The 229,895-nt window shown below is 47.3% G+C and carries 221 protein-coding genes, 4 tRNA genes, 2 pseudogenes and 1 CRISPR repeat array (2 of these 228 only partly in view); of the genes and pseudogenes, 96 read left to right on the top strand and 131 right to left on the bottom strand.

Going from position 1 to position 229,895, the window contains the following annotated elements; all coding sequences use genetic code 11:
• Positions 1–446, bottom strand: partial view of a succinyl-CoA:acetate CoA-transferase ScpC gene (gene scpC / locus AC2T15_RS10415; RefSeq protein ID WP_486778242.1) — the 5' end (the start) only. Its footprint begins 1,057 nt before the window's first position; the window shows 446 of its 1,503 coding nt (coding positions 1–446); its start codon is at positions 444–446; its stop codon lies beyond the left edge, outside the window.
• Between the two features lie 252 nt (positions 447–698).
• On the bottom strand, positions 699–1,304 hold the full coding sequence (locus AC2T15_RS10420) for a c-type cytochrome (RefSeq protein WP_053100550.1): 606 nt from the start codon (positions 1,302–1,304) through the stop codon (positions 699–701).
• A 219-nt stretch (positions 1,305–1,523) separates the two neighbouring features.
• Here AC2T15_RS10420 and yihA point away from each other — a divergent pair, with 219 nt between their 5' ends.
• Positions 1,524–2,159, top strand: a complete 636-nt coding sequence (gene yihA, locus AC2T15_RS10425; protein ID WP_486778243.1) for a ribosome biogenesis GTP-binding protein YihA/YsxC — start codon at positions 1,524–1,526, stop codon at positions 2,157–2,159.
• 3 nt (positions 2,160–2,162) lie between these two features.
• Here the strand turns inward: yihA and AC2T15_RS10430 are convergent, their stop codons facing one another.
• The gene (locus tag AC2T15_RS10430; protein ID WP_486778244.1) at positions 2,163–4,292 is read right to left on the bottom strand and encodes a patatin-like phospholipase family protein; all 2,130 of its coding nucleotides are present in this window, start codon (positions 4,290–4,292) and stop codon (positions 2,163–2,165) included.
• Between the two features lie 235 nt (positions 4,293–4,527).
• Between AC2T15_RS10430 and AC2T15_RS10435 the strand changes: the two genes are divergently transcribed.
• Positions 4,528–5,871, top strand: a complete 1,344-nt coding sequence (locus AC2T15_RS10435; protein ID WP_486778245.1) for an IS1182 family transposase — start codon at positions 4,528–4,530, stop codon at positions 5,869–5,871.
• 259 nt (positions 5,872–6,130) lie between these two features.
• Here AC2T15_RS10435 and AC2T15_RS10440 read toward each other — a convergent pair whose 3' ends face one another.
• From AC2T15_RS10440 to AC2T15_RS10485, 10 genes are all read right to left on the bottom strand, one after another.
• On the bottom strand, positions 6,131–6,685 hold the full coding sequence (locus tag AC2T15_RS10440) for a FlgO family outer membrane protein (RefSeq protein ID WP_286593347.1): 555 nt from the start codon (positions 6,683–6,685) through the stop codon (positions 6,131–6,133).
• 4 nt (positions 6,686–6,689) lie between these two features.
• Entirely contained in the window at positions 6,690–7,367 is a 678-nt protein-coding gene (locus AC2T15_RS10445) for a hypothetical protein (protein WP_286593348.1), read from the bottom strand.
• 290 nt (positions 7,368–7,657) lie between these two features.
• Positions 7,658–7,733: transfer RNA gene (locus AC2T15_RS10450), tRNA-Thr, on the bottom strand.
• Positions 7,696–9,009: a methyltransferase gene (locus tag AC2T15_RS10455; protein WP_486779042.1), complete on the bottom strand. Its 1,314-nt coding sequence runs from the start codon at positions 9,007–9,009 to the stop codon at positions 7,696–7,698. The genes AC2T15_RS10450 and AC2T15_RS10455 overlap by 38 nt, the downstream gene beginning before the upstream one ends.
• 10 nt (positions 9,010–9,019) lie before the next feature.
• On the bottom strand, positions 9,020–9,709 hold the full coding sequence (locus AC2T15_RS10460; protein WP_053103010.1) for an ABC transporter permease: 690 nt from the start codon (positions 9,707–9,709) through the stop codon (positions 9,020–9,022).
• A complete protein-coding gene (locus AC2T15_RS10465; RefSeq protein ID WP_053100555.1) occupies positions 9,706–10,398 on the bottom strand; it encodes an ABC transporter permease in 693 nt (230 codons plus the stop codon). Before AC2T15_RS10465 ends, AC2T15_RS10460 begins: the two co-directional genes overlap by 4 nt.
• Positions 10,399–10,478: 80 nt before the next feature.
• Positions 10,479–11,234, bottom strand: coding sequence for an ABC transporter substrate-binding protein (locus tag AC2T15_RS10470; RefSeq protein WP_286593374.1), 756 nt, complete (start codon positions 11,232–11,234; stop codon positions 10,479–10,481).
• 11 nt (positions 11,235–11,245) lie between these two features.
• On the bottom strand, positions 11,246–12,022 hold the full coding sequence (locus AC2T15_RS10475) for an ABC transporter ATP-binding protein (RefSeq protein ID WP_053101913.1): 777 nt from the start codon (positions 12,020–12,022) through the stop codon (positions 11,246–11,248).
• Positions 12,023–12,205: 183 nt separating this feature from the next.
• Positions 12,206–12,874, bottom strand: a complete 669-nt coding sequence (locus AC2T15_RS10480; protein ID WP_053104874.1) for a fumarylacetoacetate hydrolase family protein — start codon at positions 12,872–12,874, stop codon at positions 12,206–12,208.
• Positions 12,875–12,901: 27 nt separating this feature from the next.
• Positions 12,902–14,305 carry an FAD-binding oxidoreductase gene (locus tag AC2T15_RS10485; protein WP_486778246.1) on the bottom strand — a complete coding sequence of 468 codons (1,404 nt, stop codon included), beginning with the start codon at positions 14,303–14,305 and terminating at the stop codon, positions 12,902–12,904.
• Positions 14,306–14,503: 198 nt separating this feature from the next.
• Between AC2T15_RS10485 and serA the strand changes: the two genes are divergently transcribed.
• Positions 14,504–15,736 carry a phosphoglycerate dehydrogenase gene (serA, locus tag AC2T15_RS10490; protein WP_053100559.1) on the top strand — a complete coding sequence of 411 codons (1,233 nt, stop codon included), beginning with the start codon at positions 14,504–14,506 and terminating at the stop codon, positions 15,734–15,736.
• Positions 15,737–15,834: 98 nt separating this feature from the next.
• Here the strand turns inward: serA and ssb are convergent, their stop codons facing one another.
• Complete coding sequence (gene ssb / locus AC2T15_RS10495; protein ID WP_053103014.1) at positions 15,835–16,437, bottom strand: single-stranded DNA-binding protein; 603 nt, start codon at positions 16,435–16,437, stop codon at positions 15,835–15,837.
• Between the two features lie 15 nt (positions 16,438–16,452).
• Complete coding sequence (locus tag AC2T15_RS10500) at positions 16,453–17,838, bottom strand: MFS transporter (protein WP_486778247.1); 1,386 nt, start codon at positions 17,836–17,838, stop codon at positions 16,453–16,455.
• A 109-nt stretch (positions 17,839–17,947) separates the two neighbouring features.
• On the opposite strand from AC2T15_RS10500, the gene uvrA reads away from it, so the two are divergent.
• Positions 17,948–20,767, top strand: coding sequence for an excinuclease ABC subunit UvrA (uvrA, locus tag AC2T15_RS10505; protein WP_286593387.1), 2,820 nt, complete (start codon positions 17,948–17,950; stop codon positions 20,765–20,767).
• Between the two features lie 76 nt (positions 20,768–20,843).
• Here the strand turns inward: uvrA and AC2T15_RS10510 are convergent, their stop codons facing one another.
• Both AC2T15_RS10510 and AC2T15_RS10515 read right to left on the bottom strand, forming a co-directional pair.
• Positions 20,844–22,313, bottom strand: coding sequence for a catalase (locus tag AC2T15_RS10510; protein ID WP_053100563.1), 1,470 nt, complete (start codon positions 22,311–22,313; stop codon positions 20,844–20,846).
• A 122-nt stretch (positions 22,314–22,435) separates the two neighbouring features.
• The gene (locus tag AC2T15_RS10515; RefSeq protein WP_286593468.1) at positions 22,436–22,795 is read right to left on the bottom strand and encodes an NADH:ubiquinone oxidoreductase; all 360 of its coding nucleotides are present in this window, start codon (positions 22,793–22,795) and stop codon (positions 22,436–22,438) included.
• A 108-nt stretch (positions 22,796–22,903) separates the two neighbouring features.
• Here AC2T15_RS10515 and AC2T15_RS10520 point away from each other — a divergent pair, with 108 nt between their 5' ends.
• Positions 22,904–23,884, top strand: a complete 981-nt coding sequence (locus tag AC2T15_RS10520; RefSeq protein WP_486778248.1) for a CobW family GTP-binding protein — start codon at positions 22,904–22,906, stop codon at positions 23,882–23,884.
• Between the two features lie 6 nt (positions 23,885–23,890).
• On the top strand, positions 23,891–24,769 hold the full coding sequence (locus AC2T15_RS10525) for an alpha/beta fold hydrolase (RefSeq protein ID WP_053100565.1): 879 nt from the start codon (positions 23,891–23,893) through the stop codon (positions 24,767–24,769).
• Positions 24,770–24,853: 84 nt separating this feature from the next.
• Here the strand turns inward: AC2T15_RS10525 and sodB are convergent, their stop codons facing one another.
• From sodB to AC2T15_RS10550, 5 genes are all read right to left on the bottom strand, one after another.
• The gene (gene sodB, locus AC2T15_RS10530) at positions 24,854–25,435 is read right to left on the bottom strand and encodes a superoxide dismutase [Fe] (protein ID WP_286593391.1); all 582 of its coding nucleotides are present in this window, start codon (positions 25,433–25,435) and stop codon (positions 24,854–24,856) included.
• Between the two features lie 137 nt (positions 25,436–25,572).
• Complete coding sequence (locus AC2T15_RS10535; RefSeq protein WP_053104878.1) at positions 25,573–26,196, bottom strand: LysE/ArgO family amino acid transporter; 624 nt, start codon at positions 26,194–26,196, stop codon at positions 25,573–25,575.
• Between the two features lie 70 nt (positions 26,197–26,266).
• The gene (locus tag AC2T15_RS10540; protein WP_053103022.1) at positions 26,267–26,698 is read right to left on the bottom strand and encodes a c-type cytochrome; all 432 of its coding nucleotides are present in this window, start codon (positions 26,696–26,698) and stop codon (positions 26,267–26,269) included.
• 147 nt (positions 26,699–26,845) lie between these two features.
• On the bottom strand, positions 26,846–27,916 hold the full coding sequence (gene alr, locus AC2T15_RS10545; protein ID WP_286593393.1) for an alanine racemase: 1,071 nt from the start codon (positions 27,914–27,916) through the stop codon (positions 26,846–26,848).
• A 24-nt stretch (positions 27,917–27,940) separates the two neighbouring features.
• Positions 27,941–29,194: a D-amino acid dehydrogenase gene (locus tag AC2T15_RS10550; RefSeq protein ID WP_486778249.1), complete on the bottom strand. Its 1,254-nt coding sequence runs from the start codon at positions 29,192–29,194 to the stop codon at positions 27,941–27,943.
• A gap of 153 nt (positions 29,195–29,347) precedes the next feature.
• Between AC2T15_RS10550 and AC2T15_RS10555 the strand changes: the two genes are divergently transcribed.
• The gene (locus AC2T15_RS10555) at positions 29,348–29,836 is read left to right on the top strand and encodes a winged helix-turn-helix transcriptional regulator (protein WP_053100571.1); all 489 of its coding nucleotides are present in this window, start codon (positions 29,348–29,350) and stop codon (positions 29,834–29,836) included.
• 87 nt (positions 29,837–29,923) lie between these two features.
• Here AC2T15_RS10555 and rpmG read toward each other — a convergent pair whose 3' ends face one another.
• From rpmG to radC, 3 genes are all read right to left on the bottom strand, one after another.
• Complete coding sequence (gene rpmG / locus AC2T15_RS10560; RefSeq protein ID WP_053100572.1) at positions 29,924–30,079, bottom strand: 50S ribosomal protein L33; 156 nt, start codon at positions 30,077–30,079, stop codon at positions 29,924–29,926.
• A 10-nt stretch (positions 30,080–30,089) separates the two neighbouring features.
• The gene (gene rpmB / locus AC2T15_RS10565) at positions 30,090–30,326 is read right to left on the bottom strand and encodes a 50S ribosomal protein L28 (protein ID WP_053100573.1); all 237 of its coding nucleotides are present in this window, start codon (positions 30,324–30,326) and stop codon (positions 30,090–30,092) included.
• Positions 30,327–30,590: 264 nt separating this feature from the next.
• Entirely contained in the window at positions 30,591–31,265 is a 675-nt protein-coding gene (gene radC / locus AC2T15_RS10570) for a RadC family protein (RefSeq protein WP_486778250.1), read from the bottom strand.
• A gap of 114 nt (positions 31,266–31,379) precedes the next feature.
• Between radC and coaBC the strand changes: the two genes are divergently transcribed.
• The 4 genes from coaBC to argB are packed head-to-tail and all read left to right on the top strand — an operon-like array spanning position 31,380 to position 36,492.
• Complete coding sequence (gene coaBC / locus AC2T15_RS10575; RefSeq protein ID WP_286593395.1) at positions 31,380–32,588, top strand: bifunctional phosphopantothenoylcysteine decarboxylase/phosphopantothenate--cysteine ligase CoaBC; 1,209 nt, start codon at positions 31,380–31,382, stop codon at positions 32,586–32,588.
• Between the two features lie 6 nt (positions 32,589–32,594).
• Complete coding sequence (gene dut / locus AC2T15_RS10580; protein WP_286593396.1) at positions 32,595–33,050, top strand: dUTP diphosphatase; 456 nt, start codon at positions 32,595–32,597, stop codon at positions 33,048–33,050.
• Between the two features lie 50 nt (positions 33,051–33,100).
• Positions 33,101–35,569, top strand: a complete 2,469-nt coding sequence (locus AC2T15_RS10585; RefSeq protein WP_486778251.1) for a phosphomannomutase/phosphoglucomutase — start codon at positions 33,101–33,103, stop codon at positions 35,567–35,569.
• Positions 35,570–35,595: 26 nt separating this feature from the next.
• Positions 35,596–36,492 carry an acetylglutamate kinase gene (gene argB / locus AC2T15_RS10590; protein WP_486778252.1) on the top strand — a complete coding sequence of 299 codons (897 nt, stop codon included), beginning with the start codon at positions 35,596–35,598 and terminating at the stop codon, positions 36,490–36,492.
• A gap of 27 nt (positions 36,493–36,519) precedes the next feature.
• On the opposite strand, the gene AC2T15_RS10595 is transcribed toward argB, so the two are convergent.
• The gene (locus tag AC2T15_RS10595) at positions 36,520–37,110 is read right to left on the bottom strand and encodes a DUF4124 domain-containing protein (protein WP_486778253.1); all 591 of its coding nucleotides are present in this window, start codon (positions 37,108–37,110) and stop codon (positions 36,520–36,522) included.
• Positions 37,111–37,264: 154 nt separating this feature from the next.
• Here AC2T15_RS10595 and AC2T15_RS10600 point away from each other — a divergent pair.
• Positions 37,265–37,643 (top strand): annotated as a pseudogene (locus AC2T15_RS10600) (DMT family protein).
• A gap of 3 nt (positions 37,644–37,646) precedes the next feature.
• Here AC2T15_RS10600 and AC2T15_RS10605 read toward each other — a convergent pair.
• Complete coding sequence (locus AC2T15_RS10605; protein ID WP_486778254.1) at positions 37,647–38,174, bottom strand: dihydrofolate reductase; 528 nt, start codon at positions 38,172–38,174, stop codon at positions 37,647–37,649.
• Positions 38,175–38,250: 76 nt separating this feature from the next.
• Between AC2T15_RS10605 and AC2T15_RS10610 the strand changes: the two genes are divergently transcribed.
• Together AC2T15_RS10610 and AC2T15_RS10615 are read left to right on the top strand one after the other, a co-directional pair.
• Positions 38,251–39,669, top strand: a complete 1,419-nt coding sequence (locus AC2T15_RS10610; protein WP_486778255.1) for a DUF2868 domain-containing protein — start codon at positions 38,251–38,253, stop codon at positions 39,667–39,669.
• Positions 39,662–41,032 carry a DUF3482 domain-containing protein gene (locus AC2T15_RS10615; protein WP_486778256.1) on the top strand — a complete coding sequence of 457 codons (1,371 nt, stop codon included), beginning with the start codon at positions 39,662–39,664 and terminating at the stop codon, positions 41,030–41,032. Before AC2T15_RS10610 ends, AC2T15_RS10615 begins: the two co-directional genes overlap by 8 nt.
• Positions 41,033–41,082: 50 nt before the next feature.
• Here the strand turns inward: AC2T15_RS10615 and bfr (AC2T15_RS10620) are convergent, their stop codons facing one another.
• The 4 genes from bfr (AC2T15_RS10620) to AC2T15_RS10635 form a co-directional block, all read right to left on the bottom strand.
• Entirely contained in the window at positions 41,083–41,562 is a 480-nt protein-coding gene (gene bfr / locus AC2T15_RS10620) for a bacterioferritin (RefSeq protein ID WP_053108298.1), read from the bottom strand.
• Positions 41,563–41,674: 112 nt separating this feature from the next.
• A complete protein-coding gene (locus AC2T15_RS10625; protein WP_286639427.1) occupies positions 41,675–41,881 on the bottom strand; it encodes a (2Fe-2S)-binding protein in 207 nt (68 codons plus the stop codon).
• A 151-nt stretch (positions 41,882–42,032) separates the two neighbouring features.
• The gene (locus tag AC2T15_RS10630; RefSeq protein ID WP_486778257.1) at positions 42,033–42,716 is read right to left on the bottom strand and encodes a hypothetical protein; all 684 of its coding nucleotides are present in this window, start codon (positions 42,714–42,716) and stop codon (positions 42,033–42,035) included.
• A gap of 227 nt (positions 42,717–42,943) precedes the next feature.
• Positions 42,944–43,600: a histidinol-phosphatase gene (locus tag AC2T15_RS10635; protein WP_053100585.1), complete on the bottom strand. Its 657-nt coding sequence runs from the start codon at positions 43,598–43,600 to the stop codon at positions 42,944–42,946.
• Positions 43,601–43,753: 153 nt separating this feature from the next.
• On the opposite strand from AC2T15_RS10635, the gene AC2T15_RS10640 reads away from it, so the two are divergent.
• Positions 43,754–44,233 carry an RNA pyrophosphohydrolase gene (locus AC2T15_RS10640; protein WP_053101915.1) on the top strand — a complete coding sequence of 160 codons (480 nt, stop codon included), beginning with the start codon at positions 43,754–43,756 and terminating at the stop codon, positions 44,231–44,233.
• Positions 44,234–44,272: 39 nt separating this feature from the next.
• Positions 44,273–46,543 carry a phosphoenolpyruvate--protein phosphotransferase gene (gene ptsP, locus AC2T15_RS10645; protein ID WP_486779043.1) on the top strand — a complete coding sequence of 757 codons (2,271 nt, stop codon included), beginning with the start codon at positions 44,273–44,275 and terminating at the stop codon, positions 46,541–46,543.
• Positions 46,544–46,563: 20 nt separating this feature from the next.
• On the opposite strand, the gene AC2T15_RS10650 is transcribed toward ptsP, so the two are convergent.
• Both AC2T15_RS10650 and AC2T15_RS10655 read right to left on the bottom strand, forming a co-directional pair.
• Positions 46,564–47,283, bottom strand: a complete 720-nt coding sequence (locus tag AC2T15_RS10650; RefSeq protein WP_486778258.1) for a 16S rRNA (uracil(1498)-N(3))-methyltransferase — start codon at positions 47,281–47,283, stop codon at positions 46,564–46,566.
• 67 nt (positions 47,284–47,350) lie between these two features.
• On the bottom strand, positions 47,351–47,842 hold the full coding sequence (locus tag AC2T15_RS10655) for a hypothetical protein (protein WP_486778259.1): 492 nt from the start codon (positions 47,840–47,842) through the stop codon (positions 47,351–47,353).
• Positions 47,843–47,961: 119 nt separating this feature from the next.
• On the opposite strand from AC2T15_RS10655, the gene AC2T15_RS10660 reads away from it, so the two are divergent.
• The 3 genes from AC2T15_RS10660 (at position 47,962) to AC2T15_RS10670 (ending at position 49,714) form a co-directional block, all read left to right on the top strand.
• Positions 47,962–49,143 (top strand): acyl-CoA dehydrogenase, encoded by a 1,182-nt coding sequence (locus AC2T15_RS10660; protein ID WP_053103034.1) that lies wholly within the window; start codon positions 47,962–47,964, stop codon positions 49,141–49,143.
• A gap of 101 nt (positions 49,144–49,244) precedes the next feature.
• A tRNA-Arg gene (locus AC2T15_RS10665) sits at positions 49,245–49,321 on the top strand.
• Between the two features lie 138 nt (positions 49,322–49,459).
• The gene (locus tag AC2T15_RS10670; RefSeq protein ID WP_486778260.1) at positions 49,460–49,714 is read left to right on the top strand and encodes a hypothetical protein; all 255 of its coding nucleotides are present in this window, start codon (positions 49,460–49,462) and stop codon (positions 49,712–49,714) included.
• On the opposite strand, the gene AC2T15_RS10675 is transcribed toward AC2T15_RS10670, so the two are convergent.
• The 3 genes from AC2T15_RS10675 to dctP all read right to left on the bottom strand — a co-directional run bounded on the left by AC2T15_RS10675 (position 49,711) and on the right by dctP (position 52,448).
• Positions 49,711–51,012 (bottom strand): ISL3 family transposase, encoded by a 1,302-nt coding sequence (locus AC2T15_RS10675; RefSeq protein WP_486779044.1) that lies wholly within the window; start codon positions 51,010–51,012, stop codon positions 49,711–49,713. The genes AC2T15_RS10670 and AC2T15_RS10675 overlap by 4 nt on opposite strands.
• A gap of 89 nt (positions 51,013–51,101) precedes the next feature.
• Positions 51,102–51,341: a hypothetical protein gene (locus AC2T15_RS10680; protein ID WP_486778261.1), complete on the bottom strand. Its 240-nt coding sequence runs from the start codon at positions 51,339–51,341 to the stop codon at positions 51,102–51,104.
• Positions 51,342–51,428: 87 nt separating this feature from the next.
• On the bottom strand, positions 51,429–52,448 hold the full coding sequence (gene dctP / locus AC2T15_RS10685; RefSeq protein ID WP_053100601.1) for a TRAP transporter substrate-binding protein DctP: 1,020 nt from the start codon (positions 52,446–52,448) through the stop codon (positions 51,429–51,431).
• Between the two features lie 460 nt (positions 52,449–52,908).
• Here dctP and AC2T15_RS10690 point away from each other — a divergent pair, with 460 nt between their 5' ends.
• Positions 52,909–53,571 (top strand): YdcF family protein, encoded by a 663-nt coding sequence (locus AC2T15_RS10690; protein WP_486778262.1) that lies wholly within the window; start codon positions 52,909–52,911, stop codon positions 53,569–53,571.
• 1 nt (position 53,572) lies between these two features.
• On the opposite strand, the gene AC2T15_RS10695 is transcribed toward AC2T15_RS10690, so the two are convergent.
• The 3 genes from AC2T15_RS10695 to AC2T15_RS10705 are packed head-to-tail and all read right to left on the bottom strand — an operon-like array spanning position 53,573 to position 57,803.
• A complete protein-coding gene (locus tag AC2T15_RS10695; RefSeq protein ID WP_486778263.1) occupies positions 53,573–54,733 on the bottom strand; it encodes an iron-containing alcohol dehydrogenase in 1,161 nt (386 codons plus the stop codon).
• 43 nt (positions 54,734–54,776) lie between these two features.
• The gene (gene recG, locus AC2T15_RS10700) at positions 54,777–56,849 is read right to left on the bottom strand and encodes an ATP-dependent DNA helicase RecG (protein ID WP_486779045.1); all 2,073 of its coding nucleotides are present in this window, start codon (positions 56,847–56,849) and stop codon (positions 54,777–54,779) included.
• Between the two features lie 30 nt (positions 56,850–56,879).
• The gene (locus AC2T15_RS10705; protein ID WP_053100605.1) at positions 56,880–57,803 is read right to left on the bottom strand and encodes a hydrogen peroxide-inducible genes activator; all 924 of its coding nucleotides are present in this window, start codon (positions 57,801–57,803) and stop codon (positions 56,880–56,882) included.
• A 73-nt stretch (positions 57,804–57,876) separates the two neighbouring features.
• On the opposite strand from AC2T15_RS10705, the gene AC2T15_RS10710 reads away from it, so the two are divergent.
• Positions 57,877–58,734 (top strand): NAD-dependent epimerase/dehydratase family protein, encoded by an 858-nt coding sequence (locus AC2T15_RS10710; protein WP_053103071.1) that lies wholly within the window; start codon positions 57,877–57,879, stop codon positions 58,732–58,734.
• Between the two features lie 541 nt (positions 58,735–59,275).
• Here the strand turns inward: AC2T15_RS10710 and AC2T15_RS10715 are convergent.
• Both AC2T15_RS10715 and AC2T15_RS10720 read right to left on the bottom strand, forming a co-directional pair.
• Complete coding sequence (locus tag AC2T15_RS10715) at positions 59,276–59,818, bottom strand: rhodanese-like domain-containing protein (protein ID WP_053100607.1); 543 nt, start codon at positions 59,816–59,818, stop codon at positions 59,276–59,278.
• Between the two features lie 70 nt (positions 59,819–59,888).
• A complete protein-coding gene (locus AC2T15_RS10720) occupies positions 59,889–61,163 on the bottom strand; it encodes an aromatic amino acid transporter (protein WP_486778264.1) in 1,275 nt (424 codons plus the stop codon).
• Positions 61,164–61,368: 205 nt separating this feature from the next.
• Here AC2T15_RS10720 and AC2T15_RS10725 point away from each other — a divergent pair, with 205 nt between their 5' ends.
• Positions 61,369–63,435 (top strand): LTA synthase family protein, encoded by a 2,067-nt coding sequence (locus tag AC2T15_RS10725; protein ID WP_486778265.1) that lies wholly within the window; start codon positions 61,369–61,371, stop codon positions 63,433–63,435.
• 146 nt (positions 63,436–63,581) lie between these two features.
• Here the strand turns inward: AC2T15_RS10725 and AC2T15_RS10730 are convergent, their stop codons facing one another.
• From AC2T15_RS10730 to AC2T15_RS10760, 7 genes are all read right to left on the bottom strand, one after another.
• A complete protein-coding gene (locus tag AC2T15_RS10730; RefSeq protein WP_053100610.1) occupies positions 63,582–63,773 on the bottom strand; it encodes a YgaP family membrane protein in 192 nt (63 codons plus the stop codon).
• A gap of 142 nt (positions 63,774–63,915) precedes the next feature.
• The gene (locus AC2T15_RS10735; RefSeq protein ID WP_486778266.1) at positions 63,916–64,218 is read right to left on the bottom strand and encodes a transcriptional regulator SutA; all 303 of its coding nucleotides are present in this window, start codon (positions 64,216–64,218) and stop codon (positions 63,916–63,918) included.
• 217 nt (positions 64,219–64,435) lie between these two features.
• Positions 64,436–65,269, bottom strand: coding sequence for an ABC transporter permease subunit (locus tag AC2T15_RS10740; protein ID WP_053100612.1), 834 nt, complete (start codon positions 65,267–65,269; stop codon positions 64,436–64,438).
• Positions 65,266–66,177 (bottom strand): ABC transporter permease subunit, encoded by a 912-nt coding sequence (locus AC2T15_RS10745; RefSeq protein WP_373332115.1) that lies wholly within the window; start codon positions 66,175–66,177, stop codon positions 65,266–65,268. The genes AC2T15_RS10740 and AC2T15_RS10745 overlap by 4 nt, the downstream gene beginning before the upstream one ends.
• Positions 66,174–67,328, bottom strand: a complete 1,155-nt coding sequence (locus tag AC2T15_RS10750; protein WP_053100613.1) for an ABC transporter ATP-binding protein — start codon at positions 67,326–67,328, stop codon at positions 66,174–66,176. Before AC2T15_RS10750 ends, AC2T15_RS10745 begins: the two co-directional genes overlap by 4 nt.
• A gap of 53 nt (positions 67,329–67,381) precedes the next feature.
• Positions 67,382–68,470: a polyamine ABC transporter substrate-binding protein gene (locus AC2T15_RS10755; protein ID WP_486779046.1), complete on the bottom strand. Its 1,089-nt coding sequence runs from the start codon at positions 68,468–68,470 to the stop codon at positions 67,382–67,384.
• A gap of 105 nt (positions 68,471–68,575) precedes the next feature.
• Positions 68,576–69,691, bottom strand: a complete 1,116-nt coding sequence (locus AC2T15_RS10760) for a polyamine ABC transporter substrate-binding protein (RefSeq protein ID WP_486778267.1) — start codon at positions 69,689–69,691, stop codon at positions 68,576–68,578.
• A 413-nt stretch (positions 69,692–70,104) separates the two neighbouring features.
• Between AC2T15_RS10760 and AC2T15_RS10765 the strand changes: the two genes are divergently transcribed.
• A complete protein-coding gene (locus tag AC2T15_RS10765; protein WP_486778268.1) occupies positions 70,105–70,569 on the top strand; it encodes a c-type cytochrome in 465 nt (154 codons plus the stop codon).
• A 68-nt stretch (positions 70,570–70,637) separates the two neighbouring features.
• Here AC2T15_RS10765 and lysM read toward each other — a convergent pair whose 3' ends face one another.
• The 4 genes from lysM to AC2T15_RS10785 all read right to left on the bottom strand — a co-directional run bounded on the left by lysM (position 70,638) and on the right by AC2T15_RS10785 (position 74,799).
• Positions 70,638–71,087 carry a peptidoglycan-binding protein LysM gene (lysM, locus tag AC2T15_RS10770; RefSeq protein WP_486778269.1) on the bottom strand — a complete coding sequence of 150 codons (450 nt, stop codon included), beginning with the start codon at positions 71,085–71,087 and terminating at the stop codon, positions 70,638–70,640.
• A gap of 131 nt (positions 71,088–71,218) precedes the next feature.
• Complete coding sequence (locus tag AC2T15_RS10775) at positions 71,219–72,811, bottom strand: GMC family oxidoreductase (RefSeq protein WP_486778270.1); 1,593 nt, start codon at positions 72,809–72,811, stop codon at positions 71,219–71,221.
• 3 nt (positions 72,812–72,814) lie between these two features.
• Entirely contained in the window at positions 72,815–73,357 is a 543-nt protein-coding gene (locus AC2T15_RS10780) for a twin-arginine translocation signal domain-containing protein (protein ID WP_286593430.1), read from the bottom strand.
• A gap of 8 nt (positions 73,358–73,365) precedes the next feature.
• Positions 73,366–74,799 carry a coniferyl aldehyde dehydrogenase gene (locus AC2T15_RS10785; RefSeq protein ID WP_486778271.1) on the bottom strand — a complete coding sequence of 478 codons (1,434 nt, stop codon included), beginning with the start codon at positions 74,797–74,799 and terminating at the stop codon, positions 73,366–73,368.
• Between the two features lie 148 nt (positions 74,800–74,947).
• Here AC2T15_RS10785 and AC2T15_RS10790 point away from each other — a divergent pair, with 148 nt between their 5' ends.
• From AC2T15_RS10790 to AC2T15_RS10800, 3 genes are all read left to right on the top strand, one after another.
• Positions 74,948–75,928, top strand: a complete 981-nt coding sequence (locus AC2T15_RS10790) for an ArsR/SmtB family transcription factor (RefSeq protein WP_053100620.1) — start codon at positions 74,948–74,950, stop codon at positions 75,926–75,928.
• A 37-nt stretch (positions 75,929–75,965) separates the two neighbouring features.
• Complete coding sequence (gene metK / locus AC2T15_RS10795; RefSeq protein ID WP_286596938.1) at positions 75,966–77,156, top strand: methionine adenosyltransferase; 1,191 nt, start codon at positions 75,966–75,968, stop codon at positions 77,154–77,156.
• Between the two features lie 234 nt (positions 77,157–77,390).
• Positions 77,391–77,585 (top strand): hypothetical protein, encoded by a 195-nt coding sequence (locus AC2T15_RS10800; RefSeq protein ID WP_286593433.1) that lies wholly within the window; start codon positions 77,391–77,393, stop codon positions 77,583–77,585.
• Positions 77,586–77,597: 12 nt separating this feature from the next.
• Here AC2T15_RS10800 and hslR read toward each other — a convergent pair whose 3' ends face one another.
• From hslR to AC2T15_RS10820, 4 genes are all read right to left on the bottom strand, one after another.
• On the bottom strand, positions 77,598–77,984 hold the full coding sequence (gene hslR / locus AC2T15_RS10805; protein WP_053100623.1) for a ribosome-associated heat shock protein Hsp15: 387 nt from the start codon (positions 77,982–77,984) through the stop codon (positions 77,598–77,600).
• Between the two features lie 206 nt (positions 77,985–78,190).
• Positions 78,191–78,676: a protein-export chaperone SecB gene (gene secB / locus AC2T15_RS10810; protein ID WP_286593435.1), complete on the bottom strand. Its 486-nt coding sequence runs from the start codon at positions 78,674–78,676 to the stop codon at positions 78,191–78,193.
• A 52-nt stretch (positions 78,677–78,728) separates the two neighbouring features.
• A complete protein-coding gene (gene grxC / locus AC2T15_RS10815) occupies positions 78,729–78,983 on the bottom strand; it encodes a glutaredoxin 3 (RefSeq protein ID WP_053100625.1) in 255 nt (84 codons plus the stop codon).
• A gap of 1 nt (position 78,984) precedes the next feature.
• Positions 78,985–79,398 carry a rhodanese-like domain-containing protein gene (locus AC2T15_RS10820; protein WP_053101922.1) on the bottom strand — a complete coding sequence of 138 codons (414 nt, stop codon included), beginning with the start codon at positions 79,396–79,398 and terminating at the stop codon, positions 78,985–78,987.
• 144 nt (positions 79,399–79,542) lie between these two features.
• Between AC2T15_RS10820 and gpmI the strand changes: the two genes are divergently transcribed.
• The 5 genes from gpmI to AC2T15_RS10845 all read left to right on the top strand — a co-directional run bounded on the left by gpmI (position 79,543) and on the right by AC2T15_RS10845 (position 84,585).
• Positions 79,543–81,078, top strand: coding sequence for a 2,3-bisphosphoglycerate-independent phosphoglycerate mutase (gpmI, locus tag AC2T15_RS10825; protein WP_053100626.1), 1,536 nt, complete (start codon positions 79,543–79,545; stop codon positions 81,076–81,078).
• 82 nt (positions 81,079–81,160) lie between these two features.
• Positions 81,161–82,579, top strand: a complete 1,419-nt coding sequence (locus AC2T15_RS10830; RefSeq protein WP_486779047.1) for a murein hydrolase activator EnvC family protein — start codon at positions 81,161–81,163, stop codon at positions 82,577–82,579.
• A gap of 29 nt (positions 82,580–82,608) precedes the next feature.
• Positions 82,609–83,955, top strand: a complete 1,347-nt coding sequence (locus tag AC2T15_RS10835) for a S41 family peptidase (RefSeq protein WP_486778272.1) — start codon at positions 82,609–82,611, stop codon at positions 83,953–83,955.
• A 174-nt stretch (positions 83,956–84,129) separates the two neighbouring features.
• Positions 84,130–84,339, top strand: a complete 210-nt coding sequence (locus tag AC2T15_RS10840; protein WP_486778273.1) for a hypothetical protein — start codon at positions 84,130–84,132, stop codon at positions 84,337–84,339.
• A 51-nt stretch (positions 84,340–84,390) separates the two neighbouring features.
• Positions 84,391–84,585, top strand: coding sequence for a hypothetical protein (locus AC2T15_RS10845; protein WP_486778274.1), 195 nt, complete (start codon positions 84,391–84,393; stop codon positions 84,583–84,585).
• A 92-nt stretch (positions 84,586–84,677) separates the two neighbouring features.
• On the opposite strand, the gene hisF is transcribed toward AC2T15_RS10845, so the two are convergent.
• The 4 genes from hisF to hisB all read right to left on the bottom strand — a co-directional run bounded on the left by hisF (position 84,678) and on the right by hisB (position 87,507).
• Positions 84,678–85,457: an imidazole glycerol phosphate synthase subunit HisF gene (hisF, locus tag AC2T15_RS10850; protein ID WP_053100630.1), complete on the bottom strand. Its 780-nt coding sequence runs from the start codon at positions 85,455–85,457 to the stop codon at positions 84,678–84,680.
• A 64-nt stretch (positions 85,458–85,521) separates the two neighbouring features.
• On the bottom strand, positions 85,522–86,256 hold the full coding sequence (gene hisA, locus AC2T15_RS10855) for a 1-(5-phosphoribosyl)-5-[(5-phosphoribosylamino)methylideneamino]imidazole-4-carboxamide isomerase (protein WP_286593438.1): 735 nt from the start codon (positions 86,254–86,256) through the stop codon (positions 85,522–85,524).
• A gap of 22 nt (positions 86,257–86,278) precedes the next feature.
• Entirely contained in the window at positions 86,279–86,914 is a 636-nt protein-coding gene (hisH, locus tag AC2T15_RS10860; protein WP_486778275.1) for an imidazole glycerol phosphate synthase subunit HisH, read from the bottom strand.
• Entirely contained in the window at positions 86,914–87,507 is a 594-nt protein-coding gene (hisB, locus tag AC2T15_RS10865) for an imidazoleglycerol-phosphate dehydratase HisB (RefSeq protein WP_053100633.1), read from the bottom strand. The genes hisH and hisB overlap by 1 nt, the downstream gene beginning before the upstream one ends.
• A gap of 190 nt (positions 87,508–87,697) precedes the next feature.
• Between hisB and AC2T15_RS10870 the strand changes: the two genes are divergently transcribed.
• The 6 genes from AC2T15_RS10870 (at position 87,698) to AC2T15_RS10895 (ending at position 92,006) form a co-directional block, all read left to right on the top strand.
• Positions 87,698–88,099 (top strand): acetyl-CoA sensor PanZ family protein, encoded by a 402-nt coding sequence (locus AC2T15_RS10870; RefSeq protein WP_486778276.1) that lies wholly within the window; start codon positions 87,698–87,700, stop codon positions 88,097–88,099.
• Positions 88,100–88,124: 25 nt separating this feature from the next.
• Entirely contained in the window at positions 88,125–90,389 is a 2,265-nt protein-coding gene (locus AC2T15_RS10875) for an AsmA family protein (protein ID WP_486778277.1), read from the top strand.
• Positions 90,386–91,450, top strand: coding sequence for an A/G-specific adenine glycosylase (mutY, locus tag AC2T15_RS10880; RefSeq protein WP_486778278.1), 1,065 nt, complete (start codon positions 90,386–90,388; stop codon positions 91,448–91,450). Before AC2T15_RS10875 ends, mutY begins: the two co-directional genes overlap by 4 nt.
• Positions 91,447–91,719 (top strand): oxidative damage protection protein, encoded by a 273-nt coding sequence (locus AC2T15_RS10885; protein WP_053100637.1) that lies wholly within the window; start codon positions 91,447–91,449, stop codon positions 91,717–91,719. Before mutY ends, AC2T15_RS10885 begins: the two co-directional genes overlap by 4 nt.
• A 91-nt stretch (positions 91,720–91,810) precedes the next feature.
• A tRNA-Phe gene (locus tag AC2T15_RS10890) sits at positions 91,811–91,886 on the top strand.
• Positions 91,887–91,931: 45 nt separating this feature from the next.
• Positions 91,932–92,006 (top strand) — tRNA-Gln (locus AC2T15_RS10895).
• Between the two features lie 160 nt (positions 92,007–92,166).
• On the opposite strand, the gene AC2T15_RS10900 is transcribed toward AC2T15_RS10895, so the two are convergent.
• From AC2T15_RS10900 to AC2T15_RS10955, 12 genes are all read right to left on the bottom strand, one after another.
• The gene (locus AC2T15_RS10900; RefSeq protein ID WP_486778279.1) at positions 92,167–93,162 is read right to left on the bottom strand and encodes a cytochrome-c peroxidase; all 996 of its coding nucleotides are present in this window, start codon (positions 93,160–93,162) and stop codon (positions 92,167–92,169) included.
• 101 nt (positions 93,163–93,263) lie between these two features.
• The gene (locus tag AC2T15_RS10905; protein WP_486778280.1) at positions 93,264–94,442 is read right to left on the bottom strand and encodes a YbfB/YjiJ family MFS transporter; all 1,179 of its coding nucleotides are present in this window, start codon (positions 94,440–94,442) and stop codon (positions 93,264–93,266) included.
• Between the two features lie 90 nt (positions 94,443–94,532).
• Positions 94,533–95,591 carry an NAD(P)H-dependent flavin oxidoreductase gene (locus AC2T15_RS10910; protein ID WP_053106208.1) on the bottom strand — a complete coding sequence of 353 codons (1,059 nt, stop codon included), beginning with the start codon at positions 95,589–95,591 and terminating at the stop codon, positions 94,533–94,535.
• A gap of 42 nt (positions 95,592–95,633) precedes the next feature.
• Entirely contained in the window at positions 95,634–96,212 is a 579-nt protein-coding gene (locus tag AC2T15_RS10915) for a YceI family protein (protein WP_486778281.1), read from the bottom strand.
• An 11-nt stretch (positions 96,213–96,223) separates the two neighbouring features.
• Complete coding sequence (locus AC2T15_RS10920) at positions 96,224–96,775, bottom strand: cytochrome b (RefSeq protein ID WP_053111268.1); 552 nt, start codon at positions 96,773–96,775, stop codon at positions 96,224–96,226.
• 142 nt (positions 96,776–96,917) lie between these two features.
• Positions 96,918–97,367 (bottom strand): azurin, encoded by a 450-nt coding sequence (gene azu, locus AC2T15_RS10925; protein WP_053100643.1) that lies wholly within the window; start codon positions 97,365–97,367, stop codon positions 96,918–96,920.
• 120 nt (positions 97,368–97,487) lie between these two features.
• Positions 97,488–97,952, bottom strand: coding sequence for a bacterioferritin (gene bfr, locus AC2T15_RS10930; RefSeq protein ID WP_053100644.1), 465 nt, complete (start codon positions 97,950–97,952; stop codon positions 97,488–97,490).
• 117 nt (positions 97,953–98,069) lie between these two features.
• Positions 98,070–99,134: a class II fructose-bisphosphate aldolase gene (fba, locus tag AC2T15_RS10935; RefSeq protein WP_053100645.1), complete on the bottom strand. Its 1,065-nt coding sequence runs from the start codon at positions 99,132–99,134 to the stop codon at positions 98,070–98,072.
• A 67-nt stretch (positions 99,135–99,201) separates the two neighbouring features.
• Positions 99,202–100,365 (bottom strand): phosphoglycerate kinase, encoded by a 1,164-nt coding sequence (locus AC2T15_RS10940; protein ID WP_053100646.1) that lies wholly within the window; start codon positions 100,363–100,365, stop codon positions 99,202–99,204.
• Between the two features lie 2 nt (positions 100,366–100,367).
• Positions 100,368–101,429 (bottom strand): erythrose-4-phosphate dehydrogenase, encoded by a 1,062-nt coding sequence (gene epd, locus AC2T15_RS10945; RefSeq protein WP_053100647.1) that lies wholly within the window; start codon positions 101,427–101,429, stop codon positions 100,368–100,370.
• A gap of 55 nt (positions 101,430–101,484) precedes the next feature.
• A complete protein-coding gene (gene tkt, locus AC2T15_RS10950) occupies positions 101,485–103,482 on the bottom strand; it encodes a transketolase (protein WP_053100648.1) in 1,998 nt (665 codons plus the stop codon).
• A gap of 132 nt (positions 103,483–103,614) precedes the next feature.
• On the bottom strand, positions 103,615–104,355 hold the full coding sequence (locus AC2T15_RS10955; protein WP_286593446.1) for a ComF family protein: 741 nt from the start codon (positions 104,353–104,355) through the stop codon (positions 103,615–103,617).
• 182 nt (positions 104,356–104,537) lie between these two features.
• On the opposite strand from AC2T15_RS10955, the gene bioB reads away from it, so the two are divergent.
• The 8 genes from bioB to AC2T15_RS10995 all read left to right on the top strand — a co-directional run bounded on the left by bioB (position 104,538) and on the right by AC2T15_RS10995 (position 110,736).
• Positions 104,538–105,599, top strand: a complete 1,062-nt coding sequence (bioB, locus tag AC2T15_RS10960) for a biotin synthase BioB (protein ID WP_053103105.1) — start codon at positions 104,538–104,540, stop codon at positions 105,597–105,599.
• Between the two features lie 108 nt (positions 105,600–105,707).
• Entirely contained in the window at positions 105,708–106,874 is a 1,167-nt protein-coding gene (gene bioF, locus AC2T15_RS10965; protein WP_486778282.1) for an 8-amino-7-oxononanoate synthase, read from the top strand.
• Entirely contained in the window at positions 106,867–107,583 is a 717-nt protein-coding gene (locus AC2T15_RS10970) for an alpha/beta fold hydrolase (protein ID WP_486778283.1), read from the top strand. Before bioF ends, AC2T15_RS10970 begins: the two co-directional genes overlap by 8 nt.
• Positions 107,573–108,391, top strand: a complete 819-nt coding sequence (bioC, locus tag AC2T15_RS10975) for a malonyl-ACP O-methyltransferase BioC (protein WP_486778284.1) — start codon at positions 107,573–107,575, stop codon at positions 108,389–108,391. Before AC2T15_RS10970 ends, bioC begins: the two co-directional genes overlap by 11 nt.
• Positions 108,392–108,393: 2 nt before the next feature.
• A complete protein-coding gene (gene bioD / locus AC2T15_RS10980; protein ID WP_486778285.1) occupies positions 108,394–109,071 on the top strand; it encodes a dethiobiotin synthase in 678 nt (225 codons plus the stop codon).
• Between the two features lie 104 nt (positions 109,072–109,175).
• Positions 109,176–109,607 (top strand): ATP-binding protein, encoded by a 432-nt coding sequence (locus AC2T15_RS10985; protein WP_053103110.1) that lies wholly within the window; start codon positions 109,176–109,178, stop codon positions 109,605–109,607.
• A gap of 482 nt (positions 109,608–110,089) precedes the next feature.
• Complete coding sequence (locus tag AC2T15_RS10990; RefSeq protein WP_486778286.1) at positions 110,090–110,245, top strand: hypothetical protein; 156 nt, start codon at positions 110,090–110,092, stop codon at positions 110,243–110,245.
• Positions 110,242–110,736 carry an outer membrane protein gene (locus AC2T15_RS10995; RefSeq protein WP_486778287.1) on the top strand — a complete coding sequence of 165 codons (495 nt, stop codon included), beginning with the start codon at positions 110,242–110,244 and terminating at the stop codon, positions 110,734–110,736. Before AC2T15_RS10990 ends, AC2T15_RS10995 begins: the two co-directional genes overlap by 4 nt.
• Before the next feature lie 134 nt (positions 110,737–110,870).
• Here AC2T15_RS10995 and AC2T15_RS11000 read toward each other — a convergent pair whose 3' ends face one another.
• The 3 genes from AC2T15_RS11000 to AC2T15_RS11010 form a co-directional block, all read right to left on the bottom strand.
• Positions 110,871–111,401 carry a hypothetical protein gene (locus AC2T15_RS11000; protein ID WP_486778288.1) on the bottom strand — a complete coding sequence of 177 codons (531 nt, stop codon included), beginning with the start codon at positions 111,399–111,401 and terminating at the stop codon, positions 110,871–110,873.
• Positions 111,402–111,489: 88 nt separating this feature from the next.
• Positions 111,490–112,791: an ISL3 family transposase gene (locus tag AC2T15_RS11005; protein ID WP_486779029.1), complete on the bottom strand. Its 1,302-nt coding sequence runs from the start codon at positions 112,789–112,791 to the stop codon at positions 111,490–111,492.
• A 168-nt stretch (positions 112,792–112,959) separates the two neighbouring features.
• Positions 112,960–113,739: an exodeoxyribonuclease III gene (locus AC2T15_RS11010; protein ID WP_053104933.1), complete on the bottom strand. Its 780-nt coding sequence runs from the start codon at positions 113,737–113,739 to the stop codon at positions 112,960–112,962.
• Positions 113,740–113,821: 82 nt separating this feature from the next.
• Here AC2T15_RS11010 and pyrE point away from each other — a divergent pair, with 82 nt between their 5' ends.
• Entirely contained in the window at positions 113,822–114,463 is a 642-nt protein-coding gene (gene pyrE, locus AC2T15_RS11015) for an orotate phosphoribosyltransferase (protein WP_486778289.1), read from the top strand.
• Between the two features lie 85 nt (positions 114,464–114,548).
• Here the strand turns inward: pyrE and AC2T15_RS11020 are convergent, their stop codons facing one another.
• From AC2T15_RS11020 to AC2T15_RS11035, 4 genes are all read right to left on the bottom strand, one after another.
• On the bottom strand, positions 114,549–114,746 hold the full coding sequence (locus AC2T15_RS11020; protein ID WP_053109715.1) for a heavy-metal-associated domain-containing protein: 198 nt from the start codon (positions 114,744–114,746) through the stop codon (positions 114,549–114,551).
• 668 nt (positions 114,747–115,414) lie between these two features.
• Positions 115,415–116,014 carry a hypothetical protein gene (locus AC2T15_RS11025; protein ID WP_486778290.1) on the bottom strand — a complete coding sequence of 200 codons (600 nt, stop codon included), beginning with the start codon at positions 116,012–116,014 and terminating at the stop codon, positions 115,415–115,417.
• 113 nt (positions 116,015–116,127) lie between these two features.
• Complete coding sequence (locus AC2T15_RS11030) at positions 116,128–116,322, bottom strand: hypothetical protein (protein WP_486778291.1); 195 nt, start codon at positions 116,320–116,322, stop codon at positions 116,128–116,130.
• Positions 116,323–116,498: 176 nt separating this feature from the next.
• Positions 116,499–116,888, bottom strand: a complete 390-nt coding sequence (locus tag AC2T15_RS11035) for a hypothetical protein (protein WP_486778292.1) — start codon at positions 116,886–116,888, stop codon at positions 116,499–116,501.
• Positions 116,889–117,213: 325 nt separating this feature from the next.
• On the opposite strand from AC2T15_RS11035, the gene intI2 reads away from it, so the two are divergent.
• The 9 genes from intI2 to AC2T15_RS11080 all read left to right on the top strand — a co-directional run bounded on the left by intI2 (position 117,214) and on the right by AC2T15_RS11080 (position 124,763).
• A complete protein-coding gene (gene intI2 / locus AC2T15_RS11040; protein ID WP_053100665.1) occupies positions 117,214–118,191 on the top strand; it encodes a class 2 integron integrase IntI2 in 978 nt (325 codons plus the stop codon).
• 981 nt (positions 118,192–119,172) lie between these two features.
• Positions 119,173–119,478, top strand: a complete 306-nt coding sequence (locus AC2T15_RS11045; protein ID WP_053100666.1) for a helix-turn-helix domain-containing protein — start codon at positions 119,173–119,175, stop codon at positions 119,476–119,478.
• Positions 119,475–120,740 (top strand): type II toxin-antitoxin system HipA family toxin, encoded by a 1,266-nt coding sequence (locus AC2T15_RS11050; RefSeq protein ID WP_486778293.1) that lies wholly within the window; start codon positions 119,475–119,477, stop codon positions 120,738–120,740. Before AC2T15_RS11045 ends, AC2T15_RS11050 begins: the two co-directional genes overlap by 4 nt.
• A gap of 210 nt (positions 120,741–120,950) precedes the next feature.
• A complete protein-coding gene (locus AC2T15_RS11055; protein ID WP_486778294.1) occupies positions 120,951–121,139 on the top strand; it encodes a hypothetical protein in 189 nt (62 codons plus the stop codon).
• A 232-nt stretch (positions 121,140–121,371) separates the two neighbouring features.
• A complete protein-coding gene (locus AC2T15_RS11060; protein ID WP_486778295.1) occupies positions 121,372–121,671 on the top strand; it encodes a hypothetical protein in 300 nt (99 codons plus the stop codon).
• 32 nt (positions 121,672–121,703) lie between these two features.
• The gene (locus tag AC2T15_RS11065; protein WP_486778296.1) at positions 121,704–122,036 is read left to right on the top strand and encodes an HVO_A0114 family putative DNA-binding protein; all 333 of its coding nucleotides are present in this window, start codon (positions 121,704–121,706) and stop codon (positions 122,034–122,036) included.
• Entirely contained in the window at positions 122,026–123,009 is a 984-nt protein-coding gene (locus AC2T15_RS11070) for a DNA cytosine methyltransferase (protein WP_486778297.1), read from the top strand. The genes AC2T15_RS11065 and AC2T15_RS11070 overlap by 11 nt, the downstream gene beginning before the upstream one ends.
• Before the next feature lie 89 nt (positions 123,010–123,098).
• Complete coding sequence (locus AC2T15_RS11075; RefSeq protein ID WP_486779029.1) at positions 123,099–124,400, top strand: ISL3 family transposase; 1,302 nt, start codon at positions 123,099–123,101, stop codon at positions 124,398–124,400.
• A gap of 96 nt (positions 124,401–124,496) precedes the next feature.
• Positions 124,497–124,763: a hypothetical protein gene (locus AC2T15_RS11080; RefSeq protein WP_486778298.1), complete on the top strand. Its 267-nt coding sequence runs from the start codon at positions 124,497–124,499 to the stop codon at positions 124,761–124,763.
• Here AC2T15_RS11080 and AC2T15_RS11085 read toward each other — a convergent pair.
• Positions 124,741–126,042 (bottom strand): ISL3 family transposase, encoded by a 1,302-nt coding sequence (locus AC2T15_RS11085; protein WP_486779029.1) that lies wholly within the window; start codon positions 126,040–126,042, stop codon positions 124,741–124,743. The two genes, AC2T15_RS11080 and AC2T15_RS11085, sit on opposite strands and share 23 nt — an antisense overlap.
• Positions 126,043–126,247: 205 nt before the next feature.
• Here AC2T15_RS11085 and AC2T15_RS11090 point away from each other — a divergent pair, with 205 nt between their 5' ends.
• The 5 genes from AC2T15_RS11090 to AC2T15_RS11110 are packed head-to-tail and all read left to right on the top strand — an operon-like array spanning position 126,248 to position 131,941.
• A complete protein-coding gene (locus AC2T15_RS11090) occupies positions 126,248–127,924 on the top strand; it encodes an McrB family protein (protein WP_486778299.1) in 1,677 nt (558 codons plus the stop codon).
• Between the two features lie 27 nt (positions 127,925–127,951).
• Positions 127,952–130,468 (top strand): DUF2357 domain-containing protein, encoded by a 2,517-nt coding sequence (locus AC2T15_RS11095; RefSeq protein WP_486778300.1) that lies wholly within the window; start codon positions 127,952–127,954, stop codon positions 130,466–130,468.
• Positions 130,469–130,506: 38 nt separating this feature from the next.
• Positions 130,507–130,950 carry a hypothetical protein gene (locus AC2T15_RS11100; protein ID WP_486778301.1) on the top strand — a complete coding sequence of 148 codons (444 nt, stop codon included), beginning with the start codon at positions 130,507–130,509 and terminating at the stop codon, positions 130,948–130,950.
• Positions 130,951–130,959: 9 nt separating this feature from the next.
• Positions 130,960–131,487, top strand: coding sequence for a type II toxin-antitoxin system MqsA family antitoxin (locus AC2T15_RS11105; RefSeq protein WP_486778302.1), 528 nt, complete (start codon positions 130,960–130,962; stop codon positions 131,485–131,487).
• Positions 131,480–131,941, top strand: coding sequence for a hypothetical protein (locus AC2T15_RS11110; protein ID WP_486778303.1), 462 nt, complete (start codon positions 131,480–131,482; stop codon positions 131,939–131,941). Before AC2T15_RS11105 ends, AC2T15_RS11110 begins: the two co-directional genes overlap by 8 nt.
• Positions 131,942–133,265: 1,324 nt before the next feature.
• On the opposite strand, the gene AC2T15_RS11115 is transcribed toward AC2T15_RS11110, so the two are convergent.
• A complete protein-coding gene (locus AC2T15_RS11115; protein WP_053100676.1) occupies positions 133,266–134,129 on the bottom strand; it encodes a YicC/YloC family endoribonuclease in 864 nt (287 codons plus the stop codon).
• A 93-nt stretch (positions 134,130–134,222) separates the two neighbouring features.
• Positions 134,223–134,438: a VF530 family protein gene (locus AC2T15_RS11120; RefSeq protein WP_053100677.1), complete on the bottom strand. Its 216-nt coding sequence runs from the start codon at positions 134,436–134,438 to the stop codon at positions 134,223–134,225.
• 159 nt (positions 134,439–134,597) lie between these two features.
• Between AC2T15_RS11120 and rph the strand changes: the two genes are divergently transcribed.
• Positions 134,598–135,320 carry a ribonuclease PH gene (rph, locus tag AC2T15_RS11125; RefSeq protein WP_053100678.1) on the top strand — a complete coding sequence of 241 codons (723 nt, stop codon included), beginning with the start codon at positions 134,598–134,600 and terminating at the stop codon, positions 135,318–135,320.
• Between the two features lie 55 nt (positions 135,321–135,375).
• Here the strand turns inward: rph and AC2T15_RS11130 are convergent, their stop codons facing one another.
• The 4 genes from AC2T15_RS11130 to AC2T15_RS11145 are packed head-to-tail and all read right to left on the bottom strand — an operon-like array spanning position 135,376 to position 138,474.
• On the bottom strand, positions 135,376–135,798 hold the full coding sequence (locus AC2T15_RS11130; RefSeq protein WP_486778304.1) for a hypothetical protein: 423 nt from the start codon (positions 135,796–135,798) through the stop codon (positions 135,376–135,378).
• Positions 135,799–135,826: 28 nt separating this feature from the next.
• On the bottom strand, positions 135,827–136,372 hold the full coding sequence (locus AC2T15_RS11135) for a GDYXXLXY domain-containing protein (protein WP_486778305.1): 546 nt from the start codon (positions 136,370–136,372) through the stop codon (positions 135,827–135,829).
• The gene (locus AC2T15_RS11140) at positions 136,365–137,474 is read right to left on the bottom strand and encodes a DUF4401 domain-containing protein (protein WP_486778306.1); all 1,110 of its coding nucleotides are present in this window, start codon (positions 137,472–137,474) and stop codon (positions 136,365–136,367) included. The genes AC2T15_RS11135 and AC2T15_RS11140 overlap by 8 nt, the downstream gene beginning before the upstream one ends.
• Entirely contained in the window at positions 137,467–138,474 is a 1,008-nt protein-coding gene (locus AC2T15_RS11145) for a DUF2157 domain-containing protein (protein WP_486778307.1), read from the bottom strand. Before AC2T15_RS11145 ends, AC2T15_RS11140 begins: the two co-directional genes overlap by 8 nt.
• A gap of 258 nt (positions 138,475–138,732) precedes the next feature.
• Between AC2T15_RS11145 and AC2T15_RS11150 the strand changes: the two genes are divergently transcribed.
• Positions 138,733–139,824 (top strand): TRAP transporter substrate-binding protein, encoded by a 1,092-nt coding sequence (locus AC2T15_RS11150; RefSeq protein ID WP_486778308.1) that lies wholly within the window; start codon positions 138,733–138,735, stop codon positions 139,822–139,824.
• Positions 139,825–139,905: 81 nt separating this feature from the next.
• On the opposite strand, the gene uvrD is transcribed toward AC2T15_RS11150, so the two are convergent.
• Together uvrD and trhP are read right to left on the bottom strand one after the other, a co-directional pair.
• On the bottom strand, positions 139,906–142,197 hold the full coding sequence (uvrD, locus tag AC2T15_RS11155) for a DNA helicase II (protein ID WP_053103655.1): 2,292 nt from the start codon (positions 142,195–142,197) through the stop codon (positions 139,906–139,908).
• Positions 142,198–142,269: 72 nt separating this feature from the next.
• Complete coding sequence (gene trhP / locus AC2T15_RS11160) at positions 142,270–143,631, bottom strand: prephenate-dependent tRNA uridine(34) hydroxylase TrhP (RefSeq protein ID WP_053101928.1); 1,362 nt, start codon at positions 143,629–143,631, stop codon at positions 142,270–142,272.
• A gap of 220 nt (positions 143,632–143,851) precedes the next feature.
• Between trhP and AC2T15_RS11165 the strand changes: the two genes are divergently transcribed.
• From AC2T15_RS11165 to AC2T15_RS11175, 3 genes are all read left to right on the top strand, one after another.
• Positions 143,852–144,544 (top strand): lysoplasmalogenase, encoded by a 693-nt coding sequence (locus AC2T15_RS11165; RefSeq protein ID WP_486778309.1) that lies wholly within the window; start codon positions 143,852–143,854, stop codon positions 144,542–144,544.
• Positions 144,545–144,656: 112 nt separating this feature from the next.
• Positions 144,657–146,294 carry a fatty acid--CoA ligase gene (locus AC2T15_RS11170; protein ID WP_286594190.1) on the top strand — a complete coding sequence of 546 codons (1,638 nt, stop codon included), beginning with the start codon at positions 144,657–144,659 and terminating at the stop codon, positions 146,292–146,294.
• Between the two features lie 74 nt (positions 146,295–146,368).
• Complete coding sequence (locus tag AC2T15_RS11175; RefSeq protein WP_486778310.1) at positions 146,369–146,539, top strand: oxidoreductase-like domain-containing protein; 171 nt, start codon at positions 146,369–146,371, stop codon at positions 146,537–146,539.
• Between the two features lie 412 nt (positions 146,540–146,951).
• On the opposite strand, the gene AC2T15_RS11180 is transcribed toward AC2T15_RS11175, so the two are convergent.
• The 5 genes from AC2T15_RS11180 to def form a co-directional block, all read right to left on the bottom strand.
• Positions 146,952–148,403, bottom strand: coding sequence for a TrkH family potassium uptake protein (locus AC2T15_RS11180; RefSeq protein WP_486778311.1), 1,452 nt, complete (start codon positions 148,401–148,403; stop codon positions 146,952–146,954).
• Between the two features lie 43 nt (positions 148,404–148,446).
• The gene (gene trkA, locus AC2T15_RS11185; protein WP_486778312.1) at positions 148,447–149,820 is read right to left on the bottom strand and encodes a Trk system potassium transporter TrkA; all 1,374 of its coding nucleotides are present in this window, start codon (positions 149,818–149,820) and stop codon (positions 148,447–148,449) included.
• A 12-nt stretch (positions 149,821–149,832) separates the two neighbouring features.
• Positions 149,833–151,134, bottom strand: a complete 1,302-nt coding sequence (gene rsmB / locus AC2T15_RS11190) for a 16S rRNA (cytosine(967)-C(5))-methyltransferase RsmB (RefSeq protein WP_486778313.1) — start codon at positions 151,132–151,134, stop codon at positions 149,833–149,835.
• Positions 151,131–152,087 (bottom strand): methionyl-tRNA formyltransferase, encoded by a 957-nt coding sequence (gene fmt, locus AC2T15_RS11195; protein ID WP_486778314.1) that lies wholly within the window; start codon positions 152,085–152,087, stop codon positions 151,131–151,133. The genes rsmB and fmt overlap by 4 nt, the downstream gene beginning before the upstream one ends.
• A gap of 104 nt (positions 152,088–152,191) precedes the next feature.
• A complete protein-coding gene (def, locus tag AC2T15_RS11200; protein WP_486778315.1) occupies positions 152,192–152,701 on the bottom strand; it encodes a peptide deformylase in 510 nt (169 codons plus the stop codon).
• Positions 152,702–152,853: 152 nt separating this feature from the next.
• Here def and AC2T15_RS11205 point away from each other — a divergent pair, with 152 nt between their 5' ends.
• The 7 genes from AC2T15_RS11205 to AC2T15_RS11235 all read left to right on the top strand — a co-directional run bounded on the left by AC2T15_RS11205 (position 152,854) and on the right by AC2T15_RS11235 (position 160,109).
• On the top strand, positions 152,854–153,879 hold the full coding sequence (locus tag AC2T15_RS11205) for a LysM peptidoglycan-binding domain-containing protein (protein WP_486778316.1): 1,026 nt from the start codon (positions 152,854–152,856) through the stop codon (positions 153,877–153,879).
• A gap of 80 nt (positions 153,880–153,959) precedes the next feature.
• Positions 153,960–155,081, top strand: coding sequence for a DNA-processing protein DprA (dprA, locus tag AC2T15_RS11210; protein WP_486778317.1), 1,122 nt, complete (start codon positions 153,960–153,962; stop codon positions 155,079–155,081).
• 26 nt (positions 155,082–155,107) lie between these two features.
• Positions 155,108–155,665 (top strand): L-threonylcarbamoyladenylate synthase type 1 TsaC, encoded by a 558-nt coding sequence (tsaC, locus tag AC2T15_RS11215; protein WP_486778318.1) that lies wholly within the window; start codon positions 155,108–155,110, stop codon positions 155,663–155,665.
• Between the two features lie 91 nt (positions 155,666–155,756).
• The gene (gene hemF / locus AC2T15_RS11220) at positions 155,757–156,677 is read left to right on the top strand and encodes an oxygen-dependent coproporphyrinogen oxidase (RefSeq protein ID WP_053100694.1); all 921 of its coding nucleotides are present in this window, start codon (positions 155,757–155,759) and stop codon (positions 156,675–156,677) included.
• On the top strand, positions 156,677–157,492 hold the full coding sequence (gene aroE, locus AC2T15_RS11225; RefSeq protein ID WP_053100695.1) for a shikimate dehydrogenase: 816 nt from the start codon (positions 156,677–156,679) through the stop codon (positions 157,490–157,492). The genes hemF and aroE overlap by 1 nt, the downstream gene beginning before the upstream one ends.
• Before the next feature lie 424 nt (positions 157,493–157,916).
• Positions 157,917–159,263, top strand: a complete 1,347-nt coding sequence (gene mgtE / locus AC2T15_RS11230) for a magnesium transporter (protein ID WP_286596983.1) — start codon at positions 157,917–157,919, stop codon at positions 159,261–159,263.
• Positions 159,264–159,401: 138 nt separating this feature from the next.
• Positions 159,402–160,109 carry an MgtC family protein gene (locus tag AC2T15_RS11235; RefSeq protein ID WP_053103136.1) on the top strand — a complete coding sequence of 236 codons (708 nt, stop codon included), beginning with the start codon at positions 159,402–159,404 and terminating at the stop codon, positions 160,107–160,109.
• A 27-nt stretch (positions 160,110–160,136) separates the two neighbouring features.
• Here AC2T15_RS11235 and AC2T15_RS11240 read toward each other — a convergent pair whose 3' ends face one another.
• The 5 genes from AC2T15_RS11240 to AC2T15_RS11260 form a co-directional block, all read right to left on the bottom strand.
• On the bottom strand, positions 160,137–161,144 hold the full coding sequence (locus AC2T15_RS11240) for an ArsA family ATPase (protein ID WP_286594204.1): 1,008 nt from the start codon (positions 161,142–161,144) through the stop codon (positions 160,137–160,139).
• A 10-nt stretch (positions 161,145–161,154) separates the two neighbouring features.
• Entirely contained in the window at positions 161,155–161,433 is a 279-nt protein-coding gene (locus AC2T15_RS11245; protein WP_173568165.1) for a cory-CC-star protein, read from the bottom strand.
• A 14-nt stretch (positions 161,434–161,447) separates the two neighbouring features.
• Positions 161,448–163,118, bottom strand: a complete 1,671-nt coding sequence (locus AC2T15_RS11250; protein WP_486778319.1) for a carbon starvation CstA family protein — start codon at positions 163,116–163,118, stop codon at positions 161,448–161,450.
• A gap of 147 nt (positions 163,119–163,265) precedes the next feature.
• The gene (locus AC2T15_RS11255; protein WP_486778320.1) at positions 163,266–164,318 is read right to left on the bottom strand and encodes an Lnb N-terminal periplasmic domain-containing protein; all 1,053 of its coding nucleotides are present in this window, start codon (positions 164,316–164,318) and stop codon (positions 163,266–163,268) included.
• A complete protein-coding gene (locus AC2T15_RS11260) occupies positions 164,302–166,278 on the bottom strand; it encodes an esterase/lipase family protein (RefSeq protein WP_486778321.1) in 1,977 nt (658 codons plus the stop codon). Before AC2T15_RS11260 ends, AC2T15_RS11255 begins: the two co-directional genes overlap by 17 nt.
• Positions 166,279–166,410: 132 nt before the next feature.
• Here AC2T15_RS11260 and AC2T15_RS11265 point away from each other — a divergent pair, with 132 nt between their 5' ends.
• Positions 166,411–167,949, top strand: a complete 1,539-nt coding sequence (locus AC2T15_RS11265; RefSeq protein WP_486778322.1) for a YdgA family protein — start codon at positions 166,411–166,413, stop codon at positions 167,947–167,949.
• A gap of 66 nt (positions 167,950–168,015) precedes the next feature.
• Here the strand turns inward: AC2T15_RS11265 and AC2T15_RS11270 are convergent, their stop codons facing one another.
• The gene (locus AC2T15_RS11270; protein WP_486778323.1) at positions 168,016–169,368 is read right to left on the bottom strand and encodes an adenosylmethionine--8-amino-7-oxononanoate transaminase; all 1,353 of its coding nucleotides are present in this window, start codon (positions 169,366–169,368) and stop codon (positions 168,016–168,018) included.
• 149 nt (positions 169,369–169,517) lie between these two features.
• Between AC2T15_RS11270 and mutM the strand changes: the two genes are divergently transcribed.
• Genes mutM through AC2T15_RS11290 form a run of 4 tightly spaced genes read left to right on the top strand, consistent with a single transcriptional unit; the run spans position 169,518 to position 172,764 of the window.
• Positions 169,518–170,330 (top strand): bifunctional DNA-formamidopyrimidine glycosylase/DNA-(apurinic or apyrimidinic site) lyase, encoded by an 813-nt coding sequence (mutM, locus tag AC2T15_RS11275; protein WP_486778324.1) that lies wholly within the window; start codon positions 169,518–169,520, stop codon positions 170,328–170,330.
• A 15-nt stretch (positions 170,331–170,345) separates the two neighbouring features.
• Positions 170,346–171,131: a sulfite exporter TauE/SafE family protein gene (locus tag AC2T15_RS11280; RefSeq protein WP_486778325.1), complete on the top strand. Its 786-nt coding sequence runs from the start codon at positions 170,346–170,348 to the stop codon at positions 171,129–171,131.
• A gap of 14 nt (positions 171,132–171,145) precedes the next feature.
• Positions 171,146–171,964: a prolipoprotein diacylglyceryl transferase gene (lgt, locus tag AC2T15_RS11285; RefSeq protein ID WP_486778326.1), complete on the top strand. Its 819-nt coding sequence runs from the start codon at positions 171,146–171,148 to the stop codon at positions 171,962–171,964.
• A gap of 5 nt (positions 171,965–171,969) precedes the next feature.
• Positions 171,970–172,764: a thymidylate synthase gene (locus AC2T15_RS11290; protein ID WP_053100705.1), complete on the top strand. Its 795-nt coding sequence runs from the start codon at positions 171,970–171,972 to the stop codon at positions 172,762–172,764.
• A gap of 299 nt (positions 172,765–173,063) precedes the next feature.
• On the opposite strand, the gene AC2T15_RS11295 is transcribed toward AC2T15_RS11290, so the two are convergent.
• Positions 173,064–174,226 (bottom strand): IS3 family transposase gene (locus tag AC2T15_RS11295; RefSeq protein WP_486778327.1). Its coding sequence is split into 2 segments (ribosomal slippage): positions 173,064–173,971 and positions 173,971–174,226, totalling 1,164 coding nucleotides; the frame shifts between segments, so codons are not numbered across the junction.
• 397 nt (positions 174,227–174,623) lie between these two features.
• On the opposite strand from AC2T15_RS11295, the gene AC2T15_RS11300 reads away from it, so the two are divergent.
• Positions 174,624–175,786 (top strand): IS3 family transposase gene (locus tag AC2T15_RS11300; protein ID WP_486778327.1). Its coding sequence is split into 2 segments (ribosomal slippage): positions 174,624–174,879 and positions 174,879–175,786, totalling 1,164 coding nucleotides; the frame shifts between segments, so codons are not numbered across the junction.
• 41 nt (positions 175,787–175,827) lie between these two features.
• Positions 175,828–177,993: direct repeats of the CRISPR family, unit length 28 nt; unit sequence GAAACACCCCCACGGGCGTGGGGAAATC.
• 41 nt (positions 177,994–178,034) lie between these two features.
• On the opposite strand, the gene cas2e is transcribed toward AC2T15_RS11300, so the two are convergent.
• From cas2e to cas3, 8 genes are read right to left on the bottom strand one after another with little or no spacing between them, the layout of a single operon-like run.
• Positions 178,035–178,328 (bottom strand): type I-E CRISPR-associated endoribonuclease Cas2e, encoded by a 294-nt coding sequence (gene cas2e / locus AC2T15_RS11305; protein WP_080997067.1) that lies wholly within the window; start codon positions 178,326–178,328, stop codon positions 178,035–178,037.
• Positions 178,306–179,193: a type I-E CRISPR-associated endonuclease Cas1e gene (gene cas1e, locus AC2T15_RS11310; protein WP_486778328.1), complete on the bottom strand. Its 888-nt coding sequence runs from the start codon at positions 179,191–179,193 to the stop codon at positions 178,306–178,308. Before cas1e ends, cas2e begins: the two co-directional genes overlap by 23 nt.
• A complete protein-coding gene (cas5e, locus tag AC2T15_RS11315; protein WP_486778329.1) occupies positions 179,186–179,908 on the bottom strand; it encodes a type I-E CRISPR-associated protein Cas5/CasD in 723 nt (240 codons plus the stop codon). Before cas5e ends, cas1e begins: the two co-directional genes overlap by 8 nt.
• Before the next feature lie 8 nt (positions 179,909–179,916).
• Entirely contained in the window at positions 179,917–180,948 is a 1,032-nt protein-coding gene (gene cas7e, locus AC2T15_RS11320; protein WP_486778330.1) for a type I-E CRISPR-associated protein Cas7/Cse4/CasC, read from the bottom strand.
• A 30-nt stretch (positions 180,949–180,978) separates the two neighbouring features.
• Complete coding sequence (gene cas6e / locus AC2T15_RS11325; RefSeq protein ID WP_486778331.1) at positions 180,979–181,623, bottom strand: type I-E CRISPR-associated protein Cas6/Cse3/CasE; 645 nt, start codon at positions 181,621–181,623, stop codon at positions 180,979–180,981.
• Positions 181,620–182,156 (bottom strand): type I-E CRISPR-associated protein Cse2/CasB, encoded by a 537-nt coding sequence (gene casB / locus AC2T15_RS11330; RefSeq protein WP_486778332.1) that lies wholly within the window; start codon positions 182,154–182,156, stop codon positions 181,620–181,622. Before casB ends, cas6e begins: the two co-directional genes overlap by 4 nt.
• Positions 182,156–183,655, bottom strand: coding sequence for a type I-E CRISPR-associated protein Cse1/CasA (casA, locus tag AC2T15_RS11335; RefSeq protein ID WP_053106162.1), 1,500 nt, complete (start codon positions 183,653–183,655; stop codon positions 182,156–182,158). The genes casB and casA overlap by 1 nt, the downstream gene beginning before the upstream one ends.
• A gap of 8 nt (positions 183,656–183,663) precedes the next feature.
• The gene (gene cas3, locus AC2T15_RS11340) at positions 183,664–186,336 is read right to left on the bottom strand and encodes a CRISPR-associated helicase Cas3' (protein WP_486778333.1); all 2,673 of its coding nucleotides are present in this window, start codon (positions 186,334–186,336) and stop codon (positions 183,664–183,666) included.
• A gap of 174 nt (positions 186,337–186,510) precedes the next feature.
• Between cas3 and AC2T15_RS11345 the strand changes: the two are divergent.
• The 3 genes and pseudogenes from AC2T15_RS11345 to AC2T15_RS11355 form a co-directional block, all read left to right on the top strand.
• Positions 186,511–188,250: pseudogene (locus AC2T15_RS11345) on the top strand (ribonucleoside triphosphate reductase); the annotation flags it as partial.
• Positions 188,243–188,404, top strand: coding sequence for an anaerobic ribonucleoside-triphosphate reductase (gene nrdD, locus AC2T15_RS11350; protein WP_080995540.1), 162 nt, complete (start codon positions 188,243–188,245; stop codon positions 188,402–188,404). The pseudogene AC2T15_RS11345 and the gene nrdD, both read left to right, overlap by 8 nt.
• The gene (locus AC2T15_RS11355; protein WP_486778334.1) at positions 188,397–189,083 is read left to right on the top strand and encodes an anaerobic ribonucleoside-triphosphate reductase activating protein; all 687 of its coding nucleotides are present in this window, start codon (positions 188,397–188,399) and stop codon (positions 189,081–189,083) included. Before nrdD ends, AC2T15_RS11355 begins: the two co-directional genes overlap by 8 nt.
• Positions 189,084–189,138: 55 nt before the next feature.
• Here AC2T15_RS11355 and ubiT read toward each other — a convergent pair whose 3' ends face one another.
• Genes ubiT through ubiU form a run of 3 tightly spaced genes read right to left on the bottom strand, consistent with a single transcriptional unit; the run spans position 189,139 to position 191,538 of the window.
• Positions 189,139–189,648, bottom strand: coding sequence for a ubiquinone anaerobic biosynthesis accessory factor UbiT (gene ubiT / locus AC2T15_RS11360; RefSeq protein WP_486778335.1), 510 nt, complete (start codon positions 189,646–189,648; stop codon positions 189,139–189,141).
• The gene (locus tag AC2T15_RS11365) at positions 189,642–190,532 is read right to left on the bottom strand and encodes a U32 family peptidase (RefSeq protein ID WP_486778336.1); all 891 of its coding nucleotides are present in this window, start codon (positions 190,530–190,532) and stop codon (positions 189,642–189,644) included. Before AC2T15_RS11365 ends, ubiT begins: the two co-directional genes overlap by 7 nt.
• Positions 190,533–190,542: 10 nt before the next feature.
• Positions 190,543–191,538, bottom strand: a complete 996-nt coding sequence (gene ubiU, locus AC2T15_RS11370) for a ubiquinone anaerobic biosynthesis protein UbiU (protein WP_486778337.1) — start codon at positions 191,536–191,538, stop codon at positions 190,543–190,545.
• 307 nt (positions 191,539–191,845) lie between these two features.
• Between ubiU and AC2T15_RS11375 the strand changes: the two genes are divergently transcribed.
• A complete protein-coding gene (locus AC2T15_RS11375) occupies positions 191,846–192,796 on the top strand; it encodes an adenosine deaminase (protein ID WP_053106158.1) in 951 nt (316 codons plus the stop codon).
• A 7-nt stretch (positions 192,797–192,803) separates the two neighbouring features.
• Here AC2T15_RS11375 and AC2T15_RS11380 read toward each other — a convergent pair whose 3' ends face one another.
• Positions 192,804–193,811, bottom strand: coding sequence for an alpha/beta hydrolase (locus tag AC2T15_RS11380; RefSeq protein ID WP_486778338.1), 1,008 nt, complete (start codon positions 193,809–193,811; stop codon positions 192,804–192,806).
• 77 nt (positions 193,812–193,888) lie between these two features.
• Between AC2T15_RS11380 and AC2T15_RS11385 the strand changes: the two genes are divergently transcribed.
• From AC2T15_RS11385 to AC2T15_RS11395, 3 genes are all read left to right on the top strand, one after another.
• Positions 193,889–194,464 (top strand): DUF6436 domain-containing protein, encoded by a 576-nt coding sequence (locus AC2T15_RS11385; protein ID WP_053108842.1) that lies wholly within the window; start codon positions 193,889–193,891, stop codon positions 194,462–194,464.
• A gap of 82 nt (positions 194,465–194,546) precedes the next feature.
• The gene (ligB, locus tag AC2T15_RS11390; RefSeq protein WP_486778339.1) at positions 194,547–196,226 is read left to right on the top strand and encodes an NAD-dependent DNA ligase LigB; all 1,680 of its coding nucleotides are present in this window, start codon (positions 194,547–194,549) and stop codon (positions 196,224–196,226) included.
• Between the two features lie 219 nt (positions 196,227–196,445).
• Positions 196,446–197,921, top strand: a complete 1,476-nt coding sequence (locus AC2T15_RS11395) for a DUF3360 family protein (RefSeq protein WP_080995543.1) — start codon at positions 196,446–196,448, stop codon at positions 197,919–197,921.
• A 74-nt stretch (positions 197,922–197,995) separates the two neighbouring features.
• Here AC2T15_RS11395 and AC2T15_RS11400 read toward each other — a convergent pair whose 3' ends face one another.
• Both AC2T15_RS11400 and ilvA read right to left on the bottom strand, forming a co-directional pair.
• Positions 197,996–198,472 carry a hypothetical protein gene (locus AC2T15_RS11400; protein WP_486778340.1) on the bottom strand — a complete coding sequence of 159 codons (477 nt, stop codon included), beginning with the start codon at positions 198,470–198,472 and terminating at the stop codon, positions 197,996–197,998.
• 15 nt (positions 198,473–198,487) lie between these two features.
• Positions 198,488–200,008 carry a threonine ammonia-lyase, biosynthetic gene (gene ilvA / locus AC2T15_RS11405; protein WP_053100712.1) on the bottom strand — a complete coding sequence of 507 codons (1,521 nt, stop codon included), beginning with the start codon at positions 200,006–200,008 and terminating at the stop codon, positions 198,488–198,490.
• A 135-nt stretch (positions 200,009–200,143) separates the two neighbouring features.
• On the opposite strand from ilvA, the gene rpiA reads away from it, so the two are divergent.
• From rpiA to AC2T15_RS11420, 3 genes are read left to right on the top strand one after another with little or no spacing between them, the layout of a single operon-like run.
• On the top strand, positions 200,144–200,818 hold the full coding sequence (gene rpiA / locus AC2T15_RS11410; RefSeq protein WP_053100713.1) for a ribose-5-phosphate isomerase RpiA: 675 nt from the start codon (positions 200,144–200,146) through the stop codon (positions 200,816–200,818).
• A gap of 54 nt (positions 200,819–200,872) precedes the next feature.
• Positions 200,873–201,238, top strand: a complete 366-nt coding sequence (locus AC2T15_RS11415; protein ID WP_286594222.1) for a VanZ family protein — start codon at positions 200,873–200,875, stop codon at positions 201,236–201,238.
• On the top strand, positions 201,189–202,241 hold the full coding sequence (locus AC2T15_RS11420) for an asparaginase (protein ID WP_486778341.1): 1,053 nt from the start codon (positions 201,189–201,191) through the stop codon (positions 202,239–202,241). Before AC2T15_RS11415 ends, AC2T15_RS11420 begins: the two co-directional genes overlap by 50 nt.
• Here AC2T15_RS11420 and AC2T15_RS11425 read toward each other — a convergent pair.
• Entirely contained in the window at positions 202,186–203,070 is an 885-nt protein-coding gene (locus AC2T15_RS11425; protein ID WP_486778342.1) for an EamA family transporter, read from the bottom strand. The genes AC2T15_RS11420 and AC2T15_RS11425 overlap by 56 nt on opposite strands.
• 89 nt (positions 203,071–203,159) lie before the next feature.
• Here AC2T15_RS11425 and AC2T15_RS11430 point away from each other — a divergent pair, with 89 nt between their 5' ends.
• The 3 genes from AC2T15_RS11430 to AC2T15_RS11440 all read left to right on the top strand — a co-directional run bounded on the left by AC2T15_RS11430 (position 203,160) and on the right by AC2T15_RS11440 (position 204,727).
• Positions 203,160–203,576, top strand: coding sequence for a hypothetical protein (locus AC2T15_RS11430; RefSeq protein WP_486778343.1), 417 nt, complete (start codon positions 203,160–203,162; stop codon positions 203,574–203,576).
• A 76-nt stretch (positions 203,577–203,652) separates the two neighbouring features.
• A complete protein-coding gene (locus AC2T15_RS11435; RefSeq protein ID WP_486778344.1) occupies positions 203,653–204,048 on the top strand; it encodes a DUF4878 domain-containing protein in 396 nt (131 codons plus the stop codon).
• A 40-nt stretch (positions 204,049–204,088) separates the two neighbouring features.
• On the top strand, positions 204,089–204,727 hold the full coding sequence (locus AC2T15_RS11440; protein WP_486778345.1) for a hypothetical protein: 639 nt from the start codon (positions 204,089–204,091) through the stop codon (positions 204,725–204,727).
• On the opposite strand, the gene AC2T15_RS11445 is transcribed toward AC2T15_RS11440, so the two are convergent.
• Both AC2T15_RS11445 and AC2T15_RS11450 read right to left on the bottom strand, forming a co-directional pair.
• Positions 204,697–205,326 carry a LysE family translocator gene (locus AC2T15_RS11445; protein WP_053100719.1) on the bottom strand — a complete coding sequence of 210 codons (630 nt, stop codon included), beginning with the start codon at positions 205,324–205,326 and terminating at the stop codon, positions 204,697–204,699. The genes AC2T15_RS11440 and AC2T15_RS11445 overlap by 31 nt on opposite strands.
• A gap of 82 nt (positions 205,327–205,408) precedes the next feature.
• Positions 205,409–207,247: an ABC transporter ATP-binding protein gene (locus AC2T15_RS11450; RefSeq protein WP_053103153.1), complete on the bottom strand. Its 1,839-nt coding sequence runs from the start codon at positions 207,245–207,247 to the stop codon at positions 205,409–205,411.
• A 205-nt stretch (positions 207,248–207,452) separates the two neighbouring features.
• Here AC2T15_RS11450 and AC2T15_RS11455 point away from each other — a divergent pair, with 205 nt between their 5' ends.
• The gene (locus AC2T15_RS11455) at positions 207,453–208,583 is read left to right on the top strand and encodes an HPP family protein (protein WP_486778346.1); all 1,131 of its coding nucleotides are present in this window, start codon (positions 207,453–207,455) and stop codon (positions 208,581–208,583) included.
• On the opposite strand, the gene AC2T15_RS11460 is transcribed toward AC2T15_RS11455, so the two are convergent.
• Entirely contained in the window at positions 208,580–209,770 is a 1,191-nt protein-coding gene (locus AC2T15_RS11460; RefSeq protein WP_486778347.1) for an NnrS family protein, read from the bottom strand. The genes AC2T15_RS11455 and AC2T15_RS11460 overlap by 4 nt on opposite strands.
• A gap of 20 nt (positions 209,771–209,790) precedes the next feature.
• Entirely contained in the window at positions 209,791–210,156 is a 366-nt protein-coding gene (locus AC2T15_RS11465; RefSeq protein ID WP_486778348.1) for a MerR family transcriptional regulator, read from the bottom strand.
• 94 nt (positions 210,157–210,250) lie between these two features.
• On the opposite strand from AC2T15_RS11465, the gene AC2T15_RS11470 reads away from it, so the two are divergent.
• On the top strand, positions 210,251–211,111 hold the full coding sequence (locus tag AC2T15_RS11470) for an alpha/beta hydrolase family protein (protein WP_486778349.1): 861 nt from the start codon (positions 210,251–210,253) through the stop codon (positions 211,109–211,111).
• Here AC2T15_RS11470 and AC2T15_RS11475 read toward each other — a convergent pair.
• From AC2T15_RS11475 to AC2T15_RS11485, 3 genes are all read right to left on the bottom strand, one after another.
• A complete protein-coding gene (locus AC2T15_RS11475; protein WP_486778350.1) occupies positions 211,108–211,557 on the bottom strand; it encodes a PACE efflux transporter in 450 nt (149 codons plus the stop codon). The two genes, AC2T15_RS11470 and AC2T15_RS11475, sit on opposite strands and share 4 nt — an antisense overlap.
• Before the next feature lie 386 nt (positions 211,558–211,943).
• On the bottom strand, positions 211,944–212,669 hold the full coding sequence (locus tag AC2T15_RS11480) for a hypothetical protein (protein ID WP_486778351.1): 726 nt from the start codon (positions 212,667–212,669) through the stop codon (positions 211,944–211,946).
• A gap of 78 nt (positions 212,670–212,747) precedes the next feature.
• The gene (locus tag AC2T15_RS11485) at positions 212,748–213,086 is read right to left on the bottom strand and encodes a hypothetical protein (protein WP_486778352.1); all 339 of its coding nucleotides are present in this window, start codon (positions 213,084–213,086) and stop codon (positions 212,748–212,750) included.
• Between the two features lie 108 nt (positions 213,087–213,194).
• Between AC2T15_RS11485 and AC2T15_RS11490 the strand changes: the two genes are divergently transcribed.
• From AC2T15_RS11490 to drt3b, 3 genes are read left to right on the top strand one after another with little or no spacing between them, the layout of a single operon-like run.
• Positions 213,195–213,401, top strand: coding sequence for a helix-turn-helix domain-containing protein (locus tag AC2T15_RS11490; RefSeq protein WP_486778353.1), 207 nt, complete (start codon positions 213,195–213,197; stop codon positions 213,399–213,401).
• 58 nt (positions 213,402–213,459) lie between these two features.
• Positions 213,460–214,743, top strand: coding sequence for an antiviral reverse transcriptase Drt3a (gene drt3a / locus AC2T15_RS11495; protein WP_486778354.1), 1,284 nt, complete (start codon positions 213,460–213,462; stop codon positions 214,741–214,743).
• An 8-nt stretch (positions 214,744–214,751) separates the two neighbouring features.
• Entirely contained in the window at positions 214,752–216,707 is a 1,956-nt protein-coding gene (drt3b, locus tag AC2T15_RS11500; RefSeq protein ID WP_486778355.1) for an antiviral reverse transcriptase Drt3b, read from the top strand.
• Positions 216,708–216,942: 235 nt separating this feature from the next.
• On the opposite strand, the gene AC2T15_RS11505 is transcribed toward drt3b, so the two are convergent.
• The 9 genes from AC2T15_RS11505 to AC2T15_RS11545 all read right to left on the bottom strand — a co-directional run.
• Positions 216,943–219,642: a DEAD/DEAH box helicase gene (locus AC2T15_RS11505; protein WP_486778356.1), complete on the bottom strand. Its 2,700-nt coding sequence runs from the start codon at positions 219,640–219,642 to the stop codon at positions 216,943–216,945.
• A gap of 15 nt (positions 219,643–219,657) precedes the next feature.
• Entirely contained in the window at positions 219,658–221,190 is a 1,533-nt protein-coding gene (locus tag AC2T15_RS11510) for a site-specific DNA-methyltransferase (protein ID WP_486778357.1), read from the bottom strand.
• Between the two features lie 98 nt (positions 221,191–221,288).
• Positions 221,289–221,438, bottom strand: a complete 150-nt coding sequence (locus tag AC2T15_RS11515) for a hypothetical protein (RefSeq protein ID WP_486778358.1) — start codon at positions 221,436–221,438, stop codon at positions 221,289–221,291.
• A 167-nt stretch (positions 221,439–221,605) separates the two neighbouring features.
• Entirely contained in the window at positions 221,606–222,826 is a 1,221-nt protein-coding gene (locus AC2T15_RS11520) for a helix-turn-helix domain-containing protein (protein WP_486778359.1), read from the bottom strand.
• A gap of 12 nt (positions 222,827–222,838) precedes the next feature.
• Entirely contained in the window at positions 222,839–223,126 is a 288-nt protein-coding gene (locus AC2T15_RS11525) for a type II toxin-antitoxin system HigB family toxin (protein ID WP_486778360.1), read from the bottom strand.
• Positions 223,127–223,338: 212 nt separating this feature from the next.
• Positions 223,339–224,937, bottom strand: coding sequence for a Tn7-like element transposition protein TnsE (locus AC2T15_RS11530; protein ID WP_486778361.1), 1,599 nt, complete (start codon positions 224,935–224,937; stop codon positions 223,339–223,341).
• Positions 224,909–226,453, bottom strand: a complete 1,545-nt coding sequence (locus AC2T15_RS11535; protein ID WP_486778362.1) for a TniQ family protein — start codon at positions 226,451–226,453, stop codon at positions 224,909–224,911. Before AC2T15_RS11535 ends, AC2T15_RS11530 begins: the two co-directional genes overlap by 29 nt.
• Before the next feature lie 5 nt (positions 226,454–226,458).
• Entirely contained in the window at positions 226,459–228,126 is a 1,668-nt protein-coding gene (locus AC2T15_RS11540; protein ID WP_486778363.1) for an AAA family ATPase, read from the bottom strand.
• On the bottom strand, positions 228,123–229,895 hold the 3' portion of the coding sequence (locus tag AC2T15_RS11545) for a Mu transposase C-terminal domain-containing protein (RefSeq protein ID WP_486778364.1). It continues 303 nt past the right edge of the window; only the last 1,773 of its 2,076 coding nucleotides appear in the window; the start codon falls outside the window, past its right edge — the gene reads right to left on this strand; the stop codon is at positions 228,123–228,125. The genes AC2T15_RS11540 and AC2T15_RS11545 overlap by 4 nt, the downstream gene beginning before the upstream one ends.

Below are 229,895 nucleotides of genomic sequence, written 5' to 3' on the forward strand. Positions count from 1 at the left end.
GAACCGGTTGGGATAATCTGCCCCTCTTCAGTAATCGCTGCCGCCTCAATGATGGCGTAATCTACTGGATTTAACACACCCTGACGAATGGCTTCAGCGGTATGGGATAAGTGCTGATCAATATAAAAAGCTTCGCCCTTGTTAATTTTGCCGCGCAGCACTGGGTTACCCTGATAAGGCAGACGCAAATTAATCATGTCAGCTTCAGCCAATGCTTGGTCAGCCGCTGGCCCCATGGACGCACCGGTGTAAAGATTGACTTTAATTTTTTCTTTTTTACCGCGCTCGGCTAACGCCGTAGGAAATTCTTTAGGCTCACCAAATAAGGTAAAGCCACTCATCCCTAAGGTCATACCGTCTTCAATCCAGGAAGCCGCTTCTTCAGCAGTGACCACTTTATCTAAAAACGCTTTATTACGAATATATTTACTTAAATCAACACTCATGACATTACCCCTAAATTAGGTGCTCATACTCGGCACTGACTACTCACTGTGCCCAGTTGTGATATTTGAACCACTGGAAGCCACTGCGCAGTTTTCCTACGCTTATTTACGCTTTTATTCTAAGGGAATTGTCGGACCAAAGTTGCTATACCATGGTCGCAGCGCCAGCCAAATGAAATCAAAACACCTATTTTGCTTACAAAAAAACCGCCTATAGTGAGCACTAGAGGCGGTTCCAATACAACGTAAAACTTACTTTAAGCCTTCAATATAGCTAGCTAAAGCTTCAATATCTTTGTTACTTAATTTTGCGGCGATATCACGCATAATTTCCGCATCGCCGTCATTGACGCGATCACCTTCACGGAAATCGGTTAACTGCTTCACCGTATAAGATGCATGCTGACCCGCAAGACGCGGATATTTAGCTTGATCTAAACCTGATCCATCTGGCGAGTGACAACCAATACAAGCTGGCATGCCATCATCTAATTTACCACCACGGAATAATGCTTCACCGCGCTCAACTAATTTAGGATCGGTCGCGCCACCTGCAATCGTTTGGCTGGCATACCAAGCGGCAATATCAGCTAAGTCTTGATCCGACATAGCATCAAGCATACCGGTCATTTCAACTACAGGGCGTGTGCCTGCTTTGATGTCTTTCATTTGCTTGAGCAAGTACTGTTCACCCTGACCTGCAAGCTTAGGAAAGTTTGGTAACATGCTGTTACCATCCGGGTTATGGCATGCAGAGCACATGGCAATTTTGCCTTGGCCCGCTGTCGCATCACCAGCTGCATGAGCAACACCAGTCACACCAACGGCCAACAGCAGACTCACGAGTAATTTGTTCATCAGCTAATCCAAATACGGCTAAAAATACTGTTCATTTGAACTCATTTGGTCCAGATAAAGGACTCAAAATGGTTTCACCCTATAATTTTTACCGCTCACTATACCAATTTACAGACAAAGTGAAAGGTTATACACGTTTCTATGGCGGGGCATTATATACTGCTTCCCATAAAACGTGAAAGATGTCATTCACAACACTCTTTTAGGCAGAAGATTATCATGTCGTTTAAAAACCCCATTCTTGGCTTAAGTCAACAAGCGAAGTTTCTGATCAGTGCTGCAAAAGTCGATCAATGCCCTGAAGATAACGGCATTGAAGTGGCGTTTGCTGGTCGCTCTAATGCTGGCAAGTCCAGCGCGATTAACGCCCTAACCCACAACAGTTTAGCCCGCACCTCAAAAACCCCTGGCCGCACCCAACTACTTAACTTTTTTAGTCTAGATGAAGCTCGCCGTTTAGTAGATTTACCCGGCTACGGTTACGCCAAAGTACCGCTGCCGCTCAAACAGCATTGGCAACAACACCTTGAAGCCTACTTAAGCAGCCGTGAAAGTTTAGCTGGGATTGTGCTCACCATGGATGTACGTCATCCGCTTACACCCTTTGATACGTTAATGCTGGACTGGGCGACTAGCTGCCAGATGCCGGTGCATATTCTGCTTAGTAAAGCCGATAAGCTAACCTTTGGCGCGGCCAAAACCACGCTATTGACGATCCAGAAAACCATTCGTGAGCGCTGGCATAATGACCTAATCAGCGTACAGCTATTTTCTGCCACTAAGCGTCAAGGTATCGAAGAGGCTCACTTGCTATTAGCCCATTGGTTTGAACTAATCGAGCCAACTGAACCTTAAGCATTAAAAGCTATGGCCTAAATTTAAGTAAAACGCATTCTGATGCTCAGTATTTAAGCCATAGCTAAAGTTAACTGGCCCCAAAGGACTGTCTACAGTTAAGAACAGGCTTAGCGCATTAATGTAACCCGAGTCATAGTGACTGTTTTTAGCACTATCCCACGCACGGCCACGCTCAATGGAAGCGCCCGCATATACGGGAAAACTAAACGGCAAAATATTCTCTCGAGTCAGTCGTCGATAATAAATCAGCCGCCCTAAACTTACATTTTGCCCAGCTAGCGCATTTCTTTGATAACCCGATAAGTTTTGTGCGCCCCCTATTTGATAGCTGGCGTTAATCAACTCATTAGAATCTAACGTACGAGCATAACGCCCACCAATCACCCAGGTATTAGCCCCTAGTGTCAAAGGCTTATTCAAGACAATATCCCATTGTCGGTAACTTTGATCAGAACCCAAACTGGCGCTGTGCTGGCGAAAATTCAGCTGTAGCTCTTCTCCTACCCTAGGAAAATCAACGTTATCTAAGGTATCAAAGGCATAGCTGAGCTGATAATAACCTTCTTTAAAACTGTACTCAGGCAGATCAGGACTACCTACGCGCACATTGGCATCACCCCAACCAGAGCCTAGACCCAGGCGAATTTCACCGTTATTACTAATTTGTCGCCCTACATCTATTCCATAACGAAAGCGATCTAAACGATATTCAGCCAAGGTATGCTTACCCTGCATCTGCTTGATATTACGCAAATTCCATTGCAGCCAAGGTGAAACAAAGTAACGCGAACCGGTATCCAACGGTTGATAAAACTCGCTATATAGCTCTTGCTCGGCTCCTAACTGTAAGCGGGTTAACCATTCTGCACCCAGTCGATTCACGCCATTAATCCGAAAGCTTGCCCCCAGATTAAAGGTACTATCACCGCGTAAGTCATCACTTAAGTTAAGCCCCAACCGCAAGTAATCAGTTCCTGTGCGTTTATGTTCCGCATGAATAACCAATTGTGCTTGTCCTTTTGCTTGATGCTCTAGGCGATACTGCACCTGCTCAAAGTACTCTAGGCCATAGAGTGTATTTAAGTCTTTGCTTAACTGTTCAATATCCAGTGGCTCGTTTACTGCTTGGCGGATATAACTGCGAATCACCGCATCACTGACTTTAGAGCTGTTCTCAATAGTAATCCCAGTAATGCGCAGCGGCCGACTAGGCTTATCCGCCAACCACTGCTGCGAACGATGTGATGCGACGACGGCTAATTGCGGCTGCATCTGCATAGTGGCTTGATAGCCTTGCTCAATCATTTGCGCCGCCTTAGCAAAATCAGTGATACTAAAAGCGCTCATCTCTGGCTGAATCAAAAAATCATTGGCCTGCAAAGTGGCTAACTGCGCCTCTGAGTTGCGTCGAGTTAACAACGCCACCGACTGATTTAATACATTAACCACCGTTTCTAACTGTTCTTTAGTTTGCAGCGGCGAGCCAATATCAACCACTATCACCCGATCTACATTCATCTGACGGGCAATATCTACGGGAATATTATTAGCAATTCCTCCATCAACCAGTAAGCGTCCTTGCCACTCCACGGGCGACAAAATAGCTGGAATCGACATACTAGCGCGCACTGCTAGAGGTAAATGCCCTTCACTAAAAACCACCGCTTCGCCAGTCGCAATATCTGCAGCCACAGCACGAAACGGAATAGGTAATTGATCAAAATGCTCAACTGCACTGTGTTTAGCCAATAGCTTTTCTAACAGTAAGTTCAGGTTTTGCCCTTGCAACACCCCAATAGGTAAACCTAAGCTGCCATCATCTTTAAAGCTAATTTTTTGCTTCACCAAAAAGTCACGATCATCTTGCTTACGTCGATAGGGCTTTAAACGCCGATCGGGAGTATCAGATAAGGCTTCACGCCAATCCAACTCAGTGGCCAGTTGCTCCAACTGCTCAGTGCTATAACCAGACGCATAGAGACTACCCACTACAGCGCCCATGCTGGTTCCCGCAATAGCACTGATTTCTACGCCTTGCTCTTCTAAGGCACGAATCACCCCAATATGTGCCAAGCCACGGGCGGCGCCTCCTGAAAGTACGAGGCCAACGCGCTCTTTACTTTCGCCCATTACTTGCTCCGAACCTAAGAGCAAAGCAAGGACAAACAAAAAGAGACTGCTAAGAAAAGAGCAAAGACGCTGATTCACGGTATTAACCTGTAACTGCTAAAACGACAGAAAATAGTAGTTTATCTCAAAACAAAAAAACCGCCCAAACGGGCGGTCAGACTGCTGACAAACCCCTCGTTCCCATCGAGGGGTTTGTTTTTTATACTGGGCACACATCTGCTGCAGGAGTTGTACAGTGTTACGTGATCGCCCCCAGACCCAGTCCGAACTCGAATTTGTCTGTATTGACGAGCTGGTTCCTTCTGACCATTTACTACGCAAAGTAGATCGTCATATCGATTTCTCGTTTATCCATGATCTGGTCAAAGACTTGTACTGCGCGAACAATGGTCGCCCAGCGCTGGATCCAACTCTACTGTTTAAACTGCTACTTATAGGCTATTTATTCGGTATTCGTAGTGAACGTCAGTTGATCCGTGAGGTTCAGGTCAATGTAGCCTACCGCTGGTTCCTAGGCTTGAACTTGACTGACAAAGTCCCTGATGCCAGCACCCTTAGTCAGAACCGTCGCCGCCGCTTTAATGACTCGGATATCTACCAGCAAATTTTTGATGAAATCGTCTTGCAGGCGATGCAGCGTAAGTTGGTATCCGGCACGGTACTGTATACCGATTCAACCCACCTGAAAGCCAATGCTAACAAGGGGAAATGGGTCAAAGCACACGCCGTTTCAGAACGGCAAGCCTATATGGATAAGTTGGATCAGGCGATCGAGGAGGATCGCCTAGCCCACGGAAAAAAGCCCTTGCCGCCGCCATCGAGCGAACCTCAGGTGCGGGAAATCAAACAAAGTAAGACCGATCCTGAAAGCGGCTTTATGACTCGGGATAACAAGCCCAAAGGCTTCTTTTATCTTGACCATCGTACGGTGGATACCAAAGTCAATATCATTACCGATGTGCATGTCACGGCGGGTAACGTCCACGACGCAGTGCCCTATTTGGCCCGATTGGAACGGCAGACACAGCGTTTTGGCTTTAACATCCAGTATGTTGGCCTGGATGCAGGCTATCACACCACAGCCATCAGCAAGGGGCTGGAAGACAAGGGGGTAAAAGCGGTGTTTGGCTATCGGCGACCAACCCATCGCCAAGGGTACTTGCGTAAACGTGAGTTCATCTATATTGCCGAAACAGACCAGTATGTGTGCCCACAAGGACAGGCTTTGATTTACAGTACAACCAACCGAGAAGGGTATCGCCACTATGTATCTGATCCAGCTGTGTGCCGACAATGCCCGCTGCTGTCACGCTGTACTCAGAACGCCAAACAACAAAAAACGGTCACCCGTCATGTGTGGGAAGGCAGCAGAGAACGGCAGGATGCCAACCGGCTGACGCCTTGGGGCAAGGCGATCTATCAGAGGCGCAAAGAAACAGTAGAGCGAAGCTTTGCCGATGCCAAAGAGCTGCATCAATACCGCTACGCGCGGTATCGTGGTCGTCACAAAGTGCAGGCGCAATGCCTGATGACTGCCGCGGCACAAAACATCAAGAAAATCGCACTATTGGCAGGATAATCCCGCTTTTGTAAACCTCTTGTCCTTATGAGTGCCTGTTTACACGCCTACTTAAGCTCAGATACGCCCAATTTATTTTAAAAAAAATCTTGGGGCAAAGACTTCCGCTCTTTGAACGCTTGTCCCATTTGAGTGCTTATCCCAAAAGAAAAAGCGGCATTGAAGTGCATAAAACAACAAACCCCACCAAAAAGGCGGGGTTTGTCAGCTACCTGACCGCCCAAACGGGCGGTCTTCTTAAAGTGTTACACATCAATGACTATCGTGCACGACGCAGCATACGTCGATTATTATCATTCATTGGCAAAGCAAAGTCAGATACAGCTAATACAGTATTTGTGTTTGGCTGAATCACCTTTAAGTTCACATAGACAAAGTCACGACTTTCAGCATAGGTACCAACAATAACTGCTTGCGCTGAGTGCGAGTTTGCCAAGTCATGAATTTCACGAGTAAGCATCAGCTCACCCTGACCTTGCGCCATATAAACATCGTTACGGAATTTTAGCTCGACCATACGATATCCATGCTGAGTAAAACGCGCGGAAATCTGCTCAGAAACTAAACGCCCTAAAGTAGATGAGCTGTTTAAGTCATCAATATTGGCCAGTGTCGCTATGATCAAAGTATTTCTTGGAGAAATATTAGGCTTAATATGATTAATCAAACGATCTGCAGCAGCATAATTTGTCGGAATAAACTTATCCGAAGCGGCCTGCTCATAAGTAATTTGCGGCGCTGGTTTAACTGTATTAGCGCAACCAGTCACCAAAACAAGTGCACCTAATACAGGAGCTAAAAAACGCATTTTCATCGTATTAGTTCCCCTTCAACTCAAAACGCACTGTTGGTAAAGTAGCCGCATAATTATGCCAATCCGTTTCAGTGGTGTAGTACACATTAGAAACGTTCGCATAATAACGATTGTCATCTGAAACACTGGCAGTAACTACTAACTCAGTTTTAGGCGTAGGGCCTGCTGCATTCTTAGAGTTTAATAAACGGGTGACATCGTAAGCTACTGCACCACCCATCATTGCTGAACCTGGCGAGGAGTTACGATACAGATTACGCAACACCCACAAGCCACCCGCCAACATTGTGGTCTCACCCACTACAGGAGTACGCTTTGAATGCTCTGAAAATCGTACCGGATCCGCTTTTACTTCAACAGTTAAAACGCCACTAGTGTGTGCGTTTTTCATCACAGGGTAACCTGCTGCTATTAACGAACTAATCAACTGCTGGTTAAATGCCGTTTGAAAATGGCTTTGCTGTGCGGTTTGCTTAACATACAACGGCTGTTGTGTGTTTGGCAGTGACTTTAATAGTTCAGCTGCGGTGTCCTCTGCTATCAATTGCCAGTGTGAAGCAGATTGTAATTTATTCTGTCTTTCAGTTTTAAAGTTTGTTGCAACTGGTGCTTCTGAGTAGGGACCGACACATCCAGCTAACAGAATAGAACCTGCAAGCAGAGTGACAATACGCTTATGCATAGTGCTTTCCTTGATCAATGACAGCTTTAATATTGCCGCCCAGTCTAATTTTGCCTCAACCATCACAGTGTATGAGGATCTTGCCTAGCATTATATAAATGAGCTAGACACACAAGCAAGTGAGTATATAACAGTACCCCCTCTGCTTGCATGGCTAATACTATACTCTCTGATTTTTTATAATCTTTGTGAAATTGATCGATGTTTACTAAAAAAATGGCAATCTTAATGTTTACCTGAAAAATTCTCAGGCATAAAAAAACCCACCTAAAAAGGCGGGTTTTAAAAAATGGTGCCGGCACCAAGAGTCGAACTCGGGACCTACTGATTACAAGTCAGTTGCTCTACCGACTGAGCTATACCGGCTAAGTGGCGCACAGTATATAGCGTATTTTTTTTCTGTAAAGCCTTTTGCAATTATTTTTTTTAAAACAGCTTGCAATAAGATATTGCGTGGCGTGAGCGATTCTGAGCAAAAAGTGCTTAAGGCAACTTGATAGCCCGACTCGCTCAAATACAGCGCTAAATCGAGCAGCAGCCACAGCTCAAGTGGCCGCTTAAATAAGCCTTGAACTAACTCTAAATTTCTCACTTGCGCTAAACGCTGCCAGCCTTGCTGCTCTAATGTAAGCCAGTCTGTAGCAGGCTTTACTGCTATCTTTTTTAAGGCAGCTAAGTTCTGGCACCACTCGGCAAAGCTTTGCTTCCACCACTCACGCCCTAAGGTTGGAGTCGATAAATACTGATCAACATCACGTACTTGACGCTGATAAATATCAAAAGCTAAGCGCCAAGCCATCGATTGATCACACTGCGCTGTTTCACGACGGTTCGCGGTTACCGTAGACTGCAAAGGCAATGCTAAATCGGTTTTACTCAGGGCCAGTAGCGAGGCTTTAGCGAGCTTAGATAACGGGCGATACTGCTCAGTAGCCGTGCGATTATAACAACAAGGCACCACCGCTAGCTGAGTTACGGCCTGCCCAATAACTCCTTGAATAAGCTGTCTATGCAAATCACCACAGGCATGCAGGGCAACCGGTAAGGTACCTGATAAAAATTCAACTGCCTCGGGCAGCATAACATCTTGGCACTGATGCTGCCCAGGCAAACCCAGCTTATCAGTCAACTGTTGACCCGCAGCTACCAACTTGGGGTCATACTCTAAACAGCTATACGTCTGATCAGGCCAAGCTAAGTACCGTGCCAAATGCCCTTTGCCCGCACACCAATCTAACCAATATGGCTGCGCTGTAGAATCTATAGGAGTAATGGCCTCGGCTAAGGAGGCAATTTGTTGCCACTTACGCCCAGGTACATCACGACTGAGATAGGCCGGACGGGCAGGCAGTGTGCGTGAACAACTGGCTGGCAGCTGTGTTAACTGCTGACTGAGCAGAGCCAGCTCCGTATAAGGCGCGGGTGCTTCAGTCAACTTAGTAGGATGCGCCTGATAATGCTCAGCATGGGCCAAGCTTTGGCTACGCAACCATACACTTAGCTCGGGCGCTTGGCTTTCCCAGGCTAAGCTACGTGTAGTAAAGGGACGCTCGCGCCAGAAAGATTGCTGCGTCAATAAAAAATTATCTAAAGCAATAAACCAACTCTGCAGCTGCGCCGTGGATAAGTATCGACTGCCCATTTACCGAAGCTTAAGCCGCACGTAAGCTATCAACCCGCAGTTTTTTCTCAATCACGCGAAAAATCTGTACCAAGAAAAAGGACAACAGCAAATAACAAACACCAGCTGCAAAGTACATTTCCAGCGGCATATAGTTTTTCGAGCTCAGAGTACGTGCCATTCCGGTAATTTCGACCAAGGTCACAGTACTGGCTAACGAGCTGGCCTTAAGCATCAGAATCACTTCGTTACTATAAGCTGGCAAACCAATGCGTGCGGCTCTTGGCAAAATGATATGCCACAAGGCTTGGGTTTTACTCATTCCTAGGGCATAGGCCGCTTCTATTTCGCCTTTAGGCACCCCTTTAATCGCGCCGCGGATGATTTCTGAAATGTAGGCTGCTGTATGCAGCGTCATGGCAAAAATTGCGCACCAATAAGGATCACGCAGATAGGGCCATAACGGACCTTTACGCACCGCCTCAAATTGAGATAAACCGTAGTAAACTAGAAACAACTGCAACAGCAGCGGTGTGCCCCGAAAGAAAAACACATAGGTAGAGGGCAGTAAGCGCACATACCAATGCTTTGAAGCCCGCGCTACTCCCACCGGAATCGCTAAAATTAAGCCCACCGTCACCGTAATTGCCACTAGTTCTAGAGTTAACTGTGCACCCTCTAATAATTTAGGTAGCGACTGGTAAATAATTTCCCAATTCATACTGCGCTCCTGGTGTAGCCACGATTAACCCATTTTTCTAAGAGCGCTAGCACGATCATACTCACTACCGTCATCGCCAAATACAGCGCGGCCGCCACCATAAACAAAGTAAAGTGTTGCTTAGTGGCTTGGGCGACTAATTGGGTGGAACGCATAATTTCATTCAAGCCCACCACCGAAACCAGCGCAGTATCCTTCATCAAAATCATAAACAGATTACCCAAACCTGGCAGGGCAATACGCCAAACTTGCGGTAAGGTAATCTGCCAAAAAATACGCACTCGCGACAAACCTAAAGCCAATCCTGCTTCGCGCTGGCCTTTGGGAATTGATAATAAAGCCCCTCGAAACACCTCAGTAGCATAAGCACCAAAGCATAGCGATAAAGCAAACACTCCGGCGGCAAAAGCATTTAGCTCAAGATTTTCAATACCAAATAGCTCACCAGTCTCACGCACCAGATTCACTGTGCCAAAGTAGATTAAAAACACCCACAACAGCTCGGGTACACCACGCACAATGGTCGAATACGCCTCGCCTAACCAGCGCAGAAGCGCCACTGAGGACGTTTTAGCCAATGCCCCTAGTAGCCCAAGTATTAAGCCAAAAACTAAAGACACCATGGCCAACTGCACAGTGAGCCATGCGCCGGCCTCTAGCGCATCTCCAAAGCCTTGTAAATCAATCATGTAATCCGCTTAACCGGGTAAATGCTGAAAAAAGAAAACCCCGCTAGCCTGGGCTAGTAGGGTTTTCATTGACCACAAAATTATTCGTAAATACTAAACGGGAAGTACTTAGCGTTAATTTTCTCGTAGGTGCCGTCGGCTAAAATCTCATCTAAGGCTTTATTTAGACGCTCTTGTAACTGAGTATCGTTCTTGCGTACGGCAATTCCAATTTTATCCGACTGAAATACCGGCTCGCCTTTAAACTCGTAGTCTTTACCCATGTCGCTATTGAGCCAGTCCCAGTTTAATAACTTATCGGCCAAAATAGCGTCAATTCGACCAGCACTTAAATCCAAGTAAGCATTTTCGTTGGTATCGTAGAGGCGCACTTCAACGGTTTTACCAAGATTTTCTTCTAACCAATCACCCGATACAGTCGCACGTTGAGCACCAATCACTTTACCTTTAAGGGCTGCCGTATCGGTTTTAAAATCCTCACTCTTCGGTGCGATAAACTGCAGACTGTTAGTATAGATAGGGTTGGTAAAACCTACTGCTTTTTTGCGCTCTTCAGTGATCGACATTGAGCTGGCTAAAAAATCAAACTTCTTCGCATTTAGCGCTGGAATACTGCCATCCCAGTCCACCAGCACCACATCACACTCAGCCTGCATTTTTTCGCAAAGTGCGTAGGAAATATCCACATCAAAGCCTGTAGCTTTGCCCGACTGATCCAGCATATTAAATGGTGGCATACCGCCTTCAGTACCAATGCGCAGCTTTTCTGCCATAGCAGCGCCACTGGTAAAGACTAAGCTGGCCATAGCAGCAACGAATAAACTGGTTTTTTTCATGTTAGTTTTCCTTATCGATTACTCGACATAAATTCTTGGCAACGTACAGACTGGGGATTATCAAATACCTGATCAGGGGTGCCCTGCTCCTCAACCTGTCCTTGATGTAAAAATACAATTTTATTAGAAACCTGTCGCGCAAAGTTTAGCTCGTGGGTCACCATCAACATGGTCCGCCCCTCTTCTGCGAGGCCACGAATAACGCTTAACACTTCTTGCACCATTTCTGGATCCAGCGCTGAGGTTGGCTCATCTAATAAAATTACTTTCGGTTGCATCGCAAGGGTACGGGCAATGGCTGCCCGCTGCTGCTGTCCACCGGACAACTGATTAGGATAGATATGCCGTTTATCAGCAATCCCTACTTTAGCTAGCAAAGCCTCTGCCACTTCAATGGCCTCAGCTTTAGACTGCCCAAGCACCCGCCGCGGTGCTTCGATAATATTATCCAGCACCGTCATATGCGGCCATAGGTTAAAATTTTGGAACACAAAGCCAATTTGGCTACGCATCCGATTAATTTGCTGAGTATCCGCGGCCACTAACTGTCCCTGCTTATTCGGCTTAAGCTTTAATGCCTCTCCGGAAAAGAAAATCTCGCCTTGGTTAGGATTTTCTAGCAGATTTAAACAACGCAAAAATGTCGATTTACCTGAGCCTGAGGAGCCCAAAATAGAAATTACATCACCATCTTCGGCGGTCAACGAAACGCCACGCAACACTTCTAAATCGCCATAGCTTTTATGCAAGTTGCGAACATCTAAAGCGAGCTTTTTATTCGGCTGCAGACTCAAAACACAATTCTCTGTAAGGGGCGACTACGCGCCTATTCGATGAAGTTAAGGCCCTAGGATAAACAGAGCCTTAGGCGACCTGCCCGCTCTTAGCAGGCAGTGCGCAGCAATAATAGATAATTAATAGCCGCGCATTTTATCATGAGTTCAGCCAGCTTATGAACCTTTCAGCTGTTTTCAGCCTAAAACGTAGGTTTCAGCGCTGCTGTAATTTACCAGTTCCATCAGCAACTGATCTTGTGCGGCGAGCTTGCCGACCCCGGCGGGTGTTCCGGTCAAAATCACATCGCCAGGCAAGAGTCTAAAATGCCCTGCCATGTGCTGAATCAGTGGCACAATCGGATTGAGCATATCGGCACTGCTGCCTTCTTGCTTGACCTCACCGTTAATGGTTAAGCGCACGCCTAGCTGATTAATATCTTTAACTACGCCGCGATGTATAAAAGGCGCTAGCACACAGGCACCATCAAAGGATTTAGCTAGCTCCCACGGTAAGCCTTTGGCTTTTAACCCATCTTGTACTTCACGCAGGGTTAAATCTAAAGCCGGCGCAAAGCCAGAAATTGCATCAATGACTTCTTCTTCACTGGGCTTAGTGGACAGCGGCTTGCCAATAATCACGGCGATTTCAATTTCATAATGCACCGCACCGCGATTTTGCGGAATTGCAAAGCCACCCTCACTAGACACCACACAGCTGCCTGGTTTGATAAACAATAACGGCTCAGTCGGCACTGGGTTATTCAGCTCTTTGGCATGCTCGGCATAGTTGCGGCCTACACATACGACTTTACCCACTGGAAAATGAATACGAGTGCCATCGGTATATTTATGCTGATAATTCATTTGCTTCACCTAGCTTCGATTGATTCATCAGTTCGCATCTGGCGCAAAAATTTTGCCAGGGTTCATAATGCCATTAGGATCAAACACCGCTTTAACCGCTTGCATAAGCTGAATTTCAGCCGCGCTACGACTGTAGTGCAAGTAATCACGCTTAGTCATACCCACCCCATGCTCGGCTGAAATCGAGCCATTGTATTTTTCAACGGTCTCAAACACCCACTGATTGACCGTGGCACACTTGGCAAAGAACTCATCTTTTTCCATGACATCAGGCTTTAAGATATTTAAGTGCAAATTGCCATCGCCAATGTGCCCAAACCACACCACTTCAAAGTCTGGGTAGTTTTGCTCCACAATTTGATCAATGTCTTTTAGGAAAGCAGGCACTTGGCTCACTGTCACAGAGATATCATTTTTGTAAGGTGTCCAGTGGGCGATGGTTTCGGAAATGTACTCCCGCAGTTTCCAAAGATTTTCCAGCTGCTGCTCACTCTGACTCATAACACCGTCTAATACCCAGCCTTGCTCAACACAGTGCTCAAAGGTAGCTAATGCTTGTTCAGCTACTTCTTCACTCACCGCCTCAAACTCAAGCAGCGCGTAAAATGGGCATTCAGTAGCAAAAGGTGCAGGCACATCGCCACGGGCCAATACTTTATCTAAGGCTTTATCCGAGAAAAACTCAAAAGCCGTCAGATCCAACTTGCTTTGGAACGCGTGTAACACCGGCATGATCGAATCAAAATCTGGGGCACCTAACACCATTGCGGTTAAGTTTTTTGGCGCACGATCAAGGCGCATAGTGGCCTCGACTACAAAACCCAAGGTCCCTTCTGCACCAATAAAGAGTTGGCGTAGATCGTAGCCAGTCGCATTTTTAATTAAGTCTTTATTGAGCTCTAAAATCTCACCGCTACCGGTAACTACTTTTAAGCCTGCCACCCAATTGCGGGTCATCCCGTAACGAATGACTTTGATGCCGCCCGCATTGGTCCCAATATTGCCGCCAATCTGGCTAGAGCCCGCGGAGGCAAAGTCAACCGGATAGTACAAGCCTTGTTCCTCGGCAAATTCTTGCAGCTGCTGCGTGACAACACCAGCTTGGCATACGGCAGTACGGTCAAACTCATTAAACGACAAGATTTTATTCATATTGTCGAACGAAACCACCACCTCACCATTGGCCGCAACCGCAGCCGCTGATAATCCGGTTCGCCCACCTGAAGGGACTAAGCTAATCTGGTACTCATTCGCCCACCGTACAATGGCTTGCACTTGTTCAATGGTACGCGGAAAAACAATCGCGCTCGGCGCTGGCGCAAAGTGTTTAGTCCAGTCTTTACCATAGGCTTCAAGGGAGCTAACGTCTGTCAGCACTTTACCGTCATCAACAATTTGCTTAAGCTCTTCAATTAGGGCTGGATCAATCATTTTGCTGTTCTCACTTTATTCATGGCTAGCCTGAACACACTTCATGTTAACAGTAGGCTGTTTTCTTTGCGGCTTATGCTAGCATATACCGCATCCCGCTAGTCGCGCTTTTCGCCGATTCCCGGGCCGGCCTTTTTGCCGATCCGGTCAGTTCTCACTGTCCGCTATCGAATTTCACTTGGGACAAGGTTTACGCAGATGAGCAAAACATCGCTTGATAAAAGCAAAATCCGCATTCTTTTATTAGAAGGCGTGCACCAGAATGCCATTGATACCTTTAATGCAGCTGGTTACGAAAACATTGAGTACATTACTGGTGCACTACCAGAAGATGAACTTAAAGAAAAAATTGCCGATGCTCACTTTGTGGGTATTCGCTCTCGCACTCAACTGACTGAAGAAGTCTTTGCCTGCGCGAAAAAGTTAGTAGCCGTTGGTTGCTTCTGTATCGGTACCAACCAAGTTGACTTAAACGCAGCACGTGAGCGTGGTATTGCGGTGTTTAACGCCCCTTACTCGAACACTCGTTCGGTGGCTGAGTTAGTGTTAGCTGAAGCCATCATGCTGCTACGCGGCGTGCCTGAAAAAAGCGCGGTGTGTCACCGTGGCGGCTGGATGAAAAGTGCAGCGGGTTCTTATGAAATCCGTGGCAAAAAATTAGGGATTATTGGTTACGGCTCAATTGGCACTCAGCTCTCAGTATTAGCTGAAGCCTTAGGCATGCAAGTGTACTACTACGATGTAGTGGCTAAGCTGCCGCTAGGTAATGCCAAGCAGGTGAACGACCTCTACGAGCTACTGGCCATGAGCGATATCGTCTCCCTACACGTACCAGAACTGCCATCTACGCAGTGGATGATTGGTGAGAAAGAAATCCGCGCTATGAAAAAAGGCGGTATTTTACTCAACGCGGCGCGCGGTACAGTAGTGGTGATTGAAGCCTTAGCTGCAGCGATTAAAGATAAGCACCTAGCTGGTGCGGCAATTGACGTATTCCCAGTTGAGCCACGTGCTAACGGCGAAGAGTTTGAAAGCCCACTGCGCGGTTTTGACAACGTGATTTTAACTCCGCACGTTGGCGGCTCAACCCAAGAAGCGCAAGCTAACATCGGCCTTGAAGTTGCAGAAAAGCTGGTTAAGTATAGCGATAACGGTACTTCTGTTTCTTCAGTTAACTTCCCAGAAATGGCGCTACCTTCTCACCCAGGTAAGCACCGCATTCTGCACATTCACAAAAACATCCCTGGCATGATGAGTGCAATCAACAAAGTATTTGCTGATAACAACATCAATGTCTCCGGCCAGTTCCTACAAACCAACGACTCCGTGGGTTATGTAGTGATTGATGTAGACGCTGCAGACTCGGCAACCGTTTATGAGAAGCTCAACGAAATCGACGGCACTATGCGTTGCCGCGTACTCTTCTCTTAAGTGTGACTGGCTAGCAACTACGGTTACTAGCCCAGCCAAACAAAAAGCGCCCGTTTGATTACTCAGCGGGCGCTTTTTTATTGACTGAACAATCCAGATTAGAACGGAATATCGTCGTCAAAGTTGTCGTAATCGGGTGCAGGTTGAGCTACTGGCGCTGGTTGCGGGGCTGGAGCTTGCTGCTGTTGCATTGGCTGGGACTGCTGAGGTGCAGGTTGTCCGCCATACTGCTGTTGCCCCATAGGCTGCTGCGGTGCTTGGTTGCCATAGTTTTGCTGGCCACCGTAGTTTTGCCCCTGATTGGCTTGCCCTTGATAATTTGCGCTTTGGTCGTAACCGCCACCCATTTCATTACTGCCGCGACTATCGAGCATCTGCATTTGCCCGTTAATATCGACTACGATTTCAGTAGTGTAGCGCTTAATTCCATCTTTTTCCCACTCACGGGTTTGCAGTTTACCTTCCACATACAGCTTAGAGCCTTTACGCACGTACTGACCAACCACTTCAGCCAGTCGACCAAAAAATACGATACGGTGCCATTCGGTTTTTTCTTGCTGTTGACCCGTTTGTTTATCGCGCCAGCTTTCACTGGTGGCTAAAGTAATGTTAGCGACCGCATTACCATTTGGCATATAACGTACATCTGGATCGCCGCCCACGTTACCCACTAAAATAACTTTGTTTACTCCACGAGACATATTTGCGCTCCACTTTTACTCTGAGAAAGCCACAGGTACGAGGCTTTCTAATTGTGTTCGATTAATAACTTTGGCATCAAACTTAATATAAACTGCCGCTTCTTCTGCCACTATAACAGCTTCACCGACCCCTTCTTGTGCTGTAATGCGCGCCAGCCACTCTGTTTGGGTAACGGCGTCTGGCTGAATTGTCATGCGGGTGCTGGTGACATAGGGCGGCTCTTGCATAAACCAAGCGCTAATCCACCAAATGGCTAGCAGTACCGCACAACCGGCAAACACCGCAGTTCCTTCTCCCACACTAAATAACCAACCACCTAAAATTCCACCCAAAGCTGCGCCTAAAAACTGCGTAGTTGAGTACACGCCCATAGCGGTACCCTTATTGCTGGCGGGCGCGATCTTACTAATTAAAGAAGGCATCGAAGCCTCAAGCAAATTAAATGCGGTAAAAAACACAATAATGCCGCCAATTAATAAGGCTAGATTATGGGCAACGGTTAAAAAGTACAGTTCAGCTAACAGCAAAAATAAAATCGCCCCTTGTAGCGTGCGCTTCATTTTTCGTTGTTTTTCACTGTAAATGATAAAAGGAATCATACCGAAAAAGCCAATGCTCATGGCAATTAAATACACCCACCAATGCTGCTCTTTGGGCAGTGCCCCAATCGATTGCAGACTTAACGGTAAAGCAATAAAACTGGCCATTAACACGGCATGCAGGACAAAAATCCCCAGATTCATGCGCAACAGTTCAGGATTGGACACTACTTGTTTTAACTGACTGAGCGTCACCCCCGACTCACGACTCATCAGCTGACGCTTAGGTCGAGGCACTAAAGATTTGATTAGCACGATGCCCAGTATCGCCATCAGCGCGGTAAACCAGAATAAACCCGCTAGCCCCATCCAACCGGTAATGAACGGGCCAATCACCATCGCCACTGCAAAGGAAAAGCCAATACTCACGCCGATCACGCCCATTACTTTAGTGCGATGTTGCTCACGGGTTAAATCCGATAACAAGGCCATCACCGCGGCAGAAATAGCCCCAGCGCCCTGCAACACTCTGCCTGCAATTACCCCGTAAATACTGTCTGACACTGCCGCTAAAGCGCTGCCTAAGGCAAACAACACCAGCCCAAAGTAAATCACCGGAAAACGCCCTAAACGATCAGAGGCAATGCCAAAGGGTACTTGTAAAAAGGCCTGGGTGAGCCCATATGCTCCTATAGCCACGCCAATTAATAAGGGTGTGGCGTTGGCTAAGTCTGTGCCGTAGGTTGCCAGAACTGGCAACACCATGAACATTCCCAGCATTCGAAAGGCATACACCAGAGATAAGCTTCCTGCTGCACGCCATTCCTGCTGGTTCATTTTATCGTCGTTATTATTACGCATGCTGCCCCCTAAAAAATCACGGCTGATTCTAGCAGGGCTGCGCCTTTGTCGCAGCCTTGACAAAAACCGTATAATGAATGCTTTTTAGCCCGCCGCGCGAGGCACTATTGTGAATGAGATTTTGATCCGTGGGGCTCGTACCCACAACCTGAAAAATGTTGATCTAACCCTTCCCCGCGACAAATTAATTGTCATCACGGGCTTATCGGGTTCGGGAAAATCCTCGTTAGCCTTCGATACCTTATATGCCGAAGGTCAGCGCCGTTATGTCGAGTCATTGTCGGCCTATGCTCGGCAATTTTTATCGATGATGGAAAAGCCCGATGTCGACACAATTGAAGGATTATCGCCGGCTATTTCAATTGAGCAAAAATCCACTTCACATAACCCGCGCTCCACCGTCGGTACTATTACTGAGATTTACGATTACCTGCGCTTACTCTATGCCCGGGCCGGTGTTCCCCATTGCCCCACCCACGGCGCACCGTTAGAAGCTCAAACCGTTAGCCAGATGGTCGACCAAGTAATGGCACTGCCCGAGGGCAGTAAATTAATGCTGTTAGCGCCGCTGATTCGTGAGCGTAAAGGTGAACACTTAGCCGTACTGGAAACCTTACGCGCCCAAGGCTTCGTCCGTGCCCGCATTGATAAGGTGCTGTATGAGTTAGATGACGTTCCAGCGCTAGACAAGCAGAAAAAACACAGCATTGAAGTAGTAATTGATCGCTTTAAAGTACGCGCTGATATGCAGCAACGCTTAGCCGAATCCTTTGAAACAGCGATTAATCTAACCGACGGCTTAGCCTTAATTGCTTCAATGGACGATGAGCAAGCCACCGATATGGTGTTCTCTGCTCGCTTTGCTTGCCCGCACTGTGGCTACTCGATTAGCGAACTAGAACCCAAACTGTTTTCGTTTAATAACCCAGCCGGCGCCTGCCCAAGCTGCGATGGCTTAGGGGTCAAGCAGTTTTTTGATATTAAGCGCTTAGTTAATCCTGAGCTCACCTTAGGTGAGGGTGCGATTCGCGGTTGGGATCGCCGCAATGCCTATTATTTTCAGATGCTACGCTCATTAGCCAATCACTATCACTTTGATTTAGATACGCCCTTTGGCCAATTAAACGATACGGTGCAGCAACTGATTTTGCATGGCACCGGCGAAGAGTCGATCAACTTTCTCTACCTCAATGATCGGGGCGATACCGTTAAACGCTCACACCCCTTTGAAGGAATTGTGCCCAATCTTGAGCGGCGCTATCACGAAACCGAATCCAACAGTGTTCGCGAAGACTTAGCCAAATACCTCAGCACCCAAGCTTGTCCTTCGTGTAAAGGTTCACGCCTACAAGAAGCCGCGCGCAATGTGTGGGTCGGGGAAAAAACCTTACCCGAAATCACTCGGATGCCGGTAGGCGATGCCTGTGAATACTTTAGTCAACTCACGCTGCCGGGGCGGCGCGGTGAAATCGCTGATAAAATTCTTAAAGAAATCTGCGCCCGCTTGCAGTTCTTAGTCAATGTGGGACTGGATTATCTGACCCTAGATCGCAGTGCCGACACCCTTTCTGGCGGTGAAGCGCAGCGGATTCGCTTAGCCAGCCAAATTGGTGCAGGTTTGGTTGGTGTTATGTACGTACTAGACGAGCCTTCCATTGGTTTGCACCAGCGTGATAACGAACGCCTACTAGAAACCTTGATTCATTTACGCAACCTGGGCAATACCGTGATTGTGGTCGAACACGACGAAGATGCCATTCGTTTGGCCGATTACGTGGTGGATATTGGCCCAGGTGCAGGCGTACATGGCGGCAATATTGTGGCTGAAGGTACGCCCCAGCAAGTGATGGATAACCCCCAATCACTGACTGGCCAATACTTATCTGGCAAAAAACAAATCACTTACCCAGAACAACGCACCCCCGTTGATCCCAAAAAACTGCTCAAACTATCCGGAGCCAGCGGTAACAACCTACAAAACGTTGATTTAGAAATCCCAGTCGGGTTACTCACCTGTATTACGGGTGTCTCTGGCTCGGGTAAATCAACCTTGATTAATAATACTCTGTATCCAATTACCGCAACCGCCCTGAACGGCGCAACCACCTTAGAAGTGGCGCCCTATGCTGAATTTACGGGCTTAGAGTTGCTGGATAAAGTGGTGGATATTGACCAAAGCCCGATTGGCCGTACGCCACGCTCTAACCCTGCCACCTACACCGGTATCTTTACGCCAGTGCGTGAACTGTTCGCCGGAGTGCCTGAGTCCCGAGCGCGCGGTTATACGCCAGGGCGTTTCTCGTTTAACGTCAAAGGGGGACGCTGTGAAGCCTGTCAGGGCGATGGAGTGATTAAAGTTGAAATGCACTTCTTACCCGATATTTATGTGCCCTGTGATGTATGTAAAGGTAAACGCTATAACCGCGAAACCTTAGATATTCGCTACAAAGGCAAAACCATCGACGAAGTGCTAAACATGACCATTGAAGAAGCCAGAGAATTCTTCGATGCCGTACCAGCTCTTGCTCGTAAGTTACAAACCCTGATCGATGTAGGCTTGTCCTATATTCGCTTAGGCCAAAGTGCTACTACACTGTCAGGCGGTGAAGCGCAGCGGGTGAAATTATCCCGTGAGCTCTCTAAGCGTGATACGGGAAAAACCCTATATATCCTTGATGAACCTACTACTGGCCTGCACTTTGCAGATATTCAGCAACTACTGGATGTACTGCATCGCTTGCGTGACCGTGGCAATACCGTGGTAGTGATTGAACACAACCTAGATGTGATTAAAACCGCCGACTGGTTAGTAGACTTAGGCCCTGAAGGTGGCTTTAGAGGGGGACAAATCATCGCCACCGGTACCCCAGAAACGGTTGCCGCCAACCCTGTTTCGCATACCGGTCGTTTCTTGAAACCCCTGCTGTAACCCAGCAGTTATTGCCAACCACAAAAAATGCCGATGGTAATTATCCATCGGCATTTTTTAACGCCTCATCCGCCGATTATTTTGGCTGATGGGCGCTTAGATCAATGCCCATGGCTTTGGCCACACCCTGACCATAAGCAGGATCTGCCTGCATACAGTGGCAAATATGTTTCATTTTAATTGCCTCTGGTACACCCTGCATATTGCGTGCCGTGTTTTCAAACAACACTTGTTGTTGCTCTTGGCTCATTAAGCGGAACAAATTACCTGGTTGAGTAAAGTAATCTGGCTCGGTTTCCCAGTAATCAAAACGATCGGCCATATCGCCAATCGCTAACGGCGGCTCAGAAAAATCTGGCTGCTGCTGCCACTCGCCATAGCTATTTGGCTCGTAATGCAAACGACTGCCTTGGTTGCCATCTACACGCATCGCGCCGTCACGGTGAAAACTATGGTATGGGCAACGTGGTGTGTTAACCGGAATTTGCGCATGGTTCACGCCTAACCGATAACGCTGGGCATCGCCATAAGAGAACAAACGTCCTTGCAGCATACGGTCGGGTGAAAAGCCAATACCGGGCACAATGTGCGCCGGGTTAAATGCTGCTTGCTCAACATCAGCAAAATAGTTTTCAGGATTACGATTTAGCTCAAAATAGCCCACTTCAATCAGCGGATAATCGCCTTTTGGCCAAACCTTAGTCAGATCAAACGGATGATACGGGACTTTTTCTGCATCAGCTTCGGGCATGATCTGCACAAACATCGTCCAACGCGGATAATCACCACGCTCAATCGCTTCATATAGATCGCGCTGTGAGCTTTCTCGATCTTGCCCCACTAACTCGGCAGCTTCTTGATCGGTCAGGTTTTTAATCCCTTGCTGGGTACGTAGGTGGAATTTCACCCAGTAGCGCTCATTATCGGCGTTAATAAAGCTAAAGGTATGGGAGCCAAAACCATGCATATGACGATACGAAGCAGGAATTCCGCGATCACTCATCACAATAGTCACTTGGTGCAAGGCCTCAGGTAAACCAGTCCAGAAATCCCAGTTATTGGTCGGGCTACGCATATTGGTGCGTGGATCACGTTTTACCGCGTGGTTTAAATCGGGAAACTTCAGCGGATCACGGAAGAAGAATACAGGGGTGTTGTTGCCGACTAAATCCCAGTTACCTTGCTCGGTATAAAAACGCATGGCAAACCCGCGAATGTCGCGCTCAGCGTCTGCAGCGCCTCGCTCTCCTGCCACGGTTGAGAAACGCACAAACATTTCAGTTTGTTTACCAATCTCAGAAAATAATGCGGCTTTAGTGTATTGGCTAATGTCGTGGGTTACGGTGAACTGGCCAAATGCACCAGAACCTTTCGCATGCATGCGGCGCTCTGGGATCACTTCGCGATCAAAGTGTGCCAACTTTTCTAAAAACCATACATCCTGCAGCAACATGGGCCCACGTGGACCTGCCGTTAAACTGTCCTGGTTGTTGGCAACCGGTGCACCAGAAATACTGGTGAGTTGGGGTTTCTTAGTGGTGGTCATATTACTGCTCTCCTAATGATTTAAGAACGCCTTTAGACTAGTGCCACAACCTACATAGCTCCAATCAATTAAAATCAATAACCTTATAGCTTAAACTAATCACCTGCCTTTGCTGCGCTCGACTATAAATCAACCCACACACCTGAGCTTTGTTGCTCACACGCCGGTTTTAAATAGGCAGCATCACTGGCAACTCCGTAATAATGCACATCTTGTTGATAGGCCACGCCCTGCACTTTAGCACCTCGACATACCCCAAAGGCACCTGTCGGACACAACGCAGTAAGGGTTACCTTAACCTCCTGCTCTTGCAGCTGTGGCGCACAAAACCCTTCTTCAAATAGCTGTTTAGGAATATTGCGATTTTGCTGACAAACTTTCACCTCAACATGAGCATCTTGAGCCTGAATAATACAAGCCTGTGGCCAAGCTAAAGCGGGCAAAAAAGCTAAAACAGTGGCTATCGCCATCCACACACGCATCATGCAAAAATTCCCTAAGCAAACAGTTAAGATCTAAATAGTAGCACTTGCCACCTCAGCAAAACACAGCCACCATGCTACTCATTTTACCGCTTAACTGTACATCCTATGCTAAAACATATTCCCACGCATTTAATTACTGGCGCACTGGGCGTTGGTAAGACCACAACGCTGATTCATTTACTCAAACAACGGCCTGAGCACGAACGCTGGGCAGTGCTAATTAATGAGTTTGGGCAAATTGGTTTAGATCAAGCATTATTAAGTTCTGATGATAGCGAGATTACGCTCAGCGAGGTCGCGGGTGGCTGTGTGTGCTGCGTAAACGGAGCACCTTTTCAAGTGGCATTAACTCGCCTGTTAAAACAAGCCAAGCCCACTCGCTTATTTATTGAGCCTTCTGGACTTGGGCATCAGCCACAACTGTATCGCCAACTACAAGAAGCGCCTTGGAATGAAGTGCTGAGCTTACAACCAACAGTAATTATTGCTGCCGCGGAGGCCACACTTAGCCCGGCAACGCTAGCTGATGCTCAGCGCAGCTTATTAGAAAAAGCAAAGTTGCTACTGGTTAATAAAGCCGAGCAGTTAAATGCAACTGAGCAAGCAACCATTAAACAGCGGTTTGCTCCGCTCAACGTGCTATTTACCACTCAAGGTCAGCTCAAGCTGGAACAGCTGCCAGGTATTGAGCATACTGCAACTCTTGCTAACCTAGACAATCTGCCCAATGTTACAACAGCTGTTGTGGGTGAGGTTTGGCTCGATCCCAAGCAGCCTATTTGCTCGATTCAGGCCCAAGCAGAGGCGTGGAGCATTGGCTGGAAATGGCACAGATCTCAGCAGTTTGACTTAATGCGCTTACAGCTGCTGATCCAGCATCTACCTTTTATTCGGGCTAAAGTAGTGGTGCATACCAATGCTGGCTGGTTATCAGCTAATGCCACTACACAACAGCCGCTGCATTGGCAAAGCAGCGCTTGGCAAGAAGACTCGCGCATCGAATTAATTTTTGACCAAGCCCAAGCCAGTGATACCCTCACTCAGTATTTAACCGCTTGCCTTGTACCGCCAACGGCTAAGGAATAACCCACCATGCACCTAATACCTTGGGAATATCAATGCTCGGCAGGCTTTAAACTACGGGGTTGGCGTAGCGAGCCCAGTGGCAAGCCGCTCTTACACTTTTTACATGGGAATGGTTTTTGTGGGCTGACCTATACCCCCATGCTAGAGCTTTTAAGCCAGCAATTTGACTTGTGGTTATGCGATGTACAAGGCCATGGCGACAGCGAAAGTGGCGCTAAATTTTTGGGCTGGAATAAAAATGCCGAACTCGTAACCGAGGCATTTACCGCACTCAACCCTGCACCTAATCAGCCCGTTTATGCAGTAGGCCATAGCCTAGGCGGCGTATTAAGTAGCTTAATCATGGCAGCACAGCCTCAACTGTTTAAGCAAGCGGTATTACTTGATCCGGTATTTTTTACCCCCAATATGATCTTAGCCATGCATGGCATGCGTTGGCTCGGCTTATCAGAGAAACATGAAATGGCCAAACGAGCACGGCAGCGCCGTGATAGTTGGCCTAATCGGCAGGCGGCTTTTGCTGGCCTTAGAACACGAGGCGCTTTTAAAAGCTGGCGTGATGAGGCGCTCTGGTCTTATGTCAATCATGGCTTACATGAAGTACAAGGCGGAGTAACGCTTAAATGTCGTCCACAACGTGAGGCTGACTTTTTCGCCTCATTTCCCCGTAACTTGTGGCGCTCACTAAAGCGAGTACAAACACCCGTTAAGGTGCTCTACGCTGAGCAGACCTTTCCCTTTGTCGAGCAATCAATTAAGCGCTGGAGCAAACTTAATCCTTGCATCAGCTATCAACAAGTACCAGGGGATCACTGCTTTATGCAACAGAACCCAGCTCATACAGCTGAACTGATTAGACAATATTTCATACCAAGCTGCTCTTAAGTTATAAAAAAACCGATTTAGTCGAAACTAAATCGGTTTTAATCAGCAACTAAACTTTAGCTAACTAAGTAACATTGAAGTCTCTTATTCTGCTAAGTTTTTCGCTACAAAATCCCAGTTAACTAAGTTCCAGAACGCTTCTAGATAGTTAGGACGTGAGTTGCGGTAATCAATGTAGTAAGCGTGCTCCCACACATCACAGGTCAGCAGTGGCTTATCTTCAGTTGTTAGTGGGCAACCTGCGTTTGAGGTGCTCGCTAAGGCTAAAGAACCATCAGCTTTTTTCACTAACCAACCCCAACCTGAACCAAAGGTACCGATGGCATTTTTAGTGAACTCTTCTTTGAATTTTTCAAACGAACCAAATGACTGGTTGATTGCTTCTGCTAATTCACCCGTTGGCTCACCACCACCGTTCGGCGCTAAGCAGTTCCAGTAGAAGGTGTGGTTCCAAACCTGAGCTGCGTTATTGAAGATACCGCCGCTTGAAGTTTTAACAATTTCTTCTAGGCTCTTACCTTCAAAACCACTGCCTGGCAGTAAGTTATTTAGGTTAACCACATAGGTATTGTGGTGTTTGCTGTAGTGATAATCTAAAGTTTCCGCAGAAATATGAGGCTCAAGCGCGTCTTTTGCATAAGGAAGTGCTGGTAATTCAAAAGCCATGATTCTCTCCAGTTTTTCATCAGGACAAGGCAAATAAGGCAAACTTACTTATAGCGTCAGCAAGTCAGGGCTTGCTGATTCGAGCTTGCCGTTGAGTTTTCATCATACCACTAGATTGATTGATGTGGCTATTTTGCTCATAGACTTGCTACTTCTAACCCAGCTCCCCAAATCAACTGCGCCGCTACAGCAAACATCATCAGCGCGACAATAAAGTCAATCACGCGCCACGTGGCAGGCCGTGCTAACCAAGGAGCTAACTTAGCTGCTAATAAGGCCAAGCTGAAAAACCATAGGCCCGAGGCTAAGGTAGCACCTAGAATATAGCCTATTGGTGATGGCTGCTGCGCACCTAAGGCACCAATCAAGAGAACGGTATCTAGATACACATGGGGATTAAGCAAGGTCACAGCTAAGGTGGTTAGCAAAGCTACTTTTAGTGACTTTGGCGCTCTGGCTTGCTGCTGCTCTAAACTTTGCTGACGCAATGCCCGCATTAATGCCTGCAAACCGTACCAGCCTAAAAATAGCACGCCACCCCAGCGCGCCACGGCCAATAATATTGGATGCGTTGCAAAAATTTGCGCTAGCCCAAATACGCCTAAGCTAATTAACACCACATCACAGAGCACGCAAACCAAGGCAATCACTAGATGATGCTCGCGCCTTAAGGCTTGGGATAAAACAAAGGCATTTTGTGTACCTATCGCCATAATCAAACCAAGGGTAACTAAAACGCCATTCATCAGGCTTTGTTGCATGTTGTTCTCATCTTTAAAACGTAAACAAAAAAGCCGCCCAAACAGGCGGCTTTACTGATAGCGCTGTCTCTTACAGACCAGACATCTTCTTGATCGCAGACATCATTTCGTCTTCAGAGCAATCATTACAGGTACCCATCGGTGGCATAGCGTTTAACCCTTTAATTGAGGTTTGTAATAACGCATCTAAACCGCCCTGTGCATCTGCACGCTCTTGCCAAGCAGCCGTTTCACCAATTTTTGGCGCACCTAAAATACCTGCACCATGGCAAGCATTACAGTGTTTGGCAATAATATCGTCTGCACTACGGCCGGCTGCACCAGCTGCCGGTGCACCACCTGCAGCAACAAGTGCTTGCTCACACTCATCACCTTTTAAGCAGACTTCACCTACTGGCTTAATACGATCAGCTACTGCTTCATCAGTGGTCGCTTGAGCACTCACAGCCCACAGAGATAAAGCAGCAACGTTTGCTACGAGTAATTTTTTCAATAAGTTCACAGTACACCCTCTTTGTGGCTTTTCACTCTCGCGGCCACGGTCAACGCGAGCGGGCCATAGTATAGCCACTAGCAAGCCAATCGGAAACAGCTAAAGTCGTGGTTTATTAGTTAATTGGTTGCAACCACAAGCGAATAACTCATTGATTTAGCAATAACTGAGTGGCACCCGCTTTAGATTGCACAGCAATTGATAACCGATGGTGTCGGCCTGTTGCGCTACCGTGTCGACACTGACCTGTTTACCCCATAACTCTACTCGACTACCAATGCCCGCCTCAGGCAAATGCGTAATATCAACGGTTAACATATCCATTGCCACTCGCCCAACTAATTGCGCAGGCTGCCCATCAACCGTAACTGGCGTTCCATTTTTAGCTTGCCGCGGATAGCCATCCGCATAGCCCATAGCGACAATCCCTAGTCGAGTAGGCGCTGAGGTTACATAATGCCCACCATAACCAACTGCCTGCCCGGCTGCTAAGGTTTGCACGCCAATAATTTTAGATTCCAGGGTCATCACAGGCTCTAAGGACTCAGTTAATCGATTAGCACTTGGAAAAGGATTAGCTCCATACAGCATGATGCCAGGGCGCGTCCAGTTACCTGCCGCCGCTGAAGTACTTAACAAAGCTGCTGAGTTAGCCAAACTTAACGAGGTGTTAAGTTGCTTTTGTAGCGCTAAAATCGCCTGCAGTTGCTGCAAGGTGACTGGACACTCAGGCTCATCAGCTCGAGCAAAGTGTGTGCTTAATCCCAATAATCGCACCTGCGGCAAGGCGGCTAGTTGTTGCCAAACCGCTAACACTTGCTCAGGCTGAAAACCTAAACGATGCATTCCTGTATCCACTTTCAACCAAACGGCTACAGGCTGCTGACTAGATAAACGCGCTAAGGCTGCAATTTGCCACGCCGAGTGCACCACACACACCAGTTGCTGCTCAGCAATAAAAGGCAATTCAGCCGCATCTAAAAAGCCCTCCAGCAACACGATGGGCTTACGGGTTAGACCCGCTTCAATTAATCGCGCGGCCTCTTCAGTAAAGGCTACCGCAAACGCATCCACTTCATCTTGTAACGCTGTGGCGCAGGGAATTAAGCCATGCCCATAGGCATCGGCTTTTACCACCGCCATCATCTGTTCTGGCGAATGCTGACGTGCCACCCGTGCGTTATGCACTAAGGCGGATAAATCAATAACTGCGCGTGCTGGACGCATGGTTTTAAGATCCTTCACTAGGAATTAACGATAACGAAAAATAGAGAGGCCTTCAGTATCAATGGCCGGAGCGCGATTTGCCATTAAATCGGCTAAATAATGGGCAGAACCACAGGCCATAGTCCAACCGAGCGTGCCATGCCCGGTATTGAGCAACAGATTTGTATAGGGTGTAGCGCCAATCACTGGCGTGCCGTCCGGGGTTGCTGGGCGCAAACCGGTCCAAAATAGCGCTTGTTGTAAATCACCAGCACCTGGGTAAAGATCATTGACTACCCAACTCATTGAGGCTTTACGCTCAGGATTTAACGCTAAATTATACCCCGATAACTCAGCAAAACCGCCGACCCGAATCCGCTGCTCAAAACGCGTAATTGCTACTTTATAGGTTTCATCAATCACCGTCGCTTCAGGCGCTTGCGCTGGCTGCACGATTGGCAAGGTTAAGGAGTAGCCTTTCAATGGATATACGGGCAGTTGAATTCCCAAAGGTTTAAGCAATAAGGGTGAGTAACTACCTAACGCCACCACATAACGATCAGCGGTTAGCAATTGGCCATTAACCGACACACCGGTTACTTGCTGACCCTCTGTGTGTAAGCGTTCAACCTGTTGCCCAAACTTAAACTCCACACCGAGCTCGCGAGCACGCTCTGTGAGCTGTTTGGTGAACAAGTTACAGTCGCCGGTTTGATCATTGGGCAAACGCAACGCGCCCGATAGTTTGGTCACTGACTGCGCCAGACCTGGCTCATACTGCAGAATTTGTTCTGGGCTTAGTAGCTGATACGGCACGCCAAACTGCTGCAAGATCCGAATATCTGCCGCCGCCGCGTCCAGTTGCTGCTGGCTGCGAAATAATTGCATGCCGCCCAGCTGACGACCTTCATAAGCCAGCCCAAGCTCACTACGCAGTTCATCTAAGCAATCTCGACTGTATTCCGCCAAGCGCACCATCCGTGCTTTATTAATTTGGTAGCGGCCTGCAGTGCACTGACGCAGCATTTTCGCCATCCACAAATACTGTGCAGGATCTTTCGTGAGTTTAATAGTCAAGGGCGCATGTTGCTGTAGCATCCACTTAATCGCCGCTAAAGGCACATGGGGCGCCGCCCAAGGTGAGGCGTAACCAGGAGAAATTTGCCCCGCATTACCAAAGCTGGTTTCCTCGGCCGTCGTGGCTTGGCGCTCAAGCACCGTCACAGCGCAGCCTTGCTTTGCCAAATAGTAGGCTGTTGTTACGCCAATGACTCCACCACCTAAGACTAGAACCCGCATTATTCACCTCACTCGTTGACTTTATTGTCGCATCTGCTTGCAGTCTTTACCTTTCATTAGTATAAAAGCTTTTTTCTAGTGCTTTTCACTATAATTAAAGCCTTTTACGGCGGTTCTATCGGGAATAATCACTATTTCTCTAGGAGATTCTCCTTGCAAGCAGCTCAGACTACTAAACGTCAATTGGATAAGATTGATCACTGCATTTTACGCATCCTGCAAGAAGAGGGACGCATCTCTTTTACCGAGTTAGGCGAGCGCGTTGGTCTCTCCACCACGCCCTGTACCGAACGGGTCCGCCGCTTAGAGCGTGAAGGCTATATTACTGGATACCATGCCCGGCTAAACCCACAATTGCTCAATGCAGGTCTATTAGTCTTTGTCGAAATCAGCCTTGACTATAAATCGGGCGATATTTTTGAAGCCTTTCGCCAAGCCGCTTTGAAGCTGCCCCATGTTTTAGAGTGCCACCTAGTCTCAGGCCACTTTGATTACCTGATTAAAGCGCGTATCTGCGAGATGGCTTCGTACCGCAAATTGCTAGGCGATATTTTGCTCAAACTACCTAATGTGCGTGAATCTAAAAGCTATATCGTGATGGAAGAAGTCAAAGAAAGCTTAATTCTTCCGATTCCGGAATAAACGGAATCGGCCACGCCCAAGGCTGCTGCGTTAATTTAAAGCCATAAAAAAACCCGCCAATGGCGGGTTTTCTCAAAGACGCATCAATTACTTGATTTTGCCTTCTTTATAGATCACATGCTTACGCACAACTGGATCGTATTTTTTGATTTCGATCTTATCAGGAGTGGTACGCTTGTTTTTGTCTGTAGTGTAGAAGTGGCCTGTACCAGCGCTAGACACTAAACGGATTAAATCACGCATGATGTTCTCCTTAAACCTTTAGGCCACGAGCACGTAGCTCGCCCAATACTGCATCAATACCACGCTTATCAATTACGCGCATACCTTTAGCTGATACACGTAAGCGTACAAAGCGCTTCTCGGACTCAACCCAGAAACGATGGTACTGCAAGTTTGGTAAGAAACGACGACGGGTTTTGTTATTTGCGTGGGAAACTTTGTTCCCAGTAACTGGACCCTTACCAGTTACTTGACATACTTTTGCCATGCCTCAGCCCTCTGAAACCACATGCCCAACCCGGCATGGGTTGGCTGCTTAAACTCAAAAATTTAGTTAGCAAGTAGCTGAAAAACAAAGAGTTTTTCTATGCTATGCAGGCGTTTACGCCCATCTCGTTGGGTTTATTCTGGCTATTTAACCAAGGCTAATAGCAGAGCCACCCGAAAAAGAGTCACGCTTTATAGCAGAAAACAGCTGTTTTCGCAACCAAGACTCTTCAACTCACGATTTTTTGTAAACGCGTATTGTAACTTACATCCAGCCATTTTCAACCATTGATAGCGGTTCTCCCTCACCAACGATAAAATGATCCAGCACGCGCACATCAATTAAAGCAAGCGCTTCAGTTAAACGCTCAGTCAGTATCTTATCCGCCTGACTAGGCTCTGAGACACCCGAAGGGTGATTATGAGTCAAAATCAGCGCCGCTGCGTTGTTTGCTAAAGCACGTTTGACGACCTGTCTTGGGTAAACGCTGGCACTGTCAATGGTGCCATAAAATAATGGTTCAAAAGCTAAAACGCGATGCTTGGCATCTAAAAACAAACAGGCAAATACCTCATGGGGCTCATGTCGTAACTTGGCTTTTAAAAAGTCACGCACCGCTTGTGGGCTTTCTAAGGCCGAGGCCCGCTGAATTGTTGCTTGTAGATGGCGCCGCCCCATCTCCAATACTGCCTGTAACTGCACATACTTAGCAGGTCCCAAGCCTAGATGATCAGTAAACTCTGCTAGTTCAGACTCTAGTAATTGCCGCAACCCACCAAACTCATGCAATAAGTAGCGCGCCAGCTCTACCGCATCCATTCCCTTAACACCCGTACGCAGAAAAATGGCTAATAACTCAGCATCTGTCAGTGCTGCAGGGCCTAATGTGAGTAGTTTTTCCCGAGGTCGCTCAGCGACCGGCCAATGTTTAATACTCATCCTTATTTCTCCTATGGATGCATCCGCTGCGGCTGAACTAAATAGGGCTATATGGTATGTTAGCGTGATTTTATTCCTTTGCTTATCTCTCCCTAAAAACTAAAAGGCAGGCTTATGCAGCGATTGCACAATAAACGCGTACTTCTTGGCATTAGTGGAGGCATTGCTGCCTATAAAAGTGCTGAACTGGTGCGCCGTCTAAAAGATCTGGGCGCAGACGTGCAAGTGGTAATGACCCAAGCAGCGCAAGAATTTATTACCCCACTGACTTTGCAAGCCCTGTCTGGTCACCCTGTGCATACTGATTTGCTCGATCCTGCTGCTGAAGCAGCCATGGGCCATATTGAACTTGCACGCTGGGCAGATATTGTCTTAATCGCTCCAGCTACGGCCGACCTCATCGCCCGTATTAGTCAAGGTGTCGCCAATGATCTACTCACCACCTTGGTCTTAGCCACAGACGCTAAAATTGCGTTAGCGCCAGCCATGAATCAGGCCATGTGGCGTGATAGCGCGACCCAAGCCAATATTGCCTTATTAGCCCAACGTGGTTATCTATTATTTGGCCCAGCTGCTGGTCAGCAAGCCTGTGGCGATCTAGGTTTAGGGCGCATGGAAGAACCCGCCGCTTTAGCCCAAGCTTTAGCCGATACATTTCAAACGCAAGCTCTCACGGGTAAGCATGTCGTGATTACTGCAGGTCCTACCCGCGAAGCCATTGATCCCGTGCGTTATATTACTAACCATAGCTCTGGCAAAATGGGCTTTGCCCTAGCCACTGCCGCAGTGGAAGCGGGTGCTAAAGTGACCTTAGTCTGCGGCCCTGTGCATCTGGCTACACCAGACCGAGTACAGCGGATCAATGTAGAAAGCGCCCGCGATATGCTCGATGCTTGCGAGCAAAGCATGCCTTGCGATATTTTTATTGCTGCCGCGGCCGTTGCCGACTATCGCCCAGCAACCATCGCCGAACAAAAGCTAAAAAAAGACCCTCTAGCCGAAGAAGGTATGCAAATTGAGCTAGTGCGCAACCCTGATGTACTGGCCACCATTGCCAAACGAGCAGATCGTCCTTTTTGTGTGGGTTTTGCTGCAGAAACTGAGAACCTTCTGGCCTATGCTAGCAGCAAGTTACAACATAAAAATCTGGATCTAATTGTGGCCAATGATGTCGCCAATCAAAGCATCGGCTTTAATAGCGATGAGAATGCCATTACTATTATCGACCGCAACCAACAGCAGCAACACTTTGCCCAAGCTAGTAAACAAAAAATTGCTGCCCAATTAATTGATTTTATTGCTCAACGTAGCTCAAAGGCTTAATACACTATGCTTTCTATGCAAACCAAAGTGCTCGATCCTCGCTTAGGTACTGAATACCCACTACCCGCCTATGCCACCCAAGGTTCAGCTGGATTAGATCTACGCGCGATGCTGCAGCAACCCCTCACCTTACAACCGGGCGAAACCCAACTGATTCCAACCGGTTTGGCCATGTATATTGCCGATCCCAAGGTGGCAGCTATGGTGCTGCCGCGCTCAGGCTTAGGCCACAAGCATGGCATTGTGCTAGGCAATCTGGTGGGTTTAATTGACTCCGACTACCAAGGCGAGCTGATGGTGTCCTGCTGGAATCGTGGCTCAACTCCTTTTGTGATTGAAGTGGGCGAGCGCATCGCACAACTAGTGCTGGTGCCGGTACTACAAGCCGAACTACAGCTAGTTGATGAGTTTGTCGCCAGCGAGCGTGGCACCGGCGGCTTTGGGCATACGGGACAACAATAATCGCTGTTTTCATTGAGCTGGCTTTACATGTTAGATAGGGAGTTTTTCTCATGCAGCACTCACCTCTTACTCCTGGTACAGCAGGCCTTCCCGATGCACTGCCAGCAGCCAAGCATAAAAGCCTGCTTTCTAGCGCTTTAATCATTCTTATTAGTCTGCTGCTAGCCGCTGCTGCTTTATTTTTCGGTGCGCACCAGCAACAGCAGCAGCAACTCACGCAAGCGGTACAAACGCTAGGGCAAAGCCAAGCCCAAGCGCTCAAGCAAGCATTAACTTATCTACAGCAAGAAACTCAAGCGGCAGCTAATACTCCAGAGCTCGCTAGCGCCTTAGCCTCGGCTGATGCGCTCAGTATCCAAGAAGCCGAAATTGCGCTACTCAACCGTGCCGGTTTAGTTGATGCCCATCTCAGCCCGCTAAAAAAAGCAGTACAAGAACCGCACCGGCCTGCGCCTATCCGCTTCGCTGCACTGGATTTAATTCATCGCACCGAGCAAGGGTTTAACACCCAAGTAGAAGCACTTCAAGTAGAAAATCGCTGGTTCCTCTACAGCGCCCAACTGCTGCCAAATAAAGCAGGCACCTTACTGCTGGTCTATGATTTAGAGCACTTACTGGCGCTGATTCCGCGCTTAGATGCCGCACAAGGCCAAGTAGTGATCCAACAACAATTTGGCTCTGAACCAAGCTTAGAGCTCTTTCGCTATGGTCAAGCAGCGCCTACTGCGGCTAGTCAGACCTTTGCTAGTGCTGGCCATTGGCAGGTGCAGTTTAGCGCTGGACCGGCCCTACTGCAGAACCACTACCCGTTAACCATGCTATTACTGGCGGCCGTGCTGATGTTCGCCGGCGCTTTTACAGCACTCTTAGTCAGTCGACGCCAGCTGTTGGCGCATGCTCCACACCTGCCTCACCGAGCCAGTTCGAGTATTCCAGTTACGCCTGCGTCTGCTCCTGCGCCAACGGTTGCCACAGCCACCCCAAGCACCGCAGCCTTTGCACTGCAACCTACTTCCATCACTGAATCATCCTCTCCTAGCAGTGCTGAGGATAGTTTAGAATTTGATTTTATCTCCGCACCTGATGAGGCCTTCGACTTGCTTTCCACTACGCCCACGCTGAGCAGCCCCGACGCTGCAACAGCCCAACACATTGCCGCAGAAATTTTCCGTGCCTACGATATTCGCGGCATCATTGATCAAACTATTACCACAGATACTGCCTACTGGATTGGCCGTGCAGTGGGTACTGAAAGCCGCGCGCAAGGTGAAAACACTGTAATTATCGCCCGCGATGGGCGTTTATCTGGTCCAGTGCTCAGTACCGCGCTCTGCCAAGGCTTAACCGAAGCCGGTTGTGATGTGATTGATCTAGGCATGGTCCCCACCCCAGTGCTGTATTTTGCGACCCACACCCTAAATAGCCGTTCAGGGGTGATGATTACTGGCAGCCATAACCCGCCCGATTACAATGGCTTTAAAATAGTCATTGCCGGTGAAACCCTATCCGGTGAACGTATTACGGCACTGCATACCCGTATCCAAAATAACGACTTAACCAGCGGCAATGGTGCAGTCAGTGAATACTCGATTGAAGATCAGTACATCGACTACATTACTCAAGATATCGTGCTTTCTCGTCCAATGAATGTCGTGATTGACTGCGGTAACGGCGTCGCCGGCGTGATTGCCCAGCGCTTATTTGAAGCCATTGGCTGTACCGTTCATGCATTGTATTGCGAAGTAGATGGCACCTTCCCTAACCACCATCCCGATCCTAGCAAAGCAGAAAACTTAGTGGATTTAATTGCCGTAGTGAAAGCCAAGCAGGCTGATCTAGGGATTGCTTTTGACGGTGATGGTGACCGCTTAGGCGTGGTCACTAACCAAGGGCAAATGATTTTCTCCGACCACCTGATGATGCTCTTGGCCAAAGATGTGGTGTCGCGTAACCCTGGCGCTGATGTCATTTTTGACGTGAAATGCACCCGCCGTCTAGCTGCTGTGATCAGTAACTACGGTGGCCGGCCGATTATGTGGAAAACCGGGCATTCGCTGATCAAATCAAAAATGAAAGAAACTGGTGCATTACTGGCCGGTGAAATGAGTGGCCATATTTTCTTTAAAGAGCGCTGGTTCGGCTTTGATGATGGACTCTATAGCGGCGCTCGCCTGTTAGAAATTTTAAGCTTAGAAGACGCAGACAGCGCCAGCATTTTTGCAACCTTCCCACTAAACTTAGCCACTCCAGAAATCAACCTAGAGGTTACCGAGGCGACCAAGTTTGGCATTATTGAACGCCTACAACAGCTGTCAGACTGGGGCGATGGTAGCATCACCGCAATTGATGGCGTGCGAGTTGATTATGCAACCGGCTGGGGACTAATTCGCGCCTCTAATACTACTCCAGTATTGGTATTGCGCTTTGAAGGTGAAAGCGAGCAAGAGCTGCAACGAATCCAAGCGATTTTCCGCCAGCAGTTATTATCGGTAGCGCCTGATCTAAGCCTGCCTTTTTAGTTTGATTTTTTATTTGCGGAGCTCCCATGCCCCTTAATCGTAGTGATGCAGCCCATGTTGCTGAAGTGCTCTCTGAAGCACTGCCTTATATTCGTCGCTTTGTCGGCAAAACCTTAGTTATTAAATATGGCGGTAACGCCATGGAAAGCGAAGAGCTAAAAAATGGCTTTGCTCGCGATATCGTCCTAATGAAAGCGGTTGGTATTAACCCGATTGTGGTTCACGGTGGCGGTCCACAAATCGGTGAGCTATTACAGCGTCTTAATATTGAAAGCCGCTTTATTGATGGCATGCGCGTTACCGATGAAAAAACCATGGATGTTGTAGAAATGGTGCTCGGTGGCCAGGTGAACAAAGACATTGTCAGCCTAATTAACAACCATGGTGGACGTGCAATTGGCTTAACTGGGCAAGATGCTGGTCTGATCAAAGCCCGCAAACTCACAGTAACTCGCAAAACACCAGAAATGACTAAGCCTGAAATTATTGATATTGGTTTAGTTGGTGAAGTTGCCAGCGTCAATGCTGATCTGCTGGATATGCTGGTCCAAGGCGACTTTATTCCCGTAGTTGCGCCAATTGGCGTAGGCGTCAATGGTGAGTCTTTCAACATCAATGCCGACTTAGTGGCTGGCAAGGTAGCTGAAGCAGTAGGCGCTGAAAAGCTGATTTTACTAACCGATATTGCCGGACTGCTAGATAAACAAGGTAATGTCTTAACCGGGCTTGATACCGCTCAAGTTGATGCGCTAATCGCCGATGGCACTATCTATGGCGGTATGCTGCCAAAAATTGGCTGCGCCCTCGATGCTGTCCAAGGCGGCGTAACGAGTGCACATATCATTGATGGCCGAGTGAAGCATGCGGTGTTACTCGAGATCTTCACTGACCATGGGGTCGGCACGCTCATTACTAATCATTAAGTTGTGCAATTTTTAAGCCAGCAACAGCTAGCGTTGTTGGCTTAAAATTCTTTGCAACTGCTGACGATCCCGTTCAAATTGCTCAGCTAACTGAGCTCTCTGCGCTTTATACGACTGAATCTGGGTCGCTAAGCGCGTTTCATCCTGCTCAAAGTCTCGTACTTGAATCAATAGATGCTCAGGCACTTCACGTCCGGCCCGTTCGTGGGTTGCTGCTTGCTGCTGCACCCTGAGTTTCTGTGCTGTAACCGTTTGCAGCCCACCTTCAGCTAAGCGAATTTGCCCATCAATCTCCGCTAACTTACGTGTCTTAGCACGATTTAGGTCTTCCTCACGGTTATACAGCTGCAATAGTTTTCGATCTTGCTCTTGCTTCCGCTGCGCGGCAATGCGTGCTTGATGCTCTTCGGCAGTTAAAGCCCGGGGAATAGTTCTAATCACCTGCCCCGATTTATTCAGCACCTCGTACCCTTGACCAATATACTGTGCCGGCACGCCTTGCCGATCCAATACAACATGACCATTTTCATCTTTATAGCGATAAATCTCTGCCATTGAAATTGATGCTACTAAATAAACAGCCACTCCAATCAACAGCTTAAAGCGCTTAATGGTCATACTTGGCTCCTAAACCGAGTGAAAGTGCGCAACCTGCAAGCTTTACCTTTAAAAAAGCCGCTTTATATTACCGTTTTACCTATTAAAAAATATATCTATTATACGATGCCACTGCATCTTTTTAGTCTAATCACTTTAGCCCCGAGCCCTAGCCATGCAACCTGTTGTTATTTCTATTAGCTTATTAATTATCAGCAATATTTTTATGTCCTTTGCCTGGTACGCCCATCTAAAAGAACTCAACAATAAACCATGGATTATTGCTGCGTTAATCAGCTGGGGGATCGCCCTCTTTGAATACTTATTTCAGGTCCCAGCCAACCGCATTGGTTTTAGCGTGCTGTCAGTGGCGCAGCTTAAAGTATTGCAAGAGGTAATCACGCTCAGCGTGTTTGTTCCCTTTTCGGTGCTCTACCTTATTTGTTCCCTTTTCGGTGCTCTACCTTAAAGAACCCCTGAAGCTTGACTATCTGTGGGCCGGTCTGTGCTTAGTAGGTGCGGTGTACTTTATGTTTCGCAGCAAACTTGGCTAGCCTTCACTCGACCCTGTGCAGTTTTTCCCACACCTCATAGCAATAGGCTGGGCTTTGCTCAAGCGCTGGCTGTGGATTTTGTTGCACCCGCTGCCAGCTGTGATCAAGTATCGGGAAAAACGCATCACCCTCTAAAGTTAGCGCAATACGGGTTAAATACACCCGATCAGCTAAGGGCAAAGCTAAGCGATACAGTTGCTCACCACCAATAACCATAAGCTCTTCGGCGTCATTATCTGTCGCCCAAGCTTGGGCCCGCGCTAAAGCTTGAGTTAGATCATTAACTACTTCGGCGCCCTCTAAGACTAAATCCGTTTGCCGAGTCACTACGATATTTAAACGCCCCGGCAACGGACGCCCCAAAGAATCCCAGGTTTTTCGCCCCATGATGATAGGCTTGCCCATGGTGGTTGCTTTAAAATATTGCAATTCATTAGGCAAATGCCAAGGCATTTGGTTATCTCGCCCAATTACGTTATTTTCAGTGGCTGCTACAATAAGACTCACTGGCTTCTGAGGTTGACGCATCATGCTGAGGACTCCAAGTCAGGCTCAAAAAAACCATCATAAATGACTCACAGCTCGATAGGGAAATTCGTTAAATACGATGAGTAATTCCACGTTAAATTTATTGTCCGCCAAACCGAGCACTGAGCAACTTTATCAGCAATGGCTGAGTGAAGCCGTACGCTTGCGTGAAGAACATAGCGGCACCTTAGAAGATAGCCAAGCGGTGCGCTTAGCGTTACAGCAACCCGCCGATTTGGTCACACGCCTGCAAACCCGCGCTTTATTTTTAGCCAAGCGCGATGGTTTAGAAGGCGCCTTAGTTCAGTGGCTCAAGGGAATCAAGCTTACCCGCTGGCTCTTAATGCTATTGGCTGTGCTGCTTGGTATTGGTTTAAGTAAAGCCGTATTATTTAACCAAGCTGGTACGGTTAATGTATTTTTAGCCTGTTTAGCACTGCTCGGCGCACATTGCTTGAGTTTAACGGTTTGGCTAATCAGCCTGCTTAACCCTTATCGCCGCCAGAGCACCTCTGGAATTACCCAAGCCGCGCTCTGGCTCAGTGAGCTCTTTGCCCGCCGTGCTAAGCAGGCACAGCTATTACCCGCTTTGATCATACTGTTACAGCGGCAAAAAGCCTTAGTTTGGTTGTCTGCTAAATACTTACACCTCTGGTGGCTGTTAGTTCTGCTTAGTTGTCTGGCTAGTTTTTTACTGATGCTCAGCACTCAGCGTTATGGTTTTGCCTGGGAATCAACCATCGTCAATAGCCACGCCTTTAGCGGCTTTATTCAGTTTATCGGCTGGCTGCCTCACAGCTTAGGCTTTCCACAGCCAAGTACTGAATTAATTCAACGCAGTGGTGAACTGGCCTCTTTTGCCGAAGCCGATCGACACCTCTGGGCCTATTGGTTAGTCGGCTTAGTGGTAGTGTATGGCGTTCTACCGCGCGCAGTACTCAGCCTGATCAGTCACTCTATAGCGACTCGTCGGCTGAAGAATCTAGCCCTTGACCCTCATTTACCGGTCTGGTTAGAACTGCACGAGCGGTTAATGCCGCGCCAAACCCAGGTGGTTGATGCAGCACCCGACACGATACATTTGCAGCCAGTCCATGCTCAACCGCAGTTTGAGTTAAATGCTACTCGTTCGGCACTGACCAGCCTTGAGATTAATCCTAAACGGCCATGGCCACCTAGCGTTACCGTACCTTATTTAGGCGCACTGGATAGCCGAGCACAGCGCCATTTGATTCTTGATCAGCTCAGTCAACAGCCACTGCAACGGTTATTAGTCGCCTGCGATCCTAGTAGCTCAATTGATCGTGGCACGCTCAATTTGTTGGCTGATTTAACCCAATTTTGCAGTGAGCTAAAAGTGTGGCTGCTGCCCGCGACTGACCAGATTCACTATGATCCTGCCCGGCTAGAAGACTGGAGTAAACGGCTAATCCAGCAGCAAATTGCCTTTACCAGCGCCCACGATGCCCTGCAGTGGCTGGAGACCGCCGATGCATAAGCCCTTATCCGTTGCTGTAGTGGGTCACACCAATGTGGGTAAAACCTCTTTAATGCGTACCCTAACCCGCAATAGCCATTTTGGTGAGGTTTCACCCCAAGCCACCACCACCAAACATGTGGAAGCCGCTCATTTAAAAACCGGTGGCCAAACGCTGTTAACCTTGTTTGATACCCCAGGCTTAGAAGATGCGGTGGGATTATTTGATTACTTAGAGCAGTTAAACGGCCGCTACAACCAGCGCCAAGCCGGCCCAGAGTCTCTAACCGTATTTCTTCAAAGCAGCGAAGCCAAGCAACGCTTTGAGCAAGAAGCCAAGGTATTAAAGCAGTTGCTCGCCTCTGATGCCGCGCTGTATGTGATTGACGCGCGAGAAACTTTTTTTGATAAATACCGCGATGAAATCAGTATTTTAAATCGCGCGGGTAAACCGTTAATTCCTGTGCTTAATTACATTCATGCCGAGCAACAACAGGTGGCAGAATGGCTGGCGGGACTGGCCAAAATTGGCCTGCATAGCGTAGTGCAATTTGATACCGTAGCACCGCCAATTGCGGGCAGTCAGCAACTGTTTCAGACCTTAAGTTTAATGCTGCCCCAGCATCAAGCGGCGTTAGCTCAACTCAGCGCCGATCAACAACAGCAAGCACAGCTACGCAAACAAGCTGCCTTTGAGCTAATCGCTGATTTACTATTAGATGTTGCCGCCTTTAGACGCCAAATTGATAACAGCCAGCAGCAATTAGAGTTACAAAAACACCAACAGGCCACGCGAATACGGGAACAAAAAACCGTCGATCAACTGCTTAAGCTCTATGCTTTTGATAAAGACAGCGCTGCGGAATTTGACTTACCCATGACCGAAGGTCGCTGGGAGCATGATATTTTTAGCAGCGAAACCTTGAAACAAGTCGGTGTTAAAGCCACCAGTGGCGCACTTAAAGGAGCCGCCACTGGTGCTGTATTTGATTTAGCCACCGCTGGCTTTTCGCTAGGAGCAGGTACTGCTGTGGGCGCGGCGATTGGTGGCTTAGGTGAAGTATTTTTAAAATTTGGCCGGCAATTAAAAAGCAGCCTCACTGGAGAGGCTAGCCTAACCGTAGATGACAGTATTCTGCGTTTACTCAGCTTACGCCAATTGCAACTTCTTAATGCCTTGGAGCAGCGGGGGCACGCAGCGCAAGATAAAATCTTGCTCAGCCTTGAGCAAACCCAGCAGTGGCAAGAGCAAGCACTACCTGAAGTGCTGGATAAAGCCCGTAGCCACCCCCGCTGGTCGAGTATGAATCCTGAATACCGCGCGGCCAGTAATGAACGCCAAGCAGCAAAACAGGCGCTGACTCAGCTTTTAGCCCACACATAAAAACGGATGCCGCGGCGTCCGTTAAATTAATTGCTCTAGCTGCGGTTAACTTAATCGTCAGCGTCGGCCATTTGCGTTTGCAAGTAGTTTTGGATACCGACTTTTTCAATCAGCCCTAACTGAGTTTCTAGCTGATCAATATGCTCTTCTTCATCGTCTAGAATTTTACGGAAGATGTCGCGGGTCACGTAATCTTTAACTGTTTCACAGTGGGCAATGGCCTCTAGTAAATCAGCTCGGGCTTGGTGCTCAAGGGCTAGGTCACACTCCAGCATTTCCTGAGTGTCCTCACCAATGCGCAACTTGCCTAAGTCTTGTAGATTAGGCAGGCCTTCTAGAAACAAAATACGCTCAATTAACGTATCAGCATGCTTCATCTCTTCGATGGATTCGTCATATTCAAACTTGGCTAAAGCTTCAAAGCCCCAGTCTTTGAACATACGCGAGTGCAAAAAGTACTGGTTAATCGCTACCAGCTCATTGCCCAGCACTTTATTGAGATGAATTATTACTTGTGCGTCGCCTTTCATGTCTTGCTCCTAATCAGCCACCAGTTTCGCCAATCATAACAGACCGAATCAACAACACTAAGGGGGAATTTTAACTCAAGGTCGCAGCGCTCACTTAAGCTTAAGAGCTGGCTTAAATGGCGTAAGCTAAGTCTTGGTTAGCCAAGCTGAGTGCCGATAGGACTGCCTGCTTAGTAATTTGCTTGGCTTCACAGGCACACTTACCACATTGCATGGCACAGCCGGTTTGCTCACGTACTTCTTTCCAGCTCCGTGCGCCGTCGCTGACAACCTGATTAATCTTACGATCAGTCACGCCTTTACATAGACACACATACATAGCTAGCCCTCGAACTACCTGAATTAAACAATGACGCAAATGTAAATGATTCGCATATGTCTTTCAAGTCATTAACTGAATATATTTTGCTAGGCTAACGGTAAGGCAAAAAAAAGCCCGAGAATGCTCGGGCTTTTGAGTACAGCTTGAATTAACGCGCCGGACGATGGATATAAATATCCAGTTGATCAATCACGGTTTTGAGTGAGTCATTGCGCGCATTAATTTCTGCCACATAGATTTCTTGATCAGCTAATTGAATCAGTAAATCTTGTTTTTTAACCGCTGGCTTTTTCTTAGGCGCCGCTTGCAGCGTAGGGTCTTCAGCATAAATATCAACTTTTGATTTCTTGCCTTTTACCTGCTGATCAAAGCGACCATCGGCCACTAAATCACCTTTTACCGTAATTTTAGTGGTGTAAGCCACGCCACCCACATCAGCCACTAAATGACCTTTAAGATCACTATTAAAGGTAATGTCTTGGCCAGAATCGTTTTTAATAATCAAGTAACCATCTTGATAACTCACATTAAAGGCTTCTTGAATCGACCTCTTAAACGAGTTGTAGGTACTACCCGAGTAAAATACCGACAGCGGATACAAAATAACGCCAAGGAAAATCAACGCCATTAAAGCTTTTTGCGTAGCTTTTACCCAAAAATGCGACTTCGGCAGTTCAGCACCTTCAGTTGCGGCCACTTTAGCCCGCTGTTTTAAAGCGAGCTTTTTCAGCCCATAAACAATTGCGGCTAAAAATAAAAGTACCAAAAGACCTTGGAAGAACCCAAATACAGGGTAGCCTCCCGAGACCATGTAATTAATATCTTTGATCATAGAACACCGTGTTATCTGTTAGACATCGAGTTCCTGCTATCGATGTAATAAGTCCGTTGTACCAAGCGTGCTTCAAGATAAGGCCTGCGACCTATCTAAACCTAGGAAGTCTAAACCAGATACAAGTGGGTTAAAAGTGAGATTTATTGCCACTTATGGCCAAATCCGTTAAATCCCTTGGTTTTAGCCATAAGCTCACTTTGGTTTAGCTCAGCTACCGCTGTAAATTAGCGTAAGGACAAGATAGTCCAACCGCGCTCTTGGGCAATCGCCCGCAGTGTATCATCTGGATCGACCGCCACTGGGTAAGAGACTTCTTCTAGCAAAGGTAAGTCATTGTGCGAGTCGCTATAGAAATAACTGCCCTCAAGGCTAGCTGCTTTATGCTGGGCTAACCACTCGTTTAATCGAACCACCTTACCGGCATGATAGCTAGGCTGGCCAACCACCTGACCAGTATAACGACCATTTTCCATGCCACATTCAGTAGCAATCAGGTAATCCACACCCAAACGCTTAGCAATCGGCCCAGTAATAAAGCGGTTAGTCGCGGTAATAATCAGCAAGGTGTAACCTTCCGAGCGACGCTTTTCTAACAGCGCTTCACCTTTAGCTAAAATAATTGGCTCAATGCAGTCACGCATAAACTCAGCGTGCCATTGAGCTAATTGCGCTGGCTCTGCTTTGGCTAAAATTTCTTGGCTAAAATTTTGATACGCCAAAATATCTAACCGTCCAGCCAAGTAATCTTCATAAAAGGCATCATTACGCGCCTTATATTGCTCAGCATCTAAAATTCCACGCTGACAGAGGTACTCGCCCCATAAGTGATCACTGTCACCACCGAGCAAAGTGTTGTCTAAATCAAAAATAGCCAAACGCACGTTTCTGTTCCTACTGATCTACACAAAATTAGGCAGCAGCATAACGATTTTTTAGACTAAAGCCTATTGTCTAGGCTCAAGTGAATCGCTAATTGCTCAAGCGGGGTGCTTTATGGAACAATGAATTCATTATTTTTTACTGGGTATGCTGACATGATAGACGCAGATGGCTTTCGCCCCAACGTCGGCATCATCCTTGCTAACGACCAAGGCCAAGTCCTTTGGGCACGCCGTGTTAATCAAACCACTTGGCAGTTTCCCCAAGGTGGAATCAATCCCAATGAAGACGCAGAAGATGCCCTGTATCGCGAGCTTTACGAAGAGATTGGTCTACAGCGAGAGGATGTCGAAATTCTAGCCTGCACCCGTGGCTGGCTTCGTTATCGGTTACCACAACGCCTAATTCGCACACACAGTTATCCGGTGTGTATTGGCCAAAAACAAAAGTGGTTTTTACTGCGCTTAAAAAGTGCTGAAGAACGGGTACGCATGGATACCACAGAAAAACCTGAATTCGATGGTTGGCGTTGGGTCAGTTACTGGTATCCTTTAGGTCAAGTGGTTACTTTTAAACGCGATGTCTATCGCCGAGCATTAAAGGAATTGGCCCCGCGCCTTACGGTGCGCGACTAACTAAAGATTACCGTGCCAGAATCGATCCCAACCAATAGCGTGCTGCGCACGCTCAGCCATATCTCCCAAGCGGTGAATGGCGCCAAAGATTTGCCTGCCTCCTTAGCCATTATTGTGAGCCAAGTGCGGCAAGCAATGCGCAGCCATGTGTGCTCGGTCTACCTAAAAGACCCGCACAGCCATCGCTATGTGCTGATGGCCACCGAGGGCTTAAATAAGCGCTCGATTGGTAAAGTCAGTATGGCGGCTAATGAAGGCTTGGTTGGTTTAGTTGGCAGTCGGGCCGAAACCATTAGCTTAGAAGATGCCACCAGCCATCCGCGTTTTCGCTATTTTGCCGAAACAGGTGAAGAGCGTTACTCCTCCTTTTTAGGCACCCCCATTATTCACCACCGCAAAGTGCTGGGAGTGTTGGTGGTGCAGCAAAAAGAACGGCGACAGTTTGATGAGGCCGACGAAGCTTTTTTAGTCACCATGAGCGCCCAGCTTTCAGGGGTAATCGCCCACGCCGAAGCCACTGGCTCGATTCGTGGCCTTAATAAGCGCGGCAAAGGGGTACAGGTTGCTCGCTTTAGAGGAGTGCCTGGGGCGCCTGGGGCAGCCATTGGTGAAGCGGTAGTGGTGCTGCCGATTGCTAATCTAGACGTGGTGCCCGATAAGCCCAGCCATAATATTGAGGCTCAGCTCAAACTGTTTAATCGCGCCTTAGATGCAGTTCGCGAAGATATTAAAGTGCTGGCTAAGCGCCTTAACAGTCAATTACGCCCCCAAGAACAAGCGCTGTTTGATGTGTATCTGATGATGCTCGATCAAGGCGCATTACCCAGCGACGTAGTGCGCGTGATCCAATCAGGCCAATGGGCCCAAGGGGCATTACGGCAAGTGGTGCAACAGCATGTGCAGCGCTTTGAGAAAATGGAAGATGCCTACCTCAAAGAGCGCGCCCAAGACATTAAAGATTTAGGCAATCGCTTACTGGCCTATTTACAAGAAGTTGAACACGAGCCGATTAATTACCCCGAAAACACCATTCTCATCAGTGAAGAATTGTCGCCAGCAATGCTTGGGGAAGTACCCGCTGGTAAATTAGCCGGGCTGATTTCGGTGCAAGGTTCGCGCAACTCCCATGTTGCTATTTTAGCCCGGGCGATGGGGATCCCGACGGTAGTGGCCGCCGGCGACTTACCCTATTCACGACTGAATGGGATTGAAATCATTATTGATGGTTACCACGGCGATATTTTCACCAACCCAACACGGCTGCTGCGTGAACAATACACCGAGATGATTGCCGAAGAGCAACAACTCGATCAAGAGCTGGATAACTTACGACACCTACCCTGCGCTACTCTAGATAATGTACGGATTCCGCTATGGGCAAATACCGGACTCATTGCCGATGTGCAACGGGCACAAAACCGCGGCGCCGAAGGTGTAGGTCTGTATCGCTCGGAAGTGGCCTTTATGGGCGCAACCCGCTTTCCTAGCGAAAGCGAGCAAATTGCTTTGTACCGGGAGCACTTACAAGCCTTTGCCCCACAACCGGTCACCATGCGCACCTTAGATATTGGCGGCGATAAACCTCTTAGCTATTTTCCGATTAAAGAGAAAAACCCCTACTTAGGCTGGCGTGGAATTAGAGTGACCTTGGATCACCCGGAAATTTTCCTGGTTCAATTGCGCTCCATGATGGAGGCCAGCGTTGGGCTCAATAATTTACGCATTTTACTGCCCATGATTTCCGGCATCGCTGAGCTTAAAGAAGCGATTCACTTTGTGCACCGCGCTTGGGTGGAGCTACGTAACGAAGGCTTGGACGTAAAGCGTCCGGCCATTGGGGTGATGATCGAGGTGCCAGCCGCAGTCTATCAAGCCTATGATATTGCCCAGCTGGTGGATTTTTTATCGGTTGGCTCCAATGATTTAACCCAATATTTACTGGCAGTAGATCGTAATAATGCGCGGGTTGCCTCGCTGTACGATTATTTTCATCCCGCAGTATTAACTGCCTTACAGCATGTAGTGGAAGCGGCCCACCGCTTAGGCAAGCCCGTTAGTATCTGCGGTGAAATGGCCGGTGATCCGGTTGCCGCAGTGCTACTGCTGGCCATGGGCTTTGATAATTTATCGATGAACGCCACCCAGCTGCCAAAGGTCAAATCGCTACTCAGGCAAATTACTGCCAGCCAAGCCAAGCAACTCCTCAATGAGGCAATGCAGCTTGATGAGGGGGCAGCCATTCATCATCTGTTAAAATCGGCGCTAAAAAATATGGGGATTAATCCGCGGCTTAACATCGCGCTCACTTAAGCGCTGTATTACGCGTAAGGCTAAAAGTCGCCCCATAATTGCTGCGCCACACTCAAAGCGACCACTGGCGCGGTTTCGGTTCTTAACACCCTTGGCCCTAAACGTGCAGGTAAAAAGCCAGCGTCAGCGGCTTGCGCTACTTCAGCCTCTGTTAAGCCTCCTTCTGGCCCAATCAAAAAAGCTAAGCTATTTGGCGGCTGATGCGCGGTTAACGGCTGCGCCACAGGATGCAGTACCAGTTTTAAATCGGCTTGCAGCGTTTGCATCCACTCGGCAATCGCTTGCGGTGGATGAATTACAGGAATTGTTGAACGCCCACACTGCTCGCAGGCACTAATGGCAATTTGTCGCCAATGCGCTAACCGCTTTTCTGCCCGCTCATCATTTAGCCGCACTTCACAGCGCTCGGTAAATAAAGGGGTAATTTCGGTTACGCCAAGCTCAGTCGCCTTTTGAATCGCCCAGTCCATGCGCTCACCGCGGGATAATCCCTGACCTAAATGAATCGCTAAGGATGAGTCCGGCAAACCGGCCACTTGCTTAGCCAGTTCTACGCTGACTACCTTTTTGCTAATCGCGGTAATTTCGCTGAGGTACTCATGACCGCTGCCATCAAATAGTTGAATCTGTGCCCCCACCGCTAAGCGCAGCACACGACTTAAATAATGGGAAGTTGCTTCTGGTAAATCAACGGTGCCTAACGCCAACTCAGCGTCTACATAAAATCGCGGTAAACTCATCAAACTGTCTCTGATTCCAATTAAGCAGCGGGGTATTTTCTGCAATTCTTGCCTGCATTACTAGCCACTAATGGGCTAGCAGTTGCTTTAGCTGCTGATCGGTTAAAAAATCGGTATCTATTTTTAGTGCACCACCAGTGGCTAGCGGACTAAATAAAAAGGTGTTACCCGCACTAGAGAACGCATAAAACTCAGGTTGTTGGCCTAACTTAAACGGCAAACTCGGATGCGCTTTAAAGGTGGCGCTAAAACTCTTACGAACAGCCTGACACGCCTCAGATAGTAGCTCTGGCTGGTTGAACTGATTTAATAGCGTTACCCATTTACAGGCTGGATCCAGCTCGGGCTCTTTGCTAAAAGCCAAATACTGTTTGCCCTTAGCTGTGCTGTACTTCAACAGCAACAGATCAGCATGCGGTTGCGCCACAAGCACTGGATTTGGCGGCGTATTAAATCGATAGTGCTGAAAAACCACCTGCAAACTGGTTACCGGCGCAGCCTGCACGCCCATCACTAACGTGAGTGCCAGTCCCCCTAAAAATAGGCCTAATTTTCTCATACATTTTTCTCTGCAACGATTGGCGGTATTAGCCGCTTACCTGATTGACGTAAAGGTTAACTTAAGGGATGGTAAAGCCCTGTAGATTATTTTTTCTTACGCCCGCTTTGGAGCCTCTAATGACAACAAAAGCCACCTTCCACTGGGATGATCCATTACTACTTAATCAACAACTCAGCGAGCAAGAGCGTATGGTACAGCGCACCGCCGAGCAATTTGCCCAACAACACTTAGCCCCCCGAGTGTTACAAGCCTTTCGTGAAGAATACACTGATCCCGCTATTTTTCGTGAACTCGGTGAAGCCGGTTTACTCGGCGCTATGCTACCTGAAGCTTACGGCGGCAGTGGCATGAACTACGTGAGCTACGGCTTAATTGCCCGTGAGGTGGAACGCGTAGATTCTGGTTACCGCTCGATGATGAGTGTGCAGGCGTCCTTAGTGATTTTGCCCATTTACACCTTTGCCACTGAAGCAGCTAAACAAAAATACTTACCTAAGTTAGCCAGCGGTGAATACATTGGTTGCTTTGGTTTAACCGAGCCCGATCACGGATCAGACCCAGGCTCTATGGTCACCACTGCGAAAAAAGTCGAGGGCGGCTATCGCTTAACGGGCGCTAAAATGTGGATTACCAACAGCCCGATCGCCGATGTGTTTGTAGTCTGGGCCAAAGATGAAGCGGGTAAAATTCGTGGCTTTATTTTAGATAAAGGCGCCGAAGGGTTATCCGCCCCGGTGATTCAGGGCAAAGTTGGCTTACGCGCCTCCATCACTGGCGAGATTGTGATGGATAATGTGTTTGTTCCAGAAGAAAACGCCTTCCCTGAGGTGCGTGGCTTACGCGGGCCCTTCACCTGTTTAGACTCTGCCCGTTACGGTATCAGCTGGGGCGCAATGGGCGCCGCCGAAGACTGCTGGCACATGGCGCGTCAATACACCCTGGATCGCAGCCAATACGGCAAACCGTTAGCCGCCAATCAGTTAGTGCAGAAAAAACTCGCCGATATGCAAACCGAAATTACCTTGGCCCTACAAGGTTGCTTACGTTTAGGACGAATGAAAGATGAAGGCAGCGCCGCGGTAGAAATCACCTCGATCATGAAGCGTAATAGCTGTGGTAAAGCCCTAGATATTGCCCGCGTTGCTAGGGATATGCTGGGTGGTAATGGCATCAGCGACGAATACCGCATCGCCCGCCACCTAGTCAACCTAGAAGTGGTGAACACCTACGAAGGCACCCACGACATCCACGCCCTTATCCTTGGCCGCGCCCAAACCGGATTACAGGCATTTTTTTAACCCCTAGCCCCTTCGCGAGACGTTAACCCAGCCCAAACTTTAATTAACGTCTCGCGAAAGCATAGACCTTGGCGAAGAAACTGCGTATTATAGCCGCCGCTGCACCCGTAGCTCAGTTGGATAGAGTGTCGCCCTCCGAAGGCGAAGGTCACAGGTTCAATTCCTGTCGGGTGCGCCATCTTAAATATAGCGATAAGCTATAGCACGCTGAAGCCTCCTAAAATAAACTTATATCTAAAACTCTGGTCGTAACTTACTATTTAAAACATAGCTAAAAATATTTTATACAATTAAAAATCTTGCTAATGGTGAATTTATGGAAGATCTAAAATTTCAAGCATTATATGGATTACATGAAGCAACCAAGCATCTTAAAAATAATTTAGATGACAAAGGCCCCTACGCTAAAGCTGCATATCACTTTCAAAACAATAGAGATGAGAACTTATGGGTTGAGTGTTTAGCTTATCACTACCAGGACTTTAACAAAGCTAAATCCACATACATAACAACAGTTGCACACCATTTCATAAAAAAACAAGAACAACAAAAACTGGCTCTTCGCATTTAAGGGTGTAGCTGGTTTCTAAACCCTCCGGATTTCAACAGGCATCTGGCGATGTAGTTGGTTAAATTTCTAAAGCCCAAAGCAGTGCCTCGCAAGTGTTCCAGCCGACCATTGATAGCTTCTGTAGGTCCGTTGCTGGTTCCTGGTCGGTCGAAGTAGGACAGGATGCTATCCGCGTATTTTTTCAGCGTTTTTCCCAAGCCTTTCACCTCGATGAGCGCTTTGGGCAAGTCACTGGCTGTAATGATATTTATGACCTCTTCCATGAGTTTTTTACCACGCCTTCGATCCGGCTCGTTGTAGGCGCTGACCACCCGTTGGTACATGTTCCAAGTGCAATCCACTTCGAGGTGGTGCTCATCTGCAAACAGCTGGAACAGTTGCTTTTTGTTGGCGTCAGACAGGTAGCTGATCCGGGTCAGCAGCGTTCGACGGCTTTTGTAGAGCGGGTCGTTTTTACGCCCTCTACGGCCTAGGACGTCTTGTTGCACACGCCGGCGGCATTCATCCAGCATGTTGCTTGCCCAGCGCACCACATGAAAGGGATCCAGCACGGTTTGGGCTTGGGGCAAGGCTTCTTGTGCCGCAGATTTAAACCCCGTAAAACCGTCCATGGCAATGCTTTCAATCTGGTCACGCCAAGCCTTGGGACGATTGTTCAGCCACTGTTTAAAGGCTTGTTTGGAGCGGCCTTCCAGCACATCGAGCAAGCGGGCCGGCCCAGTTTTGTTACGCACGGGCGTAAGGTCAACCACGATGGTGACGTACTTGTCACCCCAGCTTGTATGCCGCCAGACATGCTCATCCACGCCCAGCACGGTCACACCGTCAAAACGTGTCGAGTCATTAAAAAGCAGGCGCTGACCTTCGTTGATAATAGCGCTATTGGCGGTGTGCCAGGCAACGTCCAGATGGCTCGCAACACGGGATACCGACAAGTCATCCAGCACGATGGCAGCCAATGCCCAGCGTATCGCTCCATGGGAAAGCTTTGCGCGTGGCGGCGCAGCACTGCTGGTATCTTCGTGCCAGAAGCAGCCGCAAATACAACGCCAACGCCGAATACGCAGCAACAATGTAGTTGGCCGTTGCCCGTAAGGTGTGTGAGCAAGATACCTATCGACCGTGCCGCGTGAAACGCCAGCAGCACCGCACTTGGGGCACGGCTCAGGTGCTTTGGTGAAACGGCATTCGATGACGGCGCGTTCTGCACAAAGATGTTGTCCAGTGGCAGTCAGGCCGAGGATATTTAGTTGGCAAAAGCTGGAAAGGTCTGGGCTGGAAAAGGTAAGATTGCTCATGTCGGGGGCTTGGTTTTTGTTGGTGTAGGAGCTTACATTTTCCAAGTTCCCCGGCACCTTTTCCAGCCGGTCAGATTTTTTCCACACCCTCAAATGCGAAGAGCCACTAATCCTGCTAAGGATAAGCCTGCTAAGATCATTAAGCTGCAAAACAAGGCATTCAATACCTTTTCAAAGCGCATTAAGTATTTATCTAACTTATTACGCGCTTGCTCAGGAATAGCATGAAGATGAGGAGGAATAGGATAAGCGCTTAAGTCTGGATCGTAATCATATATCTTAATTACACTTAGCGGCTTTTTTACAGGAATTGAATGACTATTACTCATGTCACTAACCTTACTTCTAGATACTAGGATAGATAACCGCTATAGCCAAATATAGCGGTTATACTGCACAGCGAATCAACGAAGAAACTAATCTTCTAGCTCTGCTATTTCTCGCAAAACACCCATGATTTTTGGTCCAAGGGCTTTTTCCATGAAAGGCCATTCGTGGGCATAGACTAGTTTTTTTGCTTGCGCATCCTGTTCAGGTGTGAGTTTTACAATCTTAATCCCTGATTTTTCTACTTTTTCTAAGAAGTTTGCATCTACTGCTTGGGCTTCATCCCAAACTTTAATCATGGTTTTTTCTGCTGCAGCAAATAACTTTTCTCGATCTTCATTAGAAAGTTTATTTAGCCAAGATTTATTAACCACCCAAAATGCGTGCTCAAAATAATCTTTCGTTAAAATATAGGATTCCACCACATCACGTATCAGCCAAATATCTGATGGTGTTTGAATACCCGTAGCATCAATTGTGCCTAGCTGTAATGCGGTATAGAGCTCAGACAAAGGAATAGGCACTGGATTAAAACCTAAGCTTTTAAAGCGCTCGATACCCACTTGAATTGCAGGCACACGGATTTTGATCCCTTTAGCATCTTGTGGAAAATTAACCGGCTCAGCTTTATTGCCTTTACGCATCGCAATAGAGCCAAATCCCGTAGGGATAATGCCGAGCACTGCTAAATCCATCTCCCCTAAGATCTCATTGTAAATATCAGTCATTTTTCCATTGGGGCCATAAGCCTTAAAAGCTTGATCCCAATCACTGACAATGTAGCTCATAAAGGTAAGGTCGAGTCTCGGGTCAAACTCCGAAGAGCCAAAGCTCATAGTCATATGCACTACGCCTTCCATGCTCTGCTCAAAAATAGAAGCCCAGTCGCCTAATGAACCTCCAGGGTGATAATCCACATTAATTTTTGCCCCATTATTTTTTAACTCATCCATAAAGGTGGCTGAGGTTAAATGAAAAATGTGTTCCGAAGGGAAAGCATGGCCAAGCATTAGCTTTTCAGCAGCTTGCGTACTTTGTAAAGTGGGCAACATCAGCGAAGCCGCGAGTAGACAGGAACCAATCAATGGCTTGATCTTGAAATTCATCATTTGCAGAAACTCCGACATTATTATATTTGTGGTCAGTCCGCTTCTACAGTAAAGCCCATAGAGAGTTTGCTGTAGAGCCAATCTCAGTCTGTACGGTTGGTTACAACGATTAAACTTAAATTAAGTTAAGTTAAGTTAAGCCCCTACTTAACAGTTCCAACCTAATATTTCCCTCCCGCCAAACCTTTAACCCCTAATCCTATGGGCTTGAGCGCTGTTGCTTGCTGCTACTGAATCTGCCACAGCGAAGCTAAAAGCCTGCACACCCTATACTATTTGCTAAGCGACTCACTGTTAGCAATACAGCTAATAGCGCTAATCCATTAAAAACAAATATCAATTTTTGACAGCACACTCCCTTTTCTCTCAGCAGTATTTGCTCTACTCCTTCTTGTATGAAAACCTTAGAAAACGTACTCTAAGGCCTAACTATTTTCTAATCCAAGGCTTGCCCAGCACCATGGCTGTGACTTCCCATCCTCTCATTCGCTTAATCAAATTATTGCTGATTCTCACCTTAGTTGGTGGATTGGGGATGGCGAGTTTGGTCGGTTATGTTTGGTATTGTGCCCAAGAACGTAGTGTGCAACCGGCGCCTGCCACTATTGTGCTCGGCGCTGCGGCTTGGGGCGATAATCCATCGCCGGTGTTTAAAGAACGTATTCGCCATGCGGTGAACTTGTACCAAGCCGGTACCACGCAAAAATTGATCTTCACCGGCGGTACCTTACGCGCGGATATGGCCAGTGAAGGTGAAGTAGGCGCGCGCTGGGCGATTAAACAAGGTGTGGCAGCCAAAGATATCGCTTACGAAAAAACTTCCCGTGACACCTGGTATAACTTAAAAAACGCCCAGGTTTTACTGCAACAAGAGCAGATTCACTCGGTGATTCTAGTCAGTGATTACTTTCATTTAGCCCGCGCGGGCATTATGGCCCGCGACCTTGGCTTGAAGGTGCAGCTTTCCCCCACCCCTAGCTCAAAATTTAATAGCTACTCCAAGGCCGATAAACTGAAGTTGTACCTCAAAGAAAGCTATTTAATTATTGGGCATTTTGCCCGTAAATTAATCGAGCCGGACTTCTATCAAGCAGAGTTACGCCCAATACAAGTCCCCCGATAAGCTAGAGACTTAAACGCAGCACATTCTGGCTATCCTCAGGCGTCAGATCACGGTGCTCCCCCAAGTTCAGCATGCCATGCTGCCGTAATTGCTCAATCACCGGCTCAATCGCTGTCTCATCTAAGCCATAGTCACGCAAACGGGTCGCCACTCCTAAGGATTCAAAGAAATCACGGGTGTTAGCAATCGCTTGGCTGATTCGCTGTTCAGGCGCTCCGTCTGTAATTCCCCACACTCGTTCAGCATACTGTAGCAACTTGCCCTGCTTTGGCTCACGACGATACTCCAACATGCTTGGCAATATGATGGCTAAGGTTTGCGCATGATCCAGTCCATATAGAGCCGTTAATTCATGCCCAATCATGTGGGTTGACCAGTCTTGTGGCACGCCTGCTCCAATCAGCCCATTCAGCGCTAAGGTAGCAGTCCACATCAGATTCGCCCGTAACTCATAATTTTCACGCTGTTGAATCGCTGGCAAGCCAATTTCGATCAGGGTTTGCAGCAGCCCTTCGGCAAAACGATCCTGTACTTTCGCTTGGGTTGGATAGGTTAAGTACTGCTCCATTACATGTACAAAAGCATCAACGACACCATTAGCTACCTGCTTATCCGGCAAGCTATAGGTTTTCGTTGGATCTAAAATCGAAAACTGGGGATACAGCAAATTGTTGCTAAATGAGCGCTTACTTTTCGTTTCTAGGTTAGTAATCACTCCGCCTCGATTCATTTCTGAACCCGTGGCAGGCAAAGTCAGCACGCTGGCAAAGGGCAATGCTTGAGTAATATTTTTACCGCCTTGCTGCAAAATATCCCATGGATTATCGCCAGCAAAACACGCAGCAGCGGCAACAAATTTTGTACCATCAATTACCGAGCCACCACCTACCGCCAGTAAGAAATCAATCTGCAATTGCTGTACTTGTGCCACTGCACGCATCAGCGTTTGATAACTGGGATTGGGCTCAATGCCGCCAAATAAATGCAGCTCGTGCTGACTTAATGCTGCTTCGACTTCATCTAAGGTGCCATGCTGGCGGGCACTATTTCCGCCATAGAGCACCATCACTTTTGCCCCGGCAGGCACTAAATGCGCCAGCTCACTGACCCGCCCTGCACCAAATACAATATGCGTCGGATTATAAAAGTTAAAGCTTTGCATCGGCGTGATGCCTCCATTATCTGATTCGAGAATCTAGGATTATCTACACTTGGCCATACTGCTGACCATCTTTTAGCCAGCGATCTAGCAGCGGCTGAATAATCTCAGGATGGTGTTGCACCACCTGCTCGGCAGCCGCGCGAGCTGAGGGTAATAAATAGTTGTCACGCATTAAATCGGCAATTTTAAATTGCAGCAAGCCGGTTTGCCGAGTGCCCAGCATTTCACCTGGACCACGCAGTTCAAGGTCTCGTTCGGCAATCACAAAGCCATCATTGGTTTCGCGCATAATAGCTAACCGCTCACGTCCAATCTGCGACAACGGCGTGTGATACAACAGCAAACAATGACTCGCCGTACTGCCACGCCCGACTCGTCCGCGTAACTGATGGAGCTGGGCTAAACCTAAACGCTCGGGATTTTCAATGATCATAAGGCTGGCATTTGGCACATCTACGCCCACTTCAATCACCGTAGTTGCCACTAACAATTGCAGCTCGCTGTCCTTAAATAGCTGCATGATCTCGGCTTTCTCGGCGGGTTTCATACGCCCATGAATAAGTCCCACACGCAGTCCAGCCAGTGCTAGGGTTAACTCTTCATAGGTAGTCTGTGCTGCTTGGCAAGTCAGCTCTTCTGACTCTTCAATCAAGGTACAAACCCAATAGGCTTGCCGCCCTGAGGTACAGGCCGCGCGCACTCGCTCGATAATTTCAGGCCGCCTACTCTCGCTAATCACCACCGTATTGACTGGGGTACGTCCAGGCGGCAATTCATCTAAGATTGAGGTATCTAAATCAGCATAAGCGCTCATCGCTAAAGTTCGTGGAATCGGAGTCGCGGTCATAATCAATTGGTGCGGACTGAGGCGGCCTTCTACCCCTTTTTCACGCAAGGCTAAGCGTTGCTGAACGCCAAAGCGATGCTGCTCATCAATAATGACTAATGCCAGTTTTTTAAACTGCACTTCCGCTTGAAATAACGCATGAGTACCCACCACCATCGGGGCACCTTGGGCGATTTGCTGTAACGCACTACTGCGCGCTTTGCCTTTTAACTTACCCGCTAACCAAGCCACCTCAATTCCTAACGGCGTTAACCAACGGCTAAAATTAAGAAAATGCTGCTCCGCCAAAATCTCGGTCGGTGCCATCAATGCCACTTGGTAACCAGCTTCTAATGCTTGCAAAGCAGCCAAGGCGGCGACCACGGTTTTGCCTGCACCCACATCGCCTTGCACTAAACGCAGCATCGGTAACGGCTGTGATAAATCATAGGCAATTTCTTGTCCTACTCGCTGCTGCGCCGCCGTAGGTGCAAAACCTAGATTTGCTAAAAATTGCTGGGGCAGTTGCCGCGCCAAGGGCAACGCAGGCGCTGCCTGAGCACGCATCTGTTCACGCAGTTTTTGTAGTGATAATTGATGGGTCAAAATCTCCTCAAAGGCCAAGCGCTGCTGTGACCAATGCACGCCTTCGGCTAGCTGCTCTAAATCGGCATCTGGTGGAGGCTGATGTAGATAGCGAATCGCCTCAACTAATCCGCCAAGTTTCAGCGTTTGCCGTAAGGCAACAGGCAACCAGTCAGGTAAATTATGCTCACTTAATAAGCCCAGTGCCTGCTCAGCAAACCCACGTAATCTAGCTTGAGTTAAACCTTCGGTGGCTGGATAAATTGCAGTTAACGTTTGCTCAATAGGTGGTGCTAGCCCTGTTGTTTGAGTGCGATATTCAGGATGATAAAGCTCTAGTCCTGAAGCACCGGGGCGCACTTCACCATAACAGCGCACTAAGCTGCCAGCTTTAAAACTTTCTTTTTGGGCAAAACTAAAATGAAAAAAACGCAAACTAATGGCGCCACTGCCATCTTGTAAACGTACAATCAAACTACGCCGCCGGCCCATAACAATATCAGCCGCTATCACTTGCCCTTCAATCACCGCATCCTGACCTGGGCGCAAAGCCCCTATTGGAGTGATTCGAGTACGATCCTGATAACGTAACGGCAAATGAAATAGCACATCTTGGATGCTTTCAATGCCGACTTTTTTTAACTTTTCGGCCATGGCTGCCCCCACACCCTTTAAGGTGGTAACGGGGGTATGGGTTAATAACATCGTCATGGGCGCAGTCTCTAATAGCTACCTTTAACTCAGGATTTCGCTAGCTAAACTTTGGGTACAGTTTTCAATCGCATTGGCTAGCATGTCAATTGCTTTGGGTCGTGGGAAACTGGCACGCCATGCAATCGCCACGGTACGAGTTGGCGCAGGGTCAGCTAAAGGACGCACCGCCAACACGCCTGGCGCATAGTGATGACTTTTCACTGCAGACTGCGGCAATACCGAAACCCCCAAACCAGAGGCCACCATATGGCGAATGGTCTCTAAGGAGTTTGCTTCAACCGTAGTGTACTTATTCAGATCGGCCTCTTGCATTACCGTTGGGCATGCCTCTAACACCTGATCGCGAAAACAATGCCCTTCACCTAACAGCAATAAACTTTTACTGTTCAACAGCTCGCTGGGAATCGTCTGCTTTTTAGTCCAGGCATGGTCCGCTGGCATCAGCACATAAAAAGGTTCTTCATACAGAGCCTTGGTCAAAATATCCGCATCTTGAAATGGCAACGCAATAATAATCGCATCAAGTTCACCATTACGCAGCTTGTCACGCAGCACATGGGTAAAGTTCTCTTCTATATATAACGGCATCTCTGGTGCTTCTTGATGCAAACTAGGCACCAGTCGCGGAAACAAATAAGGACCAATAGTATAAATTGCCCCTACCCGCAGAGGCGCAGCCAGCTGATTTTTTCCTGCTTGCGCCAGCTCCTTAACCATTTGCGCTTGCTCTAATACTTTTTGAGCTTGTGCCACAATTCCTTCACCGACTGGAGTGAGCCGAACCGCATTTTTGCTGCGCTCAAAGATTAAAACACCCAACTCACTCTCTAACTTTTTCACCCCTACCGATAAGGTTGGCTGGCTCACATGGCAACGCTCTGCAGCGCGACCAAAATGCTGCTCTTGCGCCAAGGTTACAATGTAGCGGAGTTCAGTTAGAGTCATTAGCGCATTTCCTGTGAAATAAGTATCTGCATAATTTTACTGGTTTTTTTCCTACATATTAAATGAGTTAACTATGAGCACTCACCCAAGCATCATTATTGTCGGCTGTGGCGATATTGGCTCACGTGTGGCCAAGCGGTTATTAGCCGAGCAGTGGACTGTCTATGGTTTACGACAAACAATCGATCAACTGCCAACTGGCGTGATTCCAATTCAAGCTGATTTAACCCAAGCCCAGTGTCCCAGCCAATGGCCAGATCAGGCTATAGACTACGTGCTTTACAGCGCTGCTGCCAAACAACACACTGAGTCTGGCTATCAAGCGGCTTATCTAACCGGTTTGCAGCATGTCTGTCAGTGGTTAACTGCACACCAACAACAGCCCAAACGGTTACTCTTTACTTCAAGTACTGCAGTATATGCTCAACAAGATCATCAATGGCTAGATGAGGACTCGCCAACCGAACCCACGCGCTGGAGTGGAAAAATCATGCTCCAAGCCGAGCAGTTAGTATTGAACAGCCCCTTTGCTGCTACTTGCATTAGGCTAGCCGGTATTTACGGACCTGGTCGACAGCGTTTAATCCAACAAGTACAGCAAGGCGCTACCGCTGCCCCTACTCAAGTGTTCACTAATCGAATTCATGCTGAAGATGCCGCCCAGCTCATTACTCATTTACTCAAAACCCAACACGCTGGTACAACCTTAGCTCATTGTTACCTAGGCGTGGATAACGCGCCCAGCGAGTTAGTTGAGGTGATTAACTGGTTACGCCAACAGCTGCAGATTAACCGACAGTCATCGGAGCTGATTCTACGCCGCGCCGGCAGTAAGCGTTGCAGTAATGCACGGGCACGGGCCTTGGGCTGGCAGCCAATCTATCCCAGCTACCAAGAAGGCTATCGTGCACTGCTAAAGGCAGGGAATTAAACCGCTGTATCTCATGCTTAGCAGTCACCTCAATGTGGTTCCACCACTACCCAACACGCGGTAACAGTTATGGTGTAGAAAAGTAACACTTTTTAGCAGCAGTCACTCACGCTACTTTCAATAAAAATATAAGCCATTGTTTATTAAGAATTTATTTTTTATGGCACGCTAACTGCTTTAGTATTTGTACAACAATAACAACAAGCACAAACCCTAATAACAATAAAACGTAACGACTCGAACACAACAACAATAATAAGTAAGAGCCGCAGCTAACTGATTTTTTTGGAGAAGGTTAAAATAATAATACAACAAGCCAACAGTCCGATTTGATGAAGAGAACAACAAAAACTGCTAAAGCAGCTGCCAACATCAATGACTACCTGTTGCTGACCCGCTTCCAAAGCAATCCGTTTGCTATTCGCTTGAGATTTTCAAGCACCCTAACAGCAAAATAACAACAACAAAGCTGCAATAAAAATAACAAACAACCAGAACCTAAAAGGGGAAGCTTAAGCTTCCCCTTTGTTCATTTAGGCTGTTACTTACTTGGCTTAAATATTTTCTCTGGGCTCATTTTACTCCAAGGTAAACCCGAGTTCTGCCAACCATTTTTGAGACGAAAACCTTTCTGTTCACCTTGTTTAATCGCATCCCCCTGAAAGCCATGCTCAACAAAGCGCGCATTACTTAAACCAGCCTCTTGCAATAACTTCGCGCTAGGCTCACCCCGTTCACTGCCTGAACGGCACATGGTGATCACCTCAGTGGTTTCCGGTAAGCCCCGCTGTTTAAGCGCAGCCTTTACTTGCTCGACAAACTGCTCATTGCGCGACATTTTAAAAATCCCACGCTCTGCATTCCACTGGTTACGATCTACCAATAGAAAAGGAATATTAATGTCTGCAGCATCAGTGGCGCCAACAAACATAATCTCTACCGGATCACGCACATCAACCAATAAGACTGGGCGCTCTGTTTGCTGAGTTTTGGCGTAAGCATCTACCGCAGAAATGGCCAGCTCACTGGCCATAGCACCTACTGAAGCAAAGCTGATCAAGGTGGCTAATACTAGTTTTTTCATGGTCATTCCTTATTTTCAAAGACAGTACAGCACGCAGTATAGCAGCTTAGCCAGATACCCCCATGGGTAGCTACTCACCCGTGAAGACGGGTAACCACTCTAATTGCATTAAAATTTGTGCCGAGAATACCAAGACCGCAAATAGCAAAATAAAACCAATCATCCACTGGCCGCCAAATACTCGGTAGTTAGCTTCGCTAAATTTTTTACGACTCGCCCGTACTAATAATGCCGGCACCAAAGCCGCCCAAATTGCAGCCATTAAACCAGCATAACCAATCATTTTTACAAAACCGGTTGGAAATAACAAACAGGCTAATAATGGAGGCAAGAAAGTAACTGCTGCAGCTTTTAAGCGGCCACTGGCATCATCACTAAATTTAAACAGGTCTCGAATATAATCAAATAAACCCAAAGTCACGCCTAAAAATGAGCTAGCAATCGCCATGTAGGCAAATGCATTGAGTACTTGGCTAATGTGCTCAGTAGCGATATAGCGCGACAAGGCTTTGAGCAGCACGGTAACATCACCGCCTTCTGCAATCACCGGCGCAAACGCTGCACGGGGTAAATTGCCCTGGACTGCAACCTGCCATAATAAATACATAGCTAAAGCCAAAAACGTGCCCACTAGTAGACTGCGAGTGACTTTCTTAGCATCTTTTTTATAGTAACTGACCAAGCTCGGCACATTACCATGGTAGCCAAATGAAGCTAGACAAACTGGGAGTGCGCTCCATGCATACAGCCAAAAATTACCTGACTGTATACTGCTTACATCAAATAGCACCTCTGGTTTTGCGCTGCCTAGCATCGAGCCTGTAGACCAGAAGAAACTGATCAACATACCGCCCAATAAGATGGTAGAAAAACGATCAACCACCTTAGTCGATAGCCAAACCGAAGTGGCTAGTACCACTAAAAAAAGAACCGAGCCCCATTCTCTGGCAATACTTAAGGTCGGCTGGTCTGCGACCTTGAGCAATGCATTAACCGATTCTTGGGTTAAGCCACCACCGACAAAAATATAAGCATAGGTCAAAATATACAAAACAAATGCAACCGACAGCCCGGTGATAATATTCCACGCAGATCCCAGCAAATCTTTAACAATGGTATGGAAGCTGGCTCCAACAGGGTAATGTAAGTTGGCCTCAAGCAGCATCAAACCCGAGACATACATACAAAACCAGGTGTAGATTAAAATGGCAATTGAACCTAAAAACCATACGCCCGACATCGCCGTCGGATTTGCCAACATGCCAGCACCAATTGCGGTGCCAGCAATAATCATCGCTCCCCCTACAATCGAAGGCGCACGCTGGGGCGCTACTGTATTACTCATAGTATTTACTCTGTAATCAAGACTGCCTGCATCATACAGCAATCTCACAAAAGCCCTAGATTTCACCCCCGCTTCGAAACAAATTTATAAAGTCTTAGTCTTAGGCCCGCTGCAACTACTAAAAACAATATTTTTTCACATCCACTAGGTTACGCTAACCAGCGTTTTACTCGTTGCTCCATTTTTTCTTAACCACTCCAGGATCTTGTATGCCACTACAGAAAAACCGCTGATTAGCTTGCTCTCCCATCTACGCTTTTTAGTCGGCAGTCTGATGCTCTTACTGTTACTTTTCACTGCGCTACGTGGTCTATTACTGACTTACAACCATGAAATGATGGGTAACACGGAAGCTACACACTTTCTTGAAGCTTTTTTCAACGGTTTACGTTTTGATTTACGGGTGAGCATCTATTTATTGTTGCCGTTATTTTTAGCGCTACTCTATGCCCCCTGGCGTAACTTTAGGCGCTTGATGCTTGCCTGGCTGGTTGCTAGTAGTAGCCTAAGCGGTTTACTGGGCATTATTGAGTTGGATTTTTATCGCGAATTTCACCAGCGGCTCAATAGCATTGTTTTTCAGTACTTAAACGAAGACCCGAGCACGGTAATTAGCATGCTCTGGCATGGTTTTCCTGTGATTAAGCTGCTCTTAGCTTGGCTACTGCTCAGTGGGCTGTGTTATCTGGCATTTTCCAGTCTCGAGCAGCGCACTCGTCAGTTTAGTGCTCGCCCTACAGCAACGGGAATCACCGAGTACGCAGTATTTGGCTTATGCTTGATATTGGCGGTAGTAGCTGCGCGCGGCACCTTGCGCCAAGGCCCGCCGCTACGCTGGGGCGATGCTTATACCACGCCGGCTATGTTTGCTAATCACCTTGGACTTAATCCAGTACTTAGCCTCTATACTGCAGCCAAAACCACTTACTCGGCACACCGAGAAAATATTTGGCCAAATAGCCTCGATTCACAGCAGGCCACCGAAATCACCCGTCAGCTGATCTTAACTGCCAATGATCAGTTGATCGATGCCGACTCAGCAGCCCTGCGCCGGGTCTTTACTCCAGCGCCTAACACCCAGCTGCAGATCAAAAATGTCGTGGTGATTCTGATGGAAAGCTTTGCTGGGCGCTATGTCGGAGCCTTAGGCAGCGCTGAGCAAATCACCCCCTATTTCGATCAACTGAGCCAAGAAGGTTTACTATTTACCCAGTTTTTCTCCAACGGCACCCATACTCATCAAGGGATGTTTGCCAGCATGGCTTGTTTTCCAAACCTGCCAGCGTTTGAGTATTTGATGCAAAGCCCCGAGGGCGGCCATGATTTTTCAGGCCTACCACAGTTACTTAGCAGCCAAGGTTACCAAGATGCCTATGTCTATAACGGTGACTTTGCTTGGGATAACCAACAAGGATTTTTTAGCAACCAAGGCATGACCCATTTTGTTGGCCGCAATGACTATATTAATCCCGTGGTATCTGACCCGACCTGGGGTGTATCTGATCAAGATATGTTCCAACGCGCAGTACAAGAATTAAACAAGCTGCAAGGCCCAAAACCTTTTTATGCTCTCTTACAAACGCTTTCCAACCACACCCCTTACGCGTTACCAGAGCAACTGCCAATTACCCCTGTGACCGGTCATGGCAGCTTAGATCAGCATCTAACCGCCATGCGCTATTCTGACTGGGCATTAGGCCAATTTTTTGAGCAAGCCAAACAACAGCCGTGGTATCAAGACACCTTATTTGTAGTGCTAGGCGATCATGGTTTTGGTACGTCAGAATCACTCACCGATATGGATCTCTATCGCTTTCACGTGCCGATGCTACTGCTCGCCCCGGGGATTCAAGAAAAATTTGGCACAACTAATGCAATTACTGCCACCCAAGTTGATATGGTACCGACCATCATCGGCCGCTTCGGGAAATCAGTGCAGCATCAGTGCTGGGGCCGAGACTTACTGAGTCTGCCCAAAGATGATCCAGGTATTGGCATGATCAAGCCCTCTGGCAGTGATCAAACTGTGGCGCTAATTCAAGGCAATAAAATCTTAGTGAAAGCTAAAGGCGTGCCCGCTAGACCGTGGTCCTTTACCTTAGGTGCTCACGCCCAGCAACAACTGCTTGAGCCAAGCGCCGAAGATGCGGCCATGGGCCAAGCGTTATCTGCCTATATTCAAACCGCAACCCAAAGCCTGCTGGAAAACACCACTGGTGTTCGACATAAAGAAAAAACATTCTTGGTTCAAGCCCAAAAAGCGATAAGGTGATATGTTTTTACAGCCCACTTTATGAATGGTCTAAAAATTTTTAACCCCAAAAATAATGGGCTATTGATCAGCCTCTGATGCTGAACAATAGCCCCAAACCCACGTCCTTGTGACTGATGAAATCAATCAACAATCAGTGTCTAAACTTAGTTTTTTGCTTTGCAGGTATTAATTTTTAATAAGGTGTACAGTGGGCAATTACCAATCAGCCCCATAATTAACGGAATCGCACCTAAATAACCCCACGCGCCAATCGTACTGCTAATACTCAAACCTATCAGTACCAGCCCTAAAATAATCCGCGCGGCACGATCTAAAAACCCCATATTGCACTTCATAGCTGTCTCTCCTAACGCCTAGTGGCGAACAACTTCGCTTAAATATATACCCCTTATAGTATTCAAAGATTAATAAAAAAGCCAGCTCAATTGAGCTGGCTTTGCTAATCCTAACGCAATCGATCCGATTGCTGAGTGCTAATTAATAGCTACTATCGACTTCCTGTACCTTACCGCCGCGCGATAAAAACTCTTCCATAGCCAATGCTAAGGCATCACGCTCTTTCTTTTTAGTTTCTACAGAAGGTAAGGCATCCTCACTTATCGCTGCAGTTTTTTTCGCGCGTTTTGGCGTGACCACTTCATCGGCATCATCTTCGCCTAGATCGCCCAAGTCATCCCCATCATCTACTGAGTCGTCTAGGTCATCTAGCGGCTCAATTTCATCGCTTTCTTCTACTTCGTCTACTTCTAAATCATCTTGATCTAATTCATCATCAAGCATGCCTACAACCTCGAACCGTTATTACAAAAAATAGCTAGAAATTACTTACCAGCCCTAGGCCAAAGCGACTTCACTGATAAATAATTTGGCGCATTCTAGTACCTGTTTCAAAAAATAACCACGCTTAAATTCAGGAAAAAATTTATTCGCTTTTTTCCCAAGAAAAAGCCCATTTAGTGAGCAACTAAATGGGCTGTTGTAAAGCGCTATTCTAGATTTAAGCCGCTTTTTTACTCAGAGCAATCGCTTTATTGCGCCGCTCTTCAGCGCGCCGAGTAAAGAACCAAGCAATAAAGGTCGCCATCGAAACAAACAGCAAAATTAAGCTAGCAATTGCGTTAATCTCTGGCTTAACTCCCATGCGTACCGCTGAATAAATCTCCATTGGCAAGGTGGTTGAACCCGGACCTGCCACAAAGCTGGCTAATACCAAGTCATCTAGCGATAAAGCAAACGACATCATCGCCCCAGCCGCTAATGAAGGCGCAATCATCGGCACAGTAATCAAAAAGAATACTTTCCAAGGACGAGCACCTAAGTCCATCGCTGCTTCTTCTAGAGAATGATCCACTTCACGCAAACGCGTTGAGACAATAATCGCCACATACGCTGTACAGAAAGTGGTGTGAGCAATCCAGATGGTTACGACACCGCGCTCTGCTGGCCAACCAATCAGTTGCGCCATAGCGACAAATAGCAATAACAGCGATAAACCAGTAATCACTTCAGGCATTACCAAAGGTGCTGTAACCATGCCACCAAATAGCGTACGGCCTTTAAAGTGCTTAATCCGAGTTAAAACTAAGGCTGCCAAAGTACCTAAAGCGGTTGCTGCAATCGCTGTATAGCTCGCCACTTCCAGTGAGCGCACTACGGCGCTCATCAGCTGAGTATTATCTAATAAGCCTTCATACCACTTGGTTGACCACCCCCCCCACACCGTGACTAAACGTGAAGCGTTAAAGGAGTAGATCACCAATACGATCATCGGTACATAGATAAACATTAAGCCGAAAAACAGCATCATGCTGGAGAAGCTAAAACGTCTCATGCTTTACCCTCCATTTCCCGTGCTTGGTTTCGGTTAAACAGGATAATCGGCACAATTAATAGCAATAGCATAATCACCGCTAGCGCTGAAGCTACCGGCCAGTCGCGGTTATTAAAGAACTCTTGCCAGAGCACTTTACCAATCATCAGGGTTTCAGGGCCGCCCAGTAATTCGGGGATCACAAACTCACCCACCACTGGAATAAATACCAACATACAGCCAGCAATAATCCCACTCTTAGATAAAGGTACAGTAATTCGCCAAAAGCGCGTCAAGCGGCCAGCGCCTAAGTCGGCTGCTGCTTCAAGTAGCGAGTTATCGTGCTTCACTAAGTTGGCATATAACGGCAACACCATAAAGGGTAGATAGGAATACACAATCCCGATATACACCGCGATATTGGTGTTAAGAATAGTTAAAGGCTCGTTAATCAGACCCAACCAGAGCAAAAAATTATTCAGCAAGCCATTTTTGCCCAAGATTCCCATCCAGGCATACACCCGAATCAGCAAAGCAGTCCAGGTCGGCATCATCACCAATAACAGCAACACCGCTTGGGTTGAAGGTTTGGTTTTCGTAATGGCATGCGCCATCGGGTAACCCACCAACAAGCACAGCAAGGTGCTAACCAAGGCAATTTTTAACGAGCCCAAATACGCCGCAATGTACATTTTGTCTTCGCTAAGCAAGGTGTAGTTAGCAAAATTGAGCATAATCGTCAGTTGCTCATCCGCCCATTCCAGCAAGCTGGTATAGGGTGGAATCGCCACATCAGCTTCGGCAAAACTAATTTTGAAGACAATAACAAAGGGCAAAAGAAAAAATAACAGCATCCAGAAAAAGGGAACGCCGATTACCAGATGCTGACCTTTAGGCTTAAAACGCCCAAAAAAGTCACGCATAGTCATGATTGAAATACCACGCCGCTGTCATCAACCCAATGGACATAAACCTGATCGTCCCAAGTCGGACGCTTCACATTTCGCTCAGAGTTTGCCATAAAGGCTTGGGCAATCATGCCCGATGGCAACTCAACGTAATACACCGAGTGCCCACCTAAATACGCAATATCGTGTACTGTCGCCTTGGACCAGTTGTAGTCTGCGTGCTCTAAATCTTCAGGAAACTCATGACTTAACAGCAGTTTTTCTGGTCGTAAGGCAAAGGTTACCCGTTTGTTTTCTGCCCGCGAGGAAATACCCCGACCAATATAAATCGGCCGCTCAAGTTGTGGGCAAACCACAATGGCGTGGTCGGCATCATCGGCCACAATCTCACCGTCAAACAGGTTCACACTACCAATAAATTCGCAGACAAAACGACTGTTAGGCGTTTCGTAAATATCCATGGGCGAGCCCACCTGCTCAATCCAGCCCTGACTCATGATGGCAATGCGCTCAGCCATAGTCATGGCTTCTTCTTGATCGTGAGTCACCATCACACAAGTCACACCCACTCGCTCAATGATCTCAACTAGCTCCAGTTGCATTTGCGAACGTAGTTTTTTATCCAACGCGCCCATCGGCTCATCGAGTAATAGCAGTTTAGGCCGCTTGGCCAAAGAGCGAGCTAACGCCACCCGTTGCCGTTGCCCACCGGATAACTGATGCGGCTTACGTTTCGCATACTGAGTCATATGCACCAGACGCAACATCTCGTCGACGCGCTCGGCAATCTCTTCTTTAGGCAACTTATCTTGCTTCAGGCCGAAGGCAATATTTTGCTCCACCGTCATATGCGGAAATAACGCATAGGATTGAAACATCATATTAATTGGACGTTCGTGGGGCGGCATGTCGGTAATGTCTTCACCGTCAAGAAAAATGCGACCCTCAGATGGCGTTTCAAATCCGGCCAACATGCGTAACAAAGTCGATTTACCCGAGCCAGATCCACCGAGCAAGGCAAAGATCTCGCCTTTATTAATTTTCAACGAAACGGTATCTACCGCAAGGGTATCGCCAAAGTACTTGCTGACTTTTTCAACATTAACTAATACATCTTTGGGCTTTTGTAAGTTAGCGAGGGCCTTTTTGTAAGCCCCGGAAGGAATCGCCATAGCTCACTCCTGAACAAGAGTAGGCGCCCCACAGAACGCGGGGCTAGAGAAGATTATTTACCAGACTTGAAACGAGTCCAGTGACGAGTTTTAACCCGCTGCACTTTAGCAGGCAATTGTTGCGAGACGTACATACGATCTAAGACTTCTTGCGGCGGATAAATACTTTCATCCTCTAAAATCTCTTGTTCCATGTACTGCTTAGCTTCGGTATTGGGGTTAGCATAACCGACAAATTCTGTAATCCCCGCAATGACTTCAGGATCTAACACATAGTTAATAAACTGGTGCGCTTCATCCACATTGGTCGCATCCGCAGGAATAGCCAGCATATCAAACCACAGATTGCCGCCTTCTTTTGGAATAGCATAGGCCACCTTCACGCCATTATTGGCTTCAACTGCACGATCTGCAGCTTGCATCACATCGCCAGAGAAACCAGCGGCAACACAAATATTGCCATTAGCTAGGTCTGAAACGTAGCGTGAGGAGTGAAAGTAAGTCACGTAAGGACGTACTTCTAACAGTTTATCCACAGCTTTCTCATAGTCTGCAGCTTTATGGCTGTTAGGATCTAAACCTAAGTATTGCAACATCGGAGGCAGCATTTCATCGGCTGAATCAAGGAAAGACACGCCACAGGTGGCCAGTTTTTCCATATTTTCCGGTTCAAATAGTACCGCCCACGAATCAATTTTATCGACGCCTAAAACTTCTTTCACTTTATCGACGTTATAGCCAATTCCATTGGTGCCCCATAAATAAGGAACCGCATGGAGATTGTCAGGATCATTCACCGATACTTGCTTGAGCAGTGTCGTATCTAAGTTTTTCCAATTAGGTAACTTAGAACGATCTAAGGCCTGAAACGCACCAGCCTTAATTTGCTGACCTAAGAAATGATCTGATGGTCCTACCACATCGTAACCTGATCGACCCGCTAACAACTTACCCTCAAGGGCTTCGTTGGAATCGAACACGTCATAAACAACGTTAACTCCCGTTTGTTCTGTAAAGCTGCTTAAAGCTTCCTTAGAAATATAGTCAGACCAGTTGTAAACCCGCACTTCCGCAGCTGAAGCTGCACCCGCTAGTGTTACAACACCCGTTACTACAGCGCTAAGTGCTGCGCGATACATCATTTTTTGCAATACCTGAGTCCTCGCTGTTACTCACTTGGCAATTTTTTGCCTACTAATAAAAAAGCTGTCGCCCCGAAAGAAGCGACAGCCTTGGAAGCACTGTAATTACTTACCCGATTTAATTTTCGTCCAGCTACGCGTCATCGCACGTTGCACTTTTGACGGTAAATCAGGGAAAGTGTACAGTTTTTTCATCACTTCGTCTGAGGGATAAATGCCCGGATCTTGACGAATTTTATCATTAACTAACTCTGTTGCAGGTACGTTCGCATTAGGAAACTGCAAATAGTTGGTTAAATCTGCGGTTACTTGTGGCTCTAATAAATAGTTAATAAAAGCATGGGCTTCATCAACATTATGCGCATCGGCTGGAATACCGATCATGTCAAAGAAAGTACCCGCCCCCTCTTTAGGAATTTTATAGCCTAAATGAGTGCCGTTATTTGCCTCTTCTGCACGGGATTTACTCTGATATAAATCGCCTGAGTAACCCATAGCCACACAAATATTGCCACTGGCTAAGTCGGAAATGTACTTAGAGGAGTGGAAATAGGTAACGTAAGGACGAATGCTCAGCATTAACTCTTCAGCTTGCTTTAAATCTTCAGCTTTTTGGCTATCGGGTGGTAAGCCTAGGTAATGCAAAGCAGCCGGTAAAATTTCAGTTGGCGAGTCTAAAATAGCCACTCCGCACTCTTTTAACTTGCTGATATTTTCTGGCTTAAAGATGGCATCCCAAGAGCCAATAATCTCTTCTGAGTTATCGCCTAACGCTACTTTGACCTTATCAATGTTGTAACCAAGGCCAATGGTGCCCCATAAATAAGGGATCGAATATTGGTTACCTGGGTCATTCAACTCTAAAGTTTTCAGCAAATCTTTATTTAGGTTATCCCAGTTTGGCAGCTTACTCTTATCAAGCTTTTGATAAGCACCTGCTTTGATTTGCTTAGATAAAAATGGGTTCGACGGAGCCACAATATCGTAACCTGAGCCGCCCGCTAATAATTTAGCTTCTAATACTTCGTTGGTGTCATACACATCAAACACCACCTTGACTCCGCTTTGCTTTTCAAAGTTTGGAATAGTAGTTGGTGCGGTGTAATCCGACCATTGGTACACGTGTAATACACGTCCGTCCTGTGCCGCTTGCGCTGCTGCCGAAATGGCCATGCCTAAAGCGGCAACAAGCAAGCTTTTATTCATTTTTTTCACGCGCATAGCTCCTATTTGATTAGGGTTTATAAGGCTTACAGGGATATAAAACTAGAGCAATCCCCCTGTAATAAGGTGCGCAGTCTCGCAGCGTCTGCGCCTACACTCAAGATGCAAAATAGTTATTTCTGCAAACAACCTAAAATAAACCCAAATAAGGCTTAAGATGACTATAAAAATGCGAAATTGTTTCAAAAATTAGCAGCTTCCATTAAATTACTGCTAAAAAAAACAACGCTATTTAACCTTCCAACAAAACGAACTCTAAACAAAAAAGTAACTCTAATTTTCCGTTAAAATACACAAAATGATACTATGGCGGGTATTGCTCGCTTTACTTAATAAAAGAGTAATGAAAACCTAGGCAAGCTAGAAGCACACCAACTTGCTTCCAGCTCTAAAAATAGAAAGGAGATAACATGAAAAAGTTACTGACAGGCAGTTTAGCCTCTATTGCATTAGCCGCGAGTGTTCAGGCCGCAGCCCAAGTAGACCCTGAAGATCAAATTTACTACCGTAAAGCCGGCTATGCATTTATGGCATGGAACGTAGGTAAAATTAAAGGCATGCTGGAAAATGAATCCACATGGAATCTTGAGCAAGTTCAAGCCGCTGCTAACAGCATCGCTGCCACTGCCAACTCAGGCATGGGCGCCTTATTTAGCCCAGGCACAGAAAAAAGCATTGGCGATACCAAAACCCGCGTTAAACCTGAAATGTTCCAAGATGCTGAAGGCGTAAACAAAGTAGGGATGGCGTTCCATAAAGCAGCCACCGAATTAAAAGCGGCGGCAGATGCCGGCGATAAAGCGCAAATCACTACCGCGTTTTCTGATCTTGGCGCTAGCTGCAAAGGTTGCCACGATAACTACCGCATGAAATAAGCGCGCTTAGTCTGCAGCACTAGCGACAAAAAACCGAGCCTAGGCTCGGTTTTTTAGTCTCACAAGTCTTACTCTTGGGGAATACGTAATACTTGGCCTGGATAAATTTTATCCGGATGTGACAACATAGGTTTGTTGGCATCAAAAATTTTCATATACGCATTAGCATTGCCGTATTCAGCTTTAGCAATTGCACTGAGCGTATCCCCTGCTTTTACCGTAACAAAGCGCGCCTCTGGCTCAGTATTAGGCACGCTGATGTGATCTTCGACTTCGCTCACGCCTGCTACGTTACCTAAGGCTAACAACACCTTTTCTTTCTCTTCTTGGCTGACCACATTACCGCTAACGATCACTTTCTCGCCTTCAACCTTGATCTGAATATCTGGATTACCTAAGCCTACTTTTGCGACGTGCTCACGTAATGAGGTCTCAGCTTCTGCGGCGTGGGCTTCAGAACCTACTACTGATTCCCAAAGTTTAGTACCCGCATCTTTGACGAATGAAAAAAGTCCCATTGTGTTCTCCCATACAGTTTAAGGTGTTTACTGCCGACCTGTTTGGTCTAGCCGTAACTATTTTACCTATTTTATATTGCAGTTATTGGAGCACTGCACTACTCGGCTAGTTCCCGTTACTCGCTGTGCATTTATGCGCTTAAGCGCTGAGTTAAGCCAGCCGCTAGCTTGGCGCTAATGGCATATACCGACAACTGTGGATTAGCACCAATACTGGTTGGAAATAGCGATCCATCATGTACTGATAGATTAGCCAACTGATGATGTTGCCCCAAACTATTCACCACTCCTTTACGCGGATCATCGCTCATATTACAGCCTCCCATCACATGGGCACTGCCTAGACGCATTTTGTAACGCTGCAAAGCTAAGCCTTTAATATGCTCTTGTGCCGCGCGCCAACTCCTTTGCAAACGGCCATCGGTATGCAAAGGCATAACCTGCTTGGCACCTGCAGCGAACTGAATTTCAGCCATACTCAACAGCGCTCGTTGTAATCCATCCCATAGATAATCGGTTACCGGATAATCCAGTACTGGACTTCCGTCTCGATTCAGCTGCACCGTGCCACCTGGACTTTCTGGATGAAAACCATCACGCAGCAAGGACAGCATGACGTTGGTTTGTGGTAGTTGCGCCATCAATTCAGCATGGGCTGGGCCATATGCAGTTAATAGCGAGCCTAAAAAAGCAGGCTGTAATGGAGGCACCTCAAGTTTATAACCCACAGGCCCCGTAACGCCCGCCTGCCATTGAAATTGATCGGAGTAAACCGATTGCGGTGCACCGTAAAATGGATTAATTGTCCGTGTAAATTGTGCCAGTGAGAAATTTACTAAATGCAAAAATGTGCGCTTACCACAACGCTGATAAGGGTCTGGCGCTTTCGAGCGCATTAATAAAGCCGGGGTGTTAATGCTGCCACCCGCTAGCACATAATGTTTTGCCACCACTTTGAACGGCTGTCCCTGCGCCTGCAATGCTTGCTCGTCCAAAGGCTGACAGATAAGTCCCGTGACTCGTTGCTGTTGGATGTCTAAACGCTCAGCTCGGGCGCGATAAATTAATCGCCCTTGTTGTTTTAACATCGCTGGCAAACTAGTGACCAACATGGATTGCTTAGCATTAGCCGGACAGCCCATACCGCAATAACCCAGATTCAAACAATGGGTTACATTTCGTGGAATCACGGCCCAGTCCCAGCCTAATGCCTCGCAGCCCTGTTGAATCACCGCATTATTTGCATTAGCTGGTACAGCCCAAGGCGCGATATTTAAGCGCTGCTCTAAACGTTCGAACCAAGGCGCTAACTCGGCTTGGCTAAATCCACTGACCTGCCACTCATCCTGCCAGTGCTGTAACGTAGCCTCCGGTGTTCTAAAGCTAGAAGTCCAATTAATTAAAGTTGTTCCACCCACCGCACGTCCCTGCAAAATAGTGATGGCACCATCTTTACTGACTCGACCTAAACCCTCTTGATACAACTCAGAATAAGCTTGCTGCTCAAGCATCTTAAAGTCGCTACTGGTTTTTAAAGGGCCTTCCTCAATCACTAAAACCGAATAACCTGCCTCGGCTAAATACTCTGCAGTAGTGGCCCCGCCCGCACCCGAGCCGACAACCACCACATCAACCTGCACTGGCTGCAGCGGATCAACCTCTGTACCCGGCTGTACATTCCAACCTGCGGCTATACCTTGCAAAAACATATCTGGAAAATTCATCGCCTACCCCAAAATATCGGGTGGGCCTGGGTACCCACAATGCGCCCAACTATCTAACTGGCTATAACGGGTTAATAACAGCAGCTGAGTCAGCGCCGCTTGCCCCATAACCAATACACTTAACGAGCTGTGTTGCCAGCGCTGTAAAAATGCTTGGATTTGCTCAGGACTAGTTTCTGACCAGTCCTGCCAAATGCCGGTTAATGGCCAACGGCTCCAACGCTGATTAAGCACTGTCAATAGTTGGCGTAATTGCTCGGCCTTATCCCGAGATAAGTGCAGCAGCTTATAATCCAGCGCGATTAAGTAGTCCTGCAGTTGCTCGGCATTTTGTGGCCGATTTCCCGCCAGTACCACCGGCACGATATAGCTCAGCAGTTGCACCTCCGAGGCTCGCAACCATTGATAACTCTCAGCCACCTGCTCAGTCGGCGCCCATGCCAGATAAGCACTGCCACCGCCCACGGCTAAAGCACCGCCAACTAAGCTTGCTTGCAGCAAACGGCGGCGCGTTATAAGCGTTTTATGCTGGGTTTTATCTGGCATAGCATCACCTAACGGACAAAAAACTTATTCACCATCTTTTGTAACCAACCGCCATAAGGTGGATAAATCACCTTGGCGGCATTAAAACGCTGCTTAATAAAAACACTCTTGGCATGGCTAAAGGTTAAAAACCCTTCATGCCCGTGGTAGCACCCCATTCCAGACGGTCCAATGCCGCCAAATGGTAGATCTTCTTGGGCAACATGCATCAAGGTGTCATTCAGGCACACCCCGCCTGAATGACTTTGTTCAAGTACCTGCTGTTGCTGATCTTGGTTATAACCAAAGTAATAAAGTGCTAAAGGTCTGGGCCGCTGCTCAATATAAGCCAGTGCTTGCTCTAAGGTTTGATAAGGCACTACTGGCAGAATCGGCCCAAAAATCTCATCTTGCATCAGCCGCATCTGATCGCTAACCCCGGTCACCACCGAGGGCACCAAGCGCCGTTCAGTACTGCTAGCCGTTGGTAACGGATGGCTATACAGCACCGTAGCACCGAGCTGTTCAGCCTCATCTAGATAACCTTGTAAGCGCTGTAAATGGCGCTGATTAATAATTGCGCTGTAGTCTGGATTATCACTAATCGCTGGATAAAACTGTTGAACTTGCGCCAGATAGGCCTCAATAAATTCTTGCTGACGGGCTTCAGGTACTAACACGTAATCAGGCGCCACACAGGTTTGCCCAGCATTTAATAACTTGCCAAACGCTATACGCTCTACCGCATCAAACATCGGAACCTCGGCACTAATAATCGCTGGTGACTTGCCCCCCAACTCTAAGGTCACTGGGGTTAAGTGATTAGCTGCAGCGCGCATTACCTGCTTGCCGACCGAAGTGGCCCCTGTAAATAGCAAATGATCAAACGCCAGCGCTGAAAATGCCGCACCCACTTGTGCCTCGCCTAACACCACTGAAACTAACTCTTCAGGGAAACAATCTTCTAATAACTGTTTCAATAGGGCTGAGGTAGCAGGGGTGAATTCGCTCAGTTTAAGCATCACCCGATTGCCAGCAGCTAAGGCTGCAGTTAAAGGTCCAATCGCCAAAAACAGCGGATAGTTCCACGGCACAATAATGCCTACACACCCTAAGGGCTGATAATGCACCTCTGCTTTAGCTGGCTGAAAGGCTAAGCCTACCTTGCGTTTACTTGGTTTTAGCCAATGCTTTAAATGACGCCTAGCGTAGTTAATGCCATGTAAGCTTGGCATTAACTCAGCAAGCCGCGTTTCATCAGCCGAGCGATGACTAAAATCTTGGCTAATGGCATTAATCAAAGCGCCTTGATGTTCAAACAACAGCTGATAGAGCTGATCTAACCATTGATAGCGCTGCTCATAGGTTGGCATTTTATCGGCATTAAAGGCTTTTTTTTGCTGACTGAATAAACTGTCCAGTTCCTGCAGCTGCACTTCAAGCTGTTGTTCTGACAATGGCATAGAACCACCTGTGTAAAATCGTCTTATCTATGACCGTTTTACGCTAGTTGGCCCTGTTTTTTTAGCCGACCAAAGTCACACAGATCTATATCGATTTTTTTCGATATTAATCTTGCGTTGCGATTTAAGGCACCTTAGACTGTGCGCCATGAACCCAACCAATGAACGCTCTCTTAGTCTAATGCCCGACAGCCTTGCCGCTTTCTGTAAAGCCGCAGGTGATGAGTTGCGTTTACTGATTTTACGGGTACTGAGTAATGATTCTTTTGGGGTATTAGAGTTAGCCCATATTTTTGCCATGGGGCAATCTAGTATCAGCCATCATTTAAAGGTACTGGCTACCGCTGGCTTAGTTGCCACGCGCCGCGAAGGCAATGCGATCTTTTATCGCCGTGCGCTCACGGTACCTCAGCAACCCTTATTTGAACTCCACAGTGCGTTGTTACAAGAAATTGATGCCTTAAGCATTGAACAGCCACTGCAACAACGAATTCATGCGGTACACCAGCACCGCGCAATGACCAGCCAAGAGTTTTTTGCCAAAGTAGGCCAAGAGTTTGCAGGTCGCCAAGATTTAATTGCCAGCCTGCCCCAGTTTAGTGACAACCTGCTAACCCTGCTCGACACACTAAACTTTCCTGCTACTGCCGAAGTATTAGAGGTTGGCCCTGGCGACGGTGGATTACTGCCTGCACTCGCTCAGCGCTTTCATCGGGTACGGGCGATTGATAACAGTCCGCCCATGCTGGAGTTAGCTCAATCACTCTGCCAAGCGCAACAACTAAAAAATGTCGAGCTGATTTTGGCCGATGCGTTAAAAGATCCTATTGCTCCAGCACATTGTGTAATCGTCAATATGGTCTTGCACCACTTAGCAGCACCTGCCGAAGCCCTTAAGCAACTGGCGCGCTTAGTCAAACCTCAGGGCAGTTTGATTATTAGTGAACTTTGTAGCCACGACCAAGATTGGGCCAAGCAGGCCTGCGGCGATCTTTGGTTAGGCTTTGACCAGGAAGAACTGGCCACTTGGGCCAACGCCGCAGGACTTATTCCCAGTGACAGTGTTTATCTGGGCTTAAAAAATGGCTTTCAGATTCAGCTCCGGCATTTTGCCAAGCCAGACTCCTGAAGCACAGTTTTCTCTCCGGTATGAATAAGGAACCGATATGAGCGAATATTCTATTTTTACGTCTGAGTCTGTCTCTGAAGGCCATCCAGACAAAATTGCTGACCGTATTTCTGATGCTATTTTAGATGCGATTATCAGTGAAGATAAGCAAGCCCGCGTAGCCTGTGAAACGCTAGTAAAAACCGGTGTGGCAATTATTGCCGGTGAAATCACCACCTCAGCTTGGGTTGACCTTGAACAGCTGGTGCGGGATGTGATTGTTGATATTGGCTATAACAGCTCTGATGTTGGCTACGATGGCGCCACCTGCGGCATCGTTAATATCATTGGTAAACAATCGGTAGACATCGCCCAAGGCGTCGACCGCAGCCGTCCAGAAGATCAAGGCGCCGGTGACCAAGGCTTAATGTTTGGTTATGCCAGCAACGAAACAGATGTTTTGATGCCAGCTCCTATTACCTTTGCTCACCGTTTGGTTGAGCGCCAAGCCGAAGCCCGTAAAAGTGGTTTATTGCCTTGGTTACGTCCCGATGCGAAAAGCCAAGTAACCTGCCGTTATGAAGAGGGCAAGGTAGTGGGAATTGACGCAATTGTACTTTCAACCCAGCATAATCCTGAGGTCTCCCTTAAAGACTTACGCGAAGCAGTGATGGAGCTGATTGTTAAGCACACTATCCCTGCACACTTACTGCACAAAGACACCCAGTTCCATATCAACCCAACCGGTAACTTTGTAATTGGTGGTCCTGTAGGTGACTGCGGTTTAACGGGACGTAAAATTATCGTTGATACCTATGGCGGTATGGCCCGTCACGGTGGCGGCGCGTTCTCTGGTAAGGATCCATCCAAAGTGGACCGTAGTGCAGCCTATGCTGGCCGTTATGTTGCTAAAAACATTGTCGCCGCAGGTTTAGCCGAGCGCTGTGAAATTCAGGTGTCCTACGCCATTGGTGTCGCCGAGCCGACCTCAATCTCGCTCAATACCTTTGGTACTGGCAAAATCAGTGATGAGCAAATTATTAAGCTGGTGCGTGATACCTTTGATTTACGCCCTTACGCCATCACCACGATGCTGGATTTACTCCATCCGATGTACGAAGCCACCGCAGCTTACGGTCACTTTGGTCGCAACCCTTATGAAATGACGGTTGGTAACGACACCTTTACCGCCTTCCCATGGGAGCGCGTTGATCGTGCGGATGCTTTACGCATTGCCGCTGGCCTCTAAGTAATAGCGAATCAACCAGTCACCAAACACTGGTGGCTGGTTGATTACTAGCTAAAAATTAAGTCCTATTGTCCACCAGCAAAGGCCCGACTAGGCTACCGGCACTCAGTCACAACGGATGCAAAGGTTAAACGCGCACAGGAACCTTTTCATCATTTTGTAACCCAAAGCGCGTATAAAAGTTGAGTCACTTAACTCACTTCATATTTATTACAGGACGTTGGAACTCGCGGTATGTCTACACTCTTTGAACTTGCAGAACAAATCAATCTACTCTATCCATTACAGGATAAATCCTTAGGTAAGCGCTACCGTATCGTTGATCAAATGGCCGGCACCACTGAGCTAGAAGAAGCCAATGGCAAGCCACGCTATATTCCAACGAAGGCCTTAAACAATCCCGAGCTATGGCAACTAAGTCACGCCTAAGCCAGTTTAGCGTTAGTCAAAAAAGTCTTTAAACTGCTGAATCTGGCGCCGCTGCTTTTTAGTTGGCCGACCATCGGTTTGCAAGCCCAGTGCGCCAGCTTTACGTAAATTTGCCGCTTGCTCGCGTTTGGCAATGCTCTCGGCAGTTTCTTGATATAACAGTTGTGCTTCAGGTGCGCCGCGCCGCACGCCAGATAAGGCTTTCACTACGACAGTGCGCTCATCGTAGCCGGTGCGAACCACATACTCTTCACCGACACTAGGCGTTTTTGCAGGTTTACAACGCTGACCTTGATGATGCACCTTGCCACCCTCAATCGCCTCTTTGGCAAGATTACGCGTCTTATAAAAACGTGCCGCCCACAACCATTTATCTAAACGGACTTTTTCTTCTGCCACTCTCCACCTCTAAACCACGCACAGTTATCTAGCAGTGCATGCTAGCAATCAACACTATCAATTCAAAGGACAGCTGTGCAGCACACTTAATCACTTGCGCTGAATAGGTGCAAGAGACAACAAACTATTAAGCTGCACAATAAAAAGCCGCGCATCACTTAAAAGCAATACGCGGCTTATTAACACTCTATTGCAGCCTTGAGTGCTTACTGTAACTCGCTACTGGTCTGTTGCGCCTGCATGCGCTCTAACTCTTGGGCGTACAGTGCATCAAAGTTGACTGGCGCTAACATTAGGGCCGGGAAGGAGCCCTTAATCACCACGCTATCTAAGGCTTCACGGGCATAAGGGAATAAAATTGAAGGACAGAACGAGCCTAAGGTATGGCTCATTGCTGCTTCTTCTAAGCCTTGAATTAAGAAAATACCTGCTTGCTGCACTTCCGCAATAAAGGCTACTTCTTCGCCGGTTTTAACCGTTGCCGTCAGGGTTAACACTACTTCGTAGAAGTCATCGCCAATATTACTTTGGCTAGTGTTTAGCTCTAAACCAACTGCTGGCTCCCAAGCGGCACGAAAAATCTCTGGGCTTTTCGGGGCTTCAAAGGATAAGTCTTTAACATACACCCGTTGCAGGGAAAACTGTGGCGCTTGTTGCTCAGCTGCTGCAGCCTGATTATTCTCTTCACTCATTATTATTTTCCTTAAATCGTTAAATTAAATCATTCACTCGCAGGCTAACCCACTAGCCTTGCAATAAAGCATCGAGTTTACCCGCCTGCTGCAATGCATATAAGTCATCGCAACCACCCACATGGGTCTCACCAATCCAGATCTGTGGCACGCTGGTGCGCCCTGCTTTTTCTGCCATTTCTTTCCGTGAGCCGCGTACTTTATCGACGTTAATTTCTTCATAAAGCACGCCTTTTTGCTCAAGTAGCTGTTTTGCCCGACGGCAAAATGGGCAAAAATCGCTGGAGTAAATCAAAACCTGTTGCATATCACTTCACCACTGGCAAATTATCGTTACGCCATGTTGTCATACCACCGGCTAAACGCGCTACCTGATAACCTGCTTTTTGCAGTTCGGCCGCAGCGCTTCCCGCGTTGACCCCAGAAGCACACACAATCACTAATAATTTATCTTGATATTTCTGCAGCTCACCCATACGCGTTTTCAAAGCGTCAGTGGGAATATTGATCGCATCTACAATATGACCGCTCTCAAAATCTTTCTTCGCACGAATATCAAGCACCACCGCCTGATCACGATTAACCAATGCTGTTAACTGGCTGCTGGTTAGGTTTTTCCCCGAACGTCGCGAACTTTGCACAATTAACAAGATTAATAATAAGAGAAACGTACCACTCAGAATGTAGTGATTTGCTAGAAACTCTAAAATTTGCGTAAACATCGCCATAATAAAATGTACACCTAGGAGTAAGATTCAGCGCATTATATACAATCCTCCACGCTGTCTGTACCTAGAAGCATGACGATTAGCCATAAGCGCGTTAAACTGCAGCATTATTTATATGCATTTTGGTGAGTTATTTCCATGTCCACAACACCTAAACCTTTAGCACTAATTATTTTAGATGGCTTTGGTCACAGTGAATCTCCAGATTCTAATGCGATTTACCATGCCAATACGCCCTTTTATGATCACTTACGTGCCACCTACCCACATGGCTTAATTTCAGGGAGTGGTATGGATGTGGGTTTGCCTGATGGACAAATGGGTAACTCCGAAGTAGGCCATATGAACCTTGGCGCTGGCCGCGTGGTATATCAAGAATTAACGCGAATTGCTAAAGCCATTCAAGACGGTGACTTCTTTAGCAATCCAGCCCTCACCCAAGCGGTTGATAAAGCCGTGGCGGCCAATAAAGCCGTGCATATTATGGGCTTACTGTCTGATGGCGGTGTACACAGCCACCAAGACCATATCATGGCAATGATTGACTTAGCCGCCCAGCGCGGAGCCGAAAGCATTTATCTGCACGCCTTTTTAGATGGCCGCGACACCCCACCACGCAGCGCCGAAAGCTATATCAACACCTTAGAGCAACACTTCGCCAAAGTAGGTAAAGGCCGTTTTGCCAGCTTGATTGGTCGTTACTATGCAATGGATCGTGATAATCGCTGGGATCGCGTCGCACAAGCTTGGCGTTTAATTGTGGATGCCGAGCCTCAGTTCACCGCTTCAAGCGCGGCCGAAGGATTAACTCAAGCCTATGCCCGTGATGAAAATGATGAGTTCGTTAAAGCCACTCAAATTGGGCAGCCGGCCCCGGTAAACGATGGCGATGCGGTGATTTTCATGAACTTTCGCGCCGACCGCGCTCGCGAGCTAACCCGTTGCTTTACCGAGGCTAACTTTGCTGAGTTTGAGCGTCAGCGTGTACCGGCTTTAGCAGACTTTGTGATGCTGACCCAGTATGCAGCCAGCATCCAAACCAGCTGCGCCTTTGCGCCATCAGCATTGACTAACGTACTCGGTGAGTACCTTGCCAACCAAGGTAAAACCCAATTACGAATTGCCGAAACTGAAAAATATGCTCACGTAACCTTCTTTTTCTCCGGCGGTCGTGAAGAGCCCTTTGCAGGTGAAGAGCGGGTGCTGATTCAATCTCCAGCGGTTGCCACCTATGATCTACAACCAGAAATGAGCGCACCAGAAGTCACCGATCGTATTGTCGAAGCCATTGAGCAACAGCAATATGACGTGATCATCGCAAACTACGCTAACGGTGATATGGTCGGCCATACGGGTGTTTTCTCAGCTGCGGTTAAGGCTGTAGAGTGCTTAGATGAGTGCTTAAAACGCATTGTCACAGCACTGGAAAAAGTAGGCGGTGAGGCGCTAATTACCGCAGATCACGGTAACGTTGAGCAAATGCAAGATGAGCATACCGGCCAAGCCCACACGGCCCACACCTGCGAACCAGTACCCTTTATCTATGTTGGTCAGCGCCCAGCACAGATTCGCGAGCATGGCGTGCTAGCCGACGTGGCACCAACAATGCTGAACTTAATGGGATTGCCAATTCCTGAAGAAATGACCGGAACTCCAATCGTTGAACTTAAATAATTAATCGCGCTGGCCAAGGCTGCTGAAACCACTGCAACCTTGGCTTGGGTTTCACTCACCGATGCACAGGGCATTTAACATGATGTTGCGTATTGCTTTAGCCGCGTTAATCGTTTTCACCACAAGCTTTGCCCAAGCCGATGAGCGCCAACAAACACAGCGACGTGTTAATCAGGTACAGCAAGACATTGCCCAATTTAAAAAACTGCTCAATCAAGTACAAGCCCAGCGTACCGCCGAGCAAAAAGCCTTAAAGGAAACTGAAACACAAATTGGCCAACTGGAAAAAGAACTCAAAACCCTCGAGCAACAAAAACGCGAAAGTGAACAAGAGTTACGCAAGCTCGCAGCAGAAAAACAGCAGCTGCAACAACAGCAACAAGCACAGCAGCAATTAATTGCCAAGCAGGCCCGCGCCGCGCAACAAGCCGGACGCCATGAGCCGCTTAAGCTACTGCTTAACCAAGAGTCACCTGAGCGGGTGATGCGTCATCTGACTTATTACCAATACTTGACCCAAGCTCGTCAACAACAAATTCAAGCCTTTCAAGCCTTAACCCAGCAGCTGCAAGAAGTTGAAATAGGCATTTTAAATCAATCCCAATTATTAGCCCAGCAAGAACAATCCTTAGCTGAGCAGCATAAAAAACTCGCGACGGTACGCCAGCAACGGCAACAAAAAGTAGCTGCACTAACCGCCGAGCAAAAAAAACATCAATCAGCAATTACCCGCAAGCAACGTGACCAACAAGAACTAGAGCAAGTCTTGGTCAAAATTGAGGCAGAAATTGCCCGTCAAGAACGGGCCCGACTGTTAGCGGAGCAAAAACGCTTAGAAGAACAACAGCGACTAGCCCGCGAACGTTTAGCCCAGCAAGCCGCCGAACGTCAGGAGCAAGCACGCCAGCAACGTTTAGCTCAACAGCAAGCTGCACAAACGACTCAGCTTGCCGAGTCGCCTAAACCCGCCACTGTGATTATCGAGCCAGAAAAAAACCATTCCACTCGCCCTGTTGTTACTGCCAAGGCCACCCCGCCCGCAACCACCGCACCAGTAGCGGCAGCCAAACCACAGTCGTTTAGCGTGCCTAAAGGTGCGCCTTTTGCAACGCGACGTGGTCAGTTACCTTGGCCAGTGCAAGGCACTGTCGCAGCGCGCTTTGGTAGCCCCCGCAATGATACCCGTAGCAAATGGGATGGCCTCTTAATTAGCGCTCAAGCTGGCACCCCAGTGCGGGCAGTGCATTCTGGTCGAGTGGTATTTGCTGACTGGTTACGGGGAGCGGGATTACTGGTAATTGTTGACCATGGCGACGGTTATTTGTCTTTGTATGGTCATAACCAAAGCTTAATGAGCCACGTTGGCGATACTGTGCAAGCTGGACAAACCCTTGCAACTGTCGGCAACAGTGGTGGTCACACCACTAGCGCATTATACTTTGCCATCCGCCAACAAGGTCGTGCTACGGACCCTGCACAATGGTTCAAACGTCAAGGCTAAGCCTTCTGTTAACTTTAGGAATTGATAATATGCTGCATAAACGTCCTTTACTTTCGCTCAGCTTAAGCCTGTCGCTAACTGTAGCTGCAGGTTTCCCCGCGGCGTTTGCAGCTCAACCTCCTAATGCTCAATCATCTAAGCCAGCCACAGCAGCACCAATACAACAGGTGCCCGCTTCTGTACCACTGGATGAGCTACGCACCTTTGCCGAGGTTTTTGAGCGAATTAAAACCGCTTACGTTGAGCCGATTGATGACAAAACCCTATTAGAAAATGCCATCAAAGGTATGCTCAGCAACCTTGATCCCCATTCAGCCTATTTAGAACCAGAAGCTTTTCGAGATGTCACCGAAAGCACCAGTGGCGAGTTTGGTGGACTAGGAATTGAGGTAGGTACTGAAGACGGCTTACTCAAGGTTGTCACCCCAATTGATGACACCCCTGCGGCCAAAGCCGGAATTGAAGCCGGCGACCTGATTATTAAGATTGATGGGCAGCCTACCAAAGGCCTATCGATTATGGATGCCGTCAATAAAATGCGCGGCAAACCTAACAGCAAAATCACCCTGACCATTGTTCGTGAAGGCGGCACTCCTTTTGATCTCACCCTTGAGCGGGCAGTAATCAAAACACGCAGTGTACGCCATCAGTTACTGGATCAAGGCTACGGCTTAATTCGTATTAGTCAGTTTCAGGTCAATACCGGTAAAGAAGTAGAAAAAGCCTTAATGCAACTACGCAGCGACAACAAGGCCCAGGCATTAAAAGGTTTAGTATTAGATCTCCGCAATAACCCGGGCGGGGTGTTACAAGCGGCGGTTGAGGTAACTGACTTATTTATTGATAGTGGTCTTATTGTGTACACCAAGGGGCGCTTCCCTAACAGTGACCTGAGCTTTAGCGCTACGCAAAAGCAATACAGCCACCGAGTACCAATTGTGGTGTTAATTAACGGTGGCAGTGCTTCTGCATCAGAAATTGTGGCAGGTGCTTTACAAGATCATAAACGAGCAGTGGTGATGGGAACCGACAGCTTTGGTAAGGGTTCGGTGCAGACGGTGCTGCCACTCAATAATGAGCGCGGTTTAAAGCTCACTACCGCCCTCTACTACACTCCGAACGGGCGCTCGATCCAAGCTCAAGGAATTATTCCAGATATTGAGGTTGAGCGCGCTAAAGTCACCCTCGAACAAAGCCCCCCAAGCTTACGTGAGGCTGATCTTGCTCGTCACCTAGGCAATGCCAGTGGAGCCGAGGAGCGCTCATCCAATTCGGTGAAAGCCCGTGAAGCACGCCCACAGGATGAAGACTACCAACTGGCGCAAGCTTTAAACTTGCTCAAAGGCTTAAATCTAACCTCGCATATCAAACACTAGCTCCAACCAATAGCTGCCACGCTATTTAGCTCACCATCTCTTAGCAGCCAAGGTCATCCACCTTGGCTGCTGCTATTGAAATCAAGCGAACTCTTAGCCACTTAAGCACTCAGAGCAAAGGCTCCAAGTGACTAAACGTTCGCTGCTAAATAGCACCTAATGCAAGGTAATGAGATGTTAGAAACGATCAGCTTAGTATTGGTCTGGATTAGCACCCGGGCTTTTTTATGGACTGCACTTGGTATTGCTTGGTTTGCTTGGCGGCAGCTGCGCCAAGCGCCACCCACGCTACTGGGGATTTTACTGTTACCCACATTATTTATTAGCAGTTTGGCCATCCATTTTTTGATTTCTAAGCCACTGTTTATTGATCTGCCAAAGTAGCAGCAATACTTAGCCGAACACGGTATCCCGACCAAAGGCTGCATTTACTCCGTGCAAGACACAGCGATTTATGTCAACCGTATGCCAATGCTAAAAATTACGCTGGATTATCATTTTAAAGGCCAAGACTATCGAACCGCGCTCAAGCAAATCACCCCGCATTCCGCGTTAGCTGAGATCAGAAGAGGCAAGTGTTTTTTACTGTTAGTCGATCCAGAAGATCCAACCAGTATTCGCTTTCACTAAAAGCCTCACTTTAACTGGAGTCTCCAGCACAGTTATTCAATAAAAAACCAAGGATTACCCTCGGTTTTTTATTGTTGTTTTAACTTTGAGAGCTAATCGTTCTCACGTACGGTAATGCCACGACTTTTCAAATAAGCTTTGGCTTCAGGAATCGTGTGCTCACCAAAGTGAAAAATACTAGCCGCTAACACCGCATCGGCTTTGCCTTCCAAAATACCTTCGGCCAGGTGCTCAAGATTACCTACGCCACCTGAGGCAATCACCGGAATATTGACCGCTTCGCTCACAGCACGCGTCACGCCTAGATCAAAGCCATTTTTCATACCATCTTGGTCCATGCTAGTGAGTAAGATCTCGCCTGCACCGTAGCTTTCCATCTTTTGCGCCCACTCCACGGCATCTAAACCAGTAGGTTTACGTCCACCGTGAGTGAATATTTCCCAGCGTGGGGTTTCGCCCTCAGCTGAAACCTTCTTGGCATCAATCGCCACCACAATCGACTGCGAACCAAAGTGTTCAGCAGCTTCTTTGACAAACTCTGGATTAAATACCGCAGCTGAATTAATTGAAACCTTATCCGCTCCCGCATTCAGCAGCTTACGAATATCTTCAACCGTGCGCACGCCACCGCCTACAGTCAGCGGAATAAAAACCTGGCTAGCCATGCGCTCAACGGTTTGCAGCATGGTGTCACGGCCTTCAACGGTCGCAGTAATATCCAAAAAGGTGATTTCATCAGCACCTTGCTCGTTATAACGGCGGGCAATTTCAACCGGATCACCCGCATCGCGGATATTCTCAAATTTTACGCCTTTCACTACTCGGCCATTTTCTACGTCTAAACACGGAATAATTCGTTTAGCCAACGCCATGCTTGCGCTCCTCGGCAATTTTTAACGATAAAAAAGCCCTCATTGAACGAGGGCTTAAACTACTTTACTTAAACTGATCACACAGTTGTTGTGCTTCGGCAACATCTAAGGTGCCTTCATAGATCGCCCGGCCAGTAATCGCGCCCATAATACCCGGAGCACGCGCATCTAATAGTGCTTGAATATCACCCAAATTATGGATGCCACCCGAGGCAATCACTGGAATTTTAGTGGCATTAGCTAAGGCCGCCGTGGCCTCAACATTACAGCCTTGCATCATGCCATCTTTGGCGATATCGGTATAAACAATGGATGACACGCCATCGCTTTCAAACTGTTTGGCCAGATCAATCACTTGTAATTCACTGACCTCCGCCCAGCCATCAGTGGCAACAAAACCGTCTTTAGCATCCAAGCCGACAATCACTTTACCTGGGAACGCTTTACAGGCTTCGGCCACAAATTCTGGCTCTTTCACCGCTTTAGTGCCGATAATCACATAACTCACCCCGGCGCGCACATAGTGCTCAATGGTCTCAAGGGTACGAATCCCGCCACCAATTTGAATCGGCAAGTTGGGATAACGCTGAGCAATCGCAGTAACCACTTCACCATTAACCGGCTCGCCTTCAAAGGCACCATTTAAGTCGACTAAATGCAGACGACGGCACCCTGCATCAACCCATTTCGCTGCCATGCTCACCGGATCATCAGAAAACACCGTAGAGTCTTCCATACGACCCTGACGCAAACGCACACAAGCGCCATCTTTTAAATCAATTGCCGGAATAATTAACATCTTAAGTACTCAATAAATAAATTTAATAGCGGCCATCCCAACGGATGAAATTCTGTAATAGCTGTAAACCTGGCTGCTGGCTTTTTTCTGGATGAAACTGCACCGCAAATCGCGAGCCAGCAGCGACTGCTGCAGCAAAGTCTACGCCATAGTGAGTTCGGCCTGCGACTTGCTTAGACTCTGCGGCTTGCACATGAAAGCTATGCACAAAATAAAAACGTGCCTGATCAGGAATTAAATGCCACAGGGGATGGGCAAGGGTTTGCTCAACTTGGCTCCAGCCCATATGTGGCACTTTTAAGCGCTCACCTAGCTCTTCAATAGGCTGAAACTGTTCAACTGTACCTTGAAATAGCGCCAAGCCCTCGACCCCTTGATTCTCTGCACTGCGCTCGAACAGCGCCTGCATGCCGACACAAATCCCCAAAAAAGGACGATCTTGGCTCACTTCATGAATCAATTGATCAAAGCCTAAACGCTTAATTTCCGCCATGCAGTCACGAATTGCCCCCACACCGGGAAACACTACCCGATCCGCCTCACGGATGACTTGGCTATCGCTGCTCACAAGCACTCGATGGGCGCCAACGTTTTCTAGCGCCTTAGCCACCGAGTGCAAGTTGCCCATGCCGTAATCAACTACGGCAACGGTTTGCATCAAAGGCTACCTTTAGTTGACGGCATACGACCTTCCATCCGCGGATCTAACTCAATTGCCATCCGCAGGGCACGACCAAAAGCCTTAAACACAGTTTCAATCTGGTGGTGAGTGTTGGCTCCGCGTAGGTTATCAATATGCAAAGTCACCTGGGCATGATTGACGAAACCTTGAAAGAACTCTTGGAATAAATCCACATCAAAACCACCCACTAGCGCACGGGTGTAAGGTACATTCATGTATAAACCTGGACGACCAGAAAAATCTAGCGCCACGCGGGATAATGACTCATCCATGGGCACATAGGAGTGGCCATAACGGGTAATCCCTTTTTTATCACCAATCGCTTTAGCAAAAGCTTGGCCTAGGGTAATCCCCACATCCTCAACGGTATGGTGATCGTCAATATGTAAGTCACCATTACAATGAATATCTAAGTCGATAAGGCCATGACGAGCAATCTGATCGAGCATGTGCTCCATAAAAGGCACACCAATGTCAAAACGTCCTTCACCGGTTCCATCAAGGTTAATAGTTACCTTAACCTGAGTTTCTAAGGTATTACGTTCAACTGAAACTTTACGCTCGGTCATTTTTTGCTCCATCACCAAGGCTTTTAACTAAAGCCATTTCGTTGAAAACGCTTTTTTTAAGCGTAATGCGTAGTTATCGCTCAAAGCTTAACGTTTTTAATTAAGCTCACATTATAAGCAGCAATCCATGCTACGGCTACCGCTGTGCAGCGTTGAGGTTTACACTAGCCTAAGTTTTTAAGGAGCACCCATGCCTGTTTACATTGAAACCCTAACCCAACCCAGTGCCCAAGACCTGCAAGATCTAACCGATCTGTACCAAGAGCAAGCCACCACACTGCTGCAGCCCTTTACCAGTGTTAAGCAGCTAATTGAACAAGCGCTGCAACAGCAACAACTTAGGGTCTGCCGCTTTAATGGTCGCCTATTAGGTGCGGGGATTGTGCAACAGCAAGCGCAGCGCTGGTTAGTGTCACACCTGTGCGTACGCCAACTGACTTGGCGCCGTGGCGTAGCGAAGCGTTTACTGGAAGTTCTACAACAACAAAGTGAACAGCAGGCGGTTAAATTGGTATTTATAGTGCCAAAAGATGAGCAGATTATGCGTAACTATGCCTTGCGCCATCAATTAGACATCCTTGAGAATGATTAACTAAGGCTAACTCTGAGGTTAAAACGTGAAATCCATCGGTAAGTTTATTGCTGCATTTTTATTATTTTTACTGCTCTTACTGATCGCAGCGGGTTTTGCGTTAACCCACTTTGTCGACCCCAATAGTTACAAAGCGCAACTGCAACAACTGGCGCGGGATAAGGGCAAAGTTGAGCTTGAGCTCAATGGTGATATTGGCTGGAGCCTTTTTCCATGGTTAGGGTTAGAACTCACTGACACCCGCATTGCCTCATTGGACACACCAGACAAACCCTTTGCCGATGTTAAACTATTAGCGCTCTCGGTACGGGTATTACCGCTGCTTAAAAAAGAAGTACAAATGAGCGATGTGCGCCTAGATGGACTCAATCTTGAGCTCTATCGCGACGCAGATGGCATTGGTAACTGGGAGTACATTGGTAAAACTCTAGAAGAAATTGCCACCCATAAAGCCCAGCATAAACAGCGCTTACTAGCCAAACAGCAGCCAGAGCACGCCTCTGATAATACAACAGCTGCCGTTGAATCACGCCTCAAACCACTACGACTGGATATTGATAGCTTGATTATCAATAGCGCGCGAATTAGCTATCAAGATCAGCAAACAGGCCAACAGTTTGTCACTGAAAACCTACAAATTACTACCGGAGCTATTCGCGAAGACACTCAATTTCCAGTCAAGTTTTCTGGTTTTACCAGTGTCCAGCAGCCTAATTTACGCACCCGCTTTGCTGGTACTGCCGATGCTACTATTGATCGCTCGAATCAGCGCTACCTAGTGGAAAACCTGCAACTAGAAAGTGACCTAACCGGTGAGCTGCTACTAGATAAACCTCTGACAGTATTGGCCCGAGGTAATTTAAGCTATCAGGCTGATCAAGCCGCCGCTAGCTGGGAGCAACTACGCCTCACTCTCAACCAACTAAAAGTTTCTGGAGAACTGGCGCTTACCCAGCTCAAAACAGCGCCTACGCTTAATGGCTCGCTAAATATTCCAACCTTTAATGCCCAAGATTTTTTACGCAGTATTGGTCGCCCCTTACCGACCACCCTTGCACCTACGGCTTTTAGCCAAGTGAGTTTGTTCGGCAAGCTACAAGGAACCTATCCTGAGTTTAGCGCCACGGATTTAACCTTAGCACTAGATAACACCCAGCTCACTGGCAGTATCAGCTATTTACCAAGTAGCGAGCAGCCCAACTTAACTCTCTCACTCCAAGGCGATCAGCTTAATCTTGATCAGTACTTACTAAGCCAAACTAATCCAGCTAATGCCGAGCGCCAACAAGCAATTCAACAGCAACTAGAAAACACTCCTAGCGCTGCTGCTATCAATTCAACAACGGCACCTGCGACTGCCGCGGCTTATCACTGGGACACCCAGAGTGTACTGCCCATCCATAGTTTAGCGGCATTGGATTTAAAGGCAGATCTGCAACTGGGTAGCCTGACGTACCAACAATTACCATTGAAAAATCTCAATCTGCAAGCAACGGCTAAACACAACATTGTTAACCTTGAGCAATTTTATGCGCAACTTTTTGGTGGTAGCTTAACCGCCAGTGCTAGCCTCAACCAGCAAGCAGAAATCCCACAACTTAAGCTGCAATCCAAAATTGTTCACCTGCCGTTAGAGCCTGTATTAACTGCCCTCAATAAACCAGTGACGCTGACCGGTAATTTAGATAACTTGGCCACCTTAAGCACCCAAGGCAGTAGCCAGCAACAGTGGATCAAACAGTTACAAGGTCAGTACAGCTTCGAGCTACATAATGGCCAGTTACGCGATACCAACCTCGATCAGCAGCTGTGCTTAGGCATTGCCGCGCTTAATCGCAAAACCCCCAGCAAATTGGCTTCTACCCAGCAACACACCGCATTTAATCAGATCAGCGGTAGCCTGCAAATTAAACAGGGCATTGCCCATAGCCAAAACTTGATTGTTAGCCTGCCCGGCTTAAAAGCCAACGGCAAAGGCGATGTGGATTTAAATCAGCTCACATTGAACTATCAACTAGGCCTTAAACTGTTAGGCGATCAACGCCCTATGCCGGATCCAGCTTGCCAAGTTAATCCACGAATTGCTGCAATTGAGTGGCCATTTCATTGTCACGGCCCGCTCGAGTTAGCAGCCAAATCCTGTCGCTTTGATCAAGAACGACTCGGCCATTTGCTGAAACAATCGGCCAGCCAAGAGCTGAGTCACAAACTACAACAGCAGCTAGATAAAAAACTAAAAGATAAAGCGCCACCCGAGCTGCAAGAGGCGCTTAAAGGGTTATTTAAGTGAGTAAAGGCTTCGACTTTGCCCAAGCTGTTTTGGCTTGGTATGACCTGCATGGACGCAAGCATTTACCTTGGCAGCAAGAGGTAACCCCTTATCGGGTCTGGGTATCTGAGGTCATGCTGCAGCAGACCCAGGTCAGTACAGTGCTTGGCTACTTTAGCCGTTTTATGCAGCAGTTTCCCAATGTAGAAGCGCTGGCAGCAGCCGATGAGGATGAGGTGCTACACCTGTGGACGGGGTTAGGTTACTACTCGCGCGCGCGCAACTTACACAAAACCGCTCAATTAATTGTTACTAACTATGCTGGAGTTTTTCCACAAACACTGGCGGAACTAGAGGCTTTACCCGGCATTGGCCGCTCCACCGCTGGCGCTATTTTAAGTTTAAGCATGCAGATTCGTGCACCCATTTTAGATGGCAATGTAAAACGGGTATTAGCCCGCTTTAGTGCACAATCTGGTTATCCTGGCCAAGCCAGCGTCGCCAAGCAACTGTGGGCAATGGCCGAACAGCTAACCCCACAGCAGCGGGTGCCTCACTATACCCAAGCCATGATGGATCTAGGCGCTACGCTCTGCACTCGCAGCCAGCCTGATTGCTTAGCCTGCCCACTACATAGCCATTGTTTAGCTTACCAACGGGGTACGCCCACAGCGTTTCCTGAGCCCAAGCCGAAAAAACAAAATCCCAGTAAGCACACCCATATGCTGCTCTTTGTTAATCCGCAGCAACAAGTCTTGCTTTATCGCCGCCCTTCAACAGGGTTATGGGGTGGGCTATGGAGCCTGCCAGAATTAGAGCAGTTATCCCAGCTAAGTAGCTTTGCTCAACAGCAACAACTGACCCTATTAGATCAAGGCACAGCCTTGCCTCCTATTAAACATGTGTTTAGCCATTTTCAACTGCTAATTCAGCCGCAGTTGATTCATGTGCAACAGCATCCAGCAGTAGCCGAAGCAGACTGGCTTTGGTATAACCCCAAGCAAGCAGCTCGTCTTGGCTTTGCTGCACCGGTTAAAAAATTGTTAAAACAAACCTTTAAACAGCTTGGAGAAACTCAATGACTCGCATGGTTCAATGCCGTAAGCACCACAAACAATTACCAGGTCTAGCCCGCGCGCCTTTTCCAGGGGCAAAAGGCGAGGATTTATTCAATAATATTTCTCAGCAAGCTTGGGATGAATGGCAAGCACATCAAACCATGATTATTAACGAGCGCCACCTGAACATGATGAATGCCGAAGACCGAAAATTCTTAATGGCAGAAATGGATAAGTTCTTCTCTGGTGAAGAGTTTGCTCAGGCAGAAGGCTATGTTCCCCCCACGGCTTAAGCTAAAAACAGCGGTATTTTGCAATTATTTAAGATTTTCTTAAATAAAGGGTTGACAGCCAAAAGGTTTTACTATTAAATACCGCTCCATTGCCTTGGTAGCTCAGTCGGTAGAGCAGAGGATTGAAAATCCTCGTGTCGGCGGTTCGATTCCGTCCCAAGGCACCATATTTCAAAGCCCGCATTTAGTTCCGCGGGTTTTTAGTTTTACACAGGGGCGTCGCCAAGCGGTAAGGCAGCAGGTTTTGATCCTGCCATGCGTTGGTTCGAATCCAGCCGCCCCTGCCATTATTAAATTTTTAGCCAGCATTTTAGCTGGCTTTTTTTTGCCTTAAATTTGACCTGAATAAAACCTCCTCGATCGAACAACCAGTCAAAAAAGTAACCTCTCTAACTTTTCATGCTAGAAAGGCTACCTCTCCATTAACTCGGTAAAGATAAACCTTATCTACGGCTTAAAGGGCTGTGGACGTGGAGTATCGGCATTTGAGGGTGGTAAAACAGGTAATTGTAACTGCGGCTGCTCACCAGTTAAGGTTTTCAAAAAAGCTGTAATATCTGCAATTTCTGGCTCTTCAAGTTTACGTCCCAACTGCAAACGCGCCATTACATCCACTGCTTCCTCTAATTTCCAATAAGCCCCATCATGAAAGTAAGGATACGTTAACTCCACATTACGCAGTGTCGGTACTTTAAACTTGAATCGATCTAAATCATTTCCAGTTAGCCCTGCAACTCCCTCAGCAGGGTTCTTAGTCTGATATTCCTCTACTAAGCCCATCTTCTGAAAAGATGTCCCCCCTACAGCAGGTCCACTATGGCAAGCAATACAACCAACACTTTTGAATAATTCATAGCCACTTTTCTCTTGCGCTGTAATGGCCTGATCGTCTCCTTTCAACCACAGATCAAAACGTGAGTTAGGCGTAACCAAGGTCTCTTCAAAAGCAGCAATTGCATCTGTCACATAGTCAATTGTAACTTTTTTATCTTGATACACCTTTTCAAAGTTAGCCACATACTGTGGAATCGATTGCAATACCTCAACGGCTAATTCATGCGTAAACCCCATCTCAATAGGGTTAGCGATTGGTCCGCCAGCTTGCTCTTTCAAAGTTTTAGCACGCCCATCCCAAAACTGAGCCACATTCATACTTGAGTTTAAAACTGTGGGTGAGTTAATTGGCCCTTGCTGCCAATTATGACCAATTGAAGAAGGTAAATTATCACTACCGCCCATACTAAGATTGTGACAAGAATTACAGGAGATAAACCCTGATTTAGATAAGCGCGGATCAAAAAACAACTGCTTACCTAAAGCTACTTTATCTGGATTTTCTATAACTACCGGCTCAATAGGTTGAATTGGCTCATTATTACGCGCTGATGCTAGGGAACTAGCACTAAAAGCAATACTGATCGCTAGCAATGTAAGACGAAACATAGTTAACCTTTCCTCAACAATTAATACACATCCATTGTCGAGAACAAAACTAACGATGCATTGCTCAATATCAATTGACCCTTATTTTTATAAGGTTAAATCTATGTGCATGGTCTAGGCACTAATAACGACCACAGCAAACCCCACGCCAACGCCGCTGCACCAAACCAGAACGCACTTTGCAAAGTACCCCCTGCATCCAACCATAACCGAGTTAACCAAGGACCAGTCAACTGAGTAAAGCCATACAGGGCTACTAACGCTGCAGATAATTTGGGCCCTTGATGGGGGTGTAAGCTGCGGGCTAAACGTTGGGTTAAGAGTACTGTGCCTAAGAATGTATTACCCACCAGTAGCGCACAAAGCACAATGCCAGCTGTACCTGGCAATAAAATCACCGCTAACACCCCTAGCAGCTGCACAGCGTAGTTTAAGCGCAAGGCAGGCCCATCGCCTAAGCTGCCTCCCAAACGGTTCCACAACCACGCTGCAGGCAAGGTAGACAAGGCCACCAATAACCAGCTGCCATCAATCAGTAAGTGATTCTGCTCTAACAATAAGCGCGCCAGCATCGGTAAAAAGGTCATGGGCAAGATATAACCTAATCCAGCACCGGCATACGATAAAAACAGCGGAATACTGGCGCGGTCAAACAGCACCACCTTACCTTGCTTATTTTTGGGCGCACTGGCAACAGGTATCTCCTGCACCTCAATTAAGCTCAGCTGCCGCCAGCCCCAAACCGCCATCGGCAGCGCCAATAACGCCGCTGGCCACCAGCGCTCAGCGCCCTGCAACCAAGGTGCTGGCAAGCTTACTGCAAGGCTCGAAATAATTAGCCCAGCACCTACCCCTAAATACACTAAGCCGCTTAACGCCGCCTTGCCGCGGCTGTTTAGCCATTCAAGAATCAGTGAGGGCACCTGCACAAACACAATGCCATTAGTGATGCCATTAATTAAGCGCAGTAGCGTTAACCAACCCACTGTTTCGGCTTGGGTTTGCGCGAACGTAGATAGCACACTAAAGCCCACTGCCCACGGCAGAAACAGCTTAATTTTATCTAAGCTATACCAGCGCATCGCAATTAGGGCACCCAGCAAATAACCGACATAATTCCAAGTGGCGATAGTGGCGCCCTGCTGCAACGTCAGCAATCCATCATCCACTAAACGCGGCAGCATTGGGGTGTAAATAAAGCGCCCTAAGGTATGCACCACCAGCAACAGTAAAGCACCAGCGAGCAGGGTGCGCCCTAGGGTTAATTTAGCGGAGAACATAATGTGCCTTAGATAAATGATCAAGCGCACAGTCTGCTACGGTTTATTCCTGCAGGGTATAGCGATTAGTCGTAGAACTATCTTTTTAAACTAGCACCCAAGGTCTCGTCTTATCTGCTGCAGCAACTCAGCCGCAGGCAAGGTTTGGGCTAAGCTGGCCGCTTGCCCCGCCCAAAAAGGCGAAAATTCTTGGTTACCAGCAGCACTGGCAGCGGCCTGCAATGCTTTAGCGGCGCTATAGGCAATGGGGTAATCAGGCAGATCAGTTGTATCCTGTAAAGCGAGTTCGGTATGCCAGCGATTAACCAAACCACGCGCTGGCCGCCCAGAAATTAGCGCACTGACCTCAGTTGGCACTTCGGCGGCATTGGTTAACGCGGCACGATAGGCTGCGCTGGCCGATGACTCGGGGCATAAAACAAAGGCGGTACCCATTTGTACCGCTACTGCACCCAGCTGCAAAGCGGCTCGGATACCTTGCGCATTCATCACGCCACCGGCTGCAATTAAGGGTAACTGCGTCACCTCGGCTAATCGCTGCACTAAAGCAAAGGTGCCTAAGCGCTGATCCTTGGTCGGCTCAAATACCCCGCGATGCCCACCGGCTTCAAAGCCTTGTGCGACAATAAAATCAATGCCGGCTCGCTCAATTAGCTGCGCTTCTGCAACACAGGTTGCTGTGGCCAACAGCTGGGTACCCTGCTGCTTAAGCGCATCAATAAAAGCCTGACTAGGCAAGCCAAAATGAAAGCTCACCACTTCAGGGCGCTCATCTAGCAGCATTTCAAGCATCGCTTGATGACCAACAAAACTTTGATAGCCCGCACTTATATGAGTCGGTACAGATGCAGCAAACTCAGCAAAGTAAGGCGCTAACCGCTGTAACCAACGCTGCTCACGGGCAGCCGCAGGTTGCTCAGGCTGATGACAGAAAAAGTTATAGTTGACCGGCTTAGTGGTTAGTTCGCGGGTTGCCTGAATTAATTGACGTGCCTGCGCAACCGTACTGCCGCCTAGGCCCAAAGAGCCCAAACCACCGGCATTACTCACTGCTGCGGCAAGTTGTGGGGTAGAAGTCCCTACCATAGGTGCTTGAATAATGGGCAGTTCAGCCCCTAACGCGGCTAAGCCCTGAGTTTTAAATCCCATGGTAGTGACTCCTCTTGCACTGACTCAAGGTTGATGACTCTGTTACTGACGCACACCTTCAACAGACAAAATCAGATAAACTGTTTCAGCGGCTGGGCCCAATTGCGCCTTGATGCCAAAATCAGCCAGCTTTAACTCGGTAGTTCCTTCAAAACCAGCACGATAGCCACCCCAAGGGTCATCACCAGCGCCAATAAACTGCGCCTTAATCGTCACTGGCTGCGTTACTCCATTGAGGGTTAGATCACCCACAATATCCGCCGTACCTTCACCAGTTGCCAGCACTTGTGTTGACACAAAGTTTGCTTCAGGGTGTTTGCTGGTGTTTAAAAAATCAGCGGCCCGTAAGTGCTTATCACGCTCGGCATGATTAGAGTCGATACTGGCCGTTTTGATTTTAACCTGTACTTGACTGGCTTCTGGCTGTGCCGGATCGTAACTAAAACTGCCATCAAAATCTTTAAAAGTACCGTAAAGCCAGCTATAACCTAGATGGCTGATTTTAAAATTAATAAAGGCATGCTGACCTTCTTTATCAATTTGATAATCGGCTGCGCTGGCTTGCTGTGCAACCAGCAAACTAGACGCAAGCAAAGTGGTGGCAAAAAGCTTTTTAAGCATGGTCGTTCCTCTTAGTTAGATTTGCCTAGCATGCGGCTAAGCGTTGCATCGCGATCAATCAGATGATGTTTAATCGCCGCCAGTGCGTGCAATGCTGCTAATACAATCACACTCCAAGCTGCGTATAAATGTACAGTTCCGGCAATATCTGACTGATTAGGCAAACCGCTGATTAATACCGGCCAATCAAAGAGCCCAAAAAAACTAATCGGGCGCCCATCAGCAGTCGAAATTAAATAGCCAGAAATTAACACCGTAAATAGCCCTAGATATAAAAGCCCCTGCACTGCTTTGGCCAAGATCAATTCCCAGCGTTGGTGGGTTGCTATCGGGGCGGTTCGCGGTTGACGAACTCGCCAAATCAGCCGCAGTAGCATCAGTAATAACAGTAAACTGCCAAAGCTTTTATGAAGATCAGGTGCCGTGCGATACCAGCTGTCGTAATAGCTCAGTCCTGTCATCCACAGCCCCAAGGCAAAGAGCCCAATTACCATCAGCGCGACCAGCCAATGTAAGGTAATGGTTAACCTATCGTAACCCGCCGCCTGTTTTGTATGCGCCATATTTAATCCTTCAGTGCTTTATTAGGGTTCAAGCGTTAATCAACAGCCATAAAAAATCCGAGCGTAGACTCGGATTTTTTATTAAGAGCAATGGTTGCTTAGCAGTGCTCAAACAAACCACTTTGACTAACGCTTTAAACGATTAGTCGACCAGTTTTAAGGTGCCATTCATCATGGCAAAGTGGCCTGGGAACGAGCAGAAATAAGAGTACTCTTCATCTGCTGCTAACTTACTCACATCAAAGGTTACGCTGGTTTCTTCACCGCCACCTACAACTTCAGTGTGAGCCAGAACCCGCTCATCAGCATCATTTACGTAGTTTTTCTCAGCGCCCTGTGCCATACCTTCTTGGGCAACGGCTTGATAATCAGCAGTTTTTGATAATACCCAGTTATGGCCCATGGTTGAGGCAGGTAATTTACCTACGTGCTTGAGGTTAACAGTAAACTTCTCACAGCTTTGTTTAACATCAATATGAGAAGTATCCCACGTCATAGCGTCAGTGGCTTCAATTGTTACTGCACAGTCATCGGCAAATGCAGGCACAGCTAGAGCAGTGAATACAGTTGCCACAGCTAGTTTACGGATCATAATAATCTCCTTGCCTCGTATAGTACTTTATATAAAAGATAGCGCATCAATTAAGAATGCATATCGTTATTGTAACAGACTCTAGAACCAGTAAATTTATCCGTACCCTTTTGAAACATTTTAGATCTGAGCTTGCAAGTAATTCTGTAATCCGATTTTTTCAATCAAACCTAACTGCTTTTCTAGCCAATAGGTGTGGTCTTCTTCAGTATCGCGCAATTGTGCTAACAACATATCCCGTGACACAAAATCACCATGCTGCTCACAGAGTTGCATAGCCGCTGTTAGGTTTTTTTGCACTTCATATTCCAATGCCAAATCTTTACGCAGCATTTCTGGGACATCAGCACCAGGAGTAAAGGCATGGGGACGCATATCAGGCGTGCCCTCTAAAAATAAAATACGGCGCAAAATAGCATCTGCGTGCTGGGTTTCTTCTTCCATTTCATGGTTAATCCGCTCATACAGCTTAGATAAACCAAAATCTTCGTAATAACGTGAATGAATAAAATACTGATCACGTGCCGCTAGCTCGCCACGCAATAACTCGACGAGACACGCCACGACTTCTGGATGTCCTTGCATAATAGCTAACCTCTCATGTTGTATCACTGTCTAGACTCAAGCATTGACTATCGGTTCAGCTTGATTGACCGCTTGCTAAAAGTAAACAGCCCGCATCATGGCGGGCTGTTTGCAGCATTACTTGGTTTTAGCGTAAAGCTCACCACTGGCGTAGCGCTGGTACATTTTTTCTAAAGAGATCGGCTTAATTTTATCCGCCTGCCCTGCTGCACCAAAGGCTTCGTAGCGAGCAATACAGATATCGCGCATGGCCGTTACGGTTTCGCCAAAGAACTTACGTGGGTCAAACTCGCTAGGGTTGTGCGCCATGTAACGACGCATCGCCCCGGTCGAGGCTAAACGTAAGTCCGTATCAATATTGACTTTACGCACACCGTGCTTGATTCCTTCAACGATTTCTTCAACCGGTACACCGTAGGTTTCTTTAATATCACCACCGTATTCGTTGATAATCGCTAACCACTCTTGTGGCACTGAGCTCGAACCGTGCATCACTAAGTGAGTATCTGGAATACGCTTATGGATTTCTTTAATCCGCTCGATGGCTAAAGTGTCGCCGGTAGGTGGTTTAGTAAACTTATACGCACCATGGCTCGTACCAATGGCAATAGCCAAGGCATCAACCTGGGTTTTACGCACAAAGTCAGCGGCTTCTTCAGGGTCAGTTAGCATTTGCTCAAGATCCAGCACACCTTCTGCGCCGATGCCATCTTCTTCACCGGCCATACCGGTTTCTAAACTGCCTAAGCAACCCAGCTCACCTTCCACTGAAACACCACAGGCATGCGCCATTTCTACTGTGCGGCGAGTAACTTCAACGTTGTACTCGTAGGTGGTAGGGGTTTTACCGTCTTCACCTAAAGAACCATCCATCATCACTGAAGAGAAGCCCAGTTGAATGGAACGCTGGCACACATCGGGACTGGTACCGTGGTCTTGGTGCATACATACCGGAATATGCGGAAATTCTTCAATGGCAGCCAAAATTAAGTGACGTAAAAACGGAGCACCCGCATATTTACGCGCGCCGGCTGAGGCCTGCACAATCACGGGTGAGTTTGTTTTATCAGCCGCTTCCATGATGGCGCGCATCTGCTCTAAGTTGTTAACGTTGAATGCTGGTAGGCCGTAACTAAATTCGGCAGCATGATCCAGCAATTGACGCATGCTGATAAGAGCCATAATGTTCTCCCATTAGGTCGTTAATTCTTAAATCCTGCGTCAGTATAACTGACGCAGTTAATCTGTTTTACGCCTTAGCGCGTTGTTCTAAAATTTCTACTGCCGGTAAGACTTTGCCTTCAACAAATTCTAAGAACGCGCCACCACCGGTTGAAATATAAGAAATATTTTGCGCAACATTATACTTATCAATCGCGGCTAAGGTGTCACCGCCACCAGCAATTGAGAATGCTGAACTCTGGGCAATGGCTTCTGCTAGCACCTTAGTACCGTTACCAAACTGATCAAACTCAAATACGCCAACCGGGCCGTTCCATAAAATGGTACCGGAGCTTTTGAGCAGCTCAGCAAAGCTGGCTGCAGTTTCTGGACCAATATCTAAGATCATATCGTCAGCTGCCACATCAGCTACCGCTTTAACCGTAGCCTCTGCATCTGCAGCAAAAGCTTTAGCTACCACTACGTCTACCGGCAAGGGCACGCTGACCTTCGCAGCAATCGCTTTGGCAGTTTCTACTAGCTCAGCTTCATATAACGACTTGCCTACCGGATAACCCGCAGCCGCTAAGAAAGTGTTGGCAATACCACCACCCACAATCAATTGATCACAGATTTCCGCCAAACTATTGAGCACATCTAACTTAGTAGATACTTTTGAGCCAGCTACAATCGCTGCCATCGGCTGCGCCGGTTGATCTAAAGCCTTACCTAATGCCTCAAGTTCAGCAGCTAACAAAGGGCCTGCGCAGGCCACTTTCGCGAACTTTGCCACTCCGTGGGTTGAACCTTGAGCACGATGCGCCGTGCCAAATGCATCCATCACAAAAACATCACACAGGGCGGCATATTGCTGAGCCAACTCATCAGTATTTTTCTTTTCACCGAGGTTAAAACGCACGTTTTCTAGCAAAACAATTTCGCCGGGCTTAACTTCCACACCCTCTAAATAGTCACGCACTAAGGGGACTTCACGACCTAACGCCGTGGATAAGTACTCAGCCACCGGGGCTAAGCTATTTTCTTGACTAAACTGTCCTTCTTCAGGACGACCTAAGTGTGAGCAGACCAGAACCGCAGCACCCTGCTCAAGGGCTAAACGAATGGTCGGCAATGAAGCTAAAATCCGTGCATCACTTTGTACTTTGCCGTCTTTTACTGGCACGTTTAAGTCTTCACGAATCAATACTCGCTGACCTTTTAGATCAACGTCAGTCATTTTTAAAACAGTCATAGTCAGTCCTTGTATGGGCTGGAAGTAGAGGGTGAAAGCGCTAATAAATACTCGGCAACATCGAGCATACGGTTGGCAAAGCCCCATTCATTATCAAACCACACCAGCAAGTTCACCAAATGTCCGCCAGACACCTGAGTTTGGCTGGCATCAATAATGGCTGAATGGGGGTCATGATTAAAATCACAACTGGCGTGGGGTAATTCGGTATAACCCAGCAGCCCTTGCAGCGGGCCTTGTTGGGAAGCAGCAAACAGCAGCTGATTAAGCTGCTGCACGCTTGTGGCCTGTTTCACCTGCAAAGTAATATCTAGGCAAGAAACGTTGACCGTGGGCACACGCAATGCTTTGCATTGCACGCGATCGGTTAAACTTGGGAGCAATCGCTCAATGCCACGGGCTAATCCCGTGGATACTGGAATAATCGACTGAAACGCTGAGCGAGTGCGGCGTAAATCTTCATGGTGATAAGCATCGATAACCGGCTGATCATTCATCGCCGAATGAATCGTGGTAATAATTGCCTGCTCGATACCTAGCTGCTGCTCCAGCAATTGCAATACAGGTACGCTGCAATTGGTGGTGCAAGAAGCATTAGAAATCAGGGTTTCTGCCCCAGTTAACTGCTGGTGATTAACCCCATACACTATGGTGGCATCCACATCAGCAGCGCTTTGCATCGGTTGTGAAAACAATACCTTAGGCGCGCCAGCCGTGATAAAGCGCTGGCCCTGCTCACGGGTAGTGTATTGGCCAGAACACTCAAGTAATAAATCAATCCCTAATCCAGCCCAGTCAATCGCTTCCGGCTGTGCTTGACGCAATACCTGGGTGCATACCCCATTGATATGCAAGCAATCACCTTCAACTCGCACTTCCCCTGGAAAACGGCCATGGGTTGAATCGAAGCGAGTCAGATACTCAATACTGGCTTGGTCAGCAAGATCATTAATCGCAACAATCTCAATCGCCCGACCCTGCGCCTGTTCATAGAGCGCACGTAAGGTGCAGCGACCAATTCGACCGTACCCATTGATGGCAACTTTGAATAGATTGTTGTGCATTTGATCTCTACTTAAAGCAGTAGACCTAGCGCTGGGCTAGGTCTACAAAACGGATTTAGTCTTCCAGCAATTCAGCAGCCGTGCTTAGCACATTATCTAAGGTGAAACCAAACACCTCAAATAACTGCCCTGCCGGTGCGGACTCACCGTAAGAGTGCATACCAATTACGCGGCCATCAAGGCCCACATATTTGTACCAGTAGTCTGCATGAGCGGCTTCAATGGCAATTCGTGCGCCCACTTCAATCGGTAATACCGACTGCTTGTACTCAGCACTTTGCGCATCAAACACGCTGGTGCACGGCATGGATACCACTCGCACCTTGCGCCCTTGCTCAGTCAGAGCTTGATAAGCCTGGACTGCTAAGCCCACCTCAGAACCAGTGGCAATTAAAATAAGCTCAGGCTCACCTTGGCAATCCCGCAGAATATAACCACCTTGCTCAATCGCAGCAATTTGCTGCTCGCTACGTGCTTGATGATCTAAGTTCTGGCGACTAAAAATCAGTGCGCTTGGGCCATGCTGACGCTCTAATGCATATTTCCACGCCACCGCAGACTCAACCGCATCAGCTGGGCGCCAAGTGTCTAAGTTAGGCGTCGTACGTAAGCTAGCTAACTGCTCAATTGGCTGGTGAGTTGGACCATCCTCACCTAGACCGATAGAGTCGTGGGTGAATACGTACAACACCCGCTGCTTCATTAATGCTGACATACGCACCGCATTGCGCGCATACTCCATAAACATTAAGAAGGTCGCACCGTAAGGAATTAAGCCACCATGTAGGGCAATACCGTTCATAATGGCGCTCATACCAAACTCACGCACGCCATAGAACACGTAGTTGCCCGCAGCATCGTCGGCGGTAACTCCTTTACAGCCAGACCATAACGTTAGGTTAGAACCCGCTAAGTCAGCTGAGCCGCCAAGCAACTCAGGTAATAACGGGCCATAGGCATTTAAACTATTTTGGCTGGCTTTACGGCTGGCAATGCTTTCACCTTTGGCTGCCACTTCTGCAATGTAAGCGGCGGCTTTATCAGCAAAATCAGCTGGCAGATCACCAGCCATGCGGCGCTTAAATTCAGCGGCTAACTCAGGGTATTCCGCCGCATAAGCTGCGAAACGCTGATTCCACTCATCTTCTGCGGCTTGACCTTTGGCTTTGGCGTCCCACTCTTCGTAAAGGCGAGTGGGTACTTCAAACGGGCCATATTCCCAGCCCAATTCTTTTTTGGTCAGCTCAATTTCTTCTAAACCTAGGGGCGCACCATGGCTGCTTTCTGAACCCGCTTTATTTGGCGAGCCGAAACCAATGGTGGTTTTACAGCAAATTAAGGTCGGTTTATCGCTTTCGCGCGCGGCTTCTAAGGCCACTTCGAGCTCATCGGCGTTGTGACCATCCACATTACGGATCACATGCCAGCCGTAGGATTCAAAGCGACGCGGCGTATCATCACTAAACCAACCAGTCACCTGGCCATCAATCGAGATGCCGTTATCGTCATAGAAAGCGGTCAGTTTGTTTAAACCTAAAGTGCCTGCCAGTGAACACACTTCATGGGAAATACCTTCCATCATGCAGCCATCACCTAAAAACACGTAGGTTTGGTGATCAACGATGTTATGGCCGTCACGGTTAAACTGCGCCGCCATAATTTTTTCTGCCAGCGCAAAACCTACGGCATTGGCAATTCCTTGCCCCAGCGGTCCCGTAGTGGTTTCAACGCCTGGGGTGTAACCCAATTCAGGGTGACCTGGGGTGCGGCTGTTAAGCTGGCGGAAGTTTTTCAAATCATCCAGGGTCACGTCGTACCCGGTGAGATGCAATAAAGAGTAAATCAGCATAGAGCCATGTCCATTGGACAGGACAAAACGATCACGATCGACCCAGTGTGGGTTGTTCGGATTATGTTTTAACTGGCCATGCCATAACACCTCGGCAATGTCCGCCATGCCCATTGGGGCACCCGGATGGCCGCTGTTGGCTTTTTGCACGGCATCCATACTCAGTGCACGAATGGCATTGGCTCGCTCGCGACGGCTAGGCATCGGTGAATCTCCTGGAATCTAAATACGGTAAAGCGCCTATTTTCGCCCACCCAGCCCTTCTGGGCAATGGCTAAATACGTTCTGCGGGTTTTCTCGCCAGTTATCCCAGCCACCACCTTAATTTCAAGTCGCTTAATCACTAGCTAGCGACCTTGCCTTAGGCGTCCGCGCTAAGCAATAAACATCTACTCTGGCAGCGCCTGCCGCCAATAATACGCGGGTCAGTTCTTGCACACTGGCGCCCGTCGTCATGACATCATCCACGACCGCAATATGCAGCTGCTGAACACTAGGCGCTCGAGCCGACATGCTAAAGCTACCCGCCACATTCATTTTACGTTGCGCTGCAGATAACTGTTGCTGAGCTGTTTTATCCGTGCGCTGAATAAAACGCGCCGCATACAACGGCAACTGTAAACTAGCGGCTAACCACTGAGCCATTAACTGCGCCTGATTAAATCCTCGTTTACGTAACCGTGCTTTAGACAGTGGCATGGCCAGCAACAGATCCGGTGGCGTTAACCCCAAATCATAACGATAGGCTAACTCCCTCGCTAATAACTGGGTTAATAGCTGGCCTATGGGCCATGCTTGCTCGTGCTTAAAGCGTGCAATAGCAGTATCTATTGGAAAATCAAAGGTAAATGGTGCTATCACTTGACGAAATGTAAAAGCATTAATAGAACAATCTACACAACTAACCGCGCTCGCTGGCAAGCCACAACTAATACAAGCTCTCGTATTCCATGGCAGCTCTTCTTCACAGGGTTCGCACAGGGCATAACTATTGTAGCTACTAGCTAAACACAAGCTACAGGTTTGCCGAGTGGCAAAGTAAGCCAAAACCTTGGTTAACCACGAATTAAACTGCATGTTTAACTCCTTTTATCGCCAGTCACCGCCATTCCTAGCGGCTTAAATCAGGGATCGGCCACCGCTAACCACTCAACTAGTAAACCTTTAGCATTACCCAAGGTTGACAACTTTTACCTTCTAGTTGAGTATTTAGCCATTCGCCCACTTTTTCTAGGGCCACTTAATAAGAAGGAAAGCCCATGAGCGCCGTACACTCTTCCGTGACTCGCCACGACTGGCAACATGATCAAGTTAAAGCCTTATTTGAACTGCCGTTCAATGATTTACTGTTTAAAGCCCAGAGCGTGCATCGCCAGCATTTTGATCCCAATCGAGTGCAAGTTTCTACCCTGCTTTCGATTAAGACTGGGGCCTGCCCTGAAGACTGCAAGTACTGCCCACAATCAGGTCATTACAACACCGGTCTTGATAAAGAAAAGCTGATGGAAGTACAGAAAGTACTAGAAGAGGCTAAGCGTGCCAAAGAGTTAGGCTCAACCCGCTTTTGCATGGGCGCGGCATGGAAACACCCATCGGCTAAAGACATGCCCTATGTTCTGGAAATGGTCAAAGGCGTAAAAGCCATGGGTCTTGAAACCTGTATGACCCTGGGTAAGTTAACCAAAGAGCAAACTGCCGAGCTGGCCCAAGCAGGGTTGGATTATTACAACCATAACCTTGATACCTCGCCCGAGTTTTACGGCAATATTATTACCACCCGCACTTACTCTGATCGTTTAGAGACCCTCAGTTATGTACGCGATGCGGGAATGAAAATCTGCTCTGGCGGTATTTTAGGACTAGGTGAAACCCTCAATGATCGCATTGGCTTACTGTTGCAGCTAGCTAACTTACCTGAGCACCCTGAAAGTGTGCCGATTAATATGTTAGTAAAGGTAGAAGGCACGCCTCTAGCGGATGAAAAAGAAGTGGATCCTTTTGATTTTATTCGTATGTTGGCGGTCGCCCGAATCATGATGCCAAAATCTCACGTACGTCTTTCAGCTGGCCGTGAGCAAATGAACGAGCAAACTCAAGCCCTAGCATTTTTTGCCGGTGCTAACTCGATTTTCTATGGTGAGAAACTGCTCACCACCGGTAACCCCCAAGCCGATAAAGACATGCTGTTATTTAAGCGCTTAGGTATTCAACCAGAAGCCCGTGAAGAGCATGACGATGAAGTCCATCAAGCAGCTATTGAGCAAGCCTTAATCGAGCAGCGAGATTCACAGTTCTTCTATGACGCCGCCCAAACCCACTAACAGCAACCGTTAGCTGTAGTGTTTTAAGGTAGAGCGTAGCCAGTACGCTCTACCGCCTGCCTTATTTTTCGCATACCGCAGGTTGTCACCTTGTTTCGGTAACCACCCATGAGTTTTAATTTATCCGCGCGCCTCGCTGTCCGTCGCGCTGAGCACCTGTATCGCAGCCGTCCTTTACTGCAAAGCCCACAAGCACCTGAAGTCATTGTCGATGGCCAAGCCTGCTTAGCCTTTTGTTCCAATGATTACTTGGGGCTGGCCAATCATCCTGAAGTGATTGCCGCCATGCAACAAGGTGCAGCGCGCTGGGGCGTAGGCGGTGGCGCCTCCCATTTAGTCATTGGCCACAGTGAACCCCACCATCAATTAGAGCGAGCACTGGCGAAATTTACTGGCCGTGAACGGGCACTGTTAATGTCTACCGGCTACATGGCTAACTTAGCAGCAGTCACCGCCTTAGTCGGACAAGGGGATACGGTATTACATGATCGCCTCAATCATGCCTCATTGTTAGATGCTGGTATGTTGTCGGGCGCTCGTTTTACTCGCTATTTACATAATGATTTAGCCAGCCTCGAACAACGCTTAAGCAAAGCCACAGGCAATCGACTGATTGTGACCGATGGCGTATTCAGTATGGATGGTGATCTGGCGCCGCTGCCTGAAATCTGCCAACTCGCCCAGCAACATAACGCTTGGGTGATGGTCGATGATGCCCACGGCTTTGGCCCACTCGGTGCTAGCGGCGGTGGCTGCGTAGAACAAATGGGCTTAACCCAAACACAAGTGCCAGTGCTAGTCGGCACACTAGGTAAGGCCTTTGGTAGTTCAGGTGCTTTTATTGCCGGCAGCGAAGAACTAATTGAAACTCTGATTCAGTTTGCTAGGCCCTATATTTACACCACCAGTCAGCCACCAGCGGTGGCTTGCGCCAGCCTAAAAAGCTTGGAATTAATTCAAACCGAAGGCTGGCGGCGCGAGCATTTAAACCAACTCATTGCGCAATTTCGTGCAACTTTAATTGCAGCAAATATCCCGTTGATGAACAGCCACACGCCAATTCAGCCGGTAGTGGTAGGCGATAGCGCGCAAGCGATGCAACTCTCGGCAAAACTACGCGAACAAGGAATTATTGTTGGTGCAATTCGACCGCCTACGGTTCCGGCCGGCAGCGCCCGCTTACGCATTACCTTGACCGCTGCCCACACCACAGAACAGGTGCAACGCTTGACTGATGCGCTGATTAAAGCCTGGCACGAGGTGATGCATGCTTAATCTGGTTTTATTGCCAGGCTGGGGTATTAGCGCAGACTGCTTACAGCCCTTAGCCGAAGCACTACAGCAACGGTTCCCCAAAGCACAGCTACAGATTTTACCCTTGCCGCGGTTCACTCAGCCTAATCTCGCTCAGGCACTGACCGAGTTGCAGGAGCAACTTCCCAGCACACCTTGGCTGATTGGATGGTCACTCGGCGGCATGCTGGCGTTACAGCTCACCCAACAACTACCGGTAGCGGGAGTAATCACCATTGCCAGTAATGCATGCTTTACTCAACGCCCAGACTGGCCCTGGGCGATGGCGCAAGAAGATTTTGCTGCCTTTCAGCAAGGCTGCGCAGCGCAACTTACCAGCACCCTCAAGCGCTTTAGCTTACTGTGCAGCCAAGGCGCTGATAATCCACGCCAACTGGCTAAACAGTTACTGCCATTTAAGCAAACTCCCGAGCAAGCCAGCCATGGCTTAAGCCTGTTACAGCAACTTGATAACCGTCAATTATTGGCGCAATTAGCCGTACCACAGCTACACATCTTGGCCCAACAGGATGCCCTAGTGCCCTTGGCTTGCAGTAGCGCTCTGCAACAACTCGCTCATCAGACGCACATCGCTACTTTTAATGGCAGCCATGCCTTAGTGATGGAGCAGCCAGCAGCCTTAGCCACACGCATGGCACATTTTATACGGGAGGCAGATGATGCAAAGTAAGCCTTTACCTCTGAGCCAACCTACTACTCGGCCCGATAAGCGCTTAATCGCCGAGTCTTTTTCCAATGCGGCGGCCACCTACGACAGCGTGGCTACCTTGCAACGCCAAGTCGGTGAATACCTGTTAAAACTGCTACCAAATCCACTCCCAACGGCTCACCAAATCACCGACCTTGGCTGCGGTACCGGCTATTTTACCCGCCTCCTGCAGCAGCAATATCAACCACAACAACTGCAAGCGGTCGATCTGGCCCAAGGCATGCTGCACTTTGCTAAGCAGCAACAGAGTGCTGACTTTTACATTGCGGGTGATGCCGAACAATTGCCTTTGGCCAATGCAAGCCAACAGCTGATTTTTAGTAGTTTGGCACTACAGTGGTGCGATGATTTTGCCCAGGTGCTCAGTGAGGCCAAGCGTGTACTGCAACCGGGTGGCTTATTTGCCTTTAGCAGCTTAGCTGAGGGGACTCTGCACGAGCTTAAACACAGCTGGCAAGCGGTAGATGATGCAGTGCATGTGAATAACTTTCGTTGTTTTAGTCAGTACCAAGCACTTTGTAATCACAGTGGTTTTAAAATTCAAAGTTTGCAGTGCCTGCCCACGGTGCAGTATTACGGCAAATTATCGGAACTGACCCACGAGCTTAAGCACCTTGGGGCTAATAATCTGAATGCCGGACGCAATAACGGACTAACTGGCCGAAAACAGCTACAAACACTCATTCACGCCTACGAAACTTTTCGTCAAGCACAAGGCTTACCTGCCACTTGGCAAGTGGTGTACGGCGTTTTAGAAAAAGAAGGTTAACCATGCAACAGACTTATTTTATTGCCGGCACCGATACTGATGTCGGTAAAACCAGTATCGCTGCAGGTCTACTGGCTGCCGCGCGACAACAAGGCAAATCGACCTTAGCCATTAAACCAGTCGCCTCGGGCTGCGAGCTCACAGCAGAAGGATTACGCAACAGTGATGCCCTTGCTTTACAAGCTGAATCCAGCCTGCAGCTGCCCTACTCAGCAATTAATCCCTTTGCCTTTGCCCCTGCGATTGCACCGCATATTGCAGCAGTCGAAGCGGGGGTAAAGTTGTCGGTAGCCGCTTTAGTACCACCAATTCAACAGGTATTAGCCCACTCTGCTGACTTTACCCTGGTTGAGGGTGCAGGCGGCTGGCGTGTGCCCTTATCTGAGCAAGAACTGTTGTCAGATTTAGCGAAAGCACTAAAGATTCCAGTGATCTTAGTAGTCGGTGTACGCTTAGGCTGCATCAGCCACGCTTTACTCACAGCCGAAGCAATCCAGGCCGATGGTTTACCCTTGGCCGGCTGGGTGGCCAATGTGATTGATCCTCATACCTCACGCTTAGCGCAAAACCTTGAGACTCTTAAACAACTCATGCCAGCTCCCTGCTTAGGGATAGTGCCCTTTACCCAGCCTTATTCAGCCGCGGCCGTTGCTCCCTATTTGCAATTGCCGCCAATTTAATTAGCTGCTTACTAAGAGGATTAGGCTGATAGTCAAACTTACACTGACTAAGCAGCGCATTTGCTCTATATTTTGCATTGCGGTTAATTGGCTATGAGTTTGCTATGCGTATTATTCCCTATCACGAATCCCTCACCTGCGAGTTTAAAAGTGACCGCTGGTTGCTGCCGCTCAATACTTTGATTGAGGCGGTGATCTGCATGGCTAACGGTTCGGGTGGAGCCATTTATTTGGGCGTGGAAGATAATGGTCTGATCAGTGGTTTGCATCCACAGCATCGCGATTTGCAGCAATTAGAACGCCTGGTTTGCCAGTACACCTTGCCGCACTTGGTGGTTAAGATTGAGCCGCTGTTACAAGACAGCTTAGTAATTGCGCAGATTCAGATTCCGATTAGCTCTGTGCCCATTGCGACCATTGATGGCCGCTACAAACGTCGCCAATTACAACCCAATGGCGAGCCAGAATGCGTTAAATACCGCCCGACCCCAGCCGAATTACAGCGTGCACCTGCACGCTGTGTGCTCGACTATTAAGCCAATAGCTCACTGATCCAGAGCACTGATTACTAAATAGCTCATTTACCATTAACGTCGCAAGGTTGCGATCACTTGTGTCGATTTTACCAGCCTAGCAAACAGCTGCGGCCACACCTACTACACGCCTAAGCGACGAAAAACATAAGGACACACGATTATATTTAACAGCAGTCAAGCCAAACCAAGTGCATATCAATGCTGCTTATAATATTTCAAGGGAAACTGGGATAGAAATAAAAGCAGTTACTAAAGCCATGATTGGCATCCCCTATACTATTAATATAAAAGATTATTAGCAAATCTGGACATTACACTATCAAACAAATATTAGCCTCACACTTATTATTAAACCAATATTAAAACAATAAGAAACCTAGCTAGTAGAGTATCTTTCTGAACATCACTTAACTTTATTAATTATTTAAGGTAAATTAACTTTCGTTTTTATAACGTCTATTTCCTAAGGATGAGGTTCTATTGTGTTAAAGAAAACATTGCTCGCTACAGCTGTATTATGTTTTTCAGTTCACGCCCAAGCATTTGATTTAAGCGAAGCAAACGGCTATGTGTTTGGTAATATTGGATCTGCTTACAGTAAAAACCAAGCGAAGCAAAAAAAATTGATGCCACAATGACGGATGGCTATCGCTATGGTGGTCGCACTAAATACGAAGGCAGTGATACCGCCTTTAAACTTGGCGCGGGTTTAAATTTAGATGAAACGTTCGCTGTCGAACTGCAATATGCTGATTTCGGAAAAAGAAAATATAAAGTAACTACCACGCAGCCCGCCACAGGAAAAGTTAATTACGAGACTTGGGGCCTTGGCTTAAATGTAGTTGCAGGTGCTTATATTGATGCAGCAGAATCCATTCGTTTATATGGTAAAGCGGGCATTAACCATATGAAAACTGATGTAAAGCTCAAAGAAGACCTAGTCTTGACAGATGGTAAATCAAGCAAGAAAAAGCACCGTATCAGCCCATCACTAGGGCTTGGAGCTAGCTTCGATATTACTAAAGAACTGGCTTTAACTGCTGAGTACGATTACTACCATGAACCCAGCAAAAACTTTGTAAAAACTGACCTACACATGGGCTCCGTTGGGGTTCGCTACAATTTCTAACTTAATCGTTAGTTGACAATAAAAATGCCCGATTTTTAATCGGGCATTTTTATTTTACATTCCCTAAAGCCGATACACGCTTTATTTACCTAGCTAGCTGCTCACCCAGTACGGCGCTAGTACTATCAGATAGATTAAGCCAGCTTTTCTACGGCTAAGTTGTCAAATAATCGCCGTGAAATACCTGTCACTTTTAAAAAACGTGCCAATTCATTATGTAAAGATGCTTGTGAATAGGCTTGCTGAATATGCATTTGACAATAGCCAATGACAGCTGTAATAGCTTGATTGCTCTGTATTTTATCAAAAGGCGTTAAGACTTCAGACTGAGTAATAATATCTAGCAATTCCTGATGAACAAGCGCCATGACAGAGGTAATGAATTCCACCGGAATCCCTTGTCGAGCGTACTGCTGCCCCAATCCATTCATTTCATGGTCTATGCTGTTGCTCATTCCTTGAAACAACATGCCAACTAACAGTTTATAGGAACCAATCAACTGCTGCTGAGCATGATTATCTAGCATATGCATAGAGGCTACATAACTAACTGCTGAGTACACGCGCTCCACAATTTGATCCACATTTGGCATCACCACTGCAGTTAACTTGGCTAGTTGGGTTTCATACTCATCTGTTAAATTTACTAAACGTTTATCGATCATAATCATTGCCTAGCTTGGTCTGTTTTACTCAGTATGCACTTACAATATGACGCTTTGATGAATAGCCATATTTTTAGGCTCTTCGCATTTAAGGGTGTAGCTGGTTTCTAAACCCTCCGGATTTCAACAGGCATCTGGCGATGTAGTTGGTTAAATTTCTAAAGCCCAAAGCAGTGCCTCGCAAGTGTTCCAGCCGACCATTGATAGCTTCTGTAGGTCCGTTGCTGGTTCCTGGTCGGTCGAAGTAGGCCAGGATGCTATCCGCGTATTTTTTCAGCGTTTTTCCCAAGCCTTTCACCTCGATGAGCGCTTTGGGCAAGTCACTGGCTGTAATGATATTTATGACCTCTTCCATGAGTTTTTTACCACGCCTTCGATCCGGCTCGTTGTAGGCGCTGACCACCCGTTGGTACATGTTCCAAGTGCAATCCACTTCGAGGTGGTGCTCATCTGCAAACAGCTGGAACAGTTGCTTTTTGTTGGCGTCAGACAGGTAGCTGATCCGGGTCAGCAGCGTTCGACGGCTTTTGTAGAGCGGGTCGCTTTTGCGCCCTCTTCGGCCCAGAGTGTCTTGCTGAACACGCCTGCGACATTCATCCAGCATATTGCTTGCCCAGCGCACGACATGGAAAGGATCCAGCACGGTTTGGGCTTGAGGCAGGGCTTCTTGCGCCGCAGATTTAAACCCCGTAAAACCGTCCATGGCAATGCTTTCAATCTGGTCACGCCAAGCCTTGGGACGATTGTTCAGCCACTGCTTAAAGGCTTGTTTGGAGCGGCCTTCCAGCACAGCCAGCAAGCGCGATGGTCCTGTTTTGTTACGCACGGGCGTAAGGTCAACCACGATGGTGACGTACTTGTCACCACGGCGTGTATGTCGCCAAACATGCTCATCCACGCCCAGCACGGTCACACCGTCAAAACGTGTCGAATCATTAAAAAGCAGGCGCCGTCCTTCGTTGATAATGGCGTTATTGACGGTGTGCCAGGCAACGTCAAGATGACTCGCAACACGGGATACCGACAAGTCATCCAGCACGATGGCAGCCAATGCCCAGCGTATCGCTCCATGGGAAAGCTTTGCGCGTGGCGGCGCAGCACTGCTGGTATCTTCGTGCCAGAAGCAGCCGCAAATACAACGCCAACGCCGAATACGCAGCAACAATGTAGTTGGCCGTTGCCCGTAAGGTGTGTGAGCAAGATACCTATCGACCGTGCCGCGTGAAACGCCAGCAGCACCGCACTTGGGGCACGGCTCAGGTGCTTTGGTGAAACGGCATTCGATGACGGCGCGTTCTGCACAAAGGTGCTGCCCAGTGGCAGTCAGGCCGAGGATATTTAGTTGGCAAAAGCTGGAAAGATCGGGGCTTGAAAAGGTAAGATTGTTCACGTCGGGGGCTTGGTTTTTGTTGGTGTAGGAGCTTACATTTTCCAAGTTCCCCGGCACCTTTTCCAGCCGGTCAGATTTTTTCTACACCCTTAAATGCGAAGAGCCTATTTTTATATGAATTTAACCATGATGCAGGTAAACGACTTAACCTAGTTGCAATGAGCCAGTTTAAACACTTAACGTCCAGTCATAATCCACTACCAAGGGCGCATGCTGTGAAAAGCGCGGATTGCGGAATAAACGAGCACTACGCGCGGTGCGGCGCAAACCTGGAGTTAAAAGCTGATAATCAAAGCGCCAGCCTAGATTAAGTAGCTCGGCTTGCTCGCTATCGGCCCACCAACTGTATTGCTCACCCTCACGGCTCACATCACGCAAGGCATCGACATAGCCCATCTCACCAATCACGGCATCTAGCCAAGCCCGCTCGGCAGGTAAAAAGCCGGGGGTCTGCTGGCAATCACGCCAATGTTTAACATCCAGCTTTTGGTGCGCGACAAATAACGAGCCGCAATAAATGTAATCACGGCGCTTACGGCGTTGCTTATCTAGGTAGCGAGAAAACTGGTCCATAAATCGAAACTTCTGATTGAGCTGCTCATCGCCGCCGTGGCCAGAAGGTAACAACAGGCTCGCAATACTGATTTTGTCAAAATCCGCCTGTAAAAAACGGCCATAATGATCGGACTCTTCAAAACCTAAGCCCATAATCACCGCTTTGGGCTGCAGCCGCGAGTAAATGGCAACCCCACCCTGCTCAGGCAACATGGCATCAACGCTATAACAATAATAGCCCTCAAGCTGTAAGCTAGGGTCTTCCATCTCGTAGGCGCTAATACCAATGTGTTGCAAGCAAATAACATCGGCATTTTGACCTTTCAGCCAGTCAAATAATCCTTGTTCAATTGCAGTGTGAATACCATTCACATTGACACTAATAACGCGCATGAGTAACCCCTAGAAAAAAACTGCGTGTATGATACCCAAGCTTAGTAAAATTGGCTAAAACCCGATGCAAAAAAGGTGAATTATGCAAGACTACCAACGCGAATTTATTAAATTCGCCATTGACCAAGGTGTTTTACGCTTTGGCAGCTTTACCCTCAAATCAGGACGTACCAGCCCGTATTTCTTTAATGCGGGATTATTTAACGATGGGTTAGCCCTCGCTAAGCTCGGGCAATTCTACGCCCAAGCTCTGCTCGACAGTAAAATTAATTGCGATGTGCTGTTTGGCCCAGCGTACAAAGGAATTCCACTCGCCTCGTCTACTGCAGTGGCGTTAGCCGATCATCACCAGATTAATATGCCTTGGTGTTTTAACCGTAAAGAAGCCAAAACCCATGGCGAAGGCGGCACCTTAGTCGGTTCTGCCCTACAAGGTAATGTGGTTATCGTCGATGATGTGATTACTGCCGGCACAGCGATTCGTGAAGTGATGGAAATTATCCAGCAACAAGGCGCAAGCGCTGCAGGCGTGTTAATTGCCCTGAATCGCCAAGAGCGTGGTAAAGGCGAGCTATCAGCGATTCAAGAAGTAGAGCGCGACTTTAAGATGCCAGTGGTCAGTATTGTCTCATTGGATCAAGTGCTGCAGTACTTAGCAGAAGACGAAGAGCTAAAACAGCATTTACCTGCAGTAGAAGCCTACCGTGCAGAATACGGGATCTAAACCCTCGCTGTCTGCTGGTTACTTGCTACACGCAAACAAAAGCCGCTGAACCTCATCGCCTTCAGCGGCTTTTGCTAAGCCTGGGCTAAACCGCCAGCTCTGGCGTATAGCCCTCTTCTTTAATCACCGCCTGCGCTTGTTCGGCCGTAACGCCCTCAACCGTCACTTGATGCTTCGCCAAATCAATGGTTACCACTGCTTGCGGTAACTGTGTGGCAAAGGCTTGGCGAATGACTTTTTCACAATGGCCACAAGTCATATCCGCAACATTAAAAGTCGTCATTAGTGCTCTCCTCTAAAATGGCAAGTTATGCCTTATCATACCTCTCTGGCAGTATGAGCAGCGACAAGTTTAGTTGAGCCGACATCAGGCTAGCCCTATATCTGGTGCGACAAACTGGGTCGCCCATTACTGCTAAGCTTCAGCCGTGGATACTTTGCCACGCTGCAGCTACACCATTAAATACGAACAGCCGTATTACAGTTGAGGAAGCAATTGGTTTGGTACACGTAACAGTGGGCGGGATGTTTCATCTAAATTCTAATAGTGCTAACTACGCTGAAATTAAGTATCAGATTGTGCACAATTTAAGCTATATGTCGAAAGAAGAAATTAAAGTCCTTGGCTGTGGCCAGCACCGCTATGGTGCTATCCGTAAGTAGCTAGAAGCAATCAATCTACTAAGATGCTGAACTCTGTTGTAAGTAACAGAGTTCAGCACAACCTACTGCTCTACCCACACAGCCCAGTTTGATACCTTGTGGAACTTAGCAAGCGCTGTGTTTAACAGTAAAACAGGGTTAATCTATGTGTTTGACACCACTTCAAATAAGGAATGACATGAAAAAACTATGGACTGACACCTGTCCTTCTTTGGCTTCTAACGCTTGGCACACGTGCCGATTTGGAGCCGCAGCGCGGTGGAAAAGCGGGCACCGTGCTGCCACTGGTTATATCTCGTTTGCACGACAATAGGAAATATAGTCACGCCACTCCCCCAGAATTTGACGACGGGAATCCAACTCTTTTGCACGCTGTAATGCATGAAATGTTTCTATGTACTTGTTTCGAACGTTCGTGAAGAGTTCATCGTCGAACTGCTCTTTAAACCACTCCCGCTCCTGACTAGTTGGCCCTTCTAGGAGCTCTTCAATTTCCTCAATATAGTCTGGCTGCTCCCAGTTAGATGAATGCCACATGTCTTGCTTGGGCATTGGCCGCGAAAACAAATAGGGGAGTAGGTAAATATTGCTTAACATCGCATCCAGCAGGTATCCCCGCGCTTCTCCCAGGGAGCCCACCCGGTAGTAAGCCAACGCAGCATATAAGAGGAACGTGGGCTCACCAACGTCATCCGGGAACTCCTTCTCGAACCAGTCCAAAAACTCGGCCGCTTTTTCTGGAGCACCGCTGAGCACAAAGTAAACGCACACCCGGTAGCGCTTCCCTGAGCCGTCCGAAATCGCGCCGAATTTCTCCTTCTCTTTGAGGAGCTCTCGTCGCGCACGGTTAGCGCGGTCTCGGTATTTCTTCTGTTCATCGATTAGCACAGATCTACCTCAAGAGATATAACGTGCTAGCTCAGGGGCGCGGAGCCGGCTTGCCGGCGGAGCGTCCCTCTGGAGCGGCGGGTTAGGGGGAATGGGTGCACAGGGCAACTGATTTACTTCGATTTGAAGGCGATGCTTATAAGCGCACCCACTATTGCCCCGGGGATCATGCCTGACACAGCGCCACCAAACCCAGCAACACCAAAAAATGAGCCAATGAATCCACCGATGAGCATTGGAACGAGATAGCCGGTGAGGGCCAGCCCAATACAGATGACGACACCAATGGCACCGAGAAGAAAGGACATTTGCTATTTCCCCGCTAACGGCCAGATAAGAACATGCAAGGTAAAGAACAGAACGATTTTGAGCGGATTGCGTTCAAGTGACATCCAGACTGGCTTTAGCGCGGGGTTGGGGTTACCCATTCGGCCCAAGGTCTTGAAAACACCAACAGCGAGATAAATGCCTATGAGCCATTCCATTACGCAACTTCCTTCCGAATGTAGTCAGCAAAACCTTCAAGTAGCCCGAACGCCTGCTGAGCCTTTAGCGAATTGCGCTCCTGACTTTCGAGCCATGCGCCAGCGAGCCATTTCGCATAACCCCCACCCATGTCTGTATCAAAGGCATCGCGGGCTTGCTGCTGCATTGTCCTCCCAAGCTTGATGCGGCCTTCACGGGACCAGTTTGGCATTTGGTCAACTAGCCTTCCCAATATTTGAAGGTATCCCATCATCGCAACGTACTGAACCTTACCGTCCAGGTTTTCCATACAGGCGAATGATGACTGAACCTCCTGCAGTAATCGCACGCCATGAGCCTCGTCATTAGCCTCTTTTGCGGCGTCAAGAATAGTGCTAAAGAATCCCATGGAGTTCCCCCTAACATTTTATTAGTAAGCATGCTCGTTTTGTCACCCGCTGTTGCTTACCGTTAATTAATATAATTACTTGTATTAAATAGACTTTCTTTAAAAATACAAGACACTCTGTTATTACAAAGCGTGCATGCCGTCTATCCTGCTTGCACGATGCACATTATCTCACCCAAAGAACTCATAACACTTTAATTTATTTAGCATTAAATTAAAACTCTACCGGTAAACAAGCATCTCTAGGTGTAAAAAACAGGCACTTTTTTAAATCCCAGCTAGAATAGGCTGTATATGCAGACAGTTGCAAGACAAGGAGCGTTTTATGTCTAACAGTCCATTTTTAAATTCTATACGCACGGATATGCGGCAAAAAGGTTATGCGCTGAAAACTGAAAAAACTTACCTGCACTGGATTAAGCGTTTTATTCTGTTTCACAAAAAACGTCATCCTCAGACCATGGGCAGTGAAGAGGTCAGGCTGTTTTTATCCAGCTTAGCAAACAGCAGACATGTAGCCATAAACACGCAGAAAATCGCTTTAAATGCCCTAGCTTTTTTGTACAACAGGTTTTTACAACAGCCGTTGGGCGATATTGATTATATCCCTGCAAGCAAGCCTAGACGGCTACCCTCTGTTATCTCTGCCAATGAAGTGCAACGCATTTTGCAGGTTATGGATACTCGCAACCAAGTAATTTTTGCGCTGCTGTATGGTGCAGGTTTGCGCATTAATGAATGCTTGCGTTTGCGTGTTAAAGATTTTGATTTTGATAATGGCTGCATCACTGTGCATGACGGTAAGGGTGGGAAAAGCAGAAACAGCCTACTGCCCACGCGCCTAATCCCAGCAATAAAACAACTCATTGAGCAAGCGCGGCTTATTCAGCAAGACGACAACTTACAAGGCGTAGGGCCATCGCTGCCTTTTGCTTTAGATCGCAAATACCCTTCTGCTTATCGACAAGCGGCGTGGATGTTTGTCTTTCCCTCCAGCACGCTCTGCAACCACCCGTATAACGGCAAATTATGCCGCCATCATCTGCATGACTCCGTTGCGCGAAAGGCATTGAAGGCAGCCGTACAAAAAGTAGGCATCGTTAGCAAGCGTGTCACTTGTCATACATTTCGTCACTCGTTTGCTACGCATCTATTACAAGCGGGGCGTGATATTCGCACTGTGCAAGAACTCTTAGGGCATACCGATGTTAAGACCACGCAAATCTATACGCATGTGTTGGGTCAGCATTTTGCCGGCACCACCAGTCCTGCGGATGGACTGATGCTACTTATCAATCAGTAAAAGTAGATAAATATCTTTATGTAGCTCTGAGTAGCCCCTGATACTTTTTATGGTGAAAAAGATAAACAATCATAGAGGGGATAAATATGAGCCAGTTCTACCATTGTTCAGATAAGTTTAAGCAAGATACTGACTTGTATAGACTAGGATTTTCTCTTCAGCCTTGATTTTATTGGCTTGTAGGACGGGAATAGACTGGCATGGACATTATTCGATATTTTGCACCTGCTCATTGAGCAGCGGCCTAGACCTTAATAAACTCAATGAGTCATCGAAAAGAAACCGTTCAAAAATGCCTATTTGCCCACCAAACTGCCCACCATTTGCCTATGGCTTTTACGAAATCTTAGTGGTTAGCAATGGAAAAAAAGTGCCGTTTTTATGCTGCTGTTAGAGCTAAAACATAGCAGTATTGAAGGGCTTTATCGAGCACGATTTCCGTCAACATAGCTTTGCCATTTTTTTCACTGGTTCTACGCGATAGTAATGAGGCAGCAGAAAGCTCACTTAGCCTGAAATGGACATTATGGTGTCCATTTTAATAGAAATAAGCTAAATATGGATACTATGGCATCCAAAAGAGATAAGGCTGAGTGTCGAATATCAGGTATCAAGATCTACAGCTTATTACCTTTTAAGTCGCCTTGTGTAAGCCTCTAACCGCTACATTTGCCCGTTCAGTAAAATACACTGATGAGTGTTCAACTTGCTTTCCACACTTTTACGCGCAGAAAAGTGCATATTTTTACATTTTTATGCGCATAAAAGTGCAATTTGATGGTCTTTGGCATTCAGAGATTCACATCATCGCCTTGGCCAACGCGCAAACTAAACCTAAAAGTAGGATATAAATCCAATTATATTGAGTAAAGTGGGAATATAGTCCTACATTTAAATTGTTGGAGTTTTTTAGGACTCAAAGTTGGACTATATTCCCACTAACGGTTAAATAGTGGGAATATAGTCCCTTTGGTTGGTGATATGGCTAAGCGTGACTTACACAAGGTACTGTTTCCAAAGCAGCGCAAAATCCTGACGCATTTTGGTGAAGACTTGCTGTTGGCGATGAAACGACGTGGTTTTACAAAAAAGCTACTGTGTGAACGTACTGGTTTTGATCATAAAACCGTGAATAAAGTCTTCGCCGGTGATCCGGGTGTTGCCATAGGCACTTACTTAAAAGTCATGGCCGTTCTTGGCATGGAAAGCAACTTTGCAGAAATGGCCGCTCATGATGAAGTAGGTATCAAGCTGCAAAACATAAAATTGCTGGAAGGTTCAAAATGAGCCGTGAAATCGTCGAAGTCTATGCCGACTGGCAGCCAATTGAAGTGCCTTTGCTAATTGGGCAACTTGCTTACAGTGATTCAAGCCGAGGTGGCGTGTTTAGTTTTGCCTACGATAAAGCATTTTTAACCTCAGCTTTTCGCTTGCAAATTGATCCAATCCTAACGCTTCACTCCGGTGAACTCTATAACGATGAAGCCGATAAAAACTTTCGCGCATTTCTTGATTCATCGCCTGATAGATGGGGGCGTATTTTAATGCAGCGGCGTGCGGCGATTGAGGCGCGCATAGGCATTCGAGCAACAAGTCGATTAAACGAGTTGGATTACCTGCTGGGCGTACATGACTCTTATCGGATGGGGGGAATTAGATTTAAGCGAGTAGGCGCGGATGCTTTTTTGGACGACAACTCTGAGTTTGCTGCACCACCAATGGCTTCTTTGCGAGAGCTAGAGCACGCAGCAATGCAGATTGAAAAAGACGATAACATCGACAGTGACGAGTATTACCGCTGGTTGAAAATGCTGATTTCTCCAGGCTCATCATTAGGTGGTGCAAGACCCAAGGCTTGTGTCACAGATGAACAAGGCCACTTGTGGATTGCCAAGTTTCCCAATTTAAATGATACCCATGACGTGGGCGCGTGGGAGATGGTCTGTTATGAATTGGCTCTGGCGGCAGGTGTTGACATGTATCCAAGTGAGATCAGGCAACTTTCGTCACAGCACCATACCTTTTTAACCAAACGGTTTGATCGCGACGGTGAAAAGCGACTGCATTTTTCATCGGCCATGACACAGCTTCGCTATTTTGGAAACGAAAAGTATGATGGTGAGCAATCTCAAGGTGCCAGCTACTTAGAGATTGCTGAATTTATTTCCAATTCTGGTGCACAAACCGCAGCCGATTTAGCTCAGTTATGGCGACGTATCGTGTTTAATATTGCGGTGTCCAACACGGATGACCACCTGCGTAACCATGGGTTTTTATTAACAAAGAATGGCTGGAAGTTATCACCTGCTTATGATTTAAACCCGATAGTGGGTAAGCATGGCCTGCATCTGAATATTACCGATGCAGACAACGCTTTAGACTACCAATTAGCCTTTGACGTAAAAAACTTCTTCCGACTTTCGCAAACCCAAGCCACGCAAATTTACGATGAAGTATTAATGGCGGTTAAGCGATGGCAAGCTGTTGCTAAGCGGCTAGGGATCAGCCGAGCGGAGCAAGCCATGAAACAATCAGCGTTTAATGTTTAATGAGCCAGTGAAACTATATTTTTATTTTTCAGCAGATAAAGAAGTTTTAGTTTCACTTTATGCTTTGCCTCATACTCCATGTGTTTTAACACTTCGCTCATCCCTTGGGCTTTTGGGGCAATATGGGCAACGCCTTAATTCACGCCATTTAGCCAAACACCAAACCTGCCAATGAGATAAATAACAACATGCCAACATTACCGGCTGGTTTTGCCTATAACGCGCAAAACTGGCTGGCGTGAAGCCACCGAAGGCCTAAGCCCAGATCGCGCCGCCAAAGCACTGATGGCCGCAGGCTACCTAGTCCCCGATGGTAATCGACCACAGCGCAAAGTCAGCCTGCCCGACAACATCCGCCCTCGTATGTACTGCATGAAAGGCAGTATTTTGGATGACTAACTAGGCGATGAATCCTGCGTAGGCTTGTCGCCTTGCAGTGTACCGCCAGTCAACCTAAGGGCTGGGCGAGGATTAAAAGCTAAGGCAGACAATACCGCTAGTGTACTGGTTGTGTACTTGCTGTGATTGGCGATCGCCATTGCACTGAATGATGGAAAATAATCTTGTGACCTAATCAGTAGATGATAAGATACCTAGTGTGTATAAATATACAGTTATCAAGGGTCATGTAATGGAAGAGCTTAAATTTGGGTTTAATTCTCACGATATACCAGTAAGGCTGGTTAACAATACATCGCCAAACGATGCTTGCGCGTCGTTCTACTTTCGTCAGGGTGGTGAGTACTATCTGCTTTGGGTTGAGCACCAAAATGTTGAGTATCGAGAGAGTGATGACTTACCAAGATATGCTATAAGCTACGCCATCAATGAAGGGGATGATGAAAATCCCGAAATTTATAGCGACACATCCAAAAACGATATTTTTAGATCCGATGACGTTAAAGACTTGATCGCTTATTTCCATTCTTAGGTTTCATCTTCAATTTTTGTTAGTAGAGAAATATGAAAAACCTCAAACAATCGCGCTGCGTGATTGGCATTAAAGGGCAAGCGCCCGACCCCGATTACCCCGTTGACATCTGGTTCGACTCACTTAAATCGGTGGCTAATGTGCTGTCGAAAGAAAATCAGCAGTTGTTAAAAGTAATTGCCGAGCAACAGCCGCAATCGGTAACTGAGTTGGCCACGCTGACTGGCCGAGCGGTCAGCAATGTGTCGAGAACACTGAAAACATTGGGCAAGTACAACTTGGTTGAAATGCAAAGTACAAAAACCATGCTTCGCCCTATAGTCATTCATCAAGAATTTTTAGTAGTAGTTAATAATGATAAATAACAGTGCACAAATAAAACCTAGAACAATCTCCTTATTCTCAGGTTGTGGAGGCTTAGATCTTGGCTTTCATCAAGCGGGGTTTGATATTGTTTTTTCAAATGATATTGAGAAAACCGTTGAGGCAACCTATCGGCATAATTTAGGAGATATATTAATAAAAGACATTACGGAAGTCGATATAGATTCTGAGATTCCTAATGATATCGATGTAATACTTGCAGGTATACCTTGCCAGCCGTTTTCCAGTGCAGGAAATCGAAAAAGCATGGATGATCATCGTGGTGGTCTTTTTGAAAGTGTTATGAATATTGTCGATAAAAAAAATCCGAAGGTTGTGCTTTTTGAAAACGTTAGAGGCTTTATTTCATCAAAAGATGATAAAGGCATGCCAATGCCACAACGTATTGAAAATGAGCTATTTGAACATGGCTATCGCACATACTGGAAATTGCTCAAAGCATCTGATTTTGAAGTTCCTCAAAATCGTCACAGGGTGATAATAATAGGAATTAGAGATGATGTTAAAGGTGATTTTGTTTTCCCTTCTCCTATAATCTCACCAGATTTAACAGTCAGTACAGTTATCAACAATAGTATATTGGATGATGAAAAGTTTGAGGTTTGGCCCTTGTCACCACAGGCACAGCTTCTCTCATCATACATCCCTGCTGGAGGTTCATGGAAAAATATTCCAGATGATGTTTTACCAGAACGATTGAAACGTATTCGGAAGGAAATAAAAAGGTATCGATCTCCTAATTTTTATCGAAAGTTCAATCTAGATGAAATAATGGGGACTATTACAGCAGCTGCTACACCTGAAAACTCTGGAATATTACACCCGCTTGAAAACAGGAGATATTCTGTTAGAGAGATCGCTAGGTTTCAATCATTTCCTGATGACTTTAAATTCATTGGTGATAGTATTCCAAGCAAATACAAGATGATAGGGAATGCGGCTCTTCGCATTTAAGGGTGTAGAAAAAATCTGACCGGCTGGAAAAGGTGCCGGGGAACTTGGAAAATGTAAGCTCCTACACCAACAAAAACCAAGCCCCCGACGTGAACAATCTTACCTTTTCAAGCCCCGATCTTTCCAGCTTTTGCCAACTAAATATCCTCGGCCTGACTGCCACTGGGCAGCACCTTTGTGCAGAACGCGCCGTCATCGAATGCCGTTTCACCAAAGCACCTGAGCCGTGCCCCAAGTGCGGTGCTGCTGGCGTTTCACGCGGCACGGTCGATAGGTATCTTGCTCACACACCTTACGGGCAACGGCCAACTACATTGTTGCTGCGTATTCGGCGTTGGCGTTGTATTTGCGGCTGCTTCTGGCACGAAGATACCAGCAGTGCTGCGCCGCCACGCGCAAAGCTTTCCCATGGAGCGATACGCTGGGCATTGGCTGCCATCGTGCTGGATGACTTGTCGGTATCCCGTGTTGCGAGTCATCTTGACGTTGCCTGGCACACCGTCAATAACGCCATTATCAACGAAGGACGGCGCCTGCTTTTTAATGATTCGACACGTTTTGACGGTGTGACCGTGCTGGGCGTGGATGAGCATGTTTGGCGACATACACGCCGTGGTGACAAGTACGTCACCATCGTGGTTGACCTTACGCCCGTGCGTAACAAAACAGGACCATCGCGCTTGCTGGCTGTGCTGGAAGGCCGCTCCAAACAAGCCTTTAAGCAGTGGCTGAACAATCGTCCCAAGGCTTGGCGTGACCAGATTGAAAGCATTGCCATGGACGGTTTTACGGGGTTTAAATCTGCGGCGCAAGAAGCCCTGCCTCAAGCCCAAACCGTGCTGGATCCTTTCCATGTCGTGCGCTGGGCAAGCAATATGCTGGATGAATGTCGCAGGCGTGTTCAGCAAGACACTCTGGGCCGAAGAGGGCGCAAAAGCGACCCGCTCTACAAAAGCCGTCGAACGCTGCTGACCCGGATCAGCTACCTGTCTGACGCCAACAAAAAGCAACTGTTCCAGCTGTTTGCAGATGAGCACCACCTCGAAGTGGATTGCACTTGGAACATGTACCAACGGGTGGTCAGCGCCTACAACGAGCCGGATCGAAGGCGTGGTAAAAAACTCATGGAAGAGGTCATAAATATCATTACAGCCAGTGACTTGCCCAAAGCGCTCATCGAGGTGAAAGGCTTGGGAAAAACGCTGAAAAAATACGCGGATAGCATCCTGGCCTACTTCGACCGACCAGGAACCAGCAACGGACCTACAGAAGCTATCAATGGTCGGCTGGAACACTTGCGAGGCACTGCTTTGGGCTTTAGAAATTTAACCAACTACATCGCCAGATGCCTGTTGAAATCCGGAGGGTTTAGAAACCAGCTACACCCTTAAATGCGAAGAGCCGGGAATGCTGTTCCACCGAAGCTAGCTTATCACATAGCTAAGAGTGTTTTAGAGCAAGTGTTTTAATTGCGAAAGGATCTTTTTATGGACTTATATTTATCACGAGACTTGCTTCTTTTGGCTGTTAATGGTTTTAAGTTGTTGGCAAATGGCGAAGAAGTTAAACAAGGAGTTACACAAGATGTTAGTGCTATTAGACATTGTTTAGCATTATCTCGCCTGCTGAATAAAGAAGCGATAACTTCAGTAAAACTTAAGCATAAAACAGATCCTTACTTAGATGACTTTATTACCTATGTTGGTGATATTGTTAAGTGGCTCTTCGCATTTAAGGGTGTAGCTGGTTTCTAAACCCTCCGGATTTCAACAGGCATCTGGCGATGTAGTTGGTTAAATTTCTAAAGCCCAAAGCAGTGCCTCGCAAGTGTTCCAGCCGACCATTGATAGCTTCTGTAGGTCCGTTGCTGGTTCCTGGTCGGTCGAAGTAGGCCAGGATGCTATCCGCGTATTTTTTCAGCGTTTTTCCCAAGCCTTTCACCTCGATGAGCGCTTTGGGCAAGTCACTGGCTGTAATGATATTTATGACCTCTTCCATGAGTTTTTTACCACGCCTTCGATCCGGCTCGTTGTAGGCGCTGACCACCCGTTGGTACATGTTCCAAGTGCAATCCACTTCGAGGTGGTGCTCATCTGCAAACAGCTGGAACAGTTGCTTTTTGTTGGCGTCAGACAGGTAGCTGATCCGGGTCAGCAGCGTTCGACGGCTTTTGTAGAGCGGGTCGCTTTTGCGCCCTCTTCGGCCCAGAGTGTCTTGCTGAACACGCCTGCGACATTCATCCAGCATATTGCTTGCCCAGCGCACGACATGGAAAGGATCCAGCACGGTTTGGGCTTGAGGCAGGGCTTCTTGCGCCGCAGATTTAAACCCCGTAAAACCGTCCATGGCAATGCTTTCAATCTGGTCACGCCAAGCCTTGGGACGATTGTTCAGCCACTGCTTAAAGGCTTGTTTGGAGCGGCCTTCCAGCACAGCCAGCAAGCGCGATGGTCCTGTTTTGTTACGCACGGGCGTAAGGTCAACCACGATGGTGACGTACTTGTCACCACGGCGTGTATGTCGCCAAACATGCTCATCCACGCCCAGCACGGTCACACCGTCAAAACGTGTCGAATCATTAAAAAGCAGGCGCCGTCCTTCGTTGATAATGGCGTTATTGACGGTGTGCCAGGCAACGTCAAGATGACTCGCAACACGGGATACCGACAAGTCATCCAGCACGATGGCAGCCAATGCCCAGCGTATCGCTCCATGGGAAAGCTTTGCGCGTGGCGGCGCAGCACTGCTGGTATCTTCGTGCCAGAAGCAGCCGCAAATACAACGCCAACGCCGAATACGCAGCAACAATGTAGTTGGCCGTTGCCCGTAAGGTGTGTGAGCAAGATACCTATCGACCGTGCCGCGTGAAACGCCAGCAGCACCGCACTTGGGGCACGGCTCAGGTGCTTTGGTGAAACGGCATTCGATGACGGCGCGTTCTGCACAAAGGTGCTGCCCAGTGGCAGTCAGGCCGAGGATATTTAGTTGGCAAAAGCTGGAAAGATCGGGGCTTGAAAAGGTAAGATTGTTCACGTCGGGGGCTTGGTTTTTGTTGGTGTAGGAGCTTACATTTTCCAAGTTCCCCGGCACCTTTTCCAGCCGGTCAGATTTTTTCTACACCCTTAAATGCGAAGAGCCTGTTAAGTTAGATCAGGATGGCAACTACACAACTAACTTTATTAATGACATAAAGCAGAAATCTGACTTTGGCGTTGGTAGTAATTTAATAAGTGCTGGCGTGGCAACTCATTCAACTCAAAGTGTTCAAAATTACCCTAAAAAAGCCAATAAGGGTTTAATAGTAATTGACGATTATGAGTTCTCATTGGCCAATGATTACTTGAATAAATTAAAAGAAAAGTATGACTTTTCTCGAGTCGGGTTTTCATTTTTAATTTGGTTGAATAGATTTAATAAATTTAGTGAGAATGACCGTGAGCCAAGAATCCTCTTTGATAAGCTTATTGAGTATGTGAAGCAAGAATACCCTTCTGATTTGGCTGATTTAATAGCCTACTCAGATAGCAATGATTTTGTGGAATATTCAAAAGACTTGAGTTCTTTGTTATCAGAAAGTGAAGTTGAGTTAACATCGCTCTTTGAAGTAAAAAAACAAGATTATGAAACTATACCGAGAAGCTCTAGTTCAAGCACTGTTGCTGTTCTGTCCAAGCCTTTCCTCCTTCTCGCTGGCATCTCTGGCACAGGTAAAACTCGTTTTGTGCGTGAACAAGCAAAAACCTCGGGGCAGTTTGCTGAAACCTATTGTTTAACCTCGGTGCGCCCTGACTGGCATGAGCCGAGTGATTTACTCGGATATATTTCACGCCTAAATGGCGCTGCGGAATACATCACCACTGATGTATTGCAGTTTATTGCCAAAGCTTGGCGTGCGATTGCTGATAGCGGCTTAACCGTTGAAGTGCAAGAGAGCAAAGACCAAGGCGAGCGTTTAGTGGTGGCAGGTGAGCGTGATGTACTTGAGCAGGTATTACCTTACTGGCTGTGCTTGGATGAAATGAACCTTGCCCCTGTTGAGCAGTATTTCGCTGATTACTTATCGGTGTTGGAAACCCGCGAATGGTGTTGGACTGGTGATAGCTTTACCTATAGCAGTGATGCTTTATTAAAACCTGCCACCATTAAAGAAGTTGCCAATAAAGAAAAGCTACGCGAAGCGCTAGGTTTTGGCAGCGAAGATTACAACAAGCTTTGGGATCTTATTTGCGAGTATGGTTTAGGCATTCCTTTCAACCTGCTAGTTGCAGGCACGGTTAATATGGATGAAACCACCCATGGTTTTTCACGCAAAGTGATTGACCGAGCGCTAAGCTTTGATTTTGGTGCGTTTTTTCCTAACGACTATAACGACTTTTTCACCCCAACTAGCTGTAATAAGCGCCTTAGTTACACCATTTGGTCAAATGCCAGCAAAGCGGATTTGGCCAATACCTTTGATGCGGATGGCACAAAAACGGTTGCGTTTTTATCGGCCGTTAATGCAGTGCTAAAAAATACACCGTTTGAGTTGGCGTTCCGTGCGCTCAATGAGCTGCTACTTGCGGTTGCCAGCAGCCAACCACAAGATGAACTGACCCTAAAAGCCGTATGGGATGACTTTATGATGTGTAAGGTTCTGCCGCGTATTGAAGGCGATACCGACAAGCTGACTACATCAAATCGCAAGGATTTGCTGGAAGAGCTTAGCGTTGTGCTTTCAGACCAGTTAGCCCCTATTTGGCAAGCAGAACAAGGCGACAAGAATCAACGCCCTGACTTGTATCGCGAGAAAATTGTGGCTGATGGTGTTCCTGATGAGGAAAAAATACTGTTCATTCCGTGCCGTTCAAAAGCTAAATTGAAATGGATGAGTGATCGTTTAGCAAGCGCCACTTTTACCAGTTTCTGGCCTTAGTGGATTGGCATCAGGGAGAGTGAGCGCATGCCAGAATTATTAAGGCTTAAAACCGACGAGTTTATTTTCACCGTTAAAGCCGCATCGATTGAGAGCCGGAGTAAAACTTTAAAGCAAACGTTGCTCGCTCGTGATAGCGGTGCCTCTAATATTTTTGTAAGAGTCGAACCCGAAATAAAGTTGAGCGAGCCACCGAGAGGGTTTGTTGATGGAGCCTGTTCATTTTTGTATGCGGTAGAGAAGCTTAAGCAATGCACTCAAGTAAATTTAGACTGCCCGCTTTTTTTTGAAAACACGCTTTATCAATTTGAATGGATCTTTTTGCAAGGAGTTCAGGGAGCGAGGCTAAGTCATCGCTCTAAAGCTGTTTGTGATGCATTTATCTTTACCCCCTGTGAAGACGGATTAAATGCACGTTTAACTGGCACCATCAATACGGGTAATGATGTTGGTTGGTTACGTTTGCCACTTACCTTTGAGCTCAATGGCAAAACACAGACTCAGCATATTGCGTTTGAAGTGTTACCAACTAAAATGGTGCTGCATCAAGACTTACCTTCCATGTACCAAGCCATTGATAAGGTTTATCCCCTTTGGCGCTTTAGTTTGGTCGAAAAAACCGAGCAAGATGCAGCGAAAAGCCAGCAACGCGGGCATTTTCCACTGTTGTGGTTGGCTAACTTTGCTGCGTTGAGGAAGTGCTTTGAGCAAGGCTTAAAAGTGATTTGTGCTGCACCCCATAGCCGCTTGCAACCGACGGTAGCCAATATTAAAGCGGCCAAATTAAAAGGCCGCTTGCCGCATAAGTTAGCCGAGCAAGTCAATCAAGACTTTGCCAATGGCCAGCACGATAAACGCTACGCGGTTGAAAAAAAGAAGCTGAGTGTGGATACCCCAGAAAACCGCTTTATTAAAATGGCGGTGAGTAAAAGCAAGCGGCAATTAGCGGAGTTTGAACAAAAGCTTAGGCAAAGTAACCAAGCACCAGAGCGGCAACGGTTGTCGGATTCATTTTTAAATGAGCTACATAGTTGGCAACAACCTCTGCAAAAAGTGTTAGGCCAAAGCTTTTTAAAAGAGGTTGGTGCATACACAGGGTTAAGCCGCGAGTCGTTAGTACTACAGCAGAAAACCGGTTATAGCGCTGTGTATCGTGTTTGGCAGGAGCTGAAATTTTATTTGGATGTGCTTGGCAATCAGTCGAGCATTTCAATGAAATCAGTGGCCGAGATTTATGAAGTATGGTGCTTTTTGTGTTTGAAACAGATTTTAGAGCAGGATCTCGGCTTCGAATTGGTTGAAAACAGTGCGACTAAGCTCGCCCCAAATGACTTTTTTGAGTACCAACTTAAAGATGGTTTTGCTGGAGCTTTTCGTTTTAAACGCAGCGATGGTGTGACCGCTAGGCTGGCACACGAGCCGAAATTTACCAAAAAGGGTCAAGCAATCCGCTCGTATTTAGTGAACCAAGAGCCAGATATTGTCTTGGAAGTGACACTGCCTAAAAACGCAGGTTCAACGAAAGCAGACTCATCAGAAGAAAAGCAGTTTATTTGGCTATTTGATGCCAAGTACCGTATTAAAACCGAGAAAAGCCGCTTTGATGACAGCAATGAAGATATTGAAAGTACGGATTACGTACCAGACGATGCCATCAACCAAATGCACCGTTATCGGGATGCACTGATCCGTTTGTCAGAGCCGCGCTTGCCTGAGTCACCATCCAGTAAAATCGAAGGACAACCTGCTAAAAAAAGCCGCCCAGTTTTTGGTGCGTTTGCTCTATATCCTGGTTTTTTTGATCAAGCCACCACACCCAACCCCTACGCAGCTGCGATAGAAGAAGTGGGTATTGGCGCATTTGCCCTCTTACCTAGTCAAACTGATCCAACCCAGACTAAGAGCTGTTATTCCGGCCACCAGTGGTTGCTAGAGTTCTTGCAAGCGCAAATTGGCACAGCGCCGAATGCACAAACAGAGCAAAACAATGAAGCCATGTATCCTGTGGCTGGCATGGCGGAAAGGCTCTATGTACAAGAAGCCGCACGCATACCTTATTACGGCATGCGCCAAGTGCTGTACCCTGATTTGACGATGACAGTGGCATTGGGTGGGCAACGTGGCCGTGATAATGGCTACTTTGAACAATTTGAGCAAGGTACAGCGCAGTGGTATCACCTGCCGCAAAGCACGTTTTTGCAGAAATTTAAGCAGCATATTGCCGAGGAAATTCGCTATTTAGCGTTGGCGTCTACCTCAGACACTCAAAGTTCAACCAAGCAAATTGACAAACTTTGGCCTGTTAAACGAGTCACCGTGTTACCACGCTACGCCATTACCGAAGATCAAGCGGGTAAGAAGTCAAGTTCTGCTGATTTGTATTATTTATTTGAGTTAGGCAAACCACTGTCACTGCAAACGCCAGTGACCAACGTGCCACATCGCCCAATGAAAAACTCGATGAAACTCACAACCTTAACTCGCCTAGAGAGCGTCACTAAGTTTACCGAGGTTGAAAAAGTGTACGAAGAGGCAATGGTGTGAGGCTAAATGCTCAACTTTAACTGGATTAAATTACCATTATGGTAAATAATGCGATAAATGTAAGCGCCTATATTGATGAGCAGCCACCTAATGAAGCTGGCAGTGACAGAATCTATATCGCAGACGGGCCTCTTTATTCATCAGAGTTGGTTAGGGCATTGCTCTCAACCGCTGGTGACAACACTAAGCTATTGACTGAACGTTGTAGAAAAGATGTTCAGACAATGGGATTCGATATTGATGATGTTAAACAGCTAGTTTGTGCCGCTCTGAGTTCAGGAAGTTACCTAAAATCAGAATGGTGCATAGTTGGTCAAACTGATAAGGCTATTTCTTGGGCTGCATGCGATGGTTACCGCTTGTTTCGGGATGAATGGGTGGAGTATGCGCATAAAGAAATGCGCTACGAATACTATGTGAAATTTGCGATAGGCAAGACAGGTAAATTGTTATTACTGGTTTCTTGTCATTTGTCGCGCTGAGGATATGTGATGAATAGTCAAACTTGTCCAATTTGTGAGATGGGCCAATTAACTCTCCATACCGAGAGGGTTACAGTTGAGCATTTAGGTCAGCAAGGCCAAATTGACAGCCAGTATGCAGTGTGTGATTGCTGCGGCAGTGAACAGGCTGGTACTGCTGAAGCTCGCTTTAACAAGCGTGCAATGATTGCTTTTAAAAAGCAGGTGCAAGGCTTGCTAACGGGAAATGAACTCCAGGTCTTGCGTAAACGCTGGGGCTTAAAACAGGCTGATGCTGCAAAAGTGTTTGGTGGTGGCCCTGTTGCTTTTTCCAAGTACGAATCAGACGATGTGATGCAATCAGACGCAATGGATAAACTACTCCGCTTAGCAGCAGAAGTGCCAGCTGCTTTAGATAAGTTAATCTCGGATGCAGGTGTTGAGCGTAATATCCAGACAAGCTGGAGAAATGTAGCTGTAGTGGATTTTTCATCTACTGCTCGAAAGACGAGAATTGTTGCATCGCACGAACTCGAACTAGAGGCGTGTTATGGTTAAAAAAGTATCAAAATCGTTGCAACAAGCTATTGATGCTTTAGTGATACAGGATGTATACGTTAAATCGTGCCAAGCTAAGTGTGTTGAAGACTTTGACCCAAAATCCACGGAACTTGAAGCGTTGTTAGTGCAACAAATGCATGTTGTTCTTCGAAGTGAATTGATCGATATTGATGGCGATGGCCATCTGGTACGCATTTATATCCGTTTGGGGACTCGTTGGGTGAATCCTAAGGAAAATGGTGATCCTGATATTAAAGCCTTTGTTGAAGCAGACTTTATTGCAGAATACCAAGTCACAGCAGAACTAGAGCAGGAATCGATTGATGAATTTGCACTGAAAAATGCTAGCTACCATGTTTGGCCTTATTGGCGCGAGTTCTTGAGTTCTCAATGTGAACGACTGCGTTTGCCAAGGGTTGTTTTACCAACTGTGCAATTTAGCAAACAGTAACTAAAAAGCGACATCAAATAATATCGAGCTATTTGGCGCTTTTGATATTAAAATCGCACTAACAACACTCCTCCCGCTACCCGTTAGATCAGCGCCCTGTGAGGGGTTACTCGTAACCACACATCATTCTCCGGCCCACAAAGGTGGTGCAGCAGCGCTAGGTTAATCTGGTGGCTAATCACGTTGGCGTTTCGCTTTCCGTTCTCTTTTCTTAAACCGCTCAGTAACAAACCCATACATGATTTTCCCACTTGCTCTGGCGAACTGGGCAGGCAAAAGGCGCGGTTTTGCTGTTTTAGATAAAGGCGTGATACACCCAAAAATACAAGCGTTGGCGGGAGTATGACGTTGCAATGTGTTGGATATCGGTAACAAATGTGCCGGTAACAGAGCCAACCCGCCTTGCGTGTGGCCATCCACCTCAGGTAAAGGTAGCCAATACAGGTTTAGCCATTGCTCGGGGCTTTGCCATTTTTCTACGATTACTTGTGCGCCAATGCTATTCAGCCATTGGTGAATCGGTCAGCCTGGGTAGAGGGTAAATGCGCCATGCCCAACCAGTAAAGCGATTCCCCTTCCTAGGTGAAGCCGCAGCGTTGTTGGCTACGCTCTTTCGCCCCAATCACATAGTCTATCTATGCTCATGGGGCTCATTCGTTTGCCGCCTAGCTGCAACTCCACCTAGCTTGGGGAACTACCAAATAACCACTCTCTACCCCAATCGTTACCTCTTGCCCATAACACGTCACTTATCACCTTGTTGGTTCGTCATGCCGTCTATTTTCAGTGGTCGGGTGCAGACGCGGTGGTAAATTAGATGAAAGAAATGGCCATCAAACTAACCAGTCAAATCAGTTTTTTATGATGACCTTCGTGCGGCTAACTGTTTGATATACATAGTCCAATACGATGCTGTTTGGCGGCATTCAACTAATGCAAAAAAATCGAGACGCCAAACGATCGTTTGCATTCTGGATTAAAAAAATCAAACGGTTTGTACTTTGATGCCGAGGTTGGTTTAGGGTACAAAAAGTGCCAAGTCTTGCTTTGAGCCAGTACTGGCAAGGTTTAGCAGCGTTGGATTTCAATCGAGAAGCCAAACAGTAAATGGGCTAATTTCCCTGTTTGGCGTAAGGGGGTAAAGGCATGGGGAAGTGTGTGGCGGCTGTTGAAACTCATGGATTAGCAAATGACGCCCTGCCCACCACTAAACAGCAACTGGTAACGGACATCCGCAAACCGATTTGGACGGGAAAAATAAAAAAGCCCTGTATTTACAAGCAAATAACAGGGCTTCTAAGACATTCTTGGACGGGTAAAAAAACTATTCGATATTTTGTACTTGTTCCCGCATTTGCTCGATTAATACTTTTAAGTTCACCGCTGCTTGGGTAGAGCGGGGATCAAAGGCTTTCGAGCCTAAGGTATTGGCTTCGCGGTTGAGCTCTTGCATTAAAAAATCTAACCGCCGACCAATCGCACCACCCTCTGTTAATACCCGACGCACTTCGATGATATGGGTATTTAAACGATCCAACTCTTCTGCTACATCTGAGCGCTGGGCGAGTAACACCATTTCTTGCTCAAGGCGCTGAGGATCTAACTCGACACTCATCTCAGTAAAGCGGGCGAGAATTTTGGCGCGCTGATTATCTAGCATCTCTGGCACCAGTTCGCGCAGCGTATCAATATCAGCCTGCATTGCATCTAAGCGCTCACTGATCAACTTGGCTAGCTCGCTACCTTCGCGTTCACGGTGTTCTTTTAGCTGCTGCAACGCCTGCTTAAACAACGCCAGTGCAGCTTGAGTGAGTTGTTGGGTATCAATTTTGTCGGCGGCCATCACACCCTGCCAAGCTAAAATCTCTAATGGATTTAACTTAGCTGGCTTTTTCATTAGCTCGGCTAAATGCTCGGCTGCCTGAATCAGCTGCTCGGCTCGCTGATAATCAATGCTGATATTTTGCTCGCTATTGGCTTCGGTAAACTTCAGCGTGCATTCTAATTTGCCCCGTGAAATGCCCTTGCGCAGTGCTTCACGCACCCCGCCTTCTAACTCACGTAAGTTTTCTGGCAAACGTAAATGCGGCTCTAAATAACGGTGATTCACTGAGCGAATTTCCCAGCTCAACGTACCAAAGGATTCGGCCTGCTCGACCCGAGCAAAAGCAGTCATACTGTGCACCATGCAGTGGTGTCTCCGTTTAATAAAGTAATCAATAATTGCCAGCTAGCCTAAAGGGCTGGCGCCACTGATGCAATCAGCAAAATCCGCGGCAAACTAACTCTGTAACTGAATATAAAGCGCTTCTACTTTGCTTCGCGCCCAAGGTGTTTTACGCAAAAACTTAAGCGATGACTTAATCGATGGGTCTTGTTTAAAGCAATTAATCGCTACCTGCTCGGCTAACGCAGGCCAGCCGTAGTGCTCAACGAGCTGGGTTAATAATTGCTCGAGCGTAACGCCATGCAAGGGATCGCGGCTTGAAGTAGTCATGAAGGCACTGCACCTAAGATCAAATCATTATTAATGCGCAGCATTATTGCTTAATCTTTGCCTTAGAGACAATTTTAAAAAAATCTGCCACCAGCCAGCCCTTTATTGCCCAAGCCTTTATACTAGGGGCGAATTTTTAGACTAATTAGGTGTTTGTAGATGATTCGTCCAAGTGGTCGTGCTAATGATCAACTGCGTGAAGTGCGCATTACCCGTCAATATACCTGCCATGCTGAAGGCTCAGTATTGGTTGAGTTTGGTAATACCAAAGTCATTTGTACGGTGAGTGTAGAAGGCGGAGTACCGCGTTTTCTTAAGGGCCAAGGTCAGGGTTGGTTAACCGCTGAATACGGTATGCTACCGCGCTCTACGGGCAATCGCATGGCCCGTGAAGCCTCTCGGGGCAAGCAAGGCGGCCGCACCTTAGAAATTCAACGCTTAATTGGCCGCTCACTACGCGCCGCGTTAGATATGAGCAAGCTGGGTGAAAACACCCTGTACGTTGACTGCGATGTGATTCAAGCCGATGGCGGTACCCGCACCGCATCGATCACCGGTGCAATGGTGGCCTTAGTGGATGCGCTAAACGTGATGGAGGAGCGCGGCGCACTGAAAAAAGGCAGCCCACTTAAGCAAATGATTGCTGCCGTTTCTGTGGGTGTATATGAAGGTGAGCCGGTACTGGATTTAGATTATCCAGAAGACTCGAGCGCCGAAACCGACTTAAACGTAGTCATGACCGATCAAGGCGGCTTTATCGAAGTACAAGGCACCGCCGAAGGCGCGCCGTTTAGCGCCGAACAACTCAGCGCTATGTTGGCTTTAGCCAATAAAGGTATGCAGGAGTTATTTGCTGCACAACAGCAGGCACTAGCTAACTAAAGCAAATAAGTAGTACTGCATCATTTAGCCTCTGCTAAGCAGAGGCTAAATGGCTTTAACAAGTCAGTCGTTTAATCTCAGCGCCTTGCAGTAAATGACTGCAGCCAAGGGCTAACGCATGTTGCTCAGCCAAAGCTTTTGTCGATAAATACACCCGCGGCTTATTCTGCTCGGCAAACGCTTCAATTAACGCTACACAACCTGCGCTGGCTACTGCTTCTTGCTCAGCGGCAACACCTTGATAAATCACCAAGGCACTGTGTAACTCTGCAGGCAAGCCGGTAGCGCTCGGTGTTGAGGCAAAGCACCGATAAAACAAATCAAGCTCAGCAATGATGACCAGCGTGGAATAATAATCTACACAAATCTCCTGCCACGGCAGATCCATCACCCATTGCGCGGGCGGCTGTTTACTCCATTCAGGAAAATAGTTTCCACAGTTAGCTTGCGCCATTAGTACTCGTTGCTGCTCGCTCATGTATTTACCCCACTTGTTAGCCTTGTGGTTAATCCTGTAATAAACGATTAACCCCTAATGGTTGTAACTGTGCATCTAACATACGCGCGAGCAACATTTCGCCCTTAGCATTTACTTTAAATAAGCCATACTTGGCCTGCTCATAAATACTGGCCGTACCTTCTTGGAAGAAAAAAGCATTGGTCGCAAACTGAATCTGGCCATTACGCTGGCGGTATTGCACACGCACCTGATTATCAGCTAATGGCTGTGTAGCCTCTAAGCTGACCAACATAGCTAACTGCTGCTGATCTAGCGCTAACGTGGCCAAACCCGTATACGCCACTTGTTGCGCTAAAGGCTCAGCACGTTGCTGTGCAGCTATCTGCTCGGCTAGGGCAAAACGTAGCGCCATATAATCGCCCTGCATTAGCGAACGTGGATCCACCGGAGCCAGCTCCAAAATAACCGTTTGTCCTTGGCTTAGAGTGCGCTCATGTTGCCAGATGCTGTAATTTATCAGTCCTAATAGTAGCAGTGCCAACACCAGCACCCAGCCAGTAATAGGAGATTTTGGCTTGGCTAGATTAGTCATGATTAAGCTCCTGCGATGTTTGGCTGCAAGTCTGTAAGTAACGAATCAAGCTAAAGGCAGTAATCAAACAAACGCCTGACCCCATTAACCACCAGGATTTCTGTAACAAACTTAAGTGCAGCGAATAGTAATACCACACCAGCAACACCAGTAAACTCAGCAATAATTTCAACGCTAAGCGCTGATAACCGATGCGCACCGCCAAAGCGAGTAATAAAACGCTGCCTGACACACCTACCAACCACTGATTCGCAACGCTCAGCAATAGCACCAAACCCATGATCAGCCCCTGCAGCGCACTGAACCGAGCGGAGTCAGCCATGTTGCGGACTAAATACAGCCCAACACCTGCACTGATCACACTACAGGCCATGTTGGCAGGATTAAACCAGCGCCAAGTGTTTTCACCACTGATCTGAACTAAGCCCCAACCAGTGCTGCTAGCCGCCGCAGAGCTGTAGTAAAACAGCCCTATACCGAGGATAAAAAACAAGCTGGCCGACTGCGCAATCGGCTCTAACCACCGGCTCCAACGTGCCCAGCGAAATAAATTCAGCCAAATCAGTGCGGCCACCAGCAAACATAACGGCCACACGAGATATAAATAACTATCCCACACCAACCAACAGACACTGGCCAGCAACAAATGGCAGCTAAGCCTGCGTAATACCGGCGCTTGAAATAGCCAAAACAACACTGCATTCACCAATAACAGCACGCTCGCCGCCCATTGATTGTTGTCCAACAGCAGCACTAAACCCAGCACCAATAGCCCTTGGGAAACCAAATAACAGGAACGGCTCCAATGCACTAAAAATAAATGCCCAGGCGCCAGTAAACTTAAACCCAACGCCAAGCCACCGTATAATGCAGCCATCACTAGGCTCACGCTGCCTTCTAACGACGCTGAGGGTGCAGCAAATAGCTCTAATACTAGGCTACTGATGCTGTAAATTAGTGCTAGTGAAAATAATACCGACACCCATCCGGCAAAACCGGCTAAAAGCCGCAAATACAGCGGGCTAGTGCTGCTTGCAACAAGCGGCTGGGCACCCGTGACTAACTGCGCTTGCTGTAAGCGCTGCCACAAGACATTACTCATGCGCGGCTCCTAGTTCGGCCTGCTGATACAACCGCTGCAAGTACTTACCTGCGAGCAAACTTAGCCCCATAAAGAATCCACCCAGCAACAGCAAATTCAACTCACCCCACCAGCTATTGCCTAATACATTCGCCGCTTGTGCAGTCAGATAGGCAATCACCGATAAAGCTAGCAAGGCTAAGTGCAATACATGTAGCTGACGGTAACGATAGAAATAACCCGCTCCCAGCACTAACAACACCCAAACCCCTAAACTGATCAGCTCAAAACGATTGTGTAACCCAAGGTTACTCAGCACCAATATACTGACCAGCAACACACTCCAGCTAAACACTGCCGTAATCAGCCAGGGTAAAAAGGCCTGAGGCTTAAAGCGCTGATACAGCTCCAACAACAACCAGCTGCTTAGATTAAGTGCCACCGCACTCAATAAAAAGTAGTCATTGCCCAAGATGAACAGCCAATTAAATAAACTGCTGTAAAGCCACAATGCAAGGTTGGCTAACACTAAAATCAAAGCCATTAAAAATAGTTGCTGAGTTAGCAACAACCACGGTACTAATAATCCTGCCCACACTAAAAACAATTGATAGCTGTCGGCACCGGTTTGATAGGTTTGCCCAACCAAAGCCAAACAAGCGCCCACCATTAATGCTGCAGCCCCTAAGCTAAGTTGCCCCACGGGATGACTAACGGGGTATTTAAATAGCGGCAATAAACACATCGCCAATGCCCCCTGAACCACCGCAAATTTGCTGTAGCGATGCAATACATCCCAGTTAAAGGCAAAGAAAAAAATCACCCCACTGACCAATAACAACACACCGCTAATCAGTAATAAATAACTAAAAAACCGGCCTTGTTGCTGGGGGCTGGGAAGGGCCTGGGTTAATGCTAGCGCTTGGGGCAGGTCTTCCGGCTTTAATGCACCTTGGGCTACCCACTGCATCAGTTGCTTACTGTTGTTCAATTGAACATCCTCTTCTTTCACTTGGGTCATACACCTGTGGCTATCTTAGGCAGTATTGGCAGTTTTTTCTGCGATTTATTTTTCTCAGGCTTTAGTCTGCTTGACCTGAATGATTAACCCTTCGGCCAAGCAATTGCGGTTACAAAAATCCCCCCCATCAATGCCGCCCTTTTTTAACAGAATGTCGCGAAAAAACTGTGCAAAGTGCGTGTTTAATGCGTTTTTTTTGACTGCACTATTTTCGGCTAAAAATTGCGTATCATAGTGAAAACTATTAAAGGAGCTGACATGAAACGTCGTCAATTATTTGGATTAACCGCGGCCTTATTAGCAGCCATCAGTTTAGCTGGCTGTAAGGAAGAAGCAGCGTCTTCAAGCGCAGCGGCCGCCCCAGCAGAAAAATTTGAGTGGAAAATGGTCACCTCATGGCCAAAAAACTACCCCGGCCTTGGTACCTCAGTGGAGCGTCTGTCTGAGCGAGTCAACGCCATGACTGACGGTCGGCTAAAAATTAAAGTGTACTCTGCTGGTGAACTGGTACCTGCACTTGAAGTATTTGACGCCGTATCCAATGGCACGGCAGAAATTGGTCACAGCGCTTCTTACTACTGGAAAGGTAAAACCAGCACCTCACAATTCTTTACCTCTGTTCCTTTTGGTTTATCCACCCTTGAAATGAATGCTTGGGTCAATAAAGGTGACGGCTTAAAACTATGGGAAGAAGCCTACGCGCCCTTTGGTGTGAAACCGTTCTTAGCGGGTAACACCGCGATGCAAATGGGCGGCTGGTTTAACAAAGAAATTAATTCCTTAGATGATATTAAGGGCTTAAAAATTCGTATGCCGGGTCTTGGCGGCGAGGTTTTAAACCGCTTAGGTGCCACTACCGTTAACTTGCCAGGTAGCGAGGTATTTACCGCGCTGCAAACCAACGCCATTGATGCCAGTGACTGGGTTAACCCCTACAATGACCTAGCCTTTGGTTTACATAAAGCAGCTAAGTACTACTACTATCCAAGCTGGCAAGAGCCACAAGCGACTTTAGAAATTATCATCAACCAAAAGGCTTGGGATAAGCTACCTAAAGACCTACAGGCCATTGTTACTGAAGCCATTCGTGCCGCTAACCAAGATATGTTAGATGACTACGTATGGAACAACGCCCGCGCCCTAGAAGAGTTAATCAGCTCGGGCACGCAACTGCGCCGCTTCCCTGATTCTGTACTTGAAGCAATGAAGCAAGAGTCAGCCAATGTACTGGCGGCCTTGGCAGCAGAAAGTGATCTTAACCAGCGGATTTGGGACTCTATGCAGGATTTCCAAAAGAAAACCACTAAGATGCACGAGTTATCAGAAAAAGAGCTGTATAACTGGCGTTAAGCCTCAGTTAACCTGCTAAGAAAAAATCCCCGTTGATTACTGATCTTCGGGGATTTTTTTATTCGACAATGGATGAAAACCTTAACCAATCACTTCAAGCTTAGCAAAAGATGCCATCAGCCACTTACTGCCTTCACTGGCAAACTGCACCTGCACTCGTGCCTGAGCACCTGAGCCTTCAAAGTTTAAAATGACCCCATCACCAAACACACTGTGGCGCACAATTTGCCCAAGTTTGTATTGGGTGTTAGGCACTTCCGCATTAGCAAAGCCCGCACTGCTGCTTTTGCTGAGGCTAGCGTTATCAAAGAAAGTAGGCCGTGACACACTGTTGCCCATACGTACTTCTTGCAGCACGGCTGAGGGAATTTCCCGAACAAAGCGCGACATTTTATTGTAGGTTTCCTTGCCATACAGTCTTCTGGTTTCAGCATAGGTTATCACCAGTTTTTGCATCGCACGGGTGATTCCAACATAGGCTAAACGCCGCTCTTCTTCTAAACGACCTGGTTCTTCTAAACTCATTTTGTGGGGAAATAGACCTTCTTCCATACCCACCAAAAACACTAAAGAAAATTCTAGCCCCTTGGCACTGTGTAAGGTCATTAGCTGCACGCAGTCGGTATTCTCTTCCGCTTGTTTTTCACCCGCTTCAAGTACCGCATGATCTAAAAATGCCTGTAATGGCGGCAAGTCCTGATTAAAGGGATCAATCTCATCGTACTCAGCAAGATAGCTGAACTCGTTTTCAACTACCAAGTTTTCTTCGGCGCCCGGTTCAACCTGTATTTCTATCTCATCAAAAGCACTGGCGGCGCTAATCAACTCTTCTAAGTTTTCTACCCGTGCCTGGGCTTTTTCGCCTCGCTCAGCGCGGTGATACTCTAATAACCCTGACTGCTCAATCACCACCCGCATTGCATCTGATACCAGCACTTGAGCATCCACTTTGTTTGCCAGCTCATCAATCAGTAGTAGAAACTGCTGCACTGCATTTAATGCGCGCCCAGGTAGCCCTTTATTCGCCACGAGATGCTGCATGGTTTGCCATAGCGACAATTGCTGATCGCGGGCTAACTCGCGAATCGTTTCAAGGGTTTTCTCACCAATACCGCGCGTGGGGACATTCACAATCCGCTCTAAAGCAGCGTTATCATCGCGATACTGGGTCAAGCGTAAATAAGCTAAGGCATTTTTAATTTCTAAACGCTCGAAGAAACGCTGACCACCGTAAATACGGTAGGGAATATTTTCCCGCAATAAGGCTTCTTCCAGCACCCGAGACTGGGCGTTAGAGCGATAGAGCACAGCAATATCTTGATAATTTAAGCGCTTCTGCTTACGCGCTTGCAGAATGCTTTCGACCATATAACGCGCTTCGTCATGCTCGTTATACGCCGAGAACAAGCTAATCGGCTCGCCGGCGCCATCATCGGTCCACAGCTTTTTTCCTAAACGCTCCGTGTTGTTTTCAATCACAGCGTTAGCTGCCTGCAAAATATTGGCAGTGGAGCGGTAGTTTTGCTCCAGACGAATGGTTTGGGTGTCGGGATAATCGCGAGTGAGTTGCTGAATATTTTCCACCTGCGCGCCGCGCCAGCCATAAATCGACTGATCATCATCGCCCACTACCATAAAGCTACGGCTATTTTGGGTTAAAAAGCGTAACCACGCATATTGCACAGCGTTGGTGTCTTGAAATTCATCAACCAATATATGCTGAAAACGGCGCTGATAATGTTCCAATAAACTGGGATTATCACGAAATAGCTCAAGCGAGCGCAGCAGCATTTCATTAAAATCAATGCTGCCTGCAGCCTCACAGGCTTGCTCGTAACTAAAGTACAGCCGCACCATGACCTTTAAAAAGAAGTCATCGCTGATTTGAATATGTTGCGGGCGTAAACCCTGATCTTTATGGCTATTAATAAAGCCTTGCACTTGGCGCGCGGGCCAGCGATCTTCATCGATTTCTTGCTCGCGCATAATCCGTTTAATTAAGCGCAGCTGATCATCGCTGTCTAAAATTTGAAACTGCTCGGGCAATTTGGCTTCTTGCCAGTGTGCACGCAATAGACGATGGGCTAAGCCGTGGAAAGTCCCCACCCACATGCCCCTGAGCTGATCGCCCATTAACGACTCAATTCGACCACGCATTTCGGCTGCCGCTTTATTGGTAAAGGTTACCGCTAAAATACTGTGCGGCGCTGCCTGCTCCACTTTCATTAACCAAGCAATACGATGCACCAACACCCGTGTTTTACCTGAGCCCGCCCCAGCAAGAACCCGCTGCGTGCCTAAGGGCGCAGTTACCGCTTGGCGTTGGGCATCATTTAAATCATTCAATAGGTAGGAAATATCGTCGTCTTGCATGATCACTTCAGTCATTGGGGAGATAAAAGCAAACAGGCCACTAAAAAGCGGCCTGTTACTCGAAGTTAAGGATTAACCGCGGGTCGTACCACTGGGTAAATTGCGCATCAGTAACGCATGCTCTAGGTTTACATTTTCTGGGACCGGCAAATAAAGAGTATGGCCATCACCTGGCGCAACATCAACCGCCGCCCCTTTTTTGTTCTCCAGGTGCTTCAGATCAAAGGTCAGGTTACCTTGGGGCGTCATCAGCTCGATGCTATCACCAACAAAGAAGCGGTTTTTAATAATCACCTCAGCTAACTCGCCACGGCGTTCACCGGTTAACTCGCCAACAAACTGCTGGCGATCAGAAATCGAGTAGCCGTATTCGTAGTTTTGATATTCATCGTGCACGTGACGACGCAAAAAGCCTTCGGTATAACCACGGTGCGCCAGTGACTCCAGCGTATCCATCAACGACTTATCAAACGGGCGACCAGCCACCGCATCGTCAATGGCTTTGCGGTAGACCTGCGCCGTACGCGCCACATAGTAGTGCGACTTAGTGCGACCTTCGATTTTTAGCGAGTGCACCCCGGCCTTAACCAAACGCTCTACGTGCTGCACCGCCCGCAGATCTTTGGAGTTCATTATGTAAGTACCGTGCTCATCTTCATAGGCAGACATATATTCGCCCGGACGATTAGCCTCTTCTAACAAAAACACTTCATTGGTCGGCGCGCCCACGCCTAAGGTCGGTTCTTGCTGCTGCACGGCGGCAATTGGCTCGTACTTATGCACAATATCGCCGACTTCGTTTTCTTTGGCTTCGTGGGTTTTGTATTCCCAGCGACAGGCGTTGGTGCAAGTGCCTTGGTTTGGATCACGCTTATTAATGTAACCCGACAATAAACAGCGGCCAGAATAGGCCATACACAAGGCGCCATGGACAAAGACTTCCAACTCCATTTCTGGCACCTGGTGGCGAATTTCTTCAATTTCATCAAGCGACAGTTCGCGCGATAAAATCGCTCGAGTTAAACCCTGACGGCGCCAAAACTCTACACTGGCCCAGTTCACCGCATTAGCTTGTACCGACAAGTGAATGGTTTGTTCAGGGAAATGCTCACGCACCAACATGATTAAACCGGGATCCGACATAATCAGCGCATCGGGCTGCATATCAATCACCGGTTGCAAATCCTTGACAAAGGTTTTGAGCTTGGCGTTATGTGGGGCAATATTCACCACCACATAAAACTGCTTACCCAGCGCATGGGCTTCTTGAATACCCAAGGCTAAGTTGGCATGGTCGAATTCGTTATTGCGCACCCGCAAGCTGTAACGTGGCTGACCGGCATAAACCGCATCAGCGCCATAAGCAAAGGCGTAGCGCATATTTTTTAAGGTGCCGGCGGGCGATAGCAGCTCAGGACGAAACGGGGTAGACATAACAACACTCAGAAAAAGTCAAACAAAGGTGCAATTCTATCAGTCCTTGATGGTTTTTTCGCCATTAAAACGCCATAACCAAGTTTTTTAGTCGGATATTTTTCTTCTCGCCCTACGATGCTTAGTTCTCTGCGACTGAGCGCCAACTGTTTACCCTGCTAAAAGGCGCTAAGCTGCCAATTCGGTCGGTCTCCCCAAATCACTGAATTAAGGATCTACTATGCCCAGTCAACGTCTGCAGCTGTATGCAATATTTAGCCTTATCTTTATTACCCACTTAAGCACCATTCACTTCGGCTTAGAAGCGCTGCGGCTAGGCACTAAGCCGTTAATTGGTTTTAGTTTACTGCTCTGGCTGTTACTTGATCAGGCCAATCAAGCGCCCTTTCGTTACTGGCTAGCACTTGCCATAGGCTTTGGCATGCTGGGGGATATTTTCCTGATGCTGCCCGATACGGAAGCCACCTTTATCGCAGGCTTGAGCAGCTTTCTAATCGGCCACCTGTTGTACGTAGTGATTTTTTTACGCCAACAACAATTTAGCTACACAGACTTTAAACAAAATGCCAACTCACGCCTGCTCAAACAAACAAGCTCGGTAATGGCCATCATTAGCTTAGCGATTTATGGCTACCTGTGGAGCGATCTAGGTACACTCAAATTACCCGTGGCGCTGTATATTTTGGTGATCGCCTTGATGGTGATTAGCGCCATGGGCCGTTATCGGGCAGTGAGCCAACTATCTTTTATTACGGTTCTGATTGGCGCAATTTTATTTGCCGTATCTGACAGTATTTTAGCAATTGATCGCTTTGCCCACCCATTCGCCCAAGCCAATTTCTACATCATGCTGACCTATATGGCTGCCCAGTTTTTGATTGTTAGCCAAACCTTAGTTCGCCGCCCCCACTAATTCGGCACTAAGTTTAGAAGCTAGCCAGTAAACTGACTAAACGTCTAGTAGACACACAGCAGTGGACGTTTTAGCGTGCAAAGTTCAAGGACTATTGATGGAGCGCTTAGCTATGCAGACTCAACTAGCAGCACCTGCGTTTAATTTCCCTTTATTGCTGGGTTCTTTGCTTAACAGTGGCGTACAAACTGCGCCCTTACAGCAAATTGTGTATCGGGATCAGCAGTATAGTTACCAAGACCTACAGCAGCGGGTGCATCAATTAGCCAATGCTTTGCAGCAAGTAGGGCTAAAGTCGGGACAAACCGTTGGCGTGATGGATTGGGATAGCCATCGCTACTTGGAATGTTTTTTTGCCATCCCTATGCTTGGCGCGGTCTTACACACGATTAATGTGCGTTTATCTGCCGAGCAAATTCTCTATACCATTAATCACGCCGAAGACGATGTGCTGCTAATCAATAGCGAGTTTTTGCCCTTGCTCGCCAGCATTGCTGAGCGCATAGAAACGGTTAAAACTCTGATCGTGCTCAATGATCAAGCGCCCTTACCCGAGGCGGTGAAGCAAATTACGCAGTATGTCGGCGAATATGAGCAATTACTCAAAAATGCTCCCACTGGGCCTTGCCCATTTCCTGAGCTAGATGAAAACACCCGCGCCACCACCTTTTACACCACCGGAACCACAGGTTTACCCAAAGGCGTCTATTTCAGCCATAAACAGCTGGTGATGCATACCCTAGCACTACGCAGTGCCACGGCTGGCACTGGCCATGGCCGTTTTAACCAAGACGATGTGTATATGCCAATGACTCCGATGTTTCATGTGCATGCCTGGGGAGTACCGCTGCTGGCAACGCTATTGGGAGTCAAGCAAGTGTATCCAGGGCGCTATGAGCCGGCTAAATTATTACAGCTGATCGAACAGCATCAAGTTAGCTTTACCCATTGCGTGCCTACTATTTTACAAATGCTACTCAAACAAGCCGGCACGAATTATCAGTTTAATGCTTTAAAAATGATTATTGGTGGCGCGGCCTTTCCAGAACCTTTGGCACTACAAGCACTGCGCCAAGGCATTGATGCCTTTACTGGTTATGGCATGAGTGAAACCTGCCCGCTGCTGACTTTGGCTTATTTAACTTCAGAGCAACAGCAACTACCGCTCGAGCAACAAACAGCGATTCGCTGTAAAACAGGCAAACCCATTCCGTTCGTTGAATTACGTATTGTCGACCAAGCCATGCAAGACGTAGCCCATGATGGTCAAGCCCAAGGAGAAATTGTAGTGCGCACCCCTTGGCTTACCCAAGGTTATCTAAAAGATGCTGCAGGTTCAGCCGAGCTATGGGCTGGTGGCTGGCTGCATACAGGTGATATCGCCACTTTAGACGCAGAAGGCCAAGTAAAAATTACCGACCGCATTAAAGATGTGATTAAAACCGGTGGGGAATGGGTTTCGTCGTTAGCCATTGAAAATTTACTGTTACAGCATCCGGCAATTCAAGAGTGTGCCGTGATTGGCGTAACCGATAGCAAATGGGGCGAGCGTCCGGTGGCCTTAGTGGTGCTCAACAGCAAGGCACAAGCCATTACTGATCAGCAGTTACAAGCCCACTTACAACAGTTTGTTGAGCAAGGTTTATTGTCTAAATTTGGCGTACCGGATCGCTTTATTAGCCTGACCGAACTGCCAAAAACCAGTGTTGGCAAGCTCAATAAACGACTGTTACGGGAGCAATACCACTAACTCATCCCTCGGCTTTGACTTAACCCGACCACAGGGCTCAGGTATACTGGCAAAAATTTACTAAGAGACAAGTCATGCTAGAAAAACCTATTCCACCCGGTGACTATGATTGCTGCGAGAGTGCCTGCGAGCCTTGTGTTTGGGATATTTATTACGATGAATTGCGCCAGTGGCAAGCCGAGCAAAAAGCCGCAACTGAGCAACCCAAAGATACTCAATCTAACCTAGCAAGTGACGCAAGTTAAGCGCCTCACTTGCTCAGTATCTACAGCGCTGCGCCGGTAGGTTAGGTTGATCCACTAAAAACGATAACCCAGCTCAACCCAAAGCTGCCTGCCTGCATCATAAACCTGTCCAAAACTGTCTTCATCACCATAGGCCACCGGAATGCGCTTATTTAATACATTAGTGACCGATAAGGTAGTGAATAATGACTGTGTGGAAGTGACCGGTAGATCATAGGTCGTGGTGATATCCTAAGTAAATGCACTTGGAAAACGGTAGGTTTGGTAGTCGCTAATCCATTGCTCTGCGTGGCGTATTCTTCCCGTACGAACCACTTCACGATAGGCTGCACGATAACGCGGACTCAACACAAGCAAGCATTATTATTTAAGATATAGCGCAGATCCATGGTCAAACAGCGGCAAGCTAGGCTTAATAGCGCCAGAAGGCTGGGGATAACAAAATCACTAAAGAAAAAATTTCTAAGCGCCCCAGCACCATGGCCAAACTTAAGACCAATTTGGCACTACTAGGCAATAACGCATAGTGTGCTGCTGCTTCACCAAAGGCTGGCCCTAAGTTGTTCATACTGGAGGCTAAACTAGAAAACGCGGTAACTGGGTCAACGCCCAAGGCCAACAACACCAGCAGCAATACAATAAAGGTCACCACATACATTGCACAAAAGCCCCAGACCGACTCAATCACTCGATCAGGCACCTTGCGCTTGCCCAGCTTAACGGTAAAGACCCCACTGGGATGCAATAGACGATGAATTTCACGCTGACCTTGGCGATACACCAACATAACGCGCATCACCTTCATTCCCCCACCGGTTGAGCCAGCACAAGCGCCAATAAAGGCGGTAAATAACAGTAAATACGGCAAGAATGTGGGCCAGCTACTAAAGTCGTCGACACCAAAGCCAGTTGTGGTAGCCACCGAAACCACCTGAAAGGCTGCAAAACGTAAGCTATGGGTCCAGTCATCGTGGATGCTATACAGCAACAGCACCAGCAAAGTTAAAGCAAAAGTGCCAGCTAAAATTTTCAAAAAGGTCATGCACTCGGCATCTTGCAAATAAGTAAAGATTGAGCCACTGCGCAAGGCCGCAAAGTGCAAGCCAAAGTTAATCCCAGAGAACGCCATAAAGAAAATACAAATAGCTTCAATTAATGGGCTATCAAAATAGCCAATACTGGCGTCGTGGGTAGAAAAACCGCCAATCGCAATCGTCGAAAAACTATGGCCAACGGCATCAAATAAACTCATGCCCGCCGCCCAATAAGCCAAAGCACAGAGCACCGTTAAACCGCAATAAATCATCCACAGGGTTTTGGCCGTATCGGCAATGCGTGGTGAAAGCTTATTTTCTTTTAATGGGCCAGGCATTTCGGTGCGATATAACTGCATACCGCCCACTCCTAACATCGGCATAATCGCTACTGCTAATACCACAATTCCCATACCCCCTAACCACTGCAATTGTTGGCGGTAATATAGAATTGCGCGCGGCAATTGATCGATACCCGTTAGCACAGTCGCGCCGGTGGTGCTTAACCCCGAAAAAGCTTCAAATAACGAGTCAGTAATCCCCATCAAGGGACTGTTCGATAGTAAAAAAGGAATCGACCCGAAGGTGCCCAGTACCACCCAGAATAACGCGGTAATTAAATACCCGTCACGTACCCGCATTTCGGCTCTGGCTTTACGGGTCGGTAACCAAGCAAAAAAACCAGTCAGTAGGGTAATTAAAAACGCGCCGGTAAAGCTTAACCAAGTGCCTTCGGCATAATAAATATCCATGATAATGGGCGGCACATGACTGAGGCTAAAGGTCATGAGCAAGATTCCCACAATTCGGCAAATGGCAGCAAAGTGCATAAAAATCTCGTTATTAAATCAGCTAATTGGCGCTAATGGCGGCTTAAAAGAAGGTGAGTCCCGGCTGGAATAAGCGCTCAACGTCACGAATATACTTTTTATCCATGACAAAGATAATCACATGGTCTTCGGCTTGAATCACCGCCTGACCATCACTAATTAATACCTCTTCATCACGAATAATCGCACCAATGGTTGCCCCCGGTGGCAAGTGAATATCTTTCACTTTACGCCCAATGACCTTGCTCGAGCGCTTATCACCATGGGCAATCGCCTCAATCGCTTCAGCAGCGCCACGGCGCAATGAGTGCACGCTTACAATATCGCCCCGCCGCACATGGGTTAACAAGGTGCCTAAGGTCGCTAACTGCGGACTAATTGCAATATCAATCGCACCACCTTGAACCAAATCAGCATAGGCGGGGTTATTAATAATCGCCATCACCTTACGCGCGCCCAAGCGTTTGGCCAGCAAAGACGCCATGATATTGGCCTCATCATCATTGGTCAGCGCTAAGAAAATATCCGCTTCATCAATGTTTTCTTCAACCAGTAAGTCTCGATCTGAAGCACTGCCCTGCAACACCACCGTGGTATCTAAGCTGTCTGACAGATACCTGCAGCGTGAGGGATTAATTTCAATAATTTTTACCTGATAGCGGCTTTCAATTGCTTCGGCTAAGCGCTCACCAATGTGTCCGCCGCCAGCAATAATGACTTTGCGATAACTATCTTCAAGGCGCCGCATTTCACTCATTACATCGCGAATATGATTCCGTGCAGCAATAAAGAACACTTCATCATCTACCTCAATCACGGTATCGCCTTTCGGTAAAATCGGTCGATCACGGCGAAAAATTGCCGCCACTCGGGTATTAATATTCGGCATATGGGCGTGCAGTTGACGTAACTCTTGCCCCACTAATGGCCCGCCATAATAGGCCTTGACGCAAACTAACTGGGCTTTACCTTCTGCAAAGTCCAGTACCTGCAAAGCACCAGGGTACTCAATTAAGCGCTTAATGTAGTTAGTTACTGCTTGTTCGGGACTGATCAGTACATCAATCGGAATCGCATCGTTATCAAATAGCCCGGTACGGGTGAGGTACGCCGACTCCCGTACGCGCGCAATTTTCGTTGGGGTACGAAACAGAGTATGCGCCACCTGACAAGCAATCATGTTGGTTTCATCACTGCTAGTTACTGCCACCAGCATATCGGCATCATCGGCGCCGGCTTGGCGTAACACCGTTGGGTAAGAACAGTGACCAACCACGGTGCCAATATCTAGGCGATCACCCAGATCGCGCAAACGCTCGACGTTGGTATCTACAATCGTAATATCGTTGGCTTCACTGGCGAGCAATTCGGCTAAGGTTCCGCCCACTTGCCCTGCACCTAGAATAATAATTTTCATTGCCTTGCTACTCTACTCAGCGGCCTTAACTAAGCGCGCATAATAAAAACCATCGTGTCCTTGGGCTTGGGGAAACAACTGCCGCCCCGCTGGTTGTTCAAGACCAAACTCAGCATTAATCGACCACTGCTCGGCCCCTAGGGTTCGCTCCAAAAAGGCCTCAACCACCTGGGTGTTTTCTTCTGGCAAAATTGAGCAGGTCGCATACAGCAACACACCGCCTGGTTTTAGGGTCTGCCATAACACATCTAACAACTCCCCTTGCAGCGTAGCTAAGGCTGGAATATCAGCCGCCTGACGAGTGATTTTAATATCAGGATTGCGCCGAATCACCCCCGTGGCTGAGCAAGGGGCATCTAATAAAATTCGATCAAATAACTGGCCGTCCCACCACTGCTCGAGCTGGCGCGCATCTCCAGCTTTTAGTTGAGCAGTTAACTGTAACCGCTCTAGGTTCTCTGCCACCCGCTTGAGGCGATGGGGTTCTAGATCAATAGCTATCAGTTCCTTCAAATTGGCTTCAGTTTCCAGAATATGGCAGGTTTTACCCCCAGGTGCGCAGCAGGCATCTAATACCCGTTGCCCAGCGTGTAAATCGAGCAAACCCGCTGCTAATTGCGCCGCTTCATCTTGCACACTGACCCAGCCTTCAGCAAAGTGCGGCAACTCATACACCGAACACGGCTTATCTAAGGTAATTCCTACATCGCTGTACGCAGTTGCTTTGGCTGCAATCCCCTGCTCAGCCAATAAGGCGAGGTAATCAGCTTGATTGATACGCTGCTGGTTCACCCGCAAGGTAAACGGCGGATACTGATTTGCCTGCTCGCAGATTGCCAACCAGTGTTCTGGCCACACCGCTTTTAGCTGCTTTTGTAGCCAGCGAGGATGGGTAGTGACCACCACTGGATCTTTTTGTAACTGTTGTAACTGCTCTGCCCCTTCAGCCTGCGCTTTACGCAACACCGCATTTAATAAGCCTTTAGCCCATTTTTTCTTCAGTCCAGCAGCGGCATTGACTGTTTCGCTAATCGCCGCATGCTCTGGAATGCGCATATACAGCAACTGATACAAACCAATAAATAATAATGCCTGCACATCACTATCGGCACGGCGAAATGGCTTTTCCAGCCACTGATTGGCCAACACCTCTAACTGGGGAAACCAGCGCGCCGTACCTAAGGCCAATTCTTGGACCAGTGCTCGATCCTGCTCGGCAACCCGATCTAGCTGTGCTGGCAAGCTGCCATTCAGTGAGGCTTTTCCAGCAATCACCGCGCCCAATGCTTGGGCCGCTGCTAAACGCGCACTCATAAATCAAACACCGCGCCTACGGGAAATAGCTCCTGCTTACTATTGAGCACATCAGTCACACTCATGGCTCTGGCGTTGGGTAGCTGAATCCGAGTTAAACGCAGTGCCCCCTCGCCACAGGCCACCACTAAGCCCTCACGTTCCGCAGCCAGAATAGTACCCGGAGCTGCAGATGTATTATTTTCTAAAACGGGTTCCGCAGCATGCACCTTAATCACTTGGCCATTAAGTTGTGAGTGGCTCACTGGCCAAGGGTTAAATGCCCGAATTTGCTGATCCAACTCAGTCGCTGACTGCTGCCAGTTTAGTTTTGCTTCCGCTTTACTGAGCTTGTGAGCGTAATTGGCAAGGCTGTCATCCTGCTTTTCTGCCTGCATTGTTCCTTCAGCTAGCTGCTGTAACACCTCAAGCACGGCGGCCGAACCCAGCTCAGCAAGACGATCATGCAAGCTGCCGCCGGTATCTTGGGCAGTAATCGGCGTGCTGACTTTATGCAGCATCGGTCCAGTATCTAGCCCCGCTTCCATCTGCATCACAGTCACGCCTGTGACATCATCACCGGCTTCAATCGCTCGCTGAATCGGCGCTGCTCCACGCCAACGGGGCAATAGCGATGCATGGCTATTAATGCAGCCTAGACGCGGCATATCCAGCACTGCTTGCGGTAAAATTAAACCGTAGGCCACCACTACCATTAGGTCCGGCTTAAGCTCAGCTAACTCGGCTTGAGCAGCAGCATCACGTAAAGTTAAGGGTTGAAAAACGGGGATATTATGCGCCAATGCTAATTGCTTAACCGGACTCGCTACCAATTTCTGCCCACGACCTGCTGGGCGATCAGGCTGACTGTAAACACCTATCACCTCATGGATTCCCTGCTGCAAAATAGCCTGTAAATGGCTGGCAGCAAACTCTGGCGTACCGGCAAACACAATGCGTAACGATTTAGACATAACACCCTCACAATTCAATGGCAAAGACCAATAGATTCAGTCTTGCCTAAACAAAATTAGCCTTTATGCGCGAACATAAAGGCTAATTTTTAATCACCTACCACTCAGCGCGACTGGGCGCGATGTTGTTTTTCAAGTTTTTTCTTGATTCGATCACGCTTTAGATTCGACAAATAATCAACAAATAACTTGCCATTCAAGTGATCACACTCATGCTGAATGCACACGGCTAACAAACCTTCGGCAATCAGTTCAAAGGGCTTACCCTCGCGATCTAAGGCGTTTACCTTAACTTTCAACGGACGATCAACATCTTCATAAAATCCAGGCACTGATAAACAGCCCTCTTGGTACTTATCAGTTTCATCACACAGCACTTCTAGCTCTGGATTAATAAATACCATCGGCTCGGACTTATCTTCCGATAAATCCATCACCACCACACGTTTATGCACGTTGACTTGGGTGGCTGCCAAGCCAATACCCGGTGCTTCATACATGGTTTCGAACATATCGTCGATCAGGGTACGTAACTCATCATCCACCTGATATACAGGTTGCGCGATAGTTCTCAACCTAGGATCGGGAAACTCTAAAATTGTTAAAATGGCCATAAACCTACATCAATAAAATAGTATGTGAGCTAAGCGCACTGCTAAGATGGGAGAATCTACAGCAGCCATACAACATAAAGTCTATTATAATAGACTCAACGTTTGCCAACAGACGCTTCAGTTATTTGACATATGATAAAGGGATTCATTGCATGAGGAAAACATTACTCGCCTTGCTGCTTTGCACAGTTGGCGGTTTCGCCCAGGCTGACTTACAACTTAAAGAAGGGCATCCACAATCCTATACTGTCGTACAAGGTGATACCTTGTGGGATATTTCGGGTAAATTTTTACGCCAGCCTTGGAAATGGCCAAAAATTTGGCAAGCGAATCCTCAAGTAGCTAATCCCCACCTAATTTATCCAGGCGACACCTTAACATTGGATTACGTTAATGGGCAGCCTCGGGTTACCCTAAACCGTGGACAGTCGCGTGGCACCATTAAGCTATCGCCGCAGATTCGTAGCACGCGCATTGCTCAAGCGATTCCTACTATTCCTTTAGAAAGCATTAACAGTTTCCTAATCGGCAATATGATTATTGATAGTCGTGCCGAGTTTGACTCTGCCCCTTATGTCCTCGCTGGGAATGTTGAGCGCGTAATCGCAGGTACCGGCGATACAATTTTTGTACGTGGCAATGATCTTGAAAAAGGTCAAGTCTATGGCATCTATCGTGAAGGTAAGGTATACACCGACGGCACCAATAAAAACGTGTTAGGAATCAATGCCAATGAAATCGGTAGTGGTGAGCTGATCGCCCTAGAAGAGGGTGTTGGTACCTTAAAATTATCGCGGGTTAACCAAGAAGTACGCATTACTGACCGCCTCTTTATCAATGAAGAGCGTGCGATTAACTCGACTTTTATGCCCAGTGAGCCTCAGTTTGAGATCAGTGGCAGCATCATTGATGTGCCGCGCGGATTAACCCAAGTCGGTCAGTACGATGTGATCACCATTGATCGCGGCTTAAACGATAGCTTAGAAGTCGGCGATGTACTGGCGATCTATAAAGCTGGGGAAACCGTACGTGACCGCGTCACTAACCGCAACGTTAAAGTACCCGATGAGCGTGCTGGACTCGCTATGGTATTTCGCACCTATGATCAAGTCAGTTACGCCATTGTGCTATATGCCACACGCCCACTGGCACTTAGCGATCGGGTTGCCAATCCCTAATCGACCCAGGCTTTTAGGTTGGTCAAGGCTATACTTGACCAACCCTGACAGGAAGTCAGTAACTGTGTAAGGACCTTGCCATGTCTTTATCCCAAACTGAAATTGCGGCACGGATTTTACTGCAGTCTCTGCCTGAGATTGGGGTAAAGCGTTACCAAGGCTTACTCCAACACTTTACCAGCGCCCATGCAGCTTTAACTGCTGATGCTGAAGAATGGCGTCAACTACGCTTACCTGCCAAAAGTATCGCCGCGCGTAAACACTCAGATTACCTGCAACTTACTGATCGAACCTTAGCCTGGTTAGCCCAGCCAAATCATCATGTATTTTTTAGTGATCAAGCTGATTATCCGTTTTTATTAAAAAATACTGCTGGTGCACCGAATCTGCTGTTTGCCATGGGTGATCATTCGATTATTGAGCAACCGCAACTGGCCATCGTTGGCAGTCGTAATGCCAGCGTAAGTAGCAAGCAGACTGCTTTTCAATTTAGTAAAGCCCTCAGTAGTGCCGGCTTTGTGGTCACCAGTGGCTTAGCCCAAGGCATTGATGCGGCCGCCCATGAAGGCGCCGTTGCCGTTAACCAACCGACCATCGCCGTAGTGGGTACTGGTTTAAATCAAGTCTATCCTGCGCGCCATCGGCCTTTACAAGAAGCTATTTTGCAACATGGTGGACTGATTTTGTCTGAGTTACCACTCGACAGCCAACCACTGGCGGCGCACTTTCCTAGGCGCAATCGAATTATTAGTGGCCTCGCGTTAGGCGTGTTAGTGGTAGAAGCCAGCCCCAATAGCGGCTCTTTGATTACGGCGCGCCTTGCCGCTGAACAAGGACGTGAGGTCTATGCCATTCCCGGCTCAATTCATTACCCAGGAGCACGAGGCTGCCACCAATTAATTCGTGAAGGCGCCACCTTGGTTGAAACCGTTGAGCATATTTTAGAAGAGCTGCAAAGCTGGAAGTCGCTCCCAGAATCATCAGCAGCGGCCCTAGATAGCCATAGCGAACTGCCCGTGCAGCAACAACAGCTGTTGCAGTTGATTCAGGCCGAACGTTATCAAACCGAAGAGCTGGCAGCCCTTAGTCAACTCACTATTCCAGACCTATTACCCCTACTGACTGACCTAGAAATCTTGGGCTTAATTAGCAATGAGAATGGCATCTGGCTGTATCACTCACGAAAAAACAGTTTAATATAACGGCTCTTTTTAACGCGAGAGTAGCTATGGCCAGTCAGTGGCAGATTCAACATGCAGCGCAGCTTATTCAGCAAGGCGGCGTTATTGCTTACCCCACCGAAGCGGTCTGGGGCTTAGGCTGTGACCCTTATAATGAGCAAGCGGTGCGCCGGATTCTGGCAATTAAACAACGCCCCATGCATAAAGGCTTAATCGTAATTGCCGGCACCATCGAGCAGTTTGCCGAACTGTTACAAGACCTTAGCCCTGAACAGCTGCAACAACTGCAAGCTTCCTGGCCTGGCCCTAACACTTGGCTGGTGCCCCATAAACAGCGCCTGCCCCACTGGGTTACCGGAGCGCACAGCACCGTGGCCTTAAGAGTGTCTGATCATCCACTGGTGCAACAATTATGTGCGCTGACTGGACCGATTATTTCCACCTCTGCCAATCCAGCTGGGTTACCGGCTGCCACTTCAAGGCTTCGGATTGAGCAGTATTTTCATCAACAACTTGATGCGGTATTGGATGCGCCCTTAGGCGGTTATCACTCGCCTAGTTTAATTCGTGACCTAAGCACAGGGGCCGTCATCCGTCCTATGTAGCATGGGTTAGATAGCTCGCTTACAGCCTGGCAATGGTATGCTTGCAGGCCTATTTATTTTTTAATTGACGATCTTGGTCTGGGAGTTAATCGTGACTAATTCATTTGAGGCTGTAAAAGCCTATATGCTTGATCTACAAGACCGCATTTGCGCTGCCTTTGAAGAAGCCGATGGACAAGCAACCTTTTTTGAAGATAAATGGGAGCGAGAAGCAGGAGGCGGCGGCCGTACTCGAGTGATTGCCGATGGCGCCCTGATCGAAAAAGGCGGCGTGAACTTTTCCCACGTGTATGGTGGTCAACTACCCGCTTCAGCCAGCGCCATTCGACCAGAACTAGCTGGACGCTCATTTCAAGCAATGGGCGTATCCTTAGTGATTCACCCAGAAAATCCACATATCCCCACCTCTCACGCTAATATTCGTCTATTTGTTGCTGAAAAAGAGGGTGAAGAACCTATTTGGTGGTTTGGCGGCGGCTTTGACCTAACGCCTTACTATGGTGTTGAAGAAGATTGCGTCCATTGGCACCAAGTTGCTCACGATGCCTGCGCGCCCTTTGGCGAAGAGATCTACCCTGAGTTTAAGCAATGGTGTGATGAGTATTTTTATCTAAAACATCGCGATGAGCCACGGGGCATTGGTGGGCTATTTTTTGATGACCTAAATCGCTGGGATTTTGCCACCTGTTTTGCTTTCACCCAAGCTGTCGGCGAAGCCTATTTACACGCTTATCTGCCCATTGTTGAACGTCGCCGTAACATTCCCTTCACTGAACAACAACGCGCCTTCCAAGCTCATCGCCGTGGCCGTTATGTCGAGTTTAACTTAGTCTTTGACCGCGGCACCTTATTTGGCCTGCAGTCGGGTGGCCGCACTGAATCAATCTTAATGTCTTTACCACCGGTAGTGCGCTGGAGTTATGACTGGCAAGCCGAGCCTGGCTCTGCCGAAGCACAACTGACTAAGTTTTACCTGAAAAACCGTGACTGGTTAGGCGAGGCTTATCAATAATGGATCGCTACGCAGTTTTTGGAAATCCTATTGCCCATAGTAAGTCGCCCTTTATTCATCAGGAGTTTGCTGCTTTTCATGCCCAAAGCATGCAATATAGCCGTGTATTAGCGCCTCTTGATAATTTTGCCGAGACACTGAAACAGTTTTTTAACACTGGGCAAGGGGCTAACATTACGGTGCCTTTTAAAGAGCAAGCTTTTGCTCTAGCCGACCAGCTAACAGAGCGAGCGCAACAAGCAGGCGCAGTAAATACCTTAAAAAAACTTAGTGATGGTCGCTTACTGGGTGATAACACCGATGGTGCAGGATTGGTTAATGATTTATTAATCAATCAAGTCCCTTTACAAGGGCAAAAGATTTTACTGGTTGGTGCCGGTGGCGCTGCCCGTGGAGTTATTGAGCCATTGCTGGCCCACCAGCCAGCGGAGCTAACCATTGCTAACCGAACGGTCAGCAAAGCCGAGCAGCTAGCCACTGAGTTTGCGCACCTTGGTCCGGTTAGTGCCTGCGGTTTTGATTGGATCAGCGCCCCAGTTGATCTTATTATCAATGCGACTTCAGCCAGCCTTACTGGCGAGTTACCACCCCTCCACGCTAATTTGATCAGCCGCGACCACACAGTAAGCTATGACATGATGTATGGCGCTGAAACTACCGTCTTTAGTCAGTGGGCGCAGCAGCTAGGTGCAGCCAAAAGCTTAGATGGCTTAGGGATGCTGGTAGGCCAAGCCGCAGAATCATTTAAACTATGGCGTGGCATTTATCCGGCTAACACCCAAGCCGTAATTGAAAAACTCCGCCAACAACTCTAACGGTATCACTCCTAGCTCTCAGCCTGAGCGGCTAGGAGTAATTTCTTAGTCATTCTCAACATCTCAGCAACTTCCTGTCTTTTAAACGAATTTAGCCGATTTTAAACCACACATAACGCTGTAATATTCTGTGATGTTTTTAGACTAAATAGCTGAATTTATGCTTGCTTTTTTATTTTTATTTAAACTTAAGCTTGCTATTCAGTTTTAGCTCCCCTAGTATGCGCCCGCCGCATAAGCGGTTTTTACATGAGAAAGATACCACTAATGGACACCCCTTGTTGTTGTAGCCCTGTATGGGCAATTACAAATAATAAGCACATCAGCTTCCCTGCTGACGGCCGCCTGCAAGCTGGAAACAGTTCTTTCTGATTTTCTGCTGACTCGGGCTGCCGTATAGATTTGGGCAGCTTGGAGAATCAGCATGAGCAACACCAATTCCAATCTCGCGCTCGTTTTAAACGATGCCATCAAAAATGATCAGTTCGAAAACGCACTCATTGCGGTCAAGGGCATTCGTCCCGTTGATCTAGCTGACGTTTTATCCCAAATTGAAGCCTCCCTCGCTTGGCGCCTACTTGAGCGCTTACCTAATCGCGCTACGGTATTTTCCTACCTAGAGCCTGAAACCCAAGTGCGCTTAGCCCGCGAGTTTCCACGTGCCAGTTTAGCTAAGCTGGTAGGTGAAATGCCCGCGGATGAACGTACTGACTTGTTCAAGCACTTTGATCAAAGTCAACGTGATGCCTTACTGCCTGCCTTAGCTCAAGCCGAGCGCGAAGATATTCGCAAGCTCTCAGCTTATGTGGAAGGTACCGCCGGTGCTCTAATGACCTCGGACTACGCCACGCTAGTCAAAGATATGAGCGTAGCTGAAGCCTTAGCTGCACTACGGGTAGAGGCTCCCGATGCCGAAACCATTTATCATGCCTATGTGATTGATCAGCAGCGCAAACTGCTGGGTGTGGTCTCGCTCCGTGAGCTCATCCTGTCTAACCCAGAGGCCTTAATTAAAGACCTCATGGTGCGTGACCCAATTCATAGCAAAGTCACCGATGATCAAGAAGAAGTAGCGAAAAAAATCGCCCGCTATGACCTGATTGCCCTACCTATCACCGATGAAAAAGGGGCTATGGTAGGAATTGTCACCCACGATGACGCAATGGATGTAGCCAGTGATGAAGCCACTGAAGACTTCCACCGCGCAGGTGGAGTAGTCAGTACCGTAGGCAATTTAAAAGACGCCACCATTGGTCTGCTCTATCGTAAGCGGGTGTTCTGGCTGGTGCTATTAGTTTTCGGTAACTTATTTTCTGGTGCCGGGATTGCCCACTATGAAGACATTATTGCCGCCAATATTGTGCTGGTGTTCTTCCTCCCCTTGCTGGTAGACAGTGGCGGTAACGCCGGTTCGCAATCAGCCACCTTGATGGTCCGAGCCCTCGCCACCGGTGAAGTGGTAATGCGTGACTGGATGTCGTTGCTGGGCCGCGAAACCTTAGTTGCGCTCTGCCTTGGCGGTACGATGGCCTTAGCAGTATCAATCCTCGGTTATATCCGTGGCGATGAAGTAGTGGCTTTAGTGCTAGCGCTCAGCATGGTAGCGATTGTTTTAATCGGCTGTATTATCGGCATGAGCTTACCCTTTGTCTTAAGCAAAATGGGCTTTGATCCAGCCAGTGCCAGTGCACCTTTAATTACTTCGGTGTGTGATGCCGCAGGTGTCGTAATTTACCTATTTATTGCCTCACAATTTTTAACCTTAGGTTAATCATTAAAGCGTCATTAAAAGTAAGCTTTGCTGCCACTTTTCTTTGCTTCAATGTTCTCTAGGCGGCTGTCACCAGCCGCCCATTGAAGCCACTTATTCTACTGTCCACTAGGACCTCAGTTTCAAAGGAGGCACAACATGGTTTGGGAAAACTTCATGTTGCGAGTCACCGTGGCCATGGTACTAGGCGCTGTTATCGGTGCCGAGCGTCAGTTACGCCAACGCATGGCTGGTTTACGCACTAACGCACTCGTTGCTTCAGGCGCCTGTTTATTTGTTTTAGTCTCTGCCTATACTGGCGATATCAGCAGCGCTGGCCGTATCTCCGGACAAGTTGTTTCAGGCATTGGCTTTTTAGGTGCTGGCGTCATTATGCGCGAAGGCTTAAATGTCCGCGGCCTCAATACCGCGGCCACGCTCTGGTGTTCGGCAGCCATTGGCGTACTATCGGGAATTGGCTTATTAGTTGAGGCTGCAGTCGGCACCTTAGTGATTTTATGTGCCAATATTTTATTGCGTGAAGCAGCACAACGTATCAATCGCCTCAATCTCGTACCCGATGCGGTTGAGCAGCATTATGCAATTACGATTGTCTGTCACGCCGACGATGAAGTGCATGTGCGTACCTTATTACTCCATGCCCTAGGCAGCACTCAATTCGCTTTACAATCTTTACTAAGCGAAGACTTAGAGCACCGCCCAAATACCTTAAAGGTCATTGCTGAAGTGATTGCGCCTTCGGGTAACCAGTCGCAACTAGAACAAATCGTTAGCCGCATTAGCCTTGAAAAAAGCGTATCTTCGGTACGCTGGACGCTCACGGCAGAGCACGAAGAACTATCTTAAATAGCACACTCTGCAATCAGTAAGTCACTACAGTAGCTGCTCAGCTAGCTGCTGTAGTCCGCTTAACCCCTGAATATCTTGTGCCTGTAAGGCAATCTGCTGCTGCGGTAGCTTGCCTAAACGTTGTTGAATATCTGCCAAATAAGTCGCCTGCTGCTCAAGTCGTGCCTGCCAGAAACTATTATCTGCAGCGGCCGCTGGCATTACTCGATTGATCAATAACCCTGCTACCGGAATATGGCTGTGCTGCAGCGAATCAACCGCTCGCTCCGTTTCAAGTAGTGGTAATTTTTCAGGCGTTAACACAAACAAAAAGGCGGCTTGCTCAGCATCCGATAAAATGCGACGGGTGCGCTGAAATAATGACTGCCGTGCGTGTAAGGTACTCAACAGTTGTTGCTGCTTAGAATCTAAGCCCTCAACCGCATGCTGACTAGGATCAGCCAAAGGATTATCCACACTGCGCCCAGGCGTCAGGTGCGATAGCACAGAACTAAGGTGTTCTGAGCGCTTATTATGTTTGAGCAAACCTTCAGTCCATACCGCCATCACCTCCGGCAGGCTCAATAAACGTAAGGTATGGCCAGTAGGTGCAGTGTCAAACACAATTAAGTCAAAACGCTGCAAACCTTCATCTAATAACTGCGCCACTCGCTCTAATAACGCAGCTTCTTGGGCTCCGGGCGAATGCCGAGTTAACCGTAGCTGACGCTCAAGCTCACCTACTTTATCAGGGCCTACGTATTGGCGCATTTGCCCCAACACTCGCTGTAAATAAGCCTCCACCTCAGTATCTGGATCTAGCTCTAATACCGTTAAATTAGGCTGAACTGAGGTTTCCTTAGCTCCAATTGTTAAGCCAAAGGCATCGGCCAGACTGTGGGCGGGGTCAGTTGATACCAACAAGGTGTTGCGGCCAAGGGTTGCCGCTTTAATCGCAAGCGCACAGGACAATGTGGTTTTACCCACACCGCCCTTCCCGCCGCACATTAAAACGCGTTTAGTCATTAATAACGGGATTAGCTGTAGTTTCATCAAGCATCCATTAACAGCAACGAAATTGATCTAACGGCGAACGTGGCATACCCATGCGCACATGCCAGTCGTGAAAACGCTCAAGCAATAACGGCTGTAATTCTAAAGTGTACCAAGAGGCAGGGTTCGGAATACCCATCATTTCAGAGAACACCAGCAGCATAAATAAGTCATCTTCATCGCGCTTAGCTCTGGCAATCGCTGCGCGATAGGGAGCGTTGTAATACAACGCTCCTGCCTCGCTAACTTTTTTATACCATTGCTTAAAGGCAGCTACTTTAAGCTGCATAGAATTTGGCTGCTTCAAGAAGCTTGCACCTGTTTCTTTTCTCGACGTAAAGCCGACACACACTCTAAAGTCACCAGCACGGCAGCCACCAATACCACTAGATCAAGACCAAATAAGAACCAGTCGGCCTTCTCATAGAAGCCACGCAACTGAATTAACAGCGCTAACAGCCCCATAGTCAGAATAAAGATCAACGGAATAACCACATAGATTGCCGGCGTTTTACGGCGCACCAGCATTACCGCAATAATCAGCAAGGTTAATCCGGCTAATAATTGGTTGGTGGTACCAAATAATGGCCAAATCAGTAAACCACCACTGCCATCAGCCCCGCCGGCACCAAAGGCTAAAACCAAGCAAGAACCCACCGATAAAGCAGTCGCTGGAAGGGCTTTGCTCATCCATTTTACTTGATAGATTTCGCCCCACTCTTGGAAGATATAACGCTGTAAACGCAACCCCGTATCCATGGTGGTGCCGGCAAAGAGTGCTGCCATCACCGTAAGCATCGTGGCTGAAACCTCTGCACTGATTCCGGTGCCATTTTCTAAAATAGTCGCGCCACCCTGCACAAAGGCTTCAATACCGCCCTGACCAAAGGCTGAATACACCGCCTGCCAGTCGGCTAAGCTGGCAAAACCAGCACAAGCCGCAATGATTGCGGCCAAAGCTAATGCGCCTTCACCTACCGCACCAAAGTAGCCGACAAAGCGGCCATCGATTTCTTTGTTTAATTGCTTAGAAGAGGTACCTGAAGCGACTAATCCGTGGAAGCCGGAAATAGCGCCACAAGCAATGGTGACAAACAATAGGGGCACCAGCGATGGCGTACTCATAGGCAGTTCGGTATTGATCGCAGGCGCCACAACGGTTGGATTACCAATCAGTACAGCGGCATACAATAAGATCAAGCCAACAAATAACTGTAAACCGTTAATATAATCACGAGGTTGTAATAACACCCAAACAGGCAGTAATGAAGCAATCGCCGCATAAGCAAACAGTAACAAAATCCAGTTAGCACTGGCAGAAAGCCCCATAAACTTATCTGGTAGGGTAACTGGCATCTGCGGCCCCATATAGATCAAGCCATAGAGCGCAATCACTCCAAGCAGCGAAACTAAGGGTAAGTTCCACTTAAAGCGATAAATGGCTTGACCAATCACGATGGCTACCGCAATCGCACCCCATACCGGCACTACTGAGCCTGGATTATTAATCAGCAGCTTGGCGATAACTACGCCAAATACGCCGTTCACCATTAATAAGACGAGGAAAATCACTACCATAAACAATAAGCGTGCCCGCTTACCTACGACATCGCCGGTTAAGGCGCCGACCGATTTAGCCCGATTACGTACGCTGGCCCAGATTGCCCCCATATCGTGCACGCCGGCAAAGAAAATGGTGCCAAATACCACCCATAAAAACGCCGGCAACCAGCCCCAAATCACCGCAATCGCAGGCCCCACAATCGGCGCTGCTCCAGCTACCGAAGTAAAGTGGTGACCCCATAGCACGTATTTATTAGTCGGGACATAATCCACACCATCTTCCATGGTGTGGGCAGGAGTTTGAAAATTTTTATCAAGTTTAAAGATTTTCTCAGCAATAAACTTTGAATACACAAAGTATCCAAGGCTCATTGCGATTAATCCAAATAACATTAGATAAATCGCGCTCATAGTGAAATTCCTTCTGCGTGATTACAAGAGAATCGCATTTAGAAAACTCTTGTAACGAATAGCTAAACGCAGTGTCAATCACGACTTAAGTAACACCTCGAGCTTTACTGTTAATTCAACCAAGCAATTTACATTACCTCAAAACACTTAATCCTGAGACAAACGCTGACTCCAGCCTGGCACGCCATCACGTATTTTCTGTGAATAATTGCTAGCCTCTGCAGCTTGTTTGGAGCGCTCGGTAATGCGTCCACGCTCGGTCAGCACAGATAAAGGATAATCAGGTACTAACCCACCTTGCTCTTGCACATAACTTGGCAAATACCCCGTAAGCAATAAGCGAGGATCTAACGGCAAACTACGACCAGTGATATGGCGCATCATGTCAAAGACGATGGTGGTGCAGTTGGCAGTGATGGTGTTATAAAAACGAGGCTGTTCAACTAAATCATTGGCCTGATTAATGTAGGCTAAAAACAGTTGCTGCATGAGCTCTTGCGGCATTTCTAAGCGATAAAGATAGCTATCCTCACCTCGCACATTGGGCCGTACGCCAATTGCATCGCGCTCATCGGTAGCCATAATACTCAGCTCAAAGTCTTTAAAAAAACCACCAATTTCAGAAAAGCTCTGGCCTTGTTTCTTACGGATCTCCACAGTAAAGGTCACAAATTGACCATCACTAAAGCCAAAGGACACCAGTACATGAGCTATCGACTGCATCCCCCAGTGCGAAGTAATCATATCGACCGATTGCAGTTGGGTTAAATCATACTGCCGTGTTTCCCAACGGGGTTCATACTCGGTTTCGCTCTTCCAGTTAAAGTTACGCACATTATGCAGGGTAACCCGACTACCCTGCACCTCACCGTGGGTCATCTGGGCCAAATCATCGGCCCAAATATGTTCATTTGATGGCTCCAGCGTATTCCACCACACCAGTAAACAACCATGTAAGACGAGATACGCTATAACGCCCTGTGTTGCCCCTATAACCCAAAGCAGCACCGCGCAGCTTAAGGCTAATAAACTCCACACCGCCATCCATAAAGCAGGTTTCGGTGCCTGATAATACAGCGCTAAGTTGCCCCACAGAGTCGCTACCAATAAGCAGAGCGTAAGCATGCCTAGGCCAAGTTTAGCCCACGCCGAACGTGCCGGTCGTTGATCTGACTGAATACTATTAAGGAGTTGCTGCATGGGATGCCCGACTTATTTCTGCTAAATGCTGATGTAAAATTCGGCGAATTTCGACAATTGCCTCGGGAGTTTCTTGCACACTATGCCACGAGGGAATAATCAGCTCGGATACAGCCCCAGGAAGATGGGCACTCTTATAAGGCACTACCCCATCACTGGACTCATCAAGAGAAACTTTGGGCGTATCATTGCCCATGATTGAGTGATACTTCACCTTGGGACTAATGGGTAAGTCTGCGGCTAAGTGCACAAAAGGATCCTGATCACTTAGATTAGCAATGCTATTCAGCGGTCGGGTTAACGCCTCACCAGAAGCTGAGCTGGGATCTAACAATAGCTGCGCCACCTCACCAAATCGGGCCAACATACTGGCCGGTAGTTCAATAATATTAGCCGCCCAACGTGCTACTCGGTTTTCCGCAAAGGGGGTGCCGCGATGGGGTGCGGCAACAAAGATCGCACGACTAACACCGGGTAACGGTTCAAACCAAGCATAAGGTTTTAATTGCTCACGCACCTTGCGCTGACGGGCTGAGCTCATCTTAAACCGCTCGGTAAAGGCCTGCCAAAATAAGTCACCGGAGCTGGAAACCATTAATCGGGATAACACCCCGCCCATGCTGTGCCCTAATAACACCACTTCATTAGAGGCAATCGCAGTGCCCGTAGGGTCAAAATGTTTTAGCGTTGTTTTAAGGGCTTCGGCAATAGTGGCATTGTTGTAAGCAATCGGCGCATTGGTCGGGTAGTACACCTGCCAAATTTGATAGTTTTGCCGCAACTGCTCATCGCCTAATACTTCATTGGCCACGTTAATCCAGGCTTCAGGGCTACTGGCTAAACCATGCAGCATAATTACAATCCGTCGATTAGGATCATAGGGCTGCATTAAGTACACGTGGGGCCGCTCTAAAACCTCACCGCGACCAAATAAGGTTAATAACGACTGACTGGCAAAACCTGAGCGCGCTAACCAGAGGCCATAGCCCGAGGTAAAGTTGGCAGCCAAAGGCACCTGATCACCCGCCAACTGCAAATCTTCCTTTTTGTAAGGGTCAAACCCCAACATCTGTACCCGCTGGGTTTTTAGCACCTGCTCTAAGTTTTCACCGCCAAAATCCAACATTACTGTCAATGCTGGAAAAGGTGTTTCACTAAACACCTCGTCAGCGGTAGCTTTAGTCACCACGCGTTTGGCGGTAACCGCTACCAACTCTGCCCCCAGCCCATCTCGCCGGTATTGGCTGCGAATACCTTTAAAGGTTAAAGCCGCAGCCGGAATGACTTCATTAGGTACCTGCTCACCAGAAGCTAAACGTACCTCCGCTAAATTGCCTTGAATCTCCCAGTTGGCCAAGCGTATGACAAACACGCCATTTGCTTCTTGAATATCAATATCGGCTTGATCTTGATGCTTAAAGAGCAAGGTCACTGCTTGCTGAGTAGCATAATTATAATAATCGCGGACTTGTGCTTGACGGTCCTCGAGTGCACGCTGACTGGGTTTTCTTGGGGTAAAAAATAAATAAGCATAGGCATAACGAGCGCTCTCAATATAAGCCGCAATACGCTCTGCCAGCTGTGTATTTTTGTTTTTCTCTTGATCGATAGCGGTTTGTAACCACAGCTCTGACAAAGCCGCTAGCCGTTGCTCGCTATGCAAAGCCTCAGTTGCCACTAATAAATCGCGACAACGGGCATTTTCTTTACTGCACAGACTTTCATCAATTCCAACCACCTGTAGCACACTGCCTGTGGCTGGACTTAAGGTGCCGGTGGTTAAAATATCTCCCCGGCGCGCTGCCATGTAGTCACTGGTACTGACCGAGGCCACTTTTACCCCAGCACAACCAGTGAGATACAGCGTTAATCCCAGCAATATTAGCTGGACTAACCGATAACCCGACACTTGCCCCATGCTATTTCGCTCACCTAAATATGTATCGGCTATCGCTGCCATGAATACCAAGAAAATAGCGCATAGCTTACACAGTCGCCGCCCGCGATTAAATATCCATGCCCAGATTCAATTTTTCCCAATGACTAAATCAATTTGTTTTATACTGCGCGCCATTCTTAATGAGGCAGAACGATGAGTAAAAAATTAGTAGCGGTAATAGCCGCAGTAGGCTTGGCTTACACTGGCGCTTCTTGGTACTTCGGTAAAAGTTACGAAGACAACACCTACGCCATTGTGCAAAATGCGAATCAGGATTTACGCCAATTTTTTGGAGTTGAAGCACCACAGATCGCAATTGCTGACTATCAACGCGGCATCTTTAGCTCAACCGCCAGCTACAGTATTAACTTTGAGCAAGCAGGCAGTGATGAATCGCTACACTTACATGACCAAATTCAGCATGGGCCAATACCGGGTTTATTACAGGGCAAACCACAATTTGGCTTAGCTCACTCCTCTATTACTCTACCGAAAACCGACGACTACCAAGAGCTATTTGCGATCACCCAACAACAATCACCATTTCAGCTAGACACCTTACTGAGCTTTAATTTAGATGCCGATAGCATCTTGAATGTCATCGCCATCCAGCACACCAGTGCCAAAGGCGATAAGGTTGATTTTGCCGGTGCTCAACTCCAGCTTAAAAGCAGCAATAATCTGCGTGACTTCACCCTAAGTGGCGAAATTCAGCCCTTAACCATTGAGTCACAGACAGATGAAACACAAGCGTTTCGCCTTGCTAAACAAAGCCTAAAAGGCCATCTATCCGACTTTAATGGCGCAACTCAGTCGAGTGCTTTCGAGTACCTACTAGAAGGGGCGGATATTGTGCAGCGCGATCAGTCAAGCGTGCAGCTCAAGCAATTTAGCCTAAAGCAATCCGACGCTGCCACTGATCATCTGCTGAGCTTTAATGGCCAATACCAACTGCATGAGTTACTCATTGATGGTCAGTCCATTGGCCAGTTTACCCTTGGCTTTAATGGTAAAAACTTTGACCAAAAAATTTATCGCGAGCTATTAGATCTCGCCAAAGTAGGCTTGCAGGACTCACCTGAAGCACAAATAGCTGCCCAAGCTAAGGTCGGTTTTTTAGTGCTCGAACTGCTCAATAAAAACCCCGAACTCCATTTAACCCCTATTAGCTGGCGCAATGCGGCGGGTGAATCAACCCTAAGCTTTAATTTAACCCTCGCTGCGCCCCAAGGACTAGATGTATTAGGTGATCCCCAGCAAGCCGCCAGCGAAATTTTACAAGACGTTGGGTTAAGCCTAGATTTATCCCTGCCAATGCTGGATCAAGCGGCCGCTACCTTGATGGAAGCCGAAGACTTTGCCGAGTTTCAGCAGCAACTTCCCCTATTAATTGAGCAGGCCAGTGCTGAAGGACTTATTACCCAAGAAGCCGAACGGGTAAAGCTAGCGCTGAGTTTTAAACAGGGCATCACCCAACTCAATGGTCAAACCATTGTTCCAGAAGAGTTAGCCTTGTTATTCCAATTACTCGGCTCTCAATTCTCAGCGCATGAAATAGAGTACGATGAGTCTGAGTGGGAGCTTGAAGATGAGGATTACCCTGAGGATGAGCAAGACGCTGAGGAGTATGACTCTGAAGAGCAAGAAGAATTCGCCCCAGCCTTCGAGATAGAGGCACTAGAGCAAGAATAACCGCAGATGATCGCCTGTTGCTGCACTTAAAGTAACAAGTAACAGGCGATCGACTGTAGGCGTGATTTAGTCTTTCACGGCTAACTCAATGCCGGCAGTAGCCACTTCAGCCAACCAGTCAATTTGCTCTGGGGTAATGATATAAGGAGGTAAAAAGTACACCACATTCCCCAGCGGGCGTAATAACGCCCCTTGTTGCATCGCGTACTCAAACACCTTCATGCCCCGGCGTTCTTGCCAAGCAAACGGCGTTTTATTGGCTTTATCTTTTACCATTTCAATCGCCAACACCATACCGGTTTGACGCACTTCTGCGACATGGGGATGATCCTGTAAGTGCGCAGTAGCTTGTGCCATGTGCTGAGCCAGCTGCTGGTTCTTAGCAATCACATCGTCTTGCGCAAAAATATCCAACGTAGCTAACGCTGCAGCACAGGCCAGTGGGTTACCCGTGTAGGTATGCGAATGTAAGAACGCCTTGAGCGAGTCGTAATTATCATAAAACGCATCATAAATTTGATTGGTCGTCATCACTGCCGCAAGTGGTAAGTAACCACCGGTTAGCGCTTTAGATAACACCATAAAGTCTGGGGTAATACCTGCTTGCTCACAGGCAAACATACTACCGGTGCGGCCAAAGCCCATGGCAATTTCATCGACAATTAAATGTACACCGTACTCATCACAGGCTTGACGTAACAGAGTCAAATAAATCGGATGGTACATGCGCATGCCGCCAGCACCTTGCACTAACGGCTCTAAAATGACTGCCGATAGTTCATGATGATGCTGCTCCAAGGTTTGACGCATGGCTTCAAACATAAAACGACTGTGCTCTTCCCAGCTGACACCCGGCGCACGATGATAACAGTCAGGACTGGGCACTTTAATCGCATCAAATAACAAGGCTTTGTAAGTCTCGGTATACAAGGCCACGTCACTGACCGACATGGTGCCTAAGGTTTCGCCATGGTAACCATTGGTAATGGTAGCAAAACGTTTTTTCTCCGGTTTACCCAGATTTAACCAGTAGTGATGGCTCATTTTCAGCGCCACTTCAATACTGGCCGAACCATTATCGGCATAAAATACTTTGTCTAAACCGGCGGGCGTGATCTGCACTAAACGCTCTGATAGCTCGATCACCGGTTGATGGGTAAAACCTGCCAACATCAGATGCTCTAATTGATCAACCTGATCTTTAATGCGCTGATTAATCCGTGGGTTGGCATGCCCAAAAATATTCGTCCACCAAGAGCTCACTGCATCCAGATAACGGTTACCGTCAAAGTCCTCAAGCCAAATTCCCTGGGCTTTTTTAATCGGAACTAAGGGCAAGGTTTCGTGATCTTTCATTTGTGTGCAAGGATGCCAAACTACGGCTAGATCGCGCTGCATCCAATGATTATTTGAACTCACTGCGGTACTCCAAAAGGAACAAAAAAAACCTGAATAGCCTAGCAGATGTCACCTAGACAACAAGCAATCAGTCCACCAAAGAAGGATCGAGCGCTATACTGAGCCTTCACTTTGCAGTCACTTTTTATTCAATGAATTGATCAACTTTTATGCCTGAATTACCCGAAGTAGAAACCACCCGCCGTGGCATTGAGCCGCACCTGCTGAACCAACGTGTAATCCAAGTGATTGTGCGTCATCCTCGCTTGCGCTGGCCGATTCCTGAAGACTTGGATATTCGTTTATCGGGACAAAGCATTTTGGCGGTTGAACGCCGAGCAAAATACTTAATGATCCACGCAGAAGTGGGCACTTTATTATGCCATCTCGGCATGTCAGGGAGCTTGCGTTTGGTGCCGGCAAATACCCCAGCTGAAAAACATGACCATGTGGATATTGTGCTGGAATCAGGGCAAGCACTGCGTTATACCGATCCACGTCGTTTTGGTGCAATGCTCTGGACCCATGATCCACTCAATCATCAGTTACTTAGTAAACTAGGCCCTGAACCTCTGTCACCGGAGTTTGATGGTAAACGTTTATTTGACTGCTCGCGCAAGCGCAGTATGGCAGTCAAACCCTTTATTATGGATAACGCCGTAGTGGTGGGTGTGGGTAATATTTATGCCAGCGAAGCGTTATTTAAAGCAGGGATTGATCCTCGCCGCGAAGCCAAATCTATCTCCAGGGCGCGCTACGATAAACTGGCCGATGAAATTAAAAAGGTACTGGCCTACGCCATTGAGCGCGGTGGCACCACCTTACGCGACTTTGTCGGTGGCGATGGTAAGCCAGGATACTTTCAGCAAGAGCTATTTGTCTATGGCCACGCTGATCAACCCTGTAAAGTCTGCGGTAGCCTATTAAAAGACATTAAATTGGGCCAACGTGCTAGTGTGTACTGCCCTCGCTGCCAACGTTAAGACTAGGAACCTGCTATGGAGTTTGCGTTATATCTACTGCTGGGTGCAGCCGCTGGGGTATTAGCCGGCTTGTGTGGGGTCGGTGGTGGCTTAATTATTGTTCCTGCTCTGGTATTTAGCTTTACTGCCCAAGGCATTGCCACTGAAGTGCTGACTCATTTGGCAGTTGGCACTTCCTTAGCCAGCATTATTTTTACCTCAATTAATTCAGTGATTGCTCACCATAAAAAAGGCGCCGTGCGTTGGCAATTATTTAAATGGCTGGCGCTAGGTGTTATTGGCGGCTCGGCCTTAGGTGCGATTACCGCTGCTTATATTCAAGGCCCGACTTTACAGAAGATTATTGGTGGATTTGCCATTATTATTGCTCTGCAGATGGCCTTAGAACTCAAACCCAAAGCCTCTGGCAGTACGCCTACTAGCCCCGAATTAACTACCGCCGGTGGCGTCATTGGTTGGGCTTCAGCAATTTTTGGCATTGGTGGAGGTTCTTTAACTGTGCCTTACTTAGTTTGGCGCAGTGTCCCTATGCAACAAGCGGTGGCCACTTCCGCTGCGTGCGGACTACCCATTGCCACTGCCGGAGCCTTTATGTTTGCCGCCACCGGCTGGCATAATCCCAGCTTGCCTGACTGGAGTTTAGGCTTTATTTATTTACCTGCTTTAGTTGGAATTGCCGCCACCTCTATGTTTTTTGCCCGCGTTGGCGCCCAGCTGGCACACCGCTTATCGCCGGTGTTACTCAAACGTTTATTCGCGGTGTTTTTACTCTGCGTGGGCGTTAGCTTTTTTACTTTATAAAGGATGCAATAATTGTGCTGACTTTCCCCAATATTGACCCAGTCGCCATTGCCATTGGCCCCCTAAGTATCCACTGGTATGGCTTAATGTATTTAATTGGAATTGGCGCTGCCTGGTTTTTAGCCGGTCGCCGCTTGCACCAATTTGAACCTAGCTGGACTAAAGAAACACTCTCCGATTTAGTCTTCGCCTGCGCACTGGGGGTTATTCTTGGCGGCAGATTAGGCTATGTACTGTTTTATGATTTAGCCAGTTATATCAATGAGCCAATGCGGATACTACAAATCTGGAAAGGCGGCATGTCCTTTCATGGCGGATTAATTGGCGTGCTCTTAGCGGTGATTTGGTTTAGCCGCAAACAGCATAAAACGTTTTTCCAAGTGACTGACTTTATTGCCCCTGTGGTACCACTTGGTCTTGGTACAGGACGGATTGGTAACTTTATTAACGCCGAACTCTGGGGCAAGCCAACCGATGCTTGGTACGGCATGATCTTTCCTACTGACCCCAGTCAGCTGGCACGCCATCCTTCGCAGCTGTATCAATTTGCCTTAGAGGGCGTGGCGCTGTTCTTAATTTTATGGATCTTCTCCCGTAAACCTCGGCCAACCATGGCTGTGTCTGGCATGTTCTTACTGTTTTACGGCATCTTCCGCTTTGCAGTGGAGTTTGTTCGGGTGCCCGATGAGCAGCTGGGTTACCTTGCTTTTGACTGGCTAACCATGGGCCAAGTGCTGTGCCTGCCAATGATTCTAGGCGGTCTTGCACTGATCACCTGGGCCTACAATAAACGCCCCAACACCACTACTTTTGCTAACACACAGATTAACTGAGTCCGATGAAACAATATTTAGATTTAATGCGTCATGTACGCGAGCACGGCACCTTTAAAGCAGACCGCACCGGTACAGGGACTTACAGTGTGTTTGGCTATCAAATGCGCTTTAACCTGGCTGAAGGTTTCCCCCTTGTCACCACTAAAAAATGCCATCTCAAATCAATCATTCATGAATTGCTCTGGTTTTTGCAGGGCGATACCAACATTCGCTATTTAAAAGAAAATGGCGTGCGGATTTGGGACGAATGGGCCGATGAGCAAGGTAATTTAGGCCCTGTGTATGGCTATCAATGGCGCAGTTGGCCAGCGCCCAATGGTGAGTCAATTGATCAAATCAGTAAACTGATTGAAATGATCAAAACTAACCCCGACTCACGCCGTTTAATCGTCAGCGCTTGGAATCCGGCCCTAGTCGATCAAATGGCTTTGCCACCTTGCCACGCGCTGTTTCAGTTCTATGTCGCCGATGGCAAGCTAAGTTGTCAGTTGTATCAGCGCTCAGCCGATATCTTCTTAGGCGTGCCTTTTAATATTGCCAGCTACGCCCTACTCACCATGATGATCGCTCAAGTGTGTAACCTGCAACTAGGCGATTTTATTTGGACTGGCGGTGACTGTCACCTTTACAGTAACCACTTAGAGCAAGCCGACGAACAACTGACCCGCGCGCCTTATGCCTTGCCACAGATGCAGATCAACCCTGAAGTAACGGATATTTTTGAGTTTAAGTTTGAAGATTTTGAACTGCAAAACTATCAAGCGCATCCACATATTAAGGCAACCGTAGCGGTTTAACTCATTACCTTGCAGACAAAACAATGCCCGATCAGCGTCGGGCATTTTATTACCCCCACGGGCGTGGGGAAATCTGAGCTTCCAAACAGCTCAAGACGTTGCGTCTGGAAACACCCCCACGGGCGTGGGGAAATCCTTTATGTATGGCGGGTGCTCTGGGTTCTTACAGAAACACCCCCACGGGCGTGGGGAAATCGCAAATTAAGCGTATGGAGCGTTTTATTACTCAGAAACACCCCCACGGGCGTGGGGAAATCGATCACACAGCTCGTCTACTGCAGTAGGATCTGGTGTAGTGGTCAAATAATTCCAGACACTTTGTTAAGGATTTCTTCCGCTGCTAGCGGAGTCAAGCCACGATTAAATGTATGTGGTCGTTGCTGATTATAATATTTCATCAGGTAACCACTGATATCTTTTTGAGCAGCCATAAAACTGTTATACCCAAACATTGGTACCCACTCTGTTTTTAAGCTACGAAATAATCGCTCCACCGGTGCATTATCCCAGCAGTTACCTCGGCGACTCATGCTTTGAACCATGCGATATTGCCATAGACGCTGACGAAACTGATAGCTAGCGTACTGTGAGCCTTGATCTGAGTGAAATAACACACCTTGCGGACGACCGCGCTGCTCCCATGCATGCTCTAACGATTTTACGATTAAGCTGGCATCAGCTGTTTCAGACATAGACCAACCAACTACCCGTCGAGCATAAAGATCCAAAACAACTGCTAGGTAACTCCAGCGCTGACCTGTCCAGATGTAAGTAATATCCCCGCACCAAACTTGATTAGGTCGTGTTACAGCAAACTTCCTGTCTAAACGGTTCGGTATATCAAGTCGTTCAAACGTGGCTTGTTTGTACACGTGCGAGCCTGGCTGCTTACATGATAGACCGAGTTCGTTCATCATCTTACGCACCTTAAAACGACCTATAGTGACACCTTGTTTGCTTAGCATACATTGCAAAGTGCGACTGCCTGCTGAGCAGCGACTCTTGTTAAATAACTGACTCACCAGCGCTCTCAGCTTGATGTGCTCGACATCTACTCGTCGTGATCTTTTTCGATACTCATAGTAACAAGAGCGATTAACCTCAAAGGTCGCACACACGATTTCAACAGGGGCATACTCTCTTAACTTCTCAATTAGCGTGTATGTTTCCAATCGTCCGACATTAAGAGAGCTGTAGCCTTTTTTAATATGGATTTCTCCATCTCAAGCCGTCTGCAGCGCTCTTCAAGCTCTTGAATGCGCTGTTGTTCTTGGGTTATTGCTTTGCCTTTTGGAGTGATACCTTGACGCTCTTCTGAGAGCTGTTTAACCCATCGGTGCAAGGCCGACTTACTCACACCTAATGATGTGCAGGCTTGGGCAAGACTGTAGCCTTGATCAAGCACCAAGCTAGCGGCTTCTTGTTTGAATTCTGGAGTAAAAGTACGTTGTTTGTTTATCATAGAGCACCTCTTTATGGCGAACATTATCGCCTAAGTAGATGTCTGGTTTCATTAGACCACTACAAACTGATCAACTGGAAACACCCCCACGGGCGTGGGGAAATCCTCGGCCAATTCGTCCAAACTCACTAAGCATAAGAAACACCCCCACGGGCGTGGGGAAATCGCACTTGATGCCCTTGGAGTGACTACACGCTTGGAAACACCCCCACGGGCGTGGGGAAATCCTGAGAAGTACAGCCCAGACAACTGGCTAAAAGGAAACACCCCCACGGGCGTGGGGAAATCCTCGCCGTTTATGTATCTGTTAGCGGTCAAGGTGAAACACCCCCATGTAGTGGTCTAATGAAACCAGACATCTACTTAGGCGATAATGTTCGCCATAAAGAGGTGCTCTATGATAAACAAACAACGTACTTTTACTCCAGAATTCAAACAAGAAGCCGCTAGCTTGGTGCTTGATCAAGGCTACAGTCTTGCCCAAGCCTGCACATCATTAGGTGTGAGTAAGTCGGCCTTGCACCGATGGGTTAAACAGCTCTCAGAAGAGCGTCAAGGTATCACTCCAAAAGGCAAAGCAATAACCCAAGAACAACAGCGCATTCAAGAGCTTGAAGAGCGCTGCAGACGGCTTGAGATGGAGAAATCCATATTAAAAAAGGCTACAGCTCTCTTAATGTCGGACGATTGGAAACATACACGCTAATTGAGAAGTTAAGAGAGTATGCCCCTGTTGAAATCGTGTGTGCGACCTTTGAGGTTAATCGCTCTTGTTACTATGAGTATCGAAAAAGATCACGACGAGTAGATGTCGAGCACATCAAGCTGAGAGCGCTGGTGAGTCAGTTATTTAACAAGAGTCGCTGCTCAGCAGGCAGTCGCACTTTGCAATGTATGCTAAGCAAACAAGGTGTCACTATAGGTCGTTTTAAGGTGCGTAAGATGATGAACGAACTCGGTCTATCATGTAAGCAGCCAGGCTCGCACGTGTACAAACAAGCCACGTTTGAACGACTTGATATACCGAACCGTTTAGACAGGAAGTTTGCTGTAACACGACCTAATCAAGTTTGGTGCGGGGATATTACTTACATCTGGACAGGTCAGCGCTGGAGTTACCTAGCAGTTGTTTTGGATCTTTATGCTCGACGGGTAGTTGGTTGGTCTATGTCTGAAACAGCTGATGCCAGCTTAATCGTAAAATCGTTAGAGCATGCATGGGAGCAGCGCGGTCGTCCGCAAGGTGTGTTATTTCACTCAGATCAAGGCTCACAGTACGCTAGCTATCAGTTTCGTCAGCGTCTATGGCAATATCGCATGGTTCAAAGCATGAGTCGCCGAGGTAACTGCTGGGATAATGCACCGGTGGAGCGATTATTTCGTAGCTTAAAAACAGAGTGGGTACCAATGTTTGGGTATAACAGTTTTATGGCTGCTCAAAAAGATATCAGTGGTTACCTGATGAAATATTATAATCAGCAACGACCACATACATTTAATCGTGGCTTGACTCCGCTAGCAGCGGAAGAAATCCTTAACAAAGTGTCTGGAATTATTTGACCACTACAAGAGTTTCATCTATAGAGCGCAAAAAAGCGATAGAAACACCCCCACGGGCGTGGGGAAATCGGAACGTCTGCAAGGCTAGAAAAGTCTTTGTAGAAACACCCCCACGGGCGTGGGGAAATCAACACGTCATTAAACAGAATAATCAAAGTCTCAGAAACACCCCCACGGGCGTGGGGAAATCGCTTGAGCTGCATCAATTGAAGCTCGTAGGTAGGAAACACCCCCACGGGCGTGGGGAAATCTCTCATTTCTTGCCCCTCAAACGCTTTAAATAAGAAACACCCCCACGGGCGTGGGGAAATCTCATAAACACGATCAAGAGTAAAGCCGCGAACAGAAACACCCCCACGGGCGTGGGGAAATCTGCGCTGGGTTATGGCCTTTCCATAGCCACAAAGAAACACCCCCACGGGCGTGGGGAAATCAAATTAAAAATTGCAAGCATTGCTTGCAGCCTAGAAACACCCCCACGGGCGTGGGGAAATCCAGAGAAAAAGAATCTTTTAACGCCAGCTACTGGAAACACCCCCACGGGCGTGGGGAAATCCACGCATTAAAGATGGCAAAGAGCTAGTAACTGGAAACACCCCCACGGGCGTGGGGAAATCACAACCCAAATACCCTTATCGCTGGAGCGCATAGAAACACCCCCACGGGCGTGGGGAAATCAAATAAATAAAGCAAAATGCTTTACTTTAATTAGAAACACCCCCACGGGCGTGGGGAAATCTTAACCGAACAGCGTAGAGCGCCAGCCGAGTGGGAAACACCCCCACGGGCGTGGGGAAATCTCCAATCGGATAGCTATCAATTTTACCTCGTTATAGAAACACCCCCACGGGCGTGGGGAAATCCCTCTCTTGCTCTCTTTGCAAGCTTCTCCCTTGGAAACACCCCCACGGGCGTGGGGAAATCATTGACATGATTCACCTTTATGTTTCTCGTTTAGAAACACCCCCACGGGCGTGGGGAAATCCTATGCAGGTCCTAGGGAACATGAACAACATTAGAAACACCCCCACGGGCGTGGGGAAATCCAAACCCAGTAGCCCTAAGGTGATTACTATCCAGAAACACCCCCACGGGCGTGGGGAAATCCAGATGAAACAAGAGGAAAAACAGAAGCAGAAAGAAACACCCCCACGGGCGTGGGGAAATCTCCTTAGGCACTTCTTGTCCATAGAGGATAAAAGAAACACCCCCACGGGCGTGGGGAAATCTCATGTGATCCAGCACAAACCGAACATTTGCAAGAAACACCCCCACGGGCGTGGGGAAATCGCCTGCCTGACTGAAGCCCTTAAGAATACTGAGGAAACACCCCCACGGGCGTGGGGAAATCTGCCTAAGGATGGTGCATCTCTACTCTCGACCGGAAACACCCCCACGGGCGTGGGGAAATCCCGAGCGCCCACTAGCTAACTCACCTTGTGTTGGAAACACCCCCACGGGCGTGGGGAAATCCACTTTCACGCGCTCAAATATAACGAGGTAAAAGAAACACCCCCACGGGCGTGGGGAAATCATTTTGTTTTTATGTGTGCAATGCCTTTATTTAGAAACACCCCCACGGGCGTGGGGAAATCCTGCCATGCAGCGCATGTATGACTCAGCGAGGGGAAACACCCCCACGGGCGTGGGGAAATCACCATTGATAGGTCAACCAGTGACTCGAAAGCAGAAACACCCCCACGGGCGTGGGGAAATCTATCTCCCAATCATTATCAGGGTCATAATGCAAGAAACACCCCCACGGGCGTGGGGAAATCTTACCGCGCGATTCAAACAGGTCGCGTTTAGATAGAAACACCCCCACGGGCGTGGGGAAATCGTACAAGCCAAATCATCTGGTAATACCAAATAAGAAACACCCCCACGGGCGTGGGGAAATCGGTGAGCTAGGTGCTTACATGGCAAAGCATGTAGAAACACCCCCACGGGCGTGGGGAAATCCAGGCAGGCTAACGCGCTACGCCTAGCTTGCCTGGAAACACCCCCACGGGCGTGGGGAAATCATCCAGCGCACGGCCTACAGCTGCAAACGCCTGGAAACACCCCCACGGGCGTGGGGAAATCCAGAGTTCTCAGAGAAAGCGCAACAGGAGCTTGGAAACACCCCCACGGGCGTGGGGAAATCCAATAGGGTAACAACACTCGAATCCAACCCCTAGAAACACCCCCACGGGCGTGGGGAAATCACCAACATATTGTTAAAGAACAACAGCCAAAGCACAAGATGTTAGGTATTTTGATTTTTCAGGGTTTCTATCACGAGTTGTAAGCCGCTAATTTCTATTAATGACTTACGTGTTGGACCTATCGTTTGTATTTCATAACCTGGCGGTTTCGATAACGAACGAAAAATCATCACCCCAGACTCTGGTGGACAATGTTTATGCAAGTAATCAATAACCGTTAGCGCAACGGAATCTTTAATACCTGATACAAACACATTAGCTCGAGGTTCGGTAAACCAAAGTTTCATACGCCCACGTACAGCTGGTGGCAAATCATTTGCGAGAACGACGAGCACGTTTTTCTCCAAATAAACTGGCAATATCTGGCGCAATCTGACTTAACAAGTCCATCTCTAACACCCGCTGACGAAACGCAGCTGACACCTTATGCTTGTTATAGCGGCCGGCCATATCGTGGGTTAGAGAAAAGGCAAGATCAATACACAAATGCTCCTTGTATAAGTCGGCAAGATCATAAATAAACGGAAGCGGACTACCTGAGTGGATAAATCCAATATGTGGCGAATAACCGAGGCTATGCACTGCAGAGCATAAAATCCCATACAGCGCAGCGTTGCTGGCAGTTAGTATCTGATTAGTAACATCGCTTAACTCAAATTTATTTGGCGTAAACTGACGTCCTTTCCAACCTACTTGGTAATGCTCTGCCTTAGCTTGATACAGAGCTCGTACCCTATGGCCTTCCATACCCATCATTTGCTGCAAAGACTTCTCTTGCAAATCAGCATCGGGAAAACGCCTAACAAAAAAACGCCTAGCAACTTCTAGTGACTGCTCTGGATCAACCGCTAACTCCATTTGTTGCCGTAGATTGCGCGTGTCAGCAGTAGGCACAAAGCCTGCTGCATAAAACAATAAGCTATCCTCACCTACCCAACACACCGAACAGTTAGCAGCGGCGGCAATCTTAACTGCTTCATGGGTAATGCTAGTACCTGGCCCCAATAAGAGACAATTTAAAGTAGCTATAGGTAAAGGCACCACCTGATTCGTCGAGTCAATCCACTTAATGCTGCTGTCATCAATTTCAAGACGACCTCGTTCTAGATAAATAAACGGATACTTATCTTTTATCTGGGGTAAGGTTTCTCGCGTAACTTTAACTAACAACCGCTGCCCAGCTTGTTTTGCCTCAGCCATACTTCACCAAAGTTACACGTCGATCACGGTATATTTTACGCGTCCCAAATTGTACAGGTACATCGTTTAAGGTGATTACTTCCCCGTCATGTTCACCCTGCAGTACACGAAAAATAGCTGTACGTTTTACCTCACGTGCTTCATGGGTAGCCAATTGCTCAGCATGCGTTAATGCATCCTTTACAGTTGCATGCACACCTTGTCCTATCAGCTCAGTAGGCACACAATTTTTGCGCCCTAAATACAGATCCCACATAGGGCTTTGCAAGGCCTGCTGCAATTCATCCAACTCAGATTTAGGCCCTTGCAAAGCTACAGCAAAGGCCATGTCCTGCAGGTAATAGCGGTAAGTCATTTTTGTGCCACCTCCTACCGCCTTACCACCATCACTTTTTTTAGGAATCAGTAAGGTTTGCCAAGGATCAGCCTGTTGATAACCACTACCCACCATTTGGAAATCCCGTAACATTGGTAATCTAGAAACAGGTTGACCTTGCTGATCTTGCGGCACATACGCTTGTACCACCATGTCACGCTCTGCCCAGCGTGCCAACCAATCCGTTTGCTCACCCCCTTTGCCAAGAGCGCAACATAACAATCCCAATACTCCGGATTTCGTGGGAAAATCCAAGCTGTCGCGCCGTCCGAACTTCGAATCATGGCCCCAGGCTTGCAACGGCGCCTCCAGCCACATCAATAGATAAGGTTCACTCATAGCGCACCTCAAATCTGGCTTTGCAAGTCTGTAATTAGTTGATCAACAGAGTAATTTTCGTCTTCGCCCCAATCGTAAGCTGCCAGTTTGCCAAACAGACTGCCGGTCATTTTTTCTTTTTTATCAAGATAGGCCTTAAGCGTTGTAATACTTGGCTGCAAATACCCCCCTTGCTCGGTCTTGACTGCCGTTTCAAATGGCACCTGCAAACGCTGCCCTTTACGCACTAGCACACGGGCAAACTCCCATGGACTAGCACCAGACTGAGTGGTTTGACGGGCACTAGGAACTGCCACAAACAAGGCTTTAGTAAAGGCTGCAATAGCGGGCTTTAAATCAGCTTCGTCACCCAAAGTTTGCGCTAACTGCCCCAAGTCAAGGCTGATGTAGCGGTAATAAGTAGCCGAGTTAAATTCTAAACTGCCCATATGCGCTGAACCGGGTTCATCTTGCTTGTCATCTAGCGCAGTAAAAAACTCTACTTCATTACTTACTTTATGCGTCGAAATAGCATGGGAAAAAGAGGCAGCAGCCTCAACATTCATCTCAGCAGCTTTGGCTACCATGCGGCCGAATAGAGCAATGTCTAATGCATCTACTGCTGGATTCAAAGCTTTTTTCGCCACCTTAGCCAGTTCTTTATCTTTCAATTTACTAGCATCAAAATCGTGTGCGCTAGCATATTCAGCAAATGCTTTAGCTTCGGTGTTGCTAATAAACAATAAAGTATCGTCACTCAGGGCTTTAGCAATACTTGCTCCACACTTTTCTGCCTGATCTTCACTTGCTCCCACAGCTATGCAAGCTTCAATCATCAGTTGTTCAACTTTTTTAGTACGAATGCCAAGTTCAACTCCAAACTCCTGCATAGCCAGTCGCACTTGTCGCTTCCAGCACTGAGAGCTAACACGTGCACGGGTGCTACCACCAATTACAGCAGTTTTGGGAGCTCCTACATCATCTCGGTTTAAACAAGTAACGGGAAAAGATTGCAAAATATGATATTCAATGCGGGTATTGCGATATGGACTAGTAGACATAATTAATTTCCTTTTAATGTTTAATAAGCGTCAATCAAATGGGCTTTCTATAAAGGGCACTATTTGCAATAGCCCACAACCAAAGGCTCGGCCACGGCCGATACCCTGTTTAAAACTCTGGATAAATTGCTGTCGATCCGTCACCTGCAGGACTCCTTGTACCTGTGCTTGAGCTAGCGTTACCGGCCGCCCAACCTTATCAGGAAATTTAAGAACATCCGTGCTATCGACCTGCAGTTGTAAAGGCGATACATTAAAGCCCCAACTAATACTTGCTCGTATCGTAAACCACTGGGCAATAGCTTCACGACCTTTAACGGGAATAAGTTTGCGACTAGCGTTGTCTCTGCGCGTAGGATTGACTATCACTTTGAAACGGTAATTTTGATGCTGCAAAAAGTCTGTGGAAATAGTTTTGCTTTGCACCTGTCCGTATTGGCCATCTACCTGTTCCAGAGGCTGACGATCAGATAAAAGTAATATTTTACGAGACTGATAATCTCCACCCTGATCAGCATAGAGAAAACCACTCGGCACACTGGCGTTTTTCTCGTCTGTGCTACGTGTCTCGGCAAATAAGCTGTATACCGCTTTGTGCAAACCATAGGGGCTGTCTATTTTTAGGGCTCGCACAGCCTTTCTATCTAAATGCAAGACACTGGCTATTAATGTCATTCCCTGCTCTCCTTATCTTGACCACGCTGCCCATAAAAATCCTGCGCCCAACGCATTTTGCTTCTCTCACCAAAATAACGCAGCTCAATGAGTAGTTTCGCGTAGTCCAGTGGCTGTCCCAGTTTGCTTTCAATTAAGGTCAACACTGGTCGAATCACTCGGCAAACTTCTTGTACGTCAGTGCAGGCCAATAAACGACGTAAGCGGGCTTTAGCCTGATCACTATATTGGGTAGAGCCCTTTTCTGCATAAGACTCTGCTAGCGCTTTCCCAAGACTAAGACTGCCATTATTATCAGACTTGGAACGCGCAATAGCTGCTGCCACGGTTGCATAGGGCAAACGTTGCCAAGGATTATCTAACTCAATCCAAGGACCAAGAGTTTCCCAGCTTTGATATTCAGTTGCTGCATTATCAGCACGCCTTAAACGTGCGGCAAACCCTTTATCCTGCTTGCAATGCTCAAAAATAAATTGAACAAACTGTTCTTCCTTGTTTTTGGCTCTCGCAGGCACTACCTGTTCTTGCTCCATTACGAAGCCTCCTGACTAATATATTTATAATGGTTTGGCCTATGTTGCGCCCAAGCATCCATCTGCCGTGCGGTCACATTGGGACAGTAAAAGTCATAACACTGATGTTGATAGCGAGCAAAGGTACGTCTTAATATTTTTCGTTGCTGCAGCCCCTCTTTAGAGGCATCACAACTATTAACTAACGTCTGAAAATCACGCTCACATAACTGCCAAAACATATGAGTTGCCAATGCCGCAGTATTTTTCCCATCCACCGTAAGCTCTTTAAAATAACCTAGCACACGCCCATATAATGCTTTCGCTAGCGTATCTAGCCCGCTCATTTCAAGTTGCAATTGATTAAACCAAGTTTGTCCTAAAACCTCGCTTTCTAGCCAAATAGTGGACTCAACAAAGTCATCTGTACCCGAAACGTACTGTTCTCCTGCATTGCTGCTCACGCGTAGTCCACCTGACCAGATACTAAACAGCTCTTGGGTATCTCTCGCCTTCTCTACACCTAAACGAACCTGCCAACTTTGAAAACCGCTACTTCCCGACAGGTCAATAAAGCTAAGCAGGCTAGTCAGCTCACGCCAAGGTCTTTTATTTGGGTCAGTCCACTGAGCTTTTGGCTCTTTAGCGGAGTAGTCGATCGCAACGCTAAGATCATGCATGCCTTCCTTGTAACCCGCATAAGCAATGCCTTCTGAGTAATGCATTTTGTTATCAGCTAATAAACAAAAACGACATAAAGGCAGCAAACGCCCCATATAAGACTGCTTTAATTGCTCTGCGATAGCACAAGCTTCACCCTTCGGCATCTTCTCCCAAGGGGCAAAACCAACACCGGCACTAAACATACCGATAGCGCTCAATTGTTGATTTGAAACTAAGTTCAACCATATGGAGTTATGAAGATTGTGCCCCATAATGAAGTTATGTAATAACCCCATATGCGCAACTGATGGACCCGGTTTGCCGGTAGAAGGCTTACCTTTATCATTACGCTTGCCAGCGTACCCTAAAGAGAGAACTACGCTGTTATCGGTTTTTTTACCAGATAAAGCAAACCCCATCTGTAATAGCACAAGCAGTGCTTTATCAGCATCAGATAAGCTACCTTCTACCTGCGATTGAGTGAGTACGGTTGTATTTCCGGTAGATACTTCGGGGATAAAAGCCCCAAACGACAATGCCCTAGCAGCAGCGATAGCAGGCATTTGTAGGAAAGGTTTATCACCATACAAGTAAAATCTGTCATACCATTGTTCTAAATAAGCAAGGCACTTTTCAGCCATTCCCTGTGCGCCCAGTTGATGCCAGCCCTTTTCATCTTCTGGAGTTGCAGCCGCCTGAGCAATAGCCAATAGTAATTTAAATACTGCTATTTTTTGTATCGGATTGCCGCCAAGGCTTTGATATTCAGAGTTACTAAAAATATCTCGCAAACTTACCCGCCCATGATCGGCAACTGGTAGCCAAGGCTCATCCACTAAATTGAAGCGGTTTTCCATACCCTCTCCTACTTTTTAATTGTTCGATAGCCCAAGTCAGGGCGATACTCAATCTCGTATTTATCATTCAACAGCTGATTATCTAGCCCCTGTAGGAGGTCAGACTCACTCACTAAAGCAACCCGTAACAGACTTTCATCATCCGGCCAAAGTGGATTTCCTAGATAAAAACAGTGGTGCAACCCAAACTGTTGTAAGCGCTCGCGATTCACTGGCTTAGGTGCCTCACTAGGACGCACCTGTACAATAGCGTGCATCAACTGCTTAGTTCTTTCCCGCCAGCTTGCACGACTTATAGCCGACCTATTTAGTGGTAAAACTATTTGCTTACCATCCAGTAACACTAATACTCCTGCCCGCTGTTCGCTGTCATAGCAAATACTGCGTAGCATTAGTACTTCAAAAGCATCTGTTTCACTGTAGCGCGTTTGCGCTTGGCTTTCCGGCATTGTCTTACCTGCCTGCGCTAATCCAATTCGTGCCAATTGTTTTAACGCTATCTGTCCTTTTTTATCGCGACAACCTTCTTCTAGCTGCCGTAACCAAATCGCCATAGATCCTTGCTCTGGACGCTTTTGATAAGTCGCCTCAATTAATGAGCGAATATCAATAGGCAAACAAACCCGCTTTAACTCAAGCCACACCTCAAGACTACGGCAAAGCACATAAGGACTATAAACATAAGCGCTAGCACCAAAAGCTGACTCAGGACTATGAATAGCCTTATTTAAATTTGGCGCCAATAGCCAAGCCTCCTGCCGAGCATATGAATTGCGGGGTGTTTCAACATGACGCCACAAACGGCCAAGACGCTGCAATAACATGTCTGTAGGCGCAAAGCGACTAACCAGAAAGTCAGCATCAATATCCAACGACTGCTCTAATACCTGTGTACCAATTAAAATGCGTCCTTTCTGTTGGCGTTTACTGCCTAGCCACCCTTGTTTCCCAAAAAGATTGACCCATTGTTCCTCAAGCACTTGACGATCGGTCACTGTAAATCGCGAATGCAATAACCCACACTCTGCCCCTAAATCTAAAGCACGAGCAGCTAACTGCAAATAACGCTCCTGCGCCTCTTTAACCGTATTTTCAATCCATAACACCTGCTGCCCCTGTTCTGCGCGCAATAAAGCTTCTTCTATCGCAACAAGTTCGTCTTGCTCTAACTTAAGGGTCACATGTTGTATTCCAGCAATAGGCACACCTATCTCTGCTACTGAGTCGCTGTTTTTGGGCAAAGCCGTAATCAATGGATAATCAACAGAATATGTTTCACTGCCGATCAGCTCCTGACGCCGCGCTTGGTTTAAGGTAGCGCTCAACACAATTACCGTGCAATCTAACTGACGTAGTAAATCAATCAGGGCATCTAGTAAGGTGCCTGTATAAGCATCGTAGGTATGTACTTCATCCAAAATCACCACTTTGCCTGCTAAACCAAACGCACGCACAAATCCGTGTTTTACATTCATCGCAGCCATTAATGCTTGATCAATAGTACCCACAGCAAAAGGGGCAAGCAGACCACGCTTAGCCTGATTAAACCATGCTCCACCTGGACGCCCTTCCTCACCCATTTCTGTAGCAAATAGCCATGCATTGGCATGCAATAATAAAGACCTATGCGCACAATCAGGCGCGACAACCTGCTCTAAAAACTGATTAAAACGCTCAAAAATTTTATTAGAAGTTAATTGGGTAGGAAGCGCAAAATAAATACCACTCGCCTGTTGACTAGCCAGCAGTTGATAGGCTGCATAAAGCGCTGCTTCTGTTTTACCCACTCCCATGGGTGCTTCTAAAACATAGACGCCAGGTTGGCTGGCCTGCTCGAACAATAAGCTTTGCGCTGTTCTTGGTGCAAAGCCAAACACCTGCTCAAAACTCAATCCAAGCTTAAACTCAGGTGTTATAAAACCTGCTTCATCCAGCGCTTGGTCAATTCTTTCTTGCCACTTATCATCTGGCAGATCAAAGTGTTGCCCAGAACCTATCCAGTCGGCCACTGACGTTAGGCCAGCTAGTAAACGCGCTGTTGCATAATCATCTAACTGGGGCCAGTCCTCCCCCAATACATGCCGTAAATCTTGAACTAATTTTTCACGCTCTCGCTGCCAACTTTGACCACCAAATGCTTCATCTAAAGCACGCTTTCCAGCAACATCTGGAGAAAAACCATGATGCTGCCCTAAAATTTCCGGAATATATTCAGGGGCACCAAGTGCATTAGCTGTGATCTGGCTCACTCCCGCATGACCATTCCAATTCTTTTCTAGATCTGGATTTACGTTAGGCAAAACAGGCAAGCCACAAGCTCTATACAACTTGCTGTAAAACGTAGGGCTTACCTTACCAATATCATGGGTAGCAGCAGTAAAAGCTGAACCAGGCGGGAAAAGATGCTGTACAGGTGAGCGCCGAATCAGCTCTTTAGCGACTTCACCTACAATCTGACAGTGGTCAAATACAGTACGCCCAATCTGGACTCGTCCTGATAAATCAATATAAGTTTTAGCTGGGCATTGCTTATAACTAATCAATGCACTTCCTATCTCTTTCTTCGCGCGCAAAGCCATTTGCTCAACCCTCAACTTATTTAGCGATACCGGACAGTTGCTGATAATAAGTAAAGTGCCACTTAATTGCATCTGTTGCCTAAGCAGGGCTACGTCAAACATCCATCTGCCTAAAATCTATCCCTCACCAATTTATTGATACGGGTCAAGCCCACTTTTTACCCTTCAGCTCTAATGCACACCACATATAGTTAATTTAAAAACTAAAAACACCATATATTGTGTATCGAGGCGTATATGACCGTTCAACCCCTAGCTGCTGAAGCTCCTTTAAGTATTCCGGTAGCTGCCACCCTTGATGAATACTTACAGCAGCAAGACTGGCGCGTGAAAGCCAATGCGAACCAAGGTTACTCTCTCGGCGGGATGATTTTGAATGTGGCCGGCAAAGTGACTGCCAACTACTGGTTGAATGAAATCTACAGCCCAGAAATTGGTGCAGCGCACCGTAATGCAGATTTACATATCCATGACTTGGATATGCTGGCTGGCTATTGCGCTGGCTGGTCGTTACGTAACTTACTGCATGAAGGCTTTAATGGCATTGCCGGACGCATTGAAGCCGGCCCACCCAAGCACCTCAGCAGTGCACTGGGGCAAATGGTCAACTTTCTAGGCACCTTGCAAAATGAATGGGCCGGCGCTCAAGCCTTTAGTTCGTTCGATACCTATTTGGCGCCCTTTGTCCGTAAGGATCAATTGAGCTATGCCCAAGTTAAACAACTGCTGCAAGAGTTTATTTACAACCTCAATGTACCCTCACGCTGGGGCACCCAAACGCCCTTTACCAACCTGACCTTTGATTGGGTCTGCCCTGAGGATTTACGGCAGCAAATTCCGGTAATCGCTGGTGAGGAAATGACCTTTAGTTACGGCGAACTGCAAACAGAAATGGATCTGCTTAACCGTGCTTATATTGAAGTGATGCAAGCTGGCGATGGTCTAGGACGAGTATTTACCTTCCCAATTCCCACCTATAACATCACCAAAGACTTTGTCTGGGATAGCCCCAATGCCGAGTGCTTGTTTGCCATGACCGCCCGCTATGGCTTGCCGTATTTTCAAAATTTTATTAACTCCGAGCTAGAACCTAATCAAGTGCGTTCGATGTGCTGCCGCCTGCAACTGGATTTGCGTGAACTACTGCAGCGGGGTGGCGGTTTATTTGGCTCGGCGGAACAAACCGGATCCATTGGTGTGGTAACCCTTAACTGTGCCCGCCTAGGTTACCAATATGCCCAGGATTTGCCGGGGCTCTACCAGCGCTTAGATCAGCTACTTGAGCTGGCAAAAAACAGCCTAGAAATTAAGCGCCAAGTCATTCAAGGTTACCTTGATCAAGGGTTATACCCCTACACTCGGCGTTACCTCGGCACCTTACGCAATCACTTTTCAACGATTGGGGTTAACGGTCTACATGAAATGCTGCGTAACTTTAGTCAAGATCAGCTAGGCATCCATACTGCTACTGGACGGCAAATGGCGCTGGATGTACTAGAACACATTCGCCAGCGTCTCCGCCAGTTTCAAGAACAAACCGGACACCTGTATAACCTTGAAGCAACTCCGGCCGAGGGCACCACCTATCGTTTTGCCAAAGAAGACCAACAACGCTTTGCCGATATCCTACAGGCCGGCACTCCCGACTCGCCTTATTACACCAACAGCTCCCAGCTACCGGTTGGCTATACCGATGACGCCTTTGAGTCTCTGTTGCTGCAAGATGAGCTGCAATGCAAATACACTGGCGGCACCGTGCTGCACCTGTATATGAGTGAACAACTCAGCTCCGCTCAAGCCTGTAAACAATTAATAAAAACTGCGCTGACCCGCTTTAAATTGCCCTACTTAACCATTACCCCAACCTTCTCGATTTGCCCAGTACATGGTTATCTAGCTGGGGAGCATGAATTTTGCCCACGCTGTGATGCGCTGCTGGCCGCTGAGCTTAGCCAATCAAGCCCTGCGACAACTTCTTCGTTCAATAATACGCTTGAGGTACCCACCCATGACTAAACTTACTCTCCCCCAAGAACGCCGCCAACCCTGTGAAATCTGGACCCGAGTAATGGGCTATCACCGTCCAGTACATGCCTTTAATCGCGGAAAACAAGCTGAATACCGAGAGCGCCAGCCCTTTACTGAGCCTAAGCCCACAGCCCATGCTTAAAATTGGTGGCTGGCTGCCCTTTACCACGCTCGACTATCCACAACATTTAGCCTGCGTGGTGTTTTGCCAAGGTTGCGCTTGGCGCTGCGACTATTGCCATAACCCTGAACTAATCAGTCCCAGCGCCACTAGCCAATTTTCTTGGTCAGACATTTTGGCATTTTTACAAAAGCGCCAAGGGCTATTACAGGCGGTAGTGTTTAGCGGCGGAGAAGCCACGTTGCAACCCAAGTTAGCCCAAGCTATGCAACAAGTTGCCGCCTTAGGCTTTAAAGTGGGTTTACATACCGCAGGGATTAAACCCAAGGCGCTGGCTAAAGTGCTGCCTTGGTGTGACTGGGTGGGATTAGATATTAAAGCGCCTTACGGCCAAGCTGCAGCAATCACCGGCGTCGCTCACAGCGATCAGCCAAACTGGGAAAGCTTAGCTTTAGTCTTGGCCAGCCAAGTGGCCTATGAATGCCGCACCACAGTGCATTGGAGCCAGCTCTCACCTACTGCGGTGCTGCAACTGGCGCAGCAGCTCAAGGCCCAAGGGGTACAGAACTTTTGCCTACAACTTGCGCGGACTACATCGGCTCTGCCGTTAGAGGCTCAAACTGCGCCTAGTCAGTCAGAATTAGCCCAGCTCGAGCAACACTTAGCTACGCTGTTTAAACAGTTTGAATTAAGAGCTTAAACTGCCTTATAGCGGTTTCACGCAACCACAATAAGGCACTGTTTAACGACCCCTATTAGCTACTTGGAGAGGGCATCACCTGAGCTTGTTGCTCAGCCACAGTGCGGCCAAGCTGCTCTAGTAGCTGCCAGAACCATTGGGGTAGGCTGTCTGGATCGAGGCTATCAATCAAGTTTTTAACTGCGAGTCCTAGCTCTGTATCACCATCAATCTGTAGTCGTCGTCTAAAAAATAAACTATCGGGATCTTCTTGGCGGCTAGCCAGCAGTAAAAAATCACGCCACTGCCCACTAATACATACCTCTACCGGCGCCTGCTGGGCAATCACTAACTGCTGATCTAACCCACGCTGACTGATACACCAACGTAATCCTAAATCTTGAATCTCTAGCGCCAGCCAGCGATCGGTCAATACCTCAAACAGCCCATCGGCTAAGGCTTCGGCCAGTAAGTGATTTAAGCTTCGCTCAAGTACTCGCTGCTGCACGAAGGCTGGGGTCAAGCGAGCCAAAGGCAGTAAGCGCTCACTGGCCGCTAATAGCCACGGCATACTACGCTTCAACATAAGCCGGCCTCCTTTACACTCAACATGCCCGGACGGCCATGCCAATAACCATTACAGCTTTGCACCGCCAAAGGCGGCAGCTGTCCTTGACGTACCTGCTGCCAACCCTCAATCACCTGTGGCATCTGCTGCGCACGGGGGCTCAGCCGAGCAATATCCACGCCGTGGCTGGCTAAACTGGGGTAATCTGGCAATAAATTGTGCACTTCAGCCGATAGGGTTTGAATGCCATTGATAGTGAATAACGGCTGGCCTTCTTGGCTCGCCAAACTGATACCTTCGGGATACTGCAAACAGCAAAACTCGCATTGATCTTTCGGCCGATTTTCGGCTCGTGCGGTAAAACACCGGGCAGAATAGGCTAAAGGTAAATGCCCATAAGCAAATACTTCTACTTCAGGGCGGGCTCTGCCTAAGCTGTCTAGCTGAGTTAAGGTTTGCTGTAGCATTTGGGCTGAATACTCAACCGGCGGTACCCAGCGCTGCAAACCGCAGTCAATAAATTCACGCAGCGCCCTGGCACTGTAAATATTTAATGCCGGCCCGCCCACAAACCCCAATTTACGCTCAGCTAAAAATTGCACGGCCGCCATATCGTTGGCTTCCACCATAAACTCGCCGTTATCACACAGGCGCTTTAAGCTTGAAAGTTCAGAGTTGGCTTCAATTAAACTTAAACTAGAAAGCACCACCTGTGCTTGCGTGCTTTGCTGCAGTTCACGGGCGAACCCAAGCCACGCACTAAAATTCAGTTCACGCCGTTTAGCGCACACTGTTTCGCCTAAATAAATAATATCCAATGGCTGCTCAGCCATCTGCTGATAGAACTTGATCAGCTGTTCGCGGGGCCAAAAAAACAACACCGGACCTAAAGACAGTTTCATACCTACTCTCCTATTGCCACGCGCGATGATAAGCACCCAAGGTAGTTTGGCTGCCTTCAGAAACACCTGCTAAGGTCTGTCGCCAACTGGCCTCTACCTGAAACTGTTCTGGGTTGCGTTGATAGCTATCTAAAGCAGCGCGCCAGACCCGTGTTACCTGCTCGGTATACGCAGGGCTCCGCTGTCGGCCTTCAATTTTAACCGCGCTCACCCCCATGCTGGCTAATGCGGGTATTAAATCCATGGTATCCAAACTGGTTGGCTCTTCTAAGGCATGAAAGCGATGACCTTGAACCAAAAAGCGGCCTTTACATAAGGTTGGATAACCGGCTGGCTCTTGCTGCTCATAGCGATCAATTAACACCTCATTTAGCCGCGCACTTAACTGCCCTTGCTCGGTACTCCAGCGCACCGCTTTGGCTGGTGAACAAACGCCACATAAGTTAGGCGACTCGCCCGTTAAATAAGACGATAGATGACAGCGTCCTTCGGCCATAATGCACAGACTACCAAAGGCAAAAACTTCAATGGGTACACTACTATTGGCCGCCACTTGCTTTACTTGCGCCAACGATAAGACCCGCGGCAGCACTGCTCGCTGAATATTGTAGCGCTGCTGATAAAAGGCCAAGGCGGCAGCATTAGTGGCTGAGCCTTGGACCGATAAGTGCAAAGGTAAATCTGGATAGGTGTGGCTGGCATAGGCTAACACAGCAGGATCAGCTGCAATCAAGGCATCCACCCCCAGTGCGGCCGCTTGATCGACCGCTCGTTGCCAGCGCGACCAAACACTGGATTGAGCATAGGTGTTAACCGCGATATAGAGCTTTTTTTGCTGCTGCCGAATCAGTGCTAGACCTTGCTCAAGTTGCTTTTCACTAAAATTAAGGCCGGCAAAATGGCGGGCATTTGTATCATCTTTAAAACCGACATACACCGCATCGGCCCCTTGACGTACGGCGGCTTTGAGAGCAGGCAAACTTCCTGCGGGACAAACCAACTGCATACAGACTCCCTCGAGCACTCAGGATAGAAGAGGTCTTGAGCAGGTTTAGCCAACTGCACTCAACACTGCCGACCTCAAAAACAGCTAACTGCTGGGCAACTAATTGCTACTCGCCAGCTAACTGTGCTCTGGTTACGGCTGATTAATCTAGGAGGTTTAGCTAAGCCGCTTGTTGACAGAAATCAACCATGCTCCGATGAGAATTTAACCTACAGCTAGCAACAATTACCGTCTATCTCACTTATCTATCGCAGTAAAGGCTTTATAATCTGCCATCAATTGACTCCATGATCGGGATGAAGCCCCTATGAAAACCTGGTTAAACAACACCCCTAAAGCCGAGCTACACTTACACCTAGAAGGCTCACTGGAGCCTGAATTACTGTTTCAGCTGGCTCAGCGTAATCAAATACAACTCCCATGGAGTTCAGTAGAAACCCTCAAGCAGGCCTATAACTTTAATAACCTGCAAGAGTTTTTAGATATCTACTATCAAGGCGCCAATGTCTTACAAACCGAGCAAGACTTTTATGATTTAACCTGGGCCTATTTACTGAAATGTAAAGAGCAAGGCGTCACCCACGTTGAGCCATTTTTTGACCCACAAACCCATACTGATCGTGGTCTAGCTATCGCCATTCCGTTTGCTGGTATTAGCCAAGCACTTAACGATGCCAAAACTCAGTTAGGTATCAGTGGCGGTTTGATTCTGTGTTTTTTACGTCATTTATCTGAAGCAGCGGCCTTTGATACCCTAGAGCAAGCGATGCCATTTCGTGATCAGTTTTTTGCCGTAGGTTTAGATAGTTCTGAAGTTGGTCATCCGCCTAGCAAGTTTGAGCGAGTATTTGCTAAAGCACGGGCAGAAGGCTTATTAGCCGTAGCCCATGCCGGTGAAGAAGGCCCACCTGAATATATTTGGCAAGCGCTAGATTTACTCAAAGTCAGCCGAATTGACCACGGTGTACGCGCGATTGAAGATCCGCGCTTAATGCAGCGTTTAATCGACGAACAAATTGCCCTAACCGTGTGCCCGCTCTCTAACACCAAGCTCAAAGTCTTTGAGCACATGGGCCAGCACAGTATTTTGCAAATGCTTGAACAAGGGGTAAAAGTAACCGTTAACTCCGATGATCCTGCGTATTTTGGCGGCTATATGACAGAAAACTTTATGGCCTTGCATAACGATTTAGGCATGACCCAAGCCCAAGCGCAGCAACTGATTGATAACAGTTTAAGTGCGCGGTTAGCACCTTAAGTGCTGACTAGCTTACTGCTTCAGTCGGCGTTGTCGACTGCGGCGGTAGCTGATCCAGTAATGGGTTATGCGCTAACGCCGATACGCTTAAACACTCATCAATAAAGCTCAACATCTGTTGTCGTAAATCCACCGCTTCATTGACCAAATGGTGGCGCGCTTCAGGCAAATACAACACCCGTAAACTGGTGAACTTTTTACTTAAAAAGCTTAGGTTATAGCGCCAGTCGACCGTTTTATCTTGCTGCCCCTGTACCACAATTGGCCGAAATCCGGCTTTCTTTGCTTTATGAATGAGAGCGATCCAATTGCGCATCGCAGTTACCCACGCCACCGGTAAGGTAGTGGCTTGCAAGGGATCATGCTTAATAAACTCTAAAAATGCCGCGTCGGTTGAGTTATCCGAAGGGGCGCGCTTAATCGAGGCCACAAAGGGTTTTAACAAATGATACAAGGCCTGGCCTTGGGCCCAAGCCCAAGGTCGAACCAAGGGTGCTAATAAAATAATCTCGCCCAAAGGCAAGTGCTTAGGGCGACGACGTAACAGATAATCGGTAATAATTGCACCACCAGTACTTTGGCCCAGTAAGTGAATCGGCGCTGGTAACTGCAACTGCTGAGCTTGTTCAAGGAGACTCAGTAAAACCGCAGTGTAATCAGAAAAATCATCGATGCTGGCGCGAGGGCCTGTGGATAACCCATGTCCCGGCAAATCACAGCTAAGCACCGCAAAGTCTTTAGCTAACGCCCAGCGATAAATATGCCCATACAATCCCATATGATCATAGTAGCCATGCAGCACAATTAAGGTTGCCTTAGGCGTGTTTTCTGGCAATAACAACTGCGTTGCTACCTGAAACTGCCCCACTTCTAGCCGTCCTAAATGCGCCGTGCCAGGCAACACCAAGCCATAATACTGGCGCCATTTTTGCTCTTCTGCAGAAAGTTGACTGGCCGCTGTGCTAAAAGGTCGCAACTGTTGTTGTAAGCGTTCTAACTCAGTTTGATTTAGCATGGCGATTCGCCCTTAACGTGATGTTTTCCACTACACTAACGCCTTTGATTAGTTCTCTAACTGTTGCCTATCTTGCTATGACTCGCCCACGCCGTAAAACCTTAGTTATTGCCAGCATTATTGTGCTGTGGATTATTGCCATGTTAGTTGCGCTTTGGTGGTACCAAGCGCGCTTTATTCGTCCCTTTAGTGAATCCACGGCTATTTTTAGTGGGCAAGAACTGCAATTGCCGCCTAGTTTAGCAGGCGCTGGAGCAGTTCGTTTAGTGCATTTTTGGGAGCCTGCCTGTCCATGTAACGTCGGTAATCAGCAGCACTTAGCCGAAATGATGGAAGAATTTAAAGGCAAAGTTGAGTTTTATCACTTACAAAAACCCAACACCAAAGGCCAACTCCCACCTATTTTAAATCAAATGAATCATTTAGCTGGTTTACCTGGAGCCGAGCAGTTACCCGCCAGTCCGGCCGTAGCCATTTGGGATCAATCCGGCCAGCTGGCATATTTCGGCCCCTACAGTGAGGGCGCCGTCTGTAACTCCAGTAACAGTTTTATTGAGCCGATTCTCAATGCCTTGCTTGAAGGACGCTCAGTGGCTGCCAGCAATACGCTCGCTGTAGGCTGTTTTTGTGATTGGCAAACACCAGATACCTAATCGGTAACGCACCCAGTAAACCAAGAAATTAGCCGATCAGCACCTAAGCTTAAGATGTCATTCACCACTGCCAGGAGGCATGATGAACTACTTATTAAGCTACCTACTGCGACTGGGCCTATTGCTGTTGGCACCAACAATTTACGCTACAGCCCCTTGCCCCAACTGGCAGCCTCAGCAAGCAGCAGAAAATATCCAGCACTTACGACAACGTCTTCAAGCGCTGGATGCTAGTTATCAACAACAGCAGTCACTCATCAGTGATGAGCTTTATGATCAGCTACTTGAAAAAGAACAGCGCTGGAGCCAGTGTTTTCCATCTATTACTGCCAAGCCAGTAATCACAACAGCAGTTGCGCCGCAACTGACCACTACGCGACATAGTTTTCCACAAGCTGGATTAACTAAGCTAAAAGAGCCCCAACTTAAACAATGGCTACAAGGTAAAACTAATCTCTGGGTTCAGCCTAAAGTGGATGGAGTGGCCGTTAGCTTGCATTATCACAACGGCCAACTGGTACAAATTTTAAGCCGTGGCGATGGTACTTTTGGCAGCAGTTGGCTGCACCATCAACAGCAATTAGTCGCCATCCCCAAACAATTAACTCAACCGCTATCAATCACAGTTCAAGGGGAGTTGTATTGGCATGTGGATAACTTTATTCAAGCGAAACAAAATAACAGTCAAGCTCGCCATCAAGTCGCAGCACTACTGAATCGCGCCCAGTTATCCACTGCACAAGGGCAACAAATTGGATTATTTGTTTGGGAATGGCCCGACGGCCCCGAAACGATTGAACAACGCTACGCCCAGCTAGCAGCTCTAGGCTTTGTCATTGATCCCTCCCTAACTCAACCGGTTAGTGATTGGCCGCAAATAACTAAATGGCGCCAGCACTGGTATCACTCGCCCTTACCTTTTGCCTCAGACGGCATTGTGCTTAAACAAAGTCGGCGGCAAGTAATCACTAGCGGCAATTATCCGCCTCTTTGGGCTGTGGCGTGGAAGTACCCTTATCAACGCACACTCGCCACGGTGCAAGGGATTCAATTTAATATCGGTCGCACTGGTAAAATCACGCCGATTGTTTTACTTGAGCCCACCGAGCTCGATGGCAAAACTATCCGTCGTGTGAGTGTAAGCTCGCTCAAAAAACTGCAAGCACTGCAACTGGCCAAAGATGCTCAAGTGGCGTTGCAATTATCTGGTCACAGCATTCCACAAATTACCGAAGTGATCTGGCAAGCTGCCCAAGCTGAGCCCGTTTCTTTGCCCAATCCTAAAGATTATCATCGCTTATCCTGCTGGACGGATAATCCCCAATGCCGCACACAACTGCTGTCACGTTTAGAATGGACTAAAAAATCTCCAGGCTTTGCTCTGCATGGCTTAGGTAAAGCCAGTTGGCTACAGTTGCTCAATAGTCAGACCATTCAGCATTGGAGCGATTGGCTCACCTTAAGCCCTGAACAAATTAAACAGGCGGGATTTTCCGCCAAACAGGCCGAGCAGCTCTATCAAGCACTTCAGCCACCGCTGCAAGCTTCAGCCTCAGCTTGGCTGACGGCCTTAAGTGCTCCCCATGCTACGCAACTGCCTAAAACACTGAGCTGGCAGCAGCTAGCGAACAATACGCCAAACGACTGGGAAGCGCTGTTATTCAGTCCGAAAAAAGCCCAACAACTCGCTGAATTTATTCAGCATCCTGATATTCAACTCATTTTTCAACGACTCGCACAGCGCAAAATAGCCACTAACTAATAGTCTCATAGCCAAAAGATGGATTGTTTCAGGCTCGTCACACAAGCAGCATGTACCCCACTTAAGTGCTTAGCACTGTCTCTTTAACGATAGATTCTTGAACCTATCGTCCCCCATAAAAATAAAAAAAGTTAACCGAGACCCTTAGCCCATCCTTTGCGAACTCCACCAAAGGATGCGGCCTGTCTCTGCCTGTTTAACTAAAACTAGAAACGAATAATGAACCAACAACAATCCAGCAGTTATCAACAACTGCATAAGCCTCGTGCTGATTTTGCAAGCCGTGCAGACTACCTAGAACATGAACTGAGCATTATGTCGCCCAAACGCTGGAAGCCTAATCTGCCGTTTCGCGACTACCGTATTGAATACGAAGATTGGGTGCCCGCAATGGCCGCCACCATTGGTAAAATTGTGATGGTTGCAGCAATTGTGGCAGCCTTTGCTGCACCCTTAGGTTTATCTAATGCCTTTGTGATTGAAAACGCCCGTTTTGAAATGATTATCGCCGCGGTATTGTTTGTGGTGCTATTTTCTGGCTTTTTTAACCCAAGGGCTAACCTGGCAGGTACCCATGGCCCATTAATTCCTTTAATTCCGTTGATTGTTGCTTCAGGCGGCCATCCCATGGCCTTAGGCTTGATGGTGGGTTTACTGGGCTTTACCTTAGGCATCTTTCGGGGCGGCAGCCTACTGGCGCGACTCACCAGTGATGGGGTCTGTGGCGGCTTATTACTGTTTTTAGGCTTTGTCGGCGTAACTTCACAAATCAAAAACCTGTTTGCTTGGGCAAATGGCTTTGATATGGGGTATATCGCCTTTGTGGTAATTTTCGCCACCATTATTATGTATGCCTACCTCGAGCATTTAGGTAAGCGCTGGCTAGCGATTCCTTTGGGGTCTGCGCTGGCGGCAATCATTGCTTTTGTTCTAGGTGCGCCCTTTGAGTTCACTACTGAGCCCGGTATTCCCAATATGAACCCTGCATACTGGTGGGGCGAAGACACCGGCTGGCAGCTGGGTTTGCCCAAGCTTGAGCACTTTATTGCGGTGGCACCTTTTGCGGTGCTAGCCGTGGCCATGTGGTCGCCCGACTTTTTAGGCCACCGGATTTTCCAGCAACTGAATTACCCTAAAAACGCGAAAAATGTGCTGATGGATATTGATGACACCATGTGCATTGCCTCAGCAAGACAAGTGGTGGGCACGGCTTTAGGGGGCGGTAACTTAGCCTCTTCATGGGGTACCTACATGGTGCCGGCATCAATTGCCAAGCGTCCGATTCCAGGTGGCGCTATCTTAACCGGCTTACTCTGTGTGGTCGCAGCAATCTGGGGTTATCCCATGGACCTAGCGATTTGGCCACCAGTTTTAAGCGTGGCGTTAATCGTTGGAGTATTTATGCCGCTATTAGAAGCAGGCATGCAAATGACTCGCGAAGGTAAAACCTCGCAATCAGCTGCAATCGTGATTTTCACATCAGCCCTAGTGAACCCGGTATTTGGCTGGTCACTGACAGTGCTGCTAGATAACATTGGCATTATCGGCGATAAAGAGCGCTGCACCCACCTCAGTCGCACCGATCGCTGGATTATTCCAGCCATTGTGTTTGCAGTTTTATCCTTAGTAATGGCTGCGATTGGCATGTTCCCTGGCATTCCTGCGTTAATGGAATCCTTCCGAGCATTGCATTAATACGACTCTAAGCCTATGTTCTGATAGATTAAACAATCCGCTGAATCCACCATGATCCAGCGGATTGTTTAGCTTTAAGAGCTAGCTGGCAACTTAATTTGGCTTAAAGATTTCACCACCGCTTGTTCATCTTCCGTACCGAGCACACCGTCACGGACCACAAATACCTTAGCAATACCTGTATTTTTAGTCGTTTCTAAGACATACAGTACGTGTGCTTGCTGATTCGTAAAGCGGCACTCAAAGTACTCAATCTCTGCTACTTGCTTGGCCTGAATGGTGCAATCTTGCTGGCGATAGGCCTGCTCCTTGAGAAGCCAACCCACAATAAAGGTATCTGTTTGATTACTGGGTAAACGCTGCTGCTCAACAAATAAATTATGCTGCAACTGTTTAGCGTTCTGGTACCTGGTTAAGCTGCGATTAGCCGATAGCTCACTGGCTTGGGCTTTATAGGTCTGGCCATTAATTTTTTGGTTCGGGGTGCCAGCACATGCGCTTAATAATGCTGCACCAGCAAGTAATAAACCAGTAAGTGTTAAAGGTTTCATCGTTTGATCCTTTAGTTAGCGATTACCTAAAAACAGCTGAAATGCTGGATTATCCGTTTCATCCCAATACGGATAGCCAATTTTATCGAAGGCTTCAGGTAGTAGATGGCGCTCATTTTCTGGCACCTGCAACGCAGTTAATACCCGACCTTCAGCCGCACCATGGTTACGGTAATGGAACATCGAGATATTCCAACGTCCGCCAAGCTTATGTAAGAAATTAAATAATGCTCCTGGGCGTTCGGGGAATTCAAAGCGATACACACATTCACTACCCGCTTCCGCCGCATGACCGCCGACCATGTGACGAATATGGAGCTTCGCTAGCTCATCTTCAGTTAAATCCAGTACCGGAAACCCTTGCTCACGTAGGGTGGCAATTAATTCTGAACGCGGATCTAACTCGGGATGAGTTTGTACCCCAACAAAAATATGGGCTTCATCGGCGGTGTGGTAACGATAATTAAATTCAGTAATTTGCCGCTTACCAATCGCCTCACAAAAGCGCTTGAAGCTACCTGGCGTCTCCGGAATAGTTACCGCAATAATAGCTTCGCGCTGCTCACCTAATTCAGCCCGCTCAGCCACATGCCGTAAACGGTCAAAGTTCACATTAGCACCCGAGTCAATTGCTACTAAGGCTTGATCTTGCACACCGGTACGCGCCACATATTTTTTAATCCCAGCCACCGCTAATGCCCCAGATGGCTCAGTAATTGAACGGGTGTCATCATAAATATCCTTCATTGCTGCGCACACCTCATCATTACTTACGGTAATGACTTCATCCACATAGTGCTGACAAACAGCAAAAGTGTGCTCACCAATTTGCGACACCGCTACCCCATCCGAAAACAAACCCACTTGCGCTAGTTCGACCCGCTCACCAGCGGCCAACGCAGCTTGCAAGCAATTAGAATCTTCTGGCTCCACCCCTATCACTTTAATTTCTGGACGCACGTACTTGATATAAGCTGCAACGCCGGCAATTAATCCACCGCCACCACAGGGCACAAAGATTGCATGAATGGGGGCTTGGTGCTGACGCAAAATTTCCATCGCCACCGTGCCCTGACCGGCAATCACATCGGGATCATCGTAAGGGTGGATATACACTAACCCCTTCTCTTCCACTAAGCGCAGCGAATGCGCCAGTGACTCAGGGAAGGCATCGCCATGCAGTACAACCCGTGCCCCACGGGCACGTACTGCTTTAACTTTAATTTCAGGGGTGGTTTTGGGCATCACAATAGTGGCCTTAATCCCCAAAAATTTAGCCGCCAAGGCAACGCCTTGCGCATGGTTACCCGCCGAGGCCGTGACCACACCACGGGCACGTTCAGCTTCACTTAGCTGAGCAATCTTGTTATATGCGCCACGAATCTTAAAAGAAAATACCGGCTGCAAGTCTTCGCGCTTGAGTAAAATACGGTTATTGAGGCGCTGAGATAATTGATAGGCAGATTGCAGTGGTGTTTCTTCCGCCACGTCATACACGCGGGCGGTTAAGATTTTCTTTATGTATTGTTCAAGCATGGCGGGATTCACTAGAAAGTTGTGCAAAAATAGTGAGTCTACTCTAGCTGACGCAACTCAACCACAAGAAGCCCCGCAATCTGCGCTAGAAAACCGTATAATTACGCCCATATATTCACTTCTGGAAATCAAGCCATGACCCAAGATCAGTTAAAACAAGCAGTAGCCCAAGCTGCTATTGATATCATTCGCCCGCAACTCGAAAAAAATAGCATCATCGGTGTGGGCACTGGCTCTACCGCTAATTTCTTTATTGATTTACTGGCTGATTTACGCATGGATTTTGCAGGGGCAGTGGCCAGTTCTGAAGCAACGGCTGAGCGTTTAAAGCAACATGGCATTGAAGTATTTGATTTAAATTCCGTCGGACAAATGGAATTTTATGTGGATGGTGCCGATGAAACTAATGAGCACCTCGAACTGATTAAAGGCGGTGGCGCAGCCTTAACCCGTGAAAAAATCGTAGCCGCAGTAGCGAAAACCTTTATTTGTATTGCAGATGAAAGTAAGCAAGTCAAAATTTTAGGTAACTTCCCGCTACCAGTCGAAGTGATTCCAATGGCGCGCAGTTATGTAGCACGAGAAATTCTCAAGCTTGGCGGTGATCCGGTGTATCGCCAAGGGGTTGTGACCGATAACGGGAATGTGATTTTGGATGTATATAATCTGCAAATCACTACGCCAGTCTTACTTGAGCAACAGCTCAATAACATTGTTGGCGTCGTGACCAATGGATTGTTTGCCAGTCGCCCAGCAGATATTTTATTACTCGGCACTAAAGATGGCGTAAAAACCTTTAACCGCCAGTAATTAGCCAAGCGCTGTACCTCTGTGGGCAGCGCAGGCCTGAATCGGGATAAATCCATGCTGCGAATTTTATTATTTATCACCTGCTTTGTAGTGGTGTGCTATGGGCTGTTTCGTCCTGAAGTCCCCCCTGCGATTTTTCGTGGAGCAGATCGCGTGATGCACTTTAGCGCTTTTTTAGGTGTCAGCTTTAGTGCACGCTTGGCCTTTCCTAAACTCCCTGCTTGGTTAGTCTGGGGCTTACTCTTGGCCTTTGCCCCTATTTCCGAGTGGTTACAAAGTGTGATTCAACCAGTGAACCGCAGCTTCAACTGGTTGGACATTGTTGCCAATACTATGGGTGTCTTAACTGCACTGCTGTGTTACGTGATTTATGTTAAGTGGTTGCATCCTCGATTATTTAACCAAGACCATGGGCATTGACCGACCATCTATTTGCTTAATCGGCCTTGGTGGCACTATTTCTGCCCACCATGCTGACCCTTTAGAGCTATGCGATTATCAGTCAGGGCATTATGCGTTAGCCGATATTTTAGCCAAACTGCCAGCACTTACCGAGCTGGCAACCATCTATCCCTATCAGCTAAGCAATGTTAGTAGTACCGCAATCAGTCTTTGTCACTGGTTTAACCTCAAACACTTGCTTGAGCAACAATTGGCCCAACCACATATTAAAGGGGCGGTGATAACCCACGGCACTAACACCCTAGAAGAAACCGCTTACTTTTTGCAGCTCACGCTAACCACTGATAAACCCGTCATTCTAACGGGCTCCCAGCGGCCATTTTCTGCACTAAGCAGCGATGCAGACTTTAATTTAATTAATAGCGTGCGGGTGGCGATTGCTGATAGTGCACAAGGTAAAGGCGTGTTAGTTGTAGCCAACGATAAAATTTACAGCGCTAGCGATGTCAGTAAAACCCATAGCTATCACCTAGAAACCTTTCAAGCACGCAATGGCGGCCCCTTGGGTTCAATTGATGCTGACCGTCAAGTGCGCTTTTGGCAGCAACCCGTGCAGCAGCCCTTAGCTAAACCTGAGTTTAGGCAGCTGACCGCCCCCGATAACTCACCTTTTGTGCCAATCATTTATTCCCATGCTGGGGCTGATCAGCAAGTCATTGAAGCTTTACTGACACACACAGCCCTTGATGGTTTAGTGATTGCCGGCACTGGCGCAGGACGTTGCTCGCCACTTGAAGAAGCGGCCATTGCTAAGGCTCGGGCAAACCATATTCCGGTAGTGATGAGCTCTCGCACCGGAGCTGGCGTGGTGCTACCGATTGCCTGCTATCAAACCTTAGGCTTAATTACCTTGGAGCATTTGTCACCTCAACAGGCGCGGATTTGGTTAATTCTTGAGTTATTACTCAAGGCGCAGTCTGGGTCTTTAACCGTTTCATCCAATGCGGCCAGCGCTGATTAATCCATAGCGACAATAAAATCACCGCGCCTCCGATCAGTAAGCGGGTGAGGTCTGCTTGGCGGTTCCAAATCACTAAATTGACGATTAAACCTGCAGGAATCAGCGCATTATTCATAATGCCTAAGGTGCCAGCATCTACTTTACTGGCGCCCAGATTCCAAAAATAAAACCCTAAACCCGAAGCCACCAAGCCTAGCCAAGCCAGCACGCCCCAGTGCAGACTGGTACTGGGTAAGCGTTCGCTGTTGCCGAGCAATAAAAACGCCGGCAAAGCGATTAAAAACGCGCCAATAAAGAAAAAGCCAAAACCCTCGGTGAGTTTTCCACCCTGAGGATAATAGCGCCGCACCAAGTGCGCATAACCGACTTGTCCGGCGGCAAAGGCTAAGTTAGCCAGCTGCAGCAGTAAAAAGCCTTGAATAAAGGCTTGGCTTACTCCGTCATAGCGAATAATAGCTGCACCCATGACTGCAATTAAGGTAGAAACAATCGGCACCCAACTAAAACGGCGTGATAGGGCATTATCAATTAACGCCACGTACAACGGGGTGAAAATGGTAAACAGCAAGACTTCAGGAACGGTTAAATACTCAAACGATAAATACAAGCCAATATAGGTCACGCCAAACTGCAACGCGCCGGTTAGGGTTACACCTGCCATAAAGCCTTTGGCTAAACGCTGAGGTCGCAGCAAGGGTAAAAAAATTAGCCCGGCCAATACAATGCGCGTCAGCACCGCAAAATAGCTATCCACCTGACCAGATAAATACTCGCCAATCAAACTAAACGAAACTGCCCATAACAAGGTAACGGCAATTAAATACGACATGCAGCTAGACTCTTAGTGAAAAATCACTAAGCATACGTGGCTAATAACCTAGGCTCTAGTCTTACTTATTCAATTGCTGGAAGAGTGCTATGCAGGTCATCATTCAACAAGAAGCAACCGGCTGCGGCATTGCCTCAGTAGCCAATATCGTGCAGCACTCCTACGCTGAGGTAAAAGCTATTGCCAATCAGATAGGCATTTATGCCACCGATACTGCCCTGTATTCAGACACCCATTATGTACGGCGCCTATTAACGCATTTTGACTGGCGCGCAGCCCCCACTGAAACACCATTTACCCACTGGGATGCTCTGCCTGATACCGCATTACTCGCCATTAAATGGCACCAACAACAAGGCGTGCCGTTTTGGCATTGGTGTGTGTTTAAACGAATTGATGGACACAATATGGTGCTCGACTCTGCCGCGTATCTTGAAAAAAACTGCATCACAGATTTATCTAAGCTGCAGCCAAAGTGGTTTATTGGGGTCACAAAAGCTAACTAAGCCTTGCTGATCACTTGCACCTCGTAATCAATCCACTTAACGTGACTACTCTTTACCCTATATAAGGATTAACACCATGCAGCTAGTAAAAAACTGGATACTTATTGCTCTGAGCACACTATTTTTAATGGCCTGCTCAGCCACGGGTTCCCCAGATAAAGTAGCGGAAGCGTTTATTAAAGCCGCGGCTAAGGGCGATGTGGAAAAGGTAATGCAATTAATCGATATCCCCAACGCCAACCAAAATGAACTACAAATGATTAAGGGTAAAGTCACCATGATTGTGGCTGAAGGCTCAGCTAAATTTGAGGCGCAAGGAGGTTTAAAGTCGGTTAAAACACTGAGTACAGAATATAGTGAGAATAAAACAACTGCCGTAGTACGCGTTGAGGTCACTATGAATAACAAGCAAGTTGATACCGATAATGTTCGCACCATCAAAACCGATGATGGCTGGAAAGTAAAACTATAGCTTCACAGCCCTACTCATTAATCAGTGGGTAGGGCTTTTTATGCTTATGCGCGTGTTTCCTTTATTCATTTTACTTATCGGGCTAGCCATTAGCTGGAGCCTTGAACAGGCTCGGCAAGCTGCTGCTATAACAACAGGTCCAATCGTTGAATTACACCAACTCCCTGCTCTAAAAATTGGTGATTGGGTGTTTCGCCAAGGCACATCAGTGGAAAGTGAACTGATTGCCAATATAGGCCAGAGCCGCTTTTCACATATAGGGGTGGTGACGGCAATAGAACCTGAAGTTATTATCACCCATGCCACAACAAATGATGATCCCAACTACTCCAATCAAGTGATTAACTCACGGTTAATCGATTTTAGCTCTAATCAACTAGCTCGCCGTATCGCCATTGCGCGTCCACAGTTTTTATCCACAGAACAACAGCAACGTATTAGCCAGCATATAGCCGCTAAAATCAGCCAGCCTTTTGTACTTAGTCAGCGCCAGCAACCCCATTTGTACTGCACTACCTTAATTGCCGACGCCATTACTGAACAGCAGCCTGATTTTTCACTGCCTTGGTTGAGTATAGATCAGCCCATTTTTCGTGGTGAATACCTGCATCCCCAAGCATTTGCAGAGCGCACTGATATTGAGTGGCTTTATCCGCCAACTAATTCCAGCACTGAATAAACCCCACCAATCAGGGCAATAAGCAGTAAAAACCCCGAGGATAACAGCGAAATTTTACGTTTTTGTCTTTGAAAAAAGTCATTGCGAACCAGCGTGATATAGCTAAATAAAATTAGAAAATCTACCGCAATCCAGCACAGCGTCAGCACACTTAAACTCAGCTTAAAGCTTGCAGTGATGCCGATAAACTGTGGAAAAAACGCGACGAAAAAGACAATATCTTTGGGGTTAGAAATCCCCATCAAAAATCCATGCACAAAACCTGTTCCTGACTGAGTAGGGTTTAATTCAGGTGGTTTTGTAACCGGCTCAGTAAGTTCATGGCGTAATCCATCAATCGCCATCCAGCCAATAAAGACACACCCCAGCAGACTAATCCAGCTTAGGTAATGCGGCTCTAACTGAATCACCCCAGCAATAATCAGCGCCGCAATCGACAATAATACTAATGAGGCTAAATTAGTCCCCAATACCGTCACCACGGCCCGTTTAAAGCCATAACGTGCGGCACTATTCAGCACCAGCGCGACAATCGGGCCTGGGGTAGCTATCAGTAAAAAAATAGCCGCTAAATAACTTAATAACAGGGGATAATTCATTGTGTGCTCTGGTAGCAATCAAAAGAGTGCCCACCTCCTAAGGATGGGCGTAAACTCGGCTCACGCCATCTGCGGCTAAGTTTTAGCTCTCATCGTCACCTAAAAACCCACCCGATTGGCGATTCCAGAGGCGGGCGTAAAGTCCGTTGGCTGCTAATAATTGCTGATGACTGCCCACTTCGACAATTTGCCCCTGATCCATCACCACCAAACGATCCATTTCGGCAATGGTGGATAAACGGTGGGCAATGGCGATCACGGTTTTATCTTGCATCAGCTCATTTAAGCTGTCTTGAATGGCCACCTCCACTTCAGAGTCCAGCGCACTAGTGGCTTCGTCTAGTAGCAAAATTGGCGCATCTTTGAGCATTACCCGAGCAATCGCAATGCGTTGCCGCTGACCGCCAGATAACTTAACGCCGCGATCGCCTACATGGGCCTCTAAACCTCTACGTCCTTGGGCATCGCTGAGCGACGGAATAAATTCTGCCGCTTGGGCTCGCTCAATCGCCTGTTGCAGCTGTTGCTCAGTGGCATCAGGGCGGCCATAAATAATATTGTCCCGCACCGAACGGTGCAGCAGCGAGGTATCTTGGGTCACCATGCCAATTTGTTGTCGCAGTGATTGCTGGGTAACCTTGGCAATATCTTGCCCATCAATCAAAACCTGCCCTGCATTCACTTCATAAAAGCGCAGCAAAATATTTACTAAGGTCGATTTACCGGCCCCTGAGCGCCCGACCAAGCCTATTTTTTCGCCTGGCTTGATTTGCAGATTAAAGTTATTCAGTAACGGTTTACCTTCCATGTATTGAAAGTCGACCTGCTTAAACTCGATCGCTCCTTGAGTCACTTTTAGCGGCTTAGCGTCCGCCGCATCTTGCAGCTTCACCGGCTGGCTAATGGTGTTCATACCATCTTGCACGGTACCTAGATTTTCAAACAGCATGGTGGCTTCCCACATAATCCAGTGTGATAAACCCACTAAACGCAGGGCCATAGCAATCGCTGCTGCTACCGCGCCCACACCAATTAGATCATGCTGCCAGAGATATAGACTCAGTGCTGCGGTACCACCCACTAACAACATATTAAGGCTATGATTGAGTAACTCTAAATAGCTGACCCAGCGCATTTGGGCGTGCACTGTGCCCATAAACTCTTGCATTGCCTGCTTGGCGTAGCTGGCCTCACGGCCGCCGTGGGAAAACAGTTTTACCGTCGCAATATTTGAGTAAGCATCGGTAATGCGCCCGGTCATTAACGAACGAGCATCGGCTTGATTGCGTGCTAGTTCAGCCATTTTCGGCACAAATACCCGCAGCACAATGCCAAATACAATTAGCCAAGCTACAAAAGGCACCAATAACCAAGCATCAAAACTGAGCAAAATCACGCCCGTGGTTAAAAAGTAAATCACCACATACACCAGCATTTCGGCGCAAATCATAATGGTGTCGCGCACCGCTAAGGCTGTTTGCATCACCTTGGCCGAGATCCGCCCTGCAAACTCTTCTTGATAAAACTGAATACTCTGGCTTAACAATAGCTGGTGAAATTGCCAGCGCAAACGCATCGGCAATACGCCCTGCAAAGTTTGAAAACGCACATTACTGGCAATTAATACCCAAAATGGGCTGAGGCAAATTAGCAATAGCATGGCCATCAGCGGACCACTTTTTTCAGCCCACAACTGCGTAGCGCCGTACTGATTCATCCAATCAACGACAACCCCCATCATCTGAAACAACACCGCTTCAAAGATGCCAAGGCCTGCGTTAAATAGTACTAACACCAACAGCCAAGGGCCTGCGCCTTTGGCGCACGCCTGAATAAAGTGGAAAATTGTTATTTGTTTAAGCCCAAAGGGCTCCTGTGGATAAGGATTAATCCGTCGCTCAAACCAGTCAAACCACGCCATAACTCACCTAGCTTATTTAGTTGATAAAAATTATAACACCGCAGGTATGAGTGCTAGATGAATGCCTATCGCTTCAGTGCTTATAACCTAGTGTGTGCGCTTAACTGCGCCTAGCAATAAAGCTCAGCCGCTGCTGTAGCCCGCATTAGGGCTCATGCTAAGCTGAGCACTGTTTAAAGTTATTGGTTATCTTCTAGGATCACACGTGCCCTTTATTGCCTGGCTGAAAGCCTTTCGTCCGTTGCACTTTGCCATAACCCCCAAACATGCCCTACGCGCTAGTTGTGGCGCCTTACTGGGCGTTAGTTGGGTCGTTGCAGTCAGTCATTGGCTGTTTGGCGCCGACGTTGCACTGCGTTTAGCCGCTCCAATTGGCGCCTCATCGGTTTTATTGTTTGTTACCGCCAACACACCTTTGGCTCATCCTTGGTCATTAATTGGCGGTAACTTAATCGCTGGTAGCATTGGATTAATTTGCGCTGTATTAATTGCAGATCCCGCCTTACGTGCCGGGCTCAGCATTGCCTTTGCCATCCTTGGCATGCTGTGTTTGCGGTGCTTGCATCCACCTAGTTGCGCTGTCGCTTTGGTCTTAGCCCTCAGCCCTAATCTGGTGGCGCAGTGGGGCTTCAGCATTCTTTGGGTGGTGCTCTGTAACTCGCTATTACTGTTGGCCTGTGCGCTGCTGTTTAATAATCTGACAGGACAGCCTTATCCCAAACTGGCAGCGCCAGCGGTGCCTGATCCCAATCGCTCGTTACCAAGCTGGCAACGCACTCAGTTACAACAGCAAGATTTAACCCAAGCACTGCAACAGCTGGGACACTACGTGGATGTGCGAATTGAAGATTTAGTCAATTTACTGCAGCTCACCGAACAACAAGCTTTTAAGCGGATGACCCAACAATTAACCGCAGCGGATTTAATGTCTTACCCTGTGCTGAGTATTACTGCAGAATCAAGCTTAGATCAGGCTTGGCAACTGATGCAGCCCCAGCAACTACAAGCCTTACCGGTCGTGCAGCAACAGCGGGTGGTAGGGATTATTACCCGCTATGACTTACTTAAGGCTTTACTGCAACAACCCAAAACACCTAAGCACTGGCTGAGTAAAACGCCGAAGACCTGCAGCGTGCAGCAAATTATGACTACCGAGGTCCTGTTTGCCAAGCCTGACACCCCTATTTTGCAGCTAGTAAAACAGATGACGGAACAACCATTGCATAGCCTGCCAATTGTCGATGCTGAGCAGCAACTGATTGGTATACTCAGCCAAACAGACCTAATTGCGGGCCTCTATCGCTTGGTATTACAGCGTTGCCATATTGCCGCTTAACCCGGATGCCCATCAACTCTGGCACGGGTTAAAATCGGCAAGTACTGGATAAACCATAGACCCAATGCCAACAGCCATAATGCGCTTGCCAGCCACAGGCCGACGGCGTAGTCCCAGTGAATCACTAGCACTCGGGCAATCACTGCCAGATTAAATAACACTAGGCTAACTAGAGTTAAGCGCCCGAGCTGTAAGGGGCGTCCGGTATGGCCTAAACTAACCCGGGCCACCATCGCCAAAATCATATTGCTCATTGCGCCCACGGTAAAGGCATGCACCGCACTGCTGGGCGAGGCCATCCAACCCACTTGCCACAGCGCAAATAAACCACAGGCAATCACCAACCAGCCATAAGCCACCTGCAGCGACCAGAGTAATGGCACGCGCCAAATTGCGCTGCGATACCAGCGGGCTAAACGGTAGCCATGACCCACTGCCAGCAGCAGCCAAATCAGTGCCAAATACCGCCCCAGCACGGCTGCAACTCCTGATAAATACAGCAAACCTAAACCTAGGGTCAGTATTAATAAGGCATTATCGAGCCCAGCTGAACGGGGTAAAGCCTGAGTCAGTGCCAAGCCGCGCTGGGTGAAAAAAGGAATCACTCGCCCACCAATTAAGGTAATCATCGCCGCAATCAGCCACAGCCCGGCATAACTTGATTGCTGCACTAGCGCGGGTTGATCGTGGCTAATACCCCACATAAAGCTGCTATTTGCCGCCAATAGCAGCAATAAGATTAATAACACTGGATAATTGCGTCGTTGTTTAGCGCTGATCAGTAACAGGCTCATCTGTAACAACAAAGCCAGCATAAACAAGCTATCTAGCGCCACTAACCAGACTAAGGGTGCATTCAATAACCAGGCACCACGCGCCACCAACCAAATGGCAAATAGGCTTAATAGCGGCTGCCCCGATAAACTAGGCTGCCCGGTCCACGCTTGCACGGCCGTGAGTAAAAAGCCGCTAATAATTGCCAGCGCAAACCCAAAAATCAGCTCGTGCTGATGCCAATTAAGCCACCCGCTAGCAGGTGTAAAATCGGCTAAATAACCATTGAGCGCTAACACCCATAAAGGCACAGCTAATGCGGCAAAGCCAATGCCAAACAGAAAAAATGGCCGAAAGGCTAAACGCCAAATAGGGGTAATGGTTAATCCTTGCTGACGATCGGTAATCTGCATGGGGGCATCCTATAAGGCAGTTACGCCTTTAACTGTTCGCGATACTTACATAAGCCGGCTAAGGCTAAATCAATTTGCTGACGAATACTTTCCAGCTCACTGAGTTTACGATTAATTTCTTCGCGCTTTATTTGCAATTGCCGCTGCATCTGCGCTTGGGTGAGTTCACGTGAATACAACAGCTGCACTAACTGCTTGATCTCTTTTAAAGTAAAACCTAAATCTTTGGCCTGATTGATCATATTTAAATGCAAAATCACCGACTCATCATACTGTCGATAGCCATTCTCGGTGCGTTTAGGCTCAGCAATTAAGCCTTGCTGCTCATAGAAACGAATGGTATCGCGACTTAAGCCGGTTTTCTCAACAACTTGTTTAATTTGCATGGAATTCCTCTTGCGCTTGACCTTGGAGTACGCTCCAAGGTTTAGCATAGTAAGACTAGATGCATTTGAATAGTCACTTTTTGAGCAAAACACCATGAAAATACAATTTACAACAACCGATCAGGTGTCTTTAGCTGGGCAGCTGATTGAGGCCAAAGCTGCTAAAGCTGTTGTCCTCATTAACCCTGGTACTGCGACTAAGACCTCATTTTATCTGCCTTTTGCGCAGTTTTTAGCCGAGCAGGGCTACCATGTATTGCTGTGGAATTACCGTGGCTGCTGCGAATCGCGCACCGGCAGCATTAAACATAGCGCCTATCGTTATGCCGATATTGGTAACTACGATATTCCAGCGGCGATTAATCAAGCGAAGGCTCTGTTTCCTGAGCTACCGCTATATTGCATTGGCCACAGCGCTGGCGGTCAGCAAATTGGCTTTACCGAAGCCAGCCAACAATTAGCCGGATTAGTTGCGGTGGCGGTCTCAGCGGGTCATATGCCGCATATGCCCTTAGGTTATCGCTTGCAAGCCAACTTATTTTTTAGAGTCATCGTACCGCTTAGCGTCCGCTTGTGTGGCTATGTTCCGGCGAAAAAACTCAAGTTAATGGAAGATTTGCCCAGCCAGATGGCAATTGAGTGGGGCAACTGGTGCAAAGAAGACAGTATGTTTTTTTCGCCTAAATACTACGCTGAGGTGGTGCCTAATAGTATTTATCAACAACTGGGATTTCCGGTGCATGTTATTACCGCTTCGGATGATGAAATCTCCACCCCGAAAAACACCGAAAACCTCTGGAAACATATCCACAGCCAACACGGTATTAGCTTTAAAAGCTACGATGCAGCCAGCAGCCCCAAACGGGCAATCGGTCATTTTGGCTACTTTAGAAAGGCCAATCAGCACATTTGGCAGGATATTTTGCAGCAGTTACAAGAGTTTCAGCAGCGCTAGCTTTCTAGCGCTTGCTCCTCTTGTCTTTCTGGCAGTGCAAATACTAAATCAAAGCCCCAGGTGAAGATAAAAGTATAGAACAAGAAGAAAATTAGAATGGTCGCTTCCATAACTAACGCACGCAGTGGCCCTATCTGATACCACCACATGTACAACGGAATGGTCAGCAGCATCAGTCCCAACTCAAATAAGCTGGCATGGGCAATACGAATTGCCACGGTGCGTTCGGGATAATTACGGGTGCTTTCCCACCATTCAAACACACTGTTAAAAATGTAGTTCCACACCACCGCTATCACCGATACTGCCACCGCAACCGGTAATGACTCTTGGGCATCGCCGCCGCTTAACAGCATCAGTAACAATGTGGATAACAGAATCGCGAAGGCTTCAAATAACGCCACATACACTATGCGGCGAGTCACAGGACGTAAATAAATCATCATTCACTCGGCTCAAAGAATAAGTTCCAAGAACCGGCCCGCCCCGGCTAATTTGCAACGCCCCACACAGGGCAAAACTAGGCCACGGTTTCCGCCTAGGCGGGGGATTGTAACACTACTAAGCCTTTGCTCATCACAACACCGGCTTTTCTAACGTAAGTATTGTGCTCAGAATTAGCCACTGTGGGATGCTAATAAAGTTGGTAACAAAGCTCAGCGCAAAGCCGCACTCTATCGAGCCTATAAAATCAGAGCAAAAAATAAAGTTGGTAACTTTTGAGGCTCTCATGAGATTTTTAGGGTAAAAGCGTACTAATAAAGTTGGTAACTATTAACAGGCATGGTGTAAGGCTTCTTAGCTTAAATCATGCCTGTCGTTTTTCTGCTCATCATCCTGCTTGGGTATCAGTTTCCTGTAGCAGTTCATGTAATGGCTGCTTAAAACCACCATCATCCGTACCCAACAGGACATTAAAAACAATATGACTGAGCGAAGATTGGGGTAGATCGTAGTTTCTACTGAACGCTGTCACATTCCAATCATTTGCTAGAGCTTGCTCTAAGCTCCGAGATATCGACCTAACTACCGTGTTTGCTGCCTGTCTTTTAGAAACGTAACTGCGCATATAATAGGCAGCAGCATCCCGAGCTGCACGCCAAAGGAAATTATAGGTCTGAGCTACGCTGAACGTTTTTAGACATTGCCTTAGGGTATGCTGCGTTTTTTCTCCTGGTGAAAAATCAAACTGGTGTTCTTCTAGTTTCACTTTAAGGAAGGCTAGGCACTCTTGTAACTGAATCTCCTTGCACAGTTCAATAAGCTCAGGAGAGTGCTTTATGTTTTGCAAAACTTCAGTGTCTAGAAAGTCATGAATGAGTTTGCTCATGTCCTGCTGGTCTAGTGCGAAATCAAATGTAGACATGACAAAGCTGATGCTGGCTGTACCATCCGCGGCAAACTCTACGGCTTCTGGAGAGGAATCTAAGCTAATCAATAGCAAGTGCTTATCAATCAAATGTCGCAGAATATATCGATCAAAAATAGGGTCAGGGGATAGAGTGTAGTTAGGGTAATCACTTAATGGCTCAATCGCACTGAGATCTTCGTTGCTCAACGCATGAATGATAGCGAGTAGATAAATAATGCTTTTGAGATCCAGCGTAGCTAGGTCAGGTTTGTTATTGGCTGCTTCTTACCGAAGCTCTATAAGAATATTTCGCTTCTGATCTGCAGTTTTTTTGCGTGCAGCCTCTGAGCACTTTTGACATATAGAACCTGCATAGCGATTACGTTCTTGATACTGGATTCGAGTGCTAAAACGACATGGCTCTTCACAACTTCTACAGCAAATTGACGCTGACCAAACGTAGGCGTGCTGCTTAACGTACTGGCTGATTATGTGTGCTTTCACTTCATGCTTAACAGCAATTTCTCGCACTTTAAGCACGAATTTACCATCTTCATCTTGCAGCCAATAGTCTTCGCAGATACCAGCGACTTGCTGGTCTTTGGTCAAAATTTCCAACTGCATATTAAGTACCTGAGACTATTACAAAATAAATGCGGATTATAGTCCGTGGCTTGTACGTCCGCAAATACTGACTATTGCGCCTTCATTTTCATATGAGGGATTGTGCTCATGGGACAGTTGGCAAAAGCCATAGGAGCTAGAATCCGCTTAGAACGAAAGGGCCGTAACCTATCGCAAGATGCTTTAGCTTTGGCATGCGGCATTGACCGTAGCTACATGGGGCGTATTGAGCGTGGAGAAGTTAATATTACGGTAGAGAAGCTATATATAATTGCTGAGGTTTTGCTATGTTCTCCAAGCGATCTTTTGCCATAATTAAAAAAATATTGGTATTAGCTATTATCTAAAGCTTTGAAGGTATAGAGGAAGTAAAATGGCAAGGGAACTTTCATTCGATCAATCTTTTTGCAGAAAAACTCTTGAACGTGTCCTATATAAGAGTGATTTTCGTGGGATTCCGGCTTTAGCTCAAGATAACTTTAGAGAGAAGCTCCTCAGTCAAGCATTAGCATCAGCTACTACTCATTTTCATACCCCTTATGTACCTCTAATAAGTTTCCCTCTTAAAGGAAAAACTGTTTATCGCTTAGCTAGGCATCAAGACGAGCTAGTGGAGCGAAAACTTCGATTGAATTTAAAAAAGAGCACTTCACTTAGTGTAGATGGGCGGTCTCAGATCGTCAGAAACCTCAAGCTCCTTTTGGAAGAGGGTGTTCCTTATCGAATTTATCGTCTGGATATTCGATCATTCTTCGAGTCTTTCGAAAAGAGCCATATTTTTGATACCGTTTCGAGCATCAAAAGCTTGAGTCCGCATAGTAGGAAGTTAATCGGGGCGCTGCTTGATGCCCATGCTTCGATTGGAGGTCGCGGTGTACCAAGGGGGCTGTCTATTAGTGCTGCTCTATCGGAAATTCTAATGTGGGATTTCGATCAGAAGGTGCGCTGGGCCAGTAATACATTTTACTATTCCCGGTATGTCGATGACATCATTATTGTCTCGTCGGCAAGGGAAGACGAAGAATGTTTTCTGCGGGAATTGCGATCCTTTCTTCCTCTTGGACTTAAATTAAATCCTGATAAGAAAAACATTGTTGCAGCGACGGCCAGAGTGGCAAAAGAAAGTTCTACAATCGCGTCCCCCCCCCTTCAGTTTGACTATCTTGGTTATCAATTTTTAGTTAAAAACCCTACCAAGGAGGAAGCGGGGAAAACTAAGGCCGGACAGTTATACCGGAAAGTCCACGTGGATATCGCAAAGAAAAAGATCAAACGAATGAAAACAAGAGTTGTTCGATCATTCCTGAGTTATGCTAAGTCGAATGACTGGGGATTGCTCCGTGATCGCATCGCATTCTTGACGCAAAACTTCAGTGTGTATAACCCGAAAGTTGGCGGTAAGAAAATCGCCGGGATATATCATAGCTACCCATTGATTTCAGATGACGCTGCTGGCCTAAAAGAGCTGGATAGATTCCTTAGAAATGCAGTCTTATCGAAAAAAGGTAGGGTTTTTTCGATAACAAACACAATGATTTCTTCACATCAGAGGCGCAAATTGCTCGCGTATAGCTTTGCAAGAGGACACAGAAACCGTAGTTTTATCCACTTCTCTGCAGCAAGAATATCTCAGATCCAGAGTTGCTGGATTTACTAAGGCGTAAAATGAAGAAAAATCGGATTCGCCGTAGCGACTACAATAGGGTTCTTATTACGGAAACCACTCCGTTTGAAACCCCAATCATCTTCTCGAATGATGGGCTCTATGACCAGATTGCTGCCCTAGATAGTGCTGGTCATGTGCAAAGTACCGTTATCAAATCTCTGGTTTTGCATGACGGCATCAGCAAAACGCCAAGCTCGACCGTGCCATATACATATAAGATCAAGAAAGATTCAAAGAGTTTTCGACGTCTTGCTCTACTGCATCCGGCCTCTCAGTGGAAAGCAAGGGTCTTCTATGAAAAATATGAACAGCTAATAATACACTATTGTTCTATCAGCCCGGCATCTATCCGCGCGCCCAAAACAGTTGCCAGTAGCTTTTACTCAAAAAGCTCTTGGGAGAACATTAACAAGTATAAAACCGGCTCCATCGCCCTCGATGGGATTGACAGGTATGCCAAGCACGCACCCTCATTTTTTTCGTACAGAGGATATGACCGTCTGTACAAATTCTTCAATTCGAGAGATTACTTTGCATTGGAGAAAAGATTTTCTTTTCTAAAGACGCTTGATGTTACAAAATGCTTTGACAGCATCTATACACACTGCCTTTCCTGGGCAGTCAAGGACAAACCTTTTACAAAATCGCACGTTGCTGTCTCCTCTACCTTTGCCCAGGAGTTTGATGGCGTCATCCGGCACGGCAATCATAATGAGACAAACGGAATCCCGATAGGCCCTGAGGTGAGTCGGATATTTGCTGAAATACTGTTTCAGAAAATTGATCGACGGGTAATACAAGAGTTAGCGGACTTGAAATTTCATGAAGACTATGAATTTCGACGCTACGTAGATGACGTTTTTATATTTGCTCGGAATGAGTCTATTGCCAGTAGAATTCATGATAAGTATGCAGATGTTCTAATTGATTTTAATCTTCATACAAACACAGCAAAGTCAACATGCATGGGGAGGCCATTTTCCTCATCCAAGGCAAGGCTTGTTTATGACGCAGGGCAACAAGCCAATTCTTTTTTTGAAAAATTCCTTGAGCAAACTGGGACAGGTGAGCTTAGCCCTAAAAGCATTCATAATAAATGGAAATTAACCAAAAGCTACATTGACTCAGTGAAGGCTCTATGTCATTCAAACGTATCAACCTATGATGAGATTGCCTCCTTCTTAATTTCAGTAATTACTGAGCGAGTCAAGCGGCTTGTTAATCATGACGACCCTTCGAGCACCATACAAGAAGCTGAATATGTTGATGCGTTTATTGTGTTGCTTGACGTGCTGTTCTTTCTTTACAGTGTTGCCCCCTCTGTTGGTGCTTCTTACAAACTTAGTACGTCCTTAATTTTAGCTGCACGATTTAGCAAGCAGCATTTACCTGCTGGTTACCCAACGGTACATCAAAAGATTTTTGATCTAACCTGTTCGTTGCTACATGACCAATGTGGCATGAAACACGCTGGCGATATTGAAGGGTTTGTTCACCTTGAATTCTTCAATATCGCATTAGCAACGCGGGAGCTAGGCGATAATCACCTGTTGCCACCTGAGATTATTGATGAGCTCTTTGTCAGCGCGGGAAAGTTAACATACTTCACCATTGTTGCCTCTCTGTTCTATGTGCGAGATTCCAAGGTGTACCAAGAATTGAGGACTAAGCTTTTGGATGCTGCGGTGGAAAAACTATCTGATCTCTCTGATGTCTTGATGAATAGCGAAAAGGCTCATCTCTTACTCGACCTATTCTCGTGTCCCTATGTACCCGATAAGCAAAAGACCGCTTGGATAAAAAATTTCTTTAGAACCCTTCAATTTTCCCAGCCCGGCAGCGCGGATTTGCAGGACTTTTTGACGGGCATTAATACAAGCTATGCACAGGTGGATTGGAAGGATATTGATTTGCTCAATTCTTTGGAGAAGAAGGAACTGAAGCAGGCGTATTAAGTTATACTTACCTTTGAAGGAAGGGTGTCCTCTCATCTTCTACTGGTTCGCCAGTGGCTGAAGCCAGTGCTCGCAAGAGCGCTATTCAGTATCGACTCGTGTGTATGGTCAGCAATGACAGGAAGTACGGGGCGGTGCTTGAGCGGTGCACAAGTCACTTCGGTGGCTTGTGCATCCACACACTCAGTGGGGCCTCTTCCTTCACCACTGAAGCCTAATTAAAAATAGGCTTCAGTCACCTCACTATCGTATCCAAAATCTGCTGCCTAACGTCACGCCCCTCTTGATCTTGTTTTACCGCCATAATGAACAAGCATTTACCGTTACTCAGCTGTGCCCATTTATTACCCACTTCTCGTTTTTCCGCCGAGTCATCATTGCTGGCATACACGTCACCTTTGTATTCTACCACCAGCATGCGGCCATCATTCAATTCACAGACAAAGTCGGGGTAAAACTTGCTATGCGCCAAAGGCAACCAAAACGAAGCATGGTCACGGCGCACTAAATTGCGAATCCAGTATTTTATTTGCGGTAGGCTTTCAATCGCTTTAGCGCACTCGAACTCTTCGCCCGCGGACTTTAGATCTTCAATCAAATTCTGCGGGAAAAAATGTTTCATAAATTGAAAACTACCCGAATAATAAGGCGGGCGTGACGGGTATTTATCGGGTTTGAACTCATACAAAAACTCATCAGACAAGCAGGCGGTACTGCTGCTATCAAATATAGAGTGCTGGTAGCTATTTCTCTGCGCCTTAGCACGGTACATGCCAATTAAATCGCGAATGGCACGCGCCAGTGGAAACTTATTTCGCACCAAGGCCGTCAGTGTCATATCGTATTTTTGCAGTAAATTTTTTATCAACACAGCGATAAAACCAGTCAACTGCTGTTGTACAACATCGGTTTGCCGCAGCTCTTTATCCAGCCAACGAATCAGGTCTTGCTCAGTCAGGTCAAGAAATCCCTGATTAAAAGGCACGGCATCTTTTTGTTCTGAAATCTTATAAATGACTTTTTGGCCATCAAAATCAATAGCAAAACTGCTACTGGTTTCGTGTAACGTGAAGTTTTTCAGCTCGGCTGGATAGTCGAGCAAATTCCAGTTACAGGCATGCAATAACACCTCAGATTCAATCAGCTCCAGCTGCCCTTGTTGCATCATGCATAGTTGCGGCAGTGCAGCAAACACTTCGCCACGCTCAGAAGGCGCTTTGCGGGCTTGAATCGTTTGGTTATGCACACGCACATTGCGTTCAAATACTTGCCGATCTTTGCCCGCCTTCACCTGCTTCGTTAACGCCTGCTGGATGTTCTCTGTAACTTCTCCTGTGATTTTTATTACTGTGGTTTGGCTGGCCGTATCTGTGGTGGTGGTGATTTGTTGTTTTTCTACATCGGATAACGCAGAAAAATCTGGCAGCTCACCAACCTCCACCACTAATGCGGGTGCGACCACTGGGCGTGGCTGCGCTGGTGCATTATTACCAAACAAATCATCTTGTTGCGGATGTGCGGCTTGCTCGCGTAAAAACGCGGCAATTTCCATTTCTTCAAAACCCATAGCAATCAGGGTATCGGATAGCTCTTGCGCTGCGCGGCTAAATTTACTGGTCGCTAGGTGCGCATAGGCACGGTTTAGATCTTCAATCATGCGGCGTTTTGCATAAGGCATCCGCAATACGCGCCCTAACAGTTGCTCAGCGTCTTTGCTGGATGACACCTGCTTTACCGAGCAAAACACATAAGCAAAGGAACAGTCCCAGCCTTCTTTTAAGGCCTCAATAGTAATGATGTATTCAATAGGACAGCTGCGTTCAAACAGGTTGATGCCGTCCAGCTCGCGCTGATTGCCGGTCACCACAGCAATTTTATTTGCTTCGATTTTCAGCTGTTCAATCAGATGATTTTTTAATACCTCAACCGTCACTTCAGCATTTTTGTTTTCCGCTTGAAAAAGCGCAATGGGGCGAATGTAGTCTTCATCTTTCTGTGCATCAAGTGCAAGTTTGTTACGTGTAATAACGGCATCTTGTATGGCATCTTGCCAGTTTTGATGCTCAGTCAGCACAATCGGCAGTTTAATCATTTCTTCAGCTTTTAACTCAGCTGCGGAAACATGAAATAGCACATTACTGCCATTGTTATTGGTGGTATTGGGCGTAGCAGTTAACTCAATAATCACTGCCGGATGTACACGATGCAGGGTGTCAAAGGTTAAACTGGTACGCGCATTATGCGCTTCATCCACGATGACGATTGGACGGTATACCGCTAGCAAGTTGGCGAAGGAGAATTTTACTTTCCCCAGCTCAGTCTCGGTTAAACCGTTTTCTTGCAGGTCGCTTTCAGTAACACGCTCTAATAGTGACCATGAAGGGTGGTTACTATTGATTTTGGCAAAGTGCGGCTCAAAGTTTTCGTGGTAAGCATAGACTTTGCGCCCCGAGGTATCATTAACGCGCAAGTTCGCCATTGTGGAAACCACGACAATGGCTTTGCTGCCAATATCTTGCGGGCGAATCTGCGTGACCTCATCAATATCCAGCACCAACACTTGGCGATTAAAGGCGCGGTCAAGATTTTGCCTATAGGGATGACCTGGCTTTTTCAGTGCTTCAACAGTTTGTTGGCGAATGGTGATACTCGGGACCAGCCACAGAGTAATAGGCGCATCGCTTTCTAAATAATGCTGCGCTGCCACTTCTACCGCATAAGAGCCCAGCACTGTTTTACCGCCACCGGTTGGAATGCGCAAGCAGAAATAAGGTGTTTGACCAAAGCTGTATTCTTGGTAAGCATGCGAGGGTAAATCTTGTTCAGCCAGTGCTGCGCTATACGCCTCAGCAACCGAATCGGCCTGCAAACAACGCGATAAAAACGATTGCATGACATCGACAGCACGCTGCTGATAGCCCTTTAATTTAAACATCTGTGTAGTCCTTACTCAAAGCATGCCAACGTCATAGGGGATTTGTTTAAAGGTGATATTGGCTTGCTGCAAACGTGCAGCACCCAAACGGCAAGATTCACCATAAATCACAATTTTTTGCTGGTTCTGAATATCAGGTAACTCATTGAGCACGGCACTGGTGAGCACATTGCCACCTTGTGGCCGACGATCACCTAAAATACCGTTATACAACAGGTAATACGCTGTATCGTTATTAACACCCAGTAACGGGCTATCCGCTTGGCCTTGCAGCGGTGTTTTGTTTTCTAAATACCAAATATGTGCCGCTAAGCTCGGGAATTTAATCTCGCTATTTAGGCTACCGTATTCATCAAATACCGCCTCACCCAATTTAAAGAAGCGAAAGCCACCGCCTCCTTGCCAATCAACGGCTTTGGATATGCCACCTTGTTCGCCATCGACGACTTTCTGTAAACGGGTTTGGCAATGGGTTTGTGCATGCTCACCCATTTCGATACCGATATAACGGCGGTTCATTTTGTGGGCAACGGCGGCGGTGGTGCCTGAGCCGAGGAAAGAGTCGAGAACGAGGTCGTTTGGATTAGTGGCAATTTCCAAGACTCTCTGCAAAAGTGACTCTGGTTTAGGTGTCGAAAAAGGGTGTGCCTTATTAAGTGCCAAAATTTCTCGTTTAGCTGTCTGGTTGTTTCCTACGTCATCGTGGCGCCAGACAGTTGTCGGTACAGTTCCCTCGCGAACTACAGTTTCAAATTTCTTTAATCGTGGAACGCTATTTGTTCCTTTAACCCCCCACCAGATTAAATTCTCACTTACGTTTTGCTGATGTGATTTTTGATCATAAGCCCACACCCTAACCGGGTTAGGCCAAACTTCTTCGCCAGTATTTGGGTTAACTATCGGATAATATAAATTAGGTCGCTCATTTTTTGACTTTGCACAAGTGTAATCACCAGAACTCCATGCCCCCCTAGGGTCATTGTCTGGATTCTTAAAATTTCTTGACTGTTTTAAGCTTCGTTTTAATAAATTAGGAAACCATCCATCACGATTTTTTGCATACAGAAAAATATGGTCATGATTTTGACTTAACCATTTTGCGTCATTTTGGGGTGAAAACTTTTTTTCCCACATGATGTTTGCAATAAAATTCCGTCGACCAAATACCTCATCACACACCACTTTTAAATAATGCGCTTCATGGTCATCAATAGTGATCCAAATGCTGCCATCTTCTGCCAACAACTCCCGCAGCAACTCCAAGCGCGGGTACATCAACGATAGCCATTTGCTGTGCTCTAAATTATCGTCGTAATGCTCAAAGGCTGATTGAGTGTTGTAAGGCGGGTCAATAAAAACACACTTCACTTTGCCAGCATAAAAAGGAATCAGCGCTTTCAAGGCTTCCAAGTTATCACCCTGAATTAGCAGATTTTCATTATCGGCATCGCCATAGGACAGCTCCGGCACTTCCTCAAGCAAACGATAAGTTGACTTCTGCGCGGCTGTTACCGCTTGGTCTTTATTGAGCCAATGAAGAATAGGCATGATTTTCCTTAAGCATTTATGCAGTCAAACAGGGCTTTACCCAATTTCATAAAACAAAACAGGCTCCAAAGAGCCTGTTGCTTGCTATTAAATCTTAATTAGCTCGCAGACTTAACAACAATCGGAAAAGCTCGAAAGCCATAGTTCTTTGCGTAAATACGGTGTCCACGCTTAGTCGTAATACTGGCCACAAACTTTACCTCATACCCTTCTGGCATGGGTAGATCTAGCTTGAGTTGCTTTGGCATAGCATATTTCACCTCCTTAATAAGTGCAGGTTCTTCATTGCTATGCCATACAAAAGCTTCTAAAATCACTTTTGCTGTGTTTGCAGCATACCAATGTCGGTTTGGCACCTATATCAAACCGATTTAAACAGAGAGGTGGTTACCGCCACTTCTCTCTGTTTTATTTCTTAGCTAATTTTAAACATTGCCTTAACAACATCCTTACCAAGCATGTTATGCAAGAGTCTCCAGTTCCCCGTTTCTTTACGCACGCGACCTGCAACAATGGCGGGGCTGATATTAAGCTGTTGTGCTAATTTAAGCGCATCTGCAGCAGCATAAGTATTTTTAACCATACTAGCCTGCCATGCCTCCATAGGGATTAATGCTTCTTGCGCTATTTCATCCGCTTCTGCTTCTTGCTGTTCTGCTCGTTGGGTTTTATCGTCTAAATCATCCATAACAATGGGTTCGGCTGGGCTTAGATGTTTTTGAACATGAGCCAGCTCATGTATAAGCACAAACCAAAAATGGTCTAAACGATCATATCTTAATGTAACGCCTACTACAGCACGGTCGCCTAACAACATGGCAGCACCGTCTAAATAGGTTTTTTTGAAGTGCGGCTCTACGACTAAAACAATGCCGTAGCGGGCTAAATATTCTTTGGCTAGCTTTGGACCTTCAGTATATTCAGACAGTTTTACCAGCTCGCTAAGCCACTCCTTGGTAATTACACCCTGTGTGTAAGATGTCTCAATAGGTTCTGCCAAGGCTTGCTTTTTGACTATCGCTACCCAAGCTAACAGCGCCATATCATTCATGGCGCGAGTGCCTGTTTGTGTTTGCGGAGCGCGCAATAGAGCCATATCCGCTGACAAAAAATCTCCAAACGTCTTTCTGATGAGCTCTTCTGCAATATCACTCAACGCAGGAAGCGAGGCAGCAATGTACTTCGCCCCAAAGCAGCCACGCTTAGCCATTTCCTTTAAAGGGAAGCTGGTGTAATCAAAAAGAGCCGGCTTGTTTAAATCTATATCAATTGGGCTTTCGTTCAGTAATACATCAGCAGGAATGCCTAATCCTTTATGCAAATTGCGCATCATGGCCAAGGTTAAAGGGCGCTTACCGTTTAACACATCAGACACCTTTGATTGGCTACCCAGGTAAGGCGCTAAATCTTTGGCTGACATACCCATTTGATCCATGCGAAAACGAATCGCGTCGACTGGATCAACACTTGGCGTGGGGGAAGCTTTACGTTCGTAGTCTTCAATCACTAAGGCAAGAAGTTCGATGGTGTCATTATTACTGTTATCGTCAGCTTCCATTAGGCGTAATAAATGAGCAACCGCCTGAGCGTGTTGCTCATCAGTTTTAATCACTTTTACTGCTGCTAATTCATTCATAAGCCACCTCCACTACTCAAACTTCTTTTTGCTGTATTCAGCATGGGTTCCCACCCAATCAATCACAACCATGCCCATCTGGTACTTAACGACCACAACAAGACGGTAATGATTGCCACCAATATTAAAAATCACTTTGTTCTTCGCTAAAAAATCAGCCTGTTGATAGCGATTTTTAATATCGTGTGGTGTTTTCCAATCGGCGCACTCTACCTCTTTACGCCAGGCATCCAAAGCTACTTTTGAGCCTGCATGCTTGCGCTTGAACTTATCCAGTAAAAGTACGTTGATTAACCTCATGGGCTCTACCGATCGAAAACTTGGCTTAATGATACTACCCTGCAAGGGAAGCGTCAATTTATAAATTATAAAGCAAGGTGCGACTCACTTATTTTAAATCTAAAGGCCTGTTGTTTTTAATACTTCTAATTACTGCATTAAATCTCCAGACTTTAATTAGCAAGCGAAATTTCGCAGGATGTGTATAAAGAGTCGGTAGCAGTGAAACGAGTTTAGCCTGAAAGAATTTCTAATTTTACTCTTTCTGCCCACTTCTGAATTGACTTACAATCTAGTAGCCCTCTATTTTCGGCTGGTGACTGAGGGTGCGAGATCCGTTTGTAATGGCCCTTGAGTGTTCGCGTCAGAAAGTGAGTTGGCCACACTAATGACTGCTTAACTAACTGTTTTTCTAGTTCTCCAATATATTTATGGGGGTCTAATGATACGTTTTTATGCTTTATTAGCAGGGTTGATAGGCTGCTTGAGTTGTCGGTCGTATCAACCTCGACTAGAGAATACAAATGATTATCTTTCTTGAGCAGATACCACACAAAGTAGCGAGGACTTCCATCTCTACGCAGATGCTTAGAATAGCCATAAATAGTTGGCAGCTTACGAATTTCACGATGTATATGAGTGCAATCAGGTATGCTTACTAACTGCTGAACCATCGCATCAAAAGCTTTAAATTTGTCAGTATAAATATCGGCGTTATCATTTTTTTCGCTAGTTGCGTTGTAGTCTGCAGGCGATAGAGTCCCGTGAATACTCGATTCATCGGTGCTTACTTCTAGGCTATTTTTTTCAAGTGGCTCCGTTTGGACTTCTTTTGTTCCATAGCCTCCTGCTCGGGTTTTTCCTGCTCTGATACGTGTTGTTTTAAATGACTGCGCAAACTCAAATATCACTGCAGGTGCATCAATTTGTAATTCTTCAAGGTCAGTGTTTGGCTCTTCATCGTCATCAATCATTAGTTCTGCCCCTGTATTGGATCTGGCTTGCCCTGAGCGCCCTTGCCCTGGCTGTCCAACATCAAATCTGGGGTCAACAATATCTACGTGTGTAGGGCAGCTGGAAGGCAGTTTAGAGATGCCATCTATTTCATACACAAAGAACGCATTCAATTCTGACTCATAGTGACCACGTAGTGCTAGTTCAGCGCCTACTAACGCTGGCGGGTCAAATTGAAAATCCCATAGTCTATATTTATCACTGTCATAACCATTCTTGAGCTGATAAGTAGCAATACTCTCAAATGAATGCCGTACATCCTCGTCTAATAAAAGCCAGGCGAGCCGTTGTCTGAGTGCGTCATCACTTCTTGCCTTTAGGGGCAAGCTAGAGGTTGGTAATATATTAATCCAGACTTTATTTAGTTCACTTTCCTGCTGGACATCGAACTCTTGGGATAGACCATTGTGGATTAGCGATAGACGGGCAAGGTAGGCCGTATGCAAAAACAGTACACGAGCCAGCTCAATTTGCGGCAAGAAGTATCGGACTCCATTGAAGTCAAATACAAAGCACCATTGCTTAGCATCTCGTGCGCGGTTTACCGCTGGTATAGGGCATACCTTGATCTGCTCAACTTCCCAAGAGCGAGTGCTCGCTATGGTTACACTTCTCGTAAACCCTGCTTGTGTTAATGCCTTGGTTGCATTGAGTACTCGACGCCTTGCCAATATTGGTACTTGCGAAAAACCAAAATATTGCTTCTGTTGATGAGGAGTTAATTTAACATTAATATTCCAATCTGAGCCCCCATGGCGGCGGAATATAGACCCAATTTCTTTGATCCTGCTATCGTCTTTTAGACCTTTGAACTTCATGCTGTGTACTCATCAATATATCTAAATAAACTCTAGCCTGTTCTGTTAACCGCTCATCACTGAGGGTAGCATTTCTCAGCAGTCTCCATCGTGGCGGCGTATCAAATAGGGTTAGTAGGTAGTTGTGGGCATTTTGTAAGCGTCGAATTTGGTACTGTGCGACGCTTTCCACGTGATCTGCCAGGAATGAATTGGATAAAGGCATTCGGCTAATATTTTTCTCAACGGTCGAAGCGTTGCCCAATAGTTTGAAAAAGCAGGCTTTAGAACGTCGAGGCCCTTGCGGATTAGATTGCAAGAAAAGTGTTAGCTGTCGCAAAGCATGCAAATACTCTCTGTCCCGTTTGTCCCAGTCCACACGTCGACTGATAGGCTTTGCTTTAGGAGCTGCATGTTGGTAATTGGTATCTAGCAGCCACTCGCGGTGCTGACGATATAGCCTAGCGTATAGGGCTTTAGAATTTTGCCGAGCTTGCTTGGGTGGGTGTAATACTAATAAATTAAGCCAGTCTTCTTGATCAAGTGTCAGATTGATGTGTACTGGCGTTTTAACCTGAACAAGTTGTTGTTTATTACTATTTATTGGGTATTGACTGGCTTCTTTAATGGCTTCAGTAATTTGCCAGTTATTTCCAAGTAAAGCTTGGTGCACAACAATGTGTTCAAGATAGTTGAAGCTTTTTCGGTGCTTACGAAAGATACATCTGAGCCAGTCAGACTCATTTTTACTTGAACCTTGTGGCAAAAGCTGATGCCTGCTGAGCCACTTCACTGGCCAAGCTTGCAAGACTTTGTCTTTTACCGCTTGATGATTTATTTGTGTTTTTCTGTACGTTAAATTGAGTTTGCTGGCGAGGTTGCGATAGTACATTGACCACTGTTCAAAGCTCGGCGAAGTTTGAGCGGGAAACTGCAGTAGTTGTCGTACCTGATGATTGACCCATAGTGACGCTTGGCTGCCAGCGCGCTGTTTAGTCAGAGAGCAATGCTCTGGAGATGCGGCAATAAAATGGTGACGTTCAATAAGCGGCCTAGCAATACGTGTATTAATTAATACGCCATGCTTAGGGCATGCATCGATTCCTTCTGCTTGCCATTCTCTGAGCCAAAAATACTCACCATATTGGTTACGTTGTTCGATTAAGCAGCCTGGGCAGTAGCGGACAAAACGAGGTGTTTGGACTCGTGATGCGGCAACACCTAAAGCAAGCTGGGACGCTCCTTGAGAGCCAATTAGCCATTGCATACACTGTCTACGGCGACCTTCAGGAACAAATGGGGCATAGAGCGGGAATAATGTATGGCTGTAAATCAGTGCTTCTGGAGTGAGTGTGCTGGGTAGCCAGCGTGCAACTTTTTCGATATTACTGGGCAAGTCAATCGTTGCCATAACAGTACGCGATCCAAATACCTCATCCAGTAATTGTTTAGGGCTGATTAGCCCCTGCCGAACACCAGCTCTTGCGATTGTGCTGTACAGCAACTCTTCAGCGTAAGGGACTGGGAAATTCAGCATGCCACTTACCTGAAAGAGTTTACCCACTGCTCAGTATCGAACAATAAGCCTGCTTGTTGTAGTGATTTTTGAATATCCACATCATTGGCGGCTTGAGAGTGCAGGAATCTCAGGTCATCAGACTCTAACGTGTGCCAGTCTGTTTTCTTGATACTTTGTGCTTTTGGAGTTGGAGTTGGAGTTGTTAGCTTCGGTTTTACTGTATCAGTATTTTGATACCAGGACAGGATCAATGGCATAAGATCCTTCATGTGCATTTGCGGGTGGTCCTCAAAAGCTCTATTGATCAGCGGTTCTAGTAAATCCGATGCGTAACCCATATCAACCAGCATATTGTGCAGACGGATGGCTTGTTCATTGCCACGATATTTAGCCACTACATCAATACTTTCCTGATGCGAATGTAATAAGTTACTTAATTCCAATATTTTACGATCAACGTCAGGGATCGTCAGGTCTGAGTAACGCGCGATTTTAATAATATCTCCTGATCTCAGAGCATCTATCATCGGGTGAATCGGTTTGAGCTCATCTTCGTATACTCTTTTCATGAGTTCTGGAGTAATGCGCTCGATCTTAGTTACGACCGCTCTGATTTGAGAGAGAACAAATAGCTTGATAACAACATCCATTATCCCTTGGGAAAGATCGTACCAAGTTTCTCTAAGCTCATCAGAAATCACAGGCGCTGCTTTAGTTAGCCACTGATACTTCCAAAGTTGATTGGTGAAAGCCCCCCATTCTGAGCGTGATACATTTTGCTCTGGCAAGGGTTTACTTAATGGCTCCCACAAAATGGAGCCATATCCAGCACCCCGGCGCGCTGAGCGTAAGTCCAGTTCAAAAACAGGCTTAGCTTTTGGTGTGCCTACCATTACAACTGGGACTGATATTTCGTTAACAAGAGTTACAAAGAAATTAAGCATGCGCTCTGAGCCACCCGAGCGCTTGACACTCAGGTGCTGAATTTCATCTATCACAAGAAGGCCAATCGCATGAGTGTTTGCAGTATGTGCCATCATTGCAATCAAAGTTTCTACACCGTGGCGTTTTTCAACGTAGCGGCGTACATAGTTAGTGCCCAGTATTGCGTCAATTTCTCTGAAAAAGTTATGACATAGGCTCTTTAGAGAACCGTCATGCGGGCAATCAATTTTAAGAAATACAATTTGCGTGAAATTGTATTTTTCGTGATAAAGCAGTTGTGGGTAAGTTGCTAGAATACGATTTAATGAGCTTGTCTTACCAGAGCCTGAGCAGCCAATAAATGCCATGCTTTTAGCAGTTGATTCGACATGCTCAAAGCGGAAAACACCCAGGTCACCTTGCATGACACGTTCGTAACCGTTTTGGATATGGGTATTTAAATCGCCATTAGCTAAGTTTCTACCGACATAACCTTGGCGAAGCAAAACAGATAGCTTTGATTCTAACTCTATATGGCGCGATAACGGTTGAAAAAAGCTATCTAACAACTGAGAAATGACGTGAATACGAGTCTGAACATCAAGATAGATATCGTTCGGACGAAATGTAACTTTGCCTGAGAGCCCATCTCTTAACTGAGTCCGATCGAGTATCGGTGGTAGTGCTTCAATAAGAGGGTTTCCGTCATACTGGCTGACTCCAGTCTGATGATATATGGCTTGAAGCATACCTTTTGGTAGAGTCATTCATCATCTCCAAATAACTCATCAAGAAAATTAGGATAAGCAGCGTCTTCAGGCGGATTATGTAAGTATCTGACGTCGGCTTTTGGTTTTGAATCAGTAGTTTTAGAGTCGGGTCGGCGTTGCTGCCGTTCAGCATTGCGAGCCTCCAATCTGCTTTTCTTAATCCCAGCCAACGTTTCAGTTTTCGAGTCACCAAAATAGGCAGGACGCAGCTTTTCTGCGGCCCTGATTGTTTTATCAATTATATTTTCTAGCGCTCTCTTATTTTCTTGTTCAGACAGTTTGGCAGTAGCTATTGCTTTTTTCTGCTGTTGTTTGCTTGCCCACATCTCCCACATGGACTTGCCTCTGAACTCTCTGGAGCGATCTGTTAACAAACATTCCCAATAATCTGGCTGGCCCTTATCAGGGAAAACATAAATCACATCAGCCACTGCTGGGTCGTAAGCTGCTATAAAAGAGCTTGGACGCTGCTGCCGTGTTCTATGGAGCCAGCCCGTCTCGACTAACTCCCTGCAGGTATAATAAGCACCAAAACATTGGATACCATAATCTGATAGGGTCACTTTCTGGCGAGGAAGCAAGGCGATTTTCAGTGCAGCTGCAGAGGTGTTTCGTAGACGGCCACTGCGATTCTGAATACCCCAGCGCCAAATATTAATCGGGATAGGTGCCAGCGTGTCGGGCATCTCTGGATCACGATCATATTTAACTAAAACAGAGTGTTGGTTGCGCTGAAGAATGGAGCCAATAATGATTTTAGTGAACTCATGTAGCGTAAGAGTTGCATCTAAGCGGTAATCTTTTCCGCCACGTTTCCTTACGATATCTCCAGTCACCACACCCGGTGCAAAAGGTTTAAAATCAGCTTGTAGGGTTTTAAAACTGCGCTCAACAATACCTTTAGCATCGCCTCGATAAGGAGGCGTGTTTTCAATTCTCACGCCAAATGCTTGCTCAAGAGATTCAATTTGATACCCGAGTAGCTCTCCCCTGTCTGCTAAAATGGCATCAGGGATACCTATCGAAGGCCAATCTTCTGGCTCAACATTATAACCGTATGATTGACACAACTGTACTTTGTCAGTCATCGCATTAACTAGAGCTAACATGGCTGTAACGTACGAAGGGTTCTCAAGGCCGACATAGAAACCAGCAATTAGCCTACTGTAAACATCAACAACAGCGTATAACGTTGGGCGACCGATAATGCTTTTTCGATCAGCCGATAGAAGATAAATATCTGCAATGGTGGCATCAATTTCGTATCGTGCACCTGGGCCATGAACACCAGCTGTCGCTGTACCCTGCAGTGGCTTGATATCCTTATGGTAATTGATCTTATTTGCTCTCAGGCGAATACGATCTGGCCGGATATATTCGCGCTCATAAAAATGGCGTAATTGTCTGATTGTTGGGAAGTTCTCTTTGAACTCATCAGGGTTTGCGACTTCAAACATATCTTCAAAGCGGCGATGTGCATAAGGCAGAGAATGGCTTTTCTCTGTTAAATAATAACGATCCAGCACAATACGGAACATGCGCTCAATGCTGCTATCAATAATTGCTCCCGTTCCAGGGGCTATACTTCTTGGACGGCCTAGTTTTTTATCTGACGCTGCACGCTTTGTGCCACGAGCACCTGAATTATTGTAGTCAGGTAAAAGAGCGTTTGGTGTACAGCCACGTTGCCAGTACTGGCGCAGGTATGAGTACAAAGTCTTTTTAGCGGAGCCGGATGCTTCAACAGCTTGCTGTATTAAGGCGCC

The organism is Thiopseudomonas sp. SA1F2-1K, assembly GCF_057443035.1.

Bases quoted from the DNA above. Each gene is read 5' to 3' on its own strand.
- AC2T15_RS10785 (WP_486778271.1), bottom strand. From the start codon at position 74,799: ATGCCATTGTCAGAACAACAGCTTGAAGTGCAGCTGCAGGAACTGGAC.
- AC2T15_RS11435 (WP_486778344.1), top strand. From the start codon at position 203,653: ATGCAGCTAGTAAAAAACTGGATACTTATTGCTCTGAGCACACTATTT.
- AC2T15_RS10675 (WP_486779044.1), bottom strand. From the start codon at position 51,012: ATGAGCAATCTTACCTTTTCCAGCCCAGACCTTTCCAGCTTTTGCCAA.
- AC2T15_RS11065 (WP_486778296.1), top strand. From the start codon at position 121,704: ATGAAAAACCTCAAACAATCGCGCTGCGTGATTGGCATTAAAGGGCAA.
- uvrD (WP_053103655.1), bottom strand. From the start codon at position 142,197: ATGCAAGACGACGATATTTCCTACCTATTGAATGATTTAAATGATGCC.
- AC2T15_RS11035 (WP_486778292.1), bottom strand. From the start codon at position 116,888: ATGGGATTCTTTAGCACTATTCTTGACGCCGCAAAAGAGGCTAATGAC.
- AC2T15_RS10755 (WP_486779046.1), bottom strand. From the start codon at position 68,470: ATGATGTATCGCGCAGCACTTAGCGCTGTAGTAACGGGTGTTGTAACA.
- AC2T15_RS10775 (WP_486778270.1), bottom strand. From the start codon at position 72,811: ATGAATTTTCCAGATATGTTTTTGCAAGGTATAGCCGCAGGTTGGAAT.
- recG (WP_486779045.1), bottom strand. From the start codon at position 56,849: ATGTTATTAACCCATACCCCCGTTACCACCTTAAAGGGTGTGGGGGCA.
- AC2T15_RS11130 (WP_486778304.1), bottom strand. From the start codon at position 135,798: ATGAGCGAGCAGCAACGAGTACTAATGGCGCAAGCTAACTGTGGAAAC.
- AC2T15_RS10585 (WP_486778251.1), top strand. From the start codon at position 33,101: ATGCAGCACTCACCTCTTACTCCTGGTACAGCAGGCCTTCCCGATGCA.
- AC2T15_RS11070 (WP_486778297.1), top strand. From the start codon at position 122,026: ATGATAAATAACAGTGCACAAATAAAACCTAGAACAATCTCCTTATTC.
- AC2T15_RS10730 (WP_053100610.1), bottom strand. From the start codon at position 63,773: ATGAAGTGCAATATGGGGTTTTTAGATCGTGCCGCGCGGATTATTTTA.
- AC2T15_RS11420 (WP_486778341.1), top strand. From the start codon at position 201,189: ATGTTAAGTGGTTGCATCCTCGATTATTTAACCAAGACCATGGGCATT.
- AC2T15_RS11140 (WP_486778306.1), bottom strand. From the start codon at position 137,474: ATGAGTAATGTCTTGTGGCAGCGCTTACAGCAAGCGCAGTTAGTCACG.
- AC2T15_RS10970 (WP_486778283.1), top strand. From the start codon at position 106,867: ATGCTTAATCTGGTTTTATTGCCAGGCTGGGGTATTAGCGCAGACTGC.
- AC2T15_RS10750 (WP_053100613.1), bottom strand. From the start codon at position 67,328: ATGGCGATTCCTTCCGGGGCTTACAAAAAGGCCCTCGCTAACTTACAA.
- AC2T15_RS11010 (WP_053104933.1), bottom strand. From the start codon at position 113,739: ATGCGCGTTATTAGTGTCAATGTGAATGGTATTCACACTGCAATTGAA.
- AC2T15_RS11150 (WP_486778308.1), top strand. From the start codon at position 138,733: ATGAAACGTCGTCAATTATTTGGATTAACCGCGGCCTTATTAGCAGCC.
- AC2T15_RS11100 (WP_486778301.1), top strand. From the start codon at position 130,507: ATGGTAAATAATGCGATAAATGTAAGCGCCTATATTGATGAGCAGCCA.
- AC2T15_RS10510 (WP_053100563.1), bottom strand. From the start codon at position 22,313: ATGACCACCACTAAGAAACCCCAACTCACCAGTATTTCTGGTGCACCG.
- AC2T15_RS11540 (WP_486778363.1), bottom strand. From the start codon at position 228,126: ATGACTCTACCAAAAGGTATGCTTCAAGCCATATATCATCAGACTGGA.
- dctP (WP_053100601.1), bottom strand. From the start codon at position 52,448: ATGATGAATTTCAAGATCAAGCCATTGATTGGTTCCTGTCTACTCGCG.
- intI2 (WP_053100665.1), top strand. From the start codon at position 117,214: ATGTCTAACAGTCCATTTTTAAATTCTATACGCACGGATATGCGGCAA.
- AC2T15_RS11095 (WP_486778300.1), top strand. From the start codon at position 127,952: ATGCCAGAATTATTAAGGCTTAAAACCGACGAGTTTATTTTCACCGTT.
- AC2T15_RS11000 (WP_486778288.1), bottom strand. From the start codon at position 111,401: ATGATCGATAAACGTTTAGTAAATTTAACAGATGAGTATGAAACCCAA.
- def (WP_486778315.1), bottom strand. From the start codon at position 152,701: ATGGCCATTTTAACAATTTTAGAGTTTCCCGATCCTAGGTTGAGAACT.
- AC2T15_RS11165 (WP_486778309.1), top strand. From the start codon at position 143,852: ATGCCCAGTCAACGTCTGCAGCTGTATGCAATATTTAGCCTTATCTTT.
- AC2T15_RS11020 (WP_053109715.1), bottom strand. From the start codon at position 114,746: ATGACGACTTTTAATGTTGCGGATATGACTTGTGGCCATTGTGAAAAA.
- AC2T15_RS11450 (WP_053103153.1), bottom strand. From the start codon at position 207,247: ATGGCGTGGTTTGACTGGTTTGAGCGACGGATTAATCCTTATCCACAG.
- AC2T15_RS10680 (WP_486778261.1), bottom strand. From the start codon at position 51,341: ATGAGTAATAGTCATTCAATTCCTGTAAAAAAGCCGCTAAGTGTAATT.
- AC2T15_RS11050 (WP_486778293.1), top strand. From the start codon at position 119,475: ATGAGCCGTGAAATCGTCGAAGTCTATGCCGACTGGCAGCCAATTGAA.
- AC2T15_RS10740 (WP_053100612.1), bottom strand. From the start codon at position 65,269: ATGAGACGTTTTAGCTTCTCCAGCATGATGCTGTTTTTCGGCTTAATG.
- AC2T15_RS10800 (WP_286593433.1), top strand. From the start codon at position 77,391: ATGTCTACACTCTTTGAACTTGCAGAACAAATCAATCTACTCTATCCA.
- AC2T15_RS10615 (WP_486778256.1), top strand. From the start codon at position 39,662: ATGCATAAGCCCTTATCCGTTGCTGTAGTGGGTCACACCAATGTGGGT.
- metK (WP_286596938.1), top strand. From the start codon at position 75,966: ATGAGCGAATATTCTATTTTTACGTCTGAGTCTGTCTCTGAAGGCCAT.
- AC2T15_RS10955 (WP_286593446.1), bottom strand. From the start codon at position 104,355: ATGCAGTTTAATTCGTGGTTAACCAAGGTTTTGGCTTACTTTGCCACT.
- AC2T15_RS10720 (WP_486778264.1), bottom strand. From the start codon at position 61,163: ATGAGTAATACAGTAGCGCCCCAGCGTGCGCCTTCGATTGTAGGGGGA.
- trkA (WP_486778312.1), bottom strand. From the start codon at position 149,820: ATGAAAATTATTATTCTAGGTGCAGGGCAAGTGGGCGGAACCTTAGCC.
- grxC (WP_053100625.1), bottom strand. From the start codon at position 78,983: ATGCAACAGGTTTTGATTTACTCCAGCGATTTTTGCCCATTTTGCCGT.
- AC2T15_RS11445 (WP_053100719.1), bottom strand. From the start codon at position 205,326: ATGAATTATCCCCTGTTATTAAGTTATTTAGCGGCTATTTTTTTACTG.
- coaBC (WP_286593395.1), top strand. From the start codon at position 31,380: ATGCAGCGATTGCACAATAAACGCGTACTTCTTGGCATTAGTGGAGGC.
- AC2T15_RS10595 (WP_486778253.1), bottom strand. From the start codon at position 37,110: ATGACCATTAAGCGCTTTAAGCTGTTGATTGGAGTGGCTGTTTATTTA.
- rpmG (WP_053100572.1), bottom strand. From the start codon at position 30,079: ATGCGTGATTTAATCCGTTTAGTGTCTAGCGCTGGTACAGGCCACTTC.
- AC2T15_RS10835 (WP_486778272.1), top strand. From the start codon at position 82,609: ATGCTGCATAAACGTCCTTTACTTTCGCTCAGCTTAAGCCTGTCGCTA.
- AC2T15_RS11280 (WP_486778325.1), top strand. From the start codon at position 170,346: ATGGAGTTTGCGTTATATCTACTGCTGGGTGCAGCCGCTGGGGTATTA.
- hisH (WP_486778275.1), bottom strand. From the start codon at position 86,914: ATGCAAACCGTTGCCGTAGTTGATTACGGCATGGGCAACTTGCACTCG.
- AC2T15_RS11355 (WP_486778334.1), top strand. From the start codon at position 188,397: ATGCTTAAAATTGGTGGCTGGCTGCCCTTTACCACGCTCGACTATCCA.
- AC2T15_RS10765 (WP_486778268.1), top strand. From the start codon at position 70,105: ATGAAAAAGTTACTGACAGGCAGTTTAGCCTCTATTGCATTAGCCGCG.
- ssb (WP_053103014.1), bottom strand. From the start codon at position 16,437: ATGTCTCGTGGAGTAAACAAAGTTATTTTAGTGGGTAACGTGGGCGGC.
- AC2T15_RS10550 (WP_486778249.1), bottom strand. From the start codon at position 29,194: ATGCGGGTTCTAGTCTTAGGTGGTGGAGTCATTGGCGTAACAACAGCC.
- serA (WP_053100559.1), top strand. From the start codon at position 14,504: ATGAGCAAAACATCGCTTGATAAAAGCAAAATCCGCATTCTTTTATTA.
- AC2T15_RS11120 (WP_053100677.1), bottom strand. From the start codon at position 134,438: ATGACTACTTCAAGCCGCGATCCCTTGCATGGCGTTACGCTCGAGCAA.
- dprA (WP_486778317.1), top strand. From the start codon at position 153,960: ATGTCTTTATCCCAAACTGAAATTGCGGCACGGATTTTACTGCAGTCT.
- AC2T15_RS11045 (WP_053100666.1), top strand. From the start codon at position 119,173: ATGGCTAAGCGTGACTTACACAAGGTACTGTTTCCAAAGCAGCGCAAA.
- bfr (WP_053108298.1), bottom strand. From the start codon at position 41,562: ATGAAAGGCGACGCACAAGTAATAATTCATCTCAATAAAGTGCTGGGC.
- AC2T15_RS10780 (WP_286593430.1), bottom strand. From the start codon at position 73,357: ATGCCAGATAAAACCCAGCATAAAACGCTTATAACGCGCCGCCGTTTG.
- azu (WP_053100643.1), bottom strand. From the start codon at position 97,367: ATGATCCGTAAACTAGCTGTGGCAACTGTATTCACTGCTCTAGCTGTG.
- AC2T15_RS10655 (WP_486778259.1), bottom strand. From the start codon at position 47,842: ATGAGAAAATTAGGCCTATTTTTAGGGGGACTGGCACTCACGTTAGTG.
- pyrE (WP_486778289.1), top strand. From the start codon at position 113,822: ATGCAAGACTACCAACGCGAATTTATTAAATTCGCCATTGACCAAGGT.
- AC2T15_RS10535 (WP_053104878.1), bottom strand. From the start codon at position 26,196: ATGCAACAAAGCCTGATGAATGGCGTTTTAGTTACCCTTGGTTTGATT.
- AC2T15_RS11135 (WP_486778305.1), bottom strand. From the start codon at position 136,372: ATGACTAATCTAGCCAAGCCAAAATCTCCTATTACTGGCTGGGTGCTG.
- tsaC (WP_486778318.1), top strand. From the start codon at position 155,108: ATGGCCAGTCAGTGGCAGATTCAACATGCAGCGCAGCTTATTCAGCAA.
- AC2T15_RS10695 (WP_486778263.1), bottom strand. From the start codon at position 54,733: ATGCAAAGCTTTAACTTTTATAATCCGACGCATATTGTATTTGGTGCA.
- AC2T15_RS11250 (WP_486778319.1), bottom strand. From the start codon at position 163,118: ATGAGCGCGATTTATCTAATGTTATTTGGATTAATCGCAATGAGCCTT.
- AC2T15_RS11260 (WP_486778321.1), bottom strand. From the start codon at position 166,278: ATGGCAGCGATAGCCGATACATATTTAGGTGAGCGAAATAGCATGGGG.
- AC2T15_RS11030 (WP_486778291.1), bottom strand. From the start codon at position 116,322: ATGTCCTTTCTTCTCGGTGCCATTGGTGTCGTCATCTGTATTGGGCTG.
- AC2T15_RS10735 (WP_486778266.1), bottom strand. From the start codon at position 64,218: ATGCTTGATGATGAATTAGATCAAGATGATTTAGAAGTAGACGAAGTA.
- AC2T15_RS11170 (WP_286594190.1), top strand. From the start codon at position 144,657: ATGCAGACTCAACTAGCAGCACCTGCGTTTAATTTCCCTTTATTGCTG.
- AC2T15_RS10690 (WP_486778262.1), top strand. From the start codon at position 52,909: ATGGCTGTGACTTCCCATCCTCTCATTCGCTTAATCAAATTATTGCTG.
- casB (WP_486778332.1), bottom strand. From the start codon at position 182,156: ATGGAGCAAGAACAGGTAGTGCCTGCGAGAGCCAAAAACAAGGAAGAA.
- AC2T15_RS11265 (WP_486778322.1), top strand. From the start codon at position 166,411: ATGAGTAAAAAATTAGTAGCGGTAATAGCCGCAGTAGGCTTGGCTTAC.
- AC2T15_RS10710 (WP_053103071.1), top strand. From the start codon at position 57,877: ATGAGCACTCACCCAAGCATCATTATTGTCGGCTGTGGCGATATTGGC.
- AC2T15_RS11470 (WP_486778349.1), top strand. From the start codon at position 210,251: ATGAAAATACAATTTACAACAACCGATCAGGTGTCTTTAGCTGGGCAG.
- mutM (WP_486778324.1), top strand. From the start codon at position 169,518: ATGCCTGAATTACCCGAAGTAGAAACCACCCGCCGTGGCATTGAGCCG.
- AC2T15_RS11525 (WP_486778360.1), bottom strand. From the start codon at position 223,126: ATGAGGTTAATCAACGTACTTTTACTGGATAAGTTCAAGCGCAAGCAT.
- cas3 (WP_486778333.1), bottom strand. From the start codon at position 186,336: ATGTTTGACGTAGCCCTGCTTAGGCAACAGATGCAATTAAGTGGCACT.
- AC2T15_RS10715 (WP_053100607.1), bottom strand. From the start codon at position 59,818: ATGAAAAAACTAGTATTAGCCACCTTGATCAGCTTTGCTTCAGTAGGT.
- AC2T15_RS10985 (WP_053103110.1), top strand. From the start codon at position 109,176: ATGCGTATTATTCCCTATCACGAATCCCTCACCTGCGAGTTTAAAAGT.
- alr (WP_286593393.1), bottom strand. From the start codon at position 27,916: ATGCGTCCAGCACGCGCAGTTATTGATTTATCCGCCTTAGTGCATAAC.
- AC2T15_RS10520 (WP_486778248.1), top strand. From the start codon at position 22,904: ATGCTAAAACATATTCCCACGCATTTAATTACTGGCGCACTGGGCGTT.
- bioB (WP_053103105.1), top strand. From the start codon at position 104,538: ATGAGCGCCGTACACTCTTCCGTGACTCGCCACGACTGGCAACATGAT.
- AC2T15_RS10940 (WP_053100646.1), bottom strand. From the start codon at position 100,365: ATGACTGTTTTAAAAATGACTGACGTTGATCTAAAAGGTCAGCGAGTA.
- ligB (WP_486778339.1), top strand. From the start codon at position 194,547: ATGAACTACTTATTAAGCTACCTACTGCGACTGGGCCTATTGCTGTTG.
- AC2T15_RS10840 (WP_486778273.1), top strand. From the start codon at position 84,130: ATGTTAGAAACGATCAGCTTAGTATTGGTCTGGATTAGCACCCGGGCT.
- AC2T15_RS10605 (WP_486778254.1), bottom strand. From the start codon at position 38,174: ATGATGCGTCAACCTCAGAAGCCAGTGAGTCTTATTGTAGCAGCCACT.
- drt3b (WP_486778355.1), top strand. From the start codon at position 214,752: ATGAAGAAAAATCGGATTCGCCGTAGCGACTACAATAGGGTTCTTATT.
- AC2T15_RS10670 (WP_486778260.1), top strand. From the start codon at position 49,460: ATGGAAGATCTAAAATTTCAAGCATTATATGGATTACATGAAGCAACC.
- AC2T15_RS11290 (WP_053100705.1), top strand. From the start codon at position 171,970: ATGAAACAATATTTAGATTTAATGCGTCATGTACGCGAGCACGGCACC.
- AC2T15_RS11530 (WP_486778361.1), bottom strand. From the start codon at position 224,937: ATGAAGTTCAAAGGTCTAAAAGACGATAGCAGGATCAAAGAAATTGGG.
- ubiT (WP_486778335.1), bottom strand. From the start codon at position 189,648: ATGTTGAAGCGTAGTATGCCGTGGCTATTAGCGGCCAGTGAGCGCTTA.
- mgtE (WP_286596983.1), top strand. From the start codon at position 157,917: ATGAGCAACACCAATTCCAATCTCGCGCTCGTTTTAAACGATGCCATC.
- AC2T15_RS11400 (WP_486778340.1), bottom strand. From the start codon at position 198,472: ATGAAACCTTTAACACTTACTGGTTTATTACTTGCTGGTGCAGCATTA.
- AC2T15_RS11510 (WP_486778357.1), bottom strand. From the start codon at position 221,190: ATGCCTATTCTTCATTGGCTCAATAAAGACCAAGCGGTAACAGCCGCG.
- hisB (WP_053100633.1), bottom strand. From the start codon at position 87,507: ATGACCGAGCGTAAAGTTTCAGTTGAACGTAATACCTTAGAAACTCAG.
- AC2T15_RS11385 (WP_053108842.1), top strand. From the start codon at position 193,889: ATGACTCGCCCACGCCGTAAAACCTTAGTTATTGCCAGCATTATTGTG.
- sodB (WP_286593391.1), bottom strand. From the start codon at position 25,435: ATGGCTTTTGAATTACCAGCACTTCCTTATGCAAAAGACGCGCTTGAG.
- AC2T15_RS10820 (WP_053101922.1), bottom strand. From the start codon at position 79,398: ATGTTTACGCAAATTTTAGAGTTTCTAGCAAATCACTACATTCTGAGT.
- AC2T15_RS11460 (WP_486778347.1), bottom strand. From the start codon at position 209,770: ATGCAGATTACCGATCGTCAGCAAGGATTAACCATTACCCCTATTTGG.
- AC2T15_RS11430 (WP_486778343.1), top strand. From the start codon at position 203,160: ATGCAGGTCATCATTCAACAAGAAGCAACCGGCTGCGGCATTGCCTCA.
- AC2T15_RS10630 (WP_486778257.1), bottom strand. From the start codon at position 42,716: ATGATCAAAGATATTAATTACATGGTCTCGGGAGGCTACCCTGTATTT.
- AC2T15_RS11490 (WP_486778353.1), top strand. From the start codon at position 213,195: ATGGGACAGTTGGCAAAAGCCATAGGAGCTAGAATCCGCTTAGAACGA.
- AC2T15_RS11175 (WP_486778310.1), top strand. From the start codon at position 146,369: ATGCTAGAAAAACCTATTCCACCCGGTGACTATGATTGCTGCGAGAGT.
- AC2T15_RS10485 (WP_486778246.1), bottom strand. From the start codon at position 14,305: ATGATTGATCCAGCCCTAATTGAAGAGCTTAAGCAAATTGTTGATGAC.
- AC2T15_RS11110 (WP_486778303.1), top strand. From the start codon at position 131,480: ATGGTTAAAAAAGTATCAAAATCGTTGCAACAAGCTATTGATGCTTTA.
- AC2T15_RS11365 (WP_486778336.1), bottom strand. From the start codon at position 190,532: ATGAAACTGTCTTTAGGTCCGGTGTTGTTTTTTTGGCCCCGCGAACAG.
- AC2T15_RS10460 (WP_053103010.1), bottom strand. From the start codon at position 9,709: ATGAATTGGGAAATTATTTACCAGTCGCTACCTAAATTATTAGAGGGT.
- AC2T15_RS10430 (WP_486778244.1), bottom strand. From the start codon at position 4,292: ATGGGCGAAAGTAAAGAGCGCGTTGGCCTCGTACTTTCAGGAGGCGCC.
- fba (WP_053100645.1), bottom strand. From the start codon at position 99,134: ATGGCTCTTATCAGCATGCGTCAATTGCTGGATCATGCTGCCGAATTT.
- AC2T15_RS10525 (WP_053100565.1), top strand. From the start codon at position 23,891: ATGCACCTAATACCTTGGGAATATCAATGCTCGGCAGGCTTTAAACTA.
- AC2T15_RS10905 (WP_486778280.1), bottom strand. From the start codon at position 94,442: ATGTTCTCCGCTAAATTAACCCTAGGGCGCACCCTGCTCGCTGGTGCT.
- rph (WP_053100678.1), top strand. From the start codon at position 134,598: ATGATTCGTCCAAGTGGTCGTGCTAATGATCAACTGCGTGAAGTGCGC.
- AC2T15_RS11485 (WP_486778352.1), bottom strand. From the start codon at position 213,086: ATGCAGTTGGAAATTTTGACCAAAGACCAGCAAGTCGCTGGTATCTGC.
- argB (WP_486778252.1), top strand. From the start codon at position 35,596: ATGCCCCTTAATCGTAGTGATGCAGCCCATGTTGCTGAAGTGCTCTCT.
- cas6e (WP_486778331.1), bottom strand. From the start codon at position 181,623: ATGACATTAATAGCCAGTGTCTTGCATTTAGATAGAAAGGCTGTGCGA.
- AC2T15_RS10640 (WP_053101915.1), top strand. From the start codon at position 43,754: ATGATAGACGCAGATGGCTTTCGCCCCAACGTCGGCATCATCCTTGCT.
- AC2T15_RS11395 (WP_080995543.1), top strand. From the start codon at position 196,446: ATGAACCAACAACAATCCAGCAGTTATCAACAACTGCATAAGCCTCGT.
- AC2T15_RS10515 (WP_286593468.1), bottom strand. From the start codon at position 22,795: ATGCGTGTGTGGATGGCGATAGCCACTGTTTTAGCTTTTTTGCCCGCT.
- AC2T15_RS10660 (WP_053103034.1), top strand. From the start codon at position 47,962: ATGACAACAAAAGCCACCTTCCACTGGGATGATCCATTACTACTTAAT.
- AC2T15_RS10885 (WP_053100637.1), top strand. From the start codon at position 91,447: ATGACTCGCATGGTTCAATGCCGTAAGCACCACAAACAATTACCAGGT.
- AC2T15_RS10870 (WP_486778276.1), top strand. From the start codon at position 87,698: ATGCCTGTTTACATTGAAACCCTAACCCAACCCAGTGCCCAAGACCTG.
- AC2T15_RS10920 (WP_053111268.1), bottom strand. From the start codon at position 96,775: ATGGCGCATACAAAACAGGCGGCGGGTTACGATAGGTTAACCATTACC.
- hisF (WP_053100630.1), bottom strand. From the start codon at position 85,457: ATGGCGTTGGCTAAACGAATTATTCCGTGTTTAGACGTAGAAAATGGC.
- cas7e (WP_486778330.1), bottom strand. From the start codon at position 180,948: ATGTCTACTAGTCCATATCGCAATACCCGCATTGAATATCATATTTTG.
- bioF (WP_486778282.1), top strand. From the start codon at position 105,708: ATGAGTTTTAATTTATCCGCGCGCCTCGCTGTCCGTCGCGCTGAGCAC.
- rsmB (WP_486778313.1), bottom strand. From the start codon at position 151,134: ATGAGTGCGCGTTTAGCAGCGGCCCAAGCATTGGGCGCGGTGATTGCT.
- AC2T15_RS10745 (WP_373332115.1), bottom strand. From the start codon at position 66,177: ATGACTATGCGTGACTTTTTTGGGCGTTTTAAGCCTAAAGGTCAGCAT.
- AC2T15_RS11415 (WP_286594222.1), top strand. From the start codon at position 200,873: ATGCTGCGAATTTTATTATTTATCACCTGCTTTGTAGTGGTGTGCTAT.
- cas1e (WP_486778328.1), bottom strand. From the start codon at position 179,193: ATGGCTGAGGCAAAACAAGCTGGGCAGCGGTTGTTAGTTAAAGTTACG.
- AC2T15_RS10420 (WP_053100550.1), bottom strand. From the start codon at position 1,304: ATGAACAAATTACTCGTGAGTCTGCTGTTGGCCGTTGGTGTGACTGGT.
- AC2T15_RS10610 (WP_486778255.1), top strand. From the start codon at position 38,251: ATGAGTAATTCCACGTTAAATTTATTGTCCGCCAAACCGAGCACTGAG.
- radC (WP_486778250.1), bottom strand. From the start codon at position 31,265: ATGAGTATTAAACATTGGCCGGTCGCTGAGCGACCTCGGGAAAAACTA.
- AC2T15_RS10760 (WP_486778267.1), bottom strand. From the start codon at position 69,691: ATGCGCGTGAAAAAAATGAATAAAAGCTTGCTTGTTGCCGCTTTAGGC.
- AC2T15_RS10480 (WP_053104874.1), bottom strand. From the start codon at position 12,874: ATGAATTATCAGCATAAATATACCGATGGCACTCGTATTCATTTTCCA.
- AC2T15_RS11180 (WP_486778311.1), bottom strand. From the start codon at position 148,403: ATGCACTTTGCTGCCATTTGCCGAATTGTGGGAATCTTGCTCATGACC.
- gpmI (WP_053100626.1), top strand. From the start codon at position 79,543: ATGTCCACAACACCTAAACCTTTAGCACTAATTATTTTAGATGGCTTT.
- fmt (WP_486778314.1), bottom strand. From the start codon at position 152,087: ATGTCTAAATCGTTACGCATTGTGTTTGCCGGTACGCCAGAGTTTGCT.
- AC2T15_RS11535 (WP_486778362.1), bottom strand. From the start codon at position 226,453: ATGCTGAATTTCCCAGTCCCTTACGCTGAAGAGTTGCTGTACAGCACA.
- AC2T15_RS10650 (WP_486778258.1), bottom strand. From the start codon at position 47,283: ATGAGTTTACCGCGATTTTATGTAGACGCTGAGTTGGCGTTAGGCACC.
- AC2T15_RS10830 (WP_486779047.1), top strand. From the start codon at position 81,161: ATGTTGCGTATTGCTTTAGCCGCGTTAATCGTTTTCACCACAAGCTTT.
- casA (WP_053106162.1), bottom strand. From the start codon at position 183,655: ATGGAAAACCGCTTCAATTTAGTGGATGAGCCTTGGCTACCAGTTGCC.
- trhP (WP_053101928.1), bottom strand. From the start codon at position 143,631: ATGTCTACCCCGTTTCGTCCTGAGCTGCTATCGCCCGCCGGCACCTTA.
- AC2T15_RS10625 (WP_286639427.1), bottom strand. From the start codon at position 41,881: ATGTATGTGTGTCTATGTAAAGGCGTGACTGATCGTAAGATTAATCAG.
- AC2T15_RS10705 (WP_053100605.1), bottom strand. From the start codon at position 57,803: ATGACTCTAACTGAACTCCGCTACATTGTAACCTTGGCGCAAGAGCAG.
- AC2T15_RS11380 (WP_486778338.1), bottom strand. From the start codon at position 193,811: ATGCTAAATCAAACTGAGTTAGAACGCTTACAACAACAGTTGCGACCT.
- AC2T15_RS11235 (WP_053103136.1), top strand. From the start codon at position 159,402: ATGGTTTGGGAAAACTTCATGTTGCGAGTCACCGTGGCCATGGTACTA.
- AC2T15_RS11105 (WP_486778302.1), top strand. From the start codon at position 130,960: ATGAATAGTCAAACTTGTCCAATTTGTGAGATGGGCCAATTAACTCTC.
- rpmB (WP_053100573.1), bottom strand. From the start codon at position 30,326: ATGGCAAAAGTATGTCAAGTAACTGGTAAGGGTCCAGTTACTGGGAAC.
- AC2T15_RS10465 (WP_053100555.1), bottom strand. From the start codon at position 10,398: ATGATTGATTTACAAGGCTTTGGAGATGCGCTAGAGGCCGGCGCATGG.
- AC2T15_RS10910 (WP_053106208.1), bottom strand. From the start codon at position 95,591: ATGGGATTTAAAACTCAGGGCTTAGCCGCGTTAGGGGCTGAACTGCCC.
- AC2T15_RS11145 (WP_486778307.1), bottom strand. From the start codon at position 138,474: ATGACCCAAGTGAAAGAAGAGGATGTTCAATTGAACAACAGTAAGCAA.
- drt3a (WP_486778354.1), top strand. From the start codon at position 213,460: ATGGCAAGGGAACTTTCATTCGATCAATCTTTTTGCAGAAAAACTCTT.
- tkt (WP_053100648.1), bottom strand. From the start codon at position 103,482: ATGCCTAGCCGTCGCGAGCGAGCCAATGCCATTCGTGCACTGAGTATG.
- AC2T15_RS11505 (WP_486778356.1), bottom strand. From the start codon at position 219,642: ATGTTTAAATTAAAGGGCTATCAGCAGCGTGCTGTCGATGTCATGCAA.
- AC2T15_RS10470 (WP_286593374.1), bottom strand. From the start codon at position 11,234: ATGAAAAAAACCAGTTTATTCGTTGCTGCTATGGCCAGCTTAGTCTTT.
- bioC (WP_486778284.1), top strand. From the start codon at position 107,573: ATGCAAAGTAAGCCTTTACCTCTGAGCCAACCTACTACTCGGCCCGAT.
- AC2T15_RS11115 (WP_053100676.1), bottom strand. From the start codon at position 134,129: ATGGTGCACAGTATGACTGCTTTTGCTCGGGTCGAGCAGGCCGAATCC.
- AC2T15_RS10995 (WP_486778287.1), top strand. From the start codon at position 110,242: ATGACGGATGGCTATCGCTATGGTGGTCGCACTAAATACGAAGGCAGT.
- AC2T15_RS11255 (WP_486778320.1), bottom strand. From the start codon at position 164,318: ATGCAGCAACTCCTTAATAGTATTCAGTCAGATCAACGACCGGCACGT.
- AC2T15_RS10500 (WP_486778247.1), bottom strand. From the start codon at position 17,838: ATGCGTAATAATAACGACGATAAAATGAACCAGCAGGAATGGCGTGCA.
- AC2T15_RS11475 (WP_486778350.1), bottom strand. From the start codon at position 211,557: ATGATGATTTATTTACGTCCTGTGACTCGCCGCATAGTGTATGTGGCG.
- AC2T15_RS10455 (WP_486779042.1), bottom strand. From the start codon at position 9,009: ATGGGCAGTCGATACTTATCCACGGCGCAGCTGCAGAGTTGGTTTATT.
- yihA (WP_486778243.1), top strand. From the start codon at position 1,524: ATGTCGTTTAAAAACCCCATTCTTGGCTTAAGTCAACAAGCGAAGTTT.
- cas5e (WP_486778329.1), bottom strand. From the start codon at position 179,908: ATGAGTGAACCTTATCTATTGATGTGGCTGGAGGCGCCGTTGCAAGCC.
- AC2T15_RS11240 (WP_286594204.1), bottom strand. From the start codon at position 161,144: ATGAAACTACAGCTAATCCCGTTATTAATGACTAAACGCGTTTTAATG.
- AC2T15_RS11520 (WP_486778359.1), bottom strand. From the start codon at position 222,826: ATGAATGAATTAGCAGCAGTAAAAGTGATTAAAACTGATGAGCAACAC.
- secB (WP_286593435.1), bottom strand. From the start codon at position 78,676: ATGAGTGAAGAGAATAATCAGGCTGCAGCAGCTGAGCAACAAGCGCCA.
- ubiU (WP_486778337.1), bottom strand. From the start codon at position 191,538: ATGCAGTTGGTTTGTCCCGCAGGAAGTTTGCCTGCTCTCAAAGCCGCC.
- AC2T15_RS11205 (WP_486778316.1), top strand. From the start codon at position 152,854: ATGAGGAAAACATTACTCGCCTTGCTGCTTTGCACAGTTGGCGGTTTC.
- epd (WP_053100647.1), bottom strand. From the start codon at position 101,429: ATGCACAACAATCTATTCAAAGTTGCCATCAATGGGTACGGTCGAATT.
- AC2T15_RS11440 (WP_486778345.1), top strand. From the start codon at position 204,089: ATGCTTATGCGCGTGTTTCCTTTATTCATTTTACTTATCGGGCTAGCC.
- AC2T15_RS11425 (WP_486778342.1), bottom strand. From the start codon at position 203,070: ATGTCGTATTTAATTGCCGTTACCTTGTTATGGGCAGTTTCGTTTAGT.
- bfr (WP_053100644.1), bottom strand. From the start codon at position 97,952: ATGCAAGGACATCCAGAAGTCGTGGCGTGTCTCGTCGAGTTATTGCGT.
- hisA (WP_286593438.1), bottom strand. From the start codon at position 86,256: ATGTTAATTATTCCGGCAATTGATTTAAAAGATGGCGCTTGTGTGCGT.
- AC2T15_RS11375 (WP_053106158.1), top strand. From the start codon at position 191,846: ATGAAAACCTGGTTAAACAACACCCCTAAAGCCGAGCTACACTTACAC.
- AC2T15_RS10915 (WP_486778281.1), bottom strand. From the start codon at position 96,212: ATGCTTAAAAAGCTTTTTGCCACCACTTTGCTTGCGTCTAGTTTGCTG.
- AC2T15_RS11465 (WP_486778348.1), bottom strand. From the start codon at position 210,156: ATGCAAATTAAACAAGTTGTTGAGAAAACCGGCTTAAGTCGCGATACC.
- AC2T15_RS11080 (WP_486778298.1), top strand. From the start codon at position 124,497: ATGGACTTATATTTATCACGAGACTTGCTTCTTTTGGCTGTTAATGGT.
- AC2T15_RS10445 (WP_286593348.1), bottom strand. From the start codon at position 7,367: ATGCATAAGCGTATTGTCACTCTGCTTGCAGGTTCTATTCTGTTAGCT.
- AC2T15_RS11245 (WP_173568165.1), bottom strand. From the start codon at position 161,433: ATGCAGCTTAAAGTAGCTGCCTTTAAGCAATGGTATAAAAAAGTTAGC.
- AC2T15_RS11515 (WP_486778358.1), bottom strand. From the start codon at position 221,438: ATGCCAAAGCAACTCAAGCTAGATCTACCCATGCCAGAAGGGTATGAG.
- lysM (WP_486778269.1), bottom strand. From the start codon at position 71,087: ATGGGACTTTTTTCATTCGTCAAAGATGCGGGTACTAAACTTTGGGAA.
- AC2T15_RS10440 (WP_286593347.1), bottom strand. From the start codon at position 6,685: ATGAAAATGCGTTTTTTAGCTCCTGTATTAGGTGCACTTGTTTTGGTG.
- AC2T15_RS10790 (WP_053100620.1), top strand. From the start codon at position 74,948: ATGAACCCAACCAATGAACGCTCTCTTAGTCTAATGCCCGACAGCCTT.
- AC2T15_RS11060 (WP_486778295.1), top strand. From the start codon at position 121,372: ATGGAAGAGCTTAAATTTGGGTTTAATTCTCACGATATACCAGTAAGG.
- ilvA (WP_053100712.1), bottom strand. From the start codon at position 200,008: ATGCTTGAACAATACATAAAGAAAATCTTAACCGCCCGCGTGTATGAC.
- bioD (WP_486778285.1), top strand. From the start codon at position 108,394: ATGCAACAGACTTATTTTATTGCCGGCACCGATACTGATGTCGGTAAA.
- aroE (WP_053100695.1), top strand. From the start codon at position 156,677: ATGGATCGCTACGCAGTTTTTGGAAATCCTATTGCCCATAGTAAGTCG.
- rpiA (WP_053100713.1), top strand. From the start codon at position 200,144: ATGACCCAAGATCAGTTAAAACAAGCAGTAGCCCAAGCTGCTATTGAT.
- nrdD (WP_080995540.1), top strand. From the start codon at position 188,243: ATGACTAAACTTACTCTCCCCCAAGAACGCCGCCAACCCTGTGAAATC.
- dut (WP_286593396.1), top strand. From the start codon at position 32,595: ATGCTTTCTATGCAAACCAAAGTGCTCGATCCTCGCTTAGGTACTGAA.
- AC2T15_RS10900 (WP_486778279.1), bottom strand. From the start codon at position 93,162: ATGTTTCGTCTTACATTGCTAGCGATCAGTATTGCTTTTAGTGCTAGT.